This is a genomic window from Pseudorhizobium halotolerans (assembly GCF_902153235.2).
Classification (GTDB): Bacteria; Pseudomonadota; Alphaproteobacteria; order Rhizobiales; family Rhizobiaceae; genus Neorhizobium; species Neorhizobium flavum.
Genome location: NZ_CABFWE030000001.1, coordinates 226,339 through 457,024 on the forward strand (window position 1 = coordinate 226,339; position 230,686 = coordinate 457,024).

Consider the following 230,686-nt stretch of genomic DNA (forward strand, 5'->3'; position numbering starts at 1 on the left):
CGGCGGTCACCGTGCCCTCCTTGTCGAAGGCCGGTCGAAGCTTCGCCATGTTGTCGAGGGTTGCTCCGGCGCGGATATATTCGTCCGTATCGACCGTAACATCGCCCTTGCGCCCCTTCACCACGAAGGGAACGATCTCATCCTTGAACCGCCCGGCAGCCTGGGCGGCCTCCGCCTTGTTCTGCGACTGGACGGCGAACTGGTCCTGCTCGTCGCGCGACAACTGCCACTGACGGGCGACGTTCTCGGCCGTGATCCCCATGTGATAGCCATAGAAGGCGTCCGTCAGGCCGTCCTTTATCATCGTGTCGATCATCTTCATGTCGCCCATCTTCACGCCGTTGCGCAGATGGGCGCAGTGCGGCGCCATCGACATGGATTCCTGCCCACCGGCGACGACGATCCTGGCATCTCCGAGAGCGATCTGCTGCATGCCGAGCGCGACGGCGCGAAGACCGGAGCCGCAGAGCTGGTTGACGCCCCAGGCGGTCGCCTCCTGGGGGATGCCTGCCTTAATGGCAGCCTGGCGTGCGGGGTTCTGGCCCTCGCCTGCAGGCAGTACCTGACCGAGAATGACTTCGTCGACCTCGGCGGCATCGACCTTGGCGCGATCGAGAGCGCCATTAATCGCGGCGGCTCCCAGTTCATGCGCCGGCACGTTCGCGAACGCGCCGTTGAACGAGCCGACGGCGGTGCGGGCAGCCGAGGCGATTACGATGGAAGGGTTGGTCACGGACGTCTCCTCGTCATTTCCATTTTGCTGAAACAGTGACAAAGCTTCGGTACGAAGTCAAACAGGCTTACCTGCAACTTTGATCGGATGAAGAGTTGACGTTTGACAGCTTGTTTTTGCGCAGCAAACCGCCTCCCCGCGGCGCACAAAAACACGTTGTCAGGCTGCTTCGTTTGGGCTTACATTTGCCCGGGGAGAGCTCTTCCGGCAGGGAGCTTGGACGGAGCGAGGAGATGAGAATGGCCAAGACCGAAGGCGACACCGTCATCAAGAAATACGCCAACCGGCGTCTCTACAATACCGGCACCAGCACCTACGTGACGCTGGAAGACCTCGCGAAGATGGTCAAGAAGGGCGAGGAGTTCACCGTCCAGGACGCCAAGACGGGAGAGGATATCACCCACTCGGTGCTGACCCAGATCATCTTCGAGCAGGAGTCCAAGACGGGCAACACCCTGTTGCCGATCTCCTTCCTGCGCCAGTTGATCTCCTACTATGGTGACCAGATGCAGATGGTCGTACCGACATTCCTCGAGCACTCGATGCAGGCCTTCACCGATCAGCAGGCGCAGATGCGCGAACAGATGACGCGTGCCTTGGGGGAAAGCCCGCTTACCAAGAACCTCCAGGCACCAATGCAACTGATGGAAGAGCAGGTTCGGCGGAATACGGAGATGTTCCGCCAGGCGATGCAGATGTTCTCGCCCTTCGGCAGCGATGCGGCAGGGAGCGCTTCCAAAAAATCCGAATCTAAGGATCTGGAGGAACTGAAGGAGCAACTTCGGAACCTGCAGAGCAGACTGGACAAGCTCTGATCCTGCGAAAAACGCATCTTTCGCGCAACGAAAAAAGGCCGGATTGACCGGCCTCTTTTACGAAAAGATCGGGAAGAAAACGCTTATGCGCTTTCCTTCGGCGTCAGAACCTGGCGACCGCGATACATGCCGGTCTTGAGGTCGATGTGATGCGGGCGGCGAAGCTCGCCGGAATTCTTGTCTTCGACATAGGTCGAGGCCTTCAGCGCGTCGGCCGAACGGCGCATACCGCGTTTCGACGGGCTTGTTTTTCTCTTCGGTACAGCCATTCTCGCTACTCCACTTCGTGCAAGGCATGTCGTCGGCCGGAACTCTAGCCGAACTGGACATCCCTCAATCTCGGAAATTGGGCCGGCTTATACATGCTGATCGCCAGCTTGACCAGTCCCTGTCGCAAAATTTCCGTCAAGCGTCTCAAGCTTCGTCTTCCGGAACGATCCAGGTCTCCTCTAGAGCGCCTTCGCACCATCGGATCCAGGCAGGATGAGACTTCACCGCCTCCATGTAGGCCAGCACCTCCGCGTCTCGCACCAGGTCATAGACGTCGAAACGATTGACCACCGGTGCAAACATCGCGTCCGCTGCCGAAAACGGCCCGAAAAGATAGGGCCCGCCCGACTTCTCGCAGCATTCCTTCCAGATCGCCGAGATCCGTTCGACATCCTCCATGACGCCGTCGGGAAGAGAAATTCTTCGTTTCTCGCGGCGGATGTTCATCGGGCAGGCGCCGCGCAGCGCCCTGAAGCCCGAGAGCATCTCTGCCGAGATCGATCGCGCCACGGCCCGGTCATCGCGCCGGGCCGGCCACAGAGCCCGGTCCGGAAACAGCTCGGCCGCATACTCTATGATGGCGAGCGACTCCCATATCCGCAGCGGTCCATGATGAAGGACCGGAACGCGTCCCGTTGGCGAAATGTCGCGAAACAGAGGGTTTCCGGCAGGGAAGTCGAACGGGATCAGATGCTCCCTGAAGGGGACACCGGCCGCCGTCAGGGCGATCCATGGCCGAAACGACCAGGAGGAATAGTTCTTGTTTCCGATATAAAGGGTAAGCTCTTCCATGGGGGTCCTCCGTGCGGCCCACAAAGCCTAGCGGCCATCAGCAGCCGCGACCAATGAAAAGCCTGAACCTCATCCATAAATGCAGGTGATGTAATCGCCTGCATTCCGCGCCCGCCGCTCCACGACCCCCGCGATGCGCCGCATGCCGGGGCCGGGCTTGCCGGCAACTCGGGTGATCGGGTTGGGGAGTGCTGCCGCGAGCAGTGCAGCCTGCCCGCGCGTCAGCTTGCTTGCCGGCACGCCGAAATGATGTTGCGCGGCAGCCTCCGCTCCGTAGATGCCTGGGCCCCATTCCGCCACGTTGAGGTAGATCTCCATCGTCCTCGGCTTCGACCAGACGAAGTCGGCGGCGATCGCCAGCGGCATCTCCAGAGCCTTGCGAATGAAGGAGCGGCCATTCCACAAGAACAGGTTCTTGACGGTTTGCATGGGGATGGTGCTCGCACCGCGGGTTGTCTCGCCTTCGAGCGCCTCCTGCACGACCGCCTTCATCTCTCCCCAGTCCACACCGCCATGGCGGCAGAACTGCCCATCCTCCGACATCATCACCGAGCGGACGAGATTGGGGGAAATGTCATCCAGGCTGACCCACCTGCGATCGTAGCCCTTCAGGGTCACGAGATCCGCCAGCATGAGCGTGGAGACGGGATGCACGACCGGCGACGCATAGGCAAGAATGAGCACGTAGGGGACCGCCAATGCCACCAGTCCGATCAGGACAAGTCGGCGTAGAAAACGAGCGAGCGAGAGCTCTCTGCTACGATGCAAGCCTTCGCCTCCCTCTCCTGCCTGTTGCTCGGATCTCACAGCTGATTTCACCTCTTCATTCGGCCGCTTCTTAACGTTTGGTGCGGTCAAAGACCAGCAAATTGACCGATTGGCGTTTGCGGTGCCAAAGCCGAAGTTGAAGTCCGTCACGACCCGTGCCAAACAACCGAAATGACAATATCGACCGTTTCGTTTGAACAGCATCTGGGCGAGAGTGCCAAGCGGACGGAGGCCCTTCTCGCCTCCCTGCTCTCCGGCAACTGCCTGCCTGACGAGATCTCGCGCCCAGCGCCGCTGCTGGCGGCGATGCGGCATGGCACCCTCGATGGCGGCAAGCGGCTGCGGCCATTCCTCGTGCAGGAGAGCTCGGCGCTTCTTGGAGGCGACCCACAGGTCGCGGCGCGGGTAGGCTGTGCGCTGGAATGCGTGCATTGCTACTCGCTGATCCACGACGACCTGCCCTCGATGGACAATGACGACACGCGGCGCGGCAGGCCAACGGTCCACAGGGCCTTCGACGAAGCCTCCGCGATCCTGGCAGGGGACAGCCTGCTGACCTACGCCTTCGACATCATAGCCGCGCCGGAAACGAGGCTTGCCGACAGACAGAAGATCCAGCTCGTGCTGTCTCTGTCGCGGGCATCCGGCATGGGCGGCATGGCCGGTGGCCAGTCACTTGATCTGGCTGCCGAGAATTCGGCTCCCGACGAAGCCGAGATACAGACCCTGCAGGCCATGAAGACGGGTGCACTGTTGCGCTTTGCCTGCGAAGCGGGTGCCATCATCGCCGGCGCGGATATGGAAGATCGCCAGCGCCTCCGGACCTTCGGGCAGAAGATCGGGCTTGCTTACCAACTCGCGGACGACCTTCTTGACCTGAAGGCCGATGCGGCGACCATGGGCAAGGCAACCGGCAAGGACGCTGCCCGGGGCAAGGCAACGCTCGTGGCCTTGAAAGGTGCCGATTGGGCCGAGGAACGCCTCTCGGCCCTGACGGAGGAGGCTATCGGGCTGCTTGCCTATTTCGGCTCCCGGGCGACCACGCTGCAGCAGACGGCGCGGTTCATCGCAGAGCGCAAGAGCTGAGGACGGGAGAATGGGGACGTGATCGCCTATCTCCCGCAGATCTGGCCAGCTTATGTCGCCTATCTCGTTTCCCTCCTTAGTCCAGGCCCCGCAGTCTTCACCATCATCGGAACGGCCATCGCGCAAGGCAGAAAAGCGGGCCTGATAACCGCGCTCGGGATCAGTCTCGGCTCCGCCACATGGGCCATTTCCGCTGCCATGGGCATGGCGGCCCTGCTTCGCCACTATGCACTTGCCCTCGAGATCCTGAAGATCGCAGGCGGCCTCTATCTTCTCTATCTCGGCTGGAAGGCATTTCGGGCGGCAAGCCTGAAGGATGAGGACCTGCCTTCGCTGGTGCGGGGTTCAGATCGCAGTTCGCGTCAACTCTTCCTGCGCGGCTACGCCATCCACGTGACCAATCCGAAGGCGATCTTCGCCTGGCTGGCCATCATTTCACTTGGGCTACCCCAGGGCGCGCCCGGCACCGCGATCGCCGTCATCATCGGCGGATGCCTAGCCTCGGGCCTGCTGATCTTCACCGGCTACGCGATCCTGTTCTCGACCCCGCAGGCGCTACGCGTCTACAGGGCCGCCCGCCGTTGGATCGAGGGCGCAATGTCTGCCGTCTACTGCTTTGCCGGACTGAAGCTCCTGACGAGCCGCCTGTGAGGCTCGCCAGGAGCTTTCCTCAGCGGGTGATCGGCGCGATCAGCACTTCAACGCGGCGGTTCTGTGCCCGCCCTTCCGGCGTAGCATTCGAGGCTACCGGCTGCGACGGGCCGAAACCGAGGGTTGATATGCGGCGCTGGTCGACACCACGGCTTCCGAGGTAGTTGGCAACCGAAGCGGCACGCCGCTCGGACAGGCCCTGGTTGTGCGCAAGGCTGCCGGTCGAATCCGTATGGCCGTTGACGTCGATCAGAGTCCGGTTGAACTTGTTCAGCACGATCGCCACCGAATCCAGTGTCGGATAGAAGGGAGGGATCACCTGGTCCTGGTCGGTCGCGAAGGTAACGTTGGACGGCATGTTGAGAACGATGCGATCGCCCATACGGGTCACGGAAACCCCGGTACCCTGCAATTGCGCACGCAGTTCCGCCTCCTGCTGATCCATATAGTTGCCGATGGCCCCGCCGGCGAGACCGCCCACTGCGGCGCCGATCAGCGCACCTTTCCCGTCACCGCCGACCGCAAGCCCGGTTAGGGCACCGAGACCGGCCCCGATGGCGGCTCCACCGGCAGTATTGGAAACCTTCTGCTGACCTGTATAGGGATCAGTCGTGGTGCAGGCGGAAAGGTAGGTCGCGGCAAGCGCGACGAATGCAAGCTTCTTGATCATGCGAATCGAAGTCCCCGTCGTCTGTGGTGAAAGGTCATTTACCACAGATTGCGGCGATTACGGGACAGACGCTTGTCATTCAGCAGCGGATCGCTGACCGAACCGCTGCTCGATATAATCGATCACCAGTTTTTCGAAATCGGCGGCGATGTCCGGCCCGCGCAGGGTCAGTGCCTTCCGGCCGTCGATGAACACCGGAGCGGCGGGAGTTTCCCCAGTGCCAGGCAGGGAAATACCGATGTCGGCATGTTTGCTTTCGCCCGGACCGTTGACGATGCAACCCATCACCGCAACGTTGAGCGCCTCGACACCCGGATATTTCTCCCGCCAGACGGGCATGTTCTTACGGATATCTTCCTGGATGCGCTGGGCGAGCTCCTGGAACACGGTCGATGTGGTGCGGCCGCAGCCGGGGCAAGCGGCCACCACTGGGATGAACTGGCGGAAGCCCATGACCTGAAGCAGTTCCTGCGCGACCTGCACCTCGCGGGTACGGTCACCGTTCGGCTCCGGCGTCAACGAAACGCGGATCGTGTCGCCGATCCCGTGCTGCAGGACATAGCCCATGGCCGCCGACGAGGCGACGATACCCTTGGAGCCCATACCCGCCTCGGTAAGCCCAAGGTGAAGCGCATGGTTCGAGCGTTCCGCCAGCATGGAATAGACGGCAATCAGGTCCTGTACCTGGCTGACCTTCGCCGAGAGAATGATGCGGTTGCGTGGCAGGCCGATGTTCTCGGCGAGTTCGGCCGAGATCAGCGCCGATTGCACGATCGCCTCGTGCATGACCTGGCGCGCGGACATGGGCGAGCCTTCCGCGGCGTTCCGGTCCATCAACGTTGTCAGGAGATCCTGGTCGAGTGAGCCCCAGTTGACCCCGATGCGGACCGGCTTGTCGTAGCGGATCGCCATCTCGATGATGTCGGCGAACTGCTTGTCCTTTTTGTCCTTGAACCCGACATTGCCGGGATTGATCCGATACTTGGCAAGTGCCTCCGCACAGGCGGGATGATCGGCCAGAAGCTTGTGGCCGATATAGTGGAAGTCTCCCACCAGCGGCACGTCCATGCCGAGACGCAGCAGGCGCTCCCGGATCTTCGGCACGGCTGCGGCGCTCTCGTCGCGATCGACGGTGATGCGCACGATCTCCGACCCTGCCGCATGGAGTGCAGCAACCTGCGCCACGGTCGCATCAATGTCGGCCGTGTCGGTATTTGTCATCGACTGGACGACGACGGGAGCACCACCGCCGACAATCACACCGCCGACATCGACTGCCACGGTCGCCCGGCGTGGCTTCGGATCATATTCAAGCGGTGTGGACATAAAGCTCTCGCGTCTGAAAACCTACCCTTCAGGTGGAGGATGCCCTTGCCAATGTCAACCTTGCGGCATTGTCCACCGATGCGGCTCTTGCGATTTCAGTCGTGACGCACGCCGTCTGCATGGCGCGCCAGCGGCGACAACATCAATACGACCAGGTGCAGCACAGAGAGCGCGGCGAATATCATGGCAAGCCCGCTGTACTCGGCGATGAACCCGATGGCCGACGGCGCAAGAAGGATGCCCGAATACCCCATGGTGGTGACGACGGAAAGGCCGACGCCCGGCCGCAATCCGGGAAGGTTTCCGGCCGCCGAGAAGACGATCGGCACGAGGTTGGAAATCCCGATGCCCGCGAGCGCAAATCCGAGGATGGCGGTATCGGCGCTCGGAGCCAGTCCGGCAAGCAGCAGGCCTGTGACGGAAATCACGGCACAGACTCGCAGCGTCCGCACGGCTCCGAACCTGTCCCGGACGAGATCTCCCGCGAACCGCATAATCGCCATGGTCAGCGAGAAGGCCGCAAACGCGAATCCGGAGGCGGTGACGGAGGAGCCCAGTTCCTGGCGAAGGTAGAGCGCACTCCAGTCGATTACGGCTCCTTCCGGGATCATGCAGAAGAGGGCCATCAGGCCGAGCAACCAGGGCAGCGCCGTTCTCGGCAACCGCAACCGCTCATGCACCTCTTCCGGATGTGGAGCGTCCCGCAAGACCATGGGCCAGGCAAAGGCCAGCATCAGCGCAGCAGCAATCGTGACGAGGACCACATGGCCGGAAACCCCCATCCGTTCGATCAGGAAGCCACCTGTGGCGGCCCCGAGAAGGCCCCCCAGGCTCCAGAATGCATGGCAGGACGACATGATGGCCCGGCGCATGTGCTTCTCGACCGCAACGGCATTGGCGTTCATCGCCACATCCATCGCACCAATCAGGCCGCCAAAGAGAAAGATGGCGACCGCTCCCGACCAGATGCTACCGACCCAGGTCAGGAACAGAAGCGTCGGCACGGCAAGCAGTGCGGTGACCCGGGATACGGTGCTGGAACCAAAGCGAGCAATCTGGGCGCCGGCTATCGGCATCATTACCAGCGAGCCAAGTCCGAAGACGAGGATCATGACACCCAGCGCGCTCTCCGTCAGGCCCAGCCGGCTCGCAAATTCCGGGATCTTCGGCGCCCAGGCACCCACGAAAAAGCCGTTCATCAGGAACAGCAGCGCGACGCCTGCCCGCTCCCGCGTAACGTATGCCTGCCGCACACCAGCCGTCCTGCTTTGGGGCATGTCTATTCGATCCAGATCCCGTTGTGAGGCGAGATCTATTTCAATCGATTAGGATAGCAAGCCGCAAGTTCTCCTGCGGCCTCACATTTTATGTTAGATGTGCCAGTCCTGTGACAGGTCTATGTTCCGTACACGAGGAGAAGATCTTTCGCATCGATTTGGTCGCCGGCCTTTACCAGCAGTTCGGCCACGACGCCGTCCCGCTCGGCATGCAGTGCCGTTTCCATCTTCATCGCCTCGATCGACAGCAGCACATCGCCGGCCTTGACCGTCTGGCCGGCGGAGACAGCGACAGTGGAAATCACGCCCGGCATCGGCGCGCCCAGGTGGTTCGGTTCCGCAGCATCCGCTTTCCGCCGGACGGCGGATCCCGAGGCACCATGCATCCGGTCCGGCACCTTGATGCGGCGCGGCTGGCCATTCAGTTCGAAGAAGACGGTCACCAGGCCCTTGTCGTCGGTACCGCTCATGGCCTGATTGACGATCACCAGCGTCTTGCCGCGCTCGATCTCTGCAAACAGTTCCTCACCGTCCTCGAGTCCGTAGAAATAGGCATGGGTCGGCAGGACGGAGACCGGGCCATAGGTCTCGATCGCCTGCGCGAAGTCAGTGAAGACCTTGGGGTACATGAGGTAGGAAGCGAACTCGAAATCCGTGACGGAGCGTTCAAGCTTCGTCTCGATCGCCGTCCGTTCGGCATCAAGATCGGCATCGGCAAGCAGCGAACCCGGCCGCTCCGTATAAGGCTTGTCACCCTTGAGCGCCTTCTTCTGCAGCTTCTCCGGCCAACCCCCGGGAGGCTGACCGAGATCGCCCTTCAGCATCGACACAACCGAGTCCGGGAAAGCGATGTCCTTGTCCGGGTTCTCAACATCCGCCACCGTCAGGTCCTGGCTGACCATCATCAGCGCCATGTCGCCCACCACCTTGGAGGAGGGCGTGACCTTGACGATATCACCGAACATCCGGTTGGCGTCTGCATAGGTCTGGGCGACCCGGTGCCAGCGAGCATCGAGGCCAAGCGAGCGCGCCTGCTCCTTCAGATTGGTGAACTGCCCGCCCGGCATTTCGTGCAGATAGACTTCCGAAGCCGGTCCCTTGAGGTCGCTCTCGAACGCTGCGTACTGGTTGCGGACTGCTTCCCAGTAGAAGGAGATCCGGCGTATCCACTCCGGATCAAGGTCCGGATCTCGTTCCGTGCCCGACAGAGCCTCCACAATCGATCCGAGGCAGGGCTGTGAAGTGGTGCCGGAGAATGCATCCATGGCCGCATCGACGATGTCGACACCTGCCTCGACGGCCGCGAGCACCGTCGCTGCCGCGATGCCCGAAGTGTCGTGCGTGTGGAAATGGATCGGCAGATCCGTCGCCTCCCGCAGCGCCTTGAAGAGGACGCGTGCGGCCGCCGGCTTCAGGAGGCCCGCCATGTCCTTGACCGCGATGATATGGGCTCCGGCCTTCTCAAGCTCCTCCGCCAGGGATGTGTAGTACTTGAGGTCGTACTTCGGACGTGCGGCATTGAGCAGGTCACCCGTATAGCAGATGGCGGCCTCGCAGATCCGGTTCTCCTCCTGAACCGCATCCATCGAGACGCGCATGTTCTCGACCCAATTGAGGCAGTCGAAGACGCGGAAGACGTCGATGCCGCCGCGGGCGGCCTGCCGGACAAAGTACTTCACGACATTGTCGGGATAGTTCTTGTAGCCAACGCCATTGGCGCCGCGCAGGAGCATCTGCAGGAGAAGGTTGGGGGCTCCCTCGCGAACCAGTGCGAGCCGTTCCCATGGATCCTCCGTCAGGAAGCGCATGGAAACGTCGAAGGTGGCGCCGCCCCAGCATTCCAAGGAGAACAGGTTCGGTAGGGCTCGGGCATAGACTTCCGCGATCCGGGCGATATCGTGAGTGCGCATGCGTGTTGCAAGCAGCGACTGGTGCCCGTCCCGCATCGTGGTATCGGTCATCAGAACGCGGTTTTCGCTGCGGATCCACGCGGAGAACCCCTTTGGTCCAAGCCGGTCGAGCATCTGCTTCGTGCCATCCGGCACCGGACCGTTGATATAGGGAACAACCGGCTTCGCAGCCTGCGGCGACGGCAGGGGCCTCCCCTTCACTTCCGGATGCCCGTTGACGCTGACATCGGCAAGATAGGTAAGCAACTTCGTGGCCCGGTCCTGCCTCTTCACCTGCGCAAAGAGCTCCGGCGTCGTGTCGATGAACTTCGTCGTGTAGGAGTTGTCCCGGAAGCTCGGGTGGCCGATGATCGCCTCGAGGAAGGTGAGGTTGGTGGCGACTCCGCGGATGCGGAATTCCCGCAGGGCCCGGTCCATACGGCTGATCGCTTCCTGCGGCGTGCTGCCGGATGCCGTGACCTTCACCAGTAGCGGATCGTAATAGCGGGTGATGATCGCACCTGAATAGGCGGTGCCGCCATCGAGGCGGATCCCGAAACCGGCGGCCGAACGGTAGGCGGTGATGCGCCCATAGTCGGGAATAAAGTTCTGTTCCGGATCCTCGGTGGTGATCCGGCACTGCAGCGCGTGGCCGTTGAGGCGGATATCTTCCTGCCGCGGCACACCGGACTCGGCTGTGCCGATCGCCGCGCCTTCGAGGATGTGGATCTGCGCCTTCACGATGTCGATGCCGGTGACGACCTCGGTCACCGTATGCTCGACCTGAATACGCGGGTTAACTTCGATGAAGTAGAACCTGCCGGTGTCGGCATCCATCAGATATTCGACGGTGCCGGCACCGATATAACTCGTGGCCCTTGCGATCTTCAGGGAGTACTCGGCCAGTTCCTGACGCTGCGCTTCGCTGAGATAGGGGGCCGGAGCGCGCTCGACAACCTTCTGATTGCGGCGCTGAATGGAGCAGTCTCGCTCGAAGAGATGGACGACATTGCCGCGAGTGTCGCCAAGGATCTGGCTTTCCACGTGACGGGCCCGCTCGACGAGCTTCTCGAGATAGACTTCGTCCTTGCCGAAGGCCGCCTTTGCCTCACGCTTCGCTTCCGTCACTTCCTTGGCAAGGTCAGCTTCCGATCGAATGACGCGCATGCCACGGCCGCCGCCGCCCCAGGACGCCTTCAGCATCACCGGGTATCCGACCGCGGCCGCCATCCTCGCGACTTCAGCCATGTCATCCGGCAGGGGTTCCGTGGCCGGCACGACCGGCACGCCGACCGATACTGCAAGATTGCGTGCGGCGACCTTGTTGCCGAGCTTGCGCATGGTATCGGCGGTCGGACCGATGAAGATGATACCGGCCTCGTTGCACGCGTCGACGAACTCCGGGCTTTCCGATAGCAGCCCATAGCCGGGATGGATGGCATCTGCGCCCGAGAGCTTCGCAACCCTGATGATCTCCGGGATGGAGAGATAGCTCTCGATCGGCCCGAGATCCCGCTCCAGATGCGGACCGCGGCCCACCTGATAGCTTTCGTCCGCCTTGAACCGGTGGAGCGACAGCTTGTCTTCCTCGGCCCATATCGCAACCGTCCTTATGCCGAGCTCGTTGGCGGCGCGAAACACCCGAATAGCGATCTCGGAACGATTGGCGACAAGTATTTTCGATATGGGCAAGGTAGATCTCCTCCATCAACCGCGGCCGTTGCTGCACTGCGAAGAGCAATAGCCGCTTAAGCGGAGAAGTTCAATTTACTCGTTTTCAGAATAGCCGAGTCAGATCACGATGCCCTTGCGCAGCGCGAGCGCAACCACATGCTGACGGTTCTTGGCCTTCATCTTGTCCTGCAGGCCATTGATGTACCAGTCGACGGTGTGGCTCGATATCTGCAGCGTTCGGGCAATCTCCGGTGACGTCAACCCCTGAGTGAGATGGGAGATGACTTCCAGTTCGCGACGGGTGAGTGGAACACTGTCCGGTTCATGCTTCTCATGCTCCGAGGCCGCCCCCTGCAGCTCAAGGTACCGCCACATGATACGCTTTGCTGCCGTATCGAAGAGGCTGATCTCCACCGGTGAAAGGTCGACTGGTCGGCCAGTGATCGACATGTGGCCCATCAGGCCGTTCCGCCCATGGATAGGGAAAACATAGCCGTCGAGGATGCCGTGCCGCATCGCATCCTGCGTCAAGCGCTGCAGGCGGGCCCGCCGCGGATCATTACGCATCAGAGAGGCGGCATCCCGCATCCGAAAGGGGCGCTGGGCGACGAGCAGCATGCGTGCGACGGGATCGACCAAACCATAGCGCTTCGCGACATAGACCTGCCGCCAGTTCTCCGGCATCCGCGCAGCGAGAACATGCTCCGCTTCACCGTTTTCCGGCTTGGCACGAAGTGACAGCTCGTAGAAGTCGAACCGGTAAGGGCCCAGAAGGGCCTCGAGCTGGCCGATCAATTCTCCTGCAGTCTTCGCTTCGCCTGCAAGAACGAGAAGTTGCACAATTAGATGAACACTCAAAGCTGCCCCCAGCTCAATGCGATTGCCTGCCTAGACGGCGAATCTCCCGCAAGTGTTGATAATCCAGCAGCCATGGTTACCAACGGTTGAATTTGAAGCGCTAGATTTAGCGTCTCGCAACGTAATACTGACAGAACCGGATGAGCCGCCCTAGGTTCCCCACCAGCCAGTGCAGAACTTTTCGACTTGCTATCCATTGTTCAGCGGGCCTTCATGCTGAGGCAGCTAGAGGCTCTGGCCAAACCGGACTTTTGAGCCGCAGACGACATATCAGGAAAGGGTAGCGGCAGGTGACGCTGTTCCAAGTTTATACGAGAGCACTGAAGTACCTGGCCGATAACCGGCTCCGAGTCGCCGTGGTCGTTCTTGCCAACATCGTGCTGGCGGTGATCACGATCGCCGAGCCGGTGCTCTTCGGTCGCATCATTGACGCGATCTCTTCGGGCGGAGAGGTAACCGCCATCCTCATGCTCTGGGCGGGCTTCGGCGTCTTCAACACGGTGGCTTATGTTCTCGTGGCCCGGGAAGCCGATCGGCTGGCTCACGGGCGCCGTGCCTCGCTTCTCACCGAGGCCTTCGGGCGCATCATCTCGATGCCACTCGCATGGCATCATCAGCGGGGTACCTCCAATGCGCTACACACGCTGCTGAGGGCAAGCGAGACACTCTTCGGCCTCTGGCTGGAGTTCATGCGAACCCATCTTGCGACGGCGGTGGCTCTGCTGCTTCTCATCCCCACGGCCTTCTCCATGGATGTGCGCATGAGCATCGTGCTGGTGCTTCTCAGCATCACCTACTGGATGATCGGCAAGATGGTGATGAACCGCACCAAGGAAGGTCAGGCTTCCGTAGAAGGGCATTACCACAACGTGTTTTCGCATGTGAGCGATTCGATCAGCAATGTCTCGGTGCTACACAGTTACAACCGCATAGAGGCAGAAACGCGGGCGCTACAGGATTACACGAAGAACCTTCTCGCCGCCCAATATCCCGTCCTCGACTGGTGGGCCTTGGCCAGCGCCCTCAACCGGACGGCGTCGACCGTCTCGATGATGGTGATCCTGATCATCGGCACCATTCTCGTCCAGCAGGGAGAGTTGCGGGTCGGCGACGTCATCGCCTTCATAGGCTTTGCGAACCTTCTGATCGGCCGTCTCGATCAGATGCGGCAGTTCGCAACCCAGATCTTTGAGGCACGAGCGAAGCTCGAAGAGTTCTTCATTCTCGAAGACTCGGTCCAGGAGCGCGAAGAGCCGGCCGGCATGGCCGAACTGACGGATGTACGCGGCACGGTCGAGTTCAGGAACGTGTGCTTCGACTTTGCGAGCACCGCGCAGGGAATCCGGGACATCTCTTTCCTTGCCAAGGCAGGTGAAACGGTCGCGATCGTCGGTCCAACCGGCGCGGGGAAGACGACCCTCGTCAACCTGCTGCAGCGGGTCTATGATCCAAGGCAGGGACAGATCCTCATTGACGGGATCGACATTTCGACCGTTACCCGACGCTCGCTGCGCCATTCCATCGCTACCGTCTTCCAGGACGCTGGCCTTCTCAACCGCTCGATCACCGAAAACATCCGGCTTGGCCGTGAAGGCGCTACCGAGGAGGAAATCACCAGGGCCGCAGAGGCTGCCGCGGCGACGGACTTCATCGAGAGCCGTCTCACCGGCTACGACACGTCCGTCGGAGAACGCGGCAATCGCCTCTCTGGCGGCGAACGCCAGCGAATCGCGATCGCACGCGCCATCCTCAAGAATGCACCAATCCTGGTGCTGGACGAGGCGACCAGTGCCCTCGATGTCGAAACGGAGGCCAGGGTCAAGGCGGCAATCGACCGCCTGCGGGAGAACCGTACCACCTTCATCATTGCCCATCGCCTTTCGACCGTCAGGGATGCCGACAAGGTGATCTTCCTCGACAATGGTCGCATCGTCGAGATGGGCACGTTCGATGAACTGAGCCGTAGCGGCGGCCGCTTTACCTCCCTGCTTCGTACCAGCGGCATCCTGACTGACGAAGAGCACGCAAGCAGCATGCCCGTGGCGCAGGCCTGAACAACAGGGAAGATCTCGTTCCGATGTCTTCCCCGTCTCTTTAGGCGATAACCTGTTCCCGCATCCTTCTGCTGGAAACCTCCGACAGCAGGATGCCTTGGTCGCTGTCTACTTGGATGCCATTGACCGAAACAGAGAGCCCCTCCTCGCGTCTCTCGACGACGACATTGTAGCGGACCCCATCGACCATGATCTCGGCTGAGTAACCCGGCCAGTCGGCTGGTATCGTCGGTCGGACAACAAGACGCTCCGCCTCCCGGCGGATGCCGAGAAAACCCTCGACTGCGACTCGGTACAGCCATCCGGCCGAACCCGTATACCAGGTCCAACCACCGCGCCCGGCAAGATCCCCGGCACCATAGACATCGGCTGCAACCACATACGGTTCCACCCGATATTGCTCCGCAGCTTCCGCATCCCGTGCATGATTGATCGGGTTAAGGAGGTTGAAGCATCGCCAGGCATCATCTGTTCGCCCGAGCCGGATCAGCGCAAGCACCACCCATGCAGCCGCATGGGTGTATTGCCCTCCGTTTTCGCGCACGCCGGGCGGATATGCCTTGATATAGCCGGGGTCTAGGGCCGCTTCTGCGAACGGAGGCGTGAAGAGCCGGATGATCCCCGTATTGTCATCGACGAGTTCCGAAAGGACAGCATCCATCGCCTGAGCAGAGCGTTCGGGATCGGCTGCCCCGGAGAGAACACTCCATGACTGAGAAAGGGAATCGATCCGGCACTCTGTGTTTTGCGCCGAGCCGAGCGGGGAACCATCATCGAAATAGCCGCGCCGATAGTAGGCCCCATCCCAGCCCGCAGTCTCCAACGCTTCTTTCAGCCGCGCGGCATGCTCCTTCCAGAGCCCTTCACGAGACAGGTCTCCACGTTTTGCGGCATGGACGCCAAACTCGGTAAGCGTGCCGAGAAGGAACCACCCAAGCCAGACGCTCGAGCCCTTCCCGCCAATGCCAACGCGGTTCATTCCGTCGTTCCAGTCACCCCCGAGGATCAGCGGCAATCCATGTTCTCCGGTCCGGCTGACAGCCAGATCGAGAGCGCGGGCCGCGTGTTCATAGAGGGTGGCCGTTTGCGAGCTGGCGCCAGGCTCGAAGAAGGAGTCGTGCTGTCTCTCGTCGAGGATCGGACCCTCGATGAAGGGAAGCTCCTCATCGAGGATGGTGTCGTCCCCCGTTACCCGCATATATTCGTTTGCGGCGTAAGCGAGCCAGACCACATCGTCGGCGATCCGGGTGCGCACGCCGGCTCCTCCCTGCGGTAGCCACCAGTGCTGCACGTCTCCTTCCGGGAACTGCCGCGATCCGGCCGCGAGGATCTGCTCCCGCGCGAGCGACGGATGCTGGGCGAGGAAAGCCAGCGTGTCCTGCAACTGGTCGCGGAAGCCATATGCTCCACTGGCCTGATAGAAGGCGCTGCGCGCCGCGATGCGGCAGGCGAGCGCCTGGTAAGGAAGCCAGTAGTTCACGAGGGCATCGAAGGCCTTGTCGGGTGTGGCGACCGACAATCTGCCGGTAAGATCCCGCCAATGACGCCTGGTCGCATCCAAGATCTGGCTGGCATCTTCGGCTCGAACCTGGCGCAGCAACGCGATCGCTTCCTCCGCTGTCTCGGCGTCCCCTAGGTAGAAGACTATTTCCTTCTCCTCGCCGGGCGCGAGCGTGACGTCGCAGGCGATCGCCGCGCATGGATCACCGTCAATCCCAACCGAGCCGTTCAGATCCTCCAGGGATGCCAGCGCGGCCGGATAGGCGATCGATCCAAAGCGACCGATGAAATCGCGACGGCTGGTTGTGAAGCTGGAAAGCTTTGCATTCGCGGTTAGGAATGCGTGACGGCGATAGGCGGTGTTGAACCGGTTCGTCGCCAGCAAAGCGCCGGTCTCCGGGTCATTGCTCGTAACGATATAAGGCATCGTCCTGGCCGAGTTGTTGCCAAGCAGCCATTCGGCATACGCAAACACCCGCAGCTCCCGTGGGGCCGAACCCTCGTTCCGGACGCTGAGCGACGAGATTTTGACCGGACGCCGCTGGTCAACCGTCTGCGTCAACGTAACCTTCAATCCTTCTTGGTGGGTTGAGAAGCTGGAATAGCCGAGCCCGTGACGCGCCTCGAAGACAGTGTCGGACCGTCTCGCAAGGGCCGCGAAAGGGCTGATTACGGTCCGGCTGTCGCGGTCAAGGACGTAGAATGCCTCGCTCGGCCGGTTGACTACAGGATCGTTCGTCCAAGCGGTAAGCTGGTAGTCTCGCGAGTTCTGTGACCAAGTGTAGCCACCGCCCTCAGCTGCGACATGGAAGCCGAACCGCTCGTTGGCGACGACATTGATCCAGGGCTGCGGGGTGTTCTGGCCGCCGCGGAGGCGAACCACGTACTCGCTTCCGTCCTTGTCGAACCCGCCGAAGCCATTCCAGAAGTCCAGACCTTCACTAAGCGCCGACCCGGATGCGGCCACCGGATCGTGAGCGGAGACCAGCGGCCGCTGGTAGGTCGCCGCATCGGCAGGTGTCGAGAATAGCGAGACTGCACGGTTGATCTGGTCGATGAGCTTGCCGTTACGGGCATGAAGAACAATGCGCGCCGCAGATATGATTGCGTCGAAAGTCCCGTCGTCCATGAGATCCCGGCGCAGCACGAAGACATGGTCACGCCCCGATTCTGCTTGGCTCGCTCGGCGCAGACCCTCGCTCATGCTCTCGAGCGCATGCTGCATTTCCTGTGCGTAGGAGGACGCCTGTTCGTTGATGATGACGAGGTCGGCGATGACCCCGCGTGAGCGAAGGTATTCCTGGGCGCTCAGCGCCTCCTTCGCCACTCCCACGTCCATGTCATCATTGATGCGCAGGACCAAGATCGGATGATCGCCGGATATGGCCATGGGCCAAAGAGCCGATTGCGGTTGCAGGCCAGAGAGCAATGTCTCCTGGTCCGAACGGAGATGCATGTCGGGGTAGATCAGGTAGCGTGCAAGGTGCTGGAAGCTGGCGGCCTGCTGGGAGGTTACGCCCAGATGGCGCATCTGGACCTGGGTTCTCGTCCACGCCTGAACAAGTTCGTGAGCGAAGGCATCCGGATGGCGATAACGCTCGATCGCCTGATCAAGCTCGTCGCGCTTCGGTGCGGCAATCGTCCAGAAGATCATCGTGATCTTCTTGCCGGCCGGCACCCGGACGACACGCCGAAGGGACATGATCGGGTCGAGAGTGAAGCCGTCGGTACCCGAGAGGGCGGCATCCCTGTCAAAGGCTGCGGCCTCTGCCAGGCTGCGGCCACGCCCGAGGAACTTGCGTCGGTCCGTCTCGAATTCGGTCGGCCGGGCCGAGCCGGCGTTGTCGGCCGCCAGATGGGCAACCATCATGTCCGGATCGTTCGGGGTCCGCTTGTTTCGCCAGGCACGGATAACATCGCCGCGCTTGCCGATCTCGGTGCGTACGAACATTCGCGAGAACACGGGATGGGCGTTGTCGTCCTGTTCCATCGCCAGAACCGGTTCGAGATAGGATGTGATCTCGATAAAACGATCGTCATCGCCCATGTTCAGCAATGTCACCCGGCGCCCTTCGGCGTCGTGTTCGCTGGCAACAATGCACTCCACCACGCTTGTCAGGTCGCCGACGGTCTTGTGGAACTCCACCTTGTCGTCGCCGAACATGGTCCGCGCAGTTTCGCCTTCAGCGCGCCGGGGCTCGGCGGTCGTGGACCACCATTCGCCTGTCGCCGTATCGCGGAGGAAGATGAACTGGCCCCAGCGGTCCTCGGTAGGATCCGGCTTCCATCGCGAGACAACCTGTCCGTTCCAACGGGAAGCGCCGGAACCGGTCGCTGTCAGCATTACCGAGTAGTGGCCGTTGGAGAGGAGAGCGATCTCGCGATCCCGGAACGCAGGGTTCTCGATCGTACGGATCTCCGGCCGTAGCAGTTCTGACCGACCTCTGCCGGGCGTCTCCTCGTACTTCGCGCTCATCACCGGAACGTCGCGCGGGGCCTTTTCCTGCAGCAGGAGCTCCGCAGCCTCTATGACGGGATCGGCATGGAAGAGCTCGCGGAGATAGCCGTTGAAGACGACGTTCGCGACCGCAGCGATCGACATACCATGGTGGTGTGCATAGTAGTTGTAGACGACAGCACAGCGGGAACCGGCAGGAACGCGAGTAGGCGTGAAGTCGACGGCATCGTGGAAACCGTAGCGCCCGAGCGCTCCGAGCTTCTGGAGACTCTGGAGGTTGTCGATGGCGGCCAGGGGATCGTACTGGCTGGCCAAGATCGAGGCATAGGGAGCGATGACCGCGTTCTGCCCAAGCCCGCGCTTGAGGCCGAGCGTCGGAACCCCGAAGTTCGTGTACTGATAGTTCAGCAGGTGGTCGCGGGCGTTGAAAGCTGCTTCCGATATGCCCCACGGCGTTCCCAGCCGCCGGCCGTGAGCAATCTGCTCCCGCACGACGAGGTTGTTGGTCTGGTTGAGGATACCTCCTTGCCGTTCCTGCATGACGAGAGGCGGCATGAGGTATTCGAACATGGACCCGGACCATGAAACGAGCGCGCCCTGGGCACCGATCGGCACCACCTGACGCCCAAGCCGATACCAATGCTCATTGGGCAGGTCACCCTTGGCAATCGCGAAGAGACTTGTAAGACGGCATTCGGATGCAAGCAGGTCGTAGCAGGCCTCATCCAGCTCGTTGCCGTCGAGCCGGTAACCGATGGAGAGCAGTCGGCGGTCCTTCCGGAACAGGAAGGTGAAATCCATGCTGAAGGCGATGTCTCGCGCCCTGTCAGCGAGGGCGACGAGCCGCCTGCGCAGAGGCTCGATATTGGCGTGGTCAAAGACGCTGTCGGAAATATGCGCCTCGCAGACCTCAACCAGTTCGTTCGACCAATAGAGCAGTTCCTCGCTCAGGGAGGACTGCGTCTCGTGGTGAAGGTTTGCCGCAAGCTTCTGGATGTCGCGCGCCAGCACGGCGAGATTGATGATCCGGATCGATGCAAATTCGTGCTCGCGCTTCACGGCTGCCAGGGCATTGCCGAAGCCGTTCACCCGCTCCTCGATCCGGCGCCGCAACGGCCGGACGGTCTTTCTGTCATCGGGCAGCGCCTTCAGCGCCAGCGACAGGATTCCTGCAACATCGCCGACGCCGTCGAGGCTTGACTGCAGGTGCGCAGAGGGTGCTTCCCCCCATGCCTTGCAGGCCGAGGAAATCGCGATCAGATGGCCGGCAAGATTGCCGCTGTCCACCGAGGAAATGTACCTCGGTCCGAGTGGCGCAAGGCTGTCCGTATGATACCAGTTCACCAGGTGACCGCGGTATTTCTCCATCTTCCCGACGGTCTCAATCGTTCGCTCAAGCCGCTCGATGGTCTCCGCAAAGCTGATCCAGCCGAACTGGCGTGCGGACACGACGGAAAGAAGATAGACGCCGATATTGGTGGGTGAGGTCCGACGCGCAACGACCGGCTCCGGCCGCTCCTGGAAGTTGTCCGGCGGCAGGTGGTTCTCTTCTGCCGTCACGAAGGTGTCGAAGTAACGCCAGGTCCGACGTGAAATCTGCCGAAGCTCGGTGGCGGCCTCATCGGGAACGAACAGCCGATCTTCCGTCTCGGCGGACTGGCTAACATACCAGGCCACCAGCGGAGACAGTATCCACAGCATCGCGAAGGGCAGGCCGACGAGAAACGCGTTGTCGCCCGGGATCGCTGCGAAGATGATGCTGAAGACAGCAATCGTCGGCGCATGCCACATCTGCTTGTAGTAGTCCAAGGGGCTGCCCTGGGCACTGGACTGGATGCTTGCGGCAGTCTTCCATTCCAGCATGAGCTTGCGGCTGACGAACAGGCGATAGAGCGACCGGCCGATCGCGTCGGTCATCAGGCAGGCCATGTCGGCGATGAACACGACGCGGAGCGCCACCTGTGCGTTGGCAGAGCGGATCTCCGACCAGACGGAGTAGAAGTGGGCACGCGGCACGATGTCCCGGCTTCCGGGCAGGAGCCCGGTGACGAGCGACAGGGTGGGCGCCACGAAGAGCAGGAAAATCAGGAATATCTGCCAGACAAGTGCGCCAAGCGGTTCGAAGAAGTACCAGCCAAGGACGGAGGCGAAGAACCAGGCGATCGGGGTCAGCGACCGGCGCAGGTTGTCGACCATCTTCCACCGGCCGAGCGCCGTGATCCCGCGGCCGGGATCGAGGATATAGGGCAACAACTGCCAGTCGCCCCGCGCCCAGCGATGCTGGCGGGATACCTCGACCTCATAACGTGTCGGGAAATCCTCGACCAGTTCCACATCGGTGACGAGTGCGCAGCGGGCGAACGATCCTTCGAGAAGATCGTGACTGAGAACGGAGTTCTCGTCGATCCGACCTTTGATCGCCTGCTCGAACGCATCAATATGATAGAGGCCCTTGCCTGTGAAAGTACCCTCTCCGGTGAGGTCCTGGTAGACATCCGAAACGGTGAAGACGTAAGGGTCCAGGCCGCGGCCAACGGAGAACACCCTCTGGAAGACGGATGCGTCCTTGCCCGTCGTCAGCGACGGCGTAACCCGCGGCTGAAGGATTCCATAGCCTTCGATTACCCGACCAGAATCCGGATCGTGAACCGGCTGGTTGATCGGATGGTGGAGCTTGCCTGCCAGCTTGGTCACCGCATCACGCATGAGCCGGGTGTCGGAATCCAGCGTCATCACGTATTGGACGCCATCCGGAATCACATTTGCGCCCGGCAGGAAGCTCGTGTCCTTGTCTCCTCGCAGGAGCAGGTTGAGTTCATGAAGCTTGCCGCGCTTCCGCTCCCAACCCATCCATACACCTTCGCTGGGGTTGAACAGCCGGCGCCGGTGGAGAAGGTAGAAGCGCGTCCGGCCGTCGAAGGCGTATTTGCGCGCGAGGTTGGCGACTTCCCGCTTTGCGTATTCGAGAATTTCGATATCTTCCGGAGATTCCTCGACCTGGCCGTCCTTCCAGTCGCTCACCAACGCGAAATAGATTTCGCCGCGCGGGTTCGCGAGATAATGGACCTCAAGGTTCCGGACCAGTTCATCCACCGTATCCCGGTTCGTGAGCATGCATGGCACGGCAAGCAGTGTGCGGGCGTCCTCGGGAATACCGTCCTTGAATTCGTAGCCGACGAGACGTGCGGGTTTCACGAAATAGGTGACCAGCGTGTTAAACAGGCCCGTCGCTCCTTCCGATGCCGGCAGCGCAAACATCACGAGGAAGAGCGCAAGCAGCGGCCCGGGCATACCGGCTTCGGCGAGGAACCAGCCGACGACCACCATCGCCAGAAGCGTCAGCGCAACAACGGGAATGGCAACAGCCAGCCAATGTAGCCGCCGAACCTGTCGGATGGTGCGCTGCAGGAGCGGAGGACTGTAACCCACTTCCGCCTCTAGCCGCTTGCGGCGGCGTCCGACGAGGAAGGCGCCGATATTGCGCTCACCTGCATCTGCACCGCTGCGCTCGGCCTCGGCTGCGAGCTCGATGGCAGCCCGTGCCACCTCGATCTCGGTCTTGGGGGAGCGACGCGCCAACTGCTCCACCCGGTTGCGGTAACTGTTGCGCGAGCCGAAATCGAGAGCTTCATAATCGGACCTCTCGCGGAAGATCCGATCCACATGCGAGACATCCTCGAACCAGACGCTCCACTCGGTGTCGTCGATCTCGCGCAGGCTCTTGATGATATTGCCCATCGTGACGTTGCCGGAGGCAAGGCGGTTGTGCTCCGCCATCATGACCTCTTCGGCATCCGTGCCGGCCTGCTGGAGCCGCTCGTCGAGCCACGACACCGCAAAGCTGGATGTCTGGGAGGCGTTGCGAAGCCGGTAAAAGAACTGCGTCGCGAAGGTATGGTCGGCAGCGAAAGGCTCCATGTCCTTCAGGACACCGGCGCTGGCACCCTCATCGTTCAGCCGGACGATGCGGTCCGCCAGCTCGTTCGCCCTGATCCGCATGCGCCGGGACTTGTCCACACGCACCGCGATCCGCCGGAGGTTTTCAATCAGTACGAAGCGAAGAATGGAAGGCAGCGCCCAGAGTTCACCGATTTCGAGCGGCTCCGTTTCCTGGAAGCCTTCGACGAGCGAAGCCAGCGACTCCTTCGAGACCGTGCTGTGGGTATGTGCCACATAGAGCCAGGCGAGCGCCATGACCCGCGGCATGCTGTGACCGCCGATGGTTACTCGGGGAAGCTGGCGATAGAACCTCCGTGGGAAGTCACGACGAACCTCCTGGATCGCCTCTTCGACGATATAGTGATTGTCGATCAGCCACTCGGCCGCCGGCGTGATGGCCGCTCCCGCATCGACGTCGGCTGCGATCGTCCGGTAGATGCGAAGAATGTCCTTCTCATTGGAGCGGTGGCGGCCGTAGAATTCGAAGGGCGCGAACTCCGGAAGGCGCTGCAGCCCGTCACGGCCGAATACCTGCCCCAGATCCCGCAATTCCTCGTTCTTCATGTACGCCGCACGGATCGTGTCGTTATGATCGACATGCTTGACGTCGGTATCGCGGGGGGAGGCTGACGGAGTGCTGTGAAAAGACATGGTTCTTCTGTCTACGCTTCGATCTGGAGCCGTGGGGCACATGCCTGCAGGACAAGCCGTTCATCGTCGTGCCGATCAAGGCACCCTGGTGACCAGAAAGTCTCCGAGATCGGGGAAAATAGAGGGGACTCTGGATTTTGCAAACAGCGTCTGCCTGAGGAGGGAATCGTGCAGTTCGCGCTTAACCCGCGCAGGCTGAACGCAAGCTGAATGGCGGCCACCGCGCGTGTCGGGGCTTACCTTGGCTGAGCGCCATGCTATGGGTGTCCCCGCGGCTCCGACAGGCTCTCAACTTTACCACGAAGGCAAATAGAAACATGACGATCCACATCCCGAACGACATGCCGGAGTTGGTGGCAATCCGGCATCATCTCCACCAGCATCCGGAACTCGGCCTATCGGAATACGGAACGTCAGAATACCTTGCCGGCATGTTGTCCACCCTCGGATATGAGGTGGCGCGGGGGCTCGCGAAGACGGGACTGGTGGCAACGCTCCGGAACGGCACGAGCAACCGGTCGCTCGGCATTCGCGCCGATATCGATGCGCTGCCAATCCTGGAGGAGACGGGGACAGCACATGCCAGCAAGACCGATGGCCTGATGCACGCTTGCGGACATGACGGCCATATGACCATGCTGCTGGGCGCTGCCCGGCTTCTCGCCGAAAGACGCAATTTCGATGGAACGATCCACCTGATCTTCCAGCCGGCAGAAGAGAATTTTGGCGGCGCCCGGCTGATGATCGAGGACGGGCTGTTCGAGCGCTTTCCATGCGATGCCGTCTTTGCGCTTCACAACGATCCGGGCCTTCCATTCGGAGAAGTCCATCTGCGGGAAGGACCGATTATGGCGGCGGTCGACGAGTGCCGCATCGTCGTCAACGGCCGGGGTGGCCACGGCGCCGAGCCCCAGGAAACGGCGGACCCGATCATTGCCGGTGCAAGCATCATCATGGCGCTGCAGACCGTCGTATCACGCAACCTGCATCCACTCGATCCCGCCGTCGTCACGGTCGGTGCCTTTCATGGCGGACAGGCGAGCAATGTCATTCCGGAACGGGCCGAAATGCTGCTGACCATCCGGTCCTTCGATCCCAAGGTTCGTGACCTGCTCGAGGCGCGCATTCGTGCGGTGGCGGAGGGACAGGCGGCAAGCTACGGCATGTCGGTCAGCATCGAATACGAGCGCGGCTACGAGCCGACCGTCAACCACGCTGCGGAGACGGAGTTCGCCCGGCAGGTGGCCAGGCGCGTGGTCGGACCGGCGAAGGTGCACGATGTCCCGCGCCCGACGATGGGAAGCGAGGATTTTGCCTACATGCTAGCCGAAAGGCCCGGCAGCTACTTCTTCCTGGGCACGAGGCGGACGGAGAAGGACCCGCCGCTTCATCATCCGCGGTACGATTTCAATGACGACGTCCTGCCGATTGGCGCGGCCCTGTGGGTCGAGCTCGCGGAGAGTTGGCTGCCCGCGACCAACTGAGCCTAAGCAGAGAGGAGCGTTCAACCGAACCGCTTGAGGGCAGCGTCGAAGACATCGTTGTCGATGTTGCCTCCTGAGGCGATGACGATGACCGTATCGCTAAGCGTCTCGCCATGAAACAGAGCGGCGGCCAGCGCCACGGCGCCGCCGGGCTCGACTGCAATCTTTAAACGGCTGAACGCTAGCACGACCGCCTGAAGCGCCTCGTCATCGCTGACGGCGATGCCTGGTCTGGCAAGCCGCGACAGGATCGGAAACGTGAGGTTGCCCGGCTGGGGGGTGACGATCGCGTCGCAGATGGAGCCGGTCTGGCTGGCATTCCGCTGGATGGTCCCCGCGTCCAGCGAGCGCGCGAAATCGTCGAAGCCGGTGGGCTCACACGTCCGGACCCGAAGTGCGGGCGCCTTCGCTTCAAGCGCAAGCGCGACCCCAGAGGCCAAGCCACCGCCGCCGGTTGGAACGAGCACATCTGCCGTATCGATGCCCTCTTCCCGTGCCTGCTCCGCGATCTCCAGGCCAGTTGTTCCCTGTCCCGCGATGACCAGCGGCTCGTCAAAGGGGCGGATCAGCGTCAGGTTGCGTTCACTGGAAAGCCTGGCGCCGATGGCATCCCGATCCTCCGTTGCCCGATCATAGAGCACGACCTCGGCACCGAAGGCCTTGGTATTGGCGATCTTGATGCGCGGGGCGTCCGACGGCATGACGATGACGCTCGGGATATTGTGAAGTTTCGCCGCAAGAGCCACGCCCTGCGCGTGATTGCCGGACGAGAATGCGATCACACCCTTTTCTCGAACCTCGGGCGACAAGGCCGAGATGGCGGACCATGCGCCCCGGAACTTGAAGGATCCGGTGTGCTGCAGGCATTCGGGCTTCACGAAGATCCGTCGCCCGGCAATCTCATCGAGGAAGGGCGAGGTAAGGAGCGGCGTGCGCCGCACCCGACCGGCAAGACGGTCGCGTGCGGCCTCGATCATCTGTATACTTGTCATGTTGGACCCTGTTGAGGCGCCGAGAGCCGGCGCCCTTGATCAGGGCAACGTATAGGCAGTTTTCACCACAGTGAAGAACTCGGCTGCGTATTTCCCCTGCTCGCGCGGACCGAAGGAAGACGCCTTGCGACCGCCGAACGGCACATGGAAATCCACGCCTGCTGTCGGAAGATTGACCATGACCATGCCGGCCTCGGAGTTGCGCTTGAAATGCGTCGCATACTTGAGGCTGGTGGTGGCGATGCCCGCCGACAGGCCGAAGGGCGTATCGTTGGCAACAGCGAGAGCTTCCTCGTAATCCTTCACCCGGATGACGCTCGCCACCGGCCCGAAGATCTCCTCGCGGGAAATGCGCATCTGGTTCGTTGCTTCGGTAAAGAGCGTCGGCTGCAGGTAGAAGCCAGGGGTTTCGCGTTCGATGCGCTCGCCGCCGAACTCTAGCTTGGCGCCTTCCTTCTTGCCGATCTCGATATAGTCCATGTCCTGCTGGAGTTGCTTCTCGTCCACGACCGGGCCGATATGCGTTCCCTGCTTGAGAGCATTGTCGACGTTGAGCGCCTTCAGCTTATCCGTCAGCGCCGCCACGAACCTGTCATGGATGCCTTCGGTCACGATGATGCGCGACGAAGCGGTGCAGCGCTGACCGGTAGAGAAGAAGCCGGAATTGGCTGCCGCTTCCACGGCGACATTGAGATCGGCATCGTCCAGAACCACCATCGGGTTCTTGCCGCCCATTTCCAACTGGAACTTGCGGTTATGCTCGATGGAAGCGAGCGCCACGCGCTTGCCCGTCCCGGTGGAGCCGGTAAATGTGATGCCGGCAAGATCCGGGCTGTCCAGCATTGCCTGACCGACGACGGAGCCGCGGCCCATGACCAGGTTCAGCACACCCTTCGGCAGGCCGGCGCGATGCAGAATATCGACGATCGCCCAGGCGCAGCCCGGAACTAGGTCGGCAGGTTTGAACACGACAGTATTGCCGTAGCAAAGCGCCGGCGCGATCTTCCACGCAGGAATGGCGATCGGGAAGTTCCACGGGGTAATGATGCCGATCACGCCGAGCGGCTCGCGGGTAATTTCCACGCCGATGCCAGGACGTGCGGATGGCACAACCTCGCCCGTCAGCCGCAGCGCTTCGCCAGCGAAGAAATCAAAGATTTGGGCCGCGCGGATGGTTTCGCCGATTGCCTCCGGCAACGTCTTGCCTTCTTCGCGCGCCAGGAGCTTGCCAAGCTCCTCCTTGCGCGCCAGGATTTCGTCCGCGGTCTTCTTCAGGATCGCGTGGCGCTCGAGGATCCCGGACTGCGACCACTTCGGGAAGGCCGCCTTGGCAGCGGCAATCGCCTGCTTGGCATCATCGGCGGAGCCCTGTGCATAGGAACCGACGACGTCGTTGGTGTCGGAGGGGCTGATGTTTCTGGAGGCGTCGCTGCCCACCCATTCGCCGGCAATGAGGTTCTGGTAGATGGTCATGATGCACGCTCCTTGTGTCTTCGGTCGGGGCCTGACTTACGACGTCGAGCTGTCGCGTTCAATAGTATGACTAATGTTTTCCGGACGCTCATCCGCCACCCCTTCAGCGTTCGGCAGCCGGACGCGGGCCTTTATCGGCAGATGATCCGACGCCAGACGGGCAAGCGGCGTATCATGGGCGGCAACGGGACCGAGTATCTCGGGGCGGTTGGCCATGATCCGGTCGAGCGCCAGCACGGGAAGGCGGGACGGGAAGCTGGGCACTGCCGGCGGCAGACCGAAGATGGACGTCAGCGTGTTGAGCGAAGAGCGGTCGCCGAGGCGCCACTCGTTCAGATCGCCCATCAGCACAGTCGGCTGGTCGTCACGGGACCGGAGGAGATCGATGATCATGCGAGTCTGCTGGTGACGGGACCGGTGAAGGAGACCAAGATGCGCGGCGATGACGCGCAGGCTGCTCCCGTCCTTCAGATCCAGTTCCGTCATCAGCGCGCCGCGAGGTTCGAGCCCCGGCAGCTTCACCTGGTGGACGTCACGGATCAGTCCCTCGCGGAACAGGATCACATTGCCGTGCCAGCCATGCGCCTTGGAGCGCCCGCCAAGCGGCACCGGCAACAGACCCGTTTCGCGTTCGAGCCAGTCAAGGTCGAGGAGACCGCGACGCTCTCCAAACCGGGTATCGGCTTCCTGCAGCGCAAGCACATCCGCAGCGATCTCGCGGATCACTTCCTTGGTTCGGTAGGGATCGAACTTGCCGTCAACGCCGACGCACTTATGGACATTGTAGGACGCAATCAGCAGCCCCTCGCCCGCATCTTCGCTAGACGCGCCGCCTGCAGCCTTCCCCCGCCGCCGGCGCTCCCGGATGGAGGCGAGAATATTGGCCGAAAGTCGTTCTCGTCGCGTCCTCATGGTTCTCCAGCAAGCGTCTTTATTGATCCGCTCAGTTTAAAGATATGGTGACCCGAGCCAGAGCATCCTGTCGAGCAGCCGCGCCGGGAATGGGCGGTCTCGCAACCCGTCCAGTGTAACCTGGGTTGCAGTGGAAATGGCGAGATCAATCCTTCGTTCCAGTTCCTGCGCGAAAGAACTGTCCATTACCTCAAGGTCGACCTCGAAGTTGAGGCGCAGCGAGCGGGGGTCTAGGTTCGAAGAACCGACGAAAGCCCAGCATCCGTCGATCGCCATCAGCTTTGAATGATTGAACGCTCCAGGCGCGCGCCAGATCCGGCAATAGTTCTTCAGCAGCTGATCGAACTGGCCGGCCATCGCGCGGTCGACGAGCGTCAGGTTGTTGGCCTGGGGGACCACCACGTCGACCTCCACCCCACGCCTCGCAGCCGTGACCAGGGCAGTGGTCAATTCCCGGTCCGGCAAGAAATAGGGGGACGCGATGCGTATCGACCGGCCTGCGACGGAGAACGCGCCCATCAGCATCTTGTGGTTGGTTTCGACACTGCGATCGGGACCAGAGGCGACCGCCCGGATCGCCACGGGCTGGCCCGGCTCGCTCGTCGGCGAGATGATCTGCCATGGTTCGCCGTGGAGATCCTCGCCGGAACTGAAACGCCAGTCGGAGGCGGCAATGGCAAAGAGATCCGCAACGACCGGCCCCGTGATCCTGAAATGCGTATCAACCGCGCAATCTGCCCCGAAAAGCTCGCCGGAGAACGCTTCGCGAATGTTGACGCCACCGGTGAATGCCACGCAGCCGTCGACGACCAGTATCTTCCGGTGGGTGCGCAGATTGGCATAGGGCAGTCGCAGGCCCATGATGACATTGCCGTTGAAAACGTCGACCGTCACGCCACCATCGCGCAGCATCCCCAGCACGCTCGGCACCGAGTAGCGAGCGCCGACCGCATCGATCAACACCCGCACCGCCACTCCCCGTCGGACTGCGGCCGTGAGGGCCTCAACGAAACGGCGTCCCACCCGATCGCGATCGAAGATGTAGGTTTCGAGAAGGATCGACCGCTGCGCCTCGTCGATTGCCGTCAGCATCGCGCGGTACGCATCATCACCGGTAACGTGCGTCTCGATGGAGTTGCCGGTGGTGATGTCGTGTTCGGTCACCCGGTCGCCCAGGATCTTCATTGCGGCGAAGCGCTCGCCGAACCGTTCGGCGATCATTTCTCCGGTCGCGTCATAGGCCTCGAAATGATCCCGGGCGTGGCCCAGGAGCAAACGCCGGTCACTGATCGCGCTGCGGCGGATGCGGTTGATTCCGGCAATAAAGTAGAGAACCGCCCCGACGATCGGCGAAAGAATGATGATGCCGACCCAGCCGATTGCCGACCGCACCTCTTCCTTCGTCATTGCTGCGTGAACGGCAGCCGCCGCCCCCAGCACAAGCGAGAGCAGGAAGAGGATTTGGGGCCAGTAAGGCTCAATGGCGGTCAGCATGATGCGAAGATATAGGCTGTTCTTCGCCCCCCGCAATCAGCGATCGCGCGATACCGGTTACGGCTATTGTCACGCAGCGCCGATCTCCTTCGCGAATGCATCCAGGGAGGCTTCAAAGGTATCGAAGATGGTGTTGATCTGCTGCTCGTCGACGATCAATGGCGGGCAGAGCGCGATACTGTCCCCGATCGCCCGGCCGATCACGCCCTTGTCCAGCATGAGGGCGGCGAACTTCGGGCCCAACTGCCCGGCCGCAAAACCGTCTCTGGGATGGAGTTCCAGTGCACCGATCAGCCCGACGCCCCGCGCCTCCACCGCCAGCGGATGAGCTTCCAGTGCCTTCAGGCGCTTGATGAAGAGCGGGCTGAGCTCGCGTACATTGCCGACCAGGTCGCGCTCCTCGATGATTGCCAGGTTCTCCAGCACGACGGCGGCTGCGACCGGATGGCCGCTCGCGGTGAAGCCATGCCCGAATGTTCCGATCTTCGCCGACTCGTCAGCCAGCGGCGCATAGACCCGTTCGTTGATGAGCAAGGCAGAGATAGGCTGGTAGGACGAAGACAACTGTTTCGATACGGTGATGATGTCGGGCTGCAAGCCGTAGGTCGTGGTACCGAACATCTCGCCGGTCCGTCCGAAGCCGCAGATCACCTCATCGGCGATCAGCAGGATGTCGTACTTGCGGAGGACCGCCTGAATAGCATTCCAATATCCTGCAGGCGGCACGATGACGCCGCCCGCGCCCATGACCGGTTCACCAATGAAAGCGGCCACGGTATCAGGGCCTTCCTTGAGGATCAGGTCCTCCAGATCGCGAGCGCATCGCGCGACGAAGTCCTCTTCTGTCTCGCCCTCCTGCGCGAAGACACGATAATGCGGACAGGTCGTGTGCAGGACATTCGACAGCGGCAGGTCGAAGGACCGGTGATTGTTGGGAAGGCCGGTCAGGCTGGCGCTGGCGATCGTGACCCCGTGATAGCCCTTCACCCGCGATATGATCTTCTTCTTCTCAGGTTTGCCAAGGGCATTCGACCGGTACCAGACGATCTTCATGGCGGTATCGTTGGCTTCCGAGCCGGAATTGGTGAAGTACACCTTCGACATCGGCACCGGGGCCATCTGGATCAGCTTTTCCGCAAGGTCAACGGATGGACCATGCGTGCGACCGGTAAAGGTGTGGTAGTAGGGCAGGATCGACATCTGCCTAACTGCGGCATCGACCAAGCGCTTCTCTCCGAAGCCCACGGCAACGCTCCAGAGCCCGGACATCGCCTCGATATAGCGCTTGCCGTTGTTGTCGTAGACATAGACGCCTTCGCCCCTGTCTATGACGAGCGCGCCATCACGCTCCAGCGCCCGTGCATTAGTATAGGAATGCAGCTGATAGGCCTGGTCGCGGGCTTCCACGGAATTGGGCTGAACGGTCACGATCGTCTCCTTGGCAAAATCACACCGCACTCTTATCGCCAAGCCAGACTCGCGTCAGCAGCGAAAGACGGCGCATGATGTCTCAGATCTACCTGGCAGCCATGGCGGCAACGGGCGGCGCTGCGCCGTCCGGTATCGGGCTGACGTAATCCTGGCCCTTGCGGCGACGGCGAAGGTCGGCCCAGGCGGCCTCGCGTAGATCGGCATTCTCAAGCGCGGCAAGGCCGGTCGCCGCCATAACCTTCGCGGTCGCAACCATGCCCTTGTGCGCCAAGGCGCTCTGGCCTTGGGCGACGACTTGCCAGGTATGAAGCTGCGTCCCGACCGCCAGAGTTGGACCGTAGGCCTGAACGGTGGGGACGACCCAGCTGACGTCGCCCACATCCGTGGATCCCCCCATCTGCCGGATCTCGTTGTGCGGGGGCAGGATGAAGTCGGCGAGCGGGATATCGCGCTGGTCGAGCCGCTCCTGGCTCCAGCTCGCGGCAATGTCCTCAGGCGTCAATGTCGCGCGGATCTTCTCGGCAAACGCAATATCGTCGCTGTCGAATGGGGGCGGTCCGAGGCTTTCCCAAATGCCCTGCATCGCGTCCATCAATGGCGTGTTGACGATGACGTTCGAGACGCCGGCGAGGATGGTGCTTTCCATCCGCGTTTCTGTCATCAGCGCAGCTCCTTCTGCAACCTTCTTGACCCGCTCGATCAGGGTCAGGAGCCCGCCGAGCTCCGTTGCTCGAACCACATAGCTAACCTTTGCATAAGCCTGGACGACGTTGGGCGAGATGCCGCCAGCATCGAGGATCGCATAATGGATGCGATAGTCGGACGGCATGTGCTCGCGCATGTAGTTGACGCCGACATTCATGAGTTCCACCGCGTCCAGCGCGCTGCGACCGAGCTCCGGCACGGCCGCGGCATGTGCCGCGCGGCCGAAAAAGTCGAAATCGATCCTGCAGTTGGCCAGGGATGTCTCCCGCTGTACGCCCGCGAAATTGCTGGGATGCCAGCTGATGGCGATGTCCACGTCGTCGAAGGCGCCCGATCTGACCATGAAGGCCTTGGCGGCTCCACCTTCCTCGGCCGGGCAACCGTAGTAGCGAACGCGGCCCGGGGTCCCCGTCTGTTGCAGCCAGTCCTTCAGCGCGGCGGCCGCGAGGAGGGAGGCTGATCCGAGCAGGTTGTGGCCGCAGCCATGGCCGTTGCCACCAGTTACGACCGGATCGTGGGAGGTGAGGCCGGCCTTCTGGCTGAGGCCCGCCAGTGCATCATATTCGCCGAGGAAAGCAATGACCGGGCCGCCTGCGCCGGCTTCGCCGATCAACGCCGTCGGAATGTCGGCAACATTCTCCGTGATCCGGAAGCCCTGCTTCTCCAGCATTTCGCGATGAGCGGCAGCCGACTCCGTCTCCATGTAGCAGGTTTCCGGCGTCGTCCACACACGGTCGCTGAGGTCGATGAAGGACTGCCTTTTCTGATCCACCATGTCCCATATGACCGGATGGTTCGGCGTGATGTAAGTCATTCGGCTTCGCCCCTGCTGCAGTGCCCGACGGGTGCGGACGGTACCGGTATTCCGGGACGGCCGCAAATGCAGCGGCCGAAGATGCCTGCTATTCACATCGAATTGCTCCAAGCTCAAAGCATCTCGACAAGCACGAGGTATTCGCTATGCTCCCGCGCCACAGTCCGGCCGCAATTTTCCAAGGATGCCACAAATGGTGGCAAAACGTGTCTAATTGCGGAGCATTCGAGGCACATTGTTCTTCGAAGTCCGGACGGGGCGCCCGGGAAACAGATTCACGGACGCGACAGGCAGGAGCGTAGGCCGGTCATCCGGCTGCGAGCCAAAAAGGGGTAAAGCTTGATCGTCGACCGGGTTGAGAATCCGGGTCGGCAGGAGGTGAAGCAAAAAAGACTGAAAGGATGCGAAAACCGCATCGGTACCATGTCTCAATCGGATCCGGCGCCTTGCCGGCCACAAGAACTGGGAGAATACCCGTGAAACACAAGATCACACTTACTGCAGCACTGCTGTCGGCGACCTTCTTCGCCAGCGCCGCCAGCGCAAAGACCTTCGTATACTGCTCCGAAGGCTCGCCCGAAGGCTTCGACCCGGGCATGTACACCGCCGGCACGACCTTCGATGCCTCGGCTCATCCGATCTACAGCCGTCTGATGGAATTCAAGCCCGGCACGACCGAGGCTGAACCCGGTCTCGCCGAAAGCTATGAAGTCAGCGAAGACGGCACGGTCTATACGTTCAAGCTGCGTCCGGGCGTCAAGTTCCACACGACCGAGTTCTTTACGCCGAGCCGCGAGTTCAATGCGGACGACGTCATCTTCTCGCTTGAGCGCCAGCTCAAGGCCGATCATCCGTGGAACCAGTACGTCGCCGGCACCTCCTGGGAATATGCCGCCGGCATGGGCTTCCCGGAACTGATCAAGTCGATCGAGAAGGTTGACGACCTGACCGTCAAGATCACGCTCAACCGCCCGGAAGCACCGTTCCTCGCAAACCTGGCAATGCCGTTCGCGTCGATCGCGTCCAAGGAATATGCCGACAAGCTGGAAGCCGAAGGCAAGAAGGAACAGCTGAACCAGATGCCCGTCGGCACCGGCCCGTTCTCCTTCGTCGGCTACCAGCAGGATGCGGTCATCCGCTATAAGAAGAACGCCGACTACTGGGGTGGCGCACCGAAGATCGACGATCTCGTCTTCGCAATCACCACCGATGCCGCAGTTCGCTACCAGAAGGTGAAGGCCGGCGAATGCCACCTGATGCCGTTCCCGAACGCAGCCGACGTGGAGTCGATGAAGGCTGACGAGAACCTCACCGTTCTCGAACAGGAAGGCCTGAACGTTGCCTACCTCGCCTACAACACGACCCAGGCTCCGTTCGACAAAGTCGAAGTACGCAAGGCACTCAACAAGGCGATCAACAAGGAAGCGATCGTCGACGCCGTCTTCCAGGGCATGGCGACCCCCGCCAAGAACCCCATCCCGCCGACCATGTGGTCCTATAACGACGCAATCGAAGATGACACCTACGACATTGAAGCCGCCAAGAAGATGCTTCAGGATGCAGGGGTAGAAAACCTCTCCATGAAGATCTGGGCAATGCCGGTATCGCGTCCGTACATGCTGAATGCACGGCGCGCCGCCGAAATCATCCAGGACGACTTCGCCAAGATCGGCGTCAACGTCGAGATCGTTTCCTACGAGTGGGCCGAGTATCTCGACCGCTCCAAGGCGAAGGATCGTGACGGCGCCGTCATGCTCGGCTGGACCGGCGACAATGGCGACCCGGACAACTTCCTCGACACCCTGCTCGGCTGCAATGCCGTCGGCGGCAACAACCGTGCCCAGTGGTGCAACGAGGAGTTCGACGCCCTGGTGAAGAAGGCAAAGGTCACCTCCGACCAGGCTGAGCGGACGAAGCTCTACGAAGAGGCGCAGGTCGTCTTCAAGCGTGAGGCTCCGTGGGCGACCATCGACCATTCGCTGTCGATCGTTCCGATGCGCAAGGAAGTCTCCGGCTTCGTCCAGAGCCCGCTCGGCGATTTCACCTTCGAAAACGTCGATATCGCCGAGTAATCGCGCGTAATTGATGAATCTGCCGCGGGATACGTTGCGTTTCCCGCGGCATTTGCTTTATGAGCGCCCAAAAAAATGAAGTGAAACCACTTCAAGCGCCACGTGCGGGGTTCGATACCTGACGCGGCTCAAGACACAGAAGGTTTCCTGATGTTCGGCTTTCTCCTGCGGCGTATCGCCGTTCTGATCCCGACCTTTATCGGGGTCTCGATCATTGCATTCTCGTTTATCCGGCTGTTGCCGGGCGATCCCGTCGCACTTCTCTCCGGCGAACGCGTCATGTCGCCGGAGCGGCACGCGCAGATCAGCGCCCAGCTCGGCATGGACCGGCCGCTGGTCGTTCAGTACCTGGATTATCTTGGCGGCGTCGTAACCGGCGACTTCGGCTCCTCCATCGTCTCCAAGACACCGATCCTCGACCAGTTCCTGGCGCTTTTCCCGGCAACCGTGGAATTGTCGCTCTGCGCAATCTTCCTGGCTGTCATTATCGGCATCCCTGCTGGCGTGATTGCTGCCATCAAGCGTGGCTCATTCTTTGACCAGTCGCTGATGGGAATCGCCCTAGTCGGCTATTCGATGCCGATCTTCTGGTGGGGACTTCTGCTGATCATCCTGTTCTCCGGCATCCTGCAGTGGACCCCGGTCTCGGGTCGCATCTCGCTGATGTACTTCTTCCCGCAGGTCACGGGCTTCATGCTGATCGACTCGCTCTTGTCCGGCCAGAAGGGCGCCTTCATGTCGGCGCTGAGCCACCTGGCTCTGCCGTCGATCGTGCTGGCAACCATCCCGCTCGCGGTCATCGCCCGCCAGACCCGGTCGGCAATGCTCGAAGTCCTCTCGGAAGATTATGTACGCACGGCACGTGCCAAGGGCCTGTCGCCATTCCGCGTCGTCGGCATTCATGCGCTTCGCAATGCGATGATCCCGGTCATAACCACCATCGGCCTGCAGATCGGCGTCATGCTCGCAGGTGCCATCCTGACCGAAACGATCTTCTCCTGGCCCGGTATCGGCAAGTGGATGGTCGACAGCGTCTTCCGGCGCGACTACCCGGTCATCCAGGGCGGCCTCTTGCTGATCGCCGCGATCATCATGTTCGTCAACCTGATCGTCGATCTGCTCTACGGCCTGATCAACCCCCGTATCCGGCACTAGAAGGAGAAAATCCCATGGCCGATACCATCAATGACATCGACAATTCCCCGGAAGTCATTTCGAGCGCGGCGCTGCGCCGCAAGATGCTGAAGGAATTCTGGTTCTACTTCTCCGAAAACCGCGGCGCGGTGATTGGTCTTTTCGTCTTCGTGGCGCTTGTACTGACTGCGATCTTCGCACCGCTGATTACACCGCATTCGCCCTTCCAGCAGTATCGCGACGCCGTTCTGCTTCCCCCGGCCTGGCTGGAGGGTGGCAATATGAGCTATCTTCTCGGAACCGACCCGGTCGGCCGCGACATCCTTTCGCGCCTGATCTACGGTTCGCAATACTCGCTCTTCATCGGCGTCTTCGTAACCACGCTGTCGCTGACCAGCGGCATCCTGATCGGCGTCATCGCGGGATACTATCGCGGCTGGGTCGACACCGTGATCATGAGGCTGATGGACATCATCCTCGCATTCCCGTCGCTGCTGCTGGCCCTCGTGCTGGTGGCGATCCTTGGTCCTGGGCTGATCAATGGCATGATCGCCATTGCCCTCGTGCTGCAGCCGCACTTCGTGCGCCTGACGCGCGCTGCCGTGATGACGGAAAAGACCCGCGACTATGTGACGGCATCGCGCCTCGCCGGCGCCGGTCCGTTGCGTCTGATGTTCCGCACGATCCTCCCGAACTGCACGGCACCGCTCATCGTGCAGGCGACGCTCTCCTTCTCGAACGCCATCCTCGACGCGGCGGCCCTCGGCTTCCTCGGCATGGGTGCTCAGCCGCCGGCACCGGAATGGGGTACGATGCTTGCCGAAGCGCGTGAGTTCATCCTCCGCGCCTGGTGGGTCGTCACCTTCCCGGGTCTTGCGATCCTCATCACCGTCTTGGCCATCAACCTGATGGGTGACGGTCTGCGCGACGCGCTTGACCCGAAACTGAAGAGGTCTTGATCATGGCGCTGCTGCAAATCGACAACCTCACAGTCGAATTCGAAACGGCCTCCGGCTGGTTCCGCGCCGTCGACGGCGTCTCCATCTCCGTCGAGAAGGGGGAAGTTCTGGCGATCGTGGGTGAATCCGGCTCCGGGAAATCGGTTGCCATGCTTGCGGTCATGGGCCTCCTGCCCTGGACGGCAAAGATCACAGCCGACCGGATGCTCTTCGAAGGTCGGGATATCCAGAACATTAGCGCGGCGGAGCGCCGCAAGCTGATTGGCAAGGACATCTCGATGATCTTCCAGGAGCCGATCGCAAGTCTCAACCCCTGTTTCACGGTCGGTTTCCAGATCGAAGAGGTCCTGCGCATCCATCTCGGGCTGGACAAGAAGGCACGCCGCGAGCGGGCGATCGAGCTGTTCCGGCAGGTGGGTCTTCCCAATCCGGAGGAACGGCTCAACCACTTCCCGCACCAGATGTCCGGTGGCCAGTGCCAACGCGTCATGATCGCCATTGCCATCGCCTGCGATCCCAAGCTGCTGATTGCTGACGAGCCAACCACGGCGCTTGACGTGACGATCCAGAAACAGATCCTCGATCTTCTGATGTCGCTGCAGGCGAAGAACGGCATGGGCCTCATCATGATTACCCATGACATGGGCGTGGTCGCCGAAACGGCCGATCGCGTGGTCGTCCAGTACAAGGGCAAGAAGATGGAGGAGGCCGATGTCCTCTCCCTGTTCGAAAACCCCAAGAGCAACTATACCCGGGCGCTTCTCGCCGCCCTTCCGGAAAACGCCACCGGCGACCGTCTGACAACGGTTTCCGAGTTCTTCGACGGCACGCCGGAACCCGTGGAGACACGCGCATGACCGAAGCATCGAACGACATCATGCTCGAGGTTCGCGATATCAAGCGTGACTACGAGCTTCCGGGCGGTCTCTTCAAGCCGAAGAAGATCGTTCACGCAGTCAAGGGCGTTTCATTCAAGCTGGAGCGCGGCAAGACGCTGGCGATCGTCGGCGAATCCGGCTGCGGCAAGTCGACGCTTGCTCGCATGCTGACCTTCATCGATGAACCGACAGCCGGGGACCTCATCATCGACGGCAAGAAGATCGACACGCGTCCAGGCCAGCTGACCGCTGAAATGCGCCAGAAGGTGCAGATCGTCTTCCAGAACCCCTATGGGTCGCTGAACCCGCGCCAGAAGATCGGCGACGTCCTGGGCGAGCCGCTGCTGATCAACACCAAGATGTCCGCGGAGGAGCGGCGCGACCGCGCTACCCAGATGCTGGTGAAGGTCGGGCTGGGGCCGGAGCACTACAACCGCTACCCCCACATGTTCTCGGGCGGCCAGCGGCAGCGGATCGCCATCGCCCGCGCGCTGATGCTGAACCCGAAGCTGCTGGTCCTCGACGAGCCGGTGTCCGCGCTCGACCTTTCGGTCCAGGCGCAGGTGCTGAACCTGCTTGCGGACCTGCAGGACGAGTTCGGGCTGACCTATGTCTTCATCAGCCACGACCTCTCCGTCGTCCGCTACATCGCCGACGAGGTTATGGTGATGTATTTCGGCGAGGCTGTCGAGTACGGCACCCGTGATGCAGTGTTCTCCGATCCGAAGCACGAGTACACCCGAACGCTGTTTGCCGCGACGCCGCGGGCCGATGTTGACTCCATTCGTGCCCGTGTCGCACGCAAGAAGGCGGCGACTGCGGCCTGATCACTCCACGAAGATCCTGACGCTGGCGGCACGCCCGGCAGCGTCGATCACCGTCAGCGTGGCGTAGCCGGCACCATCCGGCCTCCACTCGCTGTTACGGCGATAGGAAAGGCCCTCCAGCGGCCTACCGTTCGCCAGCCAGCGGAAAGGCGCCTTGCCTCCCTGAAGCTTGAGCGCCAGCGGCATTTCGCCGGCTTCCGACGTCAAACCGAGGTCGACCTTCGCGCCTTCCGGTGGGTAGACGATCTGCGGTGCCGGCGCGCCCACCGAGGCGGCGATCAGCCCGCCAGCCGTCATGGAGAAGCGGCGCTGGCTTATCGGCAGATCGCCTTGGGCGATCCGCATGGCGCCGGCAGGCGGCCGAGGCAGCGGCGTGTGCAGGACACCCGATCGTGCGAAGGCCTCGAAGAGGATCGGCGCCGCCGTCTGGTATCCGGAAATGCCCGGCACGGCACCGTTGTCCGCCCTACCCACCCAGACGCCGAGGACGTGTCGCCCGTCGTAGCCGACCGACCAGGCGTCGCGATAGCCATAGCTCGTGCCCGTCTTGTAGGCGATACCGAGGCGGGGACTTCCGAGCGGCGGCAGGATGTCGGACAGGATGTCGGTCACATGCCAAGCCGCCGACGGCTCCAGGAGCGGTCCACGCTCAAGCTCTCCCGGCCGGCCGGTGATCCCGTTACCGAGCCGAACGGGAGCGCCCTGGTTGGCAAGGGCCGCATAGGCCTGCACCAGATCGCCCAGCGTGATGCCCAGGCCACCGAGACCAATTGCGAGTCCAGGCGCCTCGTGCGGCGGCAGCACCGTTCGCACCTCCGCGCGGCGAAACCGCGACATCAGCCTGGATGGTCCAACCACATCGAGCAGCCTGACGGCTGGCACGTTCAACGACAACTGCAACGCATGGCGCACGGTCACATCGCCCTGATAACCCATGTCAAAATTCTTCGGCCGATATCCGAAGAAATCGGAGGGGCGGTCCTCGATGATGGTTTCCTGTGAAACCAGACCCTGCTCAAACGCGAGCCCGTAGATGAAGGGCTTCAGGGTCGAGCCAGGTGAGCGGTTCACGCGGGTCATGTCGATCCAGCCGGACCGGCTCGAATCGAAATAGTCGGAAGAGCCTACCTCGCCGATGATCTCGCCCGTCTCCCCGTCGGCCATGACCATCGCGACCCCAACCTTCGGGCTGAGCTTCGAGGCCGCCTCACGGGCGACCTCTTCCAATGCCTCCTGCACGCTTCTTCTCAGCGTCGTGCTATGTTCCTGAGCCGTCGGGTATTTGCGGATTGCTGCTTCAGCCAGATGCGCCGCATGGCTTGGAAGCTCAAGTCGCTGTCGTGGAAGAGGATCGCGGATCGCGCGCTGCAACTCGCCTTCGCCTATGACATCCGCCACGCCGGAACGCGCCAGAACCCGCTCCCGCGCCGCCATTGCTTGCGCCCACTTCCGATCCGGCCTGCGGCCTTCCGGCGCCTGCGGAAGGGCGACGAGGAGCGCTGCCTCCGCCACGGTGAGCCGGTTCGGCTCCTTCCCGAAATAGGCGAGGCTTGCTGCCCGCACGCCCTCCAGGTTGCCGCCGTAGGGTGCATGGGTCAGGTAAAGCTCAAGAATTTCATTCTTCGTGAGCCGCCGCTCGAGCTGGACCGCACGCACCACCTGCAGCAGCTTCGCCGAGAGAGACCGAGTCTCGCGCGGTTCGATCAGCCGCGCGACCTGCATCGTCAATGTTGATGCGCCCGACACGACGCGGCCATTGGTCAATAGCTGCAGGAATGCACGTCCGGCGGCAAGAGGATCAACACCAGAATGGTCGAAGAAGCGCCTGTCCTCGTAGGCGACGAGCATCCTCAAGAAACGGGGATCGACATCCTCGATCTTCGTTTCGAGGCGCCAACGCCCTTCGGCTGTCGCAAAGGCTCGGAGCAGGGCACCCTCGGCATCAACAACCTCGGGCGAAACGACGAGCGCCCGCTCCAGCGGCGGTGGATAGGCCCGGTCCGCTGCATCGAGTCCGAATGCCGTCGCCGCAGCAGCGGCGAACACCATGCCCAGTCCAACGGCAATCCTCTGGAACCTCTTCATCTCACCGGGCCGCCAAAACCTCCATACGCCCCGCTGCTGTGCGGGCGGAGAATTGCGGGCGATACATGTCCTCCACCTGCGCGGCGGGATGATCGTAGGTTCCGGGGGTCACGGCACGAACGACATAGGCGAGCGTGATATCGCGATTGTCGCCTGTGTTTCGATTGAAGGCCGCGACAAACCGGTCGTTGCGGAACTCCGTATGCGCCGGCTCGACCTCATCGATCCAGTCGAAGTTCGCGAGCTGCGCGCTGTTTACAAGGCTGGGATTGTCGATCTCGAATCCCGCAGGGAGCAGGTCCTGCACCAGGATCCGCGATGGCCAGTCATTGGTCTCCGTGATGGTCAGCACCGCAACATAACGCTCGTTCTGTCGCGCCTGGGATACATTCGCAGGCTCCCCGTCCAGTGTGTAGTAGCTCCGGTCGATGGCGAAGCCCTCCCCACCGGCGGCGAGAGGCCTGGCGGGAGCCGCGACCGTAGTGACGGTGGCCGACAGCGCCTCGTCGCCATTGTTGGTCACGGTCAGCGGGTGATCGAGCACCGCCTCACCTGCCATGCGCGTCATCAATGTCCCGGCATGCGACGCGCCGTTCACTTCGAGGTCGATGTCCTCGTCCCCTGTCTGCAAGGCGCGGGCGGCAAGCAGCATCCAGGCTTGCTCCTGGGTACTCGTGTAGCTCTTCTGTTCCCACTCCCGTGCGACGACGTCCGCAAGCGCCGGGACGATCGGCGGAACAGGCCTGCTTTCCGCGGCAAGAGCCAGCACCGCCGCGCCGTCCCGCAGGGAGGAGCCGTAATCCGACCGGACCAGGCTCACCTGATGGAGCTGCGACTGCTCCGCCATTCCCAGCGCATCGGCAAAGACCGACCGGGACCGCTGCGCATCCCCGTACAGAGCCAGCGATGCCGCGATATGCGCCTTGGCGAGCGGTGTCGGGAAGTCGCCGAGCATGGTGTCGGCGTAATAGCGAAGGTCGCTGATCGCGGCCTTGCGGTTTCGTGCGAGGACGTAAAGCGAATAGGCGATCTCGTTGCCCTGGTCGCGGATGTTGTTGGTGTAGGAAAGAGTGTTCTGCAGGTTCTCCAGCGCCTGTACCATCGCCCGCTCCGCCACATCATAGCCCTGCTCCCTTGCACGGGAGAGGAAATCGGTGACGTAGGCATCCAGCCAGAGATCGCCGCCTCCGGGCCCCCAGAGGCCGAAGCTGCCGGACGACGACTGGTTGGAGAGGATGCGGCGGATCGCATCCTGCACCCGTTGCCTCACCTCGCCGTCCTCGGTCAAGCCATTCCGGACTGCCAGTTCGCTCAGGTAGAGAAGCGGCAAGGCACGGCTCGTCGTTTGCTCGGTGCAGCCATACGGATAGCGGTCAAGACTCATCATGAGGGCCGGGATGTCGAACGCGCTCGAACGGCTGACATTGAGGCTGACGGAAGCGCCCGGGAGGATGCTATCCGCCAGAAGGTCACCGCTCACGGTCAGGCTGTTTCCGGGTGCCAGCGCGATCACCCGGCGCTCGGTCATCGGCAGCGTCGCAGGCCTTACCGGCAGGTGAAGAACCTGCCCCAGCGACACGCCTGCGGCATTGCTCAGCCGAAGGGTCACCTGCCCGGCTCCCGGCTCCAGACCGGTGAGAGGAATGGTGAGGTCCGTCCTTCCACCTGCGTCCAGCGTGAGGCTCTGTCGGGTCTCGTCCACGGAAATCGCATCATTGGTGTCGATGGCAAGCTCGTACTGGCCAGGCGCGCCGTCCGTGTTTGCGAAATCAAGCCTCAGCTCTGCCTCGTCGCCCGGCGCCAGGAAACGAGGCAGGCTAGCGGTCACGACCACCGGATCGCGAATGACGACATCCTTGACGGCATGACCCACGCCACTCCTGGACCAGGCAACCGCCATAACCCGCGCGGTCCCGTTGAATTGGGGAATGTCGAACGAGGCATTCGCCCTGCCCTCGCCATCGACGCGGACCGGTCCGGAGAAAAACGCCACCAGTTTCTCGGTCGGTGGTTCGCCCTGCAGGGCCATGCTGCCACCATCGCCTCCTGTCCGGATACGGCCCGTAGCACCGAGCGATCCATCGATGAGCCGACCGTAAATGTCGCGAATCTCCATTCCCAGCCGGCGCTGGCCAAAATACCAGTCATCGGGAGCAGGCGGTTCGTAGCGGGTCAGGTTGAGGATGCCGACATCCACGGCCGCCACGGTGACATAGGCTTCCTCGCCGACAGCGGCACCGGCGATCTGGAGCGAGATGTCGAGGGGCTGCCGCGGCAGCGTCTGATCGGGCGCGTCGAGGACGATCTCCAGGTCGCGGTCCTGTGGATCGACCTTCAGCCAGCTGACACCGATCGCCCGCATCGGCATCCGGCTCTCCTGACTGTCGCCAGGGCGGAACAAAGTTGCCGTCACATAGGCACCGGCGCCCCAATCGGCGGTAACGGGAATCTCCACCTCGCCCCCGCCGGCTGCCAGGCTCTCCGTCTGCACGGAGATGAGTTCTTCCGACCCTGCGACGATGAGCAATTCCCCCGTATGGCGGGACGCGATCTTGAGCCTTGCGGTGTCTCCAATCGCATAGCTTTGCTTGTCGAGCGCGATCTCGAGAGCGTCGGGCGTTTCGGTCGATGTCGCCGTGACGAACCAGCCCGCGTCGAACTCCACCCCCGATGCGGCGCCGATTTCGTTGTCTTCCACCTCCAGCCGATAGCGTCCCCATGTAACAGGCATGGAGATTCGCGCGCCTTCTTGTTCCAGGTCCACGCGGCCATCGGAAACCTGGCTGGTGCGGGTCACGGGCTCAAAGCGCCAGGCTGATCCCTCCCGATACCATTGGTATTCCTGCTCCACCTTCAGCAGTTTCCAGCCAAGCCCCCGGAGCGGCAGTCGCTGACCATCAGGATCAATGCCGATCAGATGAAAGTTGGCGACGGCATTTTCAGGAAGGTCACCAGTGAACTCGGGCTTTATTCCGATCCGCGCACCATCCGGCTTGACCGGCAAGGTCAGTTTCCGCTCGACTGCCCGACCTCCGGCCTCCTGCATGCGAATGACTATGTCGGCGGCGACAAGCTGCGTTGTCGCCGGAACTTCGTCGACAGAGACATCGACGTTCGCCTTCCCGTCCTCATCCAGGTCGGGAAGCCCGTCGAGCGGCAGGCGAAGGGTTTCGCTCGCCTCCTCGTCGGTCAGGCCGAACTTGTATCCCGGATAGGCTTCCCGTTCGCGGGTCGGTCTCAGCACGACCTCTCCCTCGAGCGAAAGCCCTGAAGCCGGTGCGCCGTATAGGTAGCGGCCGTCGATCGAGACAGGCACCGTGCTCCCCGGATCCACTTGGCTTGCGGTACTGGCGATATCGAACTCGATCCGATCCGGAACGAAATCATCGACAAGAAAGGATTTCTCGGCAATCGGCGAGCCCTTGGGATCGGTGAAGACCTGCATCGTCCAGGTGCCGCGCATGGCCGTTCCCAGCAGCGGCAGGTCTAGCGCATAGCCGCCGAGCTCACCCTCCCTGACCTCCCGCCGGTCCTCTACCCCATCGGGGCGCAGGAAGACGAAGGTCAGCGGCAGTCGTTCTATGGCATTGGCATCGACATCCCGGGCAAGCGCCGATGCATGGACAGTCTCGCCCGGCCGATAGATGCCGCGTTCTGTCCAGAGCATGAGATCGATTGCACCCGGGGCAGGTCTTCCCGTGACACCGCGATCGGAGAGGTCGAAGCCGGCTCGCGTCATGTCGAGGAAGACATAGTCCGAATCCCCCTTCCGCGCAGTGACCATCGCCGGCGCCGTTGACGCCGTCCCGCGGATCAGCCCCGCGGTGAAGACGGCGCGGCCATCCGCATCGGTCGTTGCGGTTCCGAGCACGTCGTTATTCTTGGCCAGCAACTGGAGCTCGATGCCCTGCAACGGCTTTGCGGATGCCAGCGATCGGGTGAAGACATGAAGGCCGTCGGTTCCGGCATAGGTAGAAAGCCCGATGTCGGAAACGACAAACCATTGGGTCGCCTTGCTGTTCCATTCCTGGCTCGGAGCATTGGCCGCTTCCGCGGTCAGCATATAGACGCCGGGCTTGCGCGCCGGTAGCGCCTCATCCACGGGGAAGCTGGTGACGACCTCCTTGTTGAGATCCTGACCCATCTCGATCGAGCCCTCCCAGACGAGCTCTCCGCTTTCCTGCTCAATCCGGGAGGCGCTGTAACCGTCCATCTGGGTAAGGAATTGCGAATTGGTCATCAGCGACACGAGGTTTCTATCGCCGACACGGTAGAGCTTGAGTTCCGCCTGGTCCGTATTGACCGAGACGAGCGGGATGCCGCGCCGCGCAGTGGACGGCAGGACGAAGGCGTCGCCGGTGAAGCGGACAGCTGGCGAGCGGTCCTTCACGTAAAGCTCAAGATCAACCTGCTGCTGCAGGTCCTCGTCCACGGAAGACGGCAGGCCGCGGCGGAGCGAGAGCGCGAGCTTCTGCCCGTGGGTCAGGCCCTCGACGCAGATCTGATTGTCGCTTGCTTCCAGAGCAGCCGGAGCCCTGCCATCGACAACGACGAACGGCGAATAGTCCGTTGCTTTCAGGAGCGGTTCTGAGAATTGAACGCAAGCACGCGGGCTGGCGCTGTCGGAATCGATGGTATTCCCGACCACCCGGAATCCCTGCCGCTCGCGCAGGTCATCATAGGCAGCCTGAACAGTTTGCGACCGCACCAGCGCCAGGCTCTCTCTGTAGGCGGTAAGGGCCGGGCGGTAGTTCTGCTGCCGTTCGAGTGCGGCGGCAAGTACGGCCAACGCGTCCGCACGGGCCTGTGCCGTCCTGCTGAGCTGGTAGCCGTTGATCGCGGCCAGCACCGCCTCGCTGGCCATCGCGTAGTTGCCGACTGCCGTCCCCGCCGCCCGCGACGTTTCCGTCCAGAGAGCACCGTCCTCTGGCATGAGAGACAAGGCACCTTTGAAGTTGTAGAGCGCGTTGTCGAGATTGCCGGCGAGAAGCTCGTTCTGGGCGATAGCCTTCAGTTCTTCCGCGCCATAACCCTGCTGATTTTCCCCCAGCGCAAGATCGGACTTGTATTCACGCGCCTCGCGCAACAGATCGTCGGACAGGAAACCAAGCCGGGTCGGAGCGCCGATATCGGGCTGTGCATCCGCCTCGACGATCTTGCCGGCGACTGCCCCCGGAAAGCTGTTGAGTTGGTCGAAGTCCGACTTGAGGAAGCACCACTGCGCCCTGACATTGTAGGTGAACGCCTTGCAGGCCTTGTCGCCGATGCAGGCCGCCTCGCACTGGGCCTGCGAGACGTTATGGACCGTGCGGAGGTCGAAGCCGAAATAATCCCCGTCCGGCGTAATCTCCAGGCGCCGCTCCGCCGCCTGGAGAGGCGCTGCCAGAGCTAGAATGGTGAGGGCAAATGCAGAGAAATCGACTATTGCGCGCTTAGACATGATGTCCCCCGAACGCTGCTATCGTGGGGGCCATCTTCTTCCTTGCGGGGCGTATGTCAATGTGGTCTCGACTGCGGCCCGGCTCCCGGCTTACGTTACCCGTTCGAGAATCGAAACGTAGTTGGCGACGGCCGCGCCACCCATGTTGAAGACGCCAGCCTTCCCGGCATTCGGCAGTTGCATGTCGCCGGCCTCGCCGCAGAGCTGCATCGCCGCCATGACGTGCATGGAGACCCCGGTGGCACCTACCGGATGCCCCTTCGATTTCAAGCCGCCAGAAGGATTGACCGGCAGCTTCCCGCCCTTTGCGGCCAGTCCCTCGCGGACGACCTTGTAGCCCTCGCCGGGCTTAGCCAATCCCATGGCCTCATATTCGATCAGCTCAGCAATTGTGAAGCAGTCATGAGTCTCGACGAAATCGAGATCATCCAGCGTCAGCCCCGCCTCCGAAAGGGACCTTTGCCAGGCAAGGCGCGCACCGTCGAACGCAATGGGATCGCGGCGCGACATGGCGAGGATGTCGTTGACATGCGTTCGGGCGCGGAAGGCAACGGCGCGCTGCATTCCTTCTGCGACGTCGGGGTGGGCGAGCACCAGGGCCGCCGCTCCGTCCGAAACGAGGGAGCAGTCGGTCCGTCGAAGCGGTGCCGCGACATAGGGATTCTTGTCGGAGACCGTGTTGCAGAAGTCGAAGGAGAAGTCCCTCTGCATGTGAGCATAGGGGTTGGCCATGCCATTTGCATGGTTCTTGGCGGCAATCATCGCCAGTTCTTCCGAACGGTCGCCGTATCGCTGGAAATAGGTGTTGGCGATCCGTCCGAAGAGTCCGGCAAAACCGCCTTCGATATCTGCTTCCTCCTCACGGAATGACGCGCCCAGAAGCACGTCCCCCGTCTCCTTGGTCGGCAAGGAGGTCATCTTCTCCGCGCCGACGACCAGCGCGACTCGGCCTCGTCCCGATGCAATGAAATCCAGCGCCGAATAGATCGCCGCCGATCCGGTCGCACAGGCGTTCTCCATCCTGGCTGCCGGCGTATGGGTGAAGCCATCTGCAGCCATGGCGACAAGCGCACCCTGAAAATCCTGTTTGGTAAAGCCGTTGTTGAAGACGCCGACAAAGATGCCATCAACGTCCTTGGCCTCGATGCCCGCATGAGCGAGCGCCGGGTTGATCACTTCCGCCATGAGCTCTCGCGTGGTGGGCGCTTCGGATTTCCCGAACTTCGAGTGTGCCCAGCCGACGATCTGTGCTGTTGTCATCTTCTTCCTCCTGCCGCATGTGTCTCCTGCACAAGTTATATGCGATCCTGGCTGGCGGTCCATTAGCAGCCGCCAGAATGCTTCCGCGCGTCTCCCGGAAGAGCGCCGGAAGGCCAGCTTGGGTGGGAAACATTGACCCTGACCCGGCTCTCCATTAGAACGCCGCCACGAGCCCTCGGACGACAGGGTGCGAACGCTCCGGAGTAAGCGGATGGCGCGACTTCCGCCACGATTGCGGACATCATCCCGAGATAGACGGAGACCGGCGGAGGCTTGGTGGCTCCGGATGGTGGTCGGGCTTTTTCTAGCCGCCTTCGGCAGCTTGATTGCCGATGCCAGCCACCTCGTCCGACCCGATACCGTCACGCATACCGATGCAATGGGATCGGACATGGCCCATCCGTCCAAGCGGGAACCCTCCCGTGTCGTGGTCATCGACGTGCGGCGCGATAGCGGGTCCGCGTCGGCATCTGCGGATGGCGGCAGCTTCCTGCCACCTCCAGCGCACTGGTCGTTCCCTGCCGATGCCCCTGGCGCTTATCGCTTCGTGGCGCCAGGCGGGACAGCAGGCACCGGTGCCTCGCCATTCCAACCGCGAGCACCTCCGGCCGCGGCCTGACGCGTGGATGAAAGATCATCCGCAGGCTAGAAAATCAGCGCCCCGGCCGCGTGATGCGCCGCGAGGGCCGAGCAGGAACAATGACATGAGAAATTCTCCCTGGGTGGTGGCGACTTACGCCTTCATCATCTTCATCGGCATATTGGTTGCCTTGCCGAACGTGCTTTCCCAAAGCGCTCTCGATCGCCTGCCGTCGTGGCTGCCGCATGACCGCGTCTCGCTTGGCCTCGACCTTCGCGGCGGCTCGCACCTTGTGCTGGAAGTGGATCGCGCCGACCTCGTCAACGAGCGACTCCAGAACTTGCTGCAGGACAGCCGCCGGGTGCTTCGCGACAACGGGATCGACGTGGCAGGAGTGCGTCGCAGTGGAGATGCCATCACGGTGACGCTGCGCGACCCCGCGCAACGCGGAGCCGCCGTCGACCAGTTGGAAACCCTTGCCAATCCCGTGGGCCTCGGCACCGCGGTGGGGCAGACGGACCTGAGCATCCGGACTCCGGCCGACAACACCATCACGCTCGCCTACACCGAAGCCGGCATCACGTCGCACGGCAGTGCGGCTGTCGAGCAGAGCCTCGAGATCATCCGCCAGCGCGTCGATCAGGTGGGCGTGGCAGAGCCGACCATCCAGCGGGTAGGCGACGACCGGGTCCTGGTTCAGCTGCCTGGGGAGCAGGATCCCTCGCGGCTGCGGCAGTTGCTCGGCTCCACTGCGAAGATGAGCTTCCATCTGCTGGGCAATCAGGGCGAGCCGGGGGTCACCATGCTGGCCGACGACCAGGGTCAGCAGTTCCCGGTTCTCGACCGGGTGGAACTGTCCGGCGATCGTCTGACCGATGCACGCGCTGCCTTCGACCAGCAGACCAACGAGCCCGTCGTAAACTTCCGCTTCGACACCGCCGGTGCAAGCCGCTTCGCCCAGATCACCCAAGCGAATGTCGGACGTCCCTTCGCAATTGTCTTGGACAACAAGGTGCTGAGCGCTCCTGTCATCCGCCAGCCGATCACCGGTGGCTCGGGACAAATTTCCGGCGGCTTCTCCGTCGAGGAGGCCAACACGCTTGCCGCGCTGCTTCGCGCAGGCGCACTGCCGGCAAAACTTACCGTCATCGAAGAGCGTACCGTCGGCGCCGACCTCGGTTCCGATGCCATCGAGATGGGGATCTTCACCGGCTTCATCGGCTTCGGTCTGGTGGTCGGCTTCCTTCTGCTGCTCTATAGCGGCTGGGGCCTGATCGCCAACGTCGCTCTCTTCATCAATGTCATCCTGACCTTCGCCGCGCTGACGCTGCTCGGGGCGACGCTTACTCTGCCTGGTATCGCGGGTATCGTCCTCGGCATCGGTATCGCCGTTGATGCGAACGTTCTCATCAACGAGCGCATCAAGGAGGAAAGCCGGAAAGGCCGGAGCGCCTTCGCCGCGATCGACGCCGGCTTCCAGCGTGCCTACTCGACCATCGTCGACAGTAACGTCACGACGCTGATTGCAACGGTCCTGCTGTTCTGGTTCGGCTCCGGGCCGGTTCGCGGCTTCGCGATCACCATGGGCCTCGGCATCATCATCTCGATGTTCACCGCAGTTGCGATCGTTCGCATCGCGATGGTGTGGGTGGCCGGAAGGAGGAAGCTCAAGAAGATCGAGATCAAGCCGCTTCTACCCATCAACCTGGTTCCGGATGGCACGCAGATCCGGTTCATGAAGGCACGGTTCTTCGGGATTGGTGTCTCGCTCTTCCTTTCCGTCGCGTCGATCATCCTGTTCTTCACACCCGGGCTCAACTACGGCGTGGACTTCAAGGGCGGGATCCAGATGGAGGTTGCGACAGAAGGTCCGGCTGACCTTGCTGCCTTCCGCAGCGGTCTGGGCGAACTCGGGCTTGGCGAGGTGGCACTTCAGGAATTCGGCAGCTCCAATCACATTCTCGTTCGTGTCGAGCGGCAGCCGGGAGGCGAGGAGGCGCAAACGGCTGCTGTGGAGCAGTTGCGGGCCGAGGTGGTCAACATCGATCCCACCTCAAAGGTGGAGCGGACGGAAGTTGTCGGGCCGAAGGTCAGCGACGAACTGGCAACGGCAGGCATTCTCTCCGTCGTGCTGGCTGCACTGGCGATGCTCATCTACATCTGGGTGCGCTTCGAGTGGCCCTTCGCTGTGGGCGCGATCGCCACGTTGATTCTCGACGTCACCAAGACCATCGGCTTCTTCGCCATTACCGGGCTCGATTTCAACCTGACGGCAATCGCGGCAGTCCTCACCCTCGTAGGCTATTCGGTCAACGACAAGGTGGTGGTCTACGACCGGATGCGCGAAAACATGCGTCTCTACAAGAAGATGCCACTCCGCGAATTGATCGACCGATCGATCAACGAGACATTGGCACGAAGCCTCTACACATCCGCCACGACCTTCCTGGCGATGATCCCGATGGCGATCTGGGGCGGCAGCGCCGTTTCGAGCTTCGCCATTCCGATGGTCTTCGGTATCGTCATCGCGACATCGTCCTCTGTCTTCATTGCGGCGCCGATCCTGCTCTTCCTCGGAGACTGGCGCACCCGCCGCGCCAAGGCAGCCGCGGAGGTTGCTGAGGACACGGCGCTGGAGGACAGTGAACGGCCAAAGCAAGCCTGAGACCGAAGCAGACATCGGAAGGGGCGGGTGCTGCATCCGCCCCTTTTTTCTTTAGTCGAATCGGAAGGAGACGATACTGGCCGCCTATGTCGCGCTGTTTGCGGCCGCCTTCCTGGCCGCGACGATCTTTCCTATGCAGTCGGAGGCGATTCTCGTCGGCTTGATCTTGTCCGGCGACTATTCCACGCCGGCCGTGGTCGCCGTGGCATCGGTCGGCAACACGTTGGGAGCGGTCGTCAACTGGGCGCTTGGACGTGGTATCGAGCAGTTCCGTAACCGCCGCTGGTTTCCGGCATCACCCGAGAAGCTCGGAAAGGCGCGCAACTGGTACCACCGCTATGGAAAGTGGTCGCTCCTGTTGAGCTGGCTTCCAATCGGAGGCGACGCAATCACGGTTATTGCCGGCGTCCTTCGGGAGCCGCTGCCAACCTTCCTGCTGCTGGTCTTCATCGGCAAGGGGGCGCGCTACCTCGTACTGGCTGCCGCGACCAACGGGCTGCTTTGACTCACCATGCGGCCTTGTAGATTGCCAGCGCGTCCAATTCTCCCACCGGTCGCGGATTGTTGACCAGAAGCCGCGTCTGCTTCATCGCGTCCGCCGCCATGGCCGGCAGATGCTCCTCACCGATACCGACATCACGCAGGCGCTGTGGCAGGGCAAGGCGCGCAGAGAGCCCCTCGAGACAATCGATGAATGCCCTGCAACGGGCCTTGATGTCCCGCTCCCCGGCGAGGTGCGGAAAGGCATCGACTGCGATGTCCGCATAGGCTGTCTCTGCCTGAGGTGCGTTGAAGCGCAGCACATGCGGAAGGACGAGTGCGTTCGAAAGCCCGTGCGGCACGTGGAAACGGCCGCCGATCGGATAGGCGAGCGCATGCACGGCGGCGACGGGCGAGTTGGCGAAGGCCTGACCCGCCAGCATCGAGCCAAGCAGCATGGCGCCGCGTGCTTCCCGATCCGCGCCATCGAGGACCGCGCGTTCGAGGTTGGCGCCCAGCAACTGCAGCGCCTGTCGCGCCAGCATTTTGGACAAGGGATTGTTGTTTGCGTTAAGCGAAGCGTACGCTTCGATGGCATGCACCATGGCGTCGATTCCGGTGGCGGCCGTGATCGCTGGCGGAAGGCCAAGTGTCAGGTCCGGATCAAGAACGGCGATGTCCGGCAGCAGGATCGGCGAGGAGATGCCGCGCTTTTCGTCAGCCTCAACGGTGATGATGGAAACCGGCGTCACTTCCGATCCCGTGCCGGCGGTGGTTGGCACCAGAACGAGCGGCATGCGCGGCCCCTTCGCGTTCCCTACACCCCAGGCTTCATCGATGTCCTCGCCGGAGCCGAGCAGCAGGGCTGCAATCTTCGCGACGTCAAGCGAAGAGCCGCCGCCGAAGCCGACCACGCCCGTGACACCGGCCGCCTGACCGGTTTGCACCGCCTTCAGCACCGTGGCGAGCGAAGGATCGGCCTCTACTCCATCGAACACAGTCGCCGAGACGCCGGCTTCCGACAGGGACTGCAGGGCTGCATCGCATAGGCCCAGTCTGCGCAGGCCCACATCCGTCACGAGCAGAATGCGAGAGCCGCAGCGTCCATCGACAATTGTGCCGAGATCGCTTGCGCCGCCGGGCCGAAAGACGATCCGGGCGGTTGTAGCGAAGACGAACGGTTCCATGCACTCCTCCCGGCATTGCACCGGAAGGCATGTCCCGGCAGGCCATCAAAGCCGCACCGGGGAGCAATGGCAAGGCCCGACGGTACCGACCGTCAGCCGATCGCCATGAGGCTGGCATTGCCGCCGGCTGCCGCCGTGTTCACCGAGGTGGACACTTCTTCAAGGAGCCAGCTGAGGCAATAGGCATCCGCTCTTTCCTCAAGAGCCTGCGCTTGCGCCGCCTGCACCAGCACCAGCGGACCCGGAATTTGGGTGATCCGCGCGGTCATTGTCCGCACCCGCTCCGGTTCACCTTCCACCAGCGCACCGGCATAGGGCCCTTCGGTCGACCAGTCGCTCGACCATCTGAGCCGGGCAGCGGCGCTAACCGGCAGGGTCGCAGCGATCGGTCTCAGCCCGGCAGCCTCGTCGATCACCGCGTGGTTGCCTGTGGCCAACACCGCCCCCAGCTGGTGCAGCAACCCAGTCTCCGTCTCCGGCGCAAGCAGGATGCGCCCCCTGGGGTGGAGAGCGTAGAGATTATTTTCGCCGACCGGCCCGGGAAGCTGGATATCGAGACCAAGTGTCGAGGCGCTGCCCATGGCAGCAGCGATCTCGGCCATCTCGGCCTCGCCTGTTGCCTGCAGCCAGCGCACATAGTCAAGCAGCACCGGGTCGGTGTGGACGGAACTGTGCTGAGGCGGCACTGGCGGATTTTCCACCAGCCGGCCGAGATAAAGCGGTCCGCCAGCTTTCGGCCCGGTGCCAGAAAGCCCGCGTCCGCCAAACGGCTGCACACCCACCACGGCGCCGATGATGTTGCGGTTGACATAGAGATTGCCCGCCCTGATGCGGCTCGTCACATGCGCAATGGTCTCGTCGAGCCGCGTGTGGAGCCCGAACGTTAACCCGTAGCCTGTTGCGTTGATGTCATCGATCAGCCTGTCGAGTTCATTGCGGCGATAGCGGATCACGTGCAGGACAGGGCCGAATACCTCCCGCTCCAGGTCCTTCAACGACTGCAATTCGATCATCGTCGGCGACACGAAAGTGCCTGCCGCTGTTTCCGCAGGCAGCTCGACCTGCTCGACTCTGCGCCCCAGACCGCGCATCTTCTCGATATGGGATTCGATCGACGTTTTCGCTTCTTCGGTGATGACCGGACCTATGTCGACGCTGAGACGATCCGTACGGCCGATCGACAGTTCCTGCAAAGCGCCCTTGAGCATGGTCAGTGTCCGCTCCGCGACTTCCTCCTGCAGGCAGAGGACGCGGAGTGCGGAGCAACGCTGGCCCGCACTGTCGAAGGCAGAGGCAATGACATCGGCCACCACCTGCTCGGCAAGAGCCGAGGAGTCGACGATCATGGCATTCTGCCCGCCGGTTTCGGCGATCAGCGGGATTGGCTTGCCGTTCGGCAGCAACCGGTCGGAGAGCTGTCGCTGGATAACGCGGGCAACCTCTGTGGATCCGGTGAACATCACTCCGCAGGTTTCCGCAGCACCGACCAATGCCGCGCCAACCCGCCCGTCCCCCGGGACGAGCTGCAGGACACGCTCCGGAACGCCGGCTTCGTGCAGAAGGCGAATGGCTTCTGCGGCAATGAGCGGCGTCTCCTCGGCAGGCTTCGCCAGCACCGGGTTGCCGGCGACAAGTGCCGCTGCCACCTGACCCGTGAAGATCGCCAGTGGAAAGTTCCAGGGGCTGATGCAGACGATCGGGCCAAGCGGCTTGTGCGCCGCCCCCAGTGTCCGTCGTGCCTGCGCTGCGTAGTAACGCAGAAAATCGACGGCCTCGCGTACTTCGGCAATGGCATTGGCAAGCGACTTACCAGCCTCGCGCATGATCAATCCCAGCAGGACCTGCATGCGCGCCTGCATCAGGTCCGCCGCCCGCTCCAGCTGTGCGGCCCGCTCAGCCGGAGCGACAGCCGACCATTCCAGCGCGATTTCAGCCGCCAACCGGACTGCTCCTTGCGCCTCCTCCTCACTCGCCTCGATCACCTGGCCGACCACATCCGCATGATCGGCAGGATTCAAAACCGCCCGCGCGATCCCGCTCGGGCGCATGCCTTCAACCAATGGAACCGCCGACCAGTTCATGGTGGCGCTTCGCTGCAGCTCTGCACTGAGTGCAGCCAAGGTCTCTTCGTTCGAAAGATCGAGACCGGAGGAGTTTGGCCGGGCCTTCCCGAAGATATCCCGCGGCAGCGCGATTTGGTCGTGCCGCGAACCTGGACTGGCCATGGCGCGGACCACGGATACCGGATCGGCGACAAGCTCTTCGACCGAGACCGTCTCGTCGGCGATGCGGTTGACGAAGGACGAGTTCGCACCGTTCTCCAGCAGCCGTCGAACGAGATAAGCAAGCAGCGTCTCGTGCGTGCCAACCGGCGCATAGATGCGACAGGGCCTGTCAAGCTTGTCGGCGCCGACGACCTCCTCGTAGAGCGGCTCGCCCATCCCATGCAGGCACTGGAACTCATACTTGCCGACGTGGAAGTCCGGTCCAGCGAGATGATAAATTGTCGAAAGCGTCTGCGCGTTGTGCGTGGCGAACTGAGGGAAGACGAACTCGGTGGCTCCAAGCAGTTTCCTGGCACAGGCGATGTAGGAAACATCCGTGTGCACCTTGCGCGTGAAGACTGGAAAATCCTCCAGCCCGTCCAGCTGGGCACGCTTGATCTCGGCGTCCCAATAGGCACCCTTCACCAGCCGCACCATGACGCGATGGCCTGAGCGACGAGCGAGATTGACGATGAAGTCGAGCACGAAGGGGCAGCGTTTGCCGTAGGCCTGCACCACAAACCCGATGCCGTCCCAACCGGAGAGATCCGGATCGAGGCACAGCTCCTCCAGAAGGTCGAGCGACAGCTCCAGCCGGTCGGCCTCCTCGGCGTCGATGTTGAGCCCGATGTCGTAGCCTTTGGCGAGCAGCGCCAATGCCTTCACCTTGGGCAGGAGTTCGCCCATGACGCGGGATGCCTGCGACCGCGTGTAACGCGGATGCAGTGCAGACAGCTTGATGGAGATCCCCGGACCCTCGTAGATGCCACGCCCGTTCGAGGCCTTGCCGATCGCATGGATCGCGGTCTCATAGTCGCGGAAGTAGCGCTCGGCATCCGCCGCGGTCGTGGCCGCTTCTCCCAGCATGTCGTAGGAATAGCGGAAGCCGTGTTCCTCCAGGTCGCGTGACCGCTTCAGCGCCTCGTCAATCGTCTCGCCGGTGACGAACTGCTCGCCCATCATGCGCATCGCCATATCGACACCGCGCCGAATGACCGGCTCACCGCAACGGGCAATGAGCCGCGTCAGCGCCGCGGAGAGGCCGCGGTCGTTGACCGTGGCCGTCAGCTTGCCGGTGACGACGAGGCCCCAGCTCGCCGCATTGACGAATAGCGATCGGCCGCCGCCGACATGCGACTTCCAGTCGCCGGCGGAGATCTTGTCGCGGATGAGGGCATCGCGCGTGGCTGTGTCGGGGATGCGAAGCAGCGCCTCCGCAAGGCACATCAGTGCCACGCCCTCCTGGCTCGACAGCGAGTACTCGTGCACCAGTCCCTCGACGCCGGAGCCGGTATGCTTCGCGCGAAGCGCGGTGATCAGCTTCCGGGCGGTATCCCTGATATCGAGGCGCATAGTTTCCGGCAGCGTCGCCCCTTCCAGCAGCGGCTGCAGGCATTCCGGCTCTGGCCGGCGGTAGGCGGCCGTGATTGCCTGCCGAAGTGGCGTCTGCGGCCGGATGGGCGGTGCGAAATCGGCAAAGGGCGTTCCGCCCGGGTGAGTGTTGGAACGAAGCTGGGCCTGGCTGGACATCGGGCTCTTCCGAAGGTGAAACGACGATGCCTAAATAATACTTCGGAGCAGGACGGACGACAGACTTTTCAGGGCCAGCATGATAGACTAATCGTCTTTTAATGGCATCAAGATAAAGGCAATTTCCTATGCAGATCCCAAAAGATAGCCCAACTGATGCATTCGATCGGAAGATCCTGGAGATAGTCTCCGAAGACGGGAGGATCGCGGTTACCGAACTCGCGAACCGTATTGGTCTCTCAAAGACCCCGTGCGCCGCGCGGCTCAAACGCCTTATTGAAGAGGGCTACATCCTGGGCTTCCGGGCGATGCTCGATCCTCAGAAGCTCGGGCTCGAGCATGTGGCTTTCGCGGAAGTGACCCTGTCGGACACCCGGGAGAAAGCCTTGGCGGAATTCAACCAGGCCGTCCGGAAGATCAGGGAAGTGGAGGAGTGCCATATGATCGCCGGGCGTTTCGACTACCTCCTGAAGGTCCGCACGCCGAACATCCGCCGCTACCGCGAAATTCTCGGCGAGAAAATCTCCAGCCTGCCGCATGTGGCAAGCACCTCGACCTCGGTCGCCATGCAGTCGGTGAAGGAACGCTGAAGCCTAGAGGCTGCGGATGAAGAGCAGCGGGTCGCCGCCGAACAGCCAGGCGTGCCCGCCCGCCAGCAGCCATGCAGCCAGAACCGCCGTACCGACCACTGCCAGGAGCATCGGCATGTCGAACCGCAGCCGTGCCCGCCCCTGCAGGATCGCCGCGAAAGGAACAATCGACGTATCCGCTGCCATCTCCGTTAAGGCGTCACCGTGCTTCTTGCGGCTGCGTTTCTCCATCATCGCCATGCTGCCGGCGCTGAAAATCGCAAAGCCTCCGAAGAGGAGCAGCGAACGCAGGTCGCCGTTCGGCGGAATATGGCCGAGCGCCCAAAGGACGAAGCCCCACAGTACCGGATGTCGCGTCACCGCAACGATGGCGCCCGGCTCGCCCCCTCCGCGCCGCGCGGTGGTCGAAAACGGGTTCCGGCTCAAGAGCCCGGCAAGAACGAAGAAAAGGCCCAGCGGTGCTGCGGCGAAGGCCACATGTCCTTGCCATGCGGCAGGCACCCACAGTTCGATGTAGTCAAGATTGAACGCAGAATAGAACAGCCAGGCCAGTGCGACCAGCGAGATGGCGGAGTAGAGCGCGATATAGGTGCCGTGTCCAAGGTGCGACACGAGCGTTCCCCGGATGTGGGGCGACGCAGGAATGGAGTGAAGGGCGACGAAAACGGTGAACGCCGCCAGGAATTGCGTCATCGCCGGACCTCGTCTCGATCGGCCGCGGCTATTGCTGCAGGAACAGCACCGCCGCTATTGCGACCGAAAATAGGACGGCGGCGAAGGAGCTGTAGCCCTGCAGCACGCCCATTCTCCTGAGTGCGATCGCGAAGGCAACGATGATCGGGGTGGCAAGCGCAAGGCCGACTTGGGCATCAGTCATCTTGGAACATCCTTTTTGCGCCCATTCTAGGCGCCAAACCTTCACCGTCTTTGCGATTTGACAAAGAACAAGCCGCAGCCGCTCGCCATCTTCACCCGCAACGAAACTGGAGATGACAGATGGCGGACGTCCCGGCTTCCCATGCAGAGCCCGTTGACGAGGGAGGAGATCTTCTCCTCTGGATCCTGGTGTGGAGCGAACTGGTTACCTTCGGCATTCTCTTTGCCGCATTCCTGGTGGTATCGCTTTTCCAGCCCGCCGAATTCGCTGCCGCCAAGCTTCAGCTCTCCACTCGGATTGCCGGCTTCAACACGATCGTGCTCCTTGCCAGCAGCTGGACGGCGGCCCTCGCCGTGCATGCCGTCTCGAACCGCCGCCTGCAGCAGGTTTACCTTCCGGCAACTGCGGTTCTCGGATTCGGCTTCGTCGCCGTCAAGCTTGCAGAATACGCCGCCGAGATCCCGGCGGCCGGAGATGCCGCCTTCGGCTCCTTCTTCGAGCTTTACTTCCTCATAACCGGCTTCCATTTGGCCCATGTTGCCTTCCTGGCCCTGGTCCTGTTGCTCATCGCTTGGAAGCCGCGCCAGTCGAACGTCGTGATGGCCACAACGATCTGGCACGTCGTCGACCTCATCTGGCTGGTAATGTTCCCGCTCCTCTACCTCGGATGAATCTCATGACCGCGAAACAGTCTGCCCGCCTCTTCACCAGCGCCAACTGGGTCATGATGCTCGCCATCATTGGAGCGCTGATGACAGCTCAGTGGAAACATCAGGCTGTACCGCTGACGATCCTCGCCGTGCTCCTCGTTTTTACCGTCATCAAGGCACGACTGATCATCCTCGACTTCATGGGCTTGCGCGCCGCACGTCCCGCCATGGCGATTGCACTCTGGACCTGGCCGACCCTCTTTTCGTTCGCCTCCCTGGGTCGTGCCCTCGGCTCGCACTGGTTCGGCTGAGCCCCTCTACATAGCGAAAGTTTAGCCGGCTGCCTGTATTCCGGCGGCATCGCCGCCTACCGCTGATGTATTTGCCAAAAAGCAAAGAAGCGCAGCCCGAAAAACCGCAAACACACCGTGGCCCACCGAGTCCGATCTGACATCGCGTCGGTGGCCGCGACGCAAACTTGCCCGCCGGAGATCAGCCGGACGGGCGCCAGGAAAGGACCTCGGCATGTCAGAACGCCTGACAAAGACCGGAGCGCGCAACGTCTTCTATGGCGGCTCCGCGTTCTTCTTCGCTATATTCCTCGGGCTGACGGCGCACAGCCACTACTACATACGCACCACCTCCACCGACGAATCGACGCTGACGGATGCCGTCGCGCGCGGCAAGCATGTCTGGGAGGAGAACTCCTGCATCAACTGCCACTCGCTCCTCGGCGAGGGCTCCTATTTCGCACCTGAACTCGGCAATGTCTGGATCCGCTATGGCGGCCACGAAGACGCTGAAACGGCCCGCGACACGCTGAAAGGTTGGATGGCGGCCATGCCCACCGGCATCGAGGGACGTCGCCAGATGCCACAGTTCAACCTCACCGACCAGCAACTCGACGACCTCGCTGCCTTCCTGGAATGGACGAGCCGGATCAAGACGCAGAACTGGCCGCCAAACGACGCCGGCTGACCTGAGGGAAAAGGAAGACCACCATGAAATATCAAACCCAGAAGGTCGCGATGCTGTATTTCTACGGCGCGCTCGGCCTCTTCGTAGCCCAGGTCCTGTTCGGAGTCCTAGCCGGCACGATCTATGTCCTGCCCAACACGCTCTCCGAGCTCCTGCCGTTCAACATCGTGCGGATGATCCATACCAACGCATTGATTGTCTGGCTGCTGATCGGCTTTATGGGTTCCACCTACTACCTGCTTCCGGAGGAGGCGGAAACGGAGCTCTACAGCCCGAAGCTCGCCATCATCCAGTTCTGGCTCTTCCTCGGCGCCGCAGCGGTTGCCGTGGTGGGCTACATGTTCAAGATCCACGAAGGCCGCGAGTTCCTGGAGCAGCCCTTCATCATCAAGGTCGGCATCGTCGTCGTCTGCCTGATGTTCCTGTTCAACATCACCATGACCGTCCTCAAGGGTCGCAAGACGGTCGTCACCAACATTCTGATCTTCGGTCTCTGGGGTGTGGCGATCTTCTTCCTCTTCGCCTTCTACAACCCGGCCAACCTGGCACTCGACAAGATGTACTGGTGGTATGTCGTCCATCTGTGGGTCGAAGGTGTCTGGGAGCTGATCATGGCGTCCATCCTCGCCTACCTGATGATCAAGCTGAACGGCATCGACCGCGAGGTCGTCGAGAAGTGGCTCTACGTCATCGTCGGCCTGGCCCTCTTCTCAGGCATCCTCGGCACCGGCCACCATTTCTACTGGATCGGCGCTCCGGGCTACTGGCAGTGGATCGGCTCGCTCTTCTCCACGCTTGAAGTGGCACCCTTCTTCACCATGGTGATCTTCACCTTCGTGATGACCTGGAAGGCCGGCCGCAAGCATCCGAACCGTGCCGCGCTGCTGTGGTCGATCGGCTGCTCCGTCATGGCCTTCTTCGGCGCCGGTGTCTGGGGCTTCCTGCACACCCTGTCGTCGGTGAACTTCTATACCCATGGCACGCAGGTAACTGCCGCCCACGGCCACCTCGCCTTCTTCGGCGCCTATGTCATGCTGAACCTCGCGGTCATGGCCTACGCGGTACCGGAAATCCGTGGTCGCGCCCCGTACAACCAGATGCTCTCAATGGTCAGCTTCTGGATCATGTGCACGGCGATGTCGGTGATGACCTTCGCACTGACCTTCGCAGGCGTGCTGCAGGTCCATCTCCAGCGCGTCCTCGGCGAGAGCTACATGGACGTCCAGGACCAGCTGGCGATGTTCTACTGGGTCCGCCTCGGTTCGGGGGTCTTCGTCCTCCTGTCCGCCCTCATGTTCCTCTGGGCCTTGTTCGTGCCGGGTCGCCAGCGGCTTCCCTCCGCCTCGGCGGCAGTTCCGGCCGAATGAGAGGTGCGGCCCCGTCACGACCGGGGCCGCACCCACCGCCTCCATTGAAAGGATCCGACTATGAACCTCCATCTTTCCGCCAACGCGCCAAATAAGGCGCTAGTGCCCCACTACATCCCGGCGGGCAACGAGTGCGAACTCTTCGAACTGGCCTGGAAGCGCAATCTGCCGCTTCTTCTTAAAGGTCCGACTGGCTGCGGCAAGACCCGCTTCGTCAGCCATATGGCCGCCAGACTGGGCCTGCCGCTCTCCACCGTTTCCTGCCATGACGACCTTGCCGCCGCTGACCTCACAGGGCGCTATCTCCTGAAGGGCGGTGATACCGTCTGGGTAGACGGGCCACTCACTCGCGCCGTCCGCAATGGCGGCGTCTGCTATCTCGACGAGGTTGTGGAAGCCCGCAAGGATGTCGCCGTCGTCCTGCACCCTCTGACCGACGACCGTCGTATCCTGCCGCTCGAACGAACCGGCGAGACGCTGGAGGCTCCCGCAGAGTTCATGCTCGTCGTGTCCTACAATCCCGGCTATCAGAACATCCTGAAGGCCCTGAAGCCGTCGACGAAGCAGCGTTTCGTGGCGATCGAGTTTGATTTCCTTCCCAAGGAGCAGGAGATCGCGATCGTTTCCGCCGAAAGCGGCCTCGAGGAGCGCCATGTGGCACCGCTGGTCAATCTCGCTCAGAGGCTGCGCGCGATGAAGGGACACGATCTCGAAGAAGGCGTTTCGACCCGCCTCCTCGTGTACTGCGCATCGCTGATCGAGAGCGGTTTGAAGCCACGCGAGGCGATCTCCGCAGCGCTGATCGAGCCGTTGACGGACGATCCGGATGTACGGCTGGCGCTACGCGAAGTGGCAGGCGCAATCATTCCCTGAGGCAATCATGTTCGAGTTCCTGGAACTGGAAGAAACCGTCGGGAAGACATGGCATCGCCTTGTCGGCCAGACCCGCAGCATGCCGCGCTATCCCGAGCAGGCCGTACGCCTTGACGAGGTCTCTCCCGTGCTGGCCTCCTGCTTTCGCGGCTTCGGCGGCGAAAGCACTTGCCAGTTGGTGCCTGCGGCACAGAAGACCAACGGCCACAGGCTGAAATTGCGACAATTGATCGGCCTCGGAGAGGAACGGATAGCGCGCATAGGCCGTGACTTCGCGCGCGTCATGTTGCCGGCAGAAATTGACTTCTTCCCGGACCGGGCCCTCAACCGCAGTCTCTATATCTGGCTCACCGCCTATCTCGCGCTCGCCCCGTCACGAGGGATCAATGCGGACGAGCCGCTGGCGCGTGACCTTGCCCGGATCGAGCGGGCGGAGGAGACGGTCCGGGAGGTGCTGAAGGCCTTCCCGGGTCTGCGGGCAAGTTATCGCAACCTCTGCGGCGCCATTCTAGCGGAGCGGCAGCGCGGAAAGCTGCCGCCGGTGGAACAGCTCGTTGAGAACAGGATCCTGAGCATCCTGCGAAAGGCGGCCTCGCTAGAGGATCCGCTGCCCGCATCGATCTTTCCGCGACAGTCGCCGCCCGGCTACCAGCCAATGATGGATGTGCCCCTCTGGCCGGAGTTCTTTCATACCAGCGAGACGGCACCCGCCAATTCCGAAACTGACAGTCCACTAGGTGATGCCAGCGCACCTGCCGGCGGCAAGCGCTTCGTGGCCCAGCGGGAGGCCGTCGACGACAAGCGCAACGAGCGGAGCCCGTTCATCCTGAATCGCTTCGAGAAGATTCTCGCGATGGCCGAGATGGTCAATGTCGACCGTCCGACCGACGACAAGGATGATGAGGACGGCAAGGCTGCGGAGGATCTCGATGACATGGTCCTGGGGCGCCGTCGCGAACGCCCTTCGTCGCGATTCCGCTTCGACCTCGACCTGCCGCCGGAAATGCTCGACCTGAGTCACATAGAAGCGGAACTCAGCTACCCCGAATGGGACTACCGGAAATCGACCTATCTCAAGAGCTACTGCCGCGTACTGGCGGCACCGGCTTCCGAGAAGGGAGATGCGCTGGCGACCGATGACGAGACACGGAGGCTCGTGAAGAAGGTCCGCCGTCAGTTCGAGATCCTGAGGCCGCGCCATGAGCTGCTGAAGGCACAGCTGGACGGCTCGGAGCTCGACATGGATGCCGTGGTCCGCTCGCGGACCGACCTCATCGCCGGCGGGCAGGGTAGTGATCGCATTCACCTGATGAGCCGGCCGCAGACCACGGATCTGGCGGTGACCATCCTTGTCGACGTGTCACTGTCGACGGATGCATGGATCGACAATCGCCGCGTTCTCGATGTCGAGAAGGAAGCGTTGCTGGTGCTGGCGCAGGGCCTTTCCGCCTGCGGTACCGACCATTCGATCCTGACCTTCACGTCGCGGCGCCGCTCATGGGTCCGCGTCGAGACAGTCAAGGCCTTCGACGAGGCGATGGGGCAAGCGGTCGAGAATAGGATCGGCGCTCTGAAGCCCGGTTACTATACGCGGCTCGGCGCTGCGATGCGCCATGCGACCGCCGAACTGCAGAAGCGGCCGAATCGCACAAAGCTCCTGCTGGTGCTGACGGATGGAAAGCCGAACGACATCGACCATTATGAGGGTCGTTTCGCTCTGGAAGACAGCCGCCGTGCGGTCCAGGAAGCGCGCCGCAACGGCACCAAGGTCTTCGCCGTGACGGTCGACCGGGACGCCCAATCCTACCTGCCGATCATGTTCGGCCGCAATGGATATGCGCTCGTCGGCGACATCTCAAAACTGCCGGCGGCACTGCCGGCCATCTATCGCGGCCTGACGACTTAGGGCGGGGGCGTCGGCCGCACGGAAGAGCCCGGCGGGACATCCCCCAGCCGGGCTCTTTCTGTTTCTGTAGAAGTTCTTTTGTCTACGCGGCCTTGCTGTAGGTCCGCTGCGAGGCTCCGAGATAGGCATCGAACGCAGCCGCAACGGCGCGAATGACAAAGCGATGGGCGTCATTGACCTGGACCGTACCGGCACCACGACGGATCAGTCCGTCGCTTTCCAGCGCGTCAAGCGCCTTGTTATCCTTCAGCAGGAGGTCCGCGTCGAAATCATGCGCGGCGCAGATTGCAGCCACGTCAACCGAGAAGTCGCACATCAGCCTCTCGATAACTTCAGCACGGAGCCGGTCTTCCGACGTCAGCGCGTAGGTCTTGGCCGTCGGCAGTTCGCCGGTGGAGACGCGGTTGGCGTAGAGGCCGGGCGGCACTTCGTTCTGATGGTATCCCTGGCCGAGCCTGCCGATCGCCGACGCACCGAGGCCGACGAGCGTCTCACAGGCATCGGTGGTATATCCCTGGAAGTTCCGGTGCAGGCGTCCTTCGCGTTGTGCAACGGCCAACTCGTCATCAGGCAAGGCGAAGTGGTCGAGACCGATCTGTCGATAGCCGGCCGCCACGAGCCTCTCCGCAATCGCCTCCGCCTGGGCGTGGCGTCCCTGCGCATCCGGAAGTGCAGCCTCGTCGATCAGTCGCTGGTGCTTCTTGAAGGTGGGGATATGGGCGTAGCCGAAAACCGCGAAGCGATCCGGACGCATCTGGACGGCAGTGTCCACCGTTTCGACGCAGGATTCGACCGTCTGGAACGGTAACCCGTAGATCAGGTCGAAATTGATGGCATGGATGCCGTTCGCCCTCAGGCCATCAACGGCCTTCAACGTCGTCTCCGCAGTCTGGATGCGGTTGATCGCCTTCTGCACCTTCGGATCGAAGCTCTGCACGCCAAGGCTCGCGCGCGTGACGCCGGAACGTCCGAGCGCTTCCATCATCTCCGCCTGCAGCCGGCGGGGGTCGATCTCGACCGCCGTGTTGACCTCGGGAGCAAAGCCCAGCTTCGTCCGCAATGCCTGCATCAGCGCAACGAATTCCTCGGGCTCGATGATTGTCGGAGTGCCTCCACCGAAGTGAATCTCCCCGACATTAAGGCTGTCTTTCCGCTGAGCGGCGACCAACTCGATCTCGCGGTGCAGGACGTCGAGATAATCGAGGATCGGCTTGTCCTTCTCCGTAATGGTCGTGTGACAGCCACAGTACCAGCACATGGAGCGGCAGAAGGGGATGTGGAGGTAAAGTGAGGTGGCACGGTCGGTTGGAATCGAGCTCAACCAGCCGGCGTAGGTGCCGGGGACAATATCGGCCGTGAAGTTCGGAGCGGTGGGATAACTCGTATAGCGCGGCAGGCGCGCCTCGCCGTATTTTTCCACGATGGACTGCGACATGGAAATCTTCCTTCTAGCATTTCAGCTCAAGGAACTACCGGCGATCCACGGGGCCGTCTTTGCGCAATGTCAATTGATCGGTGCACCAGCGGGATTGTTTGTCGCACCACAAAGTGGGCCGCTAACGGCCGCGATAGGTTGAGATCGGGATGAGTTCGGCCTGCTCTCCCACCCATCATCAACCAGGCCTTCGGAAAGACATAGATGTCGAATACTGCCGAGATCCCTCTGATCGACGTGAGGCTCATTCCGCCTCCGGAGCGTCACCCGCGCATCTTTGGTCTGTTGACCACACTTGAGCCAGGCGCCGCGATGCATGTCGCGAGCAACCATGACCCGCGACCGCTGCACTATCAGATCGAAAGCCGCTACCCGGAACAGTTCGACTGGAACTATCTTGAACAAGGGCCGATGACCTGGCGCGTCGAGATCACGCGCGCAAAAAGCTCCGGCTGCGACTGCTGCTGCGGACACTGAGGAACAGAGACATGCAAGGCGCCTCGATTTCCCGCTGGACCATGACCTACTTCGCGACGTCGCTCGTCTTTCTTCTGATCGGGCAGGCACTTCTTGTCGTGGGTTTCGGATACCCTGTCCTGCAGGTCGAGGCGCCGGAAACGCTGGTCATCGTCCATCTGCTGGCGATCGGCTGGCTAGGGCTGCTGTTCTGCGGCGCCTTGCTTCAGTTCGTCCCTGTTCTCGTGGCTCGCCCCCTCCATGCGCCGTCGCTCGCGCTCCACGCGTTGATCCTGCTCATCGTCGGACTTCTTCTTCTCTGCCTCGGTTTCCTCCACCTGGGGGGACGCATCGAGGTCAGTGCCTTCCTCCTGCCGATGGGGGCAATGCTGCTGACGATCGGATTCGGCTTCATCATCTACATGATCGGCGGGACGCTGGTCGCCGGCACACCACTCGCTTTGCCGGCCCGCTTCGTTGCGTTGGGCCTTCTGGCACTTGGCGGCACGGCCGGTCTCGGATTTCTCTTCTCTCTTCAGCTGTCAGGCCTCACCGGCAGTACACCGCTAGCGAATTTCCTGCCTGACGGCCTGTCGATCCATGCCTATCTCGGTCTCGTCGGCTGGATGAGCGTCAGCGCCTTCGGCGTCAGCTACCGCCTGTTGGCGATGTTTCTGCTGGCACCGGAGCGGGAGCGGCGGACGAGCCGGTTCGCGTTCTATCTGCTTGCAGCCTCGACAACGATTGCCATGTCGCTTGTGCTTGTCCTTCTGCTGGGTGGCACGATACACGGCCTTATCTACGCCAGCATGGCACTCGCCGCCGTCGCTGCGCTTCTCTTCAGTACAGACGTCGTCGTCATGTATCGACAGCGCAAGCGAAAGGCGCTGGAGCTGAATACTCTCATCACTGCTGTCGCAGTAGGCGCCCTGCTGGTTTCCGTATCGGCCTTCATTCTGCTGGCCACCTTTGGAGAACTCCAGCGACAGCTCGCACCCCTCGTCTATCTCGTCTGCTTCGGATGGCTGACGACGCTTGGCCTGGGCCAGCTCTACAAGATCGCTGCCTTCATGACATGGCTGGAGCATTACGGCCCCGTGCTCGGCCGACAGGCTGTTCCGAGGGTACAGGATCTTGTCAATGAACGCCGCGCCTCCAGATGGTTCTACCTCTACATCTGTGCGGTGGCCGCGGCTGTTCTCGCGCTTCTTGTGGGATCCCTGGCCCTCTTCCGCACTGTCGCCTTGCTGCAGACCGTGTCGGTCGGCATGCTGGCGCTCGAGATCGCCCGCACCCGCCGGCTGCGCTATGTATCGCTTTCGTCGGGCAGTGCGGTGATCATCCCGCGCCCGAATCTGTTCCTGCCCCACCCGCTCGAAAGGAAATGACTATGGCCACAGAATTCAAGACGCTGGATGTTCGGCCGATCCTTGAGTCGGGCGGCGAGCCTTTTCAGGCCATCATGGGAGCAGTTGACGCTTTGGCTCCGGGCGAGGGCCTGAAACTCCTTGCACCCTTCCGGCCGCAACCGCTGTTTACGGTCATGGCGCGGCGTGGCTTCGACTATGAACTCGAAGAACTGCAGGATGGCGACTTCGAAGTCCGGTTCCTGCCCAAACAGGCCGAGCCGGAAATCCGCTATTCGGGAGATGGTCCGTCGCCCGACCTCTGGCCGCAACCCTCGATAGACCTTGACCTGTCGGAACTCGATCCGCCGGAGCCGATGGTCAGGCTGCTAGCGGAAGCAGAGCGTCTCGATCCAGGGGAGGTCATCTTCGCCGTCCTGTCTCGTGAACCGTTGTTCCTGTTTCCCGAGCTGACGAGCCGTGGGCATCAATGGGTCGGCAACTTCGACGCGACCGGAAACCTGTATCGCATCATGATCCGTGTCGGATCGAGGGCCGAGTGATGGCTGGGGGCCATCAGAACGATCTGACGGAACGGGTCCGTGAGGCTTTGACCGCCGTCATCGATCCAGAGCTGGGCAAGAATGTCGTCGCACTGGGCCTTATCTACGGCGTCGAGGCAAGCGACGCGGGAACTGTTCGGATTACGATGACGACGACGACGCAAGGTTGTCCGGCTTCTGCCTTCCTGGTGGATGCCGTTCGCTATGCGACCCAGTCGGTCGAGGGCGTGCTTGAGGCGGATGTCCGGCTGACCCATGAACCGCGCTGGGATCCTGGGATGATGGCCCCCTGAGCGAGGGGACCATCCAGACACGCTGCCCAGCGCTCAGCCGATCTTGCGCCTGACCCGTGTCAGCATCGGCGCATATTCGACCAGGAAAAGACCGAAGGCCAGCAGCCAGCTCGCACCCGAGATGACGTACAACAGCCGGGCATGGTCCGGGAGGAAATCCGCTATCGGTCGGACAATGGCTGCGACCACAATCGCCACATAGATAATCGAGGTCGTGCGAGATGCGGTCAACACGCGGCCGGTGTGCCCACGGGTGGCACGGGTCATCACGGCAAGCATCATCGAGGTCACGGTACCGACCGTCAGGACATGCAGGGCAGCGGTCGGCGAAACCACGCCGAGAGCGGCGACGGCAATACCAAGAAACCCGAGCGGCACGAAGAGATAAGCCACGTGCAGAACCATGACCAGATGCTCATCCAGCGTGGTCCAGCCACGCCAGCGCGTCAGCCGCGCTGCATGAAGCATGAAAGCGGCACAGGTCAAAGCGGCAACGATCCATCCTTCCGCAAGAAGCACCCAAGCGGCGAGTGCGGCAACTCCGGTAAGAATCGCCACGCTGTCAAAGCGGCTGTATGGGGCCGGGAAGTCCGTGCGACCGACCTTGTTGATCCAGTTCCGGGTGAAGCTTGGGATGATGCGTCCACCGATGATCATCACCAGTACGACATAGGCGGAGACCGCAAGCTTGATCGCGATATCCGGATGGCCACCCTGCATCACCTGGAGATGAAACAGGATATTGCCGGAGGTGAGGGCGAGCAGTCCCCCCATGACCTTCAGGTCCTTCCACTTCCGGCCAGCGACGACCTCCCGCACACAGATCAGCAACAAGGTCGGCAGAAACAGGCTGTCTATGGCAGCCACCGTTCCCGTGGCGATGTTCGGAATCAGGAACACAAGCCGCCCGACCAACCACAATGCAAACAGCCAGAACAGCGGCCAGCCGGACACCGGCAGCCTGCCCGTCCAGTTCGGTACCGCCGTCAGAAGAAAGCCGGCGAGCACGGCTGAGGAATAGCCGAACAGCATTTCATGCGCATGCCAATGGGCAGGGCCATAATCCTCGGCGACCGGTAGAAGGCCCGTCAGACTTGCGATCCAAAGAGCCATGGTGACGACGGCCCACACGGCCGCGCCGAGAAAGAACGGCCGGAACCCATAAGAAAAAAGCACTGGCGCGCTCTGCGACAGCCCCCTCGGAATGCCGCCCTTTCGGGCTTGTTCTGCGGAACCTGAGGCCATGAATACTCTCCTTCTGTATCTTGATCTTTGTCTATTCCAGGAGAGCAGAAGGGTCTTTGCGAATGCGCAATGAAAATCGCTCGCCAAATTTGTCTTGGCTCAAAGATGCTATTGCGAACCAATACTAGTTTCCGTGACCAGAGAGACGGAGATGGCTCCGCCACTCAGTCTAGGAGAAAGACGATGACACAGTTCAATTTGACCAGACGTTCGATGTTGGCCGGTGCTGCCATTGCCGGCGCCATTGGTCCGCTCGTCCAGGCCTCGTTCGCCAGGGCGAATGAGGAAGTCGCCCCCATTACCACCCCGACGGATCTGTCTGCGCTGAAGCGCGTCAAGGTCGACCTGGTAAAGCCCCCATTCGTTCATGCCCACACCCAGAAGGCCGTTGGCCCGCCGAAGATCGTCGAATTCACAATGACGATCCAGGAAAAGAAGATGGTCATCGACGACCAGGGCACCGAACTTCACGCCATGACGTTTGACGGTTCTGTCCCTGGTCCGATGATGGTGGTTCACCAGGACGACTACGTCGAGCTGACGCTTATCAACCCGGAAACGAACGAACTGCAACATAACATCGACTTCCACTCGGCAACGGGTGCGCTGGGCGGTGGAGCGCTGACGATCGTCAACCCCGGCGAGAAGGCTGTGTTGCGCTTCAAGGCCACCAAGGCAGGTGTCTTCGTCTACCATTGCGCACCTCCCGGGATGGTTCCCTGGCACGTTACCTCGGGCATGAACGGCGCGATCATGGTATTGCCGCGCGAAGGCCTGACGGACGGCCACGGCAAGGAACTGGTCTACGACAAGATCTACTATGTCGGCGAACAGGACTTCTACGTGCCTCGCGACGAGGCGGGGAACTTCAAGAAGTATGACAGCGTGGGCGAATCCTATGCCGACACTCTGGAAGTCATGCGGACCCTGACACCCACGCACATCGTCTTCAACGGCGCCGTCGGTGCCTTGACGGGCGAGAACGCCATGACCGCCGCTGTCGGCGAAAAGGTGTTGATCGTCCATTCGCAGGCAAACCGCGACACCCGTCCGCACCTGATCGGCGGTCATGGCGACTATGTCTGGGCAACCGGCAAGTTCCGCAACCCTCCGGATCTGGACCAGGAGACCTGGTTCATCCCTGGTGGCACCGCCGGCGCAGCCTTTTACACCTTCGAGCAGCCGGGCATCTACGCCTACGTGAACCACAACCTGATCGAGGCTTTCGAACTCGGCGCCGCGGCACACTTCAAGGTGACCGGCGACTGGAACGACGACCTGATGACGGCCATCGTTTCGCCGACCGGAAGCTGATCGACAACCGGAGGCGCGGGTTCGCCCGCGCCTCCAAACCTCAGATGACATGTTGACGGGCCACTGCCCGAGGTTCGCCCAAGGAGGCGATCATGTCCGCCACAGCAAGCAAGACCGCTTTCTCACTCTTCCAGACCGCCCTTCCACTGGCCTTGATTTCGGCTCTCGGCATCGGCATTGCGCATCAGGCTGGGTTCTTCGCGGCCGCTCCGTCCACGGCTGCTCTCTACCAGCCACAGACTGTGGTCATCCCGCCCCGTACCTTCCAGTATCGGACAGACGGGGAGTATGTACGGGGAGTTAACCCGATCGACGCTCCGAAATCGACTGTCACGCGTACAGATGCACTCACCATCATGAAGTATCAGGTGACGCTGTCGGAATACGACGCTTGCGTCATGGAAGGCGCCTGCGCGCCTGCAGCACGTCCGAGCACATCCGACACGAACCTTCCCGTCACCGGCGTCAACTACGACGACGCCCAGGCGTATGCGCGCTGGCTTTCGGAAAAGACCGGCGAATACTGGACCTTGCCATCCGATCAGGATCTGGCGTTTGCCGCCGGCAAGAGCTTTCCCGACGATGCCTCCGGGCTCGATCCAGACAACAAGAACCCGGCCCTGAAATGGATCGCCGACTACGAACGTGAAGCCGCGTCGAGATCGAAGCGAAATCCGGCACCGCAGCCTATCGGGAGCTTCGGGGAGAACGAGTTCGGCCTTGCCGATTTCGGTGGAAACGTCTGGGAATGGACGAGCACCTGCCACAGACGGGTCAACCTCTATGACAACGGGAGCCAGAAGGGTGTGGAGACCATCTGCGGCGTCAACGTGGCCGTCGGTCCACATCGTTCGCCGACCAGCAGCTTCATCCGCGACCCTCGCGGCGGCGGTTGCTCAGTCGGGACGCCCCCGGACAATCTGGGCTTCCGGCTGGTGAAGTCGGCGGCGTGGTATGCCCCGGTCCTGCAGATGGTTCGCGCGAAGGGCCTGGCAGGTTAGTCGGGCGCCGTCAGGCCTCGCCTCTTCCGACAGCGGCAGTGATCATGTATCCTGCACCGCGATATCGGAGAGTGACAGAGTGAAGATCGACAAGAGCCTAGTCCGGGCATTCCCGCTGTTCGAAAAGATGAGCGACGAAAGCCTGGAGAAGCTGCTGGCGCATTCCACCTCGCGGCGCGTCCCACCCGGCGAAGCCGTTTTCGAGCAAGGGGCAGCGGCGACGCATTTCTTCCTGCTTCTCCATGGACGCCTCAAGGTCACGCAGGTGACAGCGAGCGGCCAGCAGATCATCGTCCGCGTAGTCCACCCCGGGGATCTCTTCGGGTTCGCGAAGGCGCTGCAGCGAGCAGACTACCCGGGAACGGCGATTGCCGCCGCTGAAAGCGTTGCACTCAGTTGGCCGACGCATCTCTGGCCAGAGTTCATCGACCACCATCCGCGCCTTGCCGTCTCGGCAATGCACACGATCGGTCAGCGTCTCGAGGAGGCCCATACCCGAATTCGTGAGATGTCGACCGAGGAAGTGGAGCGGCGCGTTGCCCACGCGGTGCTCCGTCTGACGAAGCAGGCTGGCAAGGCCGAGGGCTCAGGCGTAAGGATTGACTTCCCGATTTCGCGCCAGGACATCGCCGAGATGACGGGAACGACGCTCCATACCGTTTCACGGATCCTAAGCGCCTGGGAAAGCAAGGGGCTTGTGGAAGGCGGGCGACAGAAGCTCCTCGTCCGCGATATCAAGGGCCTATCGGACTTGGCTGAGACTGCCAAGGATTAGGTCTGATCAGAGGCCGCGGACGCGGTCACATTGTCCCGTTTCTTTGAAGCGGAGCGTGGCCGGATGTCGTAGCGTCCCTGCTGATCGCCATGGATATCGCCTGTCCCAACTGCTCTTGCGTAAACGGCTTGACGAGCCGCGACAGGGCTCCGACCGATGCGCCATCCGGAAGCTCGGCATAGCCGGATGCCAAAATGATTGGCTGTCCCGGATTGGCGCTAAGCAAGGAGCGGGCAAGATCGGCTCCCGACATTCCGGGCATGGCGTGGTCGGTGATAACCAGATCGAAACTCTGCCCTGAGTTCACGATTTCCAGGGCCGCCTGCCCGGAATTGGCTTCCGTGACCCTGTGGCCAAGGTCTTCCAGCATGTCGACCGTGCCCATGCAGACAAGAACATCGTCGTCCACCACCAGTATCCGCAGGGAGGCGGCAGCCTCGGCCTCCGTGGAAGCGCTCCAAGCAGATTGCTCCCCGGCCTGCTCGGAAACGTCATCCTTGGCGACGGGCAGCCAAAGCTCTGCCGTGGTCCCTTCGCCAGGGGTGCTGTGAAGCTGCAGAATTCCCCCTGACTGGGCAGCCAGCCCGTGGACCATCGAGAGTCCGAGACCCGTTCCCTTGCCGAGCCCCTTGGTGGTGAAGAAGGGCTCGGCCGCACGCGCAAGCGTCTCTTCGTCCATACCCGAACCGGTATCGGCAACCCGCACCCGCAGATAGCGTCCAGCCGACAGCCCTGGCGGGAGATCGTGATCGCCGGGAATGGTTTCTTCGGCGTCGATCGAGATGACGCCTTCCTGCTGGATTGCATCGCGGGCGTTGACGGCAAGGTTGAGGATCGCCAGCTCGAGCTGGTTGGCATCCACGAGGGCCGGAGGCAGTTCACCTGGAAGCCGGTTCTCAAGCCGGATGGTCGGACCCACCGCCCGCTGCAGCAGCCCTTCGATGCTGCCGAGGAGTTGCACGAGATCGACGGCCTGAGGCTTGAGCTCCTGCCGGCGTGCGAAGGCAAGCAGGCGCTGGGTCAGTGCCGCGCCACGTTCGGCAGCCTGGACCGCATTGTCGAGCAACCGAAGGTTCTTCTCCTCGGGCGGGATGCGTTTGCGCAAAAGGCTGAGGCTGCCAAGCGCTGCCATCAGCAGATTGTTGAAATCATGGGCGACCCCACCAGTGAGTTGTCCGATTGTATCCAGCTTCTGGGCCTCGAAGAGTTGCGCCATCGCCTCCTCGCGCTCCCGGGTACGAAGCTCGATCCGGTTTTCGAGTTCCTCATTGAGGGTCTGTAGCTGCTGGTAGGAGGTCTCGAGTTCGGCTGTCCGCTCCTGAACCCTGCGCTCAAGGTCCGCATTCAGCCGCTCCAACTCCCGGGTTTTCCGGTAGAGTTCCACGAAGACCCGCACCTTGGCACGCAGGACTTCCGGGACAATCGGAACGGACACATAATCGACCGCGCCGGCCGCGTAGCCCCGCAGGCGGTCGGGTTCTGTCATCATCACGGCCGATACGAAGATCACTGGGGTCTTCTCGAACCGAGGGTGAGCGCGGATCAGTTCCACGAGCTCGAATCCATCCTGCTCGGGCATGCAGACATCGACCAGAATCACGGCGACATCCGTGCGGAGAAGATGTTCCAGCGCCTCCCGCGCCGACTGAGCCACGAGCAGGTTTTCGCCGAGCTCCTGGAGGATTACCTCGTAGCTCAAGAGCTTGGCGGGCTGGTCGTCCACGAGCAGAATGTTGACGGGATCAGGCATGGTCATATCACTCGTGGAGCCACATGCGCAGTGCCGAAAGCAGCTCCTGCGTATTGACCGGCTTGGCAAGGTAATCCGAAGCGCCCGCCTCCAGGCATTTCTCACGGTCGCCCTTCATCGCCTTGGCCGTCAGCGCGATGATCGGCAGGCGGCTGTGACGTTCGTCCTTACGGATTACCTGCATTGTTTCATATCCGTCCATGCCCGGCATCATGATATCCATGAGAACCAGCGAAATGTCGGACTGGGCGTTGATGATCTCGATCGCCTCGCTCCCCGTCGTCGCCGTCAGCACCTTCATGCCGCGCCGTTCCAGAACGCTGCTCAAGGCGAAGATGTTTCGCGCATCGTCATCGACGAGCAGCACCGTCTTGCCGGCAAGCTCCACGTCCGAACTATGCAGCTTTTCGAGCATGTCCTGCTTGGCAGGTGGCATGTCAGCGATCACCCGGTGCAGGAAGAGGGAGGTCTCGTCAAGCAGACGTTCCGGCGATTCAACCCCCTTCACCACCACGCTCCGCGCCATGGTCTGCAGTCGGGCACTTTCGGCAGGGGAGAGATCTCGTCCCGTAAACACGACAACGGGCACATCCGTCATCCTCACATCTTCGGAGATTTTCTCCAGCACCTCGAACCCGGACATGTCGGGCAGTGCAAGGTCGAGGACGACGCAGTCGACCGGCTCGTTCTCCAGTATTTGAAGCGCCTCTGAACCGGTACCGACACTGGTTATATCGATATCGCTGTGACCGAGCAGGGCGGTGATGCTGAAGCGTTCGTTTTCATCATCCTCTACGAGCAGGAGACGCTTCCGGCTGGTTTCCGAGAAGCTCTTCAATCGCGAGAAGACTTCTCCCAGCCCGTCACTTGTCGCCGGCTTGTGCGTGAAGGCGAAGGCCCCACGCGTCAGGCCATGCTGGCGGTCTTCATCCACGCTGATGATCTGTACCGGGATGTGGCGGGTCTCAGGGCTCTGCTTCAATTGGCTGAGAACAGTCCAGCCGAGCATGTCGGGGAGGCAGATATCGAGCGATATGGCAGTCGGACGATAATCCCGGGCCAGCGTCAGCGCATCCGTGCCGCGGCCGGCGATCAACACCTTGAAGCCCTTGTCGCGTGCAGCATCCCGCAGCAAAGAAGCATATCCGGGGTCATCTTCGACGACCAGCAGGATGGCGTCGCGACCACTGATCTCGTAGCGATCGTCGTCGGGCACTTCACTGACGCTTGTGGAACGGCGCGGGAGCCCGTGATTGTGGCTCTTCATCCCGCCCGTGGTGCTACGGACCGGCTGCGTCGCCGCCCCGACGAATGTCAGCGGAAGGTAGAGCGTGAATGTGCTCCCCTCGCCTGGGGTGCTGGAAAGCTGGATCTCACCGCCCAGAAGGTTGGCAAGTTCGCGACTGATTGCCAGTCCCAGTCCGGTCCCGCCATAGTTCCTGCTCGTCGAGGCATCCGCCTGCTGGAATGCCTCAAAGATGATCTTCTGCTTCTCGACCGGAATGCCGATGCCGGTATCGGAAACATGGAAGGCAATGACGGCTGGTGCGTTCTTGAGGGAAGGGCGGCTCTCACTCCATCCACTTGCTGCCGTTTCAACTCTTAACTGGACACCGCCCTCGGAGGTGAACTTGAACGCGTTCGACAGGAGGTTCTTAAGTATCTGCTGCAACCGCTTGGCATCGGTGATCAGAGTGCGGGGCAGGCTGTCATCCAGGTCGACCGCGAAGGTAAGTGCACGGGATTCCGCCTCGTGCCGGAATGGCCGCGCCATCACTTCGAGAAGATTGCCGAGGGCGAGCTCCTCGGCTTCGACGGAGACCGTTCCTGACTCGATCTTCGACAGGTCCAGGATATCGCTGATAAGATTGAGAAGGTCGGTGCCCGCACCATGGATCGTCTTCGCGAATTCAACTTGCTTTGACGATAGGTTTCCATCGGGGTTCTCCCCGAGCTGCTGCCCGAGGATCAGGATCGAATTGAGTGGCGTCCGCAGTTCGTGCGACATATTGGCCAGGAATTCAGACTTGTACTTTGAAGTGAGCGCCAGTTCCGTCGCCTTTTCCTCGAGAGCCCGTCTTGCCTGCTCAATCTCCTGGTTCTTGGCCTCCACTTCCACATTGCGTTCTTCCAGCTGCTGGGCCTTCTGCTCCAACTGCTCGTTTGTCTGCTGCAGTTCGCTCTGCTGCGTTTGAAGTTCCGCCGCGAGTTGCTGCGACTGCTGCAGCAAGGCTTCGGTCTGCATCGTCGCTTCGATCGAGTTCAGCAGGATTCCCATGGACGATGTGAGCTGTTCCAGGAAGGAAAGCTGCAGCTCGGTGAAGTTCGCGACCGAGGTCAGCTCAACCACTGCTTTGACCTGTCCCTCGAATAGGATCGGCAGGACGATGGCGCTGCGCGGCAGGGCCGAGAAGGTTCCCGAGCCGATCGGCACAACGTTATCCGGCATATCGCTGATCAGGATCTGCCGGCCATCACGCGCGCACTGCCCGATCAACCCCTCGCCGAGCTGCATCCTGCGCGGATTTGATTGGCCGACGCCGTCCGCATAGGTCGCAAGCAGCACCAGTGCCGGTTCATCCACCTCCTGCTTCACTTGGTAGACGACGCCCTGATGTGCGCTCACCAGCGGCGCCAGCTCCCGCAGCAGCGTCTGGCCGACGAGAGCGAGTTCCCGCTGACCCTGCAACGTGGTGGTCAGGCGAGCGAGGTTCGTCTTCAGCCAGTCCTGGTCGGTATTCTGCTCGGTGGTAAGCCGCAGATTACCGATCATCGTATTTATATTGTCCTTGAGCTCGGCGACTTCTCCCCGTGCCTGGACCTGGATTGAGCGCGTCAGGTCACCCTTTGTCACCGCCGTGGCAACCTCGGCGATGGCGCGCACCTGGGTGGTCAGGTTCGCGGCCAGGAGGTTTACGTTGCCGGTGAGATCCTTCCAGATCCCCGCCGTGCCCGGGACTCTCGCCTGGCCGCCCAGCCGCCCCTCGACGCCGACCTCTCGCGCAACCGAGGTCACCTGGTCGGCGAAGGTAGCGAGGGTGTGGGTCATGTTGTTGATGGTGTCTGCAAGGGCAGCAACCTCCCCCTTCGAGGCGACAGTCAGGTTTTGGGTGAGGTCACCATTCGCAACCGCGGTCACCACCTTGACGATGCCTCGGACCTGTTCGGTGAGATTTGTCGCCATGACGTTGACGGTATCCGTCAGATCCTTCCACGTGCCCGCCACGCCGGGCACCTGTGCCTGCCCCCCGAGCTTGCCTTCGGTCCCGACCTCGCGGGCCACGCGCGTCACTTCACCGGCAAAGGCGTTCAACTGATCAACCATCGTGTTGATCGTGTTCTTCAGCTCGAGGATCTCACCCTTCACCTCGACGGTGATCTTGCGGGACAGGTCGCCGCGCGCAACGGCCGTGGTGACCTCGGCAATGTTGCGCACCTGCGTGGTGAGGTTGGCCGCGAGAAGGTTGACGTTGTCGGTCAGGTCCTTCCAGGTGCCCGCGACACCGGGGACCACGGCCTGGCCGCCGAGCCGCCCGTCCGTCCCCACCTCGCGAGCGACGCGCGTCACCTCGCCGGCGAAGGACCGCAACTGGTCGACCATCGTATTCAGCGTATCCTTCAGCAGGAGCATTTCGCCGCGCACGTCGACCGTGATCTTTCGGGAAAGGTCGCCGCCGGCGATCGCCGTCGCGACTTCGGCGATGTTCCGGACCTGCGCTGTCAGGTTGCCCGCCATGGAGTTGACGTTATCGGTCAGGTCCTTCCACGTGCCGGCAACGCCCGGCACCTGGGCCTGGCCGCCCAGATTTCCCTCCGTCCCGACCTCGCGGGCGACACGAGTCACTTCGCCCGCGAAGGCATTCAACTGGTCCACCATCGTGTTGATGGTGTCCTTCAATTCGAGAATCTCTCCTTTGACGTCGACGGTGATCTTCCGCGACAGGTCACCGCGCGCAACAGCAGTCGTTACCTCGGCAATGTTGCGGACCTGATCGGTGAGGTTCGAGGCCATCGAATTGACGTTGTAGGTCAAATCCTGCCACGTACCGGCGACGCCCGGCACCTGTGCCTGACCACCGAGCTTCCCTTCCGTTCCCACCTCGCGCGCAACGCGCGTCACCTCCGAGGCAAAGCGGTTCAACTGGTCGACCATGGTGTTGAGAGTTTCCTTCAACTGAAGGATTTCACCCTTCACGTCCACGGTGATCTTCTTCGACAGGTCGCCATTGGCGATCGCCGTCGACACCTCGGCGATGTTACGCACCTGAGCCGTCAGGTTGGATGCCATGGAGTTGACGCTGTCGGTCAGATCCTTCCACGTACCGGCAACGCCGCGCACATTCGCCTGGCCCCCCAGCTGACCCTCTGTTCCGACCTCGCGGGCGACACGTGTCACCTCCGAAGCGAACCCGTTCAGCTGATCCACCATCGTGTTGATGGTTTCCTTTAGTTCGAGAATCTCACCCGAGACGGTCACCGTGATCTTCTTCGAAAGGTCCCCCTGCGCGACGGCGGTCGCCACCTCTGCGATGTTGCGCACCTGCGCCGTCAGGTTCGATGCCATGGAGTTGACGCTGTCGGTCAGATCCTTCCACGTACCGGCAACGCCGCGCACATTCGCCTGGCCCCCCAGCTGACCCTCGGTCCCGACCTCGCGGGCGACGCGCGTGACCTCACCGGCAAAGCCATTCAACTGGTCGACCATCGTGTTGATGGTCTCCTTGAGTTCGAGGATCTCGCCCTTCACGTCAACGGTGATCTTCTTCGAGAGGTCGCCATTGGCGATCGCCGTCGAGACTTCAGCAATGTTGCGCACCTGAGCCGTCAGGTTTCCGGCCATGGAGTTAACGTTCTCGGTGAGGTCCTTCCAGGTCCCAGCAACGCCGCGCACATTCGCCTGACCGCCCAGTCGGCCCTCGGTACCGACCTCTCGGGCGACGCGCGTGACTTCACCGGCGAAGGAGTTCAGCTGGTCGACCATCGTATTGATGGTCTCCTTCAGCTCGAGAATCTCGCCGGACACGGTCACCGTGATCTTCTTCGACAGGTCTCCATTGGCAATCGCCGTCGAGACTTCAGCGATGTTTCGCACTTGGGCCGTGAGGTTGGAGGCCATGGAATTGACGTTGTCGGTGAGGTCTTTCCAGGTGCCGGCGACGCCTGGCACTTTCGCCTGCCCGCCAAGCCGTCCTTCGGTACCGACTTCACGCGCAACGCGGGTCACCTCGCCCGCAAACCCGTTCAACTGATCGACCATCGTATTGATGGTCTCCTTCAGTTCCAGAATTTCGCCGGACACATCGACCGTGATCTTGCGCGAGAGGTCACCGCGCGCCACGGCCGTAGTCACCTCAGCAATGTTGCGGACCTGATCGGTCAGGTTACCGCACATGGCATTGACCGAGTCCGTCAGGTCCTTCCAGGTGCCCGCGACACCCGGTACGATCGCCTGGCCGCCAAGCTTGCCTTCCGTGCCGACTTCCCGAGCAACGCGGGTCACTTCCGACGCGAAGGACCGCAACTGGTCCACCATCGTGTTGATGGCCTCCTTCAACTGGAGGATTTCGCCCCGAACATCGACGGTGATCTTCTTGGAGAGGTCACCATTGGCAACAGCGATCGTCACGTCTGAAATATTTCGGACCTGCGCCGTCAGGTTAGACGCCATGGAATTGACGCTCTCGGTCAGGTCCTTCCAAACGCCGGTCACTTCCGGAACATGAGCCTGGCCACCGAGCTTACCATCCGTGCCGACTTCCCGGGCGACGCGCGTCACCTCTGAGGTGAAGACACCGAGCTGCCGGATCATGCCGTTGACGATCTCCGCCGAACGCAGGAATTCCCCTTTCAGCGGGCGTCCATCGACATCCAGAGGCACCGTGTGGAGCAGGTCACCCTTGGCAACAGCCGAGATCGTCCGCGTCATAGCATGGGTCGGCCAGACGAGATCGTCGATCAGAGCGTTGACGGAATCCTCCATGTCACTCCAGGCACCGCCCGAAAGGCTTAGCCGAACACGATTCTTCGTCCGCCCGTCCCGGCCCACGAGCTGGCCTACATGGTCAAGCTGTGCCGCCATGCGCTGGTTGGCTGCGATGATGTCGTTGAAGGCATCCGCGACCCGGCCTGACAGGCCGGTATAGTCGGAGCTCAGCCTTGCTGTGAAGTCGCCCCCGCGAACCCGTTGCAGGACATCCAGCAAGGCCGCCAACTGCAGTGCCTCGCCTGTGGACATGCCGGCTGATCCCTCGGATGAGACCAGCTCGGCGGCTGACCGATCCGGATTGTCTGCCGAATTCTCGCGTGCCTTGACCAACTGCGCCCCCTCAAAGTCGATACACGATCGGCAGAAAATAGGGCGGCGATCATCTGCGGCAACGGCCAGCCCCATTTACACGATCATACCGCCACGCCTGTCGTCCCAAAGACACAAAGGTCGTAAAGGGAAGGCTGTCGGATAGCCCTTTGCTATGCGTCTTCGGCCTTGTCTTGTCGACGACCCGCCACCGACTGGCGCTCGACGATGTGGCAGGCAAGTTCAACCCGGCGTGGCAGTGCAGGCGATCCCGCACATATGTCGCGCAGAAGATCCACTCCCGTCATCCCGATCTCCCGTGCCGGTATGTGCACCGTTGTCAACGGCGGGCTAAGGAAGGCGGCCTGGGGAAGATCGTCCATCCCCATCACTGAAACGTCCGCAGGAACGCCATAGCCGGCGCGTTCAAGGGCACGCATGGTACCCACGGCAAGACTCTCACCGGCTGCCAGGACGGCGGTGAAGTCAAGCCCACGCTGCCCGATCCGATCCGAGATGACCTGATCGGCGAGTTCCGGCAGCCAGTCATCGACCGACATTACGAGGTCCTCCGGATGGGGTAGTCCATGCTGCGCCAGGGCGTCTCGCCATCCTTCCAGCCGCCTAACGATGGTTCTGCGGCCTGGACGCATGAGAAACAGGATGCGCTCATGTCCCCGTTCGATCAGGTATTCCGTCGCCAGTTGGGCGGCCGACCTGTTGCAGGGCGTGACGCTTGAGAGCCTCATGAGCGGATCATCGCCATTGATCAGAACGACCGGCTTGCCAACGTCGCGGGTGGCCGCAAGCATTCGCTCGTCATCCACCGTCAGGAACAGCAGGCCGGCAACCTCTTCATCAAGCCTCGCCTCCTCGAGGACCCTCTGCTCCTCGGCGGCGTCCGCCACGGGCCTGGTAACGATCTCAATCCCGACTGCCTCGGCCCTGTCACGGATCCCCTCAAGGACATAGAGCGTGAACTGATTTCGCACGTAATCGATCATTGCCGCGCTCGAGGCCGCAAGAACAACCTTTGTTCCGGCCACCGGCTTCGGCAAGGCGTAGTTCGCATCGCGTGCCGCATCCAGGATACGCTGGCGAACATCCTCGCGGACGCCCTTCTCCCCGGAGAGGGCGCGCGACACGGTGCTGAGCGACACGCCGACCTTGGCCGCGATATCCTCCAGCCGTACGCGTCGCGGCTTCTTACCGCGCTTGCCCATCCCGCCGTTCATCGATGCGCCTCCACAGTTGACAAACTGCAAAAAATTTTCAGATTGCGCAAGAATTTTTCCAATGTTTACATCCGCCGCAGCCGGAGGAGGCGCCTGTCCGAATTTGGACGGAGTGGGAGGATGCACATGCAAGGATCGGCTGGAGAAATCCGCCGCAAGCTCGACCTGCTGGTCGCGGGGATGACCGGCCTGCGCCACGATGGTCGATTCGACGAGCCCAATCTTGACGGTAGCGCAGGCGACTACATCTCCTTCGACAGCTGGGAATGGCCGCAGGGCGTCGGCCTCTACGGCCTCATCCGCCTGTGGCTGTTCACCGGCCGCCAGGACCTGAGGCAACTGGTCGAAGACTGGTATGCCGAACGAATCGGTGCCGGACTGCCCTCCCTCAACGTCAACACCACAGCACCCATGCTGGGCCTTTCCGTTCTGTGGCGAGAGACCCGTGATCCGCGCTGGCAGAAGCCGCTCGATTCCTGGGCGGACCGCGTGATGACCGAGATGGGGCGAACGGAGGAGGGTGCCTTCGAGCATCACGTCTCCGACAAGGTCAATCATCACGAACTATGGGACGATACGCTCTACATGGTGGCGCTGTTTCTCGCCTCCTACGGCCAGGCAAGCGGTCGCCAGGAGCTTATCGACGAGGCGGCGCGCCAGTTTCTCGTCCATGCCCGCTACCTTTCCGACCGCAAGACCGGCCTGTGGTTCCACGGCTGGACATTCGACGGCCGGCATAATTTCGCCGATGCCCGCTGGGCACGCGGCAATGCGTGGATCACTGCAGGCATTCTTGATCTGTTTGACTTGGCGGAGATGGCGAGGCCCGTGAAGGATTTCCTTCTCGGTGTTCTCGTGGCGCAGGTGAATGCCCTGCTGCCGCTCCAGACAGGCTCCGGTGCGTGGCGGACGCTGCTCGACGATCCGACCTCCTACGAGGAGATCTCTGCGACCGCGGGCATCGGCTACGGACTTCTCAAGGGGCATCGCTTGGGTTTGGGTACCGCGGAATGGCGCGTGGCGGGGCTAAAGGCCGTCGAGGCGGTGCTGAATAATATCGATGAGACCGGTACGGTACTCAACGTCTCCTACGGCACGCGGATGGGTCACGACCTGCAGTTCTACAGGGACATTCCTCTCCAGCCTACCGGCTACGGGCAGGCGCTGTCGATCCTTTGCCTGTCGGAAGCCCTTCGGCACATCGATGCAGGAGTGCAGGCAGCATGACGATGAAGATTCTCTACGGTGCGGGTCCGCAAGATGTCAAAGGCTACGATACCGAGCAATTGCGTGCCGAGTTCCTCGTCGAGGATCTCTTTCGTCCCGACTCAGTGAGCTTCACCTATACCCATGTGGATCGACTGATCCTTGGCGGCGCAGTTCCGGTGTCGAAGACACTTGAGTTCGGAAGCGGCGAGGACATCGGAACTTCCCACCTCCTGTCCGCCCGCGAGATGGGCATCGCCAATCTCGGGGGCCCGGGCACCATCACCGTCGACGGCCAGAGCTTCGACCTCAACAATCGCGACGTGCTCTATGTCGGCCGGGGCGCGCGAGTACTGAAGGCATCGAGCGTATCGGCGGAGCGACCAGCCCGCTTCTACATGAACTCGGTACCCGCCGGCGCTGACGTCCCGCACCGGCTCATCACGCAGGCGGAATCGAAGCCGCTTGACCTCGGGGACGCGCGGCGTTCCAACAAGCGCCAGTTGCGCATGTACATCCACCCGGAGGTCGCGCCGTCGTGCCTTCTGCTCATGGGGATCACCGATCTCGCCGAGGGCAGCATCTGGAACACCATGCCTCCACACCTGCATGAGCGGCGCATGGAAGCCTATTGCTACTTCGACCTATCGGAGGAGGACCGGGTGATCCACCTGATGGGTCGTCCCGAGGAAACCCGGCATCTGATTGTTGCCGACGGGAATGCGGTGCTTTCGCCAGCCTGGTCGATCCACATGGGTGCCGGAACCGGGCCTTATGCCTTCGTCTGGGGAATGACCGGCGAGAACCAAGAATACAACGACGTGACACCCGTCGCCCTTTCCGAATTGAAATGAGCGCGAAACTGATGAACGCACAGACACACTGGATGCAGAAGGCGCTCAACCCTGGAGATCCGATCCGCTACTGGCAGTTGGGCACGCTCTCCGAAGAACGATTCGACGTGCCGGATGCACCGATGCAAGGGGAGATGGATCCCTTCTTCTTCCTCACCAAGGTGAAGAACTTCATCCCACATGAGTATCCGTGCCGCACTCAGTTTGCGGAGACCTACCGTGACAAGCGGCCCGCTGTGCGCGGTATCTTCGAAGCGTCCCGCTGGTGGCTGCCGTTCGACTCGCCCCGCCTCGATCTCTCCGGCTTCTGGTTCCGCCCGACGCGGCTTGCAGCCTGGGCGCGGACCTATATCGAGGCAGATACCGCGGGAACTGCGGCGATCCGGCTCGGAACCTGCGGCGGCGCCGTCGTCTGGGTGAACGGTGAAGAGATCGGCTGGATGGCGCCCTATAGCCGCAACCTTGAAGCCAAGCAGGAGTTCAGCCTGCCGCTCGCACAGGGGCCGAACGAGATCACCATCTTCTTCGACGATCTCGCCGAACGCGACGCCCGCTACTTCTTCCAGATGGACTACCTTTCAGGTCCTGGCGCGCGCCTTTCTCTCCCGGTTCCGGTGGCGTCTTCAGTGGCCGAAAGCCTGGAAGCAGCGCTGGACGGAATGCATTTCGACCGTCCGCACTATTTTAGCGGCGACCTTGCGTTGAAGCTGGCGGCACCACTTCCCGTGGAGGTCCAGGTAAATGTCGCCATCGAAGGCGACTTCATGTCGACCGAACGTTTCGACCGCGATTTCGTCCTGGCAGCTGGCGCAACGGACCTGGACATCGGACCCTCGGAAGCTTGCCCAGCCGATTTCCGTCATTTCCGTGTCACGCTGGCCGCCGGTGGCTTCGTCGCTTCCCGTTCGCTGGGCGTCGAGATCTGCCATGTTGCTCGTCAGGGAAGGGCGCCGGCAACTCTTTCAGGCCGGATCACTGAAGCCTTGGACGAGGTTTCCGAACACTCGGAACGCGACACGGTACGGGCCTTCGCCCGTCTCGCAAGCGGCCGTGGCGGATCCGAGACCGATGCCATGATCGAGGAGATCCTTCCCTCCATCGAAGACTGCCATGACTGCGCCGACTTCTCGCTGGTGCCGCTGATCTGGTCGAGGACGGTTTGGGGTGCGGACATAGGCGACGCAACACGGAGCCGGATCGACAATGCCATTCTCCACTATCGCTACTGGATGGACGAGCCTGGCAACGATGTTCAGTGGTATTTCTCTGAGAACCACGCCCTGCTCTTCCACACCTCCGCTTATCTGGCTGGCCACCTGCTGCCCGAGGCGACCTTCGCCCGCTCGGGGCGTATCGGCCGGGAGCAGAGCCGGATTGGCGCCGAAAGGGTCAGGGCCTGGCTCGACCACTTCGAGAAATGGGAAATGGCGGAATATAACTCCGCCCCATACTTCCCGATCGATCTGAAAGGGCTAACGGCCCTCGCCGCCCTTTCCCCGGATGCCGACATCGCCGATCGGGCTAAAAGCGGGATCGTCCGGCTGTGCGAGGTCATTGCGCGCTCCGCCCATCACGGCATGGTGACGGCGGCACAGGGCCGGTCCTATGAGCATACGCTCTGCGCCGGACGGTCGCTGGAGCTTTCCGGTGTCGCGAGGCTTCTCTGGGGCAAAGGCTGGTACGGCCGGCGGGTGCACGCCCTCCCGCAACTGGCGGTCTGCCTGCGCGATCACGGACTGCAGGTTCCTGCTGACCTGGAGGCTATCGCTGATCATCAGTACGCCGCGCACCAGGAATGGCGCTTTGCCCAGGGCGAGAACCGCTTCGCCGCTCTCTACCATTACAAGGGCAAGCACTTCGCCATGGGGTCGGCGGTGCATTACCGCTGGGGCGACTGGGGATATCAGGAGACAATCCTGCACTTGCGCCTCGGCGAAAGACCCGAGGCTGCGATCTGGATCAACCACCCCGGCGAGACGATCCAGTTCGGCTACGGCCGGCCATCCTATTGGGGTGGCTGCGGCACCGTTCCTCGGGTCCAGCAGTATCGTGGGCTCGCGGTGCTCGACTTCAGGCTGAAGCTGGAACAGCCTGATTTTACCCACGCCTGGTTCCCGCAGGCGGAGTTTGACGAGGTGCGGGTCAAGGGCCGCTCCGCGCTCGCGAGAAGCGGTGGAGGAGCAGTGTTCCTGAAGGGCAGCAGCGATCTGGTTCCTGTGGAACAAGGTCCTTCCGCGGGAAGCGAGCTACGGCAGCAGGGTGCGAACACCCGCTGGATCGTGCGCATTTGCGAAGCCGAGCACCTGCAGTCCGTCGAAAATCGCTTTTCTGCGCTGGCAGTGACCGATGGGGCGGACGATAGCTGGACGGTCGAGGATCCGGAATACGGCCCTGTCCGCTTCCTGGCGGACGGTTCGGTGGAGGCCGAGGGCCGACGACTGTTGCGAAGTGATTATACGGTCGCAGGCGACACCATTATGATCTAACGCATGCTAACCGGACGGAAGGAGGCTCCGTCCACAAAGGGAGGAAATGAAATGAAAACAACGTCGATGATCGCGGGGCTTGCCCTCGCACTCCTGACGTCCACGGCCGCAATCGCCGGCGATGTCCGCGTCATGTGGTACTCCGACGGGGTCGAGGGCGAGGTCATGAAGGACCTCGTCGATCGCTTCATGAAGGAGAACCCGGGGATCAACGTGATCCTCGACAATGTCGCCTACAGCGTCATCAAGGAGCAGCTGCCGGTACAGTTGGAGGCCGGGAATGGTCCCGATATCGCACGTGTCACCGCGATCAAGGACCTAGCCCGCCATTGGCTCGACCTGCGGCCGCTGGTGAAGGACCCCGCCTACTGGGACGAGAACTTCGGTGACAAGGCCGACTGGATGCGTCCGGATGGCTCCGACCAGATTTCCGGCTTCATGACCCAGCTGACGCTGACAGGCGGGTTCGCCAACAAGACGCTTTTCGATCAGGCGGGCGTCGAGGTCCCCGGACCTCAGGCGACCTGGGAGGAATGGGCGGAGGCGGCCAAGAAGGTGGCTGAAAGCCAGCAGGTCCCCTTCCCAATGGCGATCGACCGTTCGGGTCACCGCATCACGGCTCCCATGCTTTCCTATGGAGCGAACTATATCGGCTCGGACGGGAAGCCTGCCCCGCTCGACCAGGGCGGCAAGGATTTCCTGAGCAAATTCGTGGGCTGGACGGAAGACGGCACCTTTGCCAAGGACGTATGGGTTTCGGCCGCGGGCAATACCTATCGCGCTGCCGCGGATGACTTCATCAACGGCCAGCTCGCCTTCTACTATTCAGGCTCCTGGCAGGTCGCGAACCTAGCCACCAAGATTGGTGACGCCTTCGACTGGGTGGCAACCGGCAGTCCCTGCGGTCCCGCAGCCTGCACCGGCATGCCCGGCGGCGCGGCGCTCGTTGCTGTGAAGTACACGAAGAATCCGCAGGAGGTTGCGACCTTCATGGACTGGATGGCGCGGGAGGAGATCGTCAAGGAGTTCTCCGAAAGGACACTCTTCCTGCCGGCCCACAAAGCGGTCGTGGAAAAGGGTGGCTTGAACTTCCAGACCGACAACGAACAGGCCAAGGCGGCACTCGGAACATTTGTCGAGGCCTCCAAGGCAACCTCCGCGACGGCATTGAAGCTCCCGGCCTGGCGCTGGGCCGACACAGTCTATGCAGCCATCGTGACCCGTATCGGCCAGACGCTGGCGGGCGAACTTCCGATTGAGGATGCTTTCGCCCGCATCGACGCCGATGTTGCGCAGAAGGTGAAGGATAGCGGCCTTTAGGACCGCTGAAGCGCTACAATTAGGAGCCCTGTGTCGCAACAGCGATGAGGGCCTGAGCCATTCCTCCTCTCCCGCGGGGAGAGGAGGACGACGTTGGGGTCGCAGAGGTTAGGCGCGGAGAGGGCACGATATGAACAGCAGCAAGCGGTCCGCGCCGTCGCAGTTCGGCGCCATCATGATGGCGCCGCTCAACGGCCTCATGACCCTTGTGGACATACCCTTGCGGGCGCTGCAGAGGCTGACCGGAATAACGGGCATGGCAGCCTTCTTCCTGATGCCGAACATGCTGATCTTCGGCATATTCGTGCTGCTGCCGCTCGCCATCAACTTCGTCTATTCCATGAGCGGAGGGACGGCGCTGTTCCTGTCGGAGCGCAGTTTCGTGGGACTGGACCAGTACCAGCGCCTGTTTCAGTGCGGCTCCTACCTGGATCCGATGTCTTGCCAGGAAGACGCCTTCTGGACCGCGGTCAGGAATACTGCGTGGTTCGTCCTGCTTCAGGTTACATCGATGATCCTGCTGGCTCTGGCTACGGCTTTGATCCTCAACCGCGATCTGCGTGCCCGCTCCTTCTGGCGGGCGGTCTTTTTCTTTCCTGTCCTTCTCTCGCCTGTGGTGGTCGGCCTGATCTGGAAGTGGATCCTGCAACGCCAGGGGCTGCTGAATTTCGCCCTGTTCGAACTCGGGATGGATCCGCACAACTGGCTCACGGACCGCACCTGGGCCTTTGCCGCGGCGGTGGGCGTATCGATCTGGGCTCATATGGGCTTTTACGCGCTCATCCTGCTCGCGGGCTTGCAGGCAATCCCGAAGGACCTTTACGAGGCCGCGGAAATGGACGGTACGAAGCCTGCGCGTGTCTTCTGGCGGATCACGCTGCCGCTCCTGGCACCCAACCTACTGGTCGTCGTGGTGCTGGCGCTCATCAAGGCGGTTCAGGTATTCGACGAAGTCTACGTCCTCACGGGCGGCGGCCCGGGTACGAGCACTCTCTACCTCACCCAATACATCTACGAGACCGGGTTCGCCTCTCAGTTGCGCAATCCGGGCCTCGCAGCCGCTGCCTCCATCCTGATGGGGCTGGTTCTGGTGGTGCTGACGCTGATCCAACTCGGCATCGGCCGCCGTTCGGAGGCGAAAGGAAAAAGATGATGGGATCGGCGGCACGCTTCATCTTCCGGCGCAGGGGCACAAGCGGAACCGGCAAGGGCTGGCATTGGACGGACATCCTGACCTGGGTCTGGCTCGTCGGCGGACTGCTGGTCATGTTCGGGCCAGCTGTATGGCTGGCCTTCTCCTCCTTCAAGACGCCGGCGGCACTGGCCGAATTTCCGCCCACGATCCTGCCCTACGTGACGCAACAGGCAACCGTCGAGGGTTACGACAAGCCACTTGCCCTCTATGAGGCAGCCATGCCGGATGGGAGCACCCGCGTGCTGGCCGAAGTCCGTCGCATCGGCATCGTCAGCCAGATGGTCGACCCGCAGGCGCCGGGAGAAATCATCAAGGTCAATATCGCCGACCGGAAACCGGTACGCACCATGTCCCTTGCGACGGAGAACTATACGCAGCCGTTCGTGCAGTTCGATTTCGTCCAGTATCTCTGGAATTCGGTCTTCGTCACCGTCATGGCGACACTGATCACCCTCGTGGTCAATTCCATGGCAGCCTTTGCGCTCTCGAAATATGAGTTCCGCGGCCGGACGGTGGCGATGCTGGTGATCCTCGCGACCCTGATGGTACCGCTATCGGTGATCATGGTGCCGCTCTACTCGATCATCTCGTCGATGGGGCTCTTCAATAATCTCTGGGGTGTGATCCTGCCAACGGTGGCGACGCCGACCGGCGTCTTCATCCTGCGGCAGTACATGCTGACCATTCCGGACGAGCTGATCGATGCAGCCCGGATGGACAAGGCGTCGGAATGGCAGATCTACTGGCGCATCGTCCTTCCGCTTGCCGCACCTGCGCTCGCGGTGCTCGCCATCTTTTCCGTCGTCTGGCGCTGGAACGACTTCCTCTGGCCGCTGATCGTTCTCTCTCGCCGGGAGCTCTACACGCTGCAGGTCGGCCTTAGCATTTATGCGGGCGAGCTTAACGTGCAGTGGCACTTCATCCTCGCGATGACTGTCGTGACGATGATCCCGGTCGTCCTGGTGTTCATCTTCCTGCAACGCTTCATCACCACCGGCATCGCCCGTGCCGGACTGAAATAGGGATTCACAAATGGGCCAGATCAAGCTCACCAACATCAAGAAATCCTTCGGCGCCGTCGATGTCCTGCATGACATCAACCTTCACATCGACGACGGAGAATTGGTCGTTTTCGTCGGCCCGTCCGGATGCGGAAAATCGACACTCCTGCGGGTCATCGCGGGGCTTGAGCAGGTGAGTGGCGGGACACTTGAGATTGACGGGCGCCGCGTCAACGACGTCACCGCCGCCGAGCGTGGCCTCGCCATGGTCTTCCAGTCCTACGCGCTCTACCCGCATATGACGGTACGGCAGAACCTCGCATTCGGCCTCGAGAATTCGAAGATGCCGAAGGTGGAAATCGCCGAGCGGATCACGGAAGCGGCCCGCATGTTGGAGATCGAGGCATACATGGATCGGCGGCCTGGCCAGCTTTCCGGTGGCCAGCGCCAGCGCGTCGCGATCGGACGTGCAATCGTTCGGCGTCCCGTGGCATTCCTGCTTGATGAGCCGCTCTCCAACCTCGATGCCGAGCTGCGGGTATCGACAAGAGCTGAACTGGCCGCCCTTCATGCTCGTCTGTCCTCGACGATGATTTATGTCACGCATGATCAGGTGGAGGCGATGACGCTTGCAGACCGCATCGTCGTCATGCGGGCCGGCAGGATCGAACAAGTCGGCACGCCGCTGGAAATCTACAACAGGCCGGCAAACCGTTTCGTCGCAGGTTTCATCGGCGCGCCGCACATGAACTTCCTGAGCGGCGAGATCCTGGAAGCGGCCGGCAGTTCCGCGGTTCTCTCCCTTGCCGGCGGGCATCGGATCGCACTGACGGCAGATGACGCCGGGCTGAAGGCGGGCCAGCAGGTAACGGTAGGTGTACGCCCGCAGCATCTTGCTTTGAGCCGGGATCCGGCCAGCCCCCGGATGACGGTGAGGCTCGTAGAGGCGCTCGGGTCTGAAACAGTGATCCATGGTGAGATTCACGGCGAGCGGCTCTTGGCGGTTCTGCCCGGGCAGCAGGTTTATCGAGCCGGTGACGAAGTTCCACTCGACTTTAATGCTGCGCCCCTGCACCTTTTCGATGAGCAGGATCTGCGGCTGTTGTCGACGAGACCCATAACGCAAAGTGGCGCAGCGGCCTGACGACACTCAGCTCCCGGATGAGTGCAGCAGCATCAGTGCCGATAGGGCCAGCCCGGCGAGGAAGAGCGTTTCCGCGACAAGCAGGCCGATCGCACGCCTGCCTACGCGGAAGATGGAGGCCAGGGAGGTCTTGACACCGACAGCGGCGATTGCTGTCAGCAGCAGCCATTGCGAAAACACACCCGCCAACTGGCCCACGACCGGAGGGAACCCGATCAAGGAGTTGATCCCGGCCAGGACTATGAAGACTGCGAGAAAGCCCGGGAAAAGAACGGGCGACGGTCCGGTTGCGCGGCTGCCACTGAATGCTAGCGCCGTAAGCAACACCACGGGCGCAAGCATGCTGACACGGATGAGCTTGACGAACACGGCAGTCTCGCCGGCCGCGGGACTGACGGAGAATCCGGCGCCTGCAACCTGAGCGACATCGTGGATGGTTGCTCCCAGGAAGATGCCCGTGGCTAGATCGGAGAGGCCGAGCAAGTCTGCAAGGATGGGATACAGGATCATGGCTATTGTCGACAGCATGGTGACGCCGATCACCACGAATGCCATCTCCCGCTCGGCCTCTTCGGAGCGCGACCGCCCAAGCACGGCTGCAATGGCCATCGCCGCCGACGCACCGCATATCGCGACGGCACCTCCCGTCAAGGTCCCGAAGCGCGCGTCCTGACCGAAGAGACGGGACGAAAGCAGGCCGAAGGCAACCGTTGCTGCCACCGCGGCTATCACGAGCAGAATGAGGCCGAACCCCAGATCACCGATCAGCGCGGCGCTGATGCGAAGCCCAAGCAGCGCCACCCCCGCCCGCAGAAGGTTGCGCGAGGCAAAATCCAGCCCCGCAGTCGTCCGGGGATCGTCCGACAGGAAGTGAAGGGCGAGGCCGATCAGGATCGCTAGCAGCATCGCTGGCGCATCGTAATGCTCCGAGAGAAACGCGGCGGCGAGCGCGACCAGAATGGAAACCGCGACGCCACGGAAATACCTGCGCCAGGCGTCATGGACGCCAGCCACGAACAGGGGCAATCTCAGTTCCTTCCTGCGAAACGACCAAGCATGCCGCGGGAGTAGCAAAGGGGCTCCCCATCCCGCAAGGCAACCCGAAGCACGCGCCCGAGAATAAGGCTATGGTCTCCGGCATCGTGCGTGGCGGAACGCCGGCATTCGAAGCGTGCGAGGGTATCGGACAGGATTGGGACGCCTTCTTCGCTCGTTGCCCATGAGAGGCCGGCGAAACCCGCCCCACCACGCGAAAAAGCCTGACACAGGTGACCCTGTTCAGCCCCCAGGACATGAATGGCGAAATGAACCGCCTGCTGGAAGGAACCATACTTCGAGGAACTCTTCGCGGGCGACCACAACACCAGCGGGGGCTCAAGCGACACCGATGTGAAGCTGTTCACGGTCATGCCAATGGGCCCCTGGTCAGTCATGGCGGTGACCACGGTGATGCCGGTAGTGAAACTGCCGAGTGCATCCCGGTAGGCGCGCTCGTTGCCTCGTTCCGGTACGAACAGCCTTTCGGGACTGCAGGGGGATGCGATCGCGCCCATCACGGCACCTCCCGGCCAAGTGCCAGACTGTAGAGTTCGAACCATGTCTGCCGATCCAACACCACCCTGCTTGCTTCCGCGAGGCTTCCGATACGCTGTGGATTGTTCGTCCCCAGGATCGGGAGGATCTTCGCAGGATGGAGCAGAAGCCAGGCAACCGCGACCGCTCCCGGCTCGACCTCCTGCTCCGAGCCGATCCGCTGCAATGCGGCCAGAAGCTCAGGATTTCTACCAGCCAGCAGTGCGCCCCCGCCGAGCGGTGACCACGCCATGACCGGAATCATTCGCTCGTAGAGGAAGGCAAGATCGCCATTGGTGAAGGGTTCAGCGGCGAGGAGGCTCATCTCGATCTGATTGGTAATCAGCGTCGATTCCATGGACGATTGCAGAAGCGAGAAATCCCATGGCCGGAAGTTTGACACGCCCACGGCTCGGACCTTACCTGATTGCACGAGCGCATCGAGTGCCGCACCCGTCTCGTCGGGATCGAGCAGGGGATCGGGCCGGTGGATGGGGAACAGGTCGAGGTAGTCCGTTGCCAGATCACGAAGGGAGGCTTCGACGGAAGCGTTGATATGATCTGCGCTGGTATCGTAATGCTTCACCCGAGCCGCCGCGTGACGTCCGAATGGACCTATTATCCCGCACTTGCTGACAATCTCGATTCTCTCCCGCAGGCCCCGCGCCGTTTTCAACGCAGCACCGAGAATGGCCTCGGCCTGATAGCCGCCGTAGATATCCGCCTGATCCATGGTCGTGATCCCCTGTTCGAGACAGGCTTCGACTTTGGCTATGACATGAGCGGGTGACGTGTCAGGATCATCTCCTAGGCGCCACATCCCGTAGACGACCCGGCTGACCTCCAGCTCCGGAGACAGCGTTATGCGTTCCATCAGACGCGTTCTCCTGCGCCTAGTGGAGTTGCCGGCGTCTGGCTCGGCACCCTGCCATAGGCATGGGGCAGAGAGCATGTCCTCAGATGGGGGAGCACCTTGGAGCCGAAGTGTCGCGCTTCGTCTATATGAGGGTAACCCGAGAAGATGAACGCGCGGATCCCCATCTTCCGATAGGCCTCAATCTCCGACAGGACCTGGTCGGCGGAACCGACAAGTGCAGCGCCGCAGCCGGAGCGGGCACGCCCTATCCCTGTCCACAGATGCGGCTCGACGTAGCCAAACTGGTCTGCAAGTTCTCGCGCCCGCGCCTGATGGGCGACACCGAGAGAGATGCTGTCATGGGCGCGCGAACGGATCAGCTTTCCGTATTCGTCGTCCAGCTTCGACACGAGGTGCTCGGCATAGTCTCTCGCTTCCTGCTCCGTATCGCGCACGATCACATGCACACGCAATCCGTAGTCCAGCACCCGGCCATGAGCCTCGGCGCGGGCATGGACGGCGCGCATGCGTTCCGCCAGTTGGTCCTTGGACTCCGGCCACATGAGATAGACGTCACATTGAGCGCCGCACAGTTCGAGCGCATCGGGTGAATAGCCGCCGAAATAGAGGAGCGGCCCACCGTTCTGCTGGTAGGGCCTGGCCGGGTCCGTGGTTATGTTCCTGAACTGGTAGACCTCTCCTTCGTGATCGATCCTGTCGCGCGTCCAGGCCTGTCTCAGGATCTGTACAACCTCGTGGCTGCGCCTGTAGCGATAGCTGCTCTCGGCCACTTCGCCCGGGAAATCGGAACTGATGACATTGAGCGTCAAGCGTCCCTTCAGCATATGATCGAGCGTGGCAATGGTACGCGCCAGCATGATCGGCTGCATTTCTCCGCACCTTATGGCCGCGAGCATGTTTATGCGGCTGGTAATCGGTGCGCAGCCCGCGACGAAGCTCAACGTGTCCTGCCCGACCTGATAGGACGAGGGGCACAGGATGTTGCGAAAGCCCAGCTCCTCTGCCTGCTGCACGATCCCGGAACAGTGTTCCCAGCTGGACCTTAGGCGCCCGTCCGGAACCCCGAGATATTCGTAATCGTCGGAGCAGAGAGCGGCGAACCAGGATATTTCGGACCCATCAAGATCGGCAGAGCGTACCGGCACCACAGTCATCGAATTCCTCCCGACGATTTTGTCCTTGCGTAACACCCGACTTAATGTAAATCAATAGTGTATCAATTTTCGCAGATGACTCCTTCAGATCAATGCAGCAAACGGCAGGCAGCCTTCCCATCTACCTCCAGATCACGGAACTTCTCATCCGTGACATCGCGGCCGGCCGCCTGATCGACGGCGAAAAGCTGCCGCCGGAGCGTGAGATGGCGGAAAACCTGGGGATCGCCGTCGGCACCTTGCGGAAAGCGCTCTCGGAGCTGCAGGCGCACGGGATGTTAGAACGCGTCCAGGGCTCGGGCAACTACATTCGCGCGGTGAGCGATCCGAAGAGTGTCTACGCCATGTTCAGGCTCGAACTCCTCGAAGGGGGCGGGCTGCCGACGGCCGAAGTCCTTGATGTCGCACGCATGCGCAAGCCAGACGGCCTGCCGCAATTCGGAACGAGCGCTGATGCTCATCGGATACGCCGGCTTCGCCACCTGTCCGGGAGGCCCGCCGCTATCGAGGAGATCTGGTTGGACGGGTCCTATGTGAACCGGATCGAACGGGAAGACCTGTCTGAGTCCCTCTACCTCTATTACCGGACGAGGATCGGCCTCTGGATCGTCCGCGCCGAGGATCGCATCGGGCTAGATGTCGTGCCGGACTGGGCGCCGAAGGCATTCCGGCCTCTCCCGGGCGCGGCCGCCGTCCATGTCCTCAGAATCAGCGAAGACCAGGAGGGCCGTCGCGCGGAAATATCCCGCACCTGGCTCGATCACGAAGTCGCTCGCTATGTCTCACGGCTTAAATAGGAAAGCTCAACATGAAACTGCTGTACGGCGTGATCGGCTGCGGGATGATGGGACAGGAACATCTGCGCAATATTGCACTCCTACCTGACGCCAAAGTGATCGCGATCTTCGAGCCGGATGCCACGATGCGTCAGCGAGCGGCGGCGATCGCTCCTCAAGCGATTTTTGTAACCTCCATTCCCGAACTGCTGCAGATCAACGCTATCAACTGCCTTCTGATCGCCAGCCCGAACCACGTACACCTGGCGCAACTGGAAGAGGTCGCCTCCATCCGCCCGCTTCCCGTTCTCGTGGAGAAACCTCTGTTCACAAGTATGGACGAACTACCGAGGCTGGAGGCGCTGCGTAACCGCTACCCCGCGCCGATCTGGGTCGCGATGGAGTACCGCTACATGCCTCCGGTGGCACGGCTGATCAGAGAAGCGGAGGAGGCGACCGGCGGTATCCGGATGCTGACCATTCGCGAGCATCGCTTTCCGTTCCTGCAGAAGGTCGGCAACTGGAACCGCTTCAACGATCAAACAGGCGGGACCCTGGTGGAGAAATGCTGCCACTTCTTCGATCTTATGCGTCATATACTGAAATCGGATCCGATCCGGATCGCGGCATCGGGCGGGCAGGCTGTCAATCACCTGGACGAGGTCCATGACGGTCGCAGGTCCGATGTCTGGGACCACGCCTACGTCCTTGTCGACTTTGATTCCGGTGCCCGCGCAATGCTCGAGCTCTGCATGTTTGCAGAAGGAGCACGCTATCAAGAAGAAATCTCGGCGATCGGACCGAACGGGAAGATCGAGTGCAAGGTGCCCGGACCGGGCAGGTTCTGGCCGCATCACCTTGGCGCTCCTCCGATCGCGCAGGTCATCATCTCGCCGCGCGATCCGAAAGGGCCGAGGAAGCTGGAAATCCCGGTCGATCCGCAGCTTCTAGAGGCCGGAGACCACAACGGCTCGACATTCTATCAGCACCAGCGCTTCCAGAGGGCCGTTGCAGGCCAAGCACCCGTCGAGGTGACGCTCGACGATGGGCTCTGGGCCGCCTTCATGGGCCAGATGGCCAAGGAAGCGGCAGCTTCGAACCGAGTGATCGAGGTCCCACCGATCCGGCAGGCCGAACGCATCACCGCCTGACAATCCTGCCGCCCTCGGCGGTAGCCAACCCGAACTGCCTCTGCGCTACGTCCCGCCGTTACGTGCGGAGCACGCGATAGATGGCCGGGATCACCAGGACCGTCAGCAGCGTCGATGAAGCCAATCCGAAGAGCAGCGAGATCGCCAGCCCCTGGAAGATCGGATCGGTCAGTATCACCGCGGCACCGATCATTGCAGCCAGCGCCGTCAGCAGGATCGGCTTGGACCGTACGGCGCCGGCTTCGATCAGTATCTCCGTCAACGACCTGTCCGACCCGCTATGGCGGATGAAATCGACAAGCAGGATCGAGTTTCTGACGATGATGCCTGCAAGAGCTATGAAGCCGATCATCGAGGTTGCCGAAAACGGCGCTCCGAACATCCAGTGGCCGAGAAGGATACCGATGAAGGTGAGCGGGATGGGGGTGAGGATCACCAGTGGCAGTTTGAACGAGCCGAATTGCGCGACGACGAGGATGTAGATCCCCAACAGGGCGACGCCGAAGGCCGCTCCCATGTCACGGAACGTCACCCAGGTGACTTCCCATTCGCCATCCCAAAGCAGGGTCGGCTGCGTCTCATCCAGTGGCTGGCCGTGGAGGGAAATCTCCGGCTTCTGCAGACCGCTCCAGTCCTGCGAATCCAGCGCCCGTTGCACGGCGATCATGCCGTAGAGCGGCGCCTCGAAGTCACCCGCCAGCTCAGCTGTCACCATCTCGGCCGCACGACCGTTGCGCCGGAAGATCGGAAAGGAAGCCGGTTCTTCGGCAACGCGGATGACATCCCCGAGTTCGACCACACTGCGTCCACCCGGCAGCGCGTTCGCAGGAATTGGGGTCGTCAGGAAACGCTCGTCCATCACCCTCCGGTTCTTCGGCAGTTCGAGCCGGATCGGGATCGGCGGGCGGCCACCGCCGCGATGCGAGTAGCCGATCGTCTTGCCGCTGTTGAGAATCGAGAGCGTATCCAGGACGTCCCCCTCCTCGACATGGAAGAACTCCGCATCGTCCGTGGATATGGTGGCCCTCAGCCGCCTCGCCGGCTCCCCAAAGGAATTGTCGACGTCGACGATGAAGGGCACCATGCGGAAGGCTTCCTCGACTTTCATCGCAGTCTGCCGCCTCGTCTCTGCGTCCGGTCCGTAGATCTCGGCCAGCAGGGTGGACATGACCGGCGGACCAGGCGGAGGTTCCACAACCTTGATGCTCGTGCCGGCTGGCGTTGACACGTCAGCCAGTCGTTGGCGAATCGCAAGAGCGAGGTCATGACTGGTTCGCGAGCGATCACCTTTTCCGAAAAGCGTCAGCGCCACCTCTCCCTGGTGGCTTGCACCACGCAGATAATAGTGCCGCACAAGCCCGTTGAAGTTGAAGGGGGCAGCCGACCCGGCATAGGTATCGGCGGCACGGACTTCCTCGAACTCCATCGCCGTGCGCGCCATCGCCTGGACCACGCCATCGGTCGCTTCCACCGAAGAACCCTCCGGCAGGTCTATGATGACGGAAAGCTCGGACTTGTTGTCGAACGGCAGGAGCTTGACCGTGACATGCTGGGTGTAGAACAGCGAGAGCGAGCCCAGCGTCAGGACACCCACGACAAGCAGGAAAAGCCAGCTTCTGCCCTTTGACTGAAGTATCGGTCGCGCCATGGCGACATAGGCTCGGCCCACAAGCCCGCCCTGCGCATGCGCATCACCATGATGCGGGGCCGCGCGGCCGGCAAACTTCAGCATGAGCCAAGGCGTTACGATCACCGCGACGAAGAAGGAGAAAATCATCGCGGCAGATGCATTTGCCGGGATCGGGCTCATATACGGGCCCATCATACCGGAAACAAACAGCATGGGCAGGAGCGCCGCAACCACGGTAAGCGTAGCGACGATGGTCGGATTGCCGACTTCGGCGACCGCTTCGATGGCCGCCTGATACCGGGTGCGGCCGTCACCCATCGCCCAGTGGCGAGAAATATTCTCGATCACTACGATGGCATCGTCGACGAGGATGCCGATCGAGAAAATCAGCGCGAACAGGGAAACGCGATTGAGCGTGTAACCCATGAGTTGGGAGGCAAACAGGGTGAGGAGAATGGTCACGGGAATGACGATTGCAACCACTGCCGCTTCGCGCCAACCGATCGCCATACCGACGAGGATGATGATCGATACAGTGGCCAGCCCCAGATGAAGCAGGAGCTCGTTGGCCTTCTCGTTAGCAGTCTCCCCATAGTCACGGCTGATATCGACATTCATGTCGCCGGGAATCAGAGAGCCCTTCAGGGCCTCAATTCGCGCCGTCAGCGCATGGGCCACATCGACTGCATTGGCGCCTGCCCTCTTGGCGATGGCGATCGTCACGGCGGGTAGCCGCTGCAAGCCATCACCACTGCGCACGAGGCGTGCAGTCAGGTTTTCAGCTGAATCGGAAGCCAGGCTGATCTCCGCGAGGTCGCGCAGGTAGATAGGACGATCGTCACGCGTGGTGACCAGAAGGTTGCCGATCTGCGCAGGTGTCGCGAGCGTTTCGCCGGCGACCAGGCTGATCTGCTGCTCCCGATCCCGCACGGTGCCCGCCGGGAAGGACTGGTTGGCCCCGTTCACCTTCTGCGCAAGCTGTTGCAGCGTCACGCCGTAGAGGGCAAGCTTCTCCGTCTCCGGCGCTATCCGGATCACCTCGTTGGCCTCACCCACGAGGTAGGTCAGACCGACATTCTCGACCTTCGAAAGCTCCGTACGCACTTCACGAGCAACCCGCGTCAGGTCGTTTGCGGTGATGCGTTCCGCAGCCTCGATCGTCGGCGAAAGAGTGAATGCCAGAATCGCGACATCATCTATGCCGCGCCCGACGATCAGGGGTGGCGCAATCCCTATCGGAATGCGGTCCATGTTCGCCTGGACCTTGTCGTGAACGCGCAGTACGGCGGTGTCGGGCGAGGTCCCGACAAAGAAACGCGCCGTAACCAGGACCTGGTCGTCCTGCGTCTGCGAATAGACGTGCTCGACCGCATCGATGCCCTTGATAATCGTTTCCAAGGGCTCTGCGATTAGCTTGACCGCGTCTTCCGCTCTCAATCCGTCGGCACGAACATGGATGTCGACCATGGGGACTGAGATCTGTGGCTCCTCCTCGCGTGGAAGGGTTACCAGCGCGATCATGCCGAAGGCGAGCGATGCCAGCAGGAACAGGGGCGTCAGCGGCGAGCGGATGAAGGAGCGGGTCAGAAGACCGGCAATTCCCAGTCGATCGTTTTCCGGTGTCACGGCAGTACAACCTCATCGCCGGCAGCAAGTCCCGTCAGTATCTCCGTAAAGACGCCATCAGGCTGATTGATCACCTGGCCGGACAAGACGACTCGCTCGACCGTTCGGTCGCCATCCCTGAGTGTTACGAACTCCACTCCTGCGCGGGTCGTCACCGCATCGCTGGGTACGAGCAGAGATTGACGCGTTCCCACAGGCAGTTGAACCAGAACCCGTGCATTGACGAAGGACGTCCGAAGGCCATCAACCTCCACATCCGCCGTCACGCGACCATTCTCGATCTGCGGATAGATCTTCGCCAGCCGGCCTTCCATCTGCCGCCCGTCGAGCGTGATGCGGAGTTCGTCGCCCTGCCGAATGAGGCCTGCATGCCGTTCCGGAACCGAAAGCCGCAGGAACAGCCCGCCACTACCGATCGTCGCGAGCGACTCACCTGGCATCACCACCCCACCTTGGGTCAAGGGGACCGTCAGCACCTTGCCATCGGCAGGCGCGTTGACATCACCCTCCGACTGCTGCTGCAAGACGAGCGAACGCTCGGCTTCGGTGGCTGTAATCTGGTTCTGCAGGACGCTGGCCTGTGAGCGCAGCTCATCGAGGCGCTGCTGCGTCACTGCTCCCCGGCCGATCAGCGCTTCGGCTCGATCAACATCCGTTTGTGCCGTCGCCAGTCGCGACCCCAGCGCAGCAATCTGGGCGTCCAATGCGGCAATCTGGAAGGCTAGCTTTTCGTCCTTCACCTCGGCTATCTTTTGGCCTGCCGTCACCGTATCGCCTTCCGTGACCATAATGGCGACGACCGAGCCGCCGATCCTGGCTCGCGCCGGCACCGTCGTTCTTGCCTGGATGGTGCCGTAGACCGACTTCCACTCCGTCACCGTTACCGGCTCGAGCTTCATGGTCTCGGCAACAGCGCCACCGGCAAACAGAAGAGTTGCGACAAGCAAAAGAAGGCGCATGGGTCAATCCTCAGAAGGCGGTGCCCGAACGGATACCAAGCTTACGGAAGAACATGGCGGCGGGGCAAAAGCCGGTGAAGGCTGATTGCAGCATATTGGTCCCGACAAAGACCGTCAGCCAGACAAAGTAGGGAGATACCCATACCGTCAGCACCACTGACAGAAGTACCATGAAGCCCGCAAAGGCGAGAACGGAACGATCAAGAGTCATCATCTTTTTCCTTTGACGTGTTAAGCCATGACCACGGTCGCGCGGGTCGTTCAGCTCGGGGATACCCGTCTTCTCCAGTTGATCCGCCCGCTGAATGGACGGTGACACTTCACATATTTATGATATGAGAAAAATGCAATATCTAGGATCGAGCAATGGATGCTGCCGAAGCAATCGCTGAGAAGGCCGATATCGCCGCCGACTTCATGAGTGGCCTCGCCAATGTTCACCGTCTGCGTATCCTCTGTGAGCTGGCGCAGGGCGAACGCAGCGTGACCGCAATCATCGAGGCTACCGGCATCGCCCAGACCTCGGTTTCTCAACATCTGGCAAAGCTGAAGAAGGAGGGGATCGTTGATTTTCGTCGTGAGCATCGGACCCTCCACTATTTCATCGCAGATCCAGCAGTGGTCGACATCATGGCCATCCTCTACACCAAGTTCTGCAAGGTGTAGGAAGATGGCCGCGGCGGGCGATCCACCCGCAGTCCGGATTTGCATCGAGAGTGCGTGACGCGAGCTTATAGCGCGGTCTCGCATCCTACATCGGCATCGACGCTGCAGTTTGTTGCGCCGGCGGTTCCGGTATCTCCGTCATCGTCGCTTCGGTGAGCAGCAGGATGCTCGCAACGGAGACGGCATTTTCCAGCGCCACGCGCACCACCTTCGTCGGATCGACAATTCCCTCCTCCATGAGATCGACGTAGCGGTTACGGGCTGCATCGAAACCGAGATTGCCCTCGCTTTCCATCATCCTTGCCACGACAACGGCCTCCGTCAACGGCGGAATTCTCGGCGATCTGTCGCGCTGGCGCCTCAAGCGCACGCTTGAGGATCTGGACGCCGGTACGCTCATCGCCCTCACACGCCCCCTCCTCTTCCTCAACCGCCCGAATGCATCGCAGCAGCGCCAAACCCGCACCGGGAACAATACCCTCCTTTACAGCGGCCTTTGTCGCGTTGATCGCGTCGTCAAGCGCGTCCTTCTTAGCCTTCATCTCGGCTTCGGCGGGCGCCCCGACCCGGATGACCGCAACGCCTCCCGCAAGCTTGGCGAGCCTCTCCTGCAGCTTCTCACGGTCATAATCGCTTGTCGTCTTGGCGATCTCCCGGCGGATCTGCTCCGCCCGCGCCCCAATCTTCTGCTTGTCCCCACCACCGCTGATGATGGTTGTACTGTCCTTGTCAACGACGACTCGCGCTGCGGAGCCCAACTGGGAAAGCGTCACGTTCTCGAGCTTGAAACCCAGTTCCTCTGAGATGACCTGGCCGCCGGTGAGGACTGCGATATCCTCGAGCATCGCCTTGCGACGATCTCCAAATCCCGGCGCTTTCACGGCGCAGTTCCGAAACGTGCCACGAATCTGGTTGACGATCAGGGTTGCCAGAACTTCGCCTTCAATGTCCTCTGCGATGATGAGCAAGGGGCGCCCCGACTTGGCAATCTCCTCCAGGAGGTGGACGAGGTCGGTCAGGGCGCTGATCTTGCGATCAAAGACAAGAATACGGACGTCCTCCAGAACAGCTTCCATCTTTTCGCCATCGGTGACGAAGTAGGGCGAGATGTAGCCGCGGTCGAACTGCATACCCTCGACGACGTCGAGATTGGTTTCCATCGTCTTCGATTCCTCGACGGCGATGACACCTTCCTCCCCGACTTTGGACATGGCATCCGCAACGAGTTGGCCGATTGCCTCGTCATTATGGGCCGAGATTGCGGCGACCTGCTGCTTCTCCTTGTCTGTCGTGACGGGTCTGGACAGCGCCTTTAGGGCAATGATCGTGCGGGCGAGCGCACGGTCGAGACCTCGCTTGATGTCGATGGCACTGGCGCCCGCAATGACATTGCGGTGGCCGTCGGCCAGGATCGCGTGGGCCAGCACGGTGGAGGTGCTGGTGCCGTCGCCGACCACTTCGCCGGTTTTCTCCGCGGCGGCCCGCAGCATGCGAGCGCCCAGGTTTTCCTCCGGATCCTTGAGATCGAACTCCTTGGCGATTGTGACCCCATCATTGCAGACGATCGGCGTTCCCCATTTCCGCTCGATCAGGACGGATTTTGATCGAGGGCCCAGGGTGATGCGGACCGCGTCCGCCAGCTGACTCGCCCCGTGAAGTACCTTGCCGCGGGCCTCTGCTCTAAACAGAACCTGTTTATGCACCATGATGACGCTCCAATGCTGTGGCAGCCTTAGTGAGTTAAGAATGCCTCAACTGCTCGGAACAATCTTGACGTCGATCAAAGGACTGCGCGCCGGCCACGATAGGATCGTGCCGGACACCAAACGGAGCCAACGAAGATGTCGGACGTTGCGATACGAAAGAATGCCAGGGTACTTGTTGCAGACGGCCGGAAGGCCATCGTGTTCAGGAACGATGGCATCCCGCAGTCTCTCAAGCTGACGGTCGAGCAGGTGGTCGAAGCCGAACCGAATCCTGCAACCCGTGAGCAGGGAACAGATCGACCCGGACGCGCCGCGATGGGCAGCCATCGGAGCAGCATGGGGCAGGCAGACATGCATGATGCCGAGGAGCAGCGATTCATCCAGCGTGTGGCTGAGGCACTGGGCGAGGTCTGCAGCCAGCAGACCGTTCCAGCCGTCATTCTCGTCGCGGCACCGCGCGCGCTGGCCGAGCTTCGCAAGGCTGTTCCCGCCTCCGTGCAGAACCTCGTCGTCGCAGAGATCGCAAAGGATCTCGTGAACCTTCCGATCGCCGACATAGAGAAGCGCCTGAGTTGACGCCATCCGAACGGGCGCTCGCCGAGGTCAGCGATGCGCAATGTTCGCATCGCCGGAGATGGCGGCAGCAAGCAGTCCGGCGATAGGCAGGACGGTGAGCGATTTCGCTCCTGCCCACCCCTCTTCGAGAGCGACGCTGTCCGTGACGATGATCCCATCGATCGTCGTAGAGGCCAGTGTCGCTCGGGCGCCCGGAGAAAACAGCGCGTGGGTGGCACAGAGATAGATACGCTCTGCGCCGTTCTTCCGGCAGGTTTCCGCCGCCCTGGCCATCGTGGTTCCGGAACTGATGAGGTCGTCGATAATGATCGCGACCCGTCCTGCAACATCGCCGGCGAACAGGTCCCCGGTAACCAGCCCGCTGCTTCTCTGCTTTTCAAGAAACGCCTTGTTGACGGGACGGCCCAATTTCGCCTCCAGGAGCTCCCTGAATGCCTCCGCCCGCTTCGCTCCGCCCAGATCGGGGGATACGACGCAGAATTCCGCATCGCCAGCAATCTCGATCATCCGCTCGGCGAATTGGCCATGTGCGGTGAGATGCAGGGTCGGCCGGCGAAATGCGTTCTGGAGCGCAGAGAGGTTGTGGGCTTCGAGCGTCATCACCTGGTCCGTTCCCACCGCCTCCAGCAGTTGCGCGACGTAGAGCCCCGTGATCGGATCCTGCTCCTTCGTCTGGCGGTCTTTGCGCATGTAGCAGAGATAGGGCGACACAGCCGTCACGCGCCTTGCGCCATTGGTCTTCAGGCATCCTATGAAGAACAGCAGCCGGCACAGCTTGTCATTGGCCGTGTCCTGGCTGTCGCCATGCAGGCTGGAAAAGACATAGGCATCGCGGCCACGAACGCTGATAAGCGGCCTTACTTTCTGTTCGCCATCCTCGAATCGGCGCTCCTCGACCGGGCTCAGCGGAAGAGCGAGAGCTCGTGCCACCTGCTCGCCGAGGATCCGATCGGCCCCGAGGGAAAAAAGCAGAGGAGATCGAGGGAAATTCTGATCCTGCATGGTTTCGCTCCGCGTTTCGTGGCGTCACTTCAACAGTTGCCAAAGTTCTCCGCCATGATCGGCATCAAACGATGGTCATTGGCGATTGACGCACGGCGACGCATGATCTTGTCTCTAAGACTGCTGCCCTGGAGGCCCAATCTACCCATGAACCGCATTCGCGAGGAACTGGATTTTCTTTCGACATACCTCGTCTCGTCGGCGCCCGCCGGCAGCAGCGTGACCATTCGCGAAACACATATGTCGTTTGTGCTGATATGCGATCAGCGGGTGCTGAAGTTCAAGAAGCCCGTGCGCATGCCGTTCGTGGACTTCACTAGCGTTCGAGCGCGGGAGAACAACTGCCGCGAGGAGGTCCGGCTGAACAGGCGTCTTGCGCCGGATGTCTACAAACGCGTGATCCCGCTTCGACGGCTGGACGACGGACAACTCGGATTTGGAGGTCGTGGCGAGGTCATCGACTGGCTGGTGGAGATGCGGCGTCTTCCCGACGAGTGTCTTATGGACGTGATGCTCCGTGAAAAGAGGCTGACACCACGGCATGTCCAGCTTCTGGCTGACCGGCTGACGGAATTCTATCGCTCGGCTCCTTCCCCTCGTCTTGATGCAGAACAGCATTTCCGGGCGCTTGAACACCAGCAGGATCTCAACCGGCAGGTTTTGGAGCATGCAGATTACGGTTTCGACCGTTCCGCCGCCAGGCATGCGCTGGACCGCATCGACACACATCTGGCCGTATTCCGCCCGGCAATCCTCCAGCGCATCGTCGAGGGCCGGTTTGTCGAAGGCCATGGAGACCTTCGGCCGGAGCATGTATGTTTCACCGAACCCCTTGTTATCTTCGACTGTCTGGAATTCGACCCGACCCTGCGCATGCTCGATCCATTCGACGAGATCGCATTCCTGGGCATGGAGTGCAGTTTCCTGGGCGCGAGCGATATTGCGGCCACCGTGTTCCGACAGCTAACCGCGCGCTTGGAAGGCCCGGCATCTCCTCCGTTGTTTGCGTTCTACGGCGCCTTCAGAGCGACCATGCGGGCTCGCATGGCATTGTCCCACCTGCTGGATGGGAGCGCAAAGGAAGCCAGCCCCTGGATCGACAAGACGGACCGCTACATTCGCCTGGCACTGGAGCACCTGGAGCAAACCGGCACAGGACAGCCGGGCCCAATCACCCAAAGGCTCTCCCATAACTGCGATCGGAAGGCCTGAAATTGACGCGGATCATGGCCGCAGGTCAAGCACCACCTTAATTTGCCAGCATCGAAGGAGAGCACCTCATGGCCGCAATGACGATCTTGTCCATCCTCGGGAGCGAACAAGCCAGCGAGGATCTTTCCTCTGCCATTCAGGTGGCGACGGAGGTGGGGGCGCATCTCGTGGTGGCGGCGGCGGGCATCGCCGAACCGCCGACGGTGAGCGACTATCCCGTCGGGATCGGCTGGATCGAACGCCGCGAGGAAACATCCCGGCAGTTGGAGGCTGTGAGAAGTCGTGCCGTTCAGCAGTGCCAGTCGAGCGGACTGACCCACGAGGTGGCGATCGCGTTCGCTGAGAAAGCCCCCCTCGATGACATGTTGTTCCAGAAGGCCCTCCACAGCGACCTTGCGGTGATCGGAAGGGGCGTATCCGGCCTTGCCGACCTCAGGCGCGTAGTGGTCGACGCTGTCATCTTTCACGCACGTCGACCGCTGTTGCTGGCGTCTGACAAGGGAACCATCACCTTGAAGCCGAAGCGTGTTCTCCTTGCATGGGACTCCAAGCCCGGGGCTGCGCATGCGGCGACAGCGGCCATGAAGCTGCTCGTCGATGCAGATCAGGTCAACCTCGTCATCGTCGATCCGGAGGCCCGCGATGGTGAGGAGCCCGGCGCAGATGCCGCCGCCTATCTTGCCCGTCATGGGGTGAAGGTCGTGGTCGATCAGCTGGCCAGCGATGGGCGCCCCGTGGAGACGGTGCTGCAGCAGCACGCTTCAGAAATCCAGGCGGACCTGATGGTCATGGGGGCCTACGGACATTCGCGAATGCGCCAGTGGATATTCGGGGGCGTGACGGCGTCGGTTCTGCAGGGGCCAAGTTTGCCGGTACTCATGGCGCACTAGATCAAGGGAAGTCAGAGCGGAGGGATTGCTCCAGTGATAGTCGAGGACCAGACCAGCGTTGGGTCCTTTCTGAGTGCCCGTGAGAGCTATGGAGTCGCGGGGCCCGTCGAGGTGATACGCACGCACATCTCGGAAGTCTTCCTTGCCGGCGATCGTGCCTACAAGCTGAAGCGGGCTGTGCGGCTTCCCTATGTGGACTTCTCCACGGTAGCGCTCCGCCATCATGCCTGCCAGGAGGAGGTGGTCCTCAACAGGCTGACGGCCCCGACGCTTTACCTCGGCATACGCAGGATTACCCTGGAGGATACCGGCGAACTCGCATTCGATGGCGTCGGAAGGCATGTGGATACCGTCGTGGAGATGGTGCGGTTCACACAGGAGTCGCTTTTCGACCGCATGGCGCTCGACGGCAGGCTGACGCCCGAACTGATGACTGAGACCGCCCGGTCGATCGCACGCTTTCATCACGCTGCGCCGGTCATTTCCAGCGGCACAGGCTCAGAAAACATCGCGCGAGTTCTCGCCATCAATGAAGCCGGATTTCGCACGAGCAGCGTCTTCTCGGAAGATGAAGTCCAGGCGATATCGAAACTCTTCAGGGCGCGACTGCATGAACACACGGCGCTTCTTGACCGCCGAGCAGAGGCAGGTCGAATCCGACGCTGCCACGGCGACCTTCATCTTCGCAACATCTGCATGTTTGAAGGCGCACCTCACCTTTTCGACTGCATAGAGTTCAATCCTCAGATCGCCATCTCGGACGTTCTCTATGACCTCGCCTTTCTGCTGACGGATCTCTGGCACCGCGGTCTCCGGAGGTTGGCCAATCTTGTCCTCAACCGATACCTTGACGAAGTGCAGGATGATGACGGCTTCGGGCTCCTGCCGTTCTTCATGGCGACACGCGCCGCGGTTCGAGCTCACGTGACGGCAACACAAGCCTGCGAGGCAGAGAGGGACCGGGCTGCAGTACTTTCGACCGAGGCGAGATCTTACTACGTCCTGGCGCTCGACCTGCTGCAGACGTCGGGTGCAAGCCTCGTCGCGATCGCCGGACTGAGCGGCTCCGGCAAGACAACGGTCGCAGAGCTCCTTGCCTGCGATATTGGGCGTGCACCCGGCGCGAGGATCATCGAAAGCGATCGGATACGCAAGAGCAAGCATGGTGTGGCCGCCGAAAGCCGGTTGCCAGCCTCCGCCTATCCGCCGGCGGTCTCGATGAAGGTGTATCGCGAACTCGAGCGGCGTGCCGCTTTCATTTTGGAGCGAGGCGGATGCGCCTTGGTCGATGCTGTTTACCAGCGCCCTGGCGATAGGAAGGCGATCGAAGATGTCGCCAGACATGCCGGCGTCCCCTTCCTCGGAGTTTGGCTGGAGGCCGATCCGGCAGTTCTATGGCATCGGGTGAGGCACCGTATGGGGGGACCCTCGGATGCGGACACAAGCGTGCTTGCGCAGCAATTGGAGCGAGGGCAGGATCATATCGGCTGGCTGCACCTCGACGCCTCCGGCTCAACGGAAGCGGTCTCAGACGCAATCTTAGCCGCAATCCGTGGGTAGTACCGCCTCGCGGGGCTGCGCTTCCGCCTCTACCGCAAAGACCCGATCGGACGTGGGCGCCGGCGACACGTCGGCGCCTCTTGGTACCGTAACCCTCAGGACGCCTTGATATTGATCTTCCTCTCGTTCTTCTTGGCTTCAGCGTTCTTGGGCAGGATGATCCGCAGGATGCCCTTCTTGAAGGTTGCCTCGACCTTGTCGGCATCGACGCCTTCGGGGAGCTTGAACGTCCGTTGGAACGAACCGTAGCGCCGTTCCGAGACATGATATTCCTTCTGCTTGTCTTCTCTCTCTTCCTGCTTCTCGCCCCGGATGGTCAGGAAGCCGTTGGACAGTTTTACGTCGATATCCTTCTCGTCCATGCCGGCGAGCTCGGCACTGATCTCGAAGGTGCTTTCCTTCTCGACAACATCCACGGCAGGGGCAACAGCCCATCCGCTCAGCGACGGCAGGCCAGAAGCGAGAACGGAACGCTCAAGAGGGCGCCAGGACGAAGGAAGGAAGCTGTCGAACAGGCGGTCGATCTCAGTCCGCAGGGTCACGAAAGGCGACCAGGGATTGTCCTGCTGCACCGACTTCTCACTCTCCTTGGCGGGCAGCTTGTTGTTTGCATCAGTCATGATTCTCTCCTTTCGGCAAAGGTGTGGCATCTGGGATGCTTCCGGCTCTGATCCACGGCTGGCGTAACCGGCCCCACCATCGAAGAGCGATTGGGCTCCGCTCACATTGATGCGCATCAAAGCCGACATGCCGACCATCGCGCCGCCCGATGTTTGCGCCGTGCCGACGGAAGGCGCCCGACGGCCTCATGACGCATCACTGCGGCAAAACGCCTCTCCCCTGAAGCGTTCGACAGGCTTCTCGTGCGAAAAATCTCATCGACATCCGACGGCTTTCCGGTATTGCAATTTGCATTTGCTTAATTTCTGCGCAGTCAGTGGTGTGATCATGGTCAATGTAGACGAGAAGCTTGAGCCGGTCCTTCAGGAGGTCCTGCGGCGCAACGCAGGCGAAGTAGAGTTCCATCAGGCCGTAAGGGAAGTCCTGGAGAGCCTTGGACGGGTGATCGCAAAGCACCCGCGCTACCTGGAGAATGCGCTGATCGAGCGCATCTGCGAGCCGGAACGACAGATCATCTTCCGCGTGCCCTGGGTCGACGATGAGGGCCAAGTTCAGATCAACCGCGGCTTTCGGGTCCAGTTCAATTCGGCGCTGGGCCCTTACAAGGGCGGCATCCGCTTCCATCCGTCCGTCAATGTCGGCATCATCAAGTTTCTCGGCTTCGAACAAACCTTCAAGAATGCCTTGACCGGCATGCCGATCGGTGGCGGCAAGGGGGGCTCCGACTTCAACCCCCGTGGCCGATCGGATGGCGAGATCATGCGCTTCTGCCAATCCTTCATGACCGAGCTTCACCGCCATATCGGTGAATACACGGACGTGCCGGCAGGCGATATCGGCGTCGGTGGACGCGAGATCGGCTACATGTTCGGGCAGTACAAGCGTCTGACGAATCGCTACGAAGCAGGCGTACTTACCGGCAAGGCCCTCTTCTACGGGGGCTCCCGCGCAAGGACGGAAGCGACCGGTTACGGCAACACCTACTTTGTCCAATCCATGCTTGCCACGAAGGCCCAGAGTTTCGATGGAAGGAACGTCGTCGTGTCCGGCTCCGGCAACGTCGCGGTCTATACCGTCGAGAAGGTACAGTCCTTCGGCGGCAAGGTCCTCGCGGTTTCCGACAGTTCCGGCTATATCGTGGACGAGAACGGTATCGACCTGAAGCTCCTGAAGGAAATCAAGGAAGTTCGGCGTGCCCGCATCTCCGACTATCTCCGCGCCAAGGGAGAAGGCAAGGGCGTCTACTTCGTCAAGGCCGACTCCGGCTCCATCTGGGATGTACCCTGTGATGTTGCCATGCCGTCTGCGACGCAGAACGAACTGACCGGCGCCGACGCGAAGACGCTGGTGAAGAACGGCCTCGTCGCACTGGGCGAAGGCGCAAACATGCCTTGCACGCCGGAAGCAATCCGCATCTTCCAAGAAGCCGGCGTCCTTTTCGCTCCCGGCAAGGCTGCGAACGCGGGTGGCGTCGCCACCTCTGCTCTGGAGATGCAGCAGAACGCCTCGCGCGACAGCTGGACCTTCGAACAGACCGAGGCACGCCTCGCGGTGATCATGAAGAACATCCATGACACCTGCGCCGGCACTGCTGACGAATACGGCGCACCTGGCGACTATGTCCTCGGCGCCAACATCGCCGGTTTCGTCAAGGTTGCGCAGGCCATGGACGCGCTTGGCGTGATCTGAGCGGCCGTACACTCGCGCTAAAGCGGGCCGTCGGCTCGCCGGCCCTCAACGTGCGGGATCGATCTTCTCGGCCTGCTTCAGGACATCCAGCACGTCCTGATCCGTCAACTGCGGGAAATGACGGTAATACATCCCGACAGCCTGAAAATCCGAAAGCGCCTCGAGGCAGACCACATCGTCCGCCTCGAGGCGGATCATAGGCAGGACATCGAGGGCACAAACGGGAACCGCGACCACGATCTTGTCCGGTCGCCGCGCACGAAGCCCCTTGATCGCGGCCCGCATCGTCGCACCCGTCGCCAGACCATCATCGACGATGATTACCGTCCTGCCGCGGACGTCGCGGCCATGCCGGTCGCTGATATAGACGCCACGACGACGCTGGACCTCCGCCATCTCGCGTTTCAGGCATGCTTGGAAGTCCCGCTCGGAGATCTGTTGATGCGAGATCACCTCCGCGTTGCGGATGACGGCCGGAGGGTCCCCATCCATCACGGCTCCCATGGCCACCTCCGGGTAGAACGGGAGACCAATCTTGCGGACCAGCGCCAGCTCCAGCGGTGCCCCGAGAGACTTTGCCACTTCGAGCGCTACCGGAAGCCCGCCACGCGGCAGCGCAAACACGATGACAGGTTGGCTGGCATAGGACTGCAGGGCAACTGCAAGCTGGCGCCCGGCGTCGTTACGATCAGAGAACATTGTCTTGCCCCCTCAGCTCGGCATGGAACTGGCCCCACTGCCGCTTTCTCAAGGTCAGAGATACTGTCGCTCGACATCCTCGCAGGAATGCCCCAGCGCTGCCAGACCTTCGGCCAGATGATCCGCCAGCAATGGGTCACCGAGCAGATAGCTGGCCGTATGGCGATTGTGGGCTTCGGCAGCCTGGGCCCGGATCTCGCTCCAGGCGGCGTTGGCGTCATCGCGCCCGAGCCAGCAAATCGCCACGAGGTCGATCTGCTCCTCGATCGACAGGTCATCGATCAGCGAGCGCAGTTCCTCTTCGACCGGATCATCCGCGGTGTCCTCAAGAACATTGATTTCCCCGTCGTCAGTCGGATTGGAGCCGGTGTCCGGATCCGTATCCTCCTCCTTCACGTCGAACTCCCTGGCCTTGATGATCAGGAAGCAGACCTTCTCGACCGCGATTTCCAACGGCACCGGATCAGGATCGTTTCGGTATTTCATCACTCATCTCCATCCTGGAACAAGCTGTATCTGTTTGGTCGCGGAGTATTTGCCGCTTCGAACAGGGAGAGGTTACGACACAGCCGGAGAGGCTACCTTGACTGCAGTCAAGGAGGGCACGCTCCAGGACTCCCCCTGCACGCTCGTACTGCAAGCGCCGAGCGAAGTGACTCTCCTGCCCGAGTGCCTACAGGAATGGAGAGCCTGGCGAAGCCGGCCCAGGCCGTACAGCGGCGCCCGGCCATCGCCCCGCCGCGAAACGTGACGAGCTTCATGCAACCGGTAGCGAATCCTGCCATCACAAGGAATCACGAAGTTGGCATCCGCCGCCATCCTAGAAGCTTTTACTCGTCGCGCTACATCCTGCCTCATGTGCATTCCGGCAAAGGCGAAAGAATACACCCGGGCAAACCCGCATCCCTCTGCAACTCCAGCAGTGATCACGGCTGGGCAGGCTCGATTCTGTCCGCGCTCCTCGCGGTGTGAAGCATGATCGGTGCGCTGAAGTTCCTGCACATAGCGGCAATTGCGATTTGGGCAGGTGGCCTCCTCAGCCTCCCGGCCCTCTATGTACAACGGGCACATGTGAGGGATGACCGAGCGCTCTATCAACTGCAGATGATCGTACGCTTCAGCTACGTCGCGGTCATTTCTCCAGCCGCGTTCCTTGCCGTCGGAAGCGGCATCGCGCTCATCTTCGGCCAGCAGACATTCGCGGGGTGGTTCTCGGTCAAGCTCTTCTTCGTCGCCCTGCTGGTCATGCTTCACGTACTGACGGGGCTCGTCATCATCCGTCTTTTCCGGGAAGGAGAGGTTTACCCGGTCTGGAGGTTTTTGCTTGCCACGGCAGTCACAGGTGCGGTCGTCGTGATCATCCTCTTCGTGGTGCTTGCCAAGCCCGCCCTAACGGTAGAGCTGAACAGGGACATCCTGGAGCCCGGCGGGCTGCAGCGCCTCATCAGGACGCTCAGTCCTTGGCCGTTACCATGAGCCCGATGCCATGATCAAAGATCAGTTTGCCACCATGCCAGCCGGCCATGCCGGTCATGACCGCCGTCAGAACAGACACGAGGAGCCCGTGCGGCAGGATTTCCGCGGCATCGGTCACGCGCAGGCCCCAATTGAGTCCAGCCAGAGCGATCAACATCATCGCTGCAATCGCGTGCGCCCAGCTGGCGACGCGTTCGCGAATTCCGGCGACCGACAGCAGTTCCACAGTTCCGACCGCACCCGCGGCCATACCGGAAAAAAAAGCACCACCTGCCGACCAGAGGCCGGTCCGGAGCCAGAAAGGATCGCCGGACCACCAGTACAGGAGGTCGATTGCAAGGGTTATGAACACCAGCGCGATGGGAAAATGGACGCTCATCGCGTGGAGCGGGTGGCCCGCGACCGCGACGGCGGAGCTGACGTCCTTCTCCTCCAGCTTGGAAATAACCGGGTTGGCAGTGTTTGCTGTCTCGTCCATCCGGGTTCTCCTTTTGCGGCTATAATCCGGCGATCCCGCCCATGGTTCCAGTACCCGTTGGGGCTTGCCGCCTTTGTCGCTCTGTCGGGATGCACCGGCGATCTCTCCGCACTGGATCCCGCCGGCCCTTCCGCCGCATCCATTGCCCGGCTCTGGTGGGTGATGCTCATCGCCTCGATCCTCCTTTTCATCCTAGTGGTCGGGCTCTTCCTGGCGACGGTATTCGTTCCGAAATTCGGAAGGCGCTTTTCTCCCCGCTTCTGGATCGTTGGCGGTGGACTGGTGCTGCCGCTACCCATCCTGTTTGCGCTGACTTTCTACGCCTTCTGGCAAGGTGAATACCTCTTGCGGGGCGGCACCGATCATACAGGCGACACGATCAGGATAGAAGCGAAGGCCACCCGCTGGGCATGGAACTTCCGCTATCCGGAACACTTCCAGGCAGCGGTCACGGAAGGCATCCTCCATATTCCGGCAGGGGTGACGGTCGAACTCGCCGTCACCAGCGATGATGTGATCCACAGTCTGTGGATCCCGCGCTTGGGAGGCAAGATCGACGCGGTCCCTGGTCACACGACATATCTCCGTCTCAAGGCGGATCGTCCGGGCCGCTTTGGCGGCCAGTGTGCCGAATATTGTGGCGCGGGTCACGCTGGCATGCGCTTCCTCGTTCAGGCGCATGCGGAAACGGACTATGCGGCTGCCTTGGCGCAGGAGGAGATCCGATGAGGGAGAATACGGGATTGCAGCCTTCCCCCATCGCCCGCCACAAGGCCTTCGAAAAGGTATGGGGAACGCCGCCTGGATGGGCGCGACTAGCTGCCGTGAACCACAACATCGTGGGCAAGCGCTTCATGCTGACAGCGCTCGTATTCTTCACGATCGGCGGCCTCCTGGCCATGCTGATCCGGACGCAGCTCGCCTCGTCGGAAAGCGCCTTCATGGACGCCGAGCAGTATGCGCAGGTCTTCACCATGCACGGCACGGTGATGATGTTCCTCTTCGCCATCCCGTTTTTCGAGGGCGGCGCGATGTACCTCCTCCCCAAGCTCCTCGGAACGCGCGACCTCGCCTTTCCGCGCATGTCTGCCTACGGGTACTGGTGCTACCTGTTCGGAGGAACAATACTGATCGCGGCGCTCATCGGAGGAGTTGCCCCCGATAGCGGTTGGTTCATGTATACGCCGCTGTCCTCCAACATCTTTTCCCCCGGCATCAATTCAGACGTCTGGTTGCTTGGCATCACCTTCGTCGAAATCTCCGCGCTCTCCGCGGCAATTGAGATCATCGTTTCGATCCTCAAGTTGCGTGCGGCGGGAATGTCGCTAGACAAGATGCCGATCCTCGCCTGGTACATGCTCGTCGTCGCGACCATGATGCTTGTCGGATTCCCGCCGCTCATCTTGGGATCGGTGCTGCTCGAGGTCGAGCGGGCATTCGGGCTGCCTTTCTTCGACCCGACCCGCGGCGGAGACCCCCTCCTCTGGCAACACCTTTTCTGGCTGTTCGGGCATCCGGAGGTCTACATCATCTTCCTACCGGCTGCGGGGGCGATCTCAACCATCCTGCCGGTCTTTGCCGGCACGCCGCTCGCCGGCTACCGCATCATCATCGCGGCACTGGTGTCCATGGCCTTTCTCTCCTTCGGGCTCTGGGTGCATCACATGTACACGGTCGGGATTCCCCATGTGGCCTTGTCATTCTTCTCGGCAGCCAGCGCCATGGTGGCGGTGCCGACGGCGATCCAGATTTTCGCCTGGCTCGCGACGATCAGCCATGGCCACCCCCGTTTTTCCGTCCCGATGCTGCACATCTTCGGCTTCTTCTTCGTGTTCGTGATCGGCGGTCTGACGGGCGTGATGCTGGCGATGGTGCCCTTCGACTGGCAGGCACATGACACGCATTTCGTCGTCGCTCACCTCCACTATGTTCTGGTCGGAGGCTTCGTCTTCCCGATGCTTGCTGCCGCCTATTACTGGCTTCCGCACATCAGTGGGCGGCAGCCGGTCCAGCACCTCTCCAAGGCCGCCTTCTGGATGGTCTTCATCGGGTTCAACGTCACTTTCTTCATGATGCACCTGACGGGTCTGCGCGGCATGCCTCGACGGGTCTTCGAGTATCCTCCGGAATCCGGATGGGAGACGCTGAACTTCATTTCCTCCATGGGCAGCTTCGTCATGACCATGGGTTTCGCGCTGATCGCTCTGGATTTCATCCTGCTGTTCCGGTTCGGCAGGCGCTACCACCGCAATCCATGGAAGGCCGGCACCCTCGAATGGGCGATGCCGACGCCGCCTCCATCCTACAACTTCGCGTCCCTCCCTTCGGTCGAGCACCGCGCCGATCTACTCGATCCCGATCGTCTGGGACCGGCACTGGCCGCCGGCGAAGGGTATCTCGGCATGCCGCGCAACGGACGCATGGAACTCCTTGCCGTCGATATTGCCAGCGGGCGTCCCGACCATGTCGTCCGGTTGCCTCGTCAGACCTTTCTTCCTTTCGCGACAGCTGTTGCCACGGGCAGCTTTTTCCTGGCGCTCCTGTTCAAGGTCTACTGGATGGCACCCTTGGCTCTCGCGCTCGTCACCGCCTTGTTCCTCCTCTGGACGGGTGACACCGCCGAGAAGGAGGACCTTGAGGACCTGGATATCGGGCACGGTCTGGCTCTTCCACCGCATATGCAGGCTCCCTACCCGCCTGCCTGGTGGGCCATGCTGCTTGCCCTGGTCGCCGATGCCACGGCGTTCATCTCGCTTCTGTTCGGTGCGCTGTTCCTCTGGATATCCGCCCCCAATTGGCCGCCGGCGGAAATCTCGGCCATTGATCCCCTTCCGGCTCTTGTCGCAGCCACGGCCCTGGTGATCTCAGCATGGACGGGTCACAGAGCCGTTCAAGTCGCACCGGACGCGGCGCGCCTGCTTCTGCTCAACATGGTCTGCCAGCTTGTTGCCGTTGCGATATTCGGCTGGCTCCTGCTGCTGGTCTGGCCGCAGGCTCAAGCTCACGGCGCCGGAGCGAGTATCTTCGTTGTTATCGCTTTTGCGACCCTGCACAACAGTATCGGGGTGGTGCTGGCCTCCTTCGGCCTTTTCCGTATCAGCAAGGGCTATGTTTCCCGGAAGAGGCTTCTGGATTTGCGCATCGGTCAACTCTGGCACGGCTACAGCGCGGCCGTGGGGCTGACTGCACTGGCCTTCCCGATCCTGCTCGTGGCGCTTGTGGGAGAGACATCCCGATGAAGGTGCCTCCGCTCCTCTCCATCATGGCGGGTTTCGCTCTGTGGAGCGTCCTCTTCCTGCTGCTCTATGGGGTTCAGGCGGCCGGTTGCCATCTCGCGGGCGGAGAGGCTTCGGCCATTGCAGGCTACTACCCGGCCCTGCGTTGGACCTTGGTGATACTGGCGGCCCTTGGCACCAGCGCTGTCATGCTTCTTTCCTGGAAGAAGCGGACGACGCGACCAGACCCATCAAAGGTGGACGATCTGACGGACTTCACCCGGGAACTCTCGCGCTACGTCTGGTTGGGTGCGGCCGTCGCAACGCCGTTTACCTTCATCGGCGTCATTTCCCTGACCCTCTGCGGGACGTGATCCCTGACCTTCTTTTCCGGTCGATTAAGGTTCCGGCGCTACTTTGGTAGCAGTTGCAATCTTCCGCGACGCTGACTGGTATGGCGATATGCCTACCGCCGGCGGATGGACGGAGGAGGCCTCATGCAAAAATGGACGGTACCGGCGGGGAATGATCACCGCAGGCGCTTGTCAACACCGCGAAGGTCGCAGGACGCATGGCTCACCCGACGACGACATTTGGACCACAAGAACCCTCGTTCTCAGAGCTGTTCACGCCTAAGCTCGTCACGGTCCTGCGGGAAGGCTATCGCCTGGAGCATCTTCGTGCGGACGCCATCGCCGGCTTGACGGTTGCCATCGTGGCTCTGCCGCTTTCCATGGCGATCGCCATCGCCTCCGGCGCGTCACCGGCCCAAGGCCTCTACACGGCCATCATCGGTGGCTTCCTCGTATCCGCACTCGGCGGCAGCCGCTTCCAGATCGGTGGACCGGCGGGAGCCTTCATCGTGCTGGTCGCGGCGACGGTGCAGGCGCACGGTATGGACGGGCTGATCCTTGCGACGTTCATCTCGGGCCTCATTCTGGCGGCGATCGGCTTCCTGCGCCTCGGCACCTACATCAAGTTCATTCCCTACCCGGTCACCGTGGGCTTCACCGCCGGAGTCGCGGTGATCATCTTCGCCAGCCAGATCAAAGAATTGCTGGGGCTTACTCTCGCCTCCGCCGAACCGGGCGCTCTTCTGGAGAAGCTACCCGTCCTGTGGAACAACCTGCCGACAGCAAACCCCGCCACGATCGCCCTTTCTGCATCGACCGTCGCCATCATCGTTGCGCTGAAGAGGCTGCGGCCCCGCTGGCCAGGCCTCCTGATCGCGGTTACCGCAACTGCAGCGGCGGCGGCACTGCTCGCCCTGCCGGTCAGCACGATCGGCAGCGCGTTTGGCGGAATACCCGGCTCGCTCCCCACACCTCACCTGCCGCAGATTACCATCGAGAAGATGATGGCCGTCATGCCTTCGGCCTTTGCTTTCGCGCTTCTTGGTTCGATCGAATCACTGCTTTCGGCGGTGGTGGCAGATAGCATGACGGGGCGCCGACACCGCTCCAACTGCGAACTGGTGGGGCAGGGCGTCGCGAACATGGGCTCCGCCCTCTTCGGCGGCTTCTGCGTGACGGGTACGATCGCCCGGACAGCCACCAACGTCCGTTCCGGTGCCCATGGTCCGGTTGCGGGGATGCTGCACGCGCTCTTCCTGCTGATGTTCATAGTGTTTGCAGCACCACTGGCCAGTTTCATTCCGCTGGCAAGCCTCGCGGGTGTGCTGGCCGTCGTGGCCTGGAACATGTTCGAGAAGCAGGCATTCTGGACCCTCTTGAAGGCCAGTCGGGGTGACGCGGCCGTGCTGCTCGTCACCTTCCTTCTCACCATCTTCAGGGACCTGACAGAGGCGATCATCGCCGGCTTCGCACTGGGTTCCGTGCTCTTTATCCACCGCATGTCGCAGACCACCGCAGTGCATGCCCATGCTCCATTCGTGGCCGAGGACGAGGCGGATGCTACGACGGGAGGTCGAACTGCCTATGACGAGGCGGCTGCGAGCGATCCTGATATCATGATCTATCGCATATCCGGGGCCTTCTTCTTCGGCGCGGCAGCCTCGATCGGCGCCGTACTCGACCGCATCTCCGATCGGCACCGGGCGTTGATCGTTGACCTGGAAGCGGTTCCGTTCATCGATTCGACGGCCGCAAACACGATAGAAAACCTTGCCCACAAGGCCGGACGCCGAGGACTGACAATCCTGCTGACCGGAGCAACCGAGGCGCTCAGGGCCGAATTATTCGCTCAGGGGATCCGGCCGCCAATGGTCCACTTCGAGACGACGATAGAGACAGCCCTTGCACGTCTGAACATGCGGGGCGGCAGCGACAGGCTCAACTCCGCTCCTGCGGCGGTATAACCCCACTGATCGGCTGCGCCGACCCGCCCTATTTCATGCTCGCCAGCCCAACATGTGCCTGGTCCATTGCCTTTCGCAGTTCGTCGAGTGCAGACGCACTCGGCAGGACCTCGCCTTCGAGTTCGTCCGGCATCTGCCAGCCCGGCTCCACACCCTGCATGTTCGGAAGTTCATGGGCGATGCCCTTGTGGCAATCGATACAGGTTGCGCGGCCTGAAAACAGGTAGCGCTGATGGATGTTGGCCGCACGCTCCGTCTGTTTCGAGAGATCCATGGCCACGGAAGAATGACAGTTGCGGCATTCCAGGCTGTCATTTGCCTTCAGGCGTGCCCATTCATGCTGGGCAAGCCGTAACCGTTCGTCGAGGAACTTCTGGCGCGTGTTGATCGTCCCGAAGATCTTGCCCCAGACCTCCTTGGAGGCCTGCATCTTCCGCGCGATCTTGTCCGTCCACTCGTGCGGCACATGGCAGTCGGGACACGAGGCCCGCACGCCGGAGCGGTTCGAGAAGTGCACCGTGCGGGTCAGCTCCTCGTAAACATTGGTTTCCATTTCGTGGCAGCTGACGCAAAAGGCTTCCGTATTGGTGATCTCGAGCGCCGTATTAAAGGCACCCCAGAAGATGACGCCGCCGACGAAGCCGCCGAGCGTCAGGAAGGCCAGGCTGAGTGTTGCGGCGGGCGTGCTGAGAACCTTCCAGACCCAGGCCCAGAGACGTTTTAACCTCTCCATTCTCTAGTGCTCCCCGAGATGCTTCACACCCATTTCGCTCATGTCGCGAAAGGTGTTCTCGACGAGTGGATTGATCTCCGCCTGCGGCACGTGACATGCCGTGCAGAAATACCGGCGCGGCGACACATCCGCCAGCATCTGGCCATCCCGCGTCATGTAGTGGGTGACGCTGATCATCGGCGCACCCGAACTCTCGGTGAATTCCCGCTTGTGACACGATAGGCAGCGGTTGGTGTTCACCGACAGCTGGTAGCCCTCGATCGAATGCGGAATCACCGGCGGCTGGTCCGGATAGGCTCGCATCTTGCGGACATCATCGACGGTCCACTTGGGCAGTGGCCTTGCCGGGACGTTCTCCATCTTGTCCGGAGGGCCGGAAAGCTGTGGCACCGTCTGTGCCACAACCATCGTCGCCATGAACAGGGCGGCGAAGGCTGCCACAATTCCAATCGGGCCGCGGCTCACGCGACGGGTACGATCTTGACTGCGCATTTCTTGAAATCCGTCTGTTTGGAGATGGGATCGGTGGCGTCGAGCGTGACCTTGTTGATCAACTGGCTTGCATCGAACCACGGCACAAAGATCAGCCCCGGCGGCATGCGATTTCGACCGCGGGTTTCCACCCGCGAGCGCATCTCGCCACGGCGCGATATAATCCGGACTTCTGCTCCCTGGTTGATACCGCGCTTGCGCGCATCGTCGGCGTTCATGAAGCATCGGGCCCCGGGGAACGCCTTGTAGAGCTCAGGCACCCGCATGGTCATTGAGCCCGAATGCCAATGCTCCAGCACGCGTCCCGTCACCAGCCAGACGTCGTACTCCTCGTCAGGAGACTCGGCCGGCGGCTCATAGGGAACTGCGAGGATGACTGCACGGCCGTCCTTGCGCCCGTAGAACTTCACGCCCTCTCCGGGCTTCACATAAGGATCATAGCCCTCGCGATAGCGCCACTTGGTTTCCTTCCCGTCCACCACGGGCCAGCGCAGGCCTCGGACTTCGTGGTAGGTATCGTAAGGGGCAAGGTCGTGCCCGTGACCGCGCCCGAACTCGGCATATTCCTCGAAGAGACCCTTCTGGATGTAGAAGTCGAAGGCCTCCGCCTCGCGGTTGGCATAGTCCTTGTTCACCTCGGCCAGCGGAAACTGGTCGACCTTGCCGTTCTTGAACAGCACCTCGAACAGGCTCTTGCCGCGATAGTCCGGATGGGCGTCAAGGATCTCCGCCGGCCACACCTCGTCCGTCGTGAAGCGCTTGGAGAACTCGACAATCTGCCAGAGGTCGGAGCGGGCTTCCCCCGGTGCGTTCACCAGCTGGTGCCAGACATGGGTACGGCGCTCGGCGTTACCGTAAGCCCCCTCCTTCTCCACCCACATGGCGGCCGGCAGGATGAGGTCCGCAGACAGCGCAGTGATCGTCGGATAGGCGTCCGAGACGACGATGAAGTTGTCCGGGTTGCGATATCCCTGATAGGTCTCGTTAGCGGTATTGGGCGCCGCCTGGACGTTGTTGTTGACCTGAACCCAGTAGAAATTGAGCTTGCCGTCCTTGAGCATACGGTCCTGCTGGACCGCATGATAGCCCGGCTTGTCCGGCAGAAGCCCTTCAGGAAGCCTCCAGATTTCTTCCGCATGGTGCCGATGCTCGGGATTCGTGACCACCATGTCGGCGGGCAGGCGGTGGGCGAATGTACCCACCTCGCGCGCGGTGCCGCAGGCGGAGGGCTGGCCGGTGAGCGAGAAGGGTCCATTGCCCGGCTCGGAAATCTTTCCCGTCAGCAGGTGCAGGTTATAGATCATGTGATTGGCCCAGACACCGCGGGTGTGCTGGTTGAAGCCCATGGTCCAGAGCGACATGACCTTGCGGTCCGGGTCAGCGTAAAGCTCGGCCAGCTCCTCCAGGAATCCTGGATCGGCACCGGTGAGTTCCGCCGTCTTTTCCAGGGTGTAGTCGGATACGAACGCCTTGAATGCCTCGTAGTCGATCGGTTCCATCTTTGTCGGATCGCCGGCGTTTGTCGCCTTCAGTTCCAGCGGATCCTCTGGGCGAAGCCCGTAGCCGATGTTGTCGACGCCCTTCATGAAGGTCGTGTGGTTCTTGACGAACTCCTCGTTCACCCGGCCGGTCGTGATGATGTGGTTGGCGATGTAATTCATAATCGCCAGGTCGGTGCTCGGCGTGAAGATGATTGGTATGTCCGCCAGATCCATGCTGCGGTGGGTGAAGGTGGAGAGCACCGCGACCTTGACGTGCTCGTGCCCGAGGCGGCGGTCCGCAAGCCGGGTCCAGAGGATCGGATGCATCTCCGCCATGTTCGAACCCCAGAGCACGAACGCATCGGCATGCTCGAAATCGTCATAGCAGCCCATCGGTTCGTCCATGCCGAAGGTGCGCATGAAGGCGTAAGCGGCCGATGCCATACAGTGGCGTGCGTTGGGATCGAGGTTGTTGGAACGGAAGCCGGCGCGCATCAGCTTCGTCGCCGCATAGCCTTCGAAGATCGTCCACTGGCCGGAGCCGAACATGCCGACTGCCGTCGGTCCCTTCTCCCGCAGGACGCGCTTGGCTTGGTCGGCCATGACGTCGAAGGCTTCTTCCCAGCTGACCGGCTCGAACTCCCCGTCCTTCGCATAGGCACCGTCGCGCTTGCGCAGAAGCGGCTGCGTCAGGCGGTCCTCGCCATACATGATCTTCGACAGGAAATAGCCTTTGATGCAGTTGAGGCCGCGATTGACCTCCGCCTGCATGTCGCCATGAGTGGCGACAACCTGGCCTTCCTTGACGCCGACCATGACGCCGCAGCCGGTGCCGCAGAAGCGACATGGCGCCTTCGACCACTTGATCTCCAGCGACTCCACGCCGCCGGGAACCGGCTGTGCGCCCGCCGGCAACGCAATCCCCGCTGTCGCCGCGGCAATGCCGGCCGCATGCGCCTTCAACAGGTTACGCCGCGTCAGTTCTGCGTTCATCAGCGAAAGCCTCCTCGTCTTCTGCATGTTCAAAAACCATGTTGGCAGCGAAGACCCCGGGCAGCCCCGAGATCTCGGAAAGCACAGCACCGAGTTGCCCGCTGGTCCTGCCCTCGATGACGACGACGATCTTGCCGTCTTGGACTGCGAAGATCTCGACACCTTCCATGACTGCAAGTGCTGCGGCGACGCTGTCGGCCGCATCCGGTCTTGTCACCACGACTGCGCTGGAAACGTGGTAGCGCTGGGGCTTCTCAGGCATCTGCGAACTCCTTTGCAGCCTTGACGGCGACCGCAGCGACCGGGCACACGCCGATGCAGGCACCGCAGCCGCTGCAGGCATCTTCGTTGATCTCGGGCAGGAAGGGTCCACCGACGCGTGGCCGAAAGCGTATTGCGTCGGTTGGGCAGTGATCGCGGCAGGCTTGGCAGTCAACGCCGTTCAGGGCGAGGCAGCCGCCGCCGATCTCAACGACATGCGATAGAAGGACAGGTCCGGCAAAGAGATTTTCGGACTCAGGACAATGGGTTCGGCACTCGCCGCAGAACGTGCACTCGCCCCGGGTGAAGTCGAGGGCAGGGAGGCCGTGATCCATCACGATGATGCCGGAAGGACATCGCTCACGGCATAGACTGCAGGAAGAACAGACGTCAGGTCGGGTACCCAGGAAACCGGGAGGAACCACCTTGGCCTTGGTGGGGCCGCGCCCGCGCAGAAAGTCACGTCTTGAAAGAGGCGCGCCCATGCCTGCCTCAATGGCCTGGAGGCCCGGGTGGCCCCGCAATGATCTGATACATCCAAACCAGAAAACCGTAACCACCGACCACGCCAACGGCAACGATCGGCCAGATTCCGAATGCGAGAACGAGAAAGGTCGCGATCTCAGATCGGCGTCGTGACTTTGGCGCCTTCGCCGGCGGATCGTTGACCGGGTAGTCAGCCATCCGAATCTCCTCATTCCCATTCGGCTCATATCAAGAATGGGCCGCGGGACGTTGAAGTCAACACCCTCAATTTTCACTGGGGCCGCGCCGACGCCGGATTCGTGACTGCCAGCGGGCATGTGCGCCCCGCTGAATTTGTTTGCGGAAGCGCAACCTCGTGAAACATTTGCCGGACTAGAATTCTTTGCTTAATGGCGAAGAAGATTGCGAGAACCATGACGAGAAAAGCGGAACTGCGAGCGGCAGATGTTGCCGCGCTGGAGCGCAATCACCATACGCTTCTTTCGCTCTGCCTTCTGCTCGAGGAGATCGCTACCTCTGGTCCGTCAGAGATTGCCCCGGAGAACTGGCGAACTGCTGCCGATGCCATGCAGCCGCTTCTGGAGGACACGCATGAGTTGGAAGAGCGCAGCCTGTTTGCGAGCTTCGACAGGACGGTCGTGTCCCCGCTTTCTCCAGGCGCCGTCCAACGCTTGAGGGCCGAACATCGCGGCGACGCTCATGCCTGCAAGCGCGTCTTGCAGGCCTTGAACCGGCTGGAGGGAGGAAACAATTCTCCAGGCGAGCAGGCCGACCGACAGCTCGTGACGGGCTTTGCCGAGGCTCTTCGTCGCCACATCCTGTGCGAACAGTTCATGCTCGAGACGCTGATCGCTGCCGAGGACGACCGGAGCCTGATCACCACGTGACCTGGTCTCTGCTTCGGAGAGCCTGGCGCCAATCCTGTTGCTCATCGCGGATGGGATGTCACTTCGGGGCGTCGCTGACGCCGCCCTTTCTGTACAGACTGACGTCGATCAATCCGTACCCCATGCGTAGGCGGCGCTGAATCAGGTGCACTTCGAATCCGGCCCTCTGGCAGCCTTTCAGCGAGGCAACATTGTCCGTTCCGACGAAGGTGAGGACATAGCGCGCACCGAACGAGGCCGCGCGCTCCGCGATCAGGGCCATCGCAGCGGACATCGTACCCAACCCGCGATGACTAGGGGGTGTGTAGGCGTTCTCCAGTAGCGCAGTGTCCTCATCAAGCCGCGGGAAGCCTCCCAGCCGTCGGATCAGATCGTTCTGCCATGCGCCGAGAAGCCACTGCACATAGCACAGCCGACCGTCGCGACCGTCAATCACCACATAGCCACCGCTTCCCACTGTGTCGGCGAAACTCCGTCGCCATGCAATCTCCTGCTGTTCGTCGAAGGATCTTGAAGGATAATCCTGCGGCATCAGCAGATCGAGGTCATCCGCGCACAACGGCCTGACCGTTATGGGGATCTTGGCGGGTCGCGGAGCAAACTGCAATTCAAGATCGCGCCGCAGGGCGTAGCGCGACTGCGAGGAAATAAGGCCCATGGCCAGCCTGCTAGCAAGCCTTCCCCGCTGCTTTCTCAGCCAATCTTGCGTCCTCGGCAAGTGCGGGCTGCTTGGCTGGTTGTGCCACCTTGCGGCGTCCTTCTGCCCCATTTCGAGACCCGGCTGCTCGCTCTGTGACACTTCGTAGCCCATGTTGCTCTCCATCAGTTCGTCGATGGATGTCGCTGCATGATGCGTGCCATGTTTAAGTGTTCAACCGGATTAGGCCCGCGAGCATCCAAAGGACAGCAATGGCATTCGCGTCGCGCAGGCCCACCGAGTCACGGCAATCCGGGATAGAATATCTTAAAGTTTATCGGAGAGATTGCAGATTGAACTCGCGGACTCAGCTTATGCAATCAGAGCCCCCTCATCGCGCTCCTAACGCCACCCGTAAGAGGTGGGGGTTGACCTATTACGTCCCGGCCTTACTCGCGATCACGACCGTTCTGATCATCTTCGCCCTCTCCGATTCCGGTCGGCTTTCGCAGCATCGGGAAACCCAGCGCACTAAGGCTTCTGAACAACTGGCCGACGTCATCTCACGCCTCGAAACGAACGTGCACGGGAACGTGAACCTCGTCCACGGTCTTGTCGCAGCAGTTGCGGCCGATCCGCATATGAGCCAGCCCCGCTTTGCAGCGGTTGCGGAAAGGATCTTCGCGGTCCCCTCCCAGCTCCGCAATGTTGCCGGCGCACCGGACTTCGTCGTGCGGTTGATCTACCCCCAGGAGCCCAACAAGGCCAGCCTGGGCCTCGACTACATGGCAACACCCTCCCAGCGAGAGACGGCCGTTCAGGCTGTCGCCCGTCGCCTGGTAATGATCACGGGCCCGGTTGATCTCGTCCAGGGCGGACAGGGACTGATTGCCCGGTACCCTGTCTTCTCGCTCAGTTCCAATCGCTTCTGGGGTCTGGTATCCGTAGTCATTGATCTCAACCGGCTCTACTGGGACAGCAACGTCAACTCGCCGTCCCAGACACTCGATATTGCTATCTCGCGGCGCCCGACGCCGCGCGAGGGTGATGTCTTCTTCGGTCGGCCGGAGCTGTTCTCTGAAGATCCGGTGACGGCAGCGATCGATCTGGGCTACGACAGTTGGTATCTCGCGGCAGTTCCCAAAGGCGGGTGGAGTAGCGAGCCTTCGGACATGTCCCAGTTCCGCTTTCTGGCAGCACTCGTAGCGTTCTTCATCGTCGCCCCTCTGGTGTGGGCGGGGCTGTTGATGCAGCAACGACACCGTAACCATCTGATGCTCCAGGAACGCGAAGAACGACTGGAGGTATTGTCTCGCCGCCTACAACTGGCGCTTGAGGCCTCCAAGATCGGGGTTTGGGAATACCACCCCGAGACAGACAATCTCCTGTGGGATTCGCACATGTGCGACCTCTATGGTCAACCCCATGACCAGAACCAGGGATCGTTCCAGGACTGGGCATCCAAGCTCCATCCCGACGACCTGATCGACGCCCAGGCCACATTCAAGCGGTCGATCGACCAACGTCTCCCCTACCTGAAGGACTTCCGGATAGTCCTGCCCTCCGGAGAGATTCGCCACATCCGCGCTCATGGCGCAGTGGAGGAAGCTCCTGACGGGACAGTGCGGGTCGTCGGTGCCAACTGGGATGTCACCGAGGACATCGCCATGCAGGTCGAGTTGCGGACAGCAAGAGCGAAGGCGGAGGAGCAGAACCGGGAATTGCGGACCACGCGCCGCATCCTCGAGCATCAATCCCTGCACGATGCCCTTACCGGACTGCCGAACCGGCGGTTTCTCGACCAGTTCATGGTCACGGCAGATACTTCCGATCTTTCACAGAAGCTCGCCTTCATTCATATCGATCTGGATCATTTCAAGCATGTGAACGATACGCTTGGGCACGGCACCGGCGACGAGGTACTGAAGGCCGCAACGGCGCGGCTTCGGGAAATTGTCGGCCCGGAGGAGGTCGTGTCCCGGATCGGCGGGGACGAGTTCGTGATCGTCACCTGCGGCCCTGATCCGGCGGACCGGGCGCAGGAAGTGGCCCTTCAGATCGTCGCCATGCTGGCGCGTCCCGTCGAGATTGAAGGCCAGGAGTGCCGTATCGGCTGTAGCGCTGGCATCGCCTGCCAGACCATGGCCGGCGAGACGCCGCAGCAACTGCTGATGAACGCCGATATCGCCCTCTACGAGGCAAAGAAGAAAGGGCGTAACCGCGTCGAGTTCTTCTCTGATGATCTTCGAGCGGTCACGATTCAGACGAAACAGACGGCGGACGAGTTGCTGAGAGCGCTAGAAGGCGACGCGTTCGTCCCCTTCTTCCAACCGCAGTTCGACGCTCAGACCCTCGCTATCAGCGGCGTTGAGGCGCTGGCGCGATGGGAGCACGCCGAACGGGGCATCCTGACGCCCGACAAGTTCCTGGAGGTTGCGGAAGGCCTCGGTCGGGTTGCCGAGATTGACGCGCTGATCCTCGAGAAGTCCCTGTTCCAGATGACGCGCTGGGGCGCCCACGGCATCGAGATCCCAAAGTTATCGGTCAATATTTCAGCGCAGCGTCTCAAGGACCCGAAACTGCTTGGAATGTTGGAAGCCCTTCCCACGGACGGCTATACCGTTGCCTTCGAACTCCTGGAATCCATCTCGTTCGAGGATCAGGAAGAATACTTGAAAGCGGCCATACGCCTGCTCAAGGAGCGCGGCGTACAGGTGGAGATCGATGATTTCGGCTCTGGCCATGCATCCATAGTCAGCCTGCTGGAACTTGCGCCGCACCGCTTGAAGATCGACCGGAAGCTGGTCGCGCCCATCGACGTCTCGGAGTCCCAGAGGCGCCTGGTTGCGTCAATCATCGAGATCGGACGCTCGCTCGGGATCGGGATCGTGGCGGAAGGCGTCGAGACGATGACCCATGCGGAGATCCTGAGGGAGATGGGTTGCCAGACCTTGCAGGGCTACGCCTTCGCCCGTCCGATGTCGTCAGCGGACCTGATGGCATTTGCCGAGGACTGGCAGTCACGCTACCCCGCAACGAAGATACTGGCCAGCTTGCGACGCGCATGATTTATCGTCCGGAGACGCCTCATCAGTACCAGCGGCAGTTGGTGGGTTCGTCTTGGTAAGTCCACGCTGAGGCGCACTGGTCGACAAGGCGCACCACGAGCCCGCAGGAGGAAGCGCATCACCAGTTCCTATCTGAAGCAGAAGGGCTGAGAACGGCTACTTATCCGATGGATTCGCTGGCAAAGCCCGCCTGCAGCTCCAGTTGAACCGCATTCATGAACATTTGAGCCTGATGCGAGATTTCCGCTTCGCACGCCCCAACCTCCCGGAGCGCTGACACCAGCAGAGCCATCTCATTGCGCCAGAACTGGTTGGCCTTCTCACCATGCAGGTCGCGAAGGGTCGCTGCACATCGACGGATGTCTGCAGCGCGGCGATGGGACGGGAATTGGAGAAGGGTCATATCTACTCGTGGCACTGGAACGATTCGGAACTCAGGTGCCAGCTTGGCGTCACTTCCTTCACAAAAGCTGAATCGCAACCTGACCCAGGCATCGGACTGTTCAGGAGTAGCAGAACCCTCCGCCTCTTCGCTCTTTCACACATGCCGCGACAATCATCGCTAACGCTAAATTAATTGCGAATTGAGAATTGTAGATCGACCCCGCCTCGTAGCGCCCATAACAAACATCTCACAGAGGGCACCATGCCAGACCACCGCACAACTGATCTTCAAGACCGACTGCAGTTTGTAGGGCTCGATGCCGCGCAATTGCGCAGCCTTTCCGGCATCCAGCCTCTCATCAGCCGCGTCCTTGGCCCGGCCCTCGACACCTTCTATGGCAAGATCACCCGCCATCCGCACACGGCGAAGTTCTTCAAGGAAAAGTCCCACGTTGCGCATGCCAAGTCCCGCCAGGAAAAGCACTGGACCCTGATTGCTTCGGGAAGCTATCGTGACGACTATGTCGACGGTGTAACGACCGTTGGCAAAACCCATGCGCGCATCGGTCTTGAGCCGCGCTGGTATATTGGTGGCTACGCCCTCATCCTCGAGCAGATCATCAAGGCGGTCGTTCAAGAGGAATTCAAGGGCTTCCTGCACGGTCGCAGGGCCGAGAAACTGAGCAACGACCTTGCCGCCGTCACCAAGGCGGCCCTGGTCGATATGGACTATGCAATCACGGTCTATCTTGATGCTTTGACTGAGGAACGTACTCGGCTCGAAGCCCAGCGCCAGGCGGAAAAAGCAGAACAGGACGCTGCCCTGTCGGCACTCGCCACTGTTCTTTCCCGGCTTGCACAAGGTGATCTCACTTGCCAGGTGAGTGAGCAGCTTGCCCCTCACTTCGACGTACTGAAGGCGAATTTCAACGAGTCCGTGGCAGCGCTTGAAGCGGCGATGCAGGATATCAACCAGGCTGTCTTCGAGGTGCGCGCTGAGGTGGATGGCATCGCGTCGGCTGCCGACAACATGGCCAAGCGGACAGAGCATCAGGCCTCTGCGCTCGAAGAAAGCGCTGCCGCCCTGGAACAGATCACGACGATCTCCGGCCAGTCCGCAAAGCGCGTCATCGAGGTCCAGGCGGTCGTCCAGGAATCGGAATCGGAGACCGTGAAATCGGGGCAAATCGTCAAGGAAGCCATTGCCGCCATGGGGGATATCGAAGGTTCGTCGCAGAAGATGAACCAGATCATCGGTGTCATCGACGAAATCGCCTTCCAGACCAATCTTCTGGCACTCAACGCGGGTGTCGAGGCCGCGCGGGCCGGCGAACAGGGCAAGGGTTTCGCCGTCGTCGCCCAGGAGGTCCGGGAGCTGGCTCAGCGATCCGCTGCTGCCGCGAAGGAAATCAAGGAACTGATCGACCGGTCCTCCGCCGACGTCAAGCGCGGGGTGGATCTCGTCAATCTGACGGGTGAATCGCTCAGTTCCATTGGGAAGCGGGTCGGCTCGATCAACGAGAACATCGCCTCCTTGACGCGATCCGCCCAGGAACAGGCGTCCGGTATTGGCGAGATTAACTCGGCGGTGCGCAGCATGGACCAGATCACCCAACAGAACGCCGCCTTGATGGAGGAGGCGAATGCCTCGGTACAAAGTCTTTCGGCAATTAGCGGGCGCTTGGCTGCACTGATCGGGCGCTTCCGTATCGCAGGAAGTCAGCAGAATGCCACCCCTGCGTCGCCGATAAGAAAAACGGCGGCTTGAGAAGTAGCCTCCGTCGCCGGCGCGCTTCCTAAAATGCGCCGACAGATCAAGAGGCCTCCGTTGGAGGCTTCTTGTGTTTTGGTGACTGCATGCATAGAAGACCAGCAACTGACGAAGCAGCGCCGACAGGAAGGGCAAGCCTTGTCCGCACCCATTGTCCAGCACTCCGATCTTGCCGGAAAGGGTGTCCTCGTGACCGGCGGCGGCTCGGGCATCGGGGCCGCGTTGACCGCGGGATTCGCAGCCCAGGGTGCGAAGGTCGCCTTCATCGACATCGCAGAGGGGCCGAGCCACGAGTTGGTGTCTGAACTCTCCGCTAGATCAATGCACCCGGTGACATACGTCAAAGCTGACCTGAGAAGCGTCGAGCAGGCACAGGATGCCGTTCGGGAAGCTGCAGCCGGCCTCGGCTCCGTTTCCGTACTCGTCAACAATGCCGGCTGGGACGATCGGCATGACGTGGACGAGGTGACCGAGGGCTATTGGGACGAAAGCCAAGCCGTCAATCTGAGGCAGATGTTCTTCGTCACCCAGGCCAGCCTTCCCTATCTGCGGCAGGCGTGCAGCGCATCGATCATCAACTTCTCGTCCATCTCCTATCTTCTCAACATGGGCGACCTGCCTTCCTACGCAGCGGCCAAGGCCGGAATCATCGGCTTGACGAAAAGCCTTGCCGGCCGACTTGGGCCGGAAGGGATCCGAGTGAATGCCATCCTGCCCGGCATGATCGTCACTGAGCGACAGAAGCGTTTGTGGCTAACGGAGGAGAGTATCTCCAGCACCGTTGCCCGGCAATGCTTGAAGCGACCGCTCACGGAAGCTGATCTCGTCGGCCCCTCCCTATTTCTAGCCTCCTCAGCCTCTGCTGGGATGACGGCACAAACCATCATCATCGACGGAGGATTGCTTTGACCACGCCCGCCTATGCCGCCGTGGACTGGGGGACGAGCAGCTTCCGCCTGTGGCTGATGGACCCGGCCGGCAGAATTCTGGCCGAGCGCCGCAGTGGCGAGGGCATGACGTCCGCAGCAAAGATGGGCTTCCCCCAGGTCCTGGAAAGCCACCTGCAGGCGGTCGAAGCCCCGGCGGATCTGCCGGTCATTATCTGTGGGATGGCAGGCGCCCGCCAGGGTTGGATCGAAGCCGGCTACGTGGACGTCCCGGCGCTGCTGCCCGCCGTCCTCTCCGGCGCTGTGGAGGTCCCGGAAAGCAACCGAAGGGTCCACATCCTGCCCGGTCTCGCACAGCGTGCGCCGGAGGCTCCTGACGTGATGCGTGGTGAGGAGACACAACTGCTTGGTGCGATTGGTGGATCTGCGCCAAGCGGTGAGCAGAACGTTTGCATGCCCGGCACGCACTCGAAGTGGGTGCATCTCAGCGGTGAGACGGTCAGCGGATTTTCCACCTACATGACGGGCGAGCTTTTCGAGGTGGCCTCCAAGCATTCGGTGCTGGCGCATTCCCTTGCCGATGCCCGCTCGTTCGACGGCGATCATCCCGTTTTCACTGCAGCGGTCCGCGCAGCCTTCGAAGCCCCGCAGCGTCTCACGAACCTCCTCTTTACGGTTCGGTCCGGCATGCTGCTCGCCGGACTGACGTCCACGGATGCCGCCGCGCGCTTGTCGGGGGTACTAATCGGCGCTGAGCTCGCAGGCGGCTTGTCTTCCTCCGATTCACAGGCCGCCCCCATTCGCCTCGTCGCCTCAGGACGGTTGCGAGGGCTCTACGAGGGTGCATTCGCTGCGGTGTCGCTGCCGTTCACCACGATCGACGCGGACGAGGCCGTTCGCGCCGGCCTTTCGGCGGCCGCCCGTCAGATACTGCCCCTTCAATTGCAGAGGACCACATGATGACGCGCATCCCGTTCCCAGACATGGCCTATCCACTTGTCGCCATCCTGCGAGGTCTGAAGCCGGCGGAAGCAGAAGCGGTGGTCGGCAAACTGATCGAGGCTGGTTTTACGGCAATTGAAATTCCCCTGAACTCTCCCGAACCCTTTCGCTCCATTGAAATTGCCGCAAGACTGGCGCCGGCCGATTGCCTGATCGGCGCCGGCACCGTGCTGACCGTGGAGGATGTGGGACGGCTTGATGGGGCAGGTGGAAGGCTGATGGTGAGCCCGAACGTGGAGCCGGACGTCATTCGCGCAGCTGCCGCGCGGGGCATGGTGACGCTTCCGGGTGTCTTCACACCGACCGAAGCTTTGGCCGCCGCAAGGGCCGGAGCGACCGGCCTCAAGTTCTTTCCCGCCAATGTACTCGGCCCGGCGGGTATCACGGCGATCCGCGCGGTTCTGCCGAAGGACTTGCTGGTTGCCGCCGTCGGCGGTGTTTCCGAAAAGAACTTCCGCGACTACATGGATGCCGGCATCACCGCCTTTGGTCTCGGCTCCAGCCTCTATACACCGGGCATGAGCGCCGCTGAGGTCCTCGAGAGGGCGCAAGCCACGATTGCCGCCTACGATTCCGCATCCACCATGTAGGCCGTAGCACAGGTTCTGCTTGTCAAAGCCTCGCGACGCTCGTAAAACCTATCATACAGGTTTCAGAAGAATGTAGGACATGCTTGAACCTCAGGGTCAGATCAGGAGCGACTATGTGGGCGGCGCGGTCACGGCGATCGCCCGGCTTATTCGTGATCGAGACCTGAAACCAGGTGATCGCCTCCCTGCCGAAGGCACCCTGTCGAAAGAACTTCAGGTATCGCGCACGGTGATTCGTGAAGCCCTCAGATCACTGGCTGCGCTCCATCTTGTCCAGCTTGGCGCCGGCAAGCGCCCGACCGTAGCGCAACTGGATGACGACGCATTCTCGCTCACGATCGAGCACGGCGTGGTAACGGATCAGATCGATATCCAGCAGATCTACGAGGCACGCCGAACCATAGAAGCCCGTACCGCGGCCCTGGCAGCCCTGCGCCGGACGGATGCGGAGGCAAGGGCGATATCGGCTCATGCCCGCGCGATGCTCGAGAGACGTAACGATCCGCGAAAGGTGATGGAGCACGACATTGCCTTGCATCTTGCCATCGCCCACGCCTCCTGCAACCCCCTGTTCGCCTTGATCATCGGTGCCTTCGGCGGCGTCACCCGACAGACGTGGCCGATAGGCTGGAAAAGTCGCACGAGCGACGATGAGCGGCAGGCGATGAGCGAACTCCACGTTGCGATTGCCGACGCAATCGCTGCCGGAGAACCCACAGCAGCAGCGCGCCTGATGGATGAGCATTTCGACCAGAGTATCAAGGCCCTGCTGCGCGCGGGCCTTATCTGACAACAGGAAATCATCATGAAGATCACCCGGCTCGAAACCGTGCGCATCGCCGAGCGCAGCAATCTCCTCTGGGTCCTCGTCCACACCGACGAAGGCATCACGGGGCTCGGGGAGACATTCTTCGGCGCGGAGACGGTGGAAAGCTATATGCACGAATACGTCGCGCCACGCGTCATCGGCCGCGACCCGCTGCAGATCGATCTATTGGCGAACGAATTGGTGGGCTATCTCGGCTTCCGGTCGTCCGGCGCAGAGGTCCGAGGGAATTCTGCCTTCGACATCGCACTTTGGGACATCTTCGGCAAGGTGACGAACCAGCCGATCGCCCAGTTGCTCGGTGGCTTCAGCCGCAAAGAGATCCGGACCTACAACACCTGCGCCGGCACCGAATACATCAAGAAGAACACCGGCCAGACGACCGCAAACTACGGCCTCACCGGAGGCACCGCCTACGACGACCTGAACGGCTTCCTGCACCGCGCCGACGAGTTGGCGGAATCGCTGCTCGCGGACGGCATAACCGCGATGAAGATCTGGCCCTTCGATGCAGCCGCAGAAAAGACGCGCGGCCAATATATCTCGATGCCCGACCTGAAGCTCGCCCTCGAGCCCTTCGAAAAGATCCGCAAGGCTGTCGGCGACAAGATCGATATCATGGTGGAGTTTCACTCCATGTGGCAGCTCCTGCCGGCCATGCAGATCGCCAAGGCGCTCGAGCCATACCAGACCTTCTGGCATGAAGACCCGATCAAGATGGACAGCCTGTCGAGCCTGAAGCGCTATGCCGAAGTCTCGCCGGCGCCGATTTCCGCATCCGAAACGCTGGCGACCCGCTGGGGCTTCCGCGATTACCTGGAAACGGGAGCCGCGGGCATTGTCATGCTCGACATATCCTGGTGCGGCGGCCTGTCGGAGGCGCGCAAGATCGCGTCCATGGCCGAAGCATGGCACCTGCCGGTCGCCCCGCATGACTGCACCGGGCCGGTGGTTCTTTGCGCCTCGACCCACCTATCGCTGAATGCCCCGAATGCCCTTGTCCAGGAAAGTGTCCGCGCCTTCTACAAGACCTGGTACCGCGATCTCGTGACCGCGCTTCCGGAGGTCAAGAATGGCATGATCACCGTTCCGCCGGGTCCCGGCCTTGGCATGGAACTGCATCCGGAGCTAGAGAAGACCTTCACCGTCAGTCGTCGATTCTCCGACGCCTCCACCATCTGACGCCACGCATTTTTTCGGGAGGAATCATGACCAAGATCGCTTCGGCTGCGGCCGGGTTCGGGGTCTCATCTGCAGCCGGGCCGCTGGTCATGTTGCTGGGAATGCTGTTGTTTGCCCTGAACGATGCCATGGGAAAATGGCTCGTGTCCTCCTATGGACTGGGTCAGGTCATCCTGATCCGTAGCGTGGCAGCCCTCATCATTCTGTCGCCGCTGTTGTGGAAGGCGGGTCTCGCCCCCATCGTGAATGCGGAGCGAAAGGGCATGCAGCTTGCCCGGGTACTCTTTTCCACGGGTGAGGTGTTCTGCTTCTACTATGCCGTCATGTACCTGCCGCTGGCCGATGTAATGACGTTCTGGCTCGCGGCTCCGATCTACGTGGCCGCACTTTCTCCATTCCTGTTGGGCGAACGCGTGGGCTGGCGGCGCTGGACAGCGATTGCGATCGGATTTGTCGGTGTCATCATTGCACTTGAGCCCTCGAGCGCCATGTTCACCTTGCCTGCGATCATCTCCATCATCGGCAGTGCAGCATTCGCCTTCATGATGATCTCCGGCCGCTTCCTGCGCGGCACACCGGATACGACGCTGGTTCTGTTCCAAACCGGCGCCGCCGGCTTGGCTGGCCTCATCTTCGCGCCGTTCGACTGGTCGCCCATCCAGTCCCAGACCGACCTTCTGTTGCTCGGGCTGCTTGGCGTCGTGGCAATGTCCGCACACATGCTCGTCAATCGGGCGCTCAAGATGTCCGATGCCGCGACGGTCGCTCCGCTGCAGTATACGCTGCTGCTCTACGCAGTGATCTTCGGGTGGATGTTCTTCGGCGATGTTCCGCGCCTCACAATGATGGTCGGCGCTGCATTGATCATTGCTTCGGGTCTGTTCATTTTCATCCGGGAACAGATGTTGAAGAAGAAACAGGATCGTCCGATGGAGGTGCCGTAAACTTCGCGGTTTCGACGTGCGACCAGGACAGGCCGCCCTTCGGGGCGGCTTTTTCATGCCTCTCGTTCATCTGAAGAGGTGGAAGGTGGGTCACCTGTGCGGGGTGGAAACAAAAAAGAGGCCCGGGACATCGTCCCGAGCCTCTCCTGATGGGCGGCTGCAAACGCAGCCACGCAAGGTAGATCCGTTACTTGCGGATCTCTTCCAGCTTGGCGAGGATACCGTCGACGACATCCGCACCGATGGTTGCCTTGTGCTTCTCGTAAACGACCATCGACTTCTCGCGGATACGAGCCTGCTCTTCCTCAGAGAGGACGTTCACTTCGAGACCGGCTTCCTTGATCTTTTCCAGCGACTTCTTGTTGAGGTCCTGGATGACCTTGCGCTCTTCGTCACGGCCGACGATCGCGCATTCGCGCAGGGCTGCCTGCTCTTCCGGAGTGTACGTATCGAAGATTGCCTTGGAGAACAGGAAGAGGAACGGCGTGTAGGCGTGGTTCGTCTCGGTCACGTACTTCTGCACTTCGTAGAACTTCGAAGTGTCGATCGTAACATAGGGGTTTTCTTGGGCGTCGATCGCATTGGTTTCCAGTGCCGAGAACACCTCACCGAATGCCATCGGCGTAGCGTTGGCGCCAAGGTTCTGGAACGTGTCGAGGAAGATGTCGTTCTGCATGACGCGAACCTTCATCCCTTCGAAGTCTTCCCACTTGGTGACGGGACGAACCGAGTTGGAGAGGTTGCGGAAACCGTTCTCCCAGTAGCCGAGATTGACGAGACCGGCTTCTTCGAGCTTCTGGCTCATCATGTCGCCGAACTCGCCGTCGAGGACCTGATAGGCCTCTTCCGGGCTTGCGAACAGGAACGGCAGGTCGAATACGCCGAGCGCCGGAATGATGCCGACCAGCGGGGACGACGAGGTGACGACGGCTTCCTGGACGCCGGAGCGAAGTGCCTGCGTTGCCTGAAGGTCACCGCCCAGCGCGCCGCCCCAGAATGCAGTCAGCTTCAGCTTGCCGCCCGACTTCTCGTCGAGGCAGGCCTGCATGGCCTTGATGCCGTTGCCGACCGGATGGTCTTCATTGATGCCGTTCGAAACGCGGATGTTGCGGTCGTTGAACTCCGCGAAGGCCGGCGCTGCAGCCGACAGGCCGAACGCAATAGCAGTCGTGGCAAGAAGCATTTTCCTCATGATATATCCTCCCTTGGATAAGTTGTTGAGGGGTTGCGGATCAGTAGAGCCATCGTGCGGGCACGAGGACGATGTCGGGGAACAGGACGAGCAGGAAAAGGACGAGAACCTGCGTGACGAGGAACGGCCATACGCCGACGGTCACCTTTCCGAGAGGGACGCGACCGACGCCGCTGACGACGTTGAGCACGACGCCGACCGGCGGCGTCAGCAGCCCGATGCAAGTGTTCATGATGAACAGCACGCCAAAATAGACCGGATCGATTCCGGCTTGCTTGATGATCGGCATCAACACTGGCGTTAGGATCAAGATCGTAGGCGTCAGGTCGAGTGCAGTCCCGACGACGAGGACCACCAGCATGATCACGAACATCAGCAGCATCGGGCGATCGATCAGGGGCTCGATGAAGCCTGTAATTTCTGCCGGGATGTTAGCCGCAGTGATCAACCATGACGATACAAGTGCGGCGCAGACGAGGAACATGATCACCGCAGTCGTCTTTGCGGCCTGCAGGATGACCCCCGGTAATTCGCGCGGCTTCAACTCGCGATAGATCACCATGCCGACGAAGAGCGCATAGGCCGCGGCGACCACGGCCGCTTCCGTCGGAGTGACGACGCCCATCTTGATCCCGCCAAGGATGATGACGGGCATGCCTAGGGCCCAGAGCGCGCGCCCCGTGGCACGCAGGCGTTCCTTGGCATCAGTGCGCGGCAGCGTCTCAACCTTGTCCTTGCGGACAACGATCAGCCAGGTGATGACGAGTGCAATTCCCATCAACAAACCGGGCACAATGCCGGCCATGAACAATTGGGTAATCGACACGTTGGCCGCGACGCCGAAAACGATGAAGGCCATCGATGGCGGAATGACAGGCGCAATCACGCCGCCTGCAGCGATCAGGCCAGCCGAACGCGGCACGTTGTAGCCAGCCTTGGCCATCATAGGAATAAGGATAGCCGCGAGTGCGGCAGTGTCGGCGGCAGCAGAGCCAGAGATACTGGCCATGATAACGGCTGCCATGATGGCAACGATACCGAGTCCGCCACGAATGTGGCCGACGCATGCGATCGCAAAGTCGATGATGCGCCGCGATAGACCTCCGGCGTTCATGAGTTCGCCGGCGAGAATGAAGAAGGGGATAGCGAGGAGCGTGAAAGTATCCGCGCCCGCGATCATGTTCTGGGCTATGATCTGCGTGTTGAACATGCCCATGTACCACATGAGCATCACGCCGCAGAACATCAGGGAGAAGGCAACCGGGACGCCGATCGCCATGGCGCCGAGAAGCGATACTATAAAGACACCCAGAGTCATTTATGTGCGCTCCGACAGCTGCTCGAGTGACATGTGCTCTCCGGCGAAGGCGGCGATTTCCTCTTCCGTGATCCTGCCGGTCAGCAGGCGGAACAGGCGCTCCAATGCGATAATGACAACGCCGGCGCCGGTAAAGAAGCCGATGCCATAGACCCAGATCATCGGCAGCTTGGTAACGGGGGCCACCATGCTGGCATTGATCGGTGCCTGCTTCCAGGTTCCCCAGAAGAAGATAGCCGACACGGCAATGATGATGATGTTCGACAGGATCATGCAGATGATGCGTCCACGGCGTCCGAACATCATCACCAGCGTCTCGACGCCCACATGGGAATGTTCACGAAACGTAACCACGGCGCCAATGAACGTCACCCATACGAAAAAGTACCGCGACAGCTCATCGGACACGTTCAGTCCCGAGTTGAAGCCGTAGCGCAGTACGACGTTCAGGAATACCATGATGGCCATGCCGGAAAGCAGCACGATCAGCAGGAATTCTAGAAACTTATAGAAAAGATCGATCGCCCTTTGCATCGTGTCCCTCCCGTTGATTACAAGAGCCCACGCTGGGCCAGGTTCTTCATCAAGGCCCCGAGGCCGAAGCTCCACTTCGGGCAGCGGTCGCTGGTTTCCACCCAATTTATAAGTCGACCAAGCCGCGGCGTCGAGATTTCCACGCGATCACCTATCTCATGGGTGAATCCGAGCCCCGCCCCGCGACGATCCTTGACCGGCGCGAACATGGTCCCGAGGAAGAAGACGACGCCGTCCGGGTATTGATGGTTCTCGTTGAGCAACTGGCCCACGAGGTCTTCCGGCGACCGGCTGATAGCGGCCATCGGGCTCAGTCCAGTCATCCTGAAGCCATCGCTGCCCTCAACATCAAGCGACACTTCGGCCTGCTTGACATCCTCCAGGGTGAAGCGATCGTCGAACAGGCGGATGAACGGCCCGAGTGCGCAGGAGGCGTTATTGTCCTTGGCCTTGCTGAGGAGAAGGGCAGACCGTCCCTCGAAGTCGCGCAGGTTCACGTCGTTGCCGAGCGTTGCGCCGACGATCCTGCCGGCCGAGGTGACGGCCAGGACCACCTCCGGCTCGGGATTATTCCAGTCCGACTTCGGGTGAATGCCGATGGTCGCGCCACAGCCGACGGAGGACATGGGCTGCGCCTTGGTGAAGATCTCCGCATCCGGTCCGATGCCGACTTCCAGGTACTGCGACCACAGGCCAAGCTCCTGGAGGAGCTTCTTGACTTCGGCAGCCTTCTCCGAGCCGGCGACGAGCCCTTTCAGGTTGTCGCCCAGCACCGGCGCCAGCCGGCCGCGGATCTCCTGTGCCCGGAGCGGATCGCCCTTGGCCTGCTCTTCGATCACGCGTTCAAGCATACTGTCGGCAAAGGTCACGCCAGCGGCCTTGATCGCCTGCAGGTCGGCCGGGGCAAGAAGATCGCCCGCAGAGCCGTCCAGGAACTGGTCCAGGGTCCCGAGCGCGTTGAGGTCTGTGGCGGTTCGAAGACGGGCCACTAGGTCTTCATGCTCGAGAAGTCCGGATAGCGTCGGCGCCAATGGCGAAAGATCGAAGATGCTGCCCGACCTGTAGAGAACGGGGCAGGGGCCATTGCCAGCCTTCGACCAAACCCGGCCAACCAGCAGAGCATCATCTGCATCTTGCGGCAGGATAGACTGTGCGCGCAACATCGTCTCGGACTTCACCAATTTTCCTCCTTGGCGGGAGATGCCAAATCTCCCTGATTGTCAGGATGTCTGACAAGCGTCGGCGTTTCTAGTATGACTTTTCCGCCCTGTCCAGTCACCAGCCCCCTTCTAGGGAAAACTGGGTAAATGTCGGCAGAGAAAGATCAGCAAGTTTCCAGGGTAAGATCCAAGCGCCCCGCAGCCTTGATCAGGTGCTGGCGCATGGCATCGCGCGCCCTGGCCGGGTCACGGCTGACGATGGCATCGCGGATCGCCACGTGCTCTGCAATGGTGACCTCAACGATCTCCTCCAGAACGGCTTTGGCACGAGCAGCCTTGATTGCGAGGCTTATTCGTTCGGCGATGAAGCCAATGAAGAGGGGAAAATATTCGTTTTGAGTTGCTGTGGCGACGACTCGATGGAACGCCAGATCGGCAACAATCCCCTGCTCGGTCCACTTTTCGGCACCCGTCATCTGCTCAAGCGTTTCGTCAAGGCGCGCAAGATCGTCCGCGGTATGGTGCAACGCTGCAAGTCCCGCAGCTTCGATTTCCAGCGGCATACGCAGCTGGTAGAGGTTCTTGAATGCTTCGCGGTCGGTCAGGTCACCCTGCTCTATCCTCAGCGATTGCCGCTGACCAAACTCGGTAGCGAAGGCTCCGACACCCTGCCTCGTCTCGACGAGACCTTCGTTCCGCAGCTGGGCGATCGCCTCCCGGACCACCGATCGGCTGACCCCGAAGGTCTTGGCCAGCAGATGCTCGGTCGGAAGCTTCTCACCGGGTGCTATCCGCCCCTCCAGGATCTCCCGGCCGATCTGGCCGGCGATCCGCGCCGGCAGATGCTCACTGCGTCTGATCTGGTTGAAATCGGCAACAGCCACGTCCGCCCTCCCCTGGCATCACCCCTAGTTCTACGAGTTCGTGGAAAATTTCAATTGGCAGCCGGGGTTCATCATCATGTCCGGATCGATTGCCTTCTTCAGCGCGGTCAGCAACTGGCGCCGCACCGGCGACAGGCGCGCCTCGAAATCGGCCCGCTTCAAGCGGCCGATACCGTGCTCGGCGCTGATACTCCCCTGATAACGGTCGAGTACAGCGTTGATCGCGCCCTTCGCCTTGTAGATCTGCTCGATCCTCTGCTCCAGCGTCGCCTCGGCCGCCGGAAGGACGTTGAGGTGAACATTGCCGTCGCCAACATGGCCATAGGAGACGCAGGTCGATCCCCGCACGGCTTCCGCGACCGCCTTCTCCGCCTCGGCGACGAAGTTCGCCAGCTGCGACAGCTTGACGGAGACATCGGTCCGCAGATGCATGCCGCGCTTCGCCTGCCCTTCGTTCATGCCCTCGCGAATGAGCCACAGGTTGCGGGCCTGCGTCTGCGATGCCGCAATCGTGCCATCGAGCACGATGCCCTCCTCCATGACTGCCTCGAGGAAGCGGCCCATGAGGTCGTCGATATCGACGAGACCGGAGCCGGATATCTCCATCAAAACATAGGCGGGATAGTCGGCGGCGATCGGGATCGGCAGGTCCGGCATCGCCTCCTTCGCCAGTGTGAAGGCCAGCGGCGGCATGAACTCGAAGGCGGACATCAGGTCGCAGCAGTCGCGGCGCGCCCGGCGGAACAATTTGATGGCGTCATCGAGCGAGGCAAGCCCGAGAAGCGCCGTCGCCACCTGGTCCGGATAGGGCGTCAGCTTTACGGAGACGGCCGTGATGATGCCCAGTGTTCCCTCGGCTCCGATGAACAACTGCTTCAGGTCGATACCGCGATTGTCCTTTCGCAGCGTCGATAGCCCGTCAAAGATGCTGCCGTCCGGCAGTACCACTTCGAGGCCGAAGATCAGCTCACGCGTCATCCCGTAGCGCAAGACATTGATGCCCCCCGCATTTGTGGAGACATTCCCGCCGATCCGGCACGTGCCCTGGGCGCCGAGTGCAAGCGGAAAGAACATTTCTTTTTCCGCGATCGCGTCCTTGAGCTCGGAGAGGATGCAGCCGGCTTCGACCACGGCGGAAAAATCGTCCGCATCGATCTGTCGGATCCTGTTCATCCGCTCAAGGCACAGCACCACCTGGTTGGCATCCGCATCCGGGACGGCGCCGAGAACAAGGCCGGTATTGCCCCCCTGGGGCACGATCGATAGGCCAAGTTCGCTGCACAACTTTACTGCCTGCGCCACCTGCTCCGTCGAGCGCGGCCTTAGGACCGCCACCGCGTTGCTGGTCACGTCACCGTGCCAATCCCGGCAGTAGGGAAGCATCTCATCGCTCTCGCTGAGGACGATGTCGTCGCCCAGCGTGCTGCGCAGCTTTACCCGCCATTCGGCCATGGAAGCGGTAGTATCCTGTATCATGTGCCTCGTGCCCCTGCTCGCCGCCGGCATCGATTACGTGGATCGGCGAGCCCGGCGGCATGGAAATAACAGTTTTCAATGCGACCATATAAAGTTATCAGACAACCTTACAAGCAGGATCTTAGTCGCACCTGAGGCCCCTCAGGCAGCGACACTTCGCCAGGAGGGAAAGCACCCCATGCACATTCTCATCATCGGGGCCGCCGGTATGGTTGGCCGCAAGCTCACGCAGCGACTCGTCGCGGACAAGACGCTCGGCGGAAAGGCGGTCGACAAGTTGACACTCGTCGATGTGGTGAAGCCGGAACCCCCGGCTGGCTTTTCGGGTGTCGTGGACGCGCGCGAAAGCGACCTTTCGGCACCGGGCGAAGCCGAGAAGCTGGTTGCCGGTCGCCCCGATGTCATCTTCCACCTCGCCGCCATCGTTTCCGGTGAGGCAGAGCTCGACTTCGACAAGGGCTACCGCATCAACCTGGACGGCACCCGCTATCTCTTCGATGCAATCCGCCTGGCCCATAACGCCGACGGCTATAAGCCCCGCGTCGTCTTCACCTCCTCGATCGCCGTCGTCGGAGCACCGCTGCCCTTCCCGATCCCGGACGATTTCCACCTCACCCCGCTGACGAGCTACGGCACCCAGAAGGCAATCTGCGAACTGCTGCTGTCCGATTACACCCGCCGCGGCTTCTTCGATGGCATTGGCATTCGCCTGCCGACGATCTGCATCCGGCCGGGCAAGCCGAACAAGGCAGCTTCTGGCTTCTTCTCCAACATCCTGCGCGAGCCATTGGTAGGACAGGAAGCGGTGCTTCCTGTCTCCGAAGACGTTCGCCATTGGCATACGTCGCCGCGCTCCGCGGTCGGCTTCCTGATCCATGGCGCAACCATGGATCTCGACAAGGTCGGTCCGCGCCGCAATCTTTCGATGCCCGGTCTCAGCGCGACGGTCGGCGAGCAGATCGAAGCATTGCGCCGCGTTGCCGGCGACAAGGCAGTCGCGCTGATCCGCCGCGAGCCCGACGAGATGATCATGAAGATGGTCGCCGGCTGGGCACCTGGCTTCGAGGCGAAACGGGCGAGGGAACTGGGCTTTACCGCCGAGACCTCCTTCGACGAGATCATTCGGGTCCACATCGAGGATGAACTGGGAGGCAAGCTGCCATGACGGCCAAGAAGAAGATTGCCTTTCTGGGCACCGGCTTGATGGGCGCACCCATGGTGCGCTGCCTCCTGAAGGCCGGTTTTCCCGTCACCGTATGGAACCGCGACGGCGCGAAGGCCGCTCCCCTTGTCGCGGACGGCGCGCGGCAGGTGCATTCACCTTCCGAAGCCGCGGCGGAGGCGGACGTTGTCTTCACGATGCTGACGAACGGCGCGGCGGTCAGCGAAATCCTGTTCGACAAGGGCGTGGCAGACGCCATGCCGAAGGATGCGATCTTCGTGGATTGCAGTTCCCTCGCCCCGCCGATCGCGAAGGAAAACGCCGATCGCCTAGCCGACCGGGGGATCCGCAGCCTCGACGCACCAGTTTCCGGCGGCACCGCCGGCGCTGCCGCTGGCACGCTTGCCATCATGGCCGGCGGTGATGCCGCCGATGTCGCAGCATTGAGCGACGTCTTCGCCGCCCTCGGCCGCGTCACGCATGTCGGCCCGAGCGGCGCAGGCCAGATTTGCAAGCTCGCCAACCAGCAGATCGTCGCCGTCACCATCGGCGCGGTCGCAGAGGCGATGATCCTGGCCGAAGCCGGTGGCGCTTCGCGTGCCGCCTTCCGGGACGCGATCCGCGGTGGCTTTGCCGAAAGCCGTATTCTTGAGCTGCACGGCCAGCGAATGGTCGAGCGGAACTTCGTTCCCGGCGGTGCATCCGCCAACCAGCTCAAGGATCTCGACGCGGTCATGGCCATGGCCGAAAGCCTGTCGCTGACCCTGCCGCTGACCCGTCAGGTCCGCCAGGAGTTCGCCGATTTCGTGGCCGAAGGCGGCGCCGAAAAGGACCATAGCGGCCTCCTCCTTCATCTCGAAGAGCTCAACCGGAAAGATCAGGCATAGCCATGAGCGACAACACGACCCCGAAGCGCCGCCTCCGCTCGCAGGACTGGTTCGACAACCCCGACCATATCGACCTGACGGCACTCTACCTCGAGCGCTTCATGAACTACGGCGTCACGCCGGAGGAACTGCGTTCCGGCAAGCCGGTAATCGGCATTGCCCAGAGCGGCAGCGATCTCACTCCCTGCAACCGGGTCCATGTCGAACTGGTCAAGCGCGTGCGGGACGGCATCCGGGATGCGGGTGGCATTCCGATCGAGTTCCCCACGCATCCGATCTTCGAGAACTGCAAGCGCCCGACCGCGGCACTTGACCGTAACCTCGCGTATCTGAGCTTGGTCGAGGTTCTGTATGGCTACCCGCTAGACGGCGTCGTCTTGACCACCGGCTGCGACAAGACCACGCCCTCGGCGATCATGGCCGCCTCGACCGTCGACATTCCGGCCATCGTGCTCTCCGGCGGACCGATGCTCGACGGCTGGCACGAAGGCGATCTCGTCGGCTCCGGCACCGTCATCTGGCGCATGCGCCGGAAGTTCGCAGCCGGCGAAATAGACCGTGACGAATTCCTTCAGGCAGCGCTCGATTCCGCCCCGTCCGTCGGCCACTGCAATACCATGGGGACGGCCTCGACCATGAACGCGTTGGCCGAGGCGCTCGGCATGTCGCTCACGGGATGCGGCGCCATTCCCGCGGCCTATCGGGAGCGTGGACAAATGGCCTACCGCACCGGTCGCCGGGCGGTGGAACTGGTCTGGGAGGACGTGAAGCCATCCGACATCCTGACCCGCGAAGCATTCCTCAATGCGGTCCGTGTCAATTCCGCGATCGGCGGTTCGACCAATGCACAACCGCATCTTGCCGCGATGGCTAAGCATGCAGGTGTCGAATTTTTCCCGGACGACTGGCAGGTTCACGGGTTCGACATCCCGCTGCTCGCCAATGTCCAGCCAGCCGGCAAGTATCTCGGGGAACGCTATCACCGCGCTGGCGGCACACCAGCCATCATGTGGGAACTGCTGCAGGCTGGAAAGCTTGACGGCAGCTGTCGCACCGTAACCGGCAAGACGGTTGCGGAAAACCTGGAAGGTAGGGAGGCCACGGATCGCGAGGTCATCTACCCGTTCGATCAGCCCCTGAGGGACAAGGCGGGCTTCCTGGTGCTGAAGGGCAATCTCTTCGACTTCGCCATCATGAAGACCAGCGTCATCTCCGAAGGCTTCCGCGAGCGCTACCTGCAGGAGCCCGGACGTGAGGGCGTGTTCGAGGGAAAGGCGGTCGTCTTCGACGGTTCGGAAGACTATCATCATCGCATCAATGATCCGTCGCTCGACATCGACGTGAACACGATCCTGGTGATCCGCGGTGCTGGCCCTCTGGGTTGGCCCGGTTCGGCCGAAGTCGTTAACATGCAGCCGCCGGATCATATCCTCAAGCAGGGCATCATGAGCCTTCCGACAATCGGTGATGGTCGCCAGTCGGGCACGGCAGACAGTCCCTCCATCCTCAATGCCTCGCCGGAAAGCGCGGCAGGTGGCGGGCTTGCCTGGCTGCGCACCGGCGACATCATCCGCATCGACCTCAACCAGGGACGCTGCGACATGCTAGTGGCGCCCGAGGAGATCGAGCGGCGCAAGGCAGAAGGCATTCCGGCGGTGCCCGCAGACGCCACTCCCTGGCAACGCATCTATCGAAAGTCCGTAACACAGCTCTCGGACGGCGCCGTCCTGGAGGGCGCGGCCGACTTCCGGCAGATCGCGAAAACGCCGCCGAGGCACAACCACTAGCATCAGTGAAGGCAGGTTCAGCGGCCGAACAGGATCTTAATGAAGGTCCTGTAGGACAGAACCTGCCTCTCGAGCTGGCCCGGGTCCTTCAACGCCTTCGACATGATGATGGCGCCATCGAAGATGCAGGTCAGCGTTTCGGCAATATCCTCAAGGGACACCTCTTCCCGCGGCGGGTAGACGGCCGCAATCTCTGTCAGATAGCCGTGAAACCGCGCGTTCCACCTGCGGACGGAGGATGCGTTGAGGGCGTGGACCTGATGGTCGAACAGTCGCTCCTGGTAGCAGATGGAAGCAACAAGGCACCCAGGATGGCCTCCGGGCAGATCCCGTGTCATTTCCGCGAGCAGCTTCAGGCCAAGCAGGTATGATTGCAGGGGATCGTCCGTGAGTTCCTGCGCGCGGCCGAAGATCTCGTCGAATATTTCGTCGTTCTCTTCGACGTAGCGCTGCAGCATTGCGCGCGCCAGTTCGTTCTTGTCCCGGAAGTGATAGAAGAAGCCGCTCTTGGTTATGCCGGCCTCTGCGATCACTTCGTCAATCGACGTCGCCGCAAACCCTTTGGCAAGGACCGAAGCCTGCGCGATCTCGAGCAGTCGCTGGCGGGTCGCCTCGCCCTTGGCACGCCTGGGCGCAGGAAATCGCTGTACCGCGGGTGCAGTTTCGGGCTCACCGGACGGCTCACCTAGTCCGACGACTGCGGAAGTCAGCATCTTAACCTCCTGATACTTAGAGAATTTATGTCACGGCAAGTCGAGCTTGACCGCGAGCTTACTATTTCCTGGTCCGTTATGCGGCGAAAACCCGTGGGTCAATACAATGGCCGGCCCCAAGCCGAGAAATACTAACACGGGAGTAACTCATGACAAAATACAGATCACGACTGCCACAACTGGAGGGTGGAACCTTCCTGACGGATGGAGGACTCGAGACAACCCTGCTGTTCCAGCGCGGCATCGACCTGCCGCTCTTTGCATCCTTTCCACTCGTCGATGACGAGCAGGGGCGGCAGGAGCTGACGGAATACTATGAAGCCTACCTGGCAATTGCGAGAGAAAGGGGCCTCGGGTTCATTCTGGACACGCCGACGTGGCGAGCGAACCCGGATTGGGCAGCACAACTCGGCTACAACCTCGAGGGCCTTGCCGCCATTAATCGCCGTTCCGTCGCCTATGTCGCGTCCTTGCGGGAACTATGGGAACGGCCTGGACTGCCGATCGTCCTCAACGGGGTGCTCGGTCCGCGCGGCGACGGCTATAAGGCGGGTTCGATGACCGTCGATGAGGCGCAGTCCTATCACGCCTTCCAGATCGGCGCCTTCGCCGGATCCGAAATCGACATGGTAAGCGCCATCACCATGAACAACGTCGAGGAAGCGATCGGCATCGCCCGGGCTGCGACCGCGGCAGATCTGCCCTGCGTGATCTCTTTCACGGTCGAGACCGACGGCCGGTTGGCGAGCGGGATGGCGCTTCGCGAGGCGGTCGAGGAAACCGATCGCCAGACCGGCGGCACACCGGTCTACTACATGGTCAACTGCGCCCACCCCACGCATTTCGAGGATGCACTCAATCGCGGCGAACGCTGGATAGAACGGATCGGCGGCGTCCGCGCCAATGCTTCAACCAAAAGCCATGCGGAACTGGACGAGGCGACCGAAATCGACATCGGGGATCCCGTAGACCTTGCTCACCGCTACAGCGACTTGCGCCGGAGTTACCCCACGATGCGGGTCCTCGGTGGCTGCTGCGGCACCGACCACAGGCACGTCAGCGCTATCTGCGAAGCGTGTCTGCCGGTTGCGGCGGAGTAGTGGATCCAAGGATAACATCCTCCGCGGTATCGCCGCGGAGGATCATTTACCAAGAGAATTAAACCTAGATTACGGCGCTCATGCCGCCGTCGACATAGATGATCTGGCCATTGACATAGTTGGACGCGTCCGATGCCAGGAAGACGGCAGCACCAACCAGCTCCTCCGGCTTTCCCCAGCGCTTCGAGGGCGTGCGGCCCTTGACCCAGTTGTCAAATTCCGGGTTGTCGATCAGCGCCTGGTTCATGTCCGTCAGCATATATCCGGGGCCGATGGCATTGGCCTGCACGCCATGCTCCGCCCACTCTGCGGCCATCGACTGGGTAAGGGTCTTGATACCGCCCTTGGCCGCGGTATAGGGCGCCACCGTCGCCCGTCCCAGCCCGCTCATCAATGAGCCGATGTTGACGACTTTGCCCTGCTTGCGCGGCAGCATTCGTTTAGCGGCTTCGCGAGAGACAAGGAAGGCGCTGGTCAGATTGGTGTCGATGACGCGTTGCCAATTGGCGCTGTCGAGTTCGACGATCGGCTTGCGGTACTGGATGCCGGCATTGTTGACGAGAATGTCGATTTGCAGCTTCTCGGCATCGAAGCGTTCGAACGCGGCGACGACCGACGCCTCATCGGTAACATCGAAGGCAGCCGTGGTAACGGCAAAGCCGCGGTCGCGAAGTCTTGCCGCACTCTTCTCGAGACGGTCTGCATTGACCCCGTTGAGAATGATGGCGGCGCCAGCTTCCGCAAGTCCGGTCGCGATGGCCAGCCCAAGACCGCGCGACGAGCCGGTCACCAGTGCAGTGCGTTTCTCCAGGCTGAAGAGCGGATTGTTCATGAGCATTGTCTCCCGTGATGCGCAGTCATGGCAGACAGCCATATGCGTCGGTCGGGGACCTTGTCCAGCAAGGCCTGGGAGATCACCGGGGATCGCACAATTGGTCCCCAGGGTTTGCGGCGCCGGAGCATGTCCGGCGCCGCAGGAGGGTTACGCGGCGTTGCGGGCGAAGTCAGCCGTCGGGACTTCCGCAATCGTCTTCAAGACCTGGGAGGCGATCTGGTAGGGGCAGCCCTGCGAGTTCGGGCGGCGGTCTTCGAGATAGCCACGATAGCCATTGTTCACGAAGGAGTGCGGCACGCGGATTGAGGCACCACGGTCGGCAACGCCGTAGGAGAACTTGTTCCAGGGCGCGGTCTCATGCTTGCCCGTGAGACGCATGTGGTTGTCGGGGCCGTAGACGTCGATGTGCTCCTTCCAGTTCCGACCGAAGGCTGCCATCAGGGCCTCGAAATACTCTTTGCCGCCGACTTCACGCATGTACTTGGTCGAGAAGTTGCAGTGCATGCCCGAGCCGTTCCAGTCGGTATCGCCGAGCGGCTTGCAGTGCCATTCAATGTCGATGCCATATTTCTCGCAAAGGCGAAGCAGCAGGTAGCGCGCCATCCAGATCTGGTCGGCGGCTTTCTTGGACCCCTTACCGAAGACCTGAAATTCCCACTGGCCCTTCGCCACCTCGGCATTGATGCCTTCATGGTTGATGCCGGCAGCAAGGCAAAGGTCGAGGTGCTCCTCGACGATCTGGCGAGCGATCGAGCCGACATTCTTGTAGCCCACGCCGGTATAGTAAGGACCCTGGGGGGCCGGGAACCCATATTCAGGGAAGCCGAGCGGACGGCCGTCCTGGTAGAAGAAGTATTCCTGCTCGAAGCCGAACCACGCATCTTCGTCGTCGACGATCGTCGCACGTGCGTTGGAAGGATGCGGCGTGACGCCGTCCGGCATCATGACTTCGCACATGACCAGTGCACCATTGGTGCGGGCGGGGTCCGGATAGATGGCGACCGGCTTCAGAACGCAATCCGAGCTATGACCCTCGGCCTGCATGGTCGAGGAGCCGTCGAAGCCCCAGAGCGGCAACTGTTCGAGCGCCGGGAACGAATCGAACTCCTTGATCTGCGTCTTGCCGCGCAGGTTCGGAACGGGGGTGTAGCCATCAAGCCAAATGTACTCGAGCTTGTATTTCGTCATCGGAACTCTCTCTTCGTGGATACCGCGATCAGATCGCCGTCCGGCCCGGCGCAGCACGCCTGCCGGTTCGGATATTCCCCTTAAGCAACTCTCATGCCAGATTGCACGAAGGTACCTTCCGCGTGTCCTTCGCCCGGCCTCTCCGCCCTTTTCCGCGTCGATACCCCAGTTTCCGCGCCATTGTTTGCAGCTAGTGCTTCCAACCGGCATGAAGCGGAACGCCAACACTCGATCGGCGTTGTTTCATGAGGTGCCTGCCAAGGAAGGTTGGCCAACAACAGAGGCAATACGTGACCACTGAGAGTGCATTTGCGCAAAATATGTGCGATAGTGCCGGCGAAGCCCGTGGGAAGGAAACGACATGACCCCAGGTGTTGACTTCGGATCTGCCCAGATAATTCCTTTTCCGGTCCGGTCGGGCCGGCGGAAAGCTGAAACCGGGAAAGTCGCCGGAGACAGGGTAGCTCAGATTGCGGCCGCTGCCCTTGATACCTGCTGGTACCACGATGAGGCGGTTCGAGACACCAGCCCACCGCCCGTCCGCGACTGAGCAAATCTTGCATCGGATAAAGGCTGACAGACGCCCTTAGACGGCAAGTCTGGCGTCGCCTTCTTTACCTTTTAGCGATCCAAGTTCCGTGACTTGCCGTATCATTCGTCAGAACTGATACCGCGAGAGGATATCGCTCATGTCCGAGGCCTCCAGAACTGCCTGGGTGACCGGCGCCAGCTCGGGCATTGGACGCGCCGTCGCCCTTGGTCTCGCAAGCGAGGGCTGGACTGTTGCTGTAAGTGCGCGCAGCCAGGACAAGCTTGCCGAGCTTGAGGCTGAACACCCCGGCAACATCGTCGCCTACCCGCTGGACGTCACGGATCGCGATGCCACGTTCTTGGTCGCCTCCCGCGTCGAAGCGGCTCATGGTCCGATCGAACTGGCGATATTCTCCGCCGGAAGCTACCGGCGCGACAGCGCCAGGCGCTTCAATTCCCAGGCGCTGGCCGATGTCATGACGCTGAATGTCATCGGCACCGGTCACTGCCTGGAAGCGGTCGTGCCGGGTATGATGGCGAACAGGTCGGGCAGGATCGCCGTCATCGCCTCAGTCGCGGGATATGTCGGGCTTCCGGGCGGCGCATTCTACGGCGCCACAAAGTCGGCGCTGATCACGCTTTGCGAGGGCCTGTACCCGGAGTTGAAACGCGCCGGCGTGCAGCTGAGCGTCATCAACCCCGGCTTCGTCAAAACACCCTTGACCGCAAGGAACGACTTTCCGATGCCGTTCCTGATCGGCACCGATGAGGCCGCGAAAACAATCCTGAGAGGCCTCGCTACGGACCGCTTCGAGATCATCTTTCCATGGAAGATGGCACTGGCGATCAGACTGCTGCGTGCGCTCCCGAGGCCTCTGCTGTTCATGATCACGAAGCGGATGGTGCGGCAGTAGCCAAGATCCGCTACCCGACCTTTAGGTGGAACTGCACGACATCCAACCGCTCGGTCCTGAAGCCGACAGCGCAATATTGCAGGTAGTAGTGCCACATGCGTCTGAAGCGTTCATCGAACCCCAGCGGTGCGATCCGGGACCAGTTCTTGTGAAACGCCTTGTCCCACTGCAGCAGTGTCCGCTCGTAATCTCGGCCGAACCGGAAGCTCCCCGCAACTCGCATCTCTGCTTTTTGGACGGCATCCCCGAAGGCGGAAACGGATGGAAGCATCCCGCCCGGGAAGATGTAGGTCTGGATGAAATCGGCATTCCGTCGATAGTGCTCGAAGCGGTCGTCCGCGATCGTAATGGTCTGAATGACCGCTTCGCCTCCCGGCTGCAGCAGCCGGCGGACGCGATCAAAAAAGATCGGCCAGTTCTCTTCGCCGACGGCCTCGAACATCTCGATCGAGACGATCTTGGTGAATTGCCCCCGGCAGTCGCGATAGTCCTCCAGACGGATTTCCACTCGATCCGCCAGGCCCATGCGTTGCAGCCTATGTTGCGCGTAGGCAGCCTGCTCAGTCGACAGTGTGAGCCCGGTAACGCGGCATCCGGTTTCCCTCGCCGCATATTCGGCAAAGCCTCCCCAGCCACAGCCAATCTCCAGCACATGATCCTCAGGACCGATGCCGAGACTCCTGACGATACGATGGTACTTGGCGCGCTGGGCCGTCTCGAGCGACTGGTCCGCACTGTCAAAGCAGGCCGAGGAGTAGGTCATCGTCTCATCGAGCCAGGCACTGTAGAAATCGTTGCCGAGGTCATAGTGATACGAGATGTTCCGCCGACTGCCTGAGCGCGAGTTCGCGCGAAGCCGGTGGCGCACATATGCCACGAGCTTTCGCAGACCGCTGCCGACAAGAAGCCCCCCCCAAGCGGCGTCATTGGCGACGGCGAGTTCCAGGACAGCTCCCAGGTCGGGAGAACTCCAGTCTCCGTCCAAGTAGGAACGGGCAAAGCCAAGGCTCCCTCCCGCCAGGAGGCGGCGGACTGGACGTGCGTTGGCGAGCTCGATGATCGCACTGGGCCCGGCGGCAGAACCCTCGAAATGTCGTTCTGCTCCACCCGGTAAGCGAAGCGTCAGACGTCCCGCCACGATCATTTCCGCCCAGCGGCAAAGGGCTGCCTGCCAGATCGGCGACCGCGAATATCCGCGGTGGTGGTCGACATGCTGGAGATCCGTCATCACCGCTCCTCCAACTGTACGATCGTCCGGGCATGTGGGTTCAGGCTCCTGATGTGCCGGTGAATGGGCACGCCTTTCAGCCACAGCCGCAGCGCCTCCCAATGAATAGCCGCAGTCACCTTCAACGTCATCAGCGGAAAGCCGATCAATGTGCGCAACAGGCTTGCATCGGACAGTACCCTTCGTTCGCCGGAAAAAGACGCCGATAGCAGAGAGCCCTCGCCGTCCGTTTCCCGTATCGCGATGGCAACCCGAGAGTCTGGCCGTCGCGTGGTAAACTGATACGAGCAGTCCATCGGGATGAATGGCGAGACATACATTTGCTTGCGGCAGGAGTGCCGCACGACGCTCTGCGAACCGCCGTCGATCGGGATCACATAGGTGTGCCGCTCGTGGAACGTGTTGCATACCTCGTAAAGGATCGCCACCAGATCCCCATCCCGCGTTTCGCAGAAATAGACCGTCAGCGGATTGAAGACATAGCCAAACAGGCGTGGGTAGCAGAGAAGACGAATTCGAAGGTCCGCTCGATCCAACCCGGCATCGGTGAGCTGGGCTTCCACCCACTCCCGAAGCTTCCCCGGCTGCCCGGAGCCATGATCCTTGTCCCAGAAGCTGATCAATGCTCTGCGGTTATATCCGAACACCCGAAGATGGCGATCGAGATCCGGCAACTCATCCAGGTCGATGAGGAGAGAGAACACCTTATAGCGAAGCCGGTGTTCCTTCGGTCGATATCGACGGTGCACGACGTCGCCGACATAGATGGCCGATCCTCTGTTCATTCCGCAGCCTCGAGCATCTCGGGCACAAAAATCCGTCCCGACGGTTCAGCAAGTTTCCAGGGTCTTTGGTTGCCGGTCAATCGTTCCGCCACGGCAAGGCCGGCCTGCAGCCCGTCTTCGTGAAACCCGCTCCCGAAATGGGCGCCGCAGAACCACACGCCCCGCCGTCCCTGCAGGGCCCAGATCTGCCGCTGTGCCTGCAGTGCCGCCGCGTCGAACAACGGGTGCTTGTAGTCGAACGTCCGGATGACGTGCTCCTCGGCGATGGTACGGCATGGGTTCAGGGTCACGAACAACGGCCTGCTCGTTTCGAGGTTCTGCAGACGGTTCATCCAGTAGGTTACGCAAAGTTGCCGATCCTCACCGGAAGCTTTCGCGCCGATGTAATTCCAGCTCGACCAGACCTGCTTGCGCTTCGGCATGAGCGACCGGTCGCAATGAAGGACGGCCTGATTGCGCGTGTAGTTAAACCGACCGAGCACATCACGCTCCCGCCGGTCTGCATCGGCGAGAACGGCGAGCGCATCGTCGGCATGGGTTGCCAGGATCACCTGATCGAAGCGGTCGGCATTTCCGGAGGAATCCCTTACGATGACCCGGCCTCCTTCGGATCGAACCTCCGTGACCCGGCTCTTCAAGCGTATCTCGCCTTGGAAATCTCCCATGAGACGCCGGACATACTCCACGCTGCCACCCGTTACCGTCCGCCATTGAGGGCGATCCTTGAGCTGCACCAGTCCGTGATTGATGAAGAAGCGCAGGAAAGCGGTGAGCGGGTAGTCCCGCATGTCCCTCGCTGTGGCAGACCAGATGGCGGCGCCCATAGGCAGCAGATGATCGTCGATGAATGCTTGAGAGTACGCCTCGCGCACCAGGAACTCTCCCAGCGAAAGACCATCGAGATCACGTCTCTGCAGCAACTGAGGCGCGTCCCGATAAAACCGCACCACATCGGACACCATGCGCCAGAAGCGCGGCCGGGCCGCATTGCGCCGCTGGCCGAGCAGCCCTCCGAGACCGGTCCCGGAGTATTCGAAGGAGCCCTCATCCAGCGAGGCCGCGAAGGACATGTTCGTCGCCTCGCTCGCAACGCCGAGATGATCGAACAGCGCAACCAGGTTCGGATAGTTGCGCTCGTTGTAGACGATGAACCCGGTATCGACGGGAACTCGTCCTTCATCGACATCGACGGTCAACGTATTCGAGTGCCCACCAATACGATCCTCGGCCTCGTAGATCGTCACCTCGCAGCTCTTGCTGGCGAGCCAAGCGGCCGACATGCCACTGATGCCCGAGCCGATGACGGCGATGCGCATTGGTCCCACACCGCCCGAAAACTCCAGTCCCATACCTAAAGCCCTACATGATTGATTGATCGCTTCTACGCGCTGGATCGGGCGATGGATCGGCCGACCATCGGAAAGGGCAGCGATTTTTTTATGATCCATCCTGATGCGGCGGGCGTAGAGGGCCGCATGAGCTTGAGCATTCCATTTGCACCCCAGACGTGCCAGAACCATGCATCCGCACCGCTTCGGCGGCGGCGCGCAAGGCAAGGCATAGGTATGACAAAGCCGAAGACACCGGCGAGCAAGGCAGCCGAACCCACACCGGCGCAGCTCGCAACTCTGCTGGTGACCGTGGGACGAGACCGCGACGTGGAGGCGTTCGAAGCGCTTTTCCGGTTCTACGCACCTAAGATCCGCGCCTTCATGGCGCTGAAGACGAAGGATAGACAGGCCGCGGAAGAACTGATGCAGGAAACGATGATGGCGGTGTGGTCGAAGTCGGCCCAGTTCGATCCGGCAAGAGGCACTGTATCCGCATGGGTCTTTACCGTAGCGCGGAATATCCGCATCGACGCCTACCGGCGCAAGCAACCCATGTTCGACCCTCAGGATCCGGCCTTCGTCGCAGACGATATCCCTCCTGCAGACAGCGAGTTCGAACAAGCGCAGGAGGCAGATCTGCTGCGACGGGCACTCTCGACACTCCCGAGCGAACAGCAGGATGTGCTCAAGAAGGCGTTTTTTGAAGACATCCCGCACTCTGCCATCGCGCAGCAGATGAACCTGCCGCTTGGGACCGTGAAATCGCGTATCCGGCTGGCCTTCGCAAAGCTCCGCACGGCGCTGGAGGATCGGCGATGAAGGTACGTCACCACATCAGCGAGGAAATGCTTCTTGATTATGCCGCCGGCACATTGTCGGAAGGATGGAGCATTGCAATTGCCTCTCACCTTGCCCTTTGCCCGGCCTGCCGCAATCACCTCTCTGCCATGGAAGGCGCAGCCGGCGCGCTCCTGGACAAGATTTCGGTGTCAGATGACCTGGGCGATTCATGGAACCGTTTCCGGACGCGCTTGAAGGAGAAGGCAACTGACCCGGAAGCTGCTGCTCCCGGCAACAGCGTGCGGGCAGTTCCCCCTGGCACGCCGAGTGCTGTCCTGCCGGAGCCCTTGCGCTCCTATGTGGGCAGCGATGTGGACGGCCTGAAATGGCGCGCCTTGGGACGCGGCGCCTATCAGATCCGCATTCCAACCAGCGACCCCTCCACGCAGGTTCGCTTGCTCCGTATCCCGGCTGGCAAGCCGGTCCCCGAACACACCCACAGGGGGCGGGAGCTTACGCTCGTGCTGTCGGGAAGCTTCCGCGACGGAAACAAGCTGTTCGAGCGTGGCGATATGGAGGAGGCGGACGATGATCTCCTTCACACGCCGGTGGCGACGGAAGGGGAAGACTGCATCTGCCTCGCCGTCACCGAAGCGCCGCTGAAATTCACGAGCTGGATCGTTCGGATGATCCAGCCGATCCTCAAGATCTGATCCAAGAGCCGGAGAGGTATGTCCGATGCCAGTACCTGTCGTCGCTTATCTTGTCACCGCCGTCGCATTCTTCGCCATTGACGCAATCTGGCTCGGTCGGGTTGCAACCGGTCTCTATCGCGGTTGGCTCGGCAACATGATGCTTGAGCAGCCGAACTTCGCAGCCGCGGGAGCCTTCTACCTCGTCTACGTGGCGGGCATCGTCTACTTCGCCGTCATGCCTGCGCTGGCCACCAACAGCTGGACACAGGCCGCCATCGCAGGCGCGATCCTGGGCCTTGTAGCCTATGGAACCTACGACATGACCAACCTTGCGACTTTGAAGAATTGGCCGCTGGCCATGACCATCATCGATATGGCATGGGGCACCGCCCTGACTTCCTTCGCTGCCACTGCCGGGTTCTTCATCACGCAGAAGATCGCCTGAAGCGACACGAAATGCCTAACTTCAGGGCAGAAGGTTTACATCGAGATGGTCCGCTCTATTCTGCCAGACACTAGCGTCCAGAAGTACGGCGGAGGCGGTTCAGTGAGAGAACCCTACCGCCGGAGGTGAAGCAGGAGGATGTTCACGTGGTGCAGCCCGAATCGGATCTCGAAGGCTGCGCGCGGGAGCCAATCCACATCCCCGGAGCAATCCAGCCACACGGAGCATTGTTCGTGCTCCGCCCCTCGGACATGACCGTCATTCAGGCCAGTGCGAACGCAAGCGATCTTCTCGGATCGAGCCTTACGCTCGGCAAGGGGCTAACAGACCTTGAACCTGCCGTGGAGCGCATCCGGGGATGGTATGAAAGCGGCGAGCCGGCTTTACAGGTAGCTATACCGGACCAGGGCCTGATCCTGATCGCCCATCGCTCCAACGGCCTCATCATTATCGAGGTGGAACAGGCCGAAGAGGCGACGGCTTCCGGTATCTTTTCCGGGCTGCGGAGTTTCATCGAACGTCTGGCTGCCCAACCAGACACGCCCGGCTCCCTCAATGAGACGGTGCGGTTCGTGCAGGAACTCACAGGCTTCGATCGGGTCCTCGCCTACCGTTTCGATGACGCCTGGAATGGCCAAGTCGTCGCCGAGGCCGGGAACGGAAGACTTCCGTCTTATCTGGACCTGCGCTTTCCGGCTTCCGACATACCCGCGCAGGCACGGGCGCTATACGCCACCAATCGGGTTCGCCTTATCCCCGATGCACGCTACGAACCCGTTCCACTCGAGCCCGCTCTCAACCCCGAGACGAACGAGCCGCTTGACCTGAGCTCCGCACAGCTGCGCAGCGTCTCTCCCGTTCATCTTGAGTACATGAGGAACATGGGCACTGCTGCCTCCATGTCGATCTCGATCATGATTGACGGGCATCTTTGGGGCCTGGTCTCCTGCCACAGTGCGCAGCCGCACAAGGTGAGTTCGACGCTTCGGGATCTCTGCGACTTTGTCGTTCAGTCGCTGGCCATGCGTATTGCCGCCCAGGAACGCGCCGCCGAAGCGTCCCAACGAGTTGACCTCAGCCAGGTTACCGGACGGCTGCTTGCCTCCATGAGCGCTAGTTCTGATTGGGTCGAAGGATTGGCGGAAGCCCGTTACGACCTGCTGAGGCAGGTGAGCGCAACAGGTGCGGCAATCATGACCGATGCCCGCTGCATCTGCCTGGGAAGCACCCCGGCCGAGCCGCACCTTCAGGCCATCGTCCATTGGCTGGAACAAAGTGGGGATGCAGAAGAAGTCTTCGCCACGGCCTCGCTGTCTGCCCAATTGCCCTCCGCCACCGACTTCGCCGATACGGCGAGTGGGATTCTGGCAGTCCGACTCTCCAAGCTTTACCCCAGTTGGCTGATCTGGGTCCGCCCGGAGGTCCATCGGACCGTCACGTGGGGAGGCGATCCCCATAAGCACGTCGCCGAGAACGGGCGTATCCATCCCCGCAAATCTTTCGATGCCTGGCAGGAGCAGGTGCGCCTGCAGGCACTACCCTGGACGGCAGCGGAGATCGCGGCAGCACGCGACCTCCGTGCTGCAATTGTGGGGATCGTCCTTCGACGCGCGGAAGAACTCGCGGAGCTGACCAGTGAGCTGCAGCGCTCCAATAAGGAACTGGAGGCCTTCTCCTATTCCGTCTCGCACGATCTGCGGGCGCCATTTCGACACATCGTGGGTTTCGCGCAGCTACTGCGGGAACGCGAGGGGGAACTTGACGAAAAGTCCCGGCACTATCTTAGCAACATATCGGAATCAGCGCTCGCTGCGGGCCGGCTGGTCGACGACCTCCTGAACTTCTCGCACCTCGGACGCACTGCGATCGTGCCCAAGAAGGTGGATATGAACAAGCTCGTCTCGGAAGTGGTCAAGAGCGTGATGTTGACCCAGAGTGAGCGGAAGATCGAATGGCGGATCGCCCCCTTGCCTGTCGCCTGGGGTGACTCTACTCTGCTGCGGCAGGTCTGGTATAACCTGGTCGACAATGCGGTGAAATATACGAGAGATCAGGATCCGGCCGTCATTGCCATTGACGGTTCCGCAGATGCAGAACAAGTCGTTTACCGGATATCTGACAACGGCGTAGGGTTCGACATGGCTTACGTCGGGAAACTGTTCGGGGTATTTCAGCGGCTCCAGCGCGCAGAAGATTTTGAAGGCACCGGCATCGGCCTAGCGCTCGCACGACGCATCATTGAGCGCCACGGCGGATCGATCACGGCAACAGGTGAAGTTGGCAAGGGAGCCGAGTTCGTATTCGCGCTGCCGACACCGGATAGAAAGGGAAGAGCGATTGCCTGAACTGAGACCGATCCTTCTCGTGGAAGACAGCCCGCGGGATCTTGAACTGACGCTCGCGGCCTTGGAGAAATGCCAGCTCGCCAATGAGATCGTGATCGCGCGCGATGGCGCGGAGGCGATCGACTATCTGTTTGGCACGGGCACTTATGAAGGCCGTCTGGATGGCGACCCCACCGTCGTGCTGCTCGACCTGAAGTTGCCCAAGGTCGATGGGCTGGAAGTGCTTGAACGGGTCAAGCACAACGAAAGGCTCCGTCACATCCCCATCGTCATGCTGACATCATCGCGAGAAGAGCAGGACCTCGTTAAGAGCTATGAGCTCGGCGTCAATGCTTTCGTGGTCAAGCCTGTCGAGTTCAACGAGTTCTTCAAGGCCATCCAGGACCTCGGCGTATTCTGGGCGCTGCTGAACGAACCCCCACCCGGATCGCTGCGCAATGGACGTGCATAATCAGCTTCGCCAACCCCGTATCCTGGTTCTCGAGGATAGCCACCTGGATGCGGAACTGATCCGGGAGCACCTGGAGACGCTGAAGCCCGTCCCGGAAATCCGGTACGCGCAGAACCGGAAGACCTACGAAGAGGCTCTCGACGGGGACGACTATGACGTCATCCTCGCAGACTTTTCCCTGCCCGACTTCGACGGCATGAGTGCACTGGAACTGGCCCGCGACGTGGCACCGGAGGTGCCCTTCATCTTTGTCTCCGGCATCCTGGGGGAGGAAGTTGCAATCGAATCCTTCCGACAAGGCGCCACCGACTATGTCCTCAAGCAACGCCTGATAAGACTACCGGCGGCAGTCGAGCGGGCGCTCGCGGAGGCACGCGAACGGACAGAGCGTCGAGACGCCGAGCGTCAGAAGGAACTGCTGGTCCGCGAGCTCAGCCATCGCGTGAAGAACACCATGGCAATGGTGATGTCGCTGGTACGCCGCACGGTGAAGACGAGCTCCTCGCTTGATGATTACGTTGAGAACCTCCTCGGCCGCCTGCGTGCATTGGCCGATGCGCATGCCCTCCTGTTCGAGACGAACTGGAACGAGGCGGAACTGCTGGAAGTCGTCAGGCGGACGCTTGCGCCGCAGGATCGTGGCACCGGACGCGTCCGGATCGATGCCGGGCCGCTAACCTTGCTGGCCCCGAAGGCCGCCCTTGCGCTGAGCATGGTGCTGAACGAACTTGCCACCAACGCCGTGAAGCACGGCGCGCTCTCGAGCGAGCACGGGACTGTCCATGTCAATTGGCAAACAGATAGCAAGGGTGTGTTGACGCTCCGCTGGGAGGAAAGCGACGGGCCTGCGGTCCAGCTTCCTGAAGAAGCCGGGTTCGGCATGACGCTGATCGAACGTAGCGTTCGTTACGAACTGAATGGCGAGGTGCGCCTGGAATATCTCAAGACCGGGCTGGTCTGCGAAATAGGCATCCCCCTCGCAGATCTTTCCGGATAGGCGCGCAAGCCGTCAGTTGCTGGCAGCACGCCGCTCGGGCAAGGACGGGAAATGCTCGTTCATGAGCATTGACATCTTCTGAGGATTCCAGGGCTTTGCGATCAGCGGCAACCCTGCGAGCTTGGCCTTGAGCTCCGGGAGCTCGGCATAGCCGCTGCACACGATCAACGGTATGCCTCGCTCCTGAAGGGCTTCGATTACGGGAAAGGAGAGTTCTCCATTGAGGTTCAGGTCAAGGATCGCGCCATCGATCCTGCCCTCCCGGATGGCAGCAAGCGCCTGCGGGATGCGCGCGAATGGTCCGACAACCTGGTGGCCTTGTTCGATAAGGTAATCCTCCACATCCATCGCCAGGAGAACGTCGTCTTCCAGAACCAGAACATTCATTGCTGCTTATCCATACTCCACTCGCCCGCTTCCGGTGTCGGGACATGGCGAGCTATCTGTCCGCTCAAGACAGCATTTCAAGGCTACCTTAGATCAATCTGCCGCTTTTCCTGCATTGGGTCGCCTTGCTCCTGTACAGTCAGCCACTCGTCCAGGGCCGCAATCACCCGCAACCGAAGACTCCGTCCCTTCGCGAGCGCGCGGACAAGGTCTTTTCCCTTGCCCGGAAAGCCTAGTTCTTCCATCAATGCATCCTGTGAGAGGCGCCGTCGGACCAGGATAGTCTCGATCCGCTTGATCGTATTCGGCAGCAGGTATCGTCCATCCGCAATCAGGTGCCGCTCGCCGATAGCGCTGGAAGCCGGAATCTGCAGTCCCACTTCCGCCCGGAAGGCCTGTCGTTCGCTCTCGGATGCCCTCTTCCATGCCTTCCGAAGCTTGTGGAGTGCCGACCGCGCCTGTTCGCGGTCCTGCACCTCGCCCTGCATCGGAAGCGTTCTCTGTTTCTGCTTCTTCTTCGTCATGCTCTCCGAGCCGAAACTGGCGACAAGCGCCGGATATTGATCTGCTTCAATCCCTCGTAAAGGAGGATGGGCTATGGAGATAGCCGGCGAAGAGGCAGCGTCGGCATGGCGACAGAGCAATTGACCATCCGGGGCCTGGACGAGGATGTCCAGGATCATCATCTTTCCTTTTCCGAGCAAGTCGGCTTCATGGCGTCGGCCTTCTGGCGCACACACGCCAGAGACCGCATCCTCGCCCTCGCGGTTGCCCTGCTGGTGATCATCCTGACGACGGTCTACGCGCAGTATCGCCTCAATCAGTGGAATGTGCCCTTCTACAACGCCATCGAGAGGAGGGATCTGGACGAGTTCATGGTCCAGCTGGGCGTTTTTGCGCTGATCGGAGGCTCTCTCCTCCTGCTGAACGTCGTCCAGACCTATCTGAACCAGATCACTGCCCTTCACATGCGCGAGGGATTGGCACGAGACCTGGTAGACGAGTGGCTAAGGCCTCAGCGGGCGTTGAAGCTTCTTCACATGCGGACAATGGGGGTCAACCCTGACCAACGGCTGCACGAGGATGCCCGAAATCTTTCCGAACTGACCACCTCGCTCGCTATTGGGCTCGTAAACGCAACCATCCTCTTGGTCAGTTTTATCGGCGTCTTGTGGACAATCTCCGAAACCTTCAGCTTCCAGTTTAACGGCGAACGCGTCACCATACCGGGCTACATGGTCTGGGCTGCGCTCGGCTATGCGGGCCTCGCTTCGATCCTCAGCAATATCGTCGGCCGCCGTTTGCCGGATCTGAACGCCGAGCGCTATGCCAAGGAAGCGGAGCTTCGCTTCGCCCTGATGCACACGAACGAGAACATTCTGGCGATCACCCTTGCGAGAGGGGAAGACCGTGAACGCGACCGCGTGCAGAACGCCATCACGGTTGTTCTTCATGTCATCCGCCGGCTCGCCCGAGGATATACGAATCTAACCTGGGTTTCCGCGGGTTTTGGCTGGCTCTCCACCGTCGCGCCGATCCTGATCGCGGCACCCGCCTACTTTGCCGGCCACCTGACCTTCGGCGGACTGATGATGGCGGTGGGCGCGTTCAACCAGGTCTATGGCGCCCTGCGCTGGTATGTCGACAACTTCCGCCAGATCGCCGATTGGAAGGCAACGCTGATGCGGGTCTCGACGTTTCGGAAGGTATTGCTTGCCCTGGATGAGACGCCCGGCGCCGGCGACTTGCGATACCCGCAGACGGAGCAGGATCGCCTGGTCCTGCGGGGAGTTGAACTCTACACCGCGAGCCCCGGCACGCCGCGCAACCACGGTCTGCGTCTCCCCGCCGACGAGACGATCCTCCCGGGCGAGCACATCATGATCAACGGCGACGTCGGCGCCAACCGTCGGCTCCTGTTCGAAGCTCTTGCGGGCATCTGGCCGTGGGGAAAGGGCGAGATTGCCCTGCCGAGTGACGGCCGGATAGTATTCGTTCCTCAACAGGGCTACCTGCCGCATACCCGTCTGCGCGATGTGCTGGCTTATCCGCTCGATTCCGCACTCATGGACGAGGATCGCTTTCGGACTGCACTCGAACGGGTCGGGCTTTCTCCCCTGGTAGCTGCGCTTGACCTGACGGAGCGCTGGGATCGGAAGTTGTCAGAGGAGGATCAGGCGCGCCTGCGGTTGGCGAATCTCTTCTTGATCGAGCCGCGCTGGCTCGTCCTGGACGACATTCTTGAGGGCCTGGAGGCAGACGTTCAGCTGGAGCTGGCCGCGACCCTGGCAGAACTGGACAATGCCGCGATCATCTACATCGGAAGATGCGAAGCTTTCGACAGCGTTCTTAAGCCACGCCAATTGCATCTCCAGCCGCTTGCCGCAGCAAGCCCAATGATCATGCGCGACCGGCAAGGGCGGTCCTGACCGCGGGCACTTCAATTTCTATTGAAGTGTCTGTGCAGGGCGATCGCCCTAGATTGCCTGCTCCGACAATCCGGAGTGATCTACGTGTCTTTCATGCCCCGCCTCCTTCTATCCCTCGCGCTTCTGCCAGGGCTCGTCGCTCCCGCGGCAGCCCAGCAAGCGGAAAGTCAGCCGCCAGGCATCTTCAGCCTCATTCCGGCCGACTCAATCACCGAGCATCGGCTGTCGACTGAAGGCTCGCCACTGGAGTACCAGGCGACTGCCGGCACTCTGGACCTCTACGGTCAGGACGGGAGACAGACGGCAAAGGTGTTCTACACGGCCTATGTGGCTGAGGGCCCGTCACCGCGTCCCGTTACCTTTGCATTCAACGGCGGGCCAGGCGCCGCATCAGCCTACCTCCACCTCGGGCTGGCGGGCCCGAAGGTGGTGGATTTCGGCCTCGACGGCAATAGCGGCACTTCGCCAAGCCTCGTCGACAACCCCGACAGCTGGTTGCAATTCACTGATCTCGTTTTCATCGATCCTGTGGGCACGGGCTGGAGCCGCGCTGCCAGCGATGATGTCGCCCGCAGCTTCTATGGCGTGAATCAGGACGCCGACAGCATCGCCAAGCTGATTGCCCTCTACGTCCAGAAGAACGATCGCTTCCAATCCCCGAAATACCTGCTCGGAGAAAGCTACGGAGGGTTCCGAGCGGCCAAAGTAGCCACTGCTCTGAAGGATAACCAGGGCCTTCTGGTGTCGGGGATCATCATGCTCTCGCCACTTCTCGAAGGTCGCTTCCTCTTCAACTCCGGGGACGATCCTTTGAGCGCGGCGCTGCAACTGCCTGCTCTTGCAGCTGGCGAACTCGAACGACGGGGAGCATTCACGAGAGAGGCGCTGGCCGAAGCGGAACGCTTCGCCATGACAGACTACTTGGTGACGCTCGCCGGACCGCCACTCACCGGGGACGCTGCGGGAGAATTCTATAGCAGGATCTCCACCCTTACCGGCATGCCGGAGAATGTCGTCGCTGATAGCCGGGGGTTCCTGGCGGACGCCTACAGCAAGAACTCCGGGGGGAGCGGGCAGATTGTCAGCCGCTATGACGTCTCCTATGCAAGGCCGGATCCCTATCCGGAAGCCGCCTATGGACGGAACGACGATCCGATCCTAGATGGTTATACGCGCGCCTATGGCGGTGTCTTCGCGTCCTATGCCGAGCATCATCTGGGCTATCGCAGCAGGATGACCTACACGCTCCTCAACGAAGAGGTGAACCGACGTTGGGAATGGAACGGCGATCATGGCGGGGGTGGACGTGCTATCGCGTCTGCTGTGGACGATCTGCGCGATCTGCTATCCGTCATTCCCGAGTTTCGTATGCTCGTTGCCCACGGCTACAGCGATGCGATCACGCCCTACGGGATGAGCCGCTACGTGCTTGACCACCTGCCGCCCCTGCTTGCGGCAGAACGCACCTCTTTGCAGATCTATCGCGGCGGACACATGTTCTACACGGATCCCGCATCGAGGAAGGAGTTCTTCGACGACACAGCCGCCTTCTTCGCAGGAGGCGCGCCGGAGTGAGCATCACCGGCGCGCGATTGACAGGATTTCTAGCTCAGGCGCGCTCCAGCGCTACGGCGACGCCCTGGCCGACGCCGACGCACATCGTCGCAAGTGCGCGCTTCGCGTTTCGGAGCTGAAGCTCGAGCGCGGCCGTACCCGTGATCCGCGCGCCCGACATTCCGAGCGGGTGCCCCAGCGCGATTGCGCCGCCATTCGGATTCACCCGATCCGAATCCTCCGGAATACCCAGTTCGCGCAGCACGGCGATGCCCTGAGACGCGAAGGCCTCGTTCAGTTCGATGATGTCGAAGTCCTGGGGCGATAGGCCGAGGCGGCTGCAAAGCTTCAGCGTCGCCGGAGCGGGGCCAATTCCCATGATCCGGGGTGGAACACCGGCGCTGGCACCACCCAGGATACGAACGATCGGAACAAGCCCGTGTTTTCGTGCGGCGGCTTCCGAAGCGATGATCAGCGCAGCCGCTCCGTCATTGACGCCGGAGGCATTGCCGGCCGTGACCGTGCCACCTTCCTTCTTGAAGGGCGTACCAAGCTTGGCGAGCGCCTCGAGCGTTGTCGCGCGCGGATGTTCGTCCCGCTCGACTACGACCGGTTCCCCCTTCCGTTGCGGGATGGTGACGGAAACGATCTCACGAGCAAGACGGCCATTGCCTTGGGCTTCGGCGGCTCGCGCCTGGGACCGGAGCGCAAATGCATCCTGGTCTTCGCGCGTGACCTGGTAGTCCTCCGCGACATTCTCCCCGGTCTCTGGCATGGAATCGACGCCATACTGCTTCTTCATTACGGGATTGACGAAGCGCCACCCGATGGTCGTGTCGTAAATCTCGGCATTGCGGGAGAAGGCCGTCTCGGCCTTGGGCATGACGAAGGGAGCCCTGCTCATGCTCTCGACACCGCCAGCAACCATCAGGTCAGCCTCACCCGCCTTGATGGCACGCGCTGCCGCGATGACGGCATCCATCCCTGATCCGCAAAGGCGGTTGATCGTGGTACCGCTTGTGGAGACCGGCAGACCGGCGAGGAGAAGCGACATGCGGGCGACATTTCGATTGTCTTCACCGGCCTGGTTGGCGCAGCCGAAGATGACATCATCCACTGCATCCCAATCGACACCGGTGTTTCTCTCCATCAGCGCGCGGAGCGGAACCGCACCGAGATCGTCGGCGCGCACCGTAGATAGGGAGCCGCCAAAACGGCCGATCGGGGTACGAATGTAGTCACAGATGAAAGCTTCGGTCATGGATATCCTCAAAGAGCGGGAACAACGAGATCGGCGACGGGGCCGTCTAGGTGAAGCGGCGCACCGGTCATGGCCTGCAGTTCCTCCAGCGTCATGGCCGCCAGTTTCTCCCGCAGGACGAAGCGCCCACCGACAATGTCCACAACGGCATGGCTCGTATAGACGCGTGTGATGCAGGCAACCCCGGTTAGCGGGAAGGTGCATCGGTCGACAAGCTTCGGCTCGCCCTTCTTCGTCACATGCTCGGTGATGACGCAGACCTGCTTGGCGCCATGCACCAGGTCCATCGCACCACCGACAGCCGGAACGCCCTTGGCGCCGACGCGCCAGTTGGCGAGGTCGCCGTTCTGCGCCACCTGGTAGGCGCCAAGGATCGCCACATCCAGATGACCGCCGCGAACCATGGCAAAGCTGTCGGCATGGTGAAAGAACGCTGCGCCCGGCTTCAGGGTAACGGCCTTCTTGCCGGCATTGATCAGGTCCCAGTCCTCTTCTCCTTCCGGCGGCGCTTCGCCGAAGTCGAGGATACCGTTCTCAGTATGGAAGATCGCCTGGCGCCCGGAGGGCTGGTATCGCGCAACCATCTCCGGAAATCCGATCCCCAGGTTCACATAAGCGCCGTCGGCGATGTCCTGCGCCGCCCTCCAGGCGATCTGGGCGTTGGAGAGTTTGATGTCTTCGCGAGTGTTGACGGGGATTTCGGCGGTCATACGTAGGCCACTCCGGCTCGAATAAGGTCTTCTTCCTGTCGGGGCTGGCTTACCTCGACAACGCAGTCCACGAAGATCCCTGGCGTTACGACATGCTCCGGGTCGATACCGCCGGGAGAAACGATCCTCGTCACCTGTGCGATTGTCATTGACGCGGCCATGCACATCAGCGGATTGAAGTTCCGGCCAGCCTTGTTGAAGGTCAGGTTGCCGTGGGTATCGCCAACCTGTCCTTTCACGAGGGCGAAATCCGCCTTCAGCCAGCGCTCCTGTACATAGTGGCGGCCATCGAATTCGGCGGTCGGCTTACCCTCCGCAAGCTCGGTGCCGTAGGCGGTGGGTGTATAGAAGGCAGGGATACCGGCCCCGCCTGCGCGTATGCGTTCCGCAAGCGTCCCCTGCGGCACCAATTCCAGTTCTATCTCGCCCGCGAGATACCGATCGGTGAAGGCGCGCGGGTCGGTGGAGCGCGGGAAGGAGCAGATCATCTTCCGCACCATCCCGGCATCGATCATCGCTGCAATCCCGATCCGGCCATTGCCGGCGTTATTGTTGATGACGGTGAGACCCTTCGGCCCCTTGTCGATTAGGGCGTGGATAAGCTCGATCGGCGCGCCCGACCCGCCGAAGCCGCCGATCATGATGGTGGCACCGTCTTCGATCCCAGCCACGGCGTCTGCAATGCTTGCGACAGACTTGTCCATGTAATCCTTCCTGTCTCCGTTGCGTCAGGAGTACCGGGACGGCCTCTCGACATCAACCAATTTGTGCGCTATTCGACGTTTGTTCGTATATCGCACATGAAGGCGCATGCGATGCGTGAGACTGACTTACTTGGTGGGTTTGCAAAGGGCCTCCGGGTCCTGGAAGCCTTCGCCGATGCAAGGCCGAAACTGTCGATTGCGGATGTCGCGAGGCTGACGGGCCTGGACCGTGCCACCACGCGCCGCTGCCTGCTCACCCTCGCTCACCTCGGCTATGCGGATTACGACGGGAAGTTCTTCTCGCTGACCCCACGCGTGCTCCGCCTTGGTCATGCCTACCTTTCGGCGACACCCCTGCCGCGGATCGTGCAGCCGCATCTCGACCGTCTCTCGCAGGACGTCGCGCAAAGCGCCTCGGTCAGCGTCCTGGACGGCAGCGAGATCGTCTATGTCGCACGGGCGTCATATCAACGGGTAATGTCCATCAATCTCATGCCTGGAAGCAGGCTGCCCGCTTATTGCGCCTCGATGGGCCGGGTGATGCTGGCGGCCCTGCCGCCCGAGGAGGCATTGGTGCGGATCCGTCAGAGTGAGCTCTGCGCCTTCACTCCCTCGACATTAACGGAGCCTGAAGACCTGATGGACGAGCTTGTCCGGGTTCGGGAGCAAGGCTACGCCATCATCGACCAGGAGCTTGAGTTGGGTCTCTGCTCCATCGCCGTGCCCCTGAAGGATGAACGGGGACAGGTTCTCGCGGCGCTCAACATCGGTGCATCCGCTGCGCAGATCCCTGCCGGTGAACTAGCCGGCCACTTTCTCGCGCCACTTAGGAAGACCGCGGACGTACTGGGACCGATGCTTCGGTAAGGTCGAGGGCGCAACGTCCCGCTCACGGTTTGGTGACCGACCGTGAATTGCCGCCGGTGGCTGGCTGGCGCTAATACCGGGGACGCCGTCTTTGAACGTTCTGCTCCAGGCCGGCATCTCATTCCTCGGGCCAACCGCAGCCCAGGTCTCTCCTCCATCCTCCCGGAAAATCTGCCTTGTTGAAGTTCACGCGCCGTTCACTGTTGATCGCAGTTCCCTTGCTTGCTGCCGGATGCACCACCACTACCTCGTCCCGCACGCGGATGGTGAAGCCGCTGATCCCGGATGAGTATTTGGCCATGTATGGTGCCGTCGATGGAGAGGCTTTCCCGGTCGCAGCAACGGATCTGACGCGCGTCGAGCCGCAGTTCTTACGGCGTGATGTTGCCTATCCGACCGACCAGCCTCCGGGAACGATCGTCGTCGATACCGAAGCCCGGTACCTCTACCTCGTCCGCGAGAACGGTCGGGCGCTGCGCTACGGGATCGGCGTCGGCAAGGCAGGCCTGGAATTCGAGGGCGAGGCGGTGGTGCAGTACAAGCGGCAGTGGCCGCGATGGACTCCGACCCAGGACATGATCGCCCGGGAACCGGAACGCTACGGACCCCTCGCCGCCGGCATGGAACCGGGCGTCATGAACCCGCTCGGCCCGCGAGCGCTTTACCTGTTCAAAGACGGCAAGGACACGCTTTACCGCATCCACGGCACGACAGAGGCATGGACCATTGGCAAGGCGGTCTCGAGTGGCTGCATCCGTCTGCTGAACCAGGACATCATCGACCTGTACCGACGGGTACCGAACGGAACGCGAGTAGTGGTCCTGCAGGGGGAAAACGCAGTTTCGCGGCAACTGCCTCAGGTCTGAGCCAACGGACGTCCCCCTGCCAGGCTAGCGACTAACTCTTGCGTCCGATGTCGCGGATGTCGCGCACAAGCCGATCGGCCAGGCGGAGGGCAGCTCCGGTGGCGGCGACCATAGATGGCAGGATCATCCATTCCAGAGTCCACGCAGCGCCTGAGCGCTCCTGCTCATGGACAAGGGCCTGATGCAGCCCGCTGACTTGGACGGCATTGTACCGCGCGAGTCCCACCAGCATTTCCGCAGCGACGGGATTTTGCTTGTGTGCCATGGCGGAGGATCCCCCACCACCAGCCAGGGTGATTTCGTCGCCCATCTGGGCAAGCAGGGCGATGTCCTGCCCGAACTTGCCGAGGCTTCCCGTCAGGAGCGACAAGAGACCTCCGAAGCCAGCAATCCTGTCCCGCTGGCTGTGCCATTGCGGAGCATCGAGAAGCCCAAGCTCGGCAGCCATCGTTCGCCGGACCGCTTCTGCCTTGTCGCCAAGCTTCTCCAGCGTCCCGGCTGCACCACCGAACTGGATGACGAGATCGGTGGCCCGGTAGCGATCCAGTTCGCACGCGTGACGATGCAGTGGCTCTAGCCATGCACGCACGCGATCCCTGACGGTAATGGGGATTGCCGCCTGCATGCGCGTATGCGCCATCAGAATCCTGTCGCCGAACGTCTCCTCGACCTTCTTCATCCTGCTTTGCAGGGCGTCGAGCCGCGAATGAAGGAGGTCGCACACGCCCTTCAGCCGCAATACCAGCGCCGTGTCGATCACATCCTGGCTGGTGGCCCCCATGTGAAGGTACCGCTTGGACTCCTCGCTCAGGCTCTCGCGCACCTGCTTGACCAGTTCCGGCACGACCACGCCATCCCGGGCAATCCCCGCGCGCAGCCGTTCCATATGGGGCCGGAAGTTCCTGCAGCACGCCGCGATCTCCGCTGCAGCACGCGCCGGGATCAGCTCCCATTGCGCCTCGGCCGTCGCGAGTGCGGCTTCGAAGGAAAGCATCGCCGCAATCTCCGCCTCCGCCGAATACAAACCGGCAGCCTCGTCATCGCCGACGAGGGCGGAGAGATAAGGATGGTCGAAGGCGGAGAAGGTCATCGGCAGCTCAGACGTCGAAGAAGATCGTCTCTTTGTCACCCTGGAGATGGATGTCGAAAGTCACTGTATCGCCGTCGCGCTGGCCCATCAGGGTCGGGACGCGGACCTTGTGCTCGATGCGGGCGAGGATCGGATCCTGCCCGTTCGCCTCCTCCTCGTCGGAAAAATACATCCGCGTATTGAGGCCGATGTTGATACCCCGCGCGACGATCCAGAAATTGACATGCGGCGCCATCATCCGGCCGTCGCGGAACGGCACCCGGCCGGGCTTTATCGTCTCGAAGACGAACTCGCCCGTATCCATGTCGCCAGGGCAGCGGGCCCACCCGAAGAAGTTCGGATCCGCCGTGCCGCGTGTTTCCGACGGGCTGTTGTAGAAGCCCTCGGCATCGGCCTGCCAGATCTCGACAAGTGCGTCCCGCAACGGCGTGCCGCTGCCGTCAATGACACGGCCGCGAATGGTGATCCTCTCCCCGCGCGTCTGGTCGTTGACCATCGACCCGGAGCCCAGGTCCTTGTCGAAGACGCCGTGTACGCCGGTGAAGTTCGGCGTGCAGCCGATATGGACATAGGGACCCGCGGTCTGCGACGGCGATTCCTTGAGATAGCCGAGTGGCTGGACCATGTCAGTTACCCTCCATGCGATTTTCGAACAGGGTTGAGCGGCGGCCACGCAGCACAATGTCGAACTTGTAGGCCCGCATGTCGTGCGGAATGGTTGCGTTCATGTCGAGCGGCGCGATCAGTCGCTTGATGGCCTCCTCGTCCGGTATGGTCTTCACTATCGGACAAATCCAGATCAGCGGATCGCCTTCGAAATACATCTGGGTAATCAGGCGCTGCGCGAAGCCATGTCCGAAGATCGAGAAGTGGATATGCGCCGGCCGCCAGTCGTTGACGCCGTTGGGCCAGGGATAGGGTCCCGGCTTGATCGTCTTGAACCAGTAGAAGCCATTCTCGTCGGTGATCGTCCGGCCGACCCCGCCAAAATTGGGGTCGAGAGGCGCCAGATAGGTTTCCTTCTTGTGACGGTACCGGCCACCCGCATTGGCCTGCCAGAATTCGACCAGCGCCCCCGCAACGCCGATGCCGCGCTCGTCGACTACGCGGCCATGAACGAGGATGCGCTGGCCGATCGGCCCCTCACCCGGCTTGGCGTAGTTGACGATCAGGTCGTTGTCGAACTCGTTGATGATATTGTGCCCGAAGACGGGTCCGGTGATCTCGCTCTTCGTACCTTCCAGCGAAATCAGCGCCCGCTGAGGGGACCGAAGCACCGTTGTCTTGTACCACGGCGTATAGGCCGGCGGATGCATGTCGCGGTCGCGGGCAAAGAAAGGTGTCGTTTCAGGCGGTGCGTTTCTCATTTCTTGTCTCCCCCGTCCTCGGTGTTGGCGTCCATTTCGGCATAGACCGCCTTGGCGATCTTGAAAGCATGATTTGCCGCGGGGACGCCTGCATATACTGCCACATGCATGAGGGCCTCGCAGATGTCGTCCATTGTCGCACCGGTGCGAGCCGTCGCCCGCACATGCATGGCGACCTCCTCGTGGTGACCGAGAGCCGCTAGCAGCGCAATCGTTACAATCGAGCGCTCCCGCTTCGTCCAGCCCGGCCGCGACCACAATGTCCCCCAGGCCCCCTCGGTGATGAGCTGCTGGAATGGGCGATCGAAAGGGGTTTCGCGGGCAAGGGCACCGTCGACATGCGCATCGCCAAGAACGGACCGTCTGGTTTGAAGACCCTGTCGATAGCGTTCCGTCTCGCCGGATGAATCGGTCATGGTCTCAATCCTCGACATCGTTGAACAGGAAACTGCGGATCAGCGCCGCATAGGCGGCAGGCGCTTCGGCGCAGGGTATATGAGCCGCATCCTCGATGATGCTGTATTGCGCCCCGTCGATGAGGTCGGCCATCGATCGGACCAGAGCCGGCGGCGTTGAGCCGTCATGTTCACCGGCAATGCAGAGGACGGGGACCGCAATCTTCTGCGCTGCTTCCGTGAAGTCCGCATCGCGGATCGCCGCGCAAGTGCCGATGTATCCGGCAGCAGGCTGACGTTGCAGCATGTTGCGGTAGCCTTGAAAGGCTGCATTGCCCGGATCCCGGAACTCCGGCGTGAACCATTTGGCCATGAAATCGTCGACCATGCTGGCGATCCCGCCTGTCTCGATTGCCGATATGCGCTGGTTCCACATCTCCGGCGTCCCAATCTTGTGCGCCGTATTCGACAGGATCATCGCCCGAACCAGATCCGGGCGTCGCTCATAGGCTCGCTGCGCGATCAATCCACCCACTGACAGGCCACAGATAAAGACCTCCGCCATTTCGAGATGGTCGAGCAGGCCGACGAGATCGCTGACATGGTCATCTATGCTGTAGGGCGGAGTTCCGAGATCGGAAAGCCCGTGCCCCCGTTTGTCAAAGGTGAGGATGGTGAAGTCATCGGAGAGTTTCGGCAGGACATGGTGCCAGATGCGGGAATCGGTGCCCAGAGAGTTAATGAAGACCAGCACCGGCTTTCCGGAATCCGCAACGGTCACATCGTAGTGAATCGTGACATCGCTGATGCGTACAAACTGCATTGTCTCTCTCCTCGCAAGAATACCATTGCAGCTCCGCAATGGTTAGGTAAAATGACATTATCAGCCGTTTTCTTAACCTACAGGTTATATCAGTTGGGCGACCCTCGCATCAAGTTTCGGCACCTGCATACATTCCTAGAGGTCGCTCGGCAAAGAAGCGTCGTCAAGGCGGCAGAAGTCCTTCACGTCAGCCAACCCGCGGTAACGAAAACCATCCGCGAGTTGGAGGAAGCGCTGGGTGTCGCGATCTTCGAGCGGGACGGGCGAGGCATCCGTATCACGCGCTATGGCGAGATCTACCTCCGTTACGCCGGCGCGGCGTTGACCGCTTTGCGGCAGGGATTCGATGCTGTTTCACAGGAACTTTTCGACGCCGCCCCGCCTGTTCGCGTTGGGGCGCTGCCAACCGTTTCGATGCGCATCATGCCGCGCGCGATGTCACTTTTCCTCGAACAGAAAACCGGTAGCCGTATCAAGATCGTGACGGGTGAAAACGCCGTTCTGCTGGAGCAACTGCGGCTTGGCGACCTCGACCTCGTCGTGGGGCGCCTCGCCGCACCTGAAAAGATGACCGGTTTCACGTTCGAGCACCTTTACTCCGAACGCGTCGTCTTGGCGGTACGGCCGGGACACCCGCTGCTGGAGGGCAGCCCCTCAATCTTCTCCGACCTACCGACATTCCCCATCCTGCTGCCGACGAGAGGCTCCATCATCCGTCCCTTCGTCGAGCAGCTCCTAATCGCAAATGGTGTGGGAAGCCTCCCCACCCAGGTCGAGACCGTCTCCCACGCCTTCGGTCGTGCCTTCACCCGTTCAAGCGACGCCGTATGGATCATTTCGGAAGGCGTGGTGTCGGGGGACCTAGCGGAGGGGTTCCTGGTGTCATTACCAGTGGATACCAGCGAGACCAAAGGTCCCGTTGGACTGACCCTCAAGGCAGATCAGCCACCTTCCGCCCCGCAATCCATCCTAATGCAGACAATCAGGCAGGCCGCGACGGAGATTATGCCACTTCCTTGAGGGGCGCCTATGCGAGGGAGACCTGTCTCAACCAGGCCTGCCGCCGAAGCAGCATGCCGTAAAGGTCCCGCGGCTCGTCCGGGTCTGCCAGCAGGTCCAGGGCGGTAGAGTGCCTGCTCCCCTTCAGCTTCTCCTTCACGTAGCGCAATGCGGAGAAATCCTCGACGGCAAAGCCGACGCTATCGAAGAGCGTGATCTGGTCCGCACGGTCGCGACCGGCTTCCTTGCCGCAGATGACGCGCCAGAGCTCCACCACCGGATGGTCCGGGTCGAGTTGCTGGATCTCCCCTTCGACACGGGTTTGCGGTGGATATTCCACGAAAATGCTGGAGCGCAGCAGGATGTCGCGATGCAATTCCGTCTTGCCTGGGCAATCCCCGCCCACTGCATTAATGTGAACGCCGGCACCGATCATGTTGTCGGTCAGGATCGTGGCATTCTGCTTGTCCGCTGTTGCGGTGGTGATGATCTCCGCCCCTTCGACCGCCTCCTCCGGCGAAGCGCAGAGGGCAATGGATAGCCCCAGATCCGCCAGATTGCCGCGGCAACGCGCCATCGCTCCGTGGTCGACGTCGAACAGACGCAGGCTCTCGATCCCAAGCGATGCACGGAAGGCCCGTGCCTGGAACTCGCTCTGCGCTCCGGTGCCGATCAGCGCCATGGTCCGCGCATTCTTTGGAGCGAGATAGCGGGCAGCAACCGCCGACATGGCTGCTGTCCTCAGTGCCGTCAGGATCGTCATCTCCGAAAGCAACAGCGGATAACCGGTCTCGACATCAGCGAGCACTCCGAAGGCCGTCACGGTCTGCCGTCCCGAGCGTGTATTCTTCGGATGACCGTTGACATACTTGAAACCGTAAAGCCTGCCGTCGCTGGTCGGCATAAGTTCGATCACGCCTTCGGCCGAATGCGACGCGACACGGGGCGTCTTGTCGAAGTGCTCCCAGCGGCGGAAATCCTCCTCGATATACTGGGCCAGCTCGACCAGAAAGGCATCGATGCCGGTCTCAAGCACGAGGTCCATCATGTTCTCGACGCTTACGAACGGAACCAGGTTCAGGTTTACGATCGGCATCAGTAGCTCCTTGTGGGTCGATCCAGCACCTTCCGGCCGAGCAGGCTAGCCATCAGGTCGACCAAGAGGAGGGCGGTGCGCCCCCGCTCATCGAGAAAGGGGTTGAGTTCGACCAGGTCCAGACTGGTCACCAGCCCACTGTCGTGCAGCATCTCCATGACCAGATGGGCTTCGCGGAAGGTAGCGCCTCCGGGCACAGTCGTGCCCACGGCCGGCGCAACACTCGGCTCCAGGAAATCGACGTCCAGGCTGACATGCAAACGGCCACCGGCCGCCGATACCCGCTCCAGGAAATTTCTCAGGAGAGCCGCGACACCATGTTCATCGATTGTCCGCATGTCGTGCACGGTAATTTGAGTCTCCTCCAGCGCCGCCCGCTCGGCCGGATCGACGCTGCGAATCCCGATCATGCAGACATTCGCGCCGTCAACAGGCGCGGCGAGAGGCGGAAAGTATCCTTCGAAGCCGGGCCGCCCGGTGAAATAGGCCACCGGCACCCCGTGAAGATTGCCGCTTTGCGTCGACTGGAGCGAGTGCAGGTCAGTATGGGCGTCGAGCCAGAGCACGAAGAGGGGTTTACCTTCCTCGGCCGCGCGACGGGACACGCCGGCGACCGTGCCGGCCGACAAGGCATGATCGCCTCCCATAAAGATCGGCATGCCTTCATCGCTTTCCCGATATGCAACCTCCGCAAGGAGCTCGGTCCAGGCTGCAACAGGTCCCAGGTTTCGGATCGCCTGATTCGCATGCGGCATGACCATCGCGGCCCCTACGCTGACATTGCCGAGGTCACGGACGTCATGGCCCAGGCTCTCGAGAGTGCCCGCCAATCCCGCAACGCGAAGCGCGCTCGGTCCCATCTCGCAACCAAGTTGCGAAGCACCATCCTGCAGTGGAACGCCGATCAGTTTGCAGATCATACAAGTCTCCTTTGATGGAAAGGAGCACGGACGGATGGCAGAATGAATAGTTGGAATTGCCAAGAATGGCAGCTGAAGCTAGCATTCTGGAACGATCAAGAGGTCAAACCGGAATGCACTCCCTCGACGAGAAACTCATTCGCCTTCTGCGGCACAATGCCCGCAGGAGCATTTCCGACCTTGCGATCGAAGTGGGAACTTCGCGAGCCACCGTCCGCGCCAGGATCGACAAGCTGGAACGGAGCGGCAGCATTATCGGCTATACCGTTGTACTGCCGAACGATGTCACAGGCTCCCCTGTTCGTGGCATCATGATGGTGGAGATCGAAGGCCGCGTTACCGATCGCGTGATAGCCGCACTTCAGACGTTCCCGGAAATCTCGGCGATCCACACGACCAACGGTCGCTGGGACCTCATCGTCGAACTCGGCGCCGACAACCTCGCAGACTTCGACGCGGTCCTCCGCAAGATCCGCCTTGTCCCCGGCATCACCGCAAGCGAAACCAGCCTGCTGCTCGCCACGCCACGCAGCACCCGGGCAAAGCTCTGACCGCTGTCAGTTTGCCTTGGATCCAAGCTCGCGAAAAGTTCGCGCCAGCTCATCCATGCTTCTGCATACGAACTCCTCGGCGCGGAGGGTCACGGCGATATTGTCGGCGACGGTAAGGGTCTCCTCGAAATGAACGGGGACGGGATCTCCCTTTGTCCGCCGTAGTACTGCCTCGTGGCGAAAGCCGTGCTTCAGCAGCCAGTCGCGGGGAGCCGTCAGGCTCAAAGCAACATGTATGGCTCCGTCGTCCTCCTTCATCGCCTTGATCTTGTAGGTAACGGGGGCCCGATCGCCTTTGATGTCGATCTCGCCTGGATAACTCGCCTGCGTGAGATGCTCGCTCATGCCTTGCACTCCCTGTGTCTGCGATTACGCGAATCCAATCCTTGGAAGCGCGCTTTGTTCCGTTTGCGGCGGTTGACGGTGAAGGCCCGGCGTGGTGCAAGAACGATGATCGACGTTGGAGGCGTGATTGATGAACGACCGGGAGCTGCTGGCTGATCTATTCAGGGCGGCCGTCGCGGCAGCCGATCCGACGGAAGGTATTCGCCGGCACCTGCCTGCCCTCGGCAAGAGCGGCCGAACGGTCGTTGTGGGCGCGGGGAAAGGCGCGGCACAGATGGCGGCTGCGCTGGAAGACCTATGGGACGGCACGCTCTCGGGGGTGGTGGTCACACGCTACGGCTATGGATGCGCCACCCGAAATGTCGAGATCCTCGAAGCCGCTCACCCCGTCCCCGATGCTGCAGGCCTCGTCGCGTCCCGGAGACTGTTCGACACCATTTCCGGCCTGACGGAGGACGACCTGGTGATCGCCCTGATCTGTGGGGGAGGGTCGGCACTGCTTCCTGCGCCGCCAGCAGGACTCACGCTCGCGGATGAGGTGGTGCTCAACGAGGAACTGCTCGCCAGCGGCGCCCCCATTTCAGCAATGAACGTGGTGCGCAAGCACCTCTCGACCATCAAGGGCGGGCGGCTTGCGGCGGCAACCCGGGCACGGGTCGTGAGCCTGATCGTCTCGGACATACCGGGGGACAATCCGGCATTCGTCGCGTCGGGGCCAACTGTACCGGACGCGACGACGCGGCAGGATGCACTTGATATCGTCGCCCAATACGGACTGCGTCTTCCGGAACGCATGCTGGCTCATCTGCAATCTCCCGCAGCGGATGCACCCCATCCCGATGACGCGGTCTTCAGCCGCAACGAGCATCACGTGATCGCTTCGGCTGCGGTTTCGCTCGAGGCCGCGGCCGAGGTCGCGCGCCGCCAGGGCATCCATGTGCACATCCTCTCCGATTCCATTGAGGGGGAGGCTCGGGATGTGGCGCGGGTTCATGCCGCCATTGCTCGGGAAATCTGCGACCGAAATCGTCCCTTCCAACGGCCTGCCATTCTCCTCTCCGGCGGAGAAACGACAGTGACCCTCGACGGGAGAGGCGGACGCGGTGGTCGGAACGGCGAGTTCGCACTGTCCCTCGCGCTGTCGGTCGATAGCTATCCTGTCCTCGCGCTCGCAGCCGATACCGACGGAATAGACGGCTCCGAAGCGAACGCCGGCGCCTTTGCCGACGGCAGCTCGGTCCGTCGATTGCGCGCCTGCGATCTCGATGCCCGCTTGCTTCTTGCGAGAAATGACAGCTTCACGGCCTTTGAGGCCATAGATGATCTCTTCGTAACCGGTCCCACCGGTACCAACGTGAACGATTTCCGGGCGATCCTGATACGTTAGCGCTCAAGGCTTGCGCGTTCATCGGATCTGAACTGGCCCGGCGTCCGACCGGTCCGCTTGCGGAACCAGCGCGAGAAATAGGCGGGATCCGCGAACCCTAGGTTGACGGCGATCTGCTTGATACTTGCTGGCGTGAAAAGGAGCGCCCGGCTGGCCTCGTCCACTACGCGTGTCATGATGAATTCGTGAAGGGTCTGTCCCGTGACCTCGCGAACCACGCGATTGAGGTGTGTCACCGACAGGTTGAGCAGCCGCGCGTAGTCTTGCGCGGTCAACTGGTCACGAAACCGTTCCGCAATGAGGGTCCTGAGCGACTCTACCCGCGCCTGCTTTGCGTCATGACGGGGCTCGTTGTCGGGCGGGGCAGCCGAGCTGCCGGTTAGAAGGATAGCAGTGGTCAGAAGAGACCCCATCAGGCTGCGGCGTTCACCGCGATGTTTCTCAAACTCCTGGGCAATGCGCTGGACAGTCGCATCCAGATAGGGCGCTTCCTTAGCTTCGATGACTGCCATTCGCGGCCGGGAGAGCCAATCTCCCCGGTTCTGCGAAACACGTGCCGTGATCGGCAACCTGTCGGCGACAACTGTTATCACGAAGCCTTCTATGTCCTTGGAAAACCGATATCCGTGACTGACGCCGGGTGGCATGAGAACTACGCACGGTGGAGTGAGCAAGATCCGTTCTGCCGCGACGTCTGCATCACCCGATCCGGTCCGTATGTACAGGAATTGAAAGAAGCTGTCGTGCCGGTGGGGCCTGATTTCCCATCGATGCGCACTGCTTCGAGCCGCAATCGTTTCACAATGCACCCAGAAATCAGCTTCCTGAGGCCTCTTCTCGCCGTAAAGATCGTAAGTTGGTACGAACATCGTCTGACTTTTGGATGGCCGAGGATGTCGGGTTTGTCCCATAAGTTGGTGGGAATGTCCATTTCTGCAGCATGCGCGTCGGGTTAGCTTTTGTCAGTTCCAGGCTGAGGGAGGACATCGTGCGTACACAGGTCGTCATTATCGGATCCGGGCCGTCAGGGCTGCTCCTCGGCCAACTGCTTACCGATGCCGGCATTGATAACATCATCCTGGAGCGGGTCACGAAAGATTATGTGCTGGGGCGCGTGCGTGCCGGCGTTCTGGAGGAGGGCATGGTCGAGCTTCTCGATCGGGCCGGGGCCGGCGCGCGAATGCATGCAGAAGGCCTGCCTCACGATGGCATATCGCTCGCCTTTGATGGGCAGGATCACAGGATCGATCTGCATGCGCTGACCGGAAAGCGCGTGATGGTCTACGGCCAGACAGAGGTCACCCAGGATCTCATGCAGAAACGCGAGGCCAGCGGTGCAGTCTCGATCTACGAAGCGGCGAACGTCCTGCCCCATGCGTTCGACGGCGAGCATCCCCATGTCACCTATGAGAAGGATGGGGTCACGCATCGCCTCGATTGCGATTTCATAGCCGGATGCGACGGCTTCCATGGGATAAGCCGCAAATCAGTCCCGGAAGCCGCACTCCAGACCTTCGAGAAGGTTTATCCCTTCGGCTGGCTTGGCATCCTCGCCGATGTGCCGCCGGTCAGCCATGAACTAATCTATGCGAACCATCCTCGAGGCTTCGCCCTCTGTTCCATGCGCTCCCCCACCCGCAGCCGTTATTACATCCAGTGCTCGCTCGATGAGCGGCCGGAGGACTGGAGCGATGAGCGGTTCTTTGACGAATTGCGCGCCCGCCTGCCCGCCCGGCATGCGGAGGCTATGATCACAGGCCCCTCCTTCGAGAAGTCTATCGCTCCATTGCGTTCCTTTGTCGCCGAGCCCATGCGTTTCGGCCGGCTGTTCCTGGTGGGTGATGCGGCCCATATCGTGCCCCCTACCGGGGCCAAGGGACTCAATCTCGCCGCTAGTGACGTCCATTACCTCTTCGAAGGTTTGCGGGAGTTCTACCTCGACCGGTCTTCTTCGGGCGTCGATGCCTATTCCCACCGTGCCCTGAAACGGGTCTGGAAAGCGGAACGGTTCTCCTGGTCCATGACGATGATGCTTCACCGGTTTCCGGGAACCGGTGGTTTCGAACAGCGGGTTCAGGAGGCGGAACTCGACTATCTGGTTCACTCGACCGCCGCCTCGACGGCGCTGGCAGAAAATTATGTCGGTCTGCCCTACTGAAGCTGATCAGGGATCGGTATAACCGAGAGCCCGCAGCCGGACCTCTTGTCCTGCCGGATCCTGCAGGAGGAAAAGGCCACCGCTTGCCGTTGAGCGCCCAGGGACGTAGTCCAGTGTAACCTCGGCGGTATCGACAATCTGTCCCTCATCGACGACATCCGCCCGCACCAGCACGGCTGCCGCTGTCGATGTCCCCTGATTGAGGATGTCGAATTCCAGCCGGTAGCCGCCCTCGACTGCAGCGGTCCGTGTCACCGTTAGTTGGAAACTCGGCGGGACATCGTCCCGCACCAGGGCGTCCATCGCGATCCAGCCGATCATCGACAGGACGAGCAGGAAGGAAACCACTCCCGTGGCCCATTCTACCCAGTGGGCCTTGCCGGATTCGACATGACGGTTCTTGAAGGTCTTTGTCATCGAGGCTCTACAGAATAAGGCGTGCAGCGGCCGCGCCGATCGCACCTGGGAAACTGAGGACGATCGCAGACATCAATGCCTGCATGCCAGCAGTGTCGTCCAGTCGGCCGAATGTCCACAGGACATAGAAGCTGATGCCGAGCGCCACCATGTATCCCGGCAGCGTGAAGCGGATGAAAGCGTGTGACCCCGGTGTATCTTCCGTCAGTTCATGCGTACCGCGAAAGGCGACGGCATAGACGAAGCCGTGCATGATCAGGATGGATGCAACGATCATCACAAGTGCATGCCATGCGGTCATCTTGAAGGAGATGAGGATAATCTCCTCAGTCGGCGCCACGTTGAGGCTGAGAAAGAGAGCGCCGATCGCCATCATGAACAGTTCCCGTCCGTAGCTGGTGCTGATTTCGCTATCCTCTTTTTCGTCCTGCTGCTCGGCCTCCTCGTCATTCTGGCCGCCGAATTGCGATCTTCCAAGCAGTGCGCCGATACTCGCCGGCACTGCTTGGATGGCTATCTTTCCGAGTATTTCACTATCCGGCATTCCCGGTTTGATGTTGCCGAAGAGCAGCAGAACGAGGACGCTCATCACGATGGCGATGGCATAGGCAATCACGGCGTCGCGGGCAGCCTCCCGCCAGGTGAAGGTCTCCTCGAATCCTATCCGATGGGCGAGTACGAGCAGCAGCGGAATGTTGAGGAGGAGGAGGAGAAGCAGACGATACCGCTCGATGTAGAATCCCAGGTGCCAGAGCTCCATCGTCATCAGCATCGGGAGCCCGAAAATCAAGGCTCCGGCGCCGCCGCGCCCGAGTCCGATCATGAACCGTTGCGTCCGATGCTGGTCGTGATCCAACTCGGTATTCACTCCCGTCGCCAAGTCCTTGCTCCCCGTCGTCGATCGCGAGCATGGCCCGGATGCGTCCCCGCGCAGGGATCAGGTGAGCTGCGCAGCAAGACCACCGTGACATAGCTAGAACAACGCGGCTTGAGATCAAGCGGCCACTAGTTATACTGCGCCGCTTGAAGCAGACTGCCTCTGTGTTTTCAGAGCTCTCGCGGACTTGGCGGGCCGGTGGAGCTACAGGTGAAGATGCAGAGGGCGCGGCGGCCTAACGGGGGACGCGATGAAAAGAAGGTCGGTCACGGCGCGGCTGCTACTCCTGACGCTTCTTGCCCTGATGCCGGCAATGCTGGTGTTGATCTACAACCTGATATCTGCACGGCAGGCTGCCTATCGCGAGATTCACATCAACGCCCTCACCGCCGGCCATGTGGCGTCGCTTGAGGTGCGTCGCATCGTCTCCTCAGTGCGGAGCACGCTTGAGGTCCTGTCGACCGTTCCCATTACCCGAACCGGACCAGGCCGACCATGCAGCGACTATCTGCGGATCGTCGACGACAAGCTCGACATGATCGAGAGCATTACCGTCCTGGACAGCAGCGGCACGCTCCAGTGCGCCTCCGAGCCGACGAGCGCTACTGACTTTTCCGACCGTGACTATTTTCGCGAGGCCGTTGACCGGAAGGAATTCATCGTCGGGACCTACATCATAGACCGGATCACCGGGGAGCCCGCGCTACCGCTCGCCCTGCCGGTGCTGGAGGGTGAGCGGACTGCGAGAGTGGTCGTCGCCTACCTCGACCTGAACTGGCTGGGGGCTCGTGTTCGTGAGCGGGAACTCTTTGGCGGCAATGCGCTTACCATCGCCGATCGCAATGGGATTATCCTGGCGCGCGAACCATTTCCCGAGCGGTTCGTGGGCACCCCCATTCCCGAGGAGTATCAGCGGCTGGTGCGGGCCCCGGTCCCAGGAACGCTCGAGCTGACAAGCCAGGACGGCACGCGACGCGTAATCGGCTACTATCCAGGTCAGGACAGCCTCTACGTCAGCGCCGGCACGTCGGTGGAAAGCGGGCTCCAGCAGGTGGGGAAAGTCACGCGCTTCGGTTTGGCTGTTATTGCGCTTGCGATCGTAGGACCATTCCTCGTCGTCTGGTGGGCAGGCCACGCGCTGATCCGCCGGCCCGCACGCCAGCTCGTTAGATCCATCAATGCCTGGCGCGCTGGCAACGAAGCTGCCCGTACCGGCATGAGCGGCGACGGGACCTTTGAAACAATTGGCGGCGCCATCGACGCCTTCATGGACGAACTGGCCCTCCGCAGGGAGCAGCAGCAGAAGGACGACCGGATGCGGCAGATGCTGATCCGCGAGCTCGACCATCGCATCAAGAACATCTTGAGCATGGTGCAGGCGGTCGCTCGGCAGACATTTCGATCTTCTCAATCCATGGAGGAAGCTTCCGAAGCGTTCTTCCGCCGACTGCATGCCATGGCGGGAGCCCATCAGTTGCTGACGAAGAACTGGCAGAGCGCGTCACTGAAAGCCACCGTGGAGACGGCGATACAGCCTTTCGAGGATCCGGCGCATCCGCGTTTCTCGATCGACGGACCCGATCTGGAGGTCGCCTCGAAAATAGCCTTGTCGCTTTCCATGGCGCTGCACGAGCTTTGCACCAACGCCGCCAAATACGGAGCCTTGTCAACGGACGCTGGGCGGATAGACATTCGCTGGCGCTTCGGAGAAGGCGACTCACCCTTCACCTTTACCTGGACTGAGCAGGGCGGTCCAACAGTCGATCAACCGTCGCGCGAGGGTTTCGGCACTGTTATGATCGAGCGCGTGCTGTCGCAGCAACTGGATGCGGAGGTTACCCTCGAGTATCGCCCTGACGGACTGCGTTGCGATGTGCGCTCTCGAATGAGGGATCTTCTGGGTTCCGGCTCGGAAGAGGAGGAAACAGCGGAAATCTAGCCCCTCCTGCCGGACGCGACGTCGAAAGGCGGCGAGTTGCTACCGGTCGAACAGGTTCTGCCACTGCCGCTCGCCAACCAAACAGTCCGTATGCGGGTCATCGATCGGTATAGGGTCGGAGGATGTCCCACGTTCACTGATTTCCAGGACCAGCTTTCGCCTGATAGCAGTCGTGAAATCCTCGACGCGATGGACCGGCAGCACGAAAGAGCCAGGTCCACCGATGACACAGTCAGCATAATATTGATCGAGAGCGACGGTGGTCGAGGGACGCAGCATGATCGCCAGTCCGTTGATGACGATGCCTGCCGCGACAGCCTTGTCACGGGCGAGCGCCACCGGCTGCCCCACGTTATTGGCCCCGTCCCCGGAAACATCGATGACACGGCGCATTCCGGCATAGCGGTTGGATAGGAGGGCGATCGTACCTTCCTCGATCGCGGCGGAGATCGATGTTCTCCGGTTGGTGATGATCGGCCTCTCCTGAAGCCGGGCCGCAAAGGCCTTGGCGTCTTCAGCAGTCTCGATGGTCTGCCAATCGATCCGGGAAGATGGATCGACTACGCCTGCCCATTCGAAATAGCTGACAGCAATCCGCCCGAGCAGGCCGCCGCGGACCGCGTTGATGAAGTCCGGGTGCTGGATCGCTGCGATATAGCCTTCGCGCTGCATGCGGACTTCTTCGTAGTCCATGGACCGGGATACGTCGACGGCCAGCAACAGCTCCACATCGACCTCCCCGCCATTCTCCGCAGCAATCGCCCCGGCCGCTGCGCCCGAGAGGGAAACAAGCATCGCAAGCGTGGCAAGCATGGCGGCTCCGTTCCTGCGTTTCGCAAATATTAGCACAGGATGGACTGCCCGCGACGCTGCGACGTCAGCGGTGGTTCAAAAATGGGTGATGACGGATGGAAGGGCCTTATTTCTTGAGGATGACCCAGAGGGCGTGAACAATGCCTGGCAGCCACCCCAGCAACGTCAACAGGATGTTCAGCCAGAAATGCAGCCCGAGTCCAACCTGGAGGAAGACGCCGAGCGGCGGCAGCAGGAAGGCAAGCAAGATGCGAATGATGTCCACGGGTCGGCTCCTGATGTTGTTCGTTGCTCCCACAACGCATCAGGTCGGCGGGGGTTCACGTGATGTCAGGGCTGGCGGCCCTTCTGCACGCTTCTTGGCGAGATTAGCCCAGCTGAGTCTAGAGCATCTTCGCCATGCTGGTAGAGCATGAGGACGTCCTCCCGGCGGCACAGGTCCGTGCCCTCGCTCATGACGGTCGCGGCTCCTGCGGCTACACCCACCCGGAAAGCCTCCCGCACCGGATAATCATGGATGAGCGCCCAAAGCATTCCACCAACGAAGCTGTCGCCTGCGCCGACCGTCGAACCCACCTTCACCTGGAACGAGGGTAGCTTGAGATGATCTTCCGCACTGACCAGCACGGCGCCCTCTCGCGCCAGGGACACGGCGACATGTTGCACAGAACCTCTCGCGATGAATTCCTGGCAAACCTTGATTGCTTCCTCCAGGCTCAGGCTGCGCCCGACGATTCCTTCGAGTTCGTCGAGGCTTGGCTTGATCAGGAAAAGCCCTCCAACGTCCAGCGCTGCCTTCAAGGCCGGACCAGAAGTATCAAGGATGATCCTGCAATTGCGGCCGACCAACTGCCGCACCATAGACGCGTACTCATCCTTTGGCATTCCGCGCGGCACGCTTCCGCTGAGCACCACGTAATCCCAGGCACCAGTATCCAGGAACCGGCGAACCTCCTCGCATTCCGCCGGTGAGACCACAGGCCCCTCCGGAACGAATCGGAACTCCTCCCCCGTCTCCATGTCCTTGACCATGAAAGCGATCCGGGTCGACCCGGCAATCTTGACGGTGTTGAGTTTGACGGGCAGCTTTTTGACGGCGTCGAGGAAGACTTCGCCGGTCGCGCCGCCCGCCATGACCAGCAGTTCGCAAGTGTCTCCCATCTCTGCAAGGACGCGCGCGACGTTCACGCCCCCGCCCCCTATATTCTGCCGCTGGTTGCGCGTCCTGACCTTCTTGGTGGGAACTATTCTCGATGCCTCGTTGGCGATGTCGATTGACGGGTTGAGCGCCACACAGAGGATCGATGTCATTGTTCCGAAGCCTTTCGCAGTTCCATGGGGCGGCGGATGCCGACGTATGCTGCCCTAGCCATTTAGAAGGTCCACCGCGTGCAGCCAAGGGTTATCGCGTATCCACGGGCAAGCGTCGCGGAACGAATGGAACGATGTGGTCGTTCACAGTGGGGAAGAGTTGGCTCGATCCGCATTGATGATCAAGGAAGATACCTGAATGATTATCCGTTCCGGACGTTGCCTCTGCGGCGAAGTCACCTATTCAGTGAAAGGTCCGCCGTTGAGGGTCGGTCTCTGCCACTGTCTCGACTGCAGGAAGGAAAGCGGCTCCAGCTTCGTGACATTTGCCGTATGGCCGGGGCACGCGTTCGAAAGCAGCGGCGAACTGGCCGTTTTTGAGGGTCGGGGCTTCTGTCGAACCTGCGGTTCGCGAATGTTCAATCCGGGCGAGGGAGAAGTCGAGATTCGAGTTGGCTCGCTTGATATGGCCCCTACGGATCTTGAGCCGACCTACGAGATCTGGATCAAGCGCCGTGAGGACTGGCTACCCCCCATCGGTACTGCAGAACAATTTGCCGAGGACCGGCGATGAACTCCGATGTCGCACATGCACGCGAGATCGCGGAAGCGGCTCTTGCCGGCCGGGTGAAGAAGGGCGGCGAACCTTTGCTTGATCATGTCGCCCGTGTTGCTGCATCCGTCGCCGACGAAGTCGAGCAGATCATTGCTTGGCTCCACGACATCCCTGAGAACGCCCCGGAATGGACACTCGAGCGCTTGCGGCAGGAGGGATTCGCGCCAGTCGTTCTGGCGGCAGTGGACGCTCTGACCCGGAGGGACGGAGAATCCCACGCTGACTTGGTAAGGAGGGCGGCGGCAAATCCGTTGGCTCGAGAGGTTAAGCTCGCAGACCTGAGGGACAATCTGACAACTGCCGAGCGCACGGGAGGCGACGGCGAAAAATATCGGGAGGGGCTTCGGCTTCTGGAAGCGTGACTGACAGGTGGCCACCCCAGCGATGGGGCGCAAATGGAGAGACAATATGGAACTGCAATCCCGCGTGGCCCTTGTGACGGGTGCCGGATCCGGAATAGGCCGGGCTTCAGCCATTACCCTTGCCGCTCAAGGGGCGAAGGTCGGTTTGCTCGGACGCACGCGGAAGGATCTGGAAGACGCTGCTACAGAAATCACCAGTCAGGGCGGACAGGCCGTGGTGCTCGAGGCCGATGTTTCCGACGAGGCGCAGATGAGAAGCGCGGTAACTGAATTGATCGATGCTTTCGAACGTCTCGACATCGTTGTCGCCAATGCCGGCATCAACGGGGTGTGGGCACCCATCGACACTCTCCAGCCCGATGAATGGGATCAGACGATCGCTGTAAATCTGCGGGGCACGTATCTCACGCTCCACACCACCGTTCCCGTCATGAAAGCGCACGGTGGCGGGTCGATCATCATCGTCTCCTCCATCAATGGCAACCGGACGTTCAGTTCGCCGGGCGCCACCGCCTATTCGGCCACCAAGGCCGCACAGGTCGCCATAACGAAGCAGCTCGCGCTCGAACTGGGCAGGCACAAGATACGGATCAACGCGGTCTGCCCCGGCAAGATCGACACCGAGATAGATGACAACACCAGCATTCGGAATCCAGGCAAGACCGCCGTTCCCGTAGAATGGCCGGAGGGCGACATCCCCCTGACCGAGGGTAAACCGGGCGCCTCCATGGATGTTGCTGACGTGATCCTGTTCCTCGCCTCGCACAGGGCGAGACATGTGACCGGCGTTCCGATCTACGTCGATGGCGGCCAAGGTCTGTTGCGATAACATCGGTCAGCCGCGAGCGGCATAGAGCATGGTCCAGGAGAAACCGGCACCGATCCGTGGTGCCGGTTGTTCCCATGTCGTCTAGTGGCTGCCGCCGCCTTTACGTACTGAGTCATGGGTATGATGGCTGTCATGCTCGCCACCTCCGCCCGAGACCTTGCTGCGGGAACGATTGTCTGGATCAGCCGGCGGCTTCTTCAAGTCGAGTGGCGCCTTGGCATTTTCGTGCGAGGAGCCGGGTCCTCCTTGCCGGATGCTGGCCGGCGTCTTTTGCGATGTAGACATGCAACGCTCCTAACGGTCCTGCTGGTAACCCTGATGAGTGGTGTTCACCTTGCTGTTGCTCTGTTGACCCTGCTTGTCGAAATTCTTTTCGCGCGGGTCGACGGGGTTGCCCTTGGAAAGGCTGGCGGCGGAACGCTCGCCGGTGCCCTTGTCGCTGCGGTTCTCGTCGGGGACGGGTGGGAGTTTGCTGTTCATTACGACCTCCTGTGTAAGTAAGTCGTATGGCTAACAGACATGATGGCTCAATGTTCCGGCAAACGGGAACCGGCCCGCCAATCCTGCGTTGCGGACCGTGATGTCGATATCGGAGCCGCCCATGAAAGAGCTTGTGAACAAGCCAAAGTCCCTCTCGATCATCGAGCGAAAATGGTGGCACGCGGCGACCGTCTACCAGATCTATCCGCGCAGCTTCTGCGACAGCAACGGCGATGGGATTGGCGACATTCCCGGCATCATCGGTCGGCTGGACTATCTGCAGTCCCTTGGCGTCACCGTTTTATGGCTGTCGCCCATCTACAAGTCGCCCATGGACGACAACGGATACGACATATCCGATTATCAGAACATCGCAGATGAATTCGGTACCCTCGCTGATTTCGACAAACTGGTCGCCGAGGCGCGTCAGCGCGGCATCGGGATCCTTCTGGATCTGGTGGTCAATCATACCTCCGACGAGCACCCATGGTTCGTCGAGTCCCGCAGTTCGCGCGAAAGCCGCCTGCGCGACTTCTATATATGGCGACCGCCGTCAGCCGATGGGGGCCCTCCCAATGATCTGACCTCGTCCTTCGGAGGTTCCGCCTGGACGCTCGATCCCCGCACTGGCGAATATTACCTCCACCTGTTTTCAAGGCGGCAGCCGGACCTCAACTGGAAGAACCCGGAGGTCAGGTCCGAAATCTACCGCATGATGAACTGGTGGCTCGACCGCGGAATTGCCGGCTTTCGGATGGACGTAATCGACCTGATCGGCAAGGAGGTCGATGCCGGCATCACCGCAGACGGCCCGCACCTCCATGATTACCTGCAGGAAATGAACCGCGAGACATTCGGAGAGCGGGACGTTTTGACAGTCGGCGAGGCCTGGAGTGCGACGCCCGATTCCGCCCTGCTCTACTCAGGACGGGAGCGCAGGGAGCTCTCCATGGTCTTCCAGTTCGAACATGTCACCCAGAGCTGGGACGAGATCCACGGCAAGTGGCGACCAAAGCCCGTCGATCTGGTGAAGCTGAAAGCCGTTCTGGGCAAGTGGCAACATGCTCTGGCAGAAGACGGCTGGAACTCCCTGTTTTGGGGCAATCATGATCTGCCGCGCGCCGTGTCACGATATGGGGATGCCACGGGTTATCATGTTGAATCGGCCAAGATGCTGGCGACCGTGCTGCACCTGATGAAGGGCACGCCGTTCATCTATCAGGGGGAAGAGATCGGCATGACGAACGTCTCCTTCACGTCCCTCGACCAATACAAGGACATCGAAACCCTCAACATGCATCGTCTGCACGTCGAGGCTGGCCTTTCGACAGAGGACTTCATCCGCGGTGCCAATGAGAGCGGCCGCGACAATGCGCGAACGCCCATGCAGTGGAGCGCCGATCCTCACGGCGGCTTCACGACCGGCTCCCCGTGGATTGAGGTTAATCCCAACTACGCGACGCTGAATGCAGCCAGCCAAGTATCCGACGATCGATCAATCTGGGCGCATTACCGGGAGCTGGTTTCGCTGCGCAAGCAGCATCCCGTCATCGTCTATGGTCGCTATCAGGCCTGGCTGGATCACCATCCCGACGTCTTCATCTACACGCGAACGCTGGACGACGAGGAACTGCTGGTAATCGCCAATTTCACTCCGCGCACAATTACGATCGAACTTCCGGATGAACTCCACCGACGCGGTCGTCCCTTGATCAGCAATTACTCGCCGGTTAAGGAGGTTGGGGAGACCCTTGGCCTCGCGCCTTACGAAGCTTTCGCGCTGCTCTCGTCCCGCCTCGCGCCCTAGGTGCACCGGAGCAACCTCCGCCCGACGCGAGCCAGCATGGGCCGCACCCGCCCCGTGCAGTTCGGGACGCTTTCGAGAGTGACAACTGGCCCAATTCTTCCTAAGCTGCGAACAGACGGGGGCGTCCGCTGAAGCGGGCTGAGAAGCACCCTTTGAACCTGAACCAGATCATGCTGGCGGAGGGAGTCGCGGGTCGAGATGCCCTTGCCTTACCCTCGCTGGACGAAGAAAGGCGTTTCTCTTGACCGATTTTCCTTCCAGTTGCGGGACATTGCTGGAGGCGCTGCGCGCAAGCAACCCGCTCATCCAATGCATCACCAATGATGTGTCGATGAACATTGCCGCAAATGTCCTTCTCGCTGCCGGCGCATCTCCGGCGATGGTCAGCGCCGAGGAGGAGGCTGCCGAGTTTGCCCGAATTGCAGCGGCCGTCACGATCAACATCGGCACCCTGTGGGCGGCTGACGTCCCGGGCATGAGAGGTGCCGCCGGCGCGGCAAAGGAGACAGGCAAGCCCTGGGTCCTCGATCCCGTCGCCCACTATGCCACGAGCTTTCGTCGTCGCGTTGTAGGCGAACTCCTTGAGCTCCAGCCGACCATCGTCCGGGGAAATGCTTCGGAAGTCATGGCACTCGCTGGCCTTGAGAGCAGGGGACAAGGCGTTGACAGCCGTGACAGCAGCTTGGCGGCAGAAACGGCGGCCGTGGATCTTGCCCGACGCTTCGCCTGCGTCGTTGCCGTCACCGGCGAGATCGATCTCGTCACGGATGGACGTCGCCGGGTTTGGATCGAGGGGGGCTCCACGCTCATGCCGAAGGTTACCGCGCTGGGCTGCGCATTGACCTGCCTTACCGGAGCCTTCGCCGCCGTCGCGCCGGGCCGGGCGCTGGAGGCGACCGTCGCCGCCATGACGTTGTTCGCCGTTTGTGGTGAGGATGCCAGCCACCGGGCCGAGGGCCCAGGCTCTTTCCCACCCCTGTTCCTCGATGCGCTGGCGGCGATCGGTCCGAAGAGGCTGGAGTCTGAAGCAAGGATACAAGCGGAATGAAGATTTTCGACCTGTCGCTTTATGTCGTCCTCGATCCCGATCTTTGCCGCTCGGTGGGTATGGTCGAGACTGCGCGCCTTGCCGCGGAAGGCGGCGCCACCATGATGCAGCTTCGAGACAAGCGCGCCGACCGGACGAGCCTGATCGAGACAGGCAAGGCGCTCAAAGCTGCCCTGGCCGGATACGGAATACCGCTGATCGTCAATGATGACGTAGAGGCCGCACTCGAGATCGGTGCAGACGGCGTGCATGTCGGGCAGGAAGACATGTCGGCAGCTGCGGCGCGGCTTGCCATCGGCGATCAACTGATCATTGGCCTTTCCGTCGAGACTGCGCAACTAGCGCACGAGGTGGATCCGAGTATCGTCGACTATGTCGGCGTTGGGCCGGTCTTCGCCACCGGGACCAAGCCGGATCACAAGCAACCAATCGGCCTGGACGGTCTCGCCCACATCGTATCCGTCTCACCAGTTCCGGCAGTCGCGATCGGTGGACTGAAGATGGAGCATGCCGCTTCGGTCATTGCCGCTGGAGCCGCCGGCCTTGCCGTCGTCTCCGCCGTCTGCGGTACGCCCGATCCACGCAGTGCAGCCCGTGCCCTGATCCAGGAAACAGAAGGGGCGCGGCCATGATTGCGAACATTCTCTCCATTGCCGGATCCGACCCGTCCGGGGGAGCAGGCATACAGGCCGATCTGAAGACCTTCGCGGCTCGCGGTACCTATGGAATGGCGGTCGTGACCGCCCTCACCGCGCAGAACACGAAAGGCGTCTACGGCGTCCAGGTAATTTCGGCCAGCTTCGTTGCTGATCAGATCCGGGCCGTTTTCGACGACGTCCGCGTCGATGCCGTTAAGATCGGCATGATCGCAAATGCGGAAATCGCCGAGACCGTGGCCGACATCCTGTCCCGGCAGCCCGACGTGCCGATCGTGCTCGACCCAGTGATGATTGCCAAAGGCGGCGCCTCGCTTCTCGCAGAACAGGCGGTCTCAGCGCTTCGGGATCGCCTCCTGCCACTTGCCACGGTGGTGACGCCGAATCTTCCCGAAGCAGCCGCCCTTCTGGGAGAGCCAGAGGCGCGGGATCGCCCAACGATGGCTGAACAGGCGGAAGCGCTCAGAGCCCTCGGTGCCCGGTCAGTGCTGGTCAAGGGGGGCCATCTTCCGGAGGATGAAAGTCCCGACGTCCTTGCCGATCCCACGGGCCTGACATGGCTTGAAGGGCGGCGGTTCCAGACCTCCAATACGCATGGGACGGGATGTACGCTATCCAGCGCGATTGCTGCCGAACTGGGCAAGGGTAATGATGTCGTGGCCGCCGTCCGAACGGCCAAGCTGTACCTCGCATCAGCGATCCGTCGTTCCGGGGAACTCGATGTGGGGTCCGGCCATGGACCCGTGCACCATCTCCATGCCACCAGCTAAATGCGCGGTCGGACGATGCCTTCACTCGAATTGTTGAGAAGGTGCCGACAATCGCTAGCTCTTGTGCATTGTCCCCGTCGCCTGGGCATGGGTGTGCCAGGACAGCGCCTCTTCCAGGAGATGCGGCGTATGGCCGCCGCGTGCGCAGGCGCGTTCGAAGTAGCTCATCAAAGCTTCCCAGAAACTGGGGTGAACGCAGTTCCGAATGATTTCCCTTGCCCGCTCCCGTGGCGCCAGCTCGCGCAGGTCGGCGAGCCCGTTCTCCGTAACGATGATGTCGACGTCATGCTCGGTGTGATCGACATGTGGCACCATGGGGACGATGGACGACAGCTTGCCCTCCTTGGCGAGCGACTTCGTGACGAAGATCGACAGGAAGGCATTCCGCGCAAAGTCACCGGATCCGCCGATGCCATTCATCATGTGCGTGCCATTGACATGCGTCGAGTTGACATTGCCGTAGATGTCGAGTTCCAGCGCCGTATTGATGCCGATCACCCCCAGCCGGCGGATGACTTCAGGATGGTTGCTGATCTCCTGCGGCCGTAGCACCAGGTGCTCCTTGTACTTGTGGAAGTCCGCAAAGACCCGGTCAGCGCACGCAGTCGAAAGGGTGATGGAGGATCCGGAGGCGAAGGCAAGTTTTCCTGCATCGAAAAGATCGAAGGTGCTGTCCTGCAGCACTTCACTGTACATGCGCAGGTGATGGAACGGGCCATCGGCAAGACCGGTCAGTACGGAGTTGGCAATTGTGCCGATACCAGCCTGCAGCGGTTGCAGGGTCAGGTCCAGCCTGCCTTTTTCGACCTCGTCTTCGAAGAAACGGATGAGATGCGAGGCGATCGCGCTGGTGTCGGCATCCTGCGGCTCGATGGTTGACGCGCTGTCCTTCTCGTCAGTGACTACGATCGCGGCGATCTTGTCGGGATCAATCGGCACGAATGGGAACCCAACGCGACTGTCGCAGGTTACGACCGGGATCGGCACACGGGTTGGTCGCTTGCCGGGGAAGTAGATGTCGTGCAGGCCCTCCAGTTCGGCCGGCTGGCTGAGATTGATCTCGACGATGATCTTCTTGGCAAGGACCGCAAAGCTCGCGGAGTTGCCGACCGAGGTCGAAGGAACGATATTTCCCTCTTCGGTGATGGCAGCAGCCTCGACAATGGCATAGTCGATTGGACCGAGCTGATTGGAGCGCAGGTGCTCCACCGTTTCTGACAGATGCTGATCGATGAACATCACTTCGCCGCGGTTGATGGCGGCGCGTAGGGTCCGATCCGCTTGGAAAGGCATGCGGCGGGCGAGTACCTTTGCCTCGGTAAGCATCCGATCGACATCGTGGCCAAGGGACGCGCCGGTGATCAGCGTAATCTTGAAGGGTTCTGTGCGGGCACGCGCTGCCATGGCGATGGGAACTGCCTTGGCATCGCCGGCGCGGGTGAACCCGCTCATGCCGATGATCATCCCGTCCTTGATCAGGGCTGCCGCCTCCTCCGCCGAAACGATCTTGTCAAGGAGCGCGGGGCGGCGGATACGGTCGGCGATCATCTTCTCATCCTTCGATTTCATCCGGCCATTTATCGAGGGCCGGGCAGCCGTGTCAAAGGCAGGCGATGACCGCCTGTCCAGGCGGCGCACCTTAGTGCCGGGAGATCCTCCGGCATTGACAAGTATCAAGGACCTGCAGCTGCTCCTCCGGAGCCACCGGGGGCGCCGGCAAAGCGCGGCGTCCCGAGGCCCCGGAAGGTCAGGCCATCCTGGCAACAACAGTCACGGCAGGATTCGAACAGGCACAGCCTTCGACGCCGGTGTCTGGGACAGCCTCTCATGGAGTGAGAGAGGGATGAGCGGGTTGAGTTCCGGATAGTAGCCTGCGACGCAACCGTCGGGCAGCTGGAAAGGCAGGACCTTCAAGCCTTCCACCTTGCGCTCCCGACCATCCTCGATATCCGTCTGCAGCCCAACCAACTGGCCCTCTTGAAGACCGAGCTTTTCCATCTCCTTCGGGTTGATCAGCAAGACATTGCGCGTCCCTTCGATGCCCCTCAGGCGGTCGCTGTAGCCGTAGATGGTCGTGTTGAACTGGTCGTTGCTGCGAAGCGTCATCAGGCGATAGCGGCCCTCCCGGTCCTCGAAGCCTGCCGCAGAAAGTGCTTCCGGTACCGTAAACTCGGCCTTGCCGCTCTCCGTCTTCCAGATCCGCTCCCGCGCGCTGTTTCCCCGGTAGAAACCTCCCGGCGTGAACAGGCGCTTGTTGAAGTCGTGGAACTTGTCCGGGTAGGTCTCCTCGATCAGATCGCGGACCTTTCCGTAGTCGCCCTGCCATTCGTCCCACTTCACCTTCGGGTTTGGGGGAAGTGTGGCCTTCGCCATGCCGGCCACGATGGCGAGTTCTGACAACAGATGCTCGCTCGCCGGCTTGTGCTTGCCGACGGAGCCGTGGATGCAGCTCAAGCTGTCTTCCATGGAGACTGTCTGCGGCCCTGCCTCCTGCATGTCCTCCTCGCTGCGTCCGAGGCAGGGGAGGAGATAGGCGACTTCGCCATTGATTAGGTGGCTGCGGTTGAGCTTGGTGGCGATCTGCACCGTCAGGCGCATCTTCGTCCAGGCTGCCTCCATGACGTCATGATCGGGGATTGCACGCACGAAATTGCCGCCCAGGCTGACGAAGCCGCGGATGCTGCCATCGACAATTCCTTCACAAGCCTCGACCGTGTTCACACCCTTCTCGCGCGGCGGCTCGAAGTCGAACATCTCCGCAAGCTTGTCGAGCGGAACCAACTCTGGCTTTTCAGAGATGCCGACCGTCCGCTGCCCCTGGACATTGGAGTGGCCCCGGACGGGGGAGATGCCGGTGCCGTCCCGGCCGATATTGCCCTTCAGCAAGAGGAGGTTCACGAGCATGGCGATACTCTCGAAGCCGCCGACCTGCTGTGTCAGTCCCATGCCGTAAATGCCGATGACCCGTTCTGCATCCACGTAGACTTGCCCGGCGGCCTCGAGAGCTGCCCGCTCAAGCCCCGATTCCCGCTCGATCTTGTCCCAGCTGGTTGCGCGTACCTTCTCCTCGAACGCATGGAACCCGCTGGTGTGCTGCTCGACGAAATCCCGGTCGATCACGTTGCGGCCCTGCTGCTTGGCTTCGTCATCCATGGCGAACACGTGCTTGCACATGCCCATGACTGCCGCGATGTCGCCGCCGGTCTTGACCTGATGATACTGACAGGAAATCTGCGTCTCCTTGCCCGTCAGCATTTCCGTCGGGCTCTGCGGGTTGATCATCGTCTCCAGCCCTTTTTCGCGGACCGGGTTGAAGGTGACAATCTTGCAGCCGCGCTTGACCGCTGCCTGCAGCGGGTGAAGGAAGCGGGGGCTGTTGGAGCCGGTGTTCTGACCGAAGAAGAAGATCGCGTCGCAGGTCGAGAAGTCATCGTAGACGGAGGTGCCGACGGAGGCTCCAATGACCTTCTTCAGGCCGACCGACGTGGTTTCATGGCACATGTTGGAGCTGTCGGGCAGGTTGTTGTGGCCGTAGAGCCGCGCGAAAAGCGCATAGAGATAAGAGGTCTCGAGGCTTGCTCGGCCGGACGCGTAGAAGACCACGGACTTCGGATCGAGCGCCTTCAGCTCCTGACCGATGGCGGAAAAGGCCTCCTCCCACGCACAGGGGACATAGCGGTCACTGTCGTGATCGTAGCGCATCGGATGGGTGAGACGGCCTTCCTGTTCGAGGTCGTGGTCCTTCCAGCCGCGTAACTCCGTAACTGTATGCTTGGCGAAGAACTCCGGCGTGCAACGGCGGGTCGTCAGCTCCCAGAGCGTCGCCTTGGCGCCGTTCTCGCAGAACTCGAAGGGGTGATGATCGGCCGGCTTCGTCCAGGCGCAGGAGACACACATGAAGCCTCCTGGTTTGTTCTGGCGACGCAGCGTATCGGCAACCGCCGGCGAGTTCAGCTCCTTGGCGAAGATGCGAGCGATCCCTCGCACCGAACCCCAGCCTCCAGCCGGGCCATCATAATGTACGGTCTCGTTCTTCGACATTGGCGTCCCCAGGTGAACAGATGGAACAGAATCCACCCCGCCGACCAGTGTCGACAGGCTGAGGGGGCAACCCGAAGAAGAGCCCAAGGTTCCGCATGTCGGCGGACTGGCGCCGGGGATGCAGGTCAGACATTCGTGATCAACGGATCTGGAAGAAAGGATGCTCGCTCGGAGCAAGGCGGTTCATGGTCCGGCGGCAACTCGAGGAGATAATCCTCGCGCTGTCACGCCGGTGTCGCTGCCCGCCCTACTCCCAGGTGCTGCGCCATGACCTCATCATCGTCGAGCAGTTCGGCGCTCGTTCCGGAATAGACCACCGCGCCACGGTCCAGGATGATGGCGTCATCGGTCAGGGGCAGGATCTTGCGTGCCTTCTGTTCGATGATGATGGCCGACATCCCTTCTCCCTCGACGATCTGGCGAAGTGCGGCAAGAAGCTCGTCGACGATGATCGGGGCAAGTCCTTCGAGAGGCTCGTCCAGCAGGAGAAGCCGGGGATTGACCATGAGCGCGCGGGCCACGGCGAGCATCTGCTGCTCACCCCCGGACAGCTGGCTGCCGAGGTTCCGGCGCCGCTCTTCCAGGCGGGGAAACATGGAAAAGACGCGCGGCAGCGTCCAGGGGCCGGACCGCGCAATGGCGGTCAGGTTTTCTTCCACCGTGAGCGATTTGAAGATGTTGCGCTCCTGCGGGACCCAGCCGATTCCTGCCGCCACGCGGCGATCGGCGCGAAGGCGGGTGATGTCGCGCTCCAACAGCTTGATGCTACCCGAGTGGTGAGTGGTCAAACCGGCGATGGTGTCCACCAGGGTCGTCTTTCCGGTACCGTTCCTGCCGAGCAAGGCCAGCGTCCGGCCTTCGTCTATCGTCAGACTGATCCCGGCGAGGACGCTCGCTTCGCCGTAGCCGGCGACGAGGCGATCGATGACGAGCAGCGGCCGGTTCATGCATTCTCTCCGAGGTAGACCGCCTTCACCCGGGTGTCGCTGGAGATGTCTGCTACTGAACCTTCGGCAAAGACCGCTCCTGCGACAAGGACGGTAATCCGGCTCGCAAAGGAAAAGACGAGGTCCATGTCGTGCTCGATCAGCAGGACGGTCACGTCGCCCGGCAGGTCCGAGACGATCCTCAGCACTTCGTGACGCTCGTCTTCGGGAACGCCGGCAGCAGGCTCGTCGAGCAGAAGCACCTTCGGCTTCGACGCGAATGCCAGAGCGATCTCGAGAAGCCGCTGTTTGCCGTAAGGAAGCGTCGCCGTCCGGCTGCCCATGACGGCATCGAGGCCGAACCGTCCGAGCAGTTCCGCCGCCTCGTCGACTGCCGGCCTGTAGCTCGCAATCCCGCGAAAGAGATTGCCTCCGACACCGTCCCGCTCGCTGATCGCCAGCGCCACCGTCTCCAGCGGGGTGTAATCGACAAACAGCTGGTTGATCTGGAATGTACGCGTCAATCCCTTCTTCACCCGCTGATGAGCAGGCAGATCGGTGATGTCTTCCCCTCCCAGCAGAACCTGGCCTCCGGTCGGCTTGAGTACCCCCGTCAGCAGGTTGATAAGAGTGGTCTTGCCCGCGCCGTTCGGCCCGATCAGCGCGTGGCGGGCACCCTGTTCCACCTGTAGGTTCACATCATTAGTGACCACGAATGCCCCGAACCGGCATTTCAATCCCCTGGTTTCCAGTGCGATGGTCATGGCTTCATGCCTTTCAGCCGCGATAGCCGCTCCGGAAGGAAGCCGATCCAGTTGGACAGCCGATTGCGTCCTACAAGAACCAGGATGATCAGCAACAGCCCGATCCAGAACATCCAGTATTGCGGCGTGACCACGGACAGCCAGTCCCGCAGAAGCGTGAAGGCGATTGCGCCGAAAATGCCGCCGTATAGATAGCCGGTGCCACCGATGACCAATACGAGAAGGACATCGGCAGACCGGTGGAATGCCAGCACATCTGGCGAGACGAAGGAGGTCGTCTGCGTCAGGAGAGCACCGGCGAAGCCGGCCATGATCGCGGCGATCGTGTAGACGAGGATTATGCGGCGGCGGGCGGGAACGCCGACCATAGCCGCACGGACCGGGTTTGCCTTGATCGCCTTGAGGGACAGGCCGAAGGGTGAGAACGCAATCCGCCGCGCGATCATGGTCGAGACGAACAGCACCACCAGGCAGTAGATGTAGCCGTTACGGCCCCAAAGATCGAATTCGAACATGCCGAGGATAGGCCCCAGGCTGAAGCCGCTGAGCCCATCCGCACCGCCTGTCAGCCAGCCGAGTTGGTTTGCAGCCTCCGCCAACATCAGGGCGATGCCGAGCGTCGTCATCAACCGGGTGAGGTCGGAGCCGCGCAGGATGAGGAAACTTGTTGCATAACCCAGCAGCCCGCTAGAAAGCCCCGCTACCACCAAACCTACGACCGGCTCCGCGTAGTAATGACGCGCAACGAGACCCGCGACATAAGCTCCTACGCCGAAGAACGCCGTGTGGCCGAGGGAGACGATTCCGGCAAAGCCCAGTACAAGATCCAACGACACGGCGAATAGCGCCAGTATGGCGATTTCGGTCAGGATAAGCATCTTCGAAGGCAGCACGAAGATGGCGATGACCGCCGCAAGCCAGACGACCACCTCATAGAAGCGGATGCGGCTGCGCTGGCGCATCAAGGATTGCGCCTGCTCCGAACCGAACACCGGTTCCGGCATCGGCTTGGAATGCTGTTCTGCCAGCATGCTCATCGCGCACCGCCCCGAGCAAACAATCCGCTCGGTCTTACGATCAGCATGATGATCATCAGGCCGTAGATCACGAAGGGCCCGATTGCCGGGACGTAATACTTGCCAGCCACGTCGGCGATACCGAGCAGGATGGCAGCAAGAAACGGCCCACTGACCGTGGAGGTGCCGCCAACGGCAACGACGATCAGGAAGTAGATCATGAACTTGAGGGGAAAATTCGGGTCGAGACCAAGGATCTCCGCTCCCATGGCGCCGCCAAGCCCGGCAAGGCCGGAGCCGAAGGCGAAGGTGAGTGCGAACACCGCCGAGACATTGATGCCGAGGCCCATTGCCACACGACGATCATCCACGGCGGCACGAAGCCGGCTGCCGAACCGTGTCTTCGACAGGATCAGTTGAAGCGCGATCGCGAGGATCGCGCAGATAACGATGGTGAAGAGACGATAGCGGCCAATGCCGACGCCGAGCACTTCGGTCCGTCCCGAAAGCTCAGGCGGCAACTGTATCAGCTGTTGCTGTCCTCCCATGATGTAGTCGGCCGCGGCAACGGCCATGAAGACAAGTCCGACCGAGAAGAGAACTTGATCAAGGTGGCTCGCCGTATAGAGGCGCCGGTACAGCGTCCGCTCCAGGATTGCTCCCAAAGCGGCACTGACGAGAAAGGCCGCCGGCAGGCACCAATAGAACGACAGACCGTATCGGTTCATCATCACGACGGTCACATACCCACCGGTCATGGCAAAGGCGCCATGGGCAAGATTGATGAAATTCATCAATCCGAGCGTGATCGTCAGTCCGCAAGCGAGGATGAACAGGAGCATGCCATAGGCGATGCCGTCGAACAGGATGGTCAGCATTGGCCCTCACGCGATTGGAGGGGCCGGCAAGCCAGCCCCTCGCTGTAACTCATTGTGCCGAGTTCGGATCGCGGATCTTCTCGTACTTGGTGAACTCGACGTTGTAGAGTTCACCATCGACTTCCTTCACCTCGCGGATATAGATGTCCTGGACGATGTCGCGGGTCTGCGGGTCGATCATGATCGGGCCGCGCGGGCTGGTCCATTCGGCGCCCTTCATGGCTTCGATGAGTTTGTCGCCGTCCGTGTCGCCACCCGTCTTTTCCAGTGCCATGTAGGCGAGATGCATGGCGTCATAGCCGCCGACCGACATGAAGTTCGGGCGCATGTTGTTGTTCGACTTGCGGACCTCCTCCACGAAAGCCTTGTTTTCGGGGCTATCGTGGTTGGCGGAATAGAAGTGGCCGGTGATGACGCCCTTGGCCGCTTCACCGATTCCGTTCAGGAGGTCGTCATCGGTGACGTCGCCGGTGGCGATCAGCTTGATCCCCGCATCCGCCAGGCCGCGTTCGACAAACTGTTTCATGAACAGCGAACCGATGCCCGAAGGCACGAACACGAAGACGGCATCCGGCTTGGCATCCCGGACGCGCTGCAGGAACGGCGCGAAGTCGGGGTTCTGGAGCGGTACTCGAACGGACTCGACGATCTCGCCGCCTTCCTTCTTGTACTGGTCGACGAAGCCCTTCTCGATGTCGTGGCCGGGGCCGTAATCGGTGACGAGCGTGACGACGCGCTTCAGCCCGTTCTCAACGGCCCAAGTTGCCACTGGCAGTGCGGACTGCGGGCCGCCCATGCTGGTCCGGACGAAGTAGTCGGACTGCGTCATGATCGCCGAGGTCGTTGCGGATGTGATGATTGCCGGGATCTTCGCCTGGTTCAGGACAGGAGCCACGGACATGGCAAGCGGCGTCAGACCGAAGCCCATCAGCATACTCACGCCTTCATTGACCACGAGTTCCTGCGCGATCCGGCGCGTCTGGTCGGCAGTTCCGGCATCATCCCGCAGGACGACCTCCACTTTCTTGCCGCCGGCCGTATCGCCGTTGATGGCCATGTAAGCCTTCACACCGGCTTCAACCTGCCGCCCCGTCGAGGCGAAGGGACCGGTCATCGGCAGGACGAGGCCGATCTTGACGACCTCCTGCGCATAGGCCGGCAGCACGGCCATCGCGCCTAAAGCGACGCCGGCTGCGGCAACGAATGTTCTTCTCGTGATCATGCCTTCTCCTCCTCTGGATCATGCGCGCGCCGGTGCGGCTGCTGCGAGCGGTTCACCTGTGTATGTCATCTGCCATGCGCACTCCTCCTGCACAAGGCAATGCACGTCCTGCAACTGCGGTCGGTCAGGTTGCCAACCCTTCCTCGATTTCGCGGCGGGGCTGGATGTATACAAAAGGTGCTGTCAGGATTTTCGTCGGGCGAACAGGGGTCCGCCGTCATTCTGTCAGCTTTACCTCCCAGCCAGCTGCCATTTCGCCGTCCCCAGCAATGCCCGACCTCCCGGGCCGGATCTGTCAGGGAAGGATTCAAACGTAGTTTCTGTATACAGCTGCTGTCAATATGGAGCTGCATCAGGCATCGTTCATCTTAAAGTGTATACGGAGGCGTCAACGGCTCCAGCCGCCGTATGCCATCGGGGCAGGCAGCCTGGCAGCCTTCCCGCGAGAACAGGAGCCGGGTCCCAGGCAGGTCTGTTGGTTGCAAGTTCGATTTCCTTGACGGCAAGTCGTCGGCAGCGATTGGGCGGGGGATCAGTTGCGAGAGGTGTATAGGCCCGCGTAGGTATCTCTCAACACATTCTTCTGGACCTTGCCCATCGTGTTGCGCGGCAGCTCATCGACGAAGATGACCTGCTTTGGCTGCTTGTACCGCGCTAGCCGATCCCCGAGCCCGTCCAGAATATCCCGCTCGGTGATATTTGCATGAGGCTTCCGTACCACGATGGCCGTCACGCCCTCGCCGAAATCGGGATGAGCCACGCCGATGACCGCGCTCTCAAGCACCCCGTCCAACTGGTCGATCTCGGTTTCGACCTCCTTGGGATAGATGTTGTATCCGCCGGAGATGACGAGATCCTTCCCCCGACCGACGATGTGGACATAGCCTTTCGCGTCGATCCTGCCGAGGTCACCAGTGATGAAGAATCCGTCGCTGCGAAATTCCGCTGCTGTCTTCTCCGGCATCCGCCAGTAGCCCTGGAAAACATTCGGGCCCTTCACCTCGATCATCCCCGTATCGCCGTCAGGAAGGATCCTGCCCGTTTCCGGGTCAGTGATCCGCAGCTCGACGCCAGGGAGCGGGAAGCCAACCGTCCCCGCGATCCGCTCGCCTTCGTAAGGATTGGAGGTATTCATGTTCGTCTCGGTCATGCCGTAGCGCTCGAGGATGGCATGGCCGGTGCGCTCGAAAAAGCTTCGGTGGGTCTCCGCAAGAAGTGGCGCCGAGCCGGAAATGAAAAGACGCATTCCGGCCGTCGCCTCCTTTGTCAGGCCCTCGTGCTGCAGGATGCGGACATAAAAGGTCGGCACGCCCATCATCACGGTGGCCCGCTGCATGCGCCGCAGCACCTCGTCGGGGTCGAACTTCGGCAGGAAATCCATGGAGGCGCCCGAAAGGAGAACGACGTTCGACGCCACGAAGAGCCCATGAGTGTGAAAGATGGGCAGCGCATGGATCAGGCGGTCGGATGAGGTGAAGCGCCAATAGTCGCAGAGGGTTCGTGCATTCGACAGGAGATTGTCATGGGTAAGCATGGCGCCTTTGGAGCGGCCGGTCGTCCCGGACGTGTAAAGGATCGCAGCCAGATCATCCGGTCCCCTTTCGGAATCGCTGAACGCACTGCTTTCCGCCTTGGCGCGTTCCATCAGCGTTCCATTCCCCTTGTCATCCAGCGTCTCGACCAGCGCTCCATGCGCGTCGGCGACCTTCGCCATGCCTTCCCGTGTCCGTGGATCGCACACGACGAGTCGCGGCTCCGCATCGCCGACGAAGTAATCGATCTCAGCCAGTGTATATGCCGTATTGAGCGGAAGGTAGATCGCTCCCGCGCGGACGCACGCGAGATAGAGCATCAGTGCCTGCGGGCTCTTCTCCACCTGAACGGCCACCCGATCTCCCGGGCGCACGCCGAGCTTGTCGAGGGCGGACGCAATACGGCCTGACTCCTCGAGCATGTCTCCATAGCTCCACGTCCGACCATCGAGCGCTTCCAGGAAGAGGGCATCGGGATCAGCGGCTGACCGGATGGCGTCGAAGAGGTGATTGGTCATGATGCGGACTCCGTCGGGGCCTTGTGCTGTTTTTCATGCTCGTGCGGGTTGGAAGAAGCCCCCGGGGCTGGAAGGAGGCCGCGGGATCCGCGATCAGCGGGGATCATCCGCCGTATCGCAGGCGTCGTGACGACCTCGCCTCTGGCTGCGAACGCCTCGTGGTTGGTCTCGATCTCGTCGAGCTTGTAGAGATAGTTCACCATGAGGCCGCGGGCTTGGCGCATGGCGCGTGGGGACCGGTCCGCCAGATAATTGATGCGCTCCAGTCTGGCGCCGTTGCCGAGGTGGAAGCGGGCAACAGGATCAACGACTCTTCCCTGGGGATCACGGGCACGCAGGAAGTAAGAGGCCGCGGCAGTGGTGAGTGCCGCCTCCAGGACATCTGCCCCCTGCTCTCGCTCTTCCCATCCGGGCTCCTCCGTCTGGCGGAGAACCTCCCGGGCGGCATCCGGCAGCGCGTCGGACACTTCATTGCGAAGCTCTCCGGAGAGCCATCTCGCAAAGCCCGGAACGGGTGAAAGCGTGACGAAGGTCTGGAGCCTGGGATGATCCCGCCTCAGGTCCTCCACGACCTGCTTGATTAGGAAGTTGCCGAAGGACACGCCGCGAAGGCCCGCCTGGCAGTTGGAGATTGAATAGAACACTGCAGTCGTCGCCTCTCCAGCGGGAAGAACCGTGCGATCCTCGCGCAGAAGCGAATCGATGCTTGAGGGTATGTCGCGGGTCAGGGCGACCTCGACGAAGATCAGCGGATCGTCCGAAAGTTGCGGGTGGAAGAAGGCGAAGCAGCGGCGATCTTCCGGCTCCAGCCGCCGTCGCAGCTCATCCCAACCGCCAATGTCGTGGACCGCTTCGTAACGGATGATCTTTTCCAGGACATTGGCCGGCGTCGACCAGTCGATTGGCCGCAAGAGCAGGAAGCCGCGATTGAACCAGGAGCCGAAGAGATGGGCGAAATCCGCATCGACAGCCGCGAGCTCCGGAGCAAGATCCTTGAGCTTGAGGAGGGCTTCACGCATCTGCACGAGTGTCCGGATACCGTTTGGTGCGAGGTTCAGCCGGCGGATCAGTTCCTGCCTGCGGGGCTCGGCAGCAAGATGGAGTTCGAGCAGGGCCTCCGGTCCCTGGTCTCTTCGGTACTCCTCGATTGCCCGTTCCAGCCTCCCTAGGTCGGGGCCAAAATCCTGCAGCAGCAGCAGCATGAATGCGCGCTGCTCTTCCTGCGAAAATCCCTGCCAGCGTCGCAGGATGTTCTGCGCCAGTGCCATGCCGGAGGCTTCTCCCCGGCTCGACAAAAGCGTCTCGCAAAGGCTTGTCGTGCCCGTCACCGGGTTCTCGTCATCGCGGGGGGCGAGCGACAGGAAGCGCCGCCCCCTGTCGGCAATCGTCTGCAGCATGTCGGCGAACTGGAATGTTCCGGTCATTCCACCACTCCAAGCATCTGGTTGGGAAGCCAAGTCGCGATATCGGGGAAGAGGCACAGGATGAGGATGGCGAGGAACATCACGAGGACATAGGGGAGCGACCCCCACAGGATGTCCCTGGTCGGCACTGTCGGCGCAATTGCGTTGATGACGAACAGGTTCAGCCCGATCGGCGGGGTAATCAGCCCTACTTCCATGTTGATAGTCAGGACGATGGCGAACCAGTAAGGGTCAAAGCCGGCCTGGGTGACGATCGGAAACAGCATGGGCGCGGTCATGACGATGACCGCCACCGGCGGCAGGAACATGCCGCACACGAGCAGGAAGACGTTGATGATCGCCATCAGCACCCAGCGGTTGACCTCCATGTCCGCAATCACCGTCGCGATCGTCTGGGTGATGAAAAGCGACGAGAGCGCAAAGGCGAAGAGCTCGGCGGCTGCCATGATCATCATGATCATGACGCTCTCCCGCATGGCCGAGGCGAAGATGCCGCTTACGGCGCGGATTCGGAAGAGCCGGTAGGCGATGATCACCACGAGGAGAGTAAGAAGCGCGCCCGCACCCGCGGCTTCCGATGGCGTAGCGATGCCCCCGTAGAGCACATAGAGCGTGCCCGCGATGATCAGCAGGAACGGCAGGATGCGCGGCATCGCCGACAGCCGCTCCTTCAGGGTGTAGCGGACCGAGCGGGCTGCGAATTCGTAGCCCTTGCGCTTGCAGTCGATGATGGCCCAGACCATGAACATCGCCGTCAGCATGATCCCGGGAATCACGCCGGCCATGAACAGCCGCCCGATCGAGGTCTCCGTGGCGATGCCATAGACGATCAGGGTGACGGACGGCGGAATGAGGATCCCGAGCGTGCCGCCCGCAGCGATCGATCCGGTAGCGACGGAATTCGGATAGCCCCGCCGCAGCATTTCCGGGATGCCCATTTTCCCGATCGCGGCGCAGGTTGCCGGCGAGGATCCCGTCATTCCGGAAAAGATCGCGCAGGAGCCGATGTTCGACAGGACGAGGCCTCCGGGAATCCGGTTCAGCCAGCGGTCCAGCGAGGTGTAGAGATCAGACCCGGCTGGCGAGGAGGCCACGGCTGCACCCATGAGGACGAACATGGGAATCGAAACATAGGCAAGGTTGGCGATCCCGGAAAACATCGTGTCCCCGAGAATGTAGAAGATATTGAAACCGTCCTGCAGGAAGAGCGCCACGAAGGCGGCAAGGCCAAGCGCAAAGGCGATAGGCATGCCTGTCGCGAGAAGAACGAACAGCAATGCGATGATCAGGAGACCGGCACCGGTAGCGCTCATGGAAGGTGTCCCTTCTCGTTGGCTCCAGCGCTTGTGGCCGGAAGGGGAAGTTCAGGACTGGGTATGCTGCTTGTGTCGACCGGCTGCTCAGCCAATCCCAGCAGGATCAGGATGTTGGCGGTGTATTGAAGGCAAAGCAGGAAGAAGCCCACTGGGAGAGCAGACAACGGTATCCAGAGCGGTGGAGCCCATACGCTGGAGTGCTTCCAATTGCCGGTCCAAGCCTCCTCGAATTGCACCCAGGTCGCCGCCAGCATGACGATGCAGAAGACGAGGCCCAACATGGCTCCCAGGATCCGCAGCCTCTTGCGGTTTTGCTGGCCGAGCAGCAGCTCGACGACGTCGACACCGACATGACCGCCCTTGAGGAGCACGTAAGGAGCACCCAGAAATATGGCGGCGGTCGCGGAGAAGACGACGAAGTCCGTCTGCCAGATGGTCGGCAGGCGAAAGACGTATCGCATGAGGATCATCTGGCAGACGACCAGCATGGCGATAACGATCAACGCGGTGGCGATCACCGCGAACAGGCGGGACACCCTGCCCACCCAAAGGATATAGGAGTTCAGCATCGAAAGAATTCCAGTGGAGACGGACGGCGCGCCATTGCGCGCCGTCTCTTGCTCATTCGACTGCGAGCGCCTTCTCGATCAGCTTGTCGCCTCCAGAAACCTTCTCCGCAAAATTCTTGTAGGAAGACTCCTTGGCGAGGGCGAGCCAGGCGTCATAGTCTTCCTTCGACATCTCAACCACTTCCACACCCGCCTTCTTGTAGGTGTCGATCATAAGATGGTCGCCCTTGCGGACCTCGGCATCGAAGAAGGCTTCCGATTTCTCGCCTGCAGCGACAATGGCCTTCTGTTGTTCCTCGTTCAGCCCCTCAAAGACCTTCTTGGACATCAGGACCGGTTCATACATGAACCAGAGCGCGTTCTCCCCGGGGGCGGTGAGGCACTTGGCATGCTCGAAGAGCCGGTAGGAGACGAAGCTAGCCGAAGATGTGTTGGCGGCGTCGAGAACCCCTGTCTGCATTCCGCTATAAATCTCGGATGAAGGCATTGAGGAAATTGACGCCCCCGCGGCAACCAGCATTTCCTCGAACGCCGGGCCGGCGGCGCGGATGACCTGCCCCTTGACCGTCTCCGGCGAGGTAATGCAGTTCTTCTTTGAGGCAAATGCGCCCGACAGCCAGGCATCGGCGATCACCATGGCGCCGGCATCCTCGATCACCTTCTTGATATCAGTCATGAACTCGGAATCGTTCAGCCGCTTGGCGCGGTCGAAATTGCCGACGAGTCCGGGCATCAAGGTCGCCGAGAACTCCGGATGCCGCCCCGACGCATAGTCCAGAGGGAAGGACGTCATGTCGAGAATCCCGCGCGTCACGGCGTTCCACTGATCGTTCGGCTTGTAGAGCGACGATCCGGGATAGACCTGGATTTCCAGCCCAACGTTTGCGGCAGCCACTTCGCGGGCGATGATCTGGACCATCTCGTCGCGGATGTCTCCCTTGCCGCCGGGGAACTGGTGCGATGCCTTCAGGACAGTCTGTGCCGATGCGGTCGATGCGACCAAGCCGCCGATCAGCACTGCAGCTGAGAACCTCAGCGCTCTGGTGAACCTAATCATTTCATTCCTCCCTTCGCCTCGACCCTCCTGTCGAAGCCCGATGATGATGGAATCAGCTTGCGCACAATGTCAACTATTTTGTATACAAGAATGGTGATCGTGCATGAGGTGGGACGTGAGTGCCAATACGCATCAGAAGCTGAGGGATGAAATCGAGAACTGCATCCTGACGGGGGAATTTCATCCCGGGGAACGTCTTGACGAGGTCCAGTTGGCTGGTCGGTTCAACGTTTCGCGGACACCTATTCGCGAGGCGCTTCTACAGCTAAGTGCGATCGGCCTCGTGGAGATCCGCCCGCGGCGCGGCGCCATCGTCGTCGATCCGGGACCGGAGCGGGTGTTCGAGATGTTCGAGGTTATGGCCGAGCTGGAAGCCATGGCCGGTGCTCTTGCGGCTCGTCGACATCAGGAGCAGGACCGGTCCGCAATCCTGGAGGCGCTTGAACGCTGCCAGGAAGCGGCAGAAAGCGACGAGACCGATCGGTATTATTACGAGAACGAGGTCTTCCACCGGGCCATCTACGCGGCCAGTCACAGCGGCTTCCTTGAGGAGCAATGCACAAGCCTGCATAGGCGCCTGCGACCCTACCGCCGCCTGCAGTTGAGGGTGCGCAACCGGATGACCGTGTCGCTTGCCGAACACAGGGAGATCGTTGAAGCCGTCTTGGCAGGGGACGCAGATGCTGCCCGCATGAGCCTGCGCCAGCATGTTGCGGTGCAGGGCGACAGGTTCGGGGACCTGGTCTCCGGACTTCAGAAGATGGAGCGTAGGCGGGCCTGATCGAACCCACTCAATGGATCCGGTCCCATCGAAGCACCGGCGCGCCCTCGGAAGGAGGCGTCGCCCGGAATGCCATGGGGCTCCGGGCGCCGGATTGCTTTACTCGGCGGAGTCCGCGGACTCGGCATTGAGGAGGCCATAGCGCTCCTCGCCGATCTTTCCAAGCAGATCAAGCTGGGTCTCGAGGAAGTCGATATGACCTTCCTCGTCGGCCAGCAGTTCTTCGAAGAGTTTCATGGAGACATAGTCTCCGGCGGCGTGACAGACATCGCGGGACGCCTTGTAAGCGGTGCGAGCGTCGTATTCGCCGGCAAGATCTGCCTCGAGCACTTCCTTGACGTTCTGGCCGATGCGCAAGGGAGCGACCGTCTGGAGATTGGGGTGGCCTTCGAGGAAGATGATCCGATCGATCAGCTTGTCGGCGTGATGCATCTCCTCGATGGATTCTTCCCGCTCTTTTTTGGCAAGCTTGGTGTAGCCCCAGTCCGATAGAAGACGGTAGTGGAGCCAGTACTGGTTGACGGCGCCGAGTTCGAGGAACAATGCCTCGTTAAGCCGCTCTATGACGCTGCTGTCGCCTTTCAATGTCCGCTCTCCTGTTTTCTTCGTGGAACTGTTTCAGGCGGGACATATAATCGATTACCTCAGCCGTCGTCGAGTGCCGCTCGGCGTGATAATCCTCGGTGGTCTTGATGATGATGTCGACGACGTTGGGGAAGCAGCCACAGCAACGACCGCGCTTGCCCATGGCATGATAGACTTTCGCGGGAACGATCAGCTGCCAGCAGTCCTCATTGAGAAGCTCGACGATGACTTCGCGGATTTCCTTGTCGGTGATGTAATTGCAGCTGCAGACTAGCATTCTCGGTCGACCCGTCAAACATGACCAGTAACGTCCGCTTTTTGCGAAACAGGATGGCTTCTGTCAAGATAGAATCATCCGCCTATTAGCGTTCGCTTGCGCTCGCGACCCGACTGCGCCGACTTGCCACGCCTCCTGCGACCACCCCGGTTAGTGGAAGTTGCGTCCCTTTGGCATGACATCCTGTGGGCGTGGCTCCTCGGAGAAAAGGCTGCCCCCCTTTCCTTTCGTGATATCGCGTCCGTCCCGCTCAGGTCCCCTTGGTTTGCGATAGCTGCCGCAGCCTGAACCCAATGTCTCGTCCGAGCCCGGGCGAGGCCCGCCGAACCGCCGCACCTCCTTCTGGAGCAGACCGAGCATATGCGTGATATCCTCGATATGCTCCACGACCGTATGAATGACACCCTGGGCGCTCTGCAGCCGGCCACGGATCTTCACCATGCGCGCGCCCATCACCACGGGGCGATATTGCTCGAACACCTTCGGCCAAACGATGGCGTTGGCCACCCCTGTTTCGTCTTCCAGCGTCATGAAGATCACGCCTTGCGCCGATCCCGGGCGCTGGCGCACCAGGACCAGCCCGGCAATGATGACCTTCCGCCCGTTCGGCACCGAAAGAAGGTCCACGCTGCGGCTGACACCCATCCGGACGAAATCCTCGCGAAGGAAGGACGTTGGATGGGCCTTCAGGGAAAGCGCCAGATGGCGGTAGTCTTCGATAACCTCTTCTCCCGGCAGCATGTCGGGCAGCTTTGCAGCCGGCTCCACCTGGAGTTCTCCCTGCTTCACCTGATCGAACAATGGCAGCTTGTCGGCAGCCTTCCGAGCATCGAGGCCGCGCACCTGCCAAAGCGCGGCGCGGCGCGAAAGGCCGATGGAGCCGAAAGCATCGGCATCCGCAAGCCGCTCGAGATCCGCCTTGTCGAGGCCGGAGCGTAGCCACAGATCGCGAACGGAAGCATAGCCGCTGCCGCGGTTCTCGAGCAGCCGGTCGCGAATGGACCGCTCCGACAGGCCCTTGATCTGGCGAAACCCCAGTCTCACAGCCTTGCGGGTGCGGATCACCCGGCGCATCTCGCTATGCCTCGGGTCGATATCCTGCGGCCGGAACGGCGCCTCCTCCAGGCTGCTGTCCCAGTCGGACAGATTGACGTCCACCGGCCGGACCTCAACTCCATGTTCCCTAGCATCGCGGACGAGTTGGGCCGGCGCATAAAACCCCATGGGCTGGGAGTTCAGAAGGGCCGCACAAAAGACATCCGGATAATAGGTCTTGATCCATGAGGAGGCGTAGACCAGCAGCGCAAAGGATGCGGCATGGCTTTCCGGAAAGCCGTATTCGGCAAAGCCTTCGATCTGGCTGAAGCAGCGCTCGGCAAATTCCCGGCTATAACCGTTTCCGGTCATTCCGGACACCAGGGCCCTCTTGAACTCCACCACCCGGCCCGATCGCTTGAAGGTCGCCATGGACCGGCGCAGCTTGTCGGCTTCCGATGGCTTGAACCCTGCCGCAGTGATCGCAATCTGCATCACCTGCTCCTGGAAGAGCGGAACGCCGAGCGTCCGCTCCAGAACCGCCCTGAGCTCCGGCTTCTCGTAATGGATCTCCTCGCCCTTGAGCGCCTTCTCACGGCGCTTCAGATAGGGATGCACCATGTTCCCCTGGATCGGTCCAGGCCGGACGATCGCCACTTCAATGACGAGATCATAGAAACGCCGTGGCCTTAGCCGCGGCAGCATGCTCATCTGTGCCCGGCTCTCGATCTGGAAGACGCCGATCGTGTCGGCGCGGCAGATCATGTCGAAGACATTCGGGTCGTCGCCCTTGGTCAGCAAGCTCGCCAGCGTTTCCTCCCGCCCGTAATGATCCCGCAGGAGCGCCAGGCCTCTCCTCAGGCAGCTCAGCATCCCGAGCGCCAGGACGTCGATCTTGAGCAGCTTCAGGGTATCGAGATCATCCTTGTCCCATTCGATCATGTAGCGACCGGGCATGGCGGTCTTCATGATCGGGACCACCTCGTCGAGCCTGTCGCGCGTGATCAGGAAGCCTCCGACATGCTGGGTCAGGTGACGGGGAAAACCCATCAGCTCCCTGGCATGGGCAATGACCTTTTGGGTAGTGGGATGGGCAAGGTCGAGGCCGGCCACCTTTGCTTCCCGCTCCGAAAGCCCTTCTTCAGACCAGCCCCAGACGGTGCTTGCGAGCGCCGCCTGCAGGTCCTCGGAAAGACCGAAGGCCTTGGCCACTTCCCGCCCCGCCATGCGGGTGCGGTAGCTTGTGACCGCTGCCGTCAGCCCTGCATGGCGGAAGCCGTAATGCTCATAGATATACTGAATGATCTCCTCGCGCCGCTCGTGCTCGAAATCGACATCGATATCCGGCGGCTCGTTTCTCTCGGTCGAAATGAAGCGCTCGAACAGGAGCGTGCTGTGAAGGGGATCGACCTCGGTAATTCCAAGGCAGTAGCAGACGGCGGAATTGGCCGCCGAGCCCCTGCCCTGGCAGAGGATGTTCAGCTTGTGGCGGGCATGCCAGACGATGTGGCGCACGGTCAGAAAATAGGGCTCGTACTGCATCTCCTTGATGAGATCGAGCTCGTAGCGGATGAGATCGGCTACCTTATCCGGGACCTCCTGGGAGTACCGCTCCCCGGCTCCCTCCCAGGTCAGGCGTTCCAGCGTTTCCGCCATGGTTTCGCCCGGCACGCTCTCATCCGGGTAGTTGTGCTGCAACTCGTCCAGGGAAAACTGTAGGCGGCTAAAGAATTTTTCCGTATTGGCCACAGCCTCGGGATAATCGTCGAAAAGGCGCGCCATCTCCCGTCCCGTCTTCAGGTGCCGCTCACCGTTCGGCGCCAGTCGGAAACCGGCTTCGGCAATGGCTACATGTTCACGGATTGCAGTCACCACGTCGGACAGGGAACGCCTTTCCGGCAGATGGAAAAGCGGCTGGTTGCTGGCCAGAAGCGGGACGCGGTGCGGGGCGGCGACGGCCGCAAAGGTGGCGAAGACACACCTGTCCTGCCCGTCATAGCTGGGAGACAGCGTCAGATAGACGGCCTTGCCGAACGTCTGGCGAAGCAGCTTCAGGACCCCCCCGAGCTTTTGCAGATAGACATGATCGGAGGCGCAGGCGGGATCAGGTATCACCGCCAGCATCATCTCGTGCCCCCATTCCACGAGATCCCATTCCTCCAGGATGCAGTTTCCCTTTTCCGTGCGGAGGTTGCCGCGGCTGAGGAGGCGGCAGAGATTGCCCCATCCCTTCCGGCTCACCGGATAGGCCAGGACGTCAGGCGTCGCATCGGAGAAAACGAGCCGCGCGCCGGGCTGCATGCGGCAAGGAGACGGAACCTCCTTGTCGTCGTCAGGCCCTTCCTTTCCTCGCTGATGCCGTTCGGCAAGATCCCTGACATGGCTGTGGGCACGCACCACCCCGGCCACCGAATTCCGGTCGGCAATACCAAGCCCCCCCAGCCCGAGCAGGGACGCTGCCAGCACCATCTCCTCCGGCTTCGATGCTCCTTCCAGGAAGGAAAAATTGGTCCGGGCACCGAGCTCGAAGAAAGCGGGGTCCGCCATCACGCGAATATCCCATGCATGTGCCATGTGGGGCGATAATCGGAACTGTAATGGCCCTGGCGATAGACCCAGAACCGGTGTCCGGATGCGACTTCCAGTTTGAAGTAGTCGCGCTCCTGCCCCGCTTCCTGGTCCAGCCACCATTCCGGCGAGATGCGCTCCGGCCCCTCCGCTCGCGCAACATCGTGAAGAACGCGGCGCCAGCGGAAGCGGCTCGGCGGTCCGTCCGGAACGATTGCGGCAAAAGCCTCCACGGGCTCCGGTCTTGAAAGCAGCCGCAGTGGCCTTTCCCGTCCCGTCGTGACAGCTGGGTTCTGCCTCCCCTCATTTCCCGCATCATGACCAAGAGCGGGGTACGCGAAAACGGCGCGCTCGGGGATATGGCTTTCCCGGAACTGGAATGCCTGGAGCACGTCGTCCCCCAGCCTGGCCGATACCCGGTCGATCAGATCTGCCAGGGGCGCTTCTCCAGACGCTTTTCCCAAAAGATTGTCCTGGCTCGCCTCGTAAGAATCATGCTGAAGGACGTTGAGCCGCAGAAGCTCGAAGCCAAAGCCTGCATCCAGCTCGTCATGAACGGATTTCAGTCTCTCCGCGAACAGTCTGGCAATCCTCTGCGGATTCCGCAGAGGGCGGGATGCGCCGGCGACGATGCGGAACACGCGGCCATCCACCCGAAAGAGTACCAGTTCGAAGACCCGTCCTCCCGCCCCGCGCGCCTCCAGACTGGAGCAGAGCGACTGGGCAATCCGTGAAGCCAGTTCCAGTATGTCCTCTTCCGCCTGAATCGCTTCCGCCAGCTTACGCTCGACCGACAGGAAAGCGACCGGACGCCGGGGGGAGATGGGCTCCTCCTCATGCCCGAGCGCCTGGTCGAGGCGAAGCAGGACTTGGCTGCCGAACCGGCGGGCCAGTGGCGCCCGTGGCATCGAGATGAGATCTCCCACCCGCTTCAATCCGAGCTTGTTCAATGCGGCTATGGTGTCGGCCTCGATGCGCAGGCAGGCAACGGACAGCGCCTCAAGCACTTCCTGCGCCGCACTATCAGCAATCACCCCGCCGGCCCCGAAACGGGATGCAGCCCAGGAGAGGCCTGGGGATCCCGAAATCGCTCCCTGGACCTTGAATCCCATCTGGAAGAGGCGCAGCAGGATATCGTCGAGCAGAACCTGCTCCCCGCCGAACAGATGCGCGCAACCGGTGATGTCCAGGAACAGGCCGTCACTCCCGTCAAGGGCCACCAGCGGCGTATAGCGATCGCACCAGTCGGCAATTGCCTCCAGGAGTGCCCTGTCGGCGGCGGGATCTTCCTCGGCGACATCGATTGCCGGATGTATGGCTCGCGCCTCGGCAAGACCCTGACCTTCCCGCAAGCCCAGTTCCACCGCCAGTTCGTCCAGTGCCGTGAGGCGCACCCCATTGTCGCGCCGGCCCGAACAGAGCAGGGGAGGATGGTCAGGACGCCCGGCCAAACGCCACGAGCCGCCCCAGCGCCGGCGTGCCATCCGGTCCGTCGGCAGATGCGGGAAGACTAATGCCAGAATGCGTTGGCCCGCTGATGGAAAGGCGAGACGACTCTGGTGGCTGGGCGAGGGAGAATAGGCGGTCACGGGAATTCCACTCCAGGGTAAAAGAGAGCGGAGCCGGGTTGCGGCTCTTCTCAAGCGTCAGACGGAAGACTGGAAAGCCGATGCTGCCGCCAAGCATGGCTCCATTGAGAAGGACTCGCTCCGAAGCGGGTCCCGGTTCGGCACGGAATCGGAAGACGGCGCTGCTCGCCTCTTCCTCGCCCGCATGCCGCAAGAGCAAGATCGGCCGCCTCGCCGCCTTTGCCCGCAAGCTGAGCCTCCGGCTCTCGGACAGGCCGAATGCAGAAGGATTGCCTCTGATTTCGAGAATGGTCGCGGCCAGCGCACCGCTCGCTACTGCAGTTTCCGCCAGCCACAACGCCTCCTCCAGCTTTCGAGGTGTGGCCTGGAGGAAGTGCTTTATCTTGAGACCATATTGCGCAAGCCCCACCGGATAGGGCAGTCCCGCCTCGCCATTGGAGAACCTGTCGCTGATCCACAAAAGGGCAGAGGCTTCAGCCTGCCGCTGGATAAGAGTCGCCAGCGCCAGAACAAAACCACTGCCTGCTCCGGCATTGCGCATGGCAGATGTGCGGATCTCCGTTACGCCATCTAGGGGCAAGCCACCATCCAGTGCTGCATCCATGTCTGGAAGGCCGATCGCAAGCCGATGGGGAAATCTGATATGGTTGGTTTTCTGTTCACCCCGCGCCTGCTCCTCGCTTATCAGCGTGGGAGCCTTGCTTTCCAGTTTGGCAATCGTCTTACGCAGGGCAAAAAGTCTCTCCTGCGCCGTGGCATGCTTGGCCATGGCGTCAGCTCCATTCGATATGTTCACTTTATGTTCTAATGGATTCCAGAGCTCTCCTGAAGAGTCAACAGCCATTTTAAGGGAAGAGCCGGCTTCCTCAGGAGCTCTATGAATCCTCTCGAAAATTTCCGGAAATAGATTATATGAGCTCCAACAAGGAGCATCTATGGCCCGTATAGACCAAACCGACGATTGGCGGGATCGCCACGCGCCGACCCTCAGCGCTTTTGAATCGTTGGCCATCGAAGCCTATGGCAACCTGCCGGAAGAATTTCGGGCGTTGACGACCAATCTGACCATCGAGATCGAGGATTTCCCGGATGACGAGATCTTCGAGGACATGGCGCTGGAAACGCCCTTCGACCTGCTCGGCCTCTTCGAAGGGCGCGGCATTTCCGAGCGCTTTTCCATGGAGACCGGCGAGCTGCCGAACCGCATCCGGCTCTATCGCCGTCCGATCCTGGATTACTGGGCCGAGAACGAGGAAACGCTGGGCGATATCATCACCCATGTGCTGATCCACGAGATCGGTCACCATTTCGGTCTGAGCGACGACGATATGGAGCGGATCGAGGCGAGCGCCGAAGAGGCGACGGATCGCTGATCCGCCCCTCTTCTTGAACCAACTCTACTGCTCGCCGAGCTTCATGTCCGGATGATAGTCCTTCCCTTCGACAGTCTTCGTGACTGCCTGCCCGCAATACATCCTGTTTTCGGCGGCATTGAAGCTGTGGCTGGGTGATCCATGCAGTTCCCAGCCCTTGTTTAAGGCATCGGTCACACGGTGGCAGAAGGAGGCGTCGTCGGGTCCTGTCAGGAAGCGGTAGAGTTTCATGCCTTGGTCTTTCTTTCAGAAATCAATCGAGCTTTGGCCATGAGCCGTTCCGCCTGTTCCAGGTGAAGCCGCTCGACCATTTTCCCGTTCATGTTGATGACGTTGAGGCCCTCCGCGGCCGGATCGGCAAAGGCGTTGATGATTGCTTCGGCCTCCGTGAGCTCCTCATCCCACGGTCCGAACGCACGGTTGGCAACCTCTATCTGGGCGGGATGGATCAGCATCTTGCCATCGAAACCCATGGCACGGCCTTGCGCGCATTCGACCGTTAATTCTCCGGTGTCGCGGAAATCGTTGAAGACGCTGTCGATCACATCCAGGCCGTGGGCCCGAGCCGCCAGCACCACCTGCATCATCCACGGCACCAAATAGGCTCGCCCAGACTGGGACAAAACGGCTGTTTCCTTGCGCAGGTCGTTGAGGCCAAGCACGAGACAGTCCAGCCGCGCATCGGCCGCGGCGATGGCCGCCGCGTTCAGCACGCCCCCTGCCGTTTCCATCATCGCCCAAAGCCTTACGCCCGGCGAGGATGCAGCAAGAAGATCCGCAGCCTTACGGATATCCTGCGGCCCCTCCACCTTGGGAAGAAGCAGCGCATCTGGCTTGAGCTCAAGGATCAGGTCTAGATCCACTATCCAAAAATCGGAGCCTGGGGCATTGATGCGGATTATGGTCTCCCGCCCCTCAAGTGGCGCCTCCCGAAAATGGCGGCGCAGATTTTCCCGCGCTTCCGCCTTCTTCTCCGGGAAGACCGAATCCTCCAGATCGAAGATCACCCCGTCGCAGCTGAGGTCATGAACCTTGTCGAGAGCCCGCTGGTTGATGGCAGGGACACTCAGGAGGGAACGTCTCGGCGGCGAATGCTTCGGGGAAGTGCTCATCGCGATTTTGTGACAAGCTTTTGCATGCGCCGCAATACGCCAGTCATCGAAAAGCCTTGCAAGCCTGATGCTGAAGGACCACATTTCCTGGAGAGAAAGGTTTGGACCATGCAAAACATCCGTTCATTCGTCCTTTTTACCAGCGGTGTCGCCCTCTTTGCGCTGGCTGCGCTGTTGACGGCTTCGCTCACAGTGGCCTTCGCGGGTATTCTCGGCGTGCTGGCAGCTGGACGTCTCCTGTCGAGCCGTCTGAAGCCGATCCCGGTGAAAACGAGAGCCCGCAACGATGACATGCGGATCTGGAACGACGGTCGCGGCACGATCATCGATCTCTGAACCTTCCATCTCCATCGACGCGAGCGCCTGATTTTCGGGCGCCTGCCGTACCGCGCAAAGCCAAACGGTTCTTCAAATCCGCCTGGATTTGCGTTAAGGGCTTCCGCAGATAATCCGTGCGGAGGCAGATCATGGAAAAGTTTACCAAGCTCACCGGCGTCGCAGCGCCGCTTCCGGTCGTCAATGTCGACACGGACATGATCATCCCGAAAGATTACCTGAAGACGATCAAGCGCACGGGCCTCGGCAAGGGACTTTTCGCGGAAGCCCGCTACAAGGAAGACGGGTCGGAAAATCCGGATTTCGTGCTGAACAAGCCCGCCTACCGCAACGCCAAGATCCTCGTGGCTGGCGACAATTTCGGCTGCGGCTCCTCCCGCGAGCACGCGCCTTGGGCACTCCTTGATTTCGGCATCCGCTGCGTCATCTCCACGAGCTTTGCCGACATCTTCTACAACAACTGCTTCAAGAACGGCATTCTGCCGATCGTCGTCAGCCAGGACGATCTCGACAAGCTGATGGACGATGCTTCGCGCGGTTCGAATGCCGTTCTGACCGTCGATCTCGAGGCTCAGGAGATAACCGGCCCCGATGGCGGCTCCATCCGCTTCGACATCGACCCTGCACGGCGTCATATCCTTCTTGAAGGCCTGGACGATATCGCCAGCACGTTGAAGAACGAATCCGTCATCGGCAGCTTCGAGCAGAAGGTCAGCGCCGAGCGGCCCTGGCTCTGATCGGACCCGCCACCGATGGTCAAGCGCATCTCGTCCGGTTCTCCTTTTGAGGCCCGCATCGGCTATTCCCGTGCCATCGTGGATGGCGACATGGTCTACGTCTCCGGTACCACCGGTTACGATTATTCGCGGATGGTAATGCCCGAGGATGTGGTCGATCAGACCCGCAATGCTCTGGCGACCATCGACAAGGCCTTGAGGGACGCGGGAAGCGGGCTGAATGACATAGTCCGCGTTCGCTACTACATCACTGACATGGCTGATTACGACAAAATCGTCGAGGTCCTGGGCCAGGCGTTCGCAGAGGTGCGACCGGCTGCCACGATGATCGTATGCGGGCTGACAACTCCGGAGATGAAGGTCGAGATCGAGGTAACGGCACGCATCGGCGCCGGTACATCCTGACAAAACTTGGCGGCCTTCTCCTCTCGGCAGGCTCGGAGGAGGTCTCGTAGCACGATGGTCGTGCGGAGGTGAGCCCGCCACCGAGAGGAATAACGAATGACGAAGTCTCTCTTCCTGCTTCCCGGCGACGGCATCGGCCCGGAGGCCATGGGCGAGGTCCGCAAGATCATCGCCTACATGAATTCCGAGCAGGGTGCAGGCTTCGAAACCGATGAAGGCCTTGTCGGCGGATGCGCCTATGACGCCCACGGCTCTGCGATATCGGAAGGGGACATGGCCAAGGCGATGAACGCCGACGCCGTTTTGTTCGGTGCCGTCGGCGGCCCGAAGTGGGACGAGGTCCCTTACGAGGTCCGTCCTGAAGCCGGTCTTCTGCGCCTGCGCAAGGATCTCGAGCTCTTCGCCAACCTTCGCCCGGCAATCTGCTATCCGGCACTGGCCAACGCCTCCTCGCTCAAGCCCGAGCTTGTCGAAGGCCTCGACATCCTGATCGTCCGCGAACTGACCGGCGGCGTCTATTTCGGCGAGCCGAAGGAAATCATCGATCTCGGCAACGGCCAGAAGCGCGGCATCGACACTCAGGTCTACGATACCTACGAGATCGAACGGATCGCAAGCGTCGCCTTCGAACTCGCGCGCACCCGCAAGAACCGTGTCTGCTCCATGGAAAAGCGCAACGTCATGAAATCCGGCGTGCTCTGGAACCAGGTGGTGACGGAAACGCACAAGCGCGCCTTCTCCGATGTCGAACTCGAGCACATGCTGGCGGACGCCGGCGGCATGCAGCTGGTCCGTGCACCGAAGCAGTTTGACGTCATCGTCACCGACAACCTCTTCGGCGACATGCTGTCCGACGTGGCCGCCATGCTCACCGGCTCGCTTGGCATGCTGCCCTCCGCCTCCCTTGGTGCTCCCGACGCCAAGACCGGCAAGCGCAAGGCCCTCTACGAACCTGTCCATGGCTCCGCACCTGACATTGCCGGCAAGGGCATCGCCAACCCGATCGCCATGATCGCCTCCTTCGCCATGTGCCTGCGCTATTCCTTCAACATGGTCGCGGAAGCGGACAGGCTGGAGAAGGCGATTGCCAATGTCCTCGACCAGGGCATCCGCACCGGCGACATCATGGCCGACGGTTGCCGACAGGTCGGGACGTCCGAGATGGGCGATGCCATCCTCAAGGAATTCTCTGCCCTTTCTGCCTGAAAAGATCTCAGTGGCGCTTCAAACGGAGCGCCACTGATTTGAGGACTCCGGCTTCCGACACAGGCACGGCCTCAACAGCGGTCGGCGCTTGACTCCACATCAGAATCTTCTAAACACCACGTCGAACGGGAAAGCATCCTATGAACCGCCGCGAGTATCACATCGCTGCAGACTTCCAGCCGGCACATCATGCTGGGCTGCATTCATGCTTTTCCGCCTCCAGCAAAACCACGGCCAAAACGACGACGAAAACCGTCTGACGTCTCTGGCCCGCCGCTCTCTCCCCGGTTAGGCCGGGGACAAGGAAACCCGCGATCCGTCGCGGCTTCCCCCTCAACGGATCGAGGAGAGGCAGAAAGAGAGCAAGATCATGGGTTTCAAGATTGCAGTCGTCGGTGCTACCGGCAATGTCGGGCGCGAGATGCTCAACATCCTGTCGGAGCGGGGCTTCCCGGCTGACGAAGTGGTGGCGCTTGCCTCCGCCCGCTCGCAGGGCACGGAAGTCTCCTTCGGAGACAAGGTTCTGAAGGTCCAGAACCTAGAGAACTACGACTTTTCCGATACCGATATCTGCCTGATGTCGGCGGGCGGCGAGATCTCGAAGAAGTGGTCTCCGAAGATCGGCGCGCAGGGCTGCGTCGTCATCGATAATTCGTCGGCCTGGCGCTACGATGCGGAAGTTCCGCTGATCGTTCCCGAAGTGAATGCAGACGCGGTCGAGGGCTTCCGCAAGAAGAACATCATCGCGAATCCGAACTGCTCGACCGCCCAGCTCGTCGTTGCGCTGAAGCCGCTTCACGACGTCGCCAAGATCAAGCGCGTCGTCGTGTCGACCTATCAGTCCGTTTCCGGCGCCGGCAAGGAAGGGATGGATGAGCTCTTCACCCAGACCCGCGCCGTCTTCGTCGCAGACCCGGTCGAGTCGAAGAAGTTCACAAAGCGCATCGCTTTCAACGTCATCCCCCATATCGATAGCTTCATGGAAGACGGCTACACGAAGGAAGAGTGGAAGGTGCTGGCCGAAACGAAGAAGATGCTTGATCCGAAGATCAAGGTGACCTGCACCGCCGTCCGCGTTCCCGTCTTCATCGGTCACTCCGAATCGGTCAACATCGAGTTTGAAAACGAGATCACCGCCGACCAGGCACGAGATATCCTGCGCGAGGCGCCGGGCTGCCTCGTCGTCGACAAGCACGAGAACGGCGGCTACGTCACCCCCGTCGAATGCGCCGGCGAAGACGCGACCTACATCTCGCGCATCCGTGAGGACGCAACCGTTGAGAACGGGCTGAACATGTGGGTCGTCTCGGACAACCTGCGCAAGGGCGCAGCGTTGAACGCCGTGCAGATTGCAGAACTCCTCATCAACCGGGGCCTGATCAAGCCGCGCAAGCTCGCGGCCTGAAGGGAATGAGAACACTACCGGCGCAGATCGCGCCGGTAGCCAGCTTCGACCTTCACGAAGAATTTTAGTGAGGACGAGTTGAAGCGGGCGGCAAGAGTCCCATAAAGCTCCACTCAATGGAAATAGGGCAACCAGCCCCTCGGAACCGGATCAACCATGCTGAACACCTTGCGTCTCGCCACTTTTGCGGCTGCCTTCATGTCCCTGGCCATGCCTGTTGCGGCAGCTCAGTGTGGCAACGACAGTTCCGGCTTCTCGAACTGGGTCCAGGCGTTCAAGCCTCAGGCGGTCGCCAATGGCATAAGCCCTCGGGTCGTGGAAACTGCATTCGCGAACATTTCCTATAACCGAGAAACCATCCGCGCCGACCGAGGCCAGAAGAGCTTCAAGCTCTCCTTCGAGCAGTTCATGGAAAAGCGCGGCGGCGCAACGATCATTGCGCGCGGCAAGAAGATGAAAGCTGGCAATGCCCAGCTCTTCGCCGCGATCGAGCGCCGCTATGGGGTACCGGCCGGGCCGCTCATCGCGATCTGGGGAATGGAAACGGGCTTCGGTAACTTCCTGGGCAACCAGCACACGCTATCGGCTGTCGCCACGCTCGCCTACGACTGCCGCCGCTCCGCCTACTTCACCGAGCAGCTCTACGCTGCGCTGACGCTTGTTCAAAGGGGAGACCTGGGCCCTGCCGCGAAGGGTGCCGCCCATGGCGAGATCGGGCAGACGCAGTTCCTTCCGGTCAACGTCGTGCGCTATGGCGTGGATGGCGACCGTGATGGGCATGTCGACCTGGTGCGTTCACGCGCCGATGCGCTTGCCTCCACAGCCAACTTCCTCGTCGGCCATGGTTGGCGACCCGGCGCCGGTTATCAGCCGGGTGAACCGAACTATGTGGCGATCCAGGGCTGGAACGCAGCAACCGTCTATCAGAGGGCGATCGCCCACATAGGCGCGGCAATCGACGGCCAGTAGACGTCATCCCTCAAGCGGCAGGTTCGGAATCTTCCAGCCGCGCAGCCGGTCGATCGCTTGGCCGGACAAAATCCCCGCTCTTTGCGTCCATGATCCAGAGTTCGCCGCTCGAGATATCGAACCACGCGCCGTGAAGAAGAACCTTCCCCTGCTCTTCCAGTGCACGGACATAGGGAAACGTCCGAAGGTTGTTAATGGAATTGCGGATCGACACCCGCTCCAGTGCCGTCTGACGTTCGCTCGCGGTCATCAGATCATTGCTCTGGATCTGATCCGCAGCGGGGCGAACCAGCCCCATCCATTTTCCGATGAAGTCGCCGGGCGACAGCGGCTCCATATCGGGGTCGAGCGCCGCCTTGATGCCGCCGCACCGCCCATGACCCATGATGACGATGTTCGGGATCTTCAACGCCTGCACCGCAAACTCGATCGCTGCGGAGGTCGCATGATACTGGCCATCCGGTTCATAGGGCGGGACCATGTTGGCGACATTGCGCACGACGAAGAGTTCGCCTGGCCCGCAGTCGAAAATCGTCTCTGGCGCCGCTCGTGAATCGCAACAGGCGACCACCAGGGTGTGCGGATTCTGCCCGGCTTCCGCCAAGGTCCGGTAGCGATCACGTTCATCGTTGTAACGGCCGCTCATGAAGTTGCGGTAGCCGCTCAGGAGGTGCTCGGGAAATTGCTGCATGGCTTGGAGTTCTCCTGAAAGTGCTGCGCGATCTGTTACCGCGGATGTCATCGTCTTACCCGCTGAAGCGGATGGATTAGCCGGCGCATGTGCACCATTGCCATTGGACTGGTCAAACTGGCGGCATCGGTCTCAAGCGTAAGCTCGTCGCTGCCGCGCTTGGCCGTCCGGGCGAGGATCTCATAAACGCTCGCCGTCGCCAGCTGCAATGCCCTCTCCTCGTCTGCTCCCGTCATCAGGCGGGCGAGGAAAAGCGCCGAAAGAAGATCACCCAGCCCATTCGGCGGATTGTCGATCAGGCGGTGCTCGGCAAGAAGTGCATGCGTGCCGGTAAGATAAAGATTGCCGGTCCCACCGGCCATCATCGGTATGGCGGAGGTCACCAACATCCGCGATGGACCGAGCGCCAGCGCCGCCTCCATGATGGCGGCATTGCTGTCGAGCTCGCTTCCGGCGAGCCAGGCAAGCTCGTATCGGTTCGGGGTTGCGACACTGGCCAGTGGCAGGAGCTCGTCACGGATCGCCTCTGCAGTCGACTGCGGGATGTAGAGTCCACCGACGTCACCTATGACGGGATCGCAGACGTATAGAAGGCTTGGATTTCTCTCCTGTAGCGCACGCACGAGCCTCGCAACCGCCTTCGGTTGCCGCTCGTTTCCAAAATAGCCTGTCAGGACGGCACTGACCTCTCCGAGCCAGCGCGCGTTGATGAGATCATCTATCGCCTTGTCGAACTCGTCGGCAGCAAATGTAAGGCGGGTCGAAGGACCGTGGCCGGGATGCCAAGGCAAGACCACCGTTGGTAGCGCCCAGACCGGGAATCCCAACGTTTCCAACGCGAAGACAGCAGCGCGATTCCCGACGGAACCGCGTACAACATGGCTGGAGATGACGATGACGGCGCCGGAATTTTGCATGTTCTTGCGTTTCCGTTTTGCCTAGCTTGATGGTTTCTTCGCGCCTGCTTGTCAATAACCGGCTTTGGAGGCGTCGATGCAAAACTGGTTGCCACCTTGGGTCGGCACGGTCGCGCACTGTTGACGGATCGGGTTTGGCGACAGCATGGTGGCGGCATCATATGGAGAGTGACATGGGCAGGCAGAATCCGAAGCGGGACAAGCAGATCGAGATGGCGCACAAGGTGGCAGCCGAAGGCAAGGGCGCCTTCCTGGACCCGGCCATCCTGTTCGGCCGCGCCAGCTCCGACGATCTAGAGCACTACACGCCCCGCATGCTCGCGGCCTCTGCGGTTCACGCGGCAGAATGCCTCAAGAACTGGACCAGGGTCCGTCCCTCCATTACTCTCCAGCCGGTGGAAAGCGTCGACCCGCAGGGTGCGACAGCGCATGTGTTGACGGTCATCGACCGGAACATGCCGTTCCTCTTCGATTCAGTCATGGGAGAGGTCACAGCCTCCCATCGGGAGCTCTACCTCGCCGTCCACCCGATCCTGCTTCTCGAGCCCGGCAAGGATCCGGCCCTCCGCTCGGCGGACCAGCCGAGCGATCCTGCGCACCATGTCAGCCTGATCCAGGTTCACCTCCCTCCGCTTCCCGACGCCGATGCAGAGGCCCTTGTCGCGCGCATCCGCTATGTCCTGGACCAGGTCCATCTCGCAATCGCCGACTGGCGACCGATGCTCGATCTCCTTGAAGGTGCGGCAGACCAGTTGCGCACCTACTCCGCAAGCCGGAAAAAAGCAGACAGGGATGAATCACTCGCCTTCCTCGACTGGCTCCGGGATGACAACTTCACCTTCCTCGGCATGCGGGAGTATGTCTATTCCGGCAAGGGAGCCGGCGCCAAGGTGGAGCGCAGCAAGGGGCGGGGCCTGGGCATCCTGTCGGACCCGGATGTCCTCGTCCTGCGCCAAGGCAAGGACGCGGTGACCACCACCCCGGAAATCCTTGAATTTCTGGACGGCCCTGACTTTCTGATCGTCACGAAGGCGAATGTGAAGTCGGTCGTCCATCGCCGCGCCTACATGGATTATGTCGGGATCAAGCGCTTCGACGCGGACGGCCGGGTGACCGGAGAACTGCGCGTCGTCGGCCTCTTCACCGCCACGGCCTATACCCATTCGGTTCATGACATCCCTCTGCTTCGCGCCAAGGCGCAGCGGGTCGAGGAACAACTGGCCTTCGACCCGAACAGTCATTCGGGCCGAATGCTGGCCAACACGCTGGAATCCTACCCGCGAGACGACCTCTTCCAGATCGACGTGCCGACACTTGCGCGCTTCTGCGAACAGATCATGGAGCTGAGCGAGCGCCCCCGGGTGCGGGCCCTCCCCCGCATCGATCACTTCGATCGTTTCGTTTCCGTAATCGTCTACGTCCCCCGCGAGGATTATGATTCGCAGGTGCGAGAGAAGGTGAGCGACTATCTTGCGCGCGTATATGAGGGTCACGTATCGGCGTATTACCCCGCCTTCCCCGAAGGGGGCGTTGCCCGCGTCCATGTCATCATCGGACGCCGCGGTGGGCGTACCCCACGCATTCCCCAGCCGAAGCTGGAGGAGGCCATCCGGGCCATCTCCACGCCTTGGGAGCAGAGCTTCGCAGCACTTGCTGGCAGGCAGACCGGCCTTACCGTTAACAAGGCCTTCCAGGAGGCTTTTGCGCCCGAGGAAGCCTACGCGGATCTTCATGACATCTCGGCTTGTGCAGAAGGTGCGCCGATCCGCATCGCGTTCTACACCCGGCCGGAAGATCCGGCTGAGACCCTGCGGCTGAAGATCTTCCATCAGCCGGAACACCTGTCGCTGTCACGCCGCGTACCGCTTCTGGAGAATCTCGGCTTTCATGTCGTCAGCGAGCAGACCTTCGACATTGATGTCCAAACCGACGACCACACTACGCCTGTCGCGTTGCACGACATGGAGCTCGAACTCCATCCCGGGACGCCCTTCAACTTCGAGCGTGATGCTGACCGTTTGGAGGAGGCCTTCCTCGCCGCCTTCCATGGCGGGTCGGACAATGACAGCTTCAACCGGCTTGTGCTCCTGTCGGGTCTGAGCGTCCGGGAAACGACGGTATTACGGGCCTATGCACGCTATCTCCGGCAGGCCGGAATCGTCTACTCTCAGACGCTGATCGCCGATACGCTTGCCCGTTACCCGGCGATTTCCCAGGCGATCTGGCGGCTTTTCCACGACAGCCTTGATCCCGAACTGGGTGAGAGGGCGCGGGTGAAGCGCCTCTCGGCTCACCACGTCGCGCTGGAAGAGGCCCTTGCAGACGTTCCCAGCCTCGACGACGACCGCATCTTCCGCCGCTACATCAACGCGGTGGATGCGACGCTCCGCACCAATTATTTCCAGCGCGATGAAGAGGGCCAGCCTCGCGCAACACTCGCGTTCAAGTTCGACCCCAAGCTGCTCGACGGCCTGCCGCAGCCACGTCCATTCCGGGAAATCTTCGTCTACGGCACCGAGGTCGAGGGCGTGCATCTTCGCTTCGGCAAGGTGGCGCGTGGCGGACTGCGTTGGTCCGATCGCGCCGAGGACTACCGCACGGAGGTGCTTGGCCTGGTGAAGGCGCAACAGGTCAAGAATGCCGTTATCGTCCCTGTCGGGGCCAAGGGCGGGTTCGTGCCCAAGGCGCTTCCGTCTGGCGGTTCGCGCGACGAGATCTTCGCTGCAGGCCGGGACGCGTACAAGACCTTCATACGCACGCTGCTCTCCATCACCGACAACATCGTCGATGGGGAGGTCGTGGGACCCCAGAACACCGCCCGCCCCGATGGCGACGACCCCTATTTCGTCGTCGCCGCGGACAAGGGGACGGCAACTTTTTCCGATACCGCCAATGCGCTGGCCCAGGAAGCGGGCTTTTGGCTTGATGATGCCTTTGCTTCCGGCGGGTCGGCTGGCTACGACCACAAGAAGATGGGCATCACCGCACGCGGCGCCTGGGAAACCGTCAAGCGACACTTCCGTGAACTGGACATGGACATCCAGACGACGCCCTTCACAGTGGCGGGAGTTGGCGACATGTCGGGCGACGTCTTCGGCAACGGCATGCTGCTGTCGAAGCACATCCGGCTCGTTGCTGCTTTCGACCATCGGGATATTTTCGTCGATCCCGATCCGGATACGGCGCGCAGCTTCGCCGAGCGGCAACGCCTCTTCGCCCTGCCGCGATCAAGCTGGCAGGACTACGATCGCACCTGCCTTTCCGAAGGCGGCATGATCATCTCCCGCACCGAAAAGTCGGTGAAGCTCACGCCACAGGCGAGGACAGCCATCGGTCTAGACAGGGATATCGCGACCCCCTTTGAGATTATGACCGCCATCCTGAAGAGCCCGGTCGATCTGCTCTGGTTCGGCGGCATCGGCACCTATATCAAGGCCGCTACCGAGACCGATGCCGAGGTTGGAGATCGGGCTAACGACCCCATCCGTGTGGTCGCCGCCGATGTGCGGGCCCGGGTCATCGGCGAAGGCGCCAACCTCGGCGTGACCCAGAAGGGACGCATCGCCTATGCCATGCATGGTGGCCGGCTGAATTCGGATGCGATCGACAACTCCGCCGGAGTGAATTCTTCCGACGTCGAGGTCAACATCAAGATCGCCTTCAGTTCCGCCATGCGTTCTGGCCGCCTGACGCGCGACAAGCGGAACCAGATCCTGTCTTCGATGACCGACGAGGTGGCGGAACTCGTCCTGCGCAACAACTATCTGCAATCGCTCGCCATTTCCCTGACGGAGCGGAAAGGCACCGATAACCGAGAAGAGCTGTCGCGGCTGATGTCGGTTCTGGAGACGCAGGGGCATCTAAACCGTACGGTCGAAACGCTCCCTTCCGATACCGAACTCGCAGAACGCTATCTTGCCGGAAAGCCGCTTACTCGGCCGGAGATCGGCGTCCTGCTTTCCTACGCCAAGCTGACCCTCTTCGACGAGATCCTCGAGAGCGCACTTCCGGACGACCCCTACTTTGCGGAGGTCCTCCGGAACTATTTCCCGTCGAAGATGCAGAAATGGTTCGTCGCCGACATCGAGGGCCATCGTCTGCACCGCGAGATCATTTCGACCGTCCTGGCAAACGAGGTCATCAATCGGGGTGGGCCGGGCTTCATCCAGGCGATGATCGACGCTACGGGAGCCTCTCCATCGGAAGTAGTTAAGGCGGCCTATCTCGCTCGTGAAGGGTTCGAACTGTCCCGCCTGTGGGCTGCCACCGATGCCTTGGACGGAAAGCTCCCAGGCGAGACCCAGAACAACCTTTACGCCCGAATCGGGGAGATATTTACGGACGCGACGCACCTCATCCTGATCACGCGATCGGGTCTGGGGTCAATGGACACGGCTATCTCCAGCCTCAAGGCGGGCGCAAACAAGCTGCGCGGAGCGATGGATACGCTGGGCTTGGCCTCCGAACTTCGTGAACGTGCCGAGGAGATGGAGGCAGAAGGTGTGCCTACCGCTCTGGCGAGGGACATCAGCCGCCTGCCGACGCTTTCCCTTGTCCCCGAGATCCTGTTGATCGGCAGCCGTACGGAGAGTGATCTCGGCCGTGTTACTCAGACATACTTTGCGGCGACCGACACCTTCAGGATAGATCGTCTGCTGAGGCTCGGGGAGGCGGTCAGTCCCGGGGACCATTATGAAAGCGTCGCGCTTGGCCGAAGCCTTGCTCAGATCTCTTCAGCCCGTCGCGACATCGTCTGCTCCGCACTCACGTCGCATCCCCGTGACAAGAAACCCCTGGAGCTTTGGTACGGCGACAGGCGTCAGCAGGTGAACAGGCTGGTCAACGAAATTCTGGCCTTGAGCGAGGCGAGCGACTTCAACCTGGCAAAACTGACGGTAGCCGCGGGCCTGCTTGGAGATCTTGCAGCCTCGAGGCCGACGAGTTGAGTGCCGGGTTCATTCCGGGAGGGGCCCAGTGACCGATCGCGCGCCGTCCGAGGTCCTGCACCAACCCGGCGCGTCTCGGCTTGGCGTCCGCGGTTGGATGCTCTTTGACTGGGCGGCACAACCTTTCTTCACCGTCATCGTGACCTTCGTATTCGGCCCCTATTCCGTCGCCCGGCTGACGGAGGACCCGGTTTCGGCGCAAGCGGCCTGGGGCAGCATGGCCACCATTGCATCGATTGTCATTGCGGTCCTGTCACCGGTGCTCGGCTCGATCGCCGACCAATCCGGCCCGCGCAAGCCATGGATCGCAGCCTTCGCCGCCGTGAAAGTCCTGTGCCTCTCGCTGCTCTGGTTTGCAGCCCCGGGCACAGCCATGGTTTGGCCCCTTCTGCTGATGACGTTCGCGATGATCTCAGCCGAGTTCTCCATCGTCTTCAACGACTCGATGATGCCTCGGCTGGTAAGCCAGCAGGAGGTCGGCAGAGTATCGAACACCGCCTGGGGTCTCGGCTATCTCGGCGGCATGCTGGTGCTGATCCTCGTCGTCGCCTTTCTTGCCGGCAGCCCGCAGACCGGGCTGACCCTGATCGGCATCGAGCCGCTGTTCGGCCTCGATCCGTCTCTGGGAGAGGATGCACGCATTACAGGGCCGATAGCAGCGGGCTGGTATCTGGTCTTTATCCTGCCGATGTTCCTTTTCACACCGGATGCTGCCCGAGGCCTTCCAATGAGAGCGGCAATCCGATCCGGTCTGGGGGAGCTACGGGGGACGATCCGGGAACTTAGGCAAAGACCCGGCATCACCCGATTTCTCATTGCGCGGATGCTCTATCAGGATGGCGTAAATGGCCTGCTGATCCTGGGGGGCGCCTTCGCGGCCGGTATGTTCGGGTGGGCGACCATCGAGATCGGCGTCTACGGCATCCTCCTGAATGTCGTCGCCATATTCGGCTGCCTCGTCGCCGGCCGCCTCGATCTGAGGCTGGGCTCGAAGATCGTCGTCCTGGTGGGGCTGGTCCTGCTCATCGCTGCAACGGCAGGGATCATCTCCACCGGTCCTGGCTTCGTCTTCTTCGGCCTCGTGCCTCTCGCTATTGAAGACAGCGGTGGACTTTTCGGAACGGCGGCGGAAAAGGCCTACGTGCTCTTTGGCCTCTTGATCGGCCTTGCCTTCGGTCCTGTACAGGCGTCGTCACGCGCCTATCTCGCCCGCAGCGTCGATATTGCCGATGCCGGACGCTACTTCGGAATCTACGCGCTTTCCGGACGCGCAACCAGCTTCATGGCAACGCTGCTGTTTTCGCTGGTTACCTATGCCACCGACTCTTCACGCTTCGGCATGGCGACGCTCATCCCCTTCCTGGCGGCTGGGCTCGTGCTTCTCTTGCGGACACCCTATCCAGCCAACCGAACGGCCGGATGAAACCTAGTGGCGGAAGTGGCGCATGCCGGTGAAGACCATGGCGACGCCATGCTCGTTCGCTGCATCGATCACTTCCTGGTCGCGCATGGAGCCACCGGGCTGGATGACTGCGGTAGCCCCGGCCGCAATTGCGGACAGCAGGCCATCCGCGAAGGGGAAGAAGGCTTCGGAGGCGACCGCAGATCCCTTCGTCATCGGCTCGGACCATCCCATTGCCTTGGCCGCTTCCTCCGCTTTGATCGCTGCAATGCGAGCGGAGTCGATGCGGCTCATCTGCCCTGCCCCGATTCCGGCCGTCTGGCCGTCCTTCGCATAGACGATCGCGTTGGATTTGACATGCTTGGCCACCTTGTAGGCAAACTTCATGTCTTCAAGCTCCCGGTCGGTAGGAGCCCGGGTCGTGACGACGCGAAGATCGATGTCCTCGATCATCCCGTTGTCGCGTGTCTGGACCAGCAGGCCGCCGGCCACTGTCTTCGCCGTGATGCCGCGGGAGCGGGGATCGGGCAGACCGCCGGTTTCGAGAAGCCGCAGGTTCGGCTTCTTGGCGATCACCGCCTTGGCCTCTTCGGAGACTTCAGGTGCAATGATCACTTCCGTGAACAGCTTCACGATTTCCTCGGCTGTCTCACCGTCCAGCAACTGGTTGAGGGCTATGATCCCGCCGAAGGCGGAGGTGGAATCGCAGGCAAGCGCGCGAAGATACGCTTCCCTCAGCGAGGCTCCTGTGGCGACGCCGCAGGGATTGGCATGCTTGATGATCGCACAGGTAGGACCCTGCTCCGGTGCAAACTCCCCGATGAGTTCGAACGCGCCGTCCGTGTCATTGATGTTGTTGTAGGAGAGCTGCTTGCCCTGCAGGAGCCTTGCGGTGGCAACACCCGGGCGGTTCTCGCCGGTCACGTAGAATCCCGCACTTTGGTGCGGGTTCTCGCCATATCGCATCTCTTCCCTAAGAACGCCGCCGATCGTCCGGTAGCGCGGGATCTCGATGTCGAGCGCTTCGGCGAACCAGTTGGAGATTGCTGCATCATATGCGGCGGTCCGTGCATAGGCCTTGGCTGCCAGTTGCTGGCGGAAGGAATAGCCTGTCTGGCCATCATTGGTGCGCAGGGCCTCGATCAGGGCCGGGTAGTCGGACGGGTCGACGACGATGGTCACGTAAGCATGGTTCTTGGCCGAGGCTCGTATCATCGCCGGTCCGCCGATATCGATGTTTTCGACGGTCGTGGGATAATCTCCGCCGGCAGACCTTACCTCCTCGAACGGGTAGAGGTTGATGACCGCCAGGTCGATCGCCTCGATCCCATGCGCCTTCATCGCCTCGACATGCTCCTGATCGTCGCGAATGGCCAGGAGAGCGCCGTGGACGTTGGGATGCAGGGTCTTGACCCGCCCGTCCATGATCTCCGGGAACCCCGTGATGTCGGACACATCCGTCACGTCGAGCCCGGCGGCGGAGAGCGCCTTGTGCGTGCCACCGGTCGAAAGGAGCCGGACGCCCTGCGACGCAAGAGCGCCTGCGAGTTCGACGATGCCGGTCTTGTCTGAGACCGAGAGAAGCGCCGTGCGGATCTTGACGTTGTCGGGAGCGGGAATCTTCTTGGAAACGACGGCCATCGGGCTCTCCTGCGAACGCGCGCTTCAGGCGCTGGGGCGGATGCGGCCCGTTAACACAGCTTCGCCAGAGAGGAAACGCCTATTCGACCCGCTTCAGCATCCATCTGATTTCTGAAGTCTCGGGCAACGAGAAGTGGAGAACGAGCTGCCGGCTGGCACGCATGCCTG

Annotated in this window: 197 protein-coding genes, 3 pseudogenes and 1 riboswitch (2 of these 201 running past the window's edge); of the genes and pseudogenes, 94 read left to right on the top strand and 106 right to left on the bottom strand. The window is 61.5% G+C overall.

Annotation, left to right across the window (positions count from 1 at the left end):
• Positions 1-733, bottom strand: the 5' portion of a protein-coding gene (locus FN060_RS01145; RefSeq protein WP_142586508.1) for an acetyl-CoA C-acetyltransferase. Its footprint begins 449 nt before the window's first position; the window shows 733 of its 1,182 coding nt (coding positions 1-733); its start codon is at positions 731-733; its stop codon lies beyond the left edge, outside the window.
• Between the two features lie 239 nt (positions 734-972).
• On the opposite strand from FN060_RS01145, the gene phaR reads away from it, so the two are divergent.
• Positions 973-1,548, top strand: coding sequence for a polyhydroxyalkanoate synthesis repressor PhaR (gene phaR / locus FN060_RS01150; RefSeq protein ID WP_142586509.1), 576 nt, complete (start codon positions 973-975; stop codon positions 1,546-1,548).
• An 83-nt stretch (positions 1,549-1,631) separates the two neighbouring features.
• Here phaR and rpmF read toward each other — a convergent pair whose 3' ends face one another.
• The 3 genes from rpmF to mtgA all read right to left on the bottom strand — a co-directional run bounded on the left by rpmF (position 1,632) and on the right by mtgA (position 3,378).
• On the bottom strand, positions 1,632-1,817 hold the full coding sequence (gene rpmF / locus FN060_RS01155) for a 50S ribosomal protein L32 (RefSeq protein ID WP_006724402.1): 186 nt from the start codon (positions 1,815-1,817) through the stop codon (positions 1,632-1,634).
• 145 nt (positions 1,818-1,962) lie between these two features.
• A complete protein-coding gene (locus FN060_RS01160; RefSeq protein WP_142586510.1) occupies positions 1,963-2,610 on the bottom strand; it encodes a glutathione S-transferase family protein in 648 nt (215 codons plus the stop codon).
• 69 nt (positions 2,611-2,679) lie between these two features.
• Positions 2,680-3,378 (bottom strand): monofunctional biosynthetic peptidoglycan transglycosylase, encoded by a 699-nt coding sequence (gene mtgA / locus FN060_RS01165; RefSeq protein WP_244665646.1) that lies wholly within the window; start codon positions 3,376-3,378, stop codon positions 2,680-2,682.
• Between the two features lie 171 nt (positions 3,379-3,549).
• On the opposite strand from mtgA, the gene FN060_RS01170 reads away from it, so the two are divergent.
• Together FN060_RS01170 and FN060_RS01175 are read left to right on the top strand one after the other, a co-directional pair.
• Positions 3,550-4,464 (top strand): polyprenyl synthetase family protein, encoded by a 915-nt coding sequence (locus tag FN060_RS01170; protein WP_142586512.1) that lies wholly within the window; start codon positions 3,550-3,552, stop codon positions 4,462-4,464.
• Positions 4,465-4,482: 18 nt separating this feature from the next.
• Entirely contained in the window at positions 4,483-5,115 is a 633-nt protein-coding gene (locus FN060_RS01175; RefSeq protein WP_142586513.1) for a LysE family translocator, read from the top strand.
• 19 nt (positions 5,116-5,134) lie between these two features.
• On the opposite strand, the gene FN060_RS01180 is transcribed toward FN060_RS01175, so the two are convergent.
• The 5 genes from FN060_RS01180 to FN060_RS01200 form a co-directional block, all read right to left on the bottom strand.
• A complete protein-coding gene (locus FN060_RS01180; protein WP_052640548.1) occupies positions 5,135-5,785 on the bottom strand; it encodes a YiaD family glycine zipper/OmpA-like lipoprotein in 651 nt (216 codons plus the stop codon).
• Positions 5,786-5,860: 75 nt separating this feature from the next.
• The gene (gene ispG, locus FN060_RS01185) at positions 5,861-7,111 is read right to left on the bottom strand and encodes a flavodoxin-dependent (E)-4-hydroxy-3-methylbut-2-enyl-diphosphate synthase (protein ID WP_142586514.1); all 1,251 of its coding nucleotides are present in this window, start codon (positions 7,109-7,111) and stop codon (positions 5,861-5,863) included.
• 95 nt (positions 7,112-7,206) lie between these two features.
• Positions 7,207-8,388, bottom strand: coding sequence for an MFS transporter (locus FN060_RS01190; RefSeq protein WP_142586515.1), 1,182 nt, complete (start codon positions 8,386-8,388; stop codon positions 7,207-7,209).
• Between the two features lie 119 nt (positions 8,389-8,507).
• Positions 8,508-11,969, bottom strand: a complete 3,462-nt coding sequence (gene pyc / locus FN060_RS01195) for a pyruvate carboxylase (RefSeq protein WP_142586516.1) — start codon at positions 11,967-11,969, stop codon at positions 8,508-8,510.
• A 99-nt stretch (positions 11,970-12,068) separates the two neighbouring features.
• Positions 12,069-12,809: a helix-turn-helix transcriptional regulator gene (locus FN060_RS01200; protein WP_142586517.1), complete on the bottom strand. Its 741-nt coding sequence runs from the start codon at positions 12,807-12,809 to the stop codon at positions 12,069-12,071.
• 290 nt (positions 12,810-13,099) lie between these two features.
• On the opposite strand from FN060_RS01200, the gene FN060_RS01205 reads away from it, so the two are divergent.
• Complete coding sequence (locus tag FN060_RS01205) at positions 13,100-14,863, top strand: glucan ABC transporter ATP-binding protein/ permease (RefSeq protein ID WP_142586518.1); 1,764 nt, start codon at positions 13,100-13,102, stop codon at positions 14,861-14,863.
• Between the two features lie 40 nt (positions 14,864-14,903).
• On the opposite strand, the gene FN060_RS01210 is transcribed toward FN060_RS01205, so the two are convergent.
• Entirely contained in the window at positions 14,904-23,411 is an 8,508-nt protein-coding gene (locus tag FN060_RS01210; RefSeq protein ID WP_142586519.1) for a glycoside hydrolase family 94 protein, read from the bottom strand.
• Positions 23,412-23,728: 317 nt separating this feature from the next.
• Between FN060_RS01210 and FN060_RS01215 the strand changes: the two genes are divergently transcribed.
• On the top strand, positions 23,729-24,895 hold the full coding sequence (locus tag FN060_RS01215; RefSeq protein WP_244665647.1) for a M20 aminoacylase family protein: 1,167 nt from the start codon (positions 23,729-23,731) through the stop codon (positions 24,893-24,895).
• Positions 24,896-24,915: 20 nt separating this feature from the next.
• Here the strand turns inward: FN060_RS01215 and FN060_RS01220 are convergent, their stop codons facing one another.
• The 6 genes from FN060_RS01220 to FN060_RS01245 form a co-directional block, all read right to left on the bottom strand.
• Positions 24,916-25,887: a threonine ammonia-lyase gene (locus FN060_RS01220; protein WP_142586520.1), complete on the bottom strand. Its 972-nt coding sequence runs from the start codon at positions 25,885-25,887 to the stop codon at positions 24,916-24,918.
• Positions 25,888-25,926: 39 nt separating this feature from the next.
• The gene (locus FN060_RS01225) at positions 25,927-27,360 is read right to left on the bottom strand and encodes an aldehyde dehydrogenase family protein (RefSeq protein ID WP_142586521.1); all 1,434 of its coding nucleotides are present in this window, start codon (positions 27,358-27,360) and stop codon (positions 25,927-25,929) included.
• Between the two features lie 36 nt (positions 27,361-27,396).
• The gene (locus FN060_RS01230) at positions 27,397-28,272 is read right to left on the bottom strand and encodes an endonuclease/exonuclease/phosphatase family protein (RefSeq protein ID WP_142586522.1); all 876 of its coding nucleotides are present in this window, start codon (positions 28,270-28,272) and stop codon (positions 27,397-27,399) included.
• 36 nt (positions 28,273-28,308) lie between these two features.
• The gene (locus FN060_RS01235; protein ID WP_142586523.1) at positions 28,309-29,766 is read right to left on the bottom strand and encodes a phospholipase D-like domain-containing protein; all 1,458 of its coding nucleotides are present in this window, start codon (positions 29,764-29,766) and stop codon (positions 28,309-28,311) included.
• 69 nt (positions 29,767-29,835) lie between these two features.
• Entirely contained in the window at positions 29,836-31,194 is a 1,359-nt protein-coding gene (locus FN060_RS01240) for an aspartate aminotransferase family protein (RefSeq protein ID WP_142586524.1), read from the bottom strand.
• An 88-nt stretch (positions 31,195-31,282) separates the two neighbouring features.
• The gene (locus FN060_RS01245) at positions 31,283-32,716 is read right to left on the bottom strand and encodes an amidohydrolase (RefSeq protein WP_142586525.1); all 1,434 of its coding nucleotides are present in this window, start codon (positions 32,714-32,716) and stop codon (positions 31,283-31,285) included.
• Between the two features lie 476 nt (positions 32,717-33,192).
• Here FN060_RS01245 and FN060_RS01250 point away from each other — a divergent pair, with 476 nt between their 5' ends.
• The 5 genes from FN060_RS01250 to FN060_RS01270 all read left to right on the top strand — a co-directional run bounded on the left by FN060_RS01250 (position 33,193) and on the right by FN060_RS01270 (position 38,586).
• Positions 33,193-34,788, top strand: coding sequence for an ABC transporter substrate-binding protein (locus FN060_RS01250; RefSeq protein WP_142586526.1), 1,596 nt, complete (start codon positions 33,193-33,195; stop codon positions 34,786-34,788).
• Between the two features lie 150 nt (positions 34,789-34,938).
• Positions 34,939-35,943, top strand: coding sequence for an ABC transporter permease subunit (locus FN060_RS01255; protein ID WP_142586527.1), 1,005 nt, complete (start codon positions 34,939-34,941; stop codon positions 35,941-35,943).
• 14 nt (positions 35,944-35,957) lie between these two features.
• Positions 35,958-36,881, top strand: coding sequence for an ABC transporter permease subunit (locus tag FN060_RS01260; RefSeq protein WP_142586528.1), 924 nt, complete (start codon positions 35,958-35,960; stop codon positions 36,879-36,881).
• A gap of 2 nt (positions 36,882-36,883) precedes the next feature.
• Positions 36,884-37,738: an ABC transporter ATP-binding protein gene (locus tag FN060_RS01265; protein WP_082077750.1), complete on the top strand. Its 855-nt coding sequence runs from the start codon at positions 36,884-36,886 to the stop codon at positions 37,736-37,738.
• Positions 37,735-38,586, top strand: a complete 852-nt coding sequence (locus tag FN060_RS01270) for a dipeptide ABC transporter ATP-binding protein (protein WP_052640577.1) — start codon at positions 37,735-37,737, stop codon at positions 38,584-38,586. Before FN060_RS01265 ends, FN060_RS01270 begins: the two co-directional genes overlap by 4 nt.
• Here the strand turns inward: FN060_RS01270 and pbpC are convergent, their stop codons facing one another.
• The 3 genes from pbpC to FN060_RS01285 all read right to left on the bottom strand — a co-directional run bounded on the left by pbpC (position 38,587) and on the right by FN060_RS01285 (position 47,371).
• On the bottom strand, positions 38,587-40,671 hold the full coding sequence (pbpC, locus tag FN060_RS01275) for a penicillin-binding protein 1C (protein ID WP_142586529.1): 2,085 nt from the start codon (positions 40,669-40,671) through the stop codon (positions 38,587-38,589).
• A 1-nt stretch (position 40,672) separates the two neighbouring features.
• A complete protein-coding gene (locus FN060_RS01280; RefSeq protein ID WP_142586530.1) occupies positions 40,673-46,111 on the bottom strand; it encodes an alpha-2-macroglobulin family protein in 5,439 nt (1,812 codons plus the stop codon).
• A gap of 90 nt (positions 46,112-46,201) precedes the next feature.
• Positions 46,202-47,371 carry an acetyl-CoA acetyltransferase gene (locus tag FN060_RS01285; protein WP_142586531.1) on the bottom strand — a complete coding sequence of 390 codons (1,170 nt, stop codon included), beginning with the start codon at positions 47,369-47,371 and terminating at the stop codon, positions 46,202-46,204.
• A 286-nt stretch (positions 47,372-47,657) separates the two neighbouring features.
• Here FN060_RS01285 and FN060_RS01290 point away from each other — a divergent pair, with 286 nt between their 5' ends.
• The 3 genes from FN060_RS01290 to FN060_RS01300 all read left to right on the top strand — a co-directional run bounded on the left by FN060_RS01290 (position 47,658) and on the right by FN060_RS01300 (position 51,121).
• Positions 47,658-47,990, top strand: a complete 333-nt coding sequence (locus FN060_RS01290) for a hypothetical protein (protein ID WP_142586532.1) — start codon at positions 47,658-47,660, stop codon at positions 47,988-47,990.
• Positions 47,991-48,075: 85 nt separating this feature from the next.
• A complete protein-coding gene (gene secD / locus FN060_RS01295) occupies positions 48,076-50,616 on the top strand; it encodes a protein translocase subunit SecD (RefSeq protein ID WP_142586533.1) in 2,541 nt (846 codons plus the stop codon).
• A gap of 133 nt (positions 50,617-50,749) precedes the next feature.
• Positions 50,750-51,121, top strand: coding sequence for a YqaA family protein (locus tag FN060_RS01300; protein WP_142586534.1), 372 nt, complete (start codon positions 50,750-50,752; stop codon positions 51,119-51,121).
• Position 51,122: 1 nt separating this feature from the next.
• Here FN060_RS01300 and FN060_RS01305 read toward each other — a convergent pair whose 3' ends face one another.
• Positions 51,123-52,283 (bottom strand): iron-containing alcohol dehydrogenase, encoded by a 1,161-nt coding sequence (locus FN060_RS01305; RefSeq protein WP_142586535.1) that lies wholly within the window; start codon positions 52,281-52,283, stop codon positions 51,123-51,125.
• Positions 52,284-52,375: 92 nt separating this feature from the next.
• Positions 52,376-56,077: a trifunctional transcriptional regulator/proline dehydrogenase/L-glutamate gamma-semialdehyde dehydrogenase gene (gene putA / locus FN060_RS01310; RefSeq protein WP_142586536.1), complete on the bottom strand. Its 3,702-nt coding sequence runs from the start codon at positions 56,075-56,077 to the stop codon at positions 52,376-52,378.
• Positions 56,078-56,205: 128 nt separating this feature from the next.
• Here putA and FN060_RS01315 point away from each other — a divergent pair, with 128 nt between their 5' ends.
• The gene (locus tag FN060_RS01315) at positions 56,206-56,667 is read left to right on the top strand and encodes an Lrp/AsnC family transcriptional regulator (RefSeq protein ID WP_142586537.1); all 462 of its coding nucleotides are present in this window, start codon (positions 56,206-56,208) and stop codon (positions 56,665-56,667) included.
• 3 nt (positions 56,668-56,670) lie between these two features.
• Here FN060_RS01315 and FN060_RS01320 read toward each other — a convergent pair whose 3' ends face one another.
• Both FN060_RS01320 and FN060_RS01325 read right to left on the bottom strand, forming a co-directional pair.
• Positions 56,671-57,360, bottom strand: coding sequence for an NnrU family protein (locus tag FN060_RS01320; RefSeq protein WP_142586538.1), 690 nt, complete (start codon positions 57,358-57,360; stop codon positions 56,671-56,673).
• Positions 57,361-57,388: 28 nt separating this feature from the next.
• Positions 57,389-57,544 (bottom strand): hypothetical protein, encoded by a 156-nt coding sequence (locus FN060_RS01325; RefSeq protein ID WP_183949722.1) that lies wholly within the window; start codon positions 57,542-57,544, stop codon positions 57,389-57,391.
• A 119-nt stretch (positions 57,545-57,663) separates the two neighbouring features.
• Between FN060_RS01325 and FN060_RS01330 the strand changes: the two genes are divergently transcribed.
• The 6 genes from FN060_RS01330 (at position 57,664) to FN060_RS01355 (ending at position 63,318) form a co-directional block, all read left to right on the top strand.
• A complete protein-coding gene (locus FN060_RS01330; RefSeq protein WP_142586539.1) occupies positions 57,664-58,215 on the top strand; it encodes a cytochrome c oxidase subunit 3 in 552 nt (183 codons plus the stop codon).
• A gap of 5 nt (positions 58,216-58,220) precedes the next feature.
• Positions 58,221-58,505: a hypothetical protein gene (locus FN060_RS01335; RefSeq protein WP_142586540.1), complete on the top strand. Its 285-nt coding sequence runs from the start codon at positions 58,221-58,223 to the stop codon at positions 58,503-58,505.
• 214 nt (positions 58,506-58,719) lie between these two features.
• Positions 58,720-59,172 carry a c-type cytochrome gene (locus tag FN060_RS01340; RefSeq protein WP_052640603.1) on the top strand — a complete coding sequence of 151 codons (453 nt, stop codon included), beginning with the start codon at positions 58,720-58,722 and terminating at the stop codon, positions 59,170-59,172.
• A gap of 23 nt (positions 59,173-59,195) precedes the next feature.
• Positions 59,196-60,539, top strand: coding sequence for a nitric-oxide reductase large subunit (locus FN060_RS01345; protein ID WP_077546983.1), 1,344 nt, complete (start codon positions 59,196-59,198; stop codon positions 60,537-60,539).
• Between the two features lie 60 nt (positions 60,540-60,599).
• Positions 60,600-61,412: a CbbQ/NirQ/NorQ/GpvN family protein gene (locus FN060_RS01350; RefSeq protein WP_142586541.1), complete on the top strand. Its 813-nt coding sequence runs from the start codon at positions 60,600-60,602 to the stop codon at positions 61,410-61,412.
• A gap of 7 nt (positions 61,413-61,419) precedes the next feature.
• Entirely contained in the window at positions 61,420-63,318 is a 1,899-nt protein-coding gene (locus FN060_RS01355) for a nitric oxide reductase activation protein NorD (RefSeq protein ID WP_142586542.1), read from the top strand.
• 82 nt (positions 63,319-63,400) lie between these two features.
• On the opposite strand, the gene hemN is transcribed toward FN060_RS01355, so the two are convergent.
• Positions 63,401-64,753, bottom strand: coding sequence for an oxygen-independent coproporphyrinogen III oxidase (hemN, locus tag FN060_RS01360; RefSeq protein WP_142586543.1), 1,353 nt, complete (start codon positions 64,751-64,753; stop codon positions 63,401-63,403).
• Positions 64,754-64,957: 204 nt separating this feature from the next.
• On the opposite strand from hemN, the gene FN060_RS01365 reads away from it, so the two are divergent.
• Genes FN060_RS01365 through FN060_RS01380 form a run of 4 tightly spaced genes read left to right on the top strand, consistent with a single transcriptional unit; the run spans position 64,958 to position 67,411 of the window.
• Positions 64,958-65,230, top strand: coding sequence for a DUF2249 domain-containing protein (locus tag FN060_RS01365; protein ID WP_142586544.1), 273 nt, complete (start codon positions 64,958-64,960; stop codon positions 65,228-65,230).
• 11 nt (positions 65,231-65,241) lie between these two features.
• On the top strand, positions 65,242-66,597 hold the full coding sequence (locus FN060_RS01370) for a hypothetical protein (protein WP_142586545.1): 1,356 nt from the start codon (positions 65,242-65,244) through the stop codon (positions 66,595-66,597).
• Complete coding sequence (locus tag FN060_RS01375; RefSeq protein ID WP_142586546.1) at positions 66,594-67,118, top strand: DUF2249 domain-containing protein; 525 nt, start codon at positions 66,594-66,596, stop codon at positions 67,116-67,118. The genes FN060_RS01370 and FN060_RS01375 overlap by 4 nt, the downstream gene beginning before the upstream one ends.
• Positions 67,118-67,411, top strand: a complete 294-nt coding sequence (locus FN060_RS01380) for a metal-sulfur cluster assembly factor (RefSeq protein ID WP_142586547.1) — start codon at positions 67,118-67,120, stop codon at positions 67,409-67,411. The genes FN060_RS01375 and FN060_RS01380 overlap by 1 nt, the downstream gene beginning before the upstream one ends.
• A 33-nt stretch (positions 67,412-67,444) precedes the next feature.
• Here FN060_RS01380 and FN060_RS01385 read toward each other — a convergent pair whose 3' ends face one another.
• Positions 67,445-68,656 (bottom strand): NnrS family protein, encoded by a 1,212-nt coding sequence (locus FN060_RS01385; RefSeq protein WP_142586548.1) that lies wholly within the window; start codon positions 68,654-68,656, stop codon positions 67,445-67,447.
• Between the two features lie 183 nt (positions 68,657-68,839).
• On the opposite strand from FN060_RS01385, the gene nirK reads away from it, so the two are divergent.
• The 3 genes from nirK (at position 68,840) to FN060_RS01400 (ending at position 71,746) form a co-directional block, all read left to right on the top strand.
• Positions 68,840-69,970: a copper-containing nitrite reductase gene (nirK, locus tag FN060_RS01390; RefSeq protein WP_142586549.1), complete on the top strand. Its 1,131-nt coding sequence runs from the start codon at positions 68,840-68,842 to the stop codon at positions 69,968-69,970.
• Between the two features lie 92 nt (positions 69,971-70,062).
• Positions 70,063-70,971 (top strand): SUMF1/EgtB/PvdO family nonheme iron enzyme, encoded by a 909-nt coding sequence (locus FN060_RS01395; protein WP_142586550.1) that lies wholly within the window; start codon positions 70,063-70,065, stop codon positions 70,969-70,971.
• Between the two features lie 79 nt (positions 70,972-71,050).
• Entirely contained in the window at positions 71,051-71,746 is a 696-nt protein-coding gene (locus FN060_RS01400; RefSeq protein WP_077546993.1) for a Crp/Fnr family transcriptional regulator, read from the top strand.
• Positions 71,747-71,771: 25 nt separating this feature from the next.
• Here the strand turns inward: FN060_RS01400 and FN060_RS01405 are convergent, their stop codons facing one another.
• The 4 genes and pseudogenes from FN060_RS01405 to FN060_RS01415 all read right to left on the bottom strand — a co-directional run bounded on the left by FN060_RS01405 (position 71,772) and on the right by FN060_RS01415 (position 81,014).
• Positions 71,772-73,502 (bottom strand): response regulator, encoded by a 1,731-nt coding sequence (locus FN060_RS01405; RefSeq protein ID WP_142586551.1) that lies wholly within the window; start codon positions 73,500-73,502, stop codon positions 71,772-71,774.
• Position 73,503: 1 nt separating this feature from the next.
• Positions 73,504-74,706 (bottom strand): annotated as a pseudogene (locus tag FN060_RS23630) (response regulator); the annotation flags it as partial.
• Positions 74,707-74,792: 86 nt separating this feature from the next.
• A pseudogene (locus tag FN060_RS01410) lies at positions 74,793-79,731 on the bottom strand (HAMP domain-containing protein); the annotation flags it as partial.
• A 233-nt stretch (positions 79,732-79,964) separates the two neighbouring features.
• The gene (locus tag FN060_RS01415) at positions 79,965-81,014 is read right to left on the bottom strand and encodes a LacI family DNA-binding transcriptional regulator (RefSeq protein ID WP_142586755.1); all 1,050 of its coding nucleotides are present in this window, start codon (positions 81,012-81,014) and stop codon (positions 79,965-79,967) included.
• 138 nt (positions 81,015-81,152) lie between these two features.
• Here FN060_RS01415 and bglB point away from each other — a divergent pair, with 138 nt between their 5' ends.
• From bglB to FN060_RS01450, 7 genes are all read left to right on the top strand, one after another.
• Positions 81,153-82,253, top strand: a complete 1,101-nt coding sequence (gene bglB / locus FN060_RS01420; RefSeq protein ID WP_142586552.1) for a beta-galactosidase BglB — start codon at positions 81,153-81,155, stop codon at positions 82,251-82,253.
• Complete coding sequence (gene kduI / locus FN060_RS01425; RefSeq protein ID WP_142586553.1) at positions 82,250-83,086, top strand: 5-dehydro-4-deoxy-D-glucuronate isomerase; 837 nt, start codon at positions 82,250-82,252, stop codon at positions 83,084-83,086. The genes bglB and kduI overlap by 4 nt, the downstream gene beginning before the upstream one ends.
• Before the next feature lie 11 nt (positions 83,087-83,097).
• Complete coding sequence (locus tag FN060_RS01430; RefSeq protein WP_142586554.1) at positions 83,098-85,572, top strand: hypothetical protein; 2,475 nt, start codon at positions 83,098-83,100, stop codon at positions 85,570-85,572.
• 51 nt (positions 85,573-85,623) lie between these two features.
• Entirely contained in the window at positions 85,624-86,892 is a 1,269-nt protein-coding gene (locus FN060_RS01435) for an ABC transporter substrate-binding protein (RefSeq protein ID WP_142586555.1), read from the top strand.
• 130 nt (positions 86,893-87,022) lie between these two features.
• Entirely contained in the window at positions 87,023-88,045 is a 1,023-nt protein-coding gene (locus tag FN060_RS01440) for a carbohydrate ABC transporter permease (RefSeq protein WP_142586556.1), read from the top strand.
• Complete coding sequence (locus FN060_RS01445; RefSeq protein WP_142586557.1) at positions 88,045-89,109, top strand: carbohydrate ABC transporter permease; 1,065 nt, start codon at positions 88,045-88,047, stop codon at positions 89,107-89,109. Before FN060_RS01440 ends, FN060_RS01445 begins: the two co-directional genes overlap by 1 nt.
• Before the next feature lie 10 nt (positions 89,110-89,119).
• Positions 89,120-90,232 (top strand): ABC transporter ATP-binding protein, encoded by a 1,113-nt coding sequence (locus FN060_RS01450; protein ID WP_142586558.1) that lies wholly within the window; start codon positions 89,120-89,122, stop codon positions 90,230-90,232.
• Between the two features lie 6 nt (positions 90,233-90,238).
• Here the strand turns inward: FN060_RS01450 and FN060_RS01455 are convergent, their stop codons facing one another.
• From FN060_RS01455 to FN060_RS01470, 4 genes are read right to left on the bottom strand one after another with little or no spacing between them, the layout of a single operon-like run.
• Positions 90,239-91,258 (bottom strand): YeiH family protein, encoded by a 1,020-nt coding sequence (locus tag FN060_RS01455; protein ID WP_142586559.1) that lies wholly within the window; start codon positions 91,256-91,258, stop codon positions 90,239-90,241.
• A gap of 2 nt (positions 91,259-91,260) precedes the next feature.
• Complete coding sequence (locus tag FN060_RS01460) at positions 91,261-91,785, bottom strand: flavin reductase family protein (protein WP_142586560.1); 525 nt, start codon at positions 91,783-91,785, stop codon at positions 91,261-91,263.
• Positions 91,785-92,678: an aldo/keto reductase gene (locus FN060_RS01465; protein ID WP_142586561.1), complete on the bottom strand. Its 894-nt coding sequence runs from the start codon at positions 92,676-92,678 to the stop codon at positions 91,785-91,787. The genes FN060_RS01460 and FN060_RS01465 overlap by 1 nt, the downstream gene beginning before the upstream one ends.
• A complete protein-coding gene (locus tag FN060_RS01470) occupies positions 92,678-93,835 on the bottom strand; it encodes an LLM class flavin-dependent oxidoreductase (protein ID WP_142586562.1) in 1,158 nt (385 codons plus the stop codon). The genes FN060_RS01465 and FN060_RS01470 overlap by 1 nt, the downstream gene beginning before the upstream one ends.
• 92 nt (positions 93,836-93,927) lie before the next feature.
• Here FN060_RS01470 and FN060_RS01475 point away from each other — a divergent pair, with 92 nt between their 5' ends.
• Together FN060_RS01475 and FN060_RS01480 are read left to right on the top strand one after the other, a co-directional pair.
• The gene (locus tag FN060_RS01475) at positions 93,928-94,632 is read left to right on the top strand and encodes a GntR family transcriptional regulator (protein ID WP_142586563.1); all 705 of its coding nucleotides are present in this window, start codon (positions 93,928-93,930) and stop codon (positions 94,630-94,632) included.
• An 11-nt stretch (positions 94,633-94,643) separates the two neighbouring features.
• Positions 94,644-95,762: a Gfo/Idh/MocA family protein gene (locus tag FN060_RS01480; RefSeq protein ID WP_142586564.1), complete on the top strand. Its 1,119-nt coding sequence runs from the start codon at positions 94,644-94,646 to the stop codon at positions 95,760-95,762.
• A 58-nt stretch (positions 95,763-95,820) separates the two neighbouring features.
• Here the strand turns inward: FN060_RS01480 and FN060_RS01485 are convergent, their stop codons facing one another.
• The 3 genes from FN060_RS01485 to FN060_RS01495 are packed head-to-tail and all read right to left on the bottom strand — an operon-like array spanning position 95,821 to position 100,188.
• On the bottom strand, positions 95,821-99,018 hold the full coding sequence (locus FN060_RS01485; RefSeq protein ID WP_142586565.1) for an efflux RND transporter permease subunit: 3,198 nt from the start codon (positions 99,016-99,018) through the stop codon (positions 95,821-95,823).
• Positions 99,015-99,977, bottom strand: a complete 963-nt coding sequence (locus FN060_RS01490; protein ID WP_142586566.1) for an efflux RND transporter periplasmic adaptor subunit — start codon at positions 99,975-99,977, stop codon at positions 99,015-99,017. Before FN060_RS01490 ends, FN060_RS01485 begins: the two co-directional genes overlap by 4 nt.
• Before the next feature lie 10 nt (positions 99,978-99,987).
• On the bottom strand, positions 99,988-100,188 hold the full coding sequence (locus FN060_RS01495; RefSeq protein WP_142586567.1) for a YgaP family membrane protein: 201 nt from the start codon (positions 100,186-100,188) through the stop codon (positions 99,988-99,990).
• 155 nt (positions 100,189-100,343) lie between these two features.
• Between FN060_RS01495 and FN060_RS01500 the strand changes: the two genes are divergently transcribed.
• The gene (locus tag FN060_RS01500) at positions 100,344-100,643 is read left to right on the top strand and encodes an ArsR/SmtB family transcription factor (RefSeq protein ID WP_142586568.1); all 300 of its coding nucleotides are present in this window, start codon (positions 100,344-100,346) and stop codon (positions 100,641-100,643) included.
• An 85-nt stretch (positions 100,644-100,728) separates the two neighbouring features.
• On the opposite strand, the pseudogene groL reads toward FN060_RS01500, so the two are convergent.
• Positions 100,729-102,349, bottom strand: a pseudogene (gene groL / locus FN060_RS01505) (chaperonin GroEL).
• Positions 102,350-102,484: 135 nt separating this feature from the next.
• Here groL and FN060_RS01510 point away from each other — a divergent pair.
• Positions 102,485-102,925 carry a host attachment family protein gene (locus tag FN060_RS01510; RefSeq protein WP_142586569.1) on the top strand — a complete coding sequence of 147 codons (441 nt, stop codon included), beginning with the start codon at positions 102,485-102,487 and terminating at the stop codon, positions 102,923-102,925.
• Between the two features lie 27 nt (positions 102,926-102,952).
• Here FN060_RS01510 and FN060_RS01515 read toward each other — a convergent pair whose 3' ends face one another.
• Positions 102,953-103,927, bottom strand: a complete 975-nt coding sequence (locus tag FN060_RS01515) for a ribose-phosphate diphosphokinase (protein WP_142586570.1) — start codon at positions 103,925-103,927, stop codon at positions 102,953-102,955.
• 147 nt (positions 103,928-104,074) lie between these two features.
• Between FN060_RS01515 and FN060_RS01520 the strand changes: the two genes are divergently transcribed.
• The 3 genes from FN060_RS01520 (at position 104,075) to FN060_RS01530 (ending at position 107,589) form a co-directional block, all read left to right on the top strand.
• On the top strand, positions 104,075-105,139 hold the full coding sequence (locus FN060_RS01520; protein WP_142586571.1) for a hypothetical protein: 1,065 nt from the start codon (positions 104,075-104,077) through the stop codon (positions 105,137-105,139).
• A gap of 68 nt (positions 105,140-105,207) precedes the next feature.
• Complete coding sequence (locus FN060_RS01525; RefSeq protein WP_142586572.1) at positions 105,208-106,029, top strand: universal stress protein; 822 nt, start codon at positions 105,208-105,210, stop codon at positions 106,027-106,029.
• Positions 106,030-106,062: 33 nt separating this feature from the next.
• On the top strand, positions 106,063-107,589 hold the full coding sequence (locus FN060_RS01530) for a bifunctional aminoglycoside phosphotransferase/ATP-binding protein (RefSeq protein ID WP_142586573.1): 1,527 nt from the start codon (positions 106,063-106,065) through the stop codon (positions 107,587-107,589).
• A gap of 95 nt (positions 107,590-107,684) precedes the next feature.
• On the opposite strand, the gene FN060_RS01535 is transcribed toward FN060_RS01530, so the two are convergent.
• Positions 107,685-108,209 (bottom strand): Hsp20/alpha crystallin family protein, encoded by a 525-nt coding sequence (locus tag FN060_RS01535; RefSeq protein WP_142586574.1) that lies wholly within the window; start codon positions 108,207-108,209, stop codon positions 107,685-107,687.
• A gap of 328 nt (positions 108,210-108,537) precedes the next feature.
• Here FN060_RS01535 and gdhA point away from each other — a divergent pair, with 328 nt between their 5' ends.
• The gene (gdhA, locus tag FN060_RS01540; protein ID WP_142586575.1) at positions 108,538-109,899 is read left to right on the top strand and encodes an NADP-specific glutamate dehydrogenase; all 1,362 of its coding nucleotides are present in this window, start codon (positions 108,538-108,540) and stop codon (positions 109,897-109,899) included.
• 45 nt (positions 109,900-109,944) lie between these two features.
• On the opposite strand, the gene FN060_RS01545 is transcribed toward gdhA, so the two are convergent.
• Positions 109,945-110,598 (bottom strand): phosphoribosyltransferase, encoded by a 654-nt coding sequence (locus FN060_RS01545; protein ID WP_142586576.1) that lies wholly within the window; start codon positions 110,596-110,598, stop codon positions 109,945-109,947.
• A 54-nt stretch (positions 110,599-110,652) separates the two neighbouring features.
• Entirely contained in the window at positions 110,653-111,084 is a 432-nt protein-coding gene (locus FN060_RS01550; protein ID WP_142586577.1) for a DUF3775 domain-containing protein, read from the bottom strand.
• A 489-nt stretch (positions 111,085-111,573) separates the two neighbouring features.
• Between FN060_RS01550 and FN060_RS01555 the strand changes: the two genes are divergently transcribed.
• Positions 111,574-112,074, top strand: coding sequence for a CopD family protein (locus FN060_RS01555; RefSeq protein ID WP_142586578.1), 501 nt, complete (start codon positions 111,574-111,576; stop codon positions 112,072-112,074).
• On the opposite strand, the gene FN060_RS01560 is transcribed toward FN060_RS01555, so the two are convergent.
• Positions 112,052-112,552, bottom strand: a complete 501-nt coding sequence (locus tag FN060_RS01560; RefSeq protein WP_142586579.1) for a DUF2231 domain-containing protein — start codon at positions 112,550-112,552, stop codon at positions 112,052-112,054. The two genes, FN060_RS01555 and FN060_RS01560, sit on opposite strands and share 23 nt — an antisense overlap.
• 57 nt (positions 112,553-112,609) lie before the next feature.
• Between FN060_RS01560 and coxB the strand changes: the two genes are divergently transcribed.
• The 4 genes from coxB to FN060_RS01580 all read left to right on the top strand — a co-directional run bounded on the left by coxB (position 112,610) and on the right by FN060_RS01580 (position 118,084).
• Positions 112,610-113,281, top strand: coding sequence for a cytochrome c oxidase subunit II (gene coxB / locus FN060_RS01565; protein ID WP_244665655.1), 672 nt, complete (start codon positions 112,610-112,612; stop codon positions 113,279-113,281).
• On the top strand, positions 113,278-115,791 hold the full coding sequence (gene ctaD, locus FN060_RS01570) for a cytochrome c oxidase subunit I (protein WP_142586581.1): 2,514 nt from the start codon (positions 113,278-113,280) through the stop codon (positions 115,789-115,791). The genes coxB and ctaD overlap by 4 nt, the downstream gene beginning before the upstream one ends.
• The gene (locus FN060_RS01575) at positions 115,788-116,141 is read left to right on the top strand and encodes a hypothetical protein (RefSeq protein ID WP_142586582.1); all 354 of its coding nucleotides are present in this window, start codon (positions 115,788-115,790) and stop codon (positions 116,139-116,141) included. The genes ctaD and FN060_RS01575 overlap by 4 nt, the downstream gene beginning before the upstream one ends.
• A gap of 197 nt (positions 116,142-116,338) precedes the next feature.
• Positions 116,339-118,084: a SulP family inorganic anion transporter gene (locus tag FN060_RS01580; RefSeq protein WP_142586583.1), complete on the top strand. Its 1,746-nt coding sequence runs from the start codon at positions 116,339-116,341 to the stop codon at positions 118,082-118,084.
• Positions 118,085-118,112: 28 nt separating this feature from the next.
• Here the strand turns inward: FN060_RS01580 and FN060_RS01585 are convergent, their stop codons facing one another.
• Genes FN060_RS01585 through napE form a run of 6 tightly spaced genes read right to left on the bottom strand, consistent with a single transcriptional unit; the run spans position 118,113 to position 122,728 of the window.
• Entirely contained in the window at positions 118,113-118,817 is a 705-nt protein-coding gene (locus tag FN060_RS01585; RefSeq protein WP_142586584.1) for a NapC/NirT family cytochrome c, read from the bottom strand.
• 3 nt (positions 118,818-118,820) lie between these two features.
• Positions 118,821-119,309 (bottom strand): nitrate reductase cytochrome c-type subunit, encoded by a 489-nt coding sequence (locus FN060_RS01590; protein WP_142586585.1) that lies wholly within the window; start codon positions 119,307-119,309, stop codon positions 118,821-118,823.
• Positions 119,279-121,783, bottom strand: coding sequence for a periplasmic nitrate reductase subunit alpha (gene napA / locus FN060_RS01595; protein ID WP_142586586.1), 2,505 nt, complete (start codon positions 121,781-121,783; stop codon positions 119,279-119,281). Before napA ends, FN060_RS01590 begins: the two co-directional genes overlap by 31 nt.
• On the bottom strand, positions 121,758-122,045 hold the full coding sequence (locus tag FN060_RS01600; protein ID WP_142586587.1) for a chaperone NapD: 288 nt from the start codon (positions 122,043-122,045) through the stop codon (positions 121,758-121,760). The genes napA and FN060_RS01600 overlap by 26 nt, the downstream gene beginning before the upstream one ends.
• On the bottom strand, positions 122,038-122,529 hold the full coding sequence (locus tag FN060_RS01605) for a ferredoxin-type protein NapF (protein ID WP_142586588.1): 492 nt from the start codon (positions 122,527-122,529) through the stop codon (positions 122,038-122,040). Before FN060_RS01605 ends, FN060_RS01600 begins: the two co-directional genes overlap by 8 nt.
• Before the next feature lie 7 nt (positions 122,530-122,536).
• A complete protein-coding gene (napE, locus tag FN060_RS01610; protein ID WP_052640656.1) occupies positions 122,537-122,728 on the bottom strand; it encodes a periplasmic nitrate reductase, NapE protein in 192 nt (63 codons plus the stop codon).
• A 215-nt stretch (positions 122,729-122,943) separates the two neighbouring features.
• Between napE and FN060_RS01615 the strand changes: the two genes are divergently transcribed.
• Positions 122,944-123,417, top strand: coding sequence for a hemerythrin domain-containing protein (locus tag FN060_RS01615; protein ID WP_185929029.1), 474 nt, complete (start codon positions 122,944-122,946; stop codon positions 123,415-123,417).
• 58 nt (positions 123,418-123,475) lie between these two features.
• Here the strand turns inward: FN060_RS01615 and FN060_RS01620 are convergent, their stop codons facing one another.
• Positions 123,476-124,228 carry a GNAT family N-acetyltransferase gene (locus FN060_RS01620; protein WP_183949717.1) on the bottom strand — a complete coding sequence of 251 codons (753 nt, stop codon included), beginning with the start codon at positions 124,226-124,228 and terminating at the stop codon, positions 123,476-123,478.
• A gap of 254 nt (positions 124,229-124,482) precedes the next feature.
• On the opposite strand from FN060_RS01620, the gene FN060_RS01625 reads away from it, so the two are divergent.
• Positions 124,483-127,122 carry a bifunctional diguanylate cyclase/phosphodiesterase gene (locus FN060_RS01625; RefSeq protein ID WP_183949715.1) on the top strand — a complete coding sequence of 880 codons (2,640 nt, stop codon included), beginning with the start codon at positions 124,483-124,485 and terminating at the stop codon, positions 127,120-127,122.
• 160 nt (positions 127,123-127,282) lie between these two features.
• Here the strand turns inward: FN060_RS01625 and FN060_RS01630 are convergent, their stop codons facing one another.
• The gene (locus FN060_RS01630; protein WP_052640660.1) at positions 127,283-127,525 is read right to left on the bottom strand and encodes a DUF6074 family protein; all 243 of its coding nucleotides are present in this window, start codon (positions 127,523-127,525) and stop codon (positions 127,283-127,285) included.
• 243 nt (positions 127,526-127,768) lie between these two features.
• Here FN060_RS01630 and FN060_RS01635 point away from each other — a divergent pair, with 243 nt between their 5' ends.
• The 7 genes from FN060_RS01635 (at position 127,769) to FN060_RS01665 (ending at position 134,708) form a co-directional block, all read left to right on the top strand.
• Positions 127,769-129,274: a globin-coupled sensor protein gene (locus tag FN060_RS01635; protein ID WP_142586592.1), complete on the top strand. Its 1,506-nt coding sequence runs from the start codon at positions 127,769-127,771 to the stop codon at positions 129,272-129,274.
• A gap of 141 nt (positions 129,275-129,415) precedes the next feature.
• Entirely contained in the window at positions 129,416-130,186 is a 771-nt protein-coding gene (locus FN060_RS01640; protein WP_244665657.1) for an SDR family NAD(P)-dependent oxidoreductase, read from the top strand.
• Positions 130,183-131,124 (top strand): 2-dehydro-3-deoxygalactonokinase, encoded by a 942-nt coding sequence (locus tag FN060_RS01645; RefSeq protein ID WP_142586594.1) that lies wholly within the window; start codon positions 130,183-130,185, stop codon positions 131,122-131,124. Before FN060_RS01640 ends, FN060_RS01645 begins: the two co-directional genes overlap by 4 nt.
• Complete coding sequence (locus tag FN060_RS01650) at positions 131,124-131,756, top strand: 2-dehydro-3-deoxy-6-phosphogalactonate aldolase (RefSeq protein WP_183949713.1); 633 nt, start codon at positions 131,124-131,126, stop codon at positions 131,754-131,756. The genes FN060_RS01645 and FN060_RS01650 overlap by 1 nt, the downstream gene beginning before the upstream one ends.
• A 79-nt stretch (positions 131,757-131,835) precedes the next feature.
• On the top strand, positions 131,836-132,546 hold the full coding sequence (locus tag FN060_RS01655; protein WP_142586596.1) for a FadR/GntR family transcriptional regulator: 711 nt from the start codon (positions 131,836-131,838) through the stop codon (positions 132,544-132,546).
• A 15-nt stretch (positions 132,547-132,561) separates the two neighbouring features.
• Complete coding sequence (locus tag FN060_RS01660) at positions 132,562-133,764, top strand: mandelate racemase/muconate lactonizing enzyme family protein (RefSeq protein ID WP_142586597.1); 1,203 nt, start codon at positions 132,562-132,564, stop codon at positions 133,762-133,764.
• Positions 133,765-133,790: 26 nt separating this feature from the next.
• On the top strand, positions 133,791-134,708 hold the full coding sequence (locus FN060_RS01665; RefSeq protein ID WP_210310668.1) for a DMT family transporter: 918 nt from the start codon (positions 133,791-133,793) through the stop codon (positions 134,706-134,708).
• A 187-nt stretch (positions 134,709-134,895) separates the two neighbouring features.
• On the opposite strand, the gene FN060_RS01670 is transcribed toward FN060_RS01665, so the two are convergent.
• From FN060_RS01670 to FN060_RS01695, 6 genes are all read right to left on the bottom strand, one after another.
• Positions 134,896-135,900 (bottom strand): TRAP transporter substrate-binding protein, encoded by a 1,005-nt coding sequence (locus tag FN060_RS01670; protein ID WP_142586598.1) that lies wholly within the window; start codon positions 135,898-135,900, stop codon positions 134,896-134,898.
• A gap of 40 nt (positions 135,901-135,940) precedes the next feature.
• A complete protein-coding gene (locus FN060_RS01675; RefSeq protein ID WP_142586599.1) occupies positions 135,941-137,218 on the bottom strand; it encodes a TRAP transporter large permease in 1,278 nt (425 codons plus the stop codon).
• Entirely contained in the window at positions 137,219-137,752 is a 534-nt protein-coding gene (locus tag FN060_RS01680) for a TRAP transporter small permease (protein WP_142586600.1), read from the bottom strand.
• A gap of 17 nt (positions 137,753-137,769) precedes the next feature.
• The gene (locus tag FN060_RS01685) at positions 137,770-138,915 is read right to left on the bottom strand and encodes a fumarylacetoacetate hydrolase family protein (RefSeq protein ID WP_142586757.1); all 1,146 of its coding nucleotides are present in this window, start codon (positions 138,913-138,915) and stop codon (positions 137,770-137,772) included.
• A gap of 161 nt (positions 138,916-139,076) precedes the next feature.
• Positions 139,077-139,796, bottom strand: coding sequence for a FadR/GntR family transcriptional regulator (locus FN060_RS01690; RefSeq protein WP_052640669.1), 720 nt, complete (start codon positions 139,794-139,796; stop codon positions 139,077-139,079).
• 30 nt (positions 139,797-139,826) lie between these two features.
• A complete protein-coding gene (locus FN060_RS01695; RefSeq protein WP_142586601.1) occupies positions 139,827-141,272 on the bottom strand; it encodes an FAD-binding oxidoreductase in 1,446 nt (481 codons plus the stop codon).
• Positions 141,273-141,450: 178 nt separating this feature from the next.
• Between FN060_RS01695 and denD the strand changes: the two genes are divergently transcribed.
• The 3 genes from denD to FN060_RS01710 are packed head-to-tail and all read left to right on the top strand — an operon-like array spanning position 141,451 to position 145,108.
• A complete protein-coding gene (gene denD, locus FN060_RS01700; RefSeq protein WP_142586602.1) occupies positions 141,451-142,437 on the top strand; it encodes a D-erythronate dehydrogenase in 987 nt (328 codons plus the stop codon).
• Positions 142,434-143,321: an NAD(P)-dependent oxidoreductase gene (locus tag FN060_RS01705; protein WP_142586603.1), complete on the top strand. Its 888-nt coding sequence runs from the start codon at positions 142,434-142,436 to the stop codon at positions 143,319-143,321. The genes denD and FN060_RS01705 overlap by 4 nt, the downstream gene beginning before the upstream one ends.
• 2 nt (positions 143,322-143,323) lie before the next feature.
• The gene (locus FN060_RS01710; protein ID WP_142586604.1) at positions 143,324-145,108 is read left to right on the top strand and encodes an IlvD/Edd family dehydratase; all 1,785 of its coding nucleotides are present in this window, start codon (positions 143,324-143,326) and stop codon (positions 145,106-145,108) included.
• A gap of 17 nt (positions 145,109-145,125) precedes the next feature.
• Here FN060_RS01710 and FN060_RS01715 read toward each other — a convergent pair whose 3' ends face one another.
• The gene (locus FN060_RS01715; protein ID WP_142586605.1) at positions 145,126-145,821 is read right to left on the bottom strand and encodes a TetR/AcrR family transcriptional regulator; all 696 of its coding nucleotides are present in this window, start codon (positions 145,819-145,821) and stop codon (positions 145,126-145,128) included.
• A gap of 149 nt (positions 145,822-145,970) precedes the next feature.
• Between FN060_RS01715 and FN060_RS01720 the strand changes: the two genes are divergently transcribed.
• Positions 145,971-146,921, top strand: a complete 951-nt coding sequence (locus tag FN060_RS01720; protein WP_142586606.1) for a homocysteine S-methyltransferase family protein — start codon at positions 145,971-145,973, stop codon at positions 146,919-146,921.
• A 64-nt stretch (positions 146,922-146,985) separates the two neighbouring features.
• On the opposite strand, the gene FN060_RS01725 is transcribed toward FN060_RS01720, so the two are convergent.
• Together FN060_RS01725 and FN060_RS01730 are read right to left on the bottom strand one after the other, a co-directional pair.
• Positions 146,986-147,753, bottom strand: a complete 768-nt coding sequence (locus tag FN060_RS01725) for an SDR family oxidoreductase (protein ID WP_142586607.1) — start codon at positions 147,751-147,753, stop codon at positions 146,986-146,988.
• A 150-nt stretch (positions 147,754-147,903) separates the two neighbouring features.
• Positions 147,904-148,944, bottom strand: coding sequence for a glutamine synthetase beta-grasp domain-containing protein (locus FN060_RS01730; protein ID WP_077548851.1), 1,041 nt, complete (start codon positions 148,942-148,944; stop codon positions 147,904-147,906).
• A gap of 361 nt (positions 148,945-149,305) precedes the next feature.
• On the opposite strand from FN060_RS01730, the gene FN060_RS01735 reads away from it, so the two are divergent.
• On the top strand, positions 149,306-149,494 hold the full coding sequence (locus FN060_RS01735) for a DUF2735 domain-containing protein (RefSeq protein ID WP_142586608.1): 189 nt from the start codon (positions 149,306-149,308) through the stop codon (positions 149,492-149,494).
• 139 nt (positions 149,495-149,633) lie between these two features.
• Positions 149,634-150,389 carry an SDR family NAD(P)-dependent oxidoreductase gene (locus FN060_RS01740; protein WP_142586609.1) on the top strand — a complete coding sequence of 252 codons (756 nt, stop codon included), beginning with the start codon at positions 149,634-149,636 and terminating at the stop codon, positions 150,387-150,389.
• 10 nt (positions 150,390-150,399) lie between these two features.
• On the opposite strand, the gene FN060_RS01745 is transcribed toward FN060_RS01740, so the two are convergent.
• From FN060_RS01745 to FN060_RS01755, 3 genes are read right to left on the bottom strand one after another with little or no spacing between them, the layout of a single operon-like run.
• Entirely contained in the window at positions 150,400-151,617 is a 1,218-nt protein-coding gene (locus FN060_RS01745) for an SAM-dependent methyltransferase (protein WP_077548848.1), read from the bottom strand.
• Positions 151,617-152,402 (bottom strand): DUF1365 domain-containing protein, encoded by a 786-nt coding sequence (locus FN060_RS01750; protein WP_142586610.1) that lies wholly within the window; start codon positions 152,400-152,402, stop codon positions 151,617-151,619. The genes FN060_RS01745 and FN060_RS01750 overlap by 1 nt, the downstream gene beginning before the upstream one ends.
• The gene (locus FN060_RS01755) at positions 152,399-153,718 is read right to left on the bottom strand and encodes an NAD(P)/FAD-dependent oxidoreductase (RefSeq protein ID WP_244665658.1); all 1,320 of its coding nucleotides are present in this window, start codon (positions 153,716-153,718) and stop codon (positions 152,399-152,401) included. The genes FN060_RS01750 and FN060_RS01755 overlap by 4 nt, the downstream gene beginning before the upstream one ends.
• Positions 153,719-153,967: 249 nt before the next feature.
• Here FN060_RS01755 and FN060_RS01760 point away from each other — a divergent pair, with 249 nt between their 5' ends.
• The 6 genes from FN060_RS01760 (at position 153,968) to FN060_RS01785 (ending at position 159,446) form a co-directional block, all read left to right on the top strand.
• A complete protein-coding gene (locus FN060_RS01760) occupies positions 153,968-154,552 on the top strand; it encodes an RNA polymerase sigma factor (RefSeq protein WP_142586612.1) in 585 nt (194 codons plus the stop codon).
• Positions 154,549-155,226 carry a ChrR family anti-sigma-E factor gene (locus FN060_RS01765; RefSeq protein ID WP_142586613.1) on the top strand — a complete coding sequence of 226 codons (678 nt, stop codon included), beginning with the start codon at positions 154,549-154,551 and terminating at the stop codon, positions 155,224-155,226. Before FN060_RS01760 ends, FN060_RS01765 begins: the two co-directional genes overlap by 4 nt.
• 25 nt (positions 155,227-155,251) lie before the next feature.
• On the top strand, positions 155,252-155,653 hold the full coding sequence (locus tag FN060_RS01770) for a DUF2177 family protein (RefSeq protein WP_142586614.1): 402 nt from the start codon (positions 155,252-155,254) through the stop codon (positions 155,651-155,653).
• A gap of 146 nt (positions 155,654-155,799) precedes the next feature.
• Positions 155,800-157,998: an ATP-binding protein gene (locus FN060_RS01775; protein ID WP_142586615.1), complete on the top strand. Its 2,199-nt coding sequence runs from the start codon at positions 155,800-155,802 to the stop codon at positions 157,996-157,998.
• A complete protein-coding gene (locus FN060_RS01780; RefSeq protein WP_142586616.1) occupies positions 157,991-158,449 on the top strand; it encodes a response regulator in 459 nt (152 codons plus the stop codon). The genes FN060_RS01775 and FN060_RS01780 overlap by 8 nt, the downstream gene beginning before the upstream one ends.
• A complete protein-coding gene (locus FN060_RS01785) occupies positions 158,436-159,446 on the top strand; it encodes a sensor histidine kinase (RefSeq protein ID WP_142586617.1) in 1,011 nt (336 codons plus the stop codon). Before FN060_RS01780 ends, FN060_RS01785 begins: the two co-directional genes overlap by 14 nt.
• 12 nt (positions 159,447-159,458) lie before the next feature.
• Here the strand turns inward: FN060_RS01785 and FN060_RS01790 are convergent, their stop codons facing one another.
• Together FN060_RS01790 and FN060_RS01795 are read right to left on the bottom strand one after the other, a co-directional pair.
• A complete protein-coding gene (locus FN060_RS01790) occupies positions 159,459-159,833 on the bottom strand; it encodes a response regulator (RefSeq protein ID WP_142586618.1) in 375 nt (124 codons plus the stop codon).
• A gap of 83 nt (positions 159,834-159,916) precedes the next feature.
• Complete coding sequence (locus FN060_RS01795) at positions 159,917-160,357, bottom strand: hypothetical protein (RefSeq protein WP_142586619.1); 441 nt, start codon at positions 160,355-160,357, stop codon at positions 159,917-159,919.
• 105 nt (positions 160,358-160,462) lie between these two features.
• Here FN060_RS01795 and FN060_RS01800 point away from each other — a divergent pair, with 105 nt between their 5' ends.
• Together FN060_RS01800 and FN060_RS01805 are read left to right on the top strand one after the other, a co-directional pair.
• Positions 160,463-162,262: an ABC transporter ATP-binding protein/permease gene (locus FN060_RS01800; RefSeq protein WP_142586620.1), complete on the top strand. Its 1,800-nt coding sequence runs from the start codon at positions 160,463-160,465 to the stop codon at positions 162,260-162,262.
• Between the two features lie 93 nt (positions 162,263-162,355).
• Positions 162,356-163,837: a S10 family peptidase gene (locus FN060_RS01805; RefSeq protein WP_142586758.1), complete on the top strand. Its 1,482-nt coding sequence runs from the start codon at positions 162,356-162,358 to the stop codon at positions 163,835-163,837.
• A gap of 34 nt (positions 163,838-163,871) precedes the next feature.
• Here the strand turns inward: FN060_RS01805 and pcaF are convergent, their stop codons facing one another.
• Genes pcaF through FN060_RS01820 form a run of 3 tightly spaced genes read right to left on the bottom strand, consistent with a single transcriptional unit; the run spans position 163,872 to position 166,491 of the window.
• The gene (gene pcaF / locus FN060_RS01810; RefSeq protein WP_142586621.1) at positions 163,872-165,077 is read right to left on the bottom strand and encodes a 3-oxoadipyl-CoA thiolase; all 1,206 of its coding nucleotides are present in this window, start codon (positions 165,075-165,077) and stop codon (positions 163,872-163,874) included.
• An 8-nt stretch (positions 165,078-165,085) separates the two neighbouring features.
• Positions 165,086-165,787: a CoA transferase subunit B gene (locus tag FN060_RS01815; protein ID WP_210310667.1), complete on the bottom strand. Its 702-nt coding sequence runs from the start codon at positions 165,785-165,787 to the stop codon at positions 165,086-165,088.
• Positions 165,784-166,491, bottom strand: coding sequence for a 3-oxoacid CoA-transferase subunit A (locus FN060_RS01820; RefSeq protein ID WP_142586622.1), 708 nt, complete (start codon positions 166,489-166,491; stop codon positions 165,784-165,786). Before FN060_RS01820 ends, FN060_RS01815 begins: the two co-directional genes overlap by 4 nt.
• Positions 166,492-166,602: 111 nt before the next feature.
• Here FN060_RS01820 and FN060_RS01825 point away from each other — a divergent pair, with 111 nt between their 5' ends.
• Positions 166,603-167,358 carry an IclR family transcriptional regulator gene (locus FN060_RS01825; RefSeq protein WP_142586623.1) on the top strand — a complete coding sequence of 252 codons (756 nt, stop codon included), beginning with the start codon at positions 166,603-166,605 and terminating at the stop codon, positions 167,356-167,358.
• A gap of 176 nt (positions 167,359-167,534) precedes the next feature.
• Positions 167,535-168,224 carry a L,D-transpeptidase gene (locus tag FN060_RS01830; protein WP_142586624.1) on the top strand — a complete coding sequence of 230 codons (690 nt, stop codon included), beginning with the start codon at positions 167,535-167,537 and terminating at the stop codon, positions 168,222-168,224.
• Positions 168,225-168,255: 31 nt separating this feature from the next.
• Here the strand turns inward: FN060_RS01830 and FN060_RS01835 are convergent, their stop codons facing one another.
• The 5 genes from FN060_RS01835 to pcaD are packed head-to-tail and all read right to left on the bottom strand — an operon-like array spanning position 168,256 to position 171,899.
• Positions 168,256-169,314 carry a 3-carboxy-cis,cis-muconate cycloisomerase gene (locus FN060_RS01835; protein ID WP_142586625.1) on the bottom strand — a complete coding sequence of 353 codons (1,059 nt, stop codon included), beginning with the start codon at positions 169,312-169,314 and terminating at the stop codon, positions 168,256-168,258.
• Between the two features lie 7 nt (positions 169,315-169,321).
• Positions 169,322-169,939, bottom strand: a complete 618-nt coding sequence (gene pcaG / locus FN060_RS01840) for a protocatechuate 3,4-dioxygenase subunit alpha (RefSeq protein ID WP_142586626.1) — start codon at positions 169,937-169,939, stop codon at positions 169,322-169,324.
• 1 nt (position 169,940) lies between these two features.
• On the bottom strand, positions 169,941-170,681 hold the full coding sequence (gene pcaH / locus FN060_RS01845; protein ID WP_142586627.1) for a protocatechuate 3,4-dioxygenase subunit beta: 741 nt from the start codon (positions 170,679-170,681) through the stop codon (positions 169,941-169,943).
• Positions 170,678-171,097, bottom strand: a complete 420-nt coding sequence (gene pcaC / locus FN060_RS01850; RefSeq protein WP_142586628.1) for a 4-carboxymuconolactone decarboxylase — start codon at positions 171,095-171,097, stop codon at positions 170,678-170,680. Before pcaC ends, pcaH begins: the two co-directional genes overlap by 4 nt.
• A gap of 4 nt (positions 171,098-171,101) precedes the next feature.
• Positions 171,102-171,899 (bottom strand): 3-oxoadipate enol-lactonase, encoded by a 798-nt coding sequence (pcaD, locus tag FN060_RS01855; protein ID WP_142586629.1) that lies wholly within the window; start codon positions 171,897-171,899, stop codon positions 171,102-171,104.
• A 51-nt stretch (positions 171,900-171,950) separates the two neighbouring features.
• Between pcaD and pcaQ the strand changes: the two genes are divergently transcribed.
• Positions 171,951-172,919 (top strand): pca operon transcription factor PcaQ, encoded by a 969-nt coding sequence (pcaQ, locus tag FN060_RS01860; protein WP_483314343.1) that lies wholly within the window; start codon positions 171,951-171,953, stop codon positions 172,917-172,919.
• A 7-nt stretch (positions 172,920-172,926) separates the two neighbouring features.
• Here the strand turns inward: pcaQ and FN060_RS01865 are convergent, their stop codons facing one another.
• Positions 172,927-173,994 carry an ornithine cyclodeaminase gene (locus tag FN060_RS01865; protein WP_142586631.1) on the bottom strand — a complete coding sequence of 356 codons (1,068 nt, stop codon included), beginning with the start codon at positions 173,992-173,994 and terminating at the stop codon, positions 172,927-172,929.
• Positions 173,994-174,914, bottom strand: coding sequence for an arginase (gene rocF / locus FN060_RS01870; protein WP_142586632.1), 921 nt, complete (start codon positions 174,912-174,914; stop codon positions 173,994-173,996). Before rocF ends, FN060_RS01865 begins: the two co-directional genes overlap by 1 nt.
• A gap of 113 nt (positions 174,915-175,027) precedes the next feature.
• On the opposite strand from rocF, the gene FN060_RS01875 reads away from it, so the two are divergent.
• On the top strand, positions 175,028-175,465 hold the full coding sequence (locus tag FN060_RS01875) for an Lrp/AsnC family transcriptional regulator (RefSeq protein WP_142586633.1): 438 nt from the start codon (positions 175,028-175,030) through the stop codon (positions 175,463-175,465).
• A 6-nt stretch (positions 175,466-175,471) separates the two neighbouring features.
• Here FN060_RS01875 and FN060_RS01880 read toward each other — a convergent pair whose 3' ends face one another.
• A complete protein-coding gene (locus tag FN060_RS01880; protein WP_142586634.1) occupies positions 175,472-175,810 on the bottom strand; it encodes a hypothetical protein in 339 nt (112 codons plus the stop codon).
• A gap of 130 nt (positions 175,811-175,940) precedes the next feature.
• Between FN060_RS01880 and FN060_RS01885 the strand changes: the two genes are divergently transcribed.
• Positions 175,941-177,197, top strand: coding sequence for a glycerate kinase type-2 family protein (locus FN060_RS01885; RefSeq protein ID WP_142586635.1), 1,257 nt, complete (start codon positions 175,941-175,943; stop codon positions 177,195-177,197).
• Here the strand turns inward: FN060_RS01885 and FN060_RS01890 are convergent.
• Positions 177,194-178,108 (bottom strand): helix-turn-helix domain-containing protein, encoded by a 915-nt coding sequence (locus tag FN060_RS01890; RefSeq protein WP_142586636.1) that lies wholly within the window; start codon positions 178,106-178,108, stop codon positions 177,194-177,196. The two genes, FN060_RS01885 and FN060_RS01890, sit on opposite strands and share 4 nt — an antisense overlap.
• A 77-nt stretch (positions 178,109-178,185) precedes the next feature.
• Here FN060_RS01890 and pobA point away from each other — a divergent pair, with 77 nt between their 5' ends.
• The gene (gene pobA, locus FN060_RS01895) at positions 178,186-179,355 is read left to right on the top strand and encodes a 4-hydroxybenzoate 3-monooxygenase (protein WP_142586637.1); all 1,170 of its coding nucleotides are present in this window, start codon (positions 178,186-178,188) and stop codon (positions 179,353-179,355) included.
• Positions 179,356-179,361: 6 nt separating this feature from the next.
• Here pobA and FN060_RS01900 read toward each other — a convergent pair whose 3' ends face one another.
• Positions 179,362-179,772, bottom strand: coding sequence for a TIGR02588 family protein (locus FN060_RS01900; RefSeq protein WP_077548820.1), 411 nt, complete (start codon positions 179,770-179,772; stop codon positions 179,362-179,364).
• A 7-nt stretch (positions 179,773-179,779) separates the two neighbouring features.
• Positions 179,780-180,595: a TIGR02587 family membrane protein gene (locus FN060_RS01905; protein WP_077549008.1), complete on the bottom strand. Its 816-nt coding sequence runs from the start codon at positions 180,593-180,595 to the stop codon at positions 179,780-179,782.
• Between the two features lie 304 nt (positions 180,596-180,899).
• On the opposite strand from FN060_RS01905, the gene FN060_RS01910 reads away from it, so the two are divergent.
• Positions 180,900-182,588 (top strand): sensor histidine kinase, encoded by a 1,689-nt coding sequence (locus tag FN060_RS01910; protein ID WP_142586638.1) that lies wholly within the window; start codon positions 180,900-180,902, stop codon positions 182,586-182,588.
• Between the two features lie 39 nt (positions 182,589-182,627).
• Here FN060_RS01910 and FN060_RS01915 read toward each other — a convergent pair whose 3' ends face one another.
• The 3 genes from FN060_RS01915 to FN060_RS01925 form a co-directional block, all read right to left on the bottom strand.
• Positions 182,628-183,401, bottom strand: a complete 774-nt coding sequence (locus FN060_RS01915) for a DUF1194 domain-containing protein (protein WP_142586639.1) — start codon at positions 183,399-183,401, stop codon at positions 182,628-182,630.
• A gap of 106 nt (positions 183,402-183,507) precedes the next feature.
• Positions 183,508-183,666, bottom strand: a complete 159-nt coding sequence (locus FN060_RS01920) for a YqaE/Pmp3 family membrane protein (protein WP_077548817.1) — start codon at positions 183,664-183,666, stop codon at positions 183,508-183,510.
• 65 nt (positions 183,667-183,731) lie between these two features.
• Positions 183,732-184,712: a 1-phosphofructokinase family hexose kinase gene (locus tag FN060_RS01925; RefSeq protein ID WP_142586640.1), complete on the bottom strand. Its 981-nt coding sequence runs from the start codon at positions 184,710-184,712 to the stop codon at positions 183,732-183,734.
• A 199-nt stretch (positions 184,713-184,911) separates the two neighbouring features.
• Here FN060_RS01925 and FN060_RS01930 point away from each other — a divergent pair, with 199 nt between their 5' ends.
• Genes FN060_RS01930 through FN060_RS01940 form a run of 3 tightly spaced genes read left to right on the top strand, consistent with a single transcriptional unit; the run spans position 184,912 to position 186,519 of the window.
• Positions 184,912-185,286 (top strand): GFA family protein, encoded by a 375-nt coding sequence (locus FN060_RS01930; protein ID WP_142586641.1) that lies wholly within the window; start codon positions 184,912-184,914, stop codon positions 185,284-185,286.
• Positions 185,283-185,690: an HD domain-containing protein gene (locus FN060_RS01935; RefSeq protein WP_142586642.1), complete on the top strand. Its 408-nt coding sequence runs from the start codon at positions 185,283-185,285 to the stop codon at positions 185,688-185,690. Before FN060_RS01930 ends, FN060_RS01935 begins: the two co-directional genes overlap by 4 nt.
• Positions 185,691-185,736: 46 nt before the next feature.
• Positions 185,737-186,519: an SDR family oxidoreductase gene (locus FN060_RS01940; protein WP_142586643.1), complete on the top strand. Its 783-nt coding sequence runs from the start codon at positions 185,737-185,739 to the stop codon at positions 186,517-186,519.
• An 81-nt stretch (positions 186,520-186,600) separates the two neighbouring features.
• Here FN060_RS01940 and FN060_RS01945 read toward each other — a convergent pair whose 3' ends face one another.
• Both FN060_RS01945 and FN060_RS01950 read right to left on the bottom strand, forming a co-directional pair.
• Entirely contained in the window at positions 186,601-186,804 is a 204-nt protein-coding gene (locus tag FN060_RS01945; RefSeq protein WP_082077760.1) for a hypothetical protein, read from the bottom strand.
• Between the two features lie 9 nt (positions 186,805-186,813).
• On the bottom strand, positions 186,814-186,999 hold the full coding sequence (locus FN060_RS01950; RefSeq protein ID WP_142586644.1) for a hypothetical protein: 186 nt from the start codon (positions 186,997-186,999) through the stop codon (positions 186,814-186,816).
• Between the two features lie 121 nt (positions 187,000-187,120).
• On the opposite strand from FN060_RS01950, the gene FN060_RS01955 reads away from it, so the two are divergent.
• From FN060_RS01955 to thiD, 4 genes are all read left to right on the top strand, one after another.
• On the top strand, positions 187,121-188,806 hold the full coding sequence (locus FN060_RS01955; protein ID WP_142586645.1) for a glycoside hydrolase family 13 protein: 1,686 nt from the start codon (positions 187,121-187,123) through the stop codon (positions 188,804-188,806).
• Positions 188,807-188,913: 107 nt separating this feature from the next.
• A riboswitch (TPP riboswitch) is annotated at positions 188,914-189,008 on the top strand.
• Between the two features lie 39 nt (positions 189,009-189,047).
• The gene (gene thiM / locus FN060_RS01960; RefSeq protein WP_142586646.1) at positions 189,048-189,854 is read left to right on the top strand and encodes a hydroxyethylthiazole kinase; all 807 of its coding nucleotides are present in this window, start codon (positions 189,048-189,050) and stop codon (positions 189,852-189,854) included.
• Complete coding sequence (gene thiE / locus FN060_RS01965; RefSeq protein ID WP_142586647.1) at positions 189,851-190,486, top strand: thiamine phosphate synthase; 636 nt, start codon at positions 189,851-189,853, stop codon at positions 190,484-190,486. The genes thiM and thiE overlap by 4 nt, the downstream gene beginning before the upstream one ends.
• Positions 190,483-191,280 carry a bifunctional hydroxymethylpyrimidine kinase/phosphomethylpyrimidine kinase gene (gene thiD, locus FN060_RS01970; protein ID WP_142586648.1) on the top strand — a complete coding sequence of 266 codons (798 nt, stop codon included), beginning with the start codon at positions 190,483-190,485 and terminating at the stop codon, positions 191,278-191,280. The genes thiE and thiD overlap by 4 nt, the downstream gene beginning before the upstream one ends.
• Before the next feature lie 54 nt (positions 191,281-191,334).
• Here thiD and FN060_RS01975 read toward each other — a convergent pair whose 3' ends face one another.
• From FN060_RS01975 to FN060_RS02030, 12 genes are all read right to left on the bottom strand, one after another.
• Positions 191,335-192,828 (bottom strand): succinyl-CoA:acetate CoA-transferase ScpC, encoded by a 1,494-nt coding sequence (locus FN060_RS01975; protein WP_142586760.1) that lies wholly within the window; start codon positions 192,826-192,828, stop codon positions 191,335-191,337.
• Positions 192,829-193,050: 222 nt separating this feature from the next.
• Positions 193,051-195,321: an FdhF/YdeP family oxidoreductase gene (locus tag FN060_RS01980; RefSeq protein WP_142586649.1), complete on the bottom strand. Its 2,271-nt coding sequence runs from the start codon at positions 195,319-195,321 to the stop codon at positions 193,051-193,053.
• A gap of 224 nt (positions 195,322-195,545) precedes the next feature.
• Positions 195,546-196,268 carry an ABC transporter ATP-binding protein gene (locus tag FN060_RS01985; protein WP_142586650.1) on the bottom strand — a complete coding sequence of 241 codons (723 nt, stop codon included), beginning with the start codon at positions 196,266-196,268 and terminating at the stop codon, positions 195,546-195,548.
• Complete coding sequence (locus FN060_RS01990; protein WP_142586651.1) at positions 196,265-197,011, bottom strand: ABC transporter ATP-binding protein; 747 nt, start codon at positions 197,009-197,011, stop codon at positions 196,265-196,267. The genes FN060_RS01985 and FN060_RS01990 overlap by 4 nt, the downstream gene beginning before the upstream one ends.
• Entirely contained in the window at positions 197,008-197,973 is a 966-nt protein-coding gene (locus tag FN060_RS01995; protein WP_244665674.1) for a branched-chain amino acid ABC transporter permease, read from the bottom strand. Before FN060_RS01995 ends, FN060_RS01990 begins: the two co-directional genes overlap by 4 nt.
• Positions 197,974-198,044: 71 nt before the next feature.
• Complete coding sequence (locus tag FN060_RS02000; RefSeq protein ID WP_052640726.1) at positions 198,045-198,905, bottom strand: branched-chain amino acid ABC transporter permease; 861 nt, start codon at positions 198,903-198,905, stop codon at positions 198,045-198,047.
• A 49-nt stretch (positions 198,906-198,954) separates the two neighbouring features.
• Positions 198,955-200,127: an ABC transporter substrate-binding protein gene (locus FN060_RS02005; RefSeq protein ID WP_142586652.1), complete on the bottom strand. Its 1,173-nt coding sequence runs from the start codon at positions 200,125-200,127 to the stop codon at positions 198,955-198,957.
• A gap of 532 nt (positions 200,128-200,659) precedes the next feature.
• On the bottom strand, positions 200,660-202,177 hold the full coding sequence (locus tag FN060_RS02010) for a malonate--CoA ligase (RefSeq protein WP_142586653.1): 1,518 nt from the start codon (positions 202,175-202,177) through the stop codon (positions 200,660-200,662).
• Positions 202,174-203,601, bottom strand: a complete 1,428-nt coding sequence (locus FN060_RS02015; protein ID WP_142586654.1) for a malonyl-CoA decarboxylase — start codon at positions 203,599-203,601, stop codon at positions 202,174-202,176. Before FN060_RS02015 ends, FN060_RS02010 begins: the two co-directional genes overlap by 4 nt.
• Positions 203,598-204,914: a TRAP transporter large permease gene (locus FN060_RS02020; protein ID WP_142586655.1), complete on the bottom strand. Its 1,317-nt coding sequence runs from the start codon at positions 204,912-204,914 to the stop codon at positions 203,598-203,600. Before FN060_RS02020 ends, FN060_RS02015 begins: the two co-directional genes overlap by 4 nt.
• A complete protein-coding gene (locus FN060_RS02025) occupies positions 204,911-205,486 on the bottom strand; it encodes a TRAP transporter small permease subunit (protein WP_142586656.1) in 576 nt (191 codons plus the stop codon). Before FN060_RS02025 ends, FN060_RS02020 begins: the two co-directional genes overlap by 4 nt.
• A gap of 52 nt (positions 205,487-205,538) precedes the next feature.
• Positions 205,539-206,543, bottom strand: coding sequence for a TRAP transporter substrate-binding protein (locus FN060_RS02030; RefSeq protein ID WP_142586657.1), 1,005 nt, complete (start codon positions 206,541-206,543; stop codon positions 205,539-205,541).
• Between the two features lie 115 nt (positions 206,544-206,658).
• On the opposite strand from FN060_RS02030, the gene FN060_RS02035 reads away from it, so the two are divergent.
• Positions 206,659-207,324: a GntR family transcriptional regulator gene (locus FN060_RS02035; RefSeq protein WP_244665662.1), complete on the top strand. Its 666-nt coding sequence runs from the start codon at positions 206,659-206,661 to the stop codon at positions 207,322-207,324.
• Positions 207,325-207,423: 99 nt separating this feature from the next.
• On the opposite strand, the gene bfr is transcribed toward FN060_RS02035, so the two are convergent.
• From bfr to FN060_RS02060, 5 genes are all read right to left on the bottom strand, one after another.
• Positions 207,424-207,909, bottom strand: a complete 486-nt coding sequence (gene bfr, locus FN060_RS02040; protein WP_077548797.1) for a bacterioferritin — start codon at positions 207,907-207,909, stop codon at positions 207,424-207,426.
• Positions 207,875-208,186, bottom strand: coding sequence for a (2Fe-2S)-binding protein (locus FN060_RS02045; RefSeq protein ID WP_077548796.1), 312 nt, complete (start codon positions 208,184-208,186; stop codon positions 207,875-207,877). Before FN060_RS02045 ends, bfr begins: the two co-directional genes overlap by 35 nt.
• Before the next feature lie 150 nt (positions 208,187-208,336).
• On the bottom strand, positions 208,337-211,771 hold the full coding sequence (locus FN060_RS02050) for an error-prone DNA polymerase (RefSeq protein WP_425312130.1): 3,435 nt from the start codon (positions 211,769-211,771) through the stop codon (positions 208,337-208,339).
• The gene (locus FN060_RS02055) at positions 211,768-213,183 is read right to left on the bottom strand and encodes a Y-family DNA polymerase (RefSeq protein WP_244665675.1); all 1,416 of its coding nucleotides are present in this window, start codon (positions 213,181-213,183) and stop codon (positions 211,768-211,770) included. The genes FN060_RS02050 and FN060_RS02055 overlap by 4 nt, the downstream gene beginning before the upstream one ends.
• 40 nt (positions 213,184-213,223) lie before the next feature.
• Positions 213,224-214,147, bottom strand: coding sequence for an ImuA family protein (locus tag FN060_RS02060; RefSeq protein ID WP_142586661.1), 924 nt, complete (start codon positions 214,145-214,147; stop codon positions 213,224-213,226).
• A gap of 166 nt (positions 214,148-214,313) precedes the next feature.
• Here FN060_RS02060 and FN060_RS02065 point away from each other — a divergent pair, with 166 nt between their 5' ends.
• Positions 214,314-214,751 (top strand): metallopeptidase family protein, encoded by a 438-nt coding sequence (locus tag FN060_RS02065; RefSeq protein WP_052640745.1) that lies wholly within the window; start codon positions 214,314-214,316, stop codon positions 214,749-214,751.
• Positions 214,752-214,775: 24 nt separating this feature from the next.
• Here the strand turns inward: FN060_RS02065 and FN060_RS02070 are convergent, their stop codons facing one another.
• Both FN060_RS02070 and FN060_RS02075 read right to left on the bottom strand, forming a co-directional pair.
• A complete protein-coding gene (locus FN060_RS02070; protein ID WP_077548793.1) occupies positions 214,776-214,982 on the bottom strand; it encodes a DUF1737 domain-containing protein in 207 nt (68 codons plus the stop codon).
• Positions 214,979-215,863 carry an HpcH/HpaI aldolase/citrate lyase family protein gene (locus tag FN060_RS02075; RefSeq protein ID WP_142586662.1) on the bottom strand — a complete coding sequence of 295 codons (885 nt, stop codon included), beginning with the start codon at positions 215,861-215,863 and terminating at the stop codon, positions 214,979-214,981. Before FN060_RS02075 ends, FN060_RS02070 begins: the two co-directional genes overlap by 4 nt.
• Before the next feature lie 108 nt (positions 215,864-215,971).
• Here FN060_RS02075 and FN060_RS02080 point away from each other — a divergent pair, with 108 nt between their 5' ends.
• The 6 genes from FN060_RS02080 (at position 215,972) to FN060_RS02105 (ending at position 220,921) form a co-directional block, all read left to right on the top strand.
• Positions 215,972-216,199, top strand: a complete 228-nt coding sequence (locus FN060_RS02080; protein ID WP_142586663.1) for a hypothetical protein — start codon at positions 215,972-215,974, stop codon at positions 216,197-216,199.
• Positions 216,200-216,330: 131 nt separating this feature from the next.
• Positions 216,331-216,936, top strand: a complete 606-nt coding sequence (gene leuD, locus FN060_RS02085) for a 3-isopropylmalate dehydratase small subunit (RefSeq protein WP_142586664.1) — start codon at positions 216,331-216,333, stop codon at positions 216,934-216,936.
• A 15-nt stretch (positions 216,937-216,951) separates the two neighbouring features.
• Positions 216,952-217,341, top strand: a complete 390-nt coding sequence (locus tag FN060_RS02090; RefSeq protein ID WP_142586665.1) for a RidA family protein — start codon at positions 216,952-216,954, stop codon at positions 217,339-217,341.
• A gap of 96 nt (positions 217,342-217,437) precedes the next feature.
• A complete protein-coding gene (gene leuB, locus FN060_RS02095) occupies positions 217,438-218,547 on the top strand; it encodes a 3-isopropylmalate dehydrogenase (protein ID WP_142586666.1) in 1,110 nt (369 codons plus the stop codon).
• 370 nt (positions 218,548-218,917) lie between these two features.
• Positions 218,918-219,952: an aspartate-semialdehyde dehydrogenase gene (locus FN060_RS02100; protein ID WP_142586667.1), complete on the top strand. Its 1,035-nt coding sequence runs from the start codon at positions 218,918-218,920 to the stop codon at positions 219,950-219,952.
• Between the two features lie 156 nt (positions 219,953-220,108).
• Positions 220,109-220,921, top strand: coding sequence for a lytic murein transglycosylase (locus FN060_RS02105; protein WP_142586668.1), 813 nt, complete (start codon positions 220,109-220,111; stop codon positions 220,919-220,921).
• A gap of 10 nt (positions 220,922-220,931) precedes the next feature.
• On the opposite strand, the gene FN060_RS02110 is transcribed toward FN060_RS02105, so the two are convergent.
• Positions 220,932-221,612, bottom strand: coding sequence for a carbonic anhydrase (locus tag FN060_RS02110; protein WP_142586669.1), 681 nt, complete (start codon positions 221,610-221,612; stop codon positions 220,932-220,934).
• 47 nt (positions 221,613-221,659) lie between these two features.
• Positions 221,660-222,529: a pyridoxal kinase PdxY gene (gene pdxY, locus FN060_RS02115; protein WP_142586670.1), complete on the bottom strand. Its 870-nt coding sequence runs from the start codon at positions 222,527-222,529 to the stop codon at positions 221,660-221,662.
• A gap of 173 nt (positions 222,530-222,702) precedes the next feature.
• Between pdxY and FN060_RS02120 the strand changes: the two genes are divergently transcribed.
• Both FN060_RS02120 and FN060_RS02125 read left to right on the top strand, forming a co-directional pair.
• Positions 222,703-227,475 (top strand): NAD-glutamate dehydrogenase, encoded by a 4,773-nt coding sequence (locus tag FN060_RS02120; RefSeq protein WP_142586671.1) that lies wholly within the window; start codon positions 222,703-222,705, stop codon positions 227,473-227,475.
• Between the two features lie 28 nt (positions 227,476-227,503).
• Entirely contained in the window at positions 227,504-228,898 is a 1,395-nt protein-coding gene (locus FN060_RS02125) for an MFS transporter (protein WP_244665664.1), read from the top strand.
• Positions 228,899-228,901: 3 nt separating this feature from the next.
• On the opposite strand, the gene purH is transcribed toward FN060_RS02125, so the two are convergent.
• Complete coding sequence (gene purH, locus FN060_RS02130; RefSeq protein ID WP_142586672.1) at positions 228,902-230,518, bottom strand: bifunctional phosphoribosylaminoimidazolecarboxamide formyltransferase/IMP cyclohydrolase; 1,617 nt, start codon at positions 230,516-230,518, stop codon at positions 228,902-228,904.
• Between the two features lie 79 nt (positions 230,519-230,597).
• On the bottom strand, positions 230,598-230,686 hold the 3' end of the coding sequence (locus FN060_RS02135; protein ID WP_142586763.1) for a heparinase II/III family protein. The gene runs 1,594 nt beyond the window's last position; 89 of the gene's 1,683 nt are visible here — the last part of the coding sequence; its start codon lies beyond the right edge, outside the window — the gene reads right to left on this strand; its stop codon occupies positions 230,598-230,600.

Coding starts and splice junctions, on each gene's coding strand:
- FN060_RS01330 (WP_142586539.1), top strand. CDS start 57,664: ATGGCGGACGTCCCGGCTTCCCATGCAGAGCCCGTTGACGAGGGAGGA.
- FN060_RS01715 (WP_142586605.1), bottom strand. CDS start 145,821: ATGCTGACTTCCGCAGTCGTCGGACTAGGTGAGCCGTCCGGTGAGCCC.
- FN060_RS02025 (WP_142586656.1), bottom strand. CDS start 205,486: ATGCTGAACTCCTATATCCTTTGGGTGGGCAGGGTGTCCCGCCTGTTC.
- FN060_RS01765 (WP_142586613.1), top strand. CDS start 154,549: ATGAAGGTACGTCACCACATCAGCGAGGAAATGCTTCTTGATTATGCC.
- FN060_RS02065 (WP_052640745.1), top strand. CDS start 214,314: ATGGCCCGTATAGACCAAACCGACGATTGGCGGGATCGCCACGCGCCG.
- FN060_RS01500 (WP_142586568.1), top strand. CDS start 100,344: ATGGATGCTGCCGAAGCAATCGCTGAGAAGGCCGATATCGCCGCCGAC.
- FN060_RS01945 (WP_082077760.1), bottom strand. CDS start 186,804: ATGTCTACATCGCAAAAGACGCCGGCCAGCATCCGGCAAGGAGGACCC.
- FN060_RS01745 (WP_077548848.1), bottom strand. CDS start 151,617: ATGACGGATCTCCAGCATGTCGACCACCACCGCGGATATTCGCGGTCG.
- FN060_RS01320 (WP_142586538.1), bottom strand. CDS start 57,360: ATGACGCAATTCCTGGCGGCGTTCACCGTTTTCGTCGCCCTTCACTCC.
- leuD (WP_142586664.1), top strand. CDS start 216,331: ATGGAAAAGTTTACCAAGCTCACCGGCGTCGCAGCGCCGCTTCCGGTC.
- FN060_RS01785 (WP_142586617.1), top strand. CDS start 158,436: ATGGACGTGCATAATCAGCTTCGCCAACCCCGTATCCTGGTTCTCGAG.
- FN060_RS01740 (WP_142586609.1), top strand. CDS start 149,634: ATGTCCGAGGCCTCCAGAACTGCCTGGGTGACCGGCGCCAGCTCGGGC.
- pcaD (WP_142586629.1), bottom strand. CDS start 171,899: ATGCAGTTTGTACGCATCAGCGATGTCACGATTCACTACGATGTGACC.
- FN060_RS01460 (WP_142586560.1), bottom strand. CDS start 91,785: ATGGGCGCGATCGCATCCCCCTGCAGTCCCGAAAGGCTGTTCGTACCG.
- FN060_RS01600 (WP_142586587.1), bottom strand. CDS start 122,045: ATGCCTGAGAAGCCCCAGCGCTACCACGTTTCCAGCGCAGTCGTGGTG.
- FN060_RS01985 (WP_142586650.1), bottom strand. CDS start 196,268: ATGAACCGGCCGCTGCTCGTCATCGATCGCCTCGTCGCCGGCTACGGC.
- FN060_RS01545 (WP_142586576.1), bottom strand. CDS start 110,598: ATGTTCTCTGATCGTAACGACGCCGGGCGCCAGCTTGCAGTTGCCCTG.
- FN060_RS02060 (WP_142586661.1), bottom strand. CDS start 214,147: ATGGCCAAGCATGCCACGGCGCAGGAGAGACTTTTTGCCCTGCGTAAG.
- FN060_RS01900 (WP_077548820.1), bottom strand. CDS start 179,772: ATGACAAAGACCTTCAAGAACCGTCATGTCGAATCCGGCAAGGCCCAC.
- FN060_RS01935 (WP_142586642.1), top strand. CDS start 185,283: ATGAACTCCGATGTCGCACATGCACGCGAGATCGCGGAAGCGGCTCTT.
- FN060_RS02045 (WP_077548796.1), bottom strand. CDS start 208,186: ATGCTAGTCTGCAGCTGCAATTACATCACCGACAAGGAAATCCGCGAA.
- FN060_RS01550 (WP_142586577.1), bottom strand. CDS start 111,084: ATGAAATACCGAAACGATCCTGATCCGGTGCCGTTGGAAATCGCGGTC.
- pdxY (WP_142586670.1), bottom strand. CDS start 222,529: ATGCAAAATTCCGGCGCCGTCATCGTCATCTCCAGCCATGTTGTACGC.
- FN060_RS01435 (WP_142586555.1), top strand. CDS start 85,624: ATGAAAACAACGTCGATGATCGCGGGGCTTGCCCTCGCACTCCTGACG.
- FN060_RS01345 (WP_077546983.1), top strand. CDS start 59,196: ATGAAATATCAAACCCAGAAGGTCGCGATGCTGTATTTCTACGGCGCG.
- FN060_RS01180 (WP_052640548.1), bottom strand. CDS start 5,785: ATGATCAAGAAGCTTGCATTCGTCGCGCTTGCCGCGACCTACCTTTCC.
- FN060_RS01865 (WP_142586631.1), bottom strand. CDS start 173,994: ATGCCGATCGTAAACCTGAACCTGGTTCCGTTCGTAAGCGTCGAGAAC.
- FN060_RS02080 (WP_142586663.1), top strand. CDS start 215,972: ATGCAAAACATCCGTTCATTCGTCCTTTTTACCAGCGGTGTCGCCCTC.
- FN060_RS01520 (WP_142586571.1), top strand. CDS start 104,075: ATGAACCGCATTCGCGAGGAACTGGATTTTCTTTCGACATACCTCGTC.
- FN060_RS01270 (WP_052640577.1), top strand. CDS start 37,735: ATGACCGAAGCATCGAACGACATCATGCTCGAGGTTCGCGATATCAAG.
- FN060_RS01470 (WP_142586562.1), bottom strand. CDS start 93,835: ATGACTGTGGTGCCGGTACGCTCTGCCGATCTTGATGGGTCCGAAATA.
- FN060_RS01285 (WP_142586531.1), bottom strand. CDS start 47,371: ATGACAACAGCACAGATCGTCGGCTGGGCACACTCGAAGTTCGGGAAA.
- FN060_RS01930 (WP_142586641.1), top strand. CDS start 184,912: ATGATTATCCGTTCCGGACGTTGCCTCTGCGGCGAAGTCACCTATTCA.
- FN060_RS01710 (WP_142586604.1), top strand. CDS start 143,324: ATGAGCGACAACACGACCCCGAAGCGCCGCCTCCGCTCGCAGGACTGG.
- FN060_RS01480 (WP_142586564.1), top strand. CDS start 94,644: ATGAAACTGCTGTACGGCGTGATCGGCTGCGGGATGATGGGACAGGAA.
- FN060_RS01720 (WP_142586606.1), top strand. CDS start 145,971: ATGACAAAATACAGATCACGACTGCCACAACTGGAGGGTGGAACCTTC.
- FN060_RS01760 (WP_142586612.1), top strand. CDS start 153,968: ATGACAAAGCCGAAGACACCGGCGAGCAAGGCAGCCGAACCCACACCG.
- FN060_RS01585 (WP_142586584.1), bottom strand. CDS start 118,817: ATGGAGAGGTTAAAACGTCTCTGGGCCTGGGTCTGGAAGGTTCTCAGC.
- FN060_RS02005 (WP_142586652.1), bottom strand. CDS start 200,127: ATGATCACGAGAAGAACATTCGTTGCCGCAGCCGGCGTCGCTTTAGGC.
- FN060_RS02100 (WP_142586667.1), top strand. CDS start 218,918: ATGGGTTTCAAGATTGCAGTCGTCGGTGCTACCGGCAATGTCGGGCGC.
- FN060_RS01445 (WP_142586557.1), top strand. CDS start 88,045: ATGGGATCGGCGGCACGCTTCATCTTCCGGCGCAGGGGCACAAGCGGA.
- kduI (WP_142586553.1), top strand. CDS start 82,250: ATGACGATGAAGATTCTCTACGGTGCGGGTCCGCAAGATGTCAAAGGC.
- secD (WP_142586533.1), top strand. CDS start 48,076: ATGAGAAATTCTCCCTGGGTGGTGGCGACTTACGCCTTCATCATCTTC.
- FN060_RS01245 (WP_142586525.1), bottom strand. CDS start 32,716: ATGACTTACATCACGCCGAACCATCCGGTCATATGGGACATGGTGGAT.
- FN060_RS01305 (WP_142586535.1), bottom strand. CDS start 52,283: ATGGAACCGTTCGTCTTCGCTACAACCGCCCGGATCGTCTTTCGGCCC.
- FN060_RS01635 (WP_142586592.1), top strand. CDS start 127,769: ATGCCAGACCACCGCACAACTGATCTTCAAGACCGACTGCAGTTTGTA.
- thiE (WP_142586647.1), top strand. CDS start 189,851: ATGAAGATTTTCGACCTGTCGCTTTATGTCGTCCTCGATCCCGATCTT.
- pcaQ (WP_483314343.1), top strand. CDS start 171,951: ATGACATTATCAGCCGTTTTCTTAACCTACAGGTTATATCAGTTGGGC.
- FN060_RS01675 (WP_142586599.1), bottom strand. CDS start 137,218: ATGACTCTGGGTGTCTTTATAGTATCGCTTCTCGGCGCCATGGCGATC.
- FN060_RS02030 (WP_142586657.1), bottom strand. CDS start 206,543: ATGATTAGGTTCACCAGAGCGCTGAGGTTCTCAGCTGCAGTGCTGATC.
- FN060_RS01615 (WP_185929029.1), top strand. CDS start 122,944: ATGACGAGAAAAGCGGAACTGCGAGCGGCAGATGTTGCCGCGCTGGAG.
- denD (WP_142586602.1), top strand. CDS start 141,451: ATGCACATTCTCATCATCGGGGCCGCCGGTATGGTTGGCCGCAAGCTC.
- FN060_RS01495 (WP_142586567.1), bottom strand. CDS start 100,188: ATGACTCTTGATCGTTCCGTTCTCGCCTTTGCGGGCTTCATGGTACTT.
- FN060_RS01755 (WP_244665658.1), bottom strand. CDS start 153,718: ATGCGCATCGCCGTCATCGGCTCGGGCATCAGTGGCATGTCGGCCGCT.
- FN060_RS02015 (WP_142586654.1), bottom strand. CDS start 203,601: ATGACCGGAACATTCCAGTTCGCCGACATGCTGCAGACGATTGCCGAC.
- thiD (WP_142586648.1), top strand. CDS start 190,483: ATGATTGCGAACATTCTCTCCATTGCCGGATCCGACCCGTCCGGGGGA.
- FN060_RS01380 (WP_142586547.1), top strand. CDS start 67,118: ATGGCTGGGGGCCATCAGAACGATCTGACGGAACGGGTCCGTGAGGCT.
- pbpC (WP_142586529.1), bottom strand. CDS start 40,671: ATGAAGAGGTTCCAGAGGATTGCCGTTGGACTGGGCATGGTGTTCGCC.
- FN060_RS01820 (WP_142586622.1), bottom strand. CDS start 166,491: ATGGACAAGTCTGTCGCAAGCATTGCAGACGCCGTGGCTGGGATCGAA.
- FN060_RS01265 (WP_082077750.1), top strand. CDS start 36,884: ATGGCGCTGCTGCAAATCGACAACCTCACAGTCGAATTCGAAACGGCC.
- hemN (WP_142586543.1), bottom strand. CDS start 64,753: ATGTCGCAGTCCATCGTGGAAAAATACGGCGAGGCGCGCCTGCCGCGC.
- FN060_RS01940 (WP_142586643.1), top strand. CDS start 185,737: ATGGAACTGCAATCCCGCGTGGCCCTTGTGACGGGTGCCGGATCCGGA.
- FN060_RS01365 (WP_142586544.1), top strand. CDS start 64,958: ATGTCGAATACTGCCGAGATCCCTCTGATCGACGTGAGGCTCATTCCG.
- FN060_RS01395 (WP_142586550.1), top strand. CDS start 70,063: ATGTCCGCCACAGCAAGCAAGACCGCTTTCTCACTCTTCCAGACCGCC.
- FN060_RS01995 (WP_244665674.1), bottom strand. CDS start 197,973: ATGCGCCAGCGCAGCCGCATCCGCTTCTATGAGGTGGTCGTCTGGCTT.
- napA (WP_142586586.1), bottom strand. CDS start 121,783: ATGAACGCAGAACTGACGCGGCGTAACCTGTTGAAGGCGCATGCGGCC.
- FN060_RS01525 (WP_142586572.1), top strand. CDS start 105,208: ATGGCCGCAATGACGATCTTGTCCATCCTCGGGAGCGAACAAGCCAGC.
- FN060_RS01210 (WP_142586519.1), bottom strand. CDS start 23,411: ATGTCTTTTCACAGCACTCCGTCAGCCTCCCCCCGCGATACCGACGTC.
- FN060_RS01835 (WP_142586625.1), bottom strand. CDS start 169,314: ATGACCTTCTCCGCCTTCGACCATCCTTATCTCTCCGCCCTCGTCGGC.
- pcaF (WP_142586621.1), bottom strand. CDS start 165,077: ATGACCGAAGCTTTCATCTGTGACTACATTCGTACCCCGATCGGCCGT.
- FN060_RS01325 (WP_183949722.1), bottom strand. CDS start 57,544: ATGACTGATGCCCAAGTCGGCCTTGCGCTTGCCACCCCGATCATCGTT.
- rpmF (WP_006724402.1), bottom strand. CDS start 1,817: ATGGCTGTACCGAAGAGAAAAACAAGCCCGTCGAAACGCGGTATGCGC.
- FN060_RS01465 (WP_142586561.1), bottom strand. CDS start 92,678: ATGGAACGCATAACGCTGTCTCCGGAGCTGGAGGTCAGCCGGGTCGTC.
- bglB (WP_142586552.1), top strand. CDS start 81,153: ATGCAAGGATCGGCTGGAGAAATCCGCCGCAAGCTCGACCTGCTGGTC.
- FN060_RS01725 (WP_142586607.1), bottom strand. CDS start 147,753: ATGAACAATCCGCTCTTCAGCCTGGAGAAACGCACTGCACTGGTGACC.
- FN060_RS01905 (WP_077549008.1), bottom strand. CDS start 180,595: ATGATCGGACTCGGGCGCGGCGGCGCCGGAGCCTTGATTTTCGGGCTC.
- FN060_RS01665 (WP_210310668.1), top strand. CDS start 133,791: ATGACCAAGATCGCTTCGGCTGCGGCCGGGTTCGGGGTCTCATCTGCA.
- FN060_RS02075 (WP_142586662.1), bottom strand. CDS start 215,863: ATGAGCACTTCCCCGAAGCATTCGCCGCCGAGACGTTCCCTCCTGAGT.
- FN060_RS01490 (WP_142586566.1), bottom strand. CDS start 99,977: ATGCGCCTTCTTTTGCTTGTCGCAACTCTTCTGTTTGCCGGTGGCGCT.
- FN060_RS01340 (WP_052640603.1), top strand. CDS start 58,720: ATGTCAGAACGCCTGACAAAGACCGGAGCGCGCAACGTCTTCTATGGC.
- FN060_RS01790 (WP_142586618.1), bottom strand. CDS start 159,833: ATGAATGTTCTGGTTCTGGAAGACGACGTTCTCCTGGCGATGGATGTG.
- FN060_RS02000 (WP_052640726.1), bottom strand. CDS start 198,905: ATGCTGACCATCCTGTTCGACGGCATCGCCTATGGCATGCTCCTGTTC.
- FN060_RS01450 (WP_142586558.1), top strand. CDS start 89,120: ATGGGCCAGATCAAGCTCACCAACATCAAGAAATCCTTCGGCGCCGTC.
- pcaH (WP_142586627.1), bottom strand. CDS start 170,681: ATGAGAAACGCACCGCCTGAAACGACACCTTTCTTTGCCCGCGACCGC.
- FN060_RS01230 (WP_142586522.1), bottom strand. CDS start 28,272: ATGAGGACGCGACGAGAACGACTTTCGGCCAATATTCTCGCCTCCATC.
- FN060_RS01290 (WP_142586532.1), top strand. CDS start 47,658: ATGGTGGTCGGGCTTTTTCTAGCCGCCTTCGGCAGCTTGATTGCCGAT.
- leuB (WP_142586666.1), top strand. CDS start 217,438: ATGACGAAGTCTCTCTTCCTGCTTCCCGGCGACGGCATCGGCCCGGAG.
- FN060_RS01950 (WP_142586644.1), bottom strand. CDS start 186,999: ATGAACAGCAAACTCCCACCCGTCCCCGACGAGAACCGCAGCGACAAG.
- FN060_RS01735 (WP_142586608.1), top strand. CDS start 149,306: ATGACCCCAGGTGTTGACTTCGGATCTGCCCAGATAATTCCTTTTCCG.
- phaR (WP_142586509.1), top strand. CDS start 973: ATGGCCAAGACCGAAGGCGACACCGTCATCAAGAAATACGCCAACCGG.
- FN060_RS01555 (WP_142586578.1), top strand. CDS start 111,574: ATGATCGGTGCGCTGAAGTTCCTGCACATAGCGGCAATTGCGATTTGG.
- FN060_RS01315 (WP_142586537.1), top strand. CDS start 56,206: ATGCAGATCCCAAAAGATAGCCCAACTGATGCATTCGATCGGAAGATC.
- pcaG (WP_142586626.1), bottom strand. CDS start 169,939: ATGGTCCAGCCACTCGGCTATCTCAAGGAATCGCCGTCGCAGACCGCG.
- FN060_RS01260 (WP_142586528.1), top strand. CDS start 35,958: ATGGCCGATACCATCAATGACATCGACAATTCCCCGGAAGTCATTTCG.
- FN060_RS01510 (WP_142586569.1), top strand. CDS start 102,485: ATGTCGGACGTTGCGATACGAAAGAATGCCAGGGTACTTGTTGCAGAC.
- FN060_RS01160 (WP_142586510.1), bottom strand. CDS start 2,610: ATGGAAGAGCTTACCCTTTATATCGGAAACAAGAACTATTCCTCCTGG.
- FN060_RS01885 (WP_142586635.1), top strand. CDS start 175,941: ATGAACGACCGGGAGCTGCTGGCTGATCTATTCAGGGCGGCCGTCGCG.
- FN060_RS01560 (WP_142586579.1), bottom strand. CDS start 112,552: ATGGACGAGACAGCAAACACTGCCAACCCGGTTATTTCCAAGCTGGAG.
- FN060_RS01750 (WP_142586610.1), bottom strand. CDS start 152,402: ATGAACAGAGGATCGGCCATCTATGTCGGCGACGTCGTGCACCGTCGA.
- FN060_RS01225 (WP_142586521.1), bottom strand. CDS start 27,360: ATGACCATCTACCAGAACCTCATTGCCGGCGAATGGGTGGGCAGCGAC.
- FN060_RS01670 (WP_142586598.1), bottom strand. CDS start 135,900: ATGAGGAAAATGCTTCTTGCCACGACTGCTATTGCGTTCGGCCTGTCG.
- FN060_RS01620 (WP_183949717.1), bottom strand. CDS start 124,228: ATGGGCTACGAAGTGTCACAGAGCGAGCAGCCGGGTCTCGAAATGGGG.
- FN060_RS01375 (WP_142586546.1), top strand. CDS start 66,594: ATGACTATGGCCACAGAATTCAAGACGCTGGATGTTCGGCCGATCCTT.
- FN060_RS01825 (WP_142586623.1), top strand. CDS start 166,603: ATGCGTGAGACTGACTTACTTGGTGGGTTTGCAAAGGGCCTCCGGGTC.
- FN060_RS01220 (WP_142586520.1), bottom strand. CDS start 25,887: ATGACAAGTATACAGATGATCGAGGCCGCACGCGACCGTCTTGCCGGT.
- FN060_RS01590 (WP_142586585.1), bottom strand. CDS start 119,309: ATGCGCAGTCAAGATCGTACCCGTCGCGTGAGCCGCGGCCCGATTGGA.
- FN060_RS01580 (WP_142586583.1), top strand. CDS start 116,339: ATGGCTCACCCGACGACGACATTTGGACCACAAGAACCCTCGTTCTCA.
- FN060_RS01730 (WP_077548851.1), bottom strand. CDS start 148,944: ATGACGAAATACAAGCTCGAGTACATTTGGCTTGATGGCTACACCCCC.
- rocF (WP_142586632.1), bottom strand. CDS start 174,914: ATGATCTGCAAACTGATCGGCGTTCCACTGCAGGATGGTGCTTCGCAA.
- FN060_RS02120 (WP_142586671.1), top strand. CDS start 222,703: ATGGGCAGGCAGAATCCGAAGCGGGACAAGCAGATCGAGATGGCGCAC.
- FN060_RS01475 (WP_142586563.1), top strand. CDS start 93,928: ATGCAGCAAACGGCAGGCAGCCTTCCCATCTACCTCCAGATCACGGAA.
- FN060_RS01430 (WP_142586554.1), top strand. CDS start 83,098: ATGAACGCACAGACACACTGGATGCAGAAGGCGCTCAACCCTGGAGAT.
- FN060_RS01280 (WP_142586530.1), bottom strand. CDS start 46,111: ATGTCTAAGCGCGCAATAGTCGATTTCTCTGCATTTGCCCTCACCATT.
- FN060_RS01650 (WP_183949713.1), top strand. CDS start 131,124: ATGACGCGCATCCCGTTCCCAGACATGGCCTATCCACTTGTCGCCATC.
- FN060_RS01685 (WP_142586757.1), bottom strand. CDS start 138,915: ATGTTGCGCGCACAGTCTATCCTGCCGCAAGATGCAGATGATGCTCTG.
- FN060_RS01660 (WP_142586597.1), top strand. CDS start 132,562: ATGAAGATCACCCGGCTCGAAACCGTGCGCATCGCCGAGCGCAGCAAT.
- ctaD (WP_142586581.1), top strand. CDS start 113,278: ATGAGGGAGAATACGGGATTGCAGCCTTCCCCCATCGCCCGCCACAAG.
- FN060_RS01925 (WP_142586640.1), bottom strand. CDS start 184,712: ATGACATCGATCCTCTGTGTGGCGCTCAACCCGTCAATCGACATCGCC.
- FN060_RS01990 (WP_142586651.1), bottom strand. CDS start 197,011: ATGACCATCGCACTGGAAACCAGGGGATTGAAATGCCGGTTCGGGGCA.
- FN060_RS01975 (WP_142586760.1), bottom strand. CDS start 192,828: ATGATCGCCGACCGTATCCGCCGCCCCGCGCTCCTTGACAAGATCGTT.
- FN060_RS01795 (WP_142586619.1), bottom strand. CDS start 160,357: ATGACGAAGAAGAAGCAGAAACAGAGAACGCTTCCGATGCAGGGCGAG.
- purH (WP_142586672.1), bottom strand. CDS start 230,518: ATGGCCGTCGTTTCCAAGAAGATTCCCGCTCCCGACAACGTCAAGATC.
- FN060_RS01770 (WP_142586614.1), top strand. CDS start 155,252: ATGCCAGTACCTGTCGTCGCTTATCTTGTCACCGCCGTCGCATTCTTC.
- napE (WP_052640656.1), bottom strand. CDS start 122,728: ATGGCTGACTACCCGGTCAACGATCCGCCGGCGAAGGCGCCAAAGTCA.
- FN060_RS01955 (WP_142586645.1), top strand. CDS start 187,121: ATGAAAGAGCTTGTGAACAAGCCAAAGTCCCTCTCGATCATCGAGCGA.
- FN060_RS01880 (WP_142586634.1), bottom strand. CDS start 175,810: ATGAGCGAGCATCTCACGCAGGCGAGTTATCCAGGCGAGATCGACATC.
- FN060_RS02090 (WP_142586665.1), top strand. CDS start 216,952: ATGGTCAAGCGCATCTCGTCCGGTTCTCCTTTTGAGGCCCGCATCGGC.
- FN060_RS01605 (WP_142586588.1), bottom strand. CDS start 122,529: ATGGGCGCGCCTCTTTCAAGACGTGACTTTCTGCGCGGGCGCGGCCCC.
- FN060_RS02020 (WP_142586655.1), bottom strand. CDS start 204,914: ATGAGCGCTACCGGTGCCGGTCTCCTGATCATCGCATTGCTGTTCGTT.
- FN060_RS01915 (WP_142586639.1), bottom strand. CDS start 183,401: ATGCTTGCCACGCTTGCGATGCTTGTTTCCCTCTCGGGCGCAGCGGCC.
- FN060_RS01190 (WP_142586515.1), bottom strand. CDS start 8,388: ATGCCCCAAAGCAGGACGGCTGGTGTGCGGCAGGCATACGTTACGCGG.
- FN060_RS01350 (WP_142586541.1), top strand. CDS start 60,600: ATGAACCTCCATCTTTCCGCCAACGCGCCAAATAAGGCGCTAGTGCCC.
- FN060_RS01255 (WP_142586527.1), top strand. CDS start 34,939: ATGTTCGGCTTTCTCCTGCGGCGTATCGCCGTTCTGATCCCGACCTTT.
- FN060_RS01215 (WP_244665647.1), top strand. CDS start 23,729: ATGACGATCCACATCCCGAACGACATGCCGGAGTTGGTGGCAATCCGG.
- FN060_RS02110 (WP_142586669.1), bottom strand. CDS start 221,612: ATGCAGCAATTTCCCGAGCACCTCCTGAGCGGCTACCGCAACTTCATG.
- FN060_RS02010 (WP_142586653.1), bottom strand. CDS start 202,177: ATGACCAATCACCTCTTCGACGCCATCCGGTCAGCCGCTGATCCCGAT.
- FN060_RS01695 (WP_142586601.1), bottom strand. CDS start 141,272: ATGATACAGGATACTACCGCTTCCATGGCCGAATGGCGGGTAAAGCTG.
- FN060_RS02105 (WP_142586668.1), top strand. CDS start 220,109: ATGCTGAACACCTTGCGTCTCGCCACTTTTGCGGCTGCCTTCATGTCC.
- gdhA (WP_142586575.1), top strand. CDS start 108,538: ATGGTCAATGTAGACGAGAAGCTTGAGCCGGTCCTTCAGGAGGTCCTG.
- FN060_RS01355 (WP_142586542.1), top strand. CDS start 61,420: ATGTTCGAGTTCCTGGAACTGGAAGAAACCGTCGGGAAGACATGGCAT.
- pcaC (WP_142586628.1), bottom strand. CDS start 171,097: ATGACCGATTCATCCGGCGAGACGGAACGCTATCGACAGGGTCTTCAA.
- FN060_RS01405 (WP_142586551.1), bottom strand. CDS start 73,502: ATGACCATGCCTGATCCCGTCAACATTCTGCTCGTGGACGACCAGCCC.
- FN060_RS01170 (WP_142586512.1), top strand. CDS start 3,550: ATGACAATATCGACCGTTTCGTTTGAACAGCATCTGGGCGAGAGTGCC.
- FN060_RS01805 (WP_142586758.1), top strand. CDS start 162,356: ATGCCCCGCCTCCTTCTATCCCTCGCGCTTCTGCCAGGGCTCGTCGCT.
- FN060_RS01680 (WP_142586600.1), bottom strand. CDS start 137,752: ATGCAAAGGGCGATCGATCTTTTCTATAAGTTTCTAGAATTCCTGCTG.
- FN060_RS01370 (WP_142586545.1), top strand. CDS start 65,242: ATGCAAGGCGCCTCGATTTCCCGCTGGACCATGACCTACTTCGCGACG.
- FN060_RS01535 (WP_142586574.1), bottom strand. CDS start 108,209: ATGACTGATGCAAACAACAAGCTGCCCGCCAAGGAGAGTGAGAAGTCG.
- FN060_RS01890 (WP_142586636.1), bottom strand. CDS start 178,108: ATGGGACAAACCCGACATCCTCGGCCATCCAAAAGTCAGACGATGTTC.
- FN060_RS01910 (WP_142586638.1), top strand. CDS start 180,900: ATGAAAAGAAGGTCGGTCACGGCGCGGCTGCTACTCCTGACGCTTCTT.
- FN060_RS01440 (WP_142586556.1), top strand. CDS start 87,023: ATGAACAGCAGCAAGCGGTCCGCGCCGTCGCAGTTCGGCGCCATCATG.
- FN060_RS01575 (WP_142586582.1), top strand. CDS start 115,788: ATGAAGGTGCCTCCGCTCCTCTCCATCATGGCGGGTTTCGCTCTGTGG.
- putA (WP_142586536.1), bottom strand. CDS start 56,077: ATGTCCAGCCAGGCCCAGCTTCGTTCCAACACTCACCCGGGCGGAACG.
- FN060_RS01415 (WP_142586755.1), bottom strand. CDS start 81,014: ATGGGCAAGCGCGGTAAGAAGCCGCGACGCGTACGGCTGGAGGATATC.
- FN060_RS01515 (WP_142586570.1), bottom strand. CDS start 103,927: ATGCAGGATCAGAATTTCCCTCGATCTCCTCTGCTTTTTTCCCTCGGG.
- FN060_RS01800 (WP_142586620.1), top strand. CDS start 160,463: ATGGCGACAGAGCAATTGACCATCCGGGGCCTGGACGAGGATGTCCAG.
- FN060_RS01815 (WP_210310667.1), bottom strand. CDS start 165,787: ATGACCGCCGAAATCCCCGTCAACACTCGCGAAGACATCAAACTCTCC.
- FN060_RS01335 (WP_142586540.1), top strand. CDS start 58,221: ATGACCGCGAAACAGTCTGCCCGCCTCTTCACCAGCGCCAACTGGGTC.
- FN060_RS01705 (WP_142586603.1), top strand. CDS start 142,434: ATGACGGCCAAGAAGAAGATTGCCTTTCTGGGCACCGGCTTGATGGGC.
- FN060_RS01655 (WP_142586596.1), top strand. CDS start 131,836: ATGCTTGAACCTCAGGGTCAGATCAGGAGCGACTATGTGGGCGGCGCG.
- FN060_RS02070 (WP_077548793.1), bottom strand. CDS start 214,982: ATGAAACTCTACCGCTTCCTGACAGGACCCGACGACGCCTCCTTCTGC.
- FN060_RS01235 (WP_142586523.1), bottom strand. CDS start 29,766: ATGCTGACCGCCATTGAGCCTTACTGGCCCCAAATCCTCTTCCTGCTC.
- FN060_RS01385 (WP_142586548.1), bottom strand. CDS start 68,656: ATGGCCTCAGGTTCCGCAGAACAAGCCCGAAAGGGCGGCATTCCGAGG.
- nirK (WP_142586549.1), top strand. CDS start 68,840: ATGACACAGTTCAATTTGACCAGACGTTCGATGTTGGCCGGTGCTGCC.
- FN060_RS01630 (WP_052640660.1), bottom strand. CDS start 127,525: ATGACCCTTCTCCAATTCCCGTCCCATCGCCGCGCTGCAGACATCCGT.
- FN060_RS01980 (WP_142586649.1), bottom strand. CDS start 195,321: ATGTCGAAGAACGAGACCGTACATTATGATGGCCCGGCTGGAGGCTGG.
- FN060_RS01300 (WP_142586534.1), top strand. CDS start 50,750: ATGCAGTCGGAGGCGATTCTCGTCGGCTTGATCTTGTCCGGCGACTAT.
- FN060_RS01875 (WP_142586633.1), top strand. CDS start 175,028: ATGCACTCCCTCGACGAGAAACTCATTCGCCTTCTGCGGCACAATGCC.
- ispG (WP_142586514.1), bottom strand. CDS start 7,111: ATGTCCACACCGCTTGAATATGATCCGAAGCCACGCCGGGCGACCGTG.